Origin of the sequence: Nocardioides ginsengisoli, from assembly GCF_039537225.1 — a bacterium.
Classification (GTDB): Bacteria; Actinomycetota; Actinomycetes; order Propionibacteriales; family Nocardioidaceae; genus Nocardioides; species Nocardioides ginsengisoli.
This window is the reverse complement of the sequence record NZ_BAABAC010000005.1, coordinates 169,737-346,993: the sequence shown is the minus strand read 5'-3', so window position 1 is coordinate 346,993 and position 177,257 is coordinate 169,737. Positions and strand designations below refer to the sequence as shown.

Annotated in this window: 152 protein-coding genes, 1 tRNA gene and 4 pseudogenes (1 of these 157 only partly in view); 43 read left to right on the top strand and 114 right to left on the bottom strand. The window is 69.3% G+C overall.

Annotation, left to right across the window (positions count from 1 at the left end):
* Nucleotides 1–29 precede the first annotated feature (29 nt).
* Nucleotides 30–1,184: an acyl-CoA dehydrogenase family protein gene (locus AB4880_RS03285; protein WP_367917767.1), complete on the bottom strand. Its 1,155-nt coding sequence runs from the start codon at nt 1,182–1,184 to the stop codon at nt 30–32.
* A gap of 26 nt (nt 1,185–1,210) precedes the next feature.
* Nucleotides 1,211–2,788, bottom strand: coding sequence for an AMP-binding protein (locus AB4880_RS03280; RefSeq protein WP_367917766.1), 1,578 nt, complete (start codon nt 2,786–2,788; stop codon nt 1,211–1,213).
* A gap of 261 nt (nt 2,789–3,049) precedes the next feature.
* Here AB4880_RS03280 and AB4880_RS03275 point away from each other — a divergent pair, with 261 nt between their 5' ends.
* From AB4880_RS03275 to AB4880_RS03255, 5 genes are all read left to right on the top strand, one after another.
* Entirely contained in the window at nt 3,050–4,297 is a 1,248-nt protein-coding gene (locus AB4880_RS03275) for a cytochrome P450 (RefSeq protein WP_367917765.1), read from the top strand.
* Between the two features lie 29 nt (nt 4,298–4,326).
* Entirely contained in the window at nt 4,327–5,220 is an 894-nt protein-coding gene (locus AB4880_RS03270) for an NAD(P)-dependent oxidoreductase (RefSeq protein WP_367917764.1), read from the top strand.
* A 115-nt stretch (nt 5,221–5,335) separates the two neighbouring features.
* Nucleotides 5,336–6,235, top strand: a complete 900-nt coding sequence (locus AB4880_RS03265; protein WP_367917763.1) for a Rossmann-fold NAD(P)-binding domain-containing protein — start codon at nt 5,336–5,338, stop codon at nt 6,233–6,235.
* Nucleotides 6,232–6,636, top strand: coding sequence for a cupin domain-containing protein (locus AB4880_RS03260; RefSeq protein WP_367917762.1), 405 nt, complete (start codon nt 6,232–6,234; stop codon nt 6,634–6,636). Before AB4880_RS03265 ends, AB4880_RS03260 begins: the two co-directional genes overlap by 4 nt.
* Before the next feature lie 134 nt (nt 6,637–6,770).
* Entirely contained in the window at nt 6,771–7,880 is a 1,110-nt protein-coding gene (locus AB4880_RS03255) for an NDMA-dependent alcohol dehydrogenase (RefSeq protein WP_367917761.1), read from the top strand.
* Between the two features lie 344 nt (nt 7,881–8,224).
* On the opposite strand, the gene AB4880_RS03250 is transcribed toward AB4880_RS03255, so the two are convergent.
* Nucleotides 8,225–9,016 carry a LuxR C-terminal-related transcriptional regulator gene (locus tag AB4880_RS03250; RefSeq protein ID WP_367917760.1) on the bottom strand — a complete coding sequence of 264 codons (792 nt, stop codon included), beginning with the start codon at nt 9,014–9,016 and terminating at the stop codon, nt 8,225–8,227.
* 135 nt (nt 9,017–9,151) lie between these two features.
* Between AB4880_RS03250 and AB4880_RS03245 the strand changes: the two genes are divergently transcribed.
* Nucleotides 9,152–11,458: a LuxR C-terminal-related transcriptional regulator gene (locus AB4880_RS03245; RefSeq protein ID WP_367917759.1), complete on the top strand. Its 2,307-nt coding sequence runs from the start codon at nt 9,152–9,154 to the stop codon at nt 11,456–11,458.
* A gap of 86 nt (nt 11,459–11,544) precedes the next feature.
* Nucleotides 11,545–12,738 carry a saccharopine dehydrogenase family protein gene (locus tag AB4880_RS03240; RefSeq protein ID WP_367917758.1) on the top strand — a complete coding sequence of 398 codons (1,194 nt, stop codon included), beginning with the start codon at nt 11,545–11,547 and terminating at the stop codon, nt 12,736–12,738.
* A 69-nt stretch (nt 12,739–12,807) separates the two neighbouring features.
* Here the strand turns inward: AB4880_RS03240 and AB4880_RS03235 are convergent, their stop codons facing one another.
* A complete protein-coding gene (locus tag AB4880_RS03235) occupies nt 12,808–13,905 on the bottom strand; it encodes an acyl-CoA dehydrogenase family protein (RefSeq protein WP_367917757.1) in 1,098 nt (365 codons plus the stop codon).
* Complete coding sequence (locus AB4880_RS03230) at nt 13,902–15,086, bottom strand: acyl-CoA dehydrogenase family protein (protein ID WP_367917756.1); 1,185 nt, start codon at nt 15,084–15,086, stop codon at nt 13,902–13,904. The genes AB4880_RS03235 and AB4880_RS03230 overlap by 4 nt, the downstream gene beginning before the upstream one ends.
* Before the next feature lie 265 nt (nt 15,087–15,351).
* Between AB4880_RS03230 and AB4880_RS03225 the strand changes: the two genes are divergently transcribed.
* From AB4880_RS03225 to AB4880_RS03205, 5 genes are all read left to right on the top strand, one after another.
* Nucleotides 15,352–15,759, top strand: coding sequence for a RidA family protein (locus AB4880_RS03225; protein ID WP_367917755.1), 408 nt, complete (start codon nt 15,352–15,354; stop codon nt 15,757–15,759).
* A 177-nt stretch (nt 15,760–15,936) separates the two neighbouring features.
* Nucleotides 15,937–17,115: a saccharopine dehydrogenase family protein gene (locus tag AB4880_RS03220; protein WP_367917754.1), complete on the top strand. Its 1,179-nt coding sequence runs from the start codon at nt 15,937–15,939 to the stop codon at nt 17,113–17,115.
* Between the two features lie 7 nt (nt 17,116–17,122).
* Entirely contained in the window at nt 17,123–18,457 is a 1,335-nt protein-coding gene (locus AB4880_RS03215; RefSeq protein WP_367917753.1) for a flavin monoamine oxidase family protein, read from the top strand.
* Nucleotides 18,454–19,740 carry a flavin monoamine oxidase family protein gene (locus AB4880_RS03210; protein WP_367917752.1) on the top strand — a complete coding sequence of 429 codons (1,287 nt, stop codon included), beginning with the start codon at nt 18,454–18,456 and terminating at the stop codon, nt 19,738–19,740. Before AB4880_RS03215 ends, AB4880_RS03210 begins: the two co-directional genes overlap by 4 nt.
* Before the next feature lie 75 nt (nt 19,741–19,815).
* Nucleotides 19,816–22,107, top strand: coding sequence for an ATP-binding protein (locus AB4880_RS03205; RefSeq protein ID WP_367917751.1), 2,292 nt, complete (start codon nt 19,816–19,818; stop codon nt 22,105–22,107).
* A gap of 6 nt (nt 22,108–22,113) precedes the next feature.
* Here the strand turns inward: AB4880_RS03205 and AB4880_RS03200 are convergent, their stop codons facing one another.
* The 8 genes from AB4880_RS03200 to AB4880_RS03165 all read right to left on the bottom strand — a co-directional run bounded on the left by AB4880_RS03200 (nt 22,114) and on the right by AB4880_RS03165 (nt 30,098).
* Nucleotides 22,114–23,685 (bottom strand): AMP-binding protein, encoded by a 1,572-nt coding sequence (locus AB4880_RS03200; RefSeq protein ID WP_367917750.1) that lies wholly within the window; start codon nt 23,683–23,685, stop codon nt 22,114–22,116.
* Nucleotides 23,678–24,370: a response regulator transcription factor gene (locus AB4880_RS03195; RefSeq protein ID WP_367917749.1), complete on the bottom strand. Its 693-nt coding sequence runs from the start codon at nt 24,368–24,370 to the stop codon at nt 23,678–23,680. The genes AB4880_RS03200 and AB4880_RS03195 overlap by 8 nt, the downstream gene beginning before the upstream one ends.
* A 200-nt stretch (nt 24,371–24,570) precedes the next feature.
* Entirely contained in the window at nt 24,571–25,797 is a 1,227-nt protein-coding gene (locus AB4880_RS03190; protein ID WP_367917748.1) for an acyl-CoA dehydrogenase family protein, read from the bottom strand.
* The gene (locus AB4880_RS03185; RefSeq protein WP_367917747.1) at nt 25,797–26,819 is read right to left on the bottom strand and encodes a phosphotransferase family protein; all 1,023 of its coding nucleotides are present in this window, start codon (nt 26,817–26,819) and stop codon (nt 25,797–25,799) included. Before AB4880_RS03185 ends, AB4880_RS03190 begins: the two co-directional genes overlap by 1 nt.
* A complete protein-coding gene (locus AB4880_RS03180; protein WP_367917746.1) occupies nt 26,819–27,271 on the bottom strand; it encodes a MaoC family dehydratase in 453 nt (150 codons plus the stop codon). The genes AB4880_RS03185 and AB4880_RS03180 overlap by 1 nt, the downstream gene beginning before the upstream one ends.
* On the bottom strand, nt 27,268–28,038 hold the full coding sequence (locus tag AB4880_RS03175; RefSeq protein ID WP_367917745.1) for an SDR family oxidoreductase: 771 nt from the start codon (nt 28,036–28,038) through the stop codon (nt 27,268–27,270). The genes AB4880_RS03180 and AB4880_RS03175 overlap by 4 nt, the downstream gene beginning before the upstream one ends.
* 84 nt (nt 28,039–28,122) lie before the next feature.
* A complete protein-coding gene (locus AB4880_RS03170) occupies nt 28,123–28,881 on the bottom strand; it encodes an SDR family oxidoreductase (protein ID WP_367917744.1) in 759 nt (252 codons plus the stop codon).
* Nucleotides 28,878–30,098 carry an acetyl-CoA C-acetyltransferase gene (locus AB4880_RS03165; protein WP_367917743.1) on the bottom strand — a complete coding sequence of 407 codons (1,221 nt, stop codon included), beginning with the start codon at nt 30,096–30,098 and terminating at the stop codon, nt 28,878–28,880. Before AB4880_RS03165 ends, AB4880_RS03170 begins: the two co-directional genes overlap by 4 nt.
* 212 nt (nt 30,099–30,310) lie before the next feature.
* Between AB4880_RS03165 and AB4880_RS03160 the strand changes: the two genes are divergently transcribed.
* Both AB4880_RS03160 and AB4880_RS03155 read left to right on the top strand, forming a co-directional pair.
* The gene (locus AB4880_RS03160) at nt 30,311–31,669 is read left to right on the top strand and encodes a flavin monoamine oxidase family protein (protein ID WP_367917742.1); all 1,359 of its coding nucleotides are present in this window, start codon (nt 30,311–30,313) and stop codon (nt 31,667–31,669) included.
* Between the two features lie 122 nt (nt 31,670–31,791).
* Nucleotides 31,792–33,462, top strand: a complete 1,671-nt coding sequence (locus tag AB4880_RS03155; RefSeq protein ID WP_367917741.1) for an MFS transporter — start codon at nt 31,792–31,794, stop codon at nt 33,460–33,462.
* A 93-nt stretch (nt 33,463–33,555) separates the two neighbouring features.
* Here AB4880_RS03155 and AB4880_RS03150 read toward each other — a convergent pair whose 3' ends face one another.
* From AB4880_RS03150 to AB4880_RS03120, 7 genes are all read right to left on the bottom strand, one after another.
* The gene (locus tag AB4880_RS03150; protein WP_367917740.1) at nt 33,556–34,554 is read right to left on the bottom strand and encodes a hypothetical protein; all 999 of its coding nucleotides are present in this window, start codon (nt 34,552–34,554) and stop codon (nt 33,556–33,558) included.
* 85 nt (nt 34,555–34,639) lie between these two features.
* Nucleotides 34,640–35,629: a DMT family transporter gene (locus AB4880_RS03145; RefSeq protein ID WP_367917739.1), complete on the bottom strand. Its 990-nt coding sequence runs from the start codon at nt 35,627–35,629 to the stop codon at nt 34,640–34,642.
* A 580-nt stretch (nt 35,630–36,209) separates the two neighbouring features.
* Nucleotides 36,210–36,542: a hypothetical protein gene (locus AB4880_RS03140; RefSeq protein ID WP_367917738.1), complete on the bottom strand. Its 333-nt coding sequence runs from the start codon at nt 36,540–36,542 to the stop codon at nt 36,210–36,212.
* Complete coding sequence (locus AB4880_RS03135) at nt 36,535–37,011, bottom strand: DUF5994 family protein (protein ID WP_367917737.1); 477 nt, start codon at nt 37,009–37,011, stop codon at nt 36,535–36,537. The genes AB4880_RS03140 and AB4880_RS03135 overlap by 8 nt, the downstream gene beginning before the upstream one ends.
* Before the next feature lie 191 nt (nt 37,012–37,202).
* Complete coding sequence (locus AB4880_RS03130; protein WP_367917736.1) at nt 37,203–37,586, bottom strand: DUF5994 family protein; 384 nt, start codon at nt 37,584–37,586, stop codon at nt 37,203–37,205.
* A 142-nt stretch (nt 37,587–37,728) separates the two neighbouring features.
* Nucleotides 37,729–38,391 (bottom strand): response regulator, encoded by a 663-nt coding sequence (locus tag AB4880_RS03125; protein WP_367917735.1) that lies wholly within the window; start codon nt 38,389–38,391, stop codon nt 37,729–37,731.
* Nucleotides 38,392–39,338: 947 nt separating this feature from the next.
* Nucleotides 39,339–39,683, bottom strand: a complete 345-nt coding sequence (locus AB4880_RS03120) for an MmyB family transcriptional regulator (protein ID WP_367917734.1) — start codon at nt 39,681–39,683, stop codon at nt 39,339–39,341.
* Between the two features lie 9 nt (nt 39,684–39,692).
* On the opposite strand from AB4880_RS03120, the pseudogene AB4880_RS03115 reads away from it, so the two are divergent.
* A pseudogene (locus AB4880_RS03115) lies at nt 39,693–40,348 on the top strand (transposase); the annotation flags it as partial.
* A gap of 559 nt (nt 40,349–40,907) precedes the next feature.
* Here the strand turns inward: AB4880_RS03115 and AB4880_RS03110 are convergent.
* The 7 genes from AB4880_RS03110 to AB4880_RS03080 all read right to left on the bottom strand — a co-directional run bounded on the left by AB4880_RS03110 (nt 40,908) and on the right by AB4880_RS03080 (nt 47,529).
* A complete protein-coding gene (locus tag AB4880_RS03110; RefSeq protein WP_367917733.1) occupies nt 40,908–42,062 on the bottom strand; it encodes a thiolase C-terminal domain-containing protein in 1,155 nt (384 codons plus the stop codon).
* 120 nt (nt 42,063–42,182) lie between these two features.
* Entirely contained in the window at nt 42,183–42,863 is a 681-nt protein-coding gene (locus AB4880_RS03105; protein ID WP_367917732.1) for a TetR/AcrR family transcriptional regulator, read from the bottom strand.
* A 17-nt stretch (nt 42,864–42,880) separates the two neighbouring features.
* A complete protein-coding gene (locus AB4880_RS03100; protein ID WP_367917731.1) occupies nt 42,881–43,300 on the bottom strand; it encodes a Zn-ribbon domain-containing OB-fold protein in 420 nt (139 codons plus the stop codon).
* An 18-nt stretch (nt 43,301–43,318) separates the two neighbouring features.
* Nucleotides 43,319–44,146, bottom strand: a complete 828-nt coding sequence (locus tag AB4880_RS03095; RefSeq protein ID WP_367917730.1) for an enoyl-CoA hydratase/isomerase family protein — start codon at nt 44,144–44,146, stop codon at nt 43,319–43,321.
* On the bottom strand, nt 44,143–45,774 hold the full coding sequence (locus tag AB4880_RS03090) for an AMP-binding protein (protein ID WP_367917729.1): 1,632 nt from the start codon (nt 45,772–45,774) through the stop codon (nt 44,143–44,145). The genes AB4880_RS03095 and AB4880_RS03090 overlap by 4 nt, the downstream gene beginning before the upstream one ends.
* A gap of 2 nt (nt 45,775–45,776) precedes the next feature.
* Nucleotides 45,777–46,919 carry an acyl-CoA dehydrogenase family protein gene (locus AB4880_RS03085; protein WP_367917728.1) on the bottom strand — a complete coding sequence of 381 codons (1,143 nt, stop codon included), beginning with the start codon at nt 46,917–46,919 and terminating at the stop codon, nt 45,777–45,779.
* Nucleotides 46,920–47,034: 115 nt separating this feature from the next.
* A complete protein-coding gene (locus AB4880_RS03080) occupies nt 47,035–47,529 on the bottom strand; it encodes a PaaI family thioesterase (RefSeq protein WP_367917727.1) in 495 nt (164 codons plus the stop codon).
* Between the two features lie 117 nt (nt 47,530–47,646).
* Here AB4880_RS03080 and AB4880_RS03075 point away from each other — a divergent pair, with 117 nt between their 5' ends.
* Nucleotides 47,647–48,279, top strand: a complete 633-nt coding sequence (locus AB4880_RS03075; RefSeq protein ID WP_367917726.1) for a TetR/AcrR family transcriptional regulator — start codon at nt 47,647–47,649, stop codon at nt 48,277–48,279.
* A 94-nt stretch (nt 48,280–48,373) separates the two neighbouring features.
* Here AB4880_RS03075 and AB4880_RS03070 read toward each other — a convergent pair whose 3' ends face one another.
* The 25 genes from AB4880_RS03070 to AB4880_RS02950 all read right to left on the bottom strand — a co-directional run bounded on the left by AB4880_RS03070 (nt 48,374) and on the right by AB4880_RS02950 (nt 74,350).
* Entirely contained in the window at nt 48,374–48,835 is a 462-nt protein-coding gene (locus AB4880_RS03070; RefSeq protein WP_367917725.1) for a MaoC family dehydratase, read from the bottom strand.
* A complete protein-coding gene (locus AB4880_RS03065) occupies nt 48,832–50,028 on the bottom strand; it encodes an acetyl-CoA C-acyltransferase (RefSeq protein WP_367917724.1) in 1,197 nt (398 codons plus the stop codon). The genes AB4880_RS03070 and AB4880_RS03065 overlap by 4 nt, the downstream gene beginning before the upstream one ends.
* 46 nt (nt 50,029–50,074) lie before the next feature.
* Entirely contained in the window at nt 50,075–50,812 is a 738-nt protein-coding gene (fabG, locus tag AB4880_RS03060; protein ID WP_367917723.1) for a 3-oxoacyl-ACP reductase FabG, read from the bottom strand.
* Nucleotides 50,812–51,249: a Zn-ribbon domain-containing OB-fold protein gene (locus AB4880_RS03055; RefSeq protein WP_367917722.1), complete on the bottom strand. Its 438-nt coding sequence runs from the start codon at nt 51,247–51,249 to the stop codon at nt 50,812–50,814. The genes fabG and AB4880_RS03055 overlap by 1 nt, the downstream gene beginning before the upstream one ends.
* A gap of 8 nt (nt 51,250–51,257) precedes the next feature.
* Nucleotides 51,258–52,316 carry a thiolase family protein gene (locus AB4880_RS03050; protein WP_367917721.1) on the bottom strand — a complete coding sequence of 353 codons (1,059 nt, stop codon included), beginning with the start codon at nt 52,314–52,316 and terminating at the stop codon, nt 51,258–51,260.
* A 136-nt stretch (nt 52,317–52,452) separates the two neighbouring features.
* Entirely contained in the window at nt 52,453–53,961 is a 1,509-nt protein-coding gene (locus AB4880_RS03045; protein WP_367917720.1) for a class I adenylate-forming enzyme family protein, read from the bottom strand.
* Between the two features lie 88 nt (nt 53,962–54,049).
* On the bottom strand, nt 54,050–55,630 hold the full coding sequence (locus AB4880_RS03040; RefSeq protein ID WP_367917719.1) for an AMP-binding protein: 1,581 nt from the start codon (nt 55,628–55,630) through the stop codon (nt 54,050–54,052).
* Nucleotides 55,627–56,052 (bottom strand): Zn-ribbon domain-containing OB-fold protein, encoded by a 426-nt coding sequence (locus tag AB4880_RS03035; protein WP_367917718.1) that lies wholly within the window; start codon nt 56,050–56,052, stop codon nt 55,627–55,629. Before AB4880_RS03035 ends, AB4880_RS03040 begins: the two co-directional genes overlap by 4 nt.
* A 1-nt stretch (nt 56,053) precedes the next feature.
* On the bottom strand, nt 56,054–57,169 hold the full coding sequence (locus AB4880_RS03030) for a thiolase C-terminal domain-containing protein (protein WP_367917717.1): 1,116 nt from the start codon (nt 57,167–57,169) through the stop codon (nt 56,054–56,056).
* Between the two features lie 41 nt (nt 57,170–57,210).
* Nucleotides 57,211–57,987, bottom strand: a complete 777-nt coding sequence (locus AB4880_RS03025) for an SDR family oxidoreductase (protein WP_367917716.1) — start codon at nt 57,985–57,987, stop codon at nt 57,211–57,213.
* 57 nt (nt 57,988–58,044) lie between these two features.
* Complete coding sequence (locus tag AB4880_RS03020) at nt 58,045–58,812, bottom strand: SDR family NAD(P)-dependent oxidoreductase (RefSeq protein ID WP_367917715.1); 768 nt, start codon at nt 58,810–58,812, stop codon at nt 58,045–58,047.
* A 109-nt stretch (nt 58,813–58,921) separates the two neighbouring features.
* Nucleotides 58,922–60,067, bottom strand: coding sequence for an acyl-CoA dehydrogenase family protein (locus tag AB4880_RS03015; RefSeq protein WP_367917714.1), 1,146 nt, complete (start codon nt 60,065–60,067; stop codon nt 58,922–58,924).
* A 76-nt stretch (nt 60,068–60,143) separates the two neighbouring features.
* Entirely contained in the window at nt 60,144–60,977 is an 834-nt protein-coding gene (locus AB4880_RS03010) for an ABC transporter ATP-binding protein (protein WP_367917713.1), read from the bottom strand.
* 30 nt (nt 60,978–61,007) lie between these two features.
* Nucleotides 61,008–61,874 (bottom strand): branched-chain amino acid ABC transporter permease, encoded by an 867-nt coding sequence (locus AB4880_RS03005; RefSeq protein ID WP_367917712.1) that lies wholly within the window; start codon nt 61,872–61,874, stop codon nt 61,008–61,010.
* Nucleotides 61,875–61,910: 36 nt separating this feature from the next.
* A complete protein-coding gene (locus AB4880_RS03000) occupies nt 61,911–63,140 on the bottom strand; it encodes an ABC transporter substrate-binding protein (RefSeq protein WP_367917711.1) in 1,230 nt (409 codons plus the stop codon).
* A gap of 26 nt (nt 63,141–63,166) precedes the next feature.
* Nucleotides 63,167–65,050, bottom strand: a complete 1,884-nt coding sequence (locus AB4880_RS02995; protein ID WP_367917710.1) for an ABC transporter permease subunit — start codon at nt 65,048–65,050, stop codon at nt 63,167–63,169.
* A 595-nt stretch (nt 65,051–65,645) separates the two neighbouring features.
* Nucleotides 65,646–65,825 carry an SDR family oxidoreductase gene (locus tag AB4880_RS02990; protein ID WP_367917836.1) on the bottom strand — a complete coding sequence of 60 codons (180 nt, stop codon included), beginning with the start codon at nt 65,823–65,825 and terminating at the stop codon, nt 65,646–65,648.
* A gap of 341 nt (nt 65,826–66,166) precedes the next feature.
* Nucleotides 66,167–66,406: a helix-turn-helix transcriptional regulator gene (locus tag AB4880_RS02985; RefSeq protein ID WP_367917709.1), complete on the bottom strand. Its 240-nt coding sequence runs from the start codon at nt 66,404–66,406 to the stop codon at nt 66,167–66,169.
* 732 nt (nt 66,407–67,138) lie between these two features.
* The gene (locus tag AB4880_RS02980) at nt 67,139–68,005 is read right to left on the bottom strand and encodes a bifunctional methylenetetrahydrofolate dehydrogenase/methenyltetrahydrofolate cyclohydrolase (protein ID WP_367917708.1); all 867 of its coding nucleotides are present in this window, start codon (nt 68,003–68,005) and stop codon (nt 67,139–67,141) included.
* Nucleotides 68,002–68,847, bottom strand: a complete 846-nt coding sequence (gene purU, locus AB4880_RS02975) for a formyltetrahydrofolate deformylase (RefSeq protein WP_367917707.1) — start codon at nt 68,845–68,847, stop codon at nt 68,002–68,004. The genes AB4880_RS02980 and purU overlap by 4 nt, the downstream gene beginning before the upstream one ends.
* A gap of 11 nt (nt 68,848–68,858) precedes the next feature.
* Nucleotides 68,859–69,977 (bottom strand): aminomethyl transferase family protein, encoded by a 1,119-nt coding sequence (locus AB4880_RS02970; RefSeq protein ID WP_367917706.1) that lies wholly within the window; start codon nt 69,975–69,977, stop codon nt 68,859–68,861.
* Between the two features lie 23 nt (nt 69,978–70,000).
* Entirely contained in the window at nt 70,001–71,191 is a 1,191-nt protein-coding gene (locus tag AB4880_RS02965; protein WP_367917705.1) for a cytochrome P450, read from the bottom strand.
* A 9-nt stretch (nt 71,192–71,200) separates the two neighbouring features.
* Nucleotides 71,201–71,650 (bottom strand): flavodoxin domain-containing protein, encoded by a 450-nt coding sequence (locus AB4880_RS02960; protein ID WP_367917704.1) that lies wholly within the window; start codon nt 71,648–71,650, stop codon nt 71,201–71,203.
* Nucleotides 71,647–72,891, bottom strand: a complete 1,245-nt coding sequence (locus AB4880_RS02955) for an FAD-dependent oxidoreductase (protein WP_179725082.1) — start codon at nt 72,889–72,891, stop codon at nt 71,647–71,649. The genes AB4880_RS02960 and AB4880_RS02955 overlap by 4 nt, the downstream gene beginning before the upstream one ends.
* A gap of 1 nt (nt 72,892) precedes the next feature.
* A complete protein-coding gene (locus AB4880_RS02950) occupies nt 72,893–74,350 on the bottom strand; it encodes an APC family permease (RefSeq protein ID WP_367917703.1) in 1,458 nt (485 codons plus the stop codon).
* A 171-nt stretch (nt 74,351–74,521) separates the two neighbouring features.
* Here AB4880_RS02950 and AB4880_RS02945 point away from each other — a divergent pair, with 171 nt between their 5' ends.
* Nucleotides 74,522–75,133: a TetR/AcrR family transcriptional regulator gene (locus AB4880_RS02945; protein ID WP_367917702.1), complete on the top strand. Its 612-nt coding sequence runs from the start codon at nt 74,522–74,524 to the stop codon at nt 75,131–75,133.
* 365 nt (nt 75,134–75,498) lie between these two features.
* Here AB4880_RS02945 and AB4880_RS02940 read toward each other — a convergent pair whose 3' ends face one another.
* The 5 genes from AB4880_RS02940 to AB4880_RS02920 all read right to left on the bottom strand — a co-directional run bounded on the left by AB4880_RS02940 (nt 75,499) and on the right by AB4880_RS02920 (nt 82,330).
* Nucleotides 75,499–76,185 (bottom strand): AMP-binding protein, encoded by a 687-nt coding sequence (locus AB4880_RS02940; protein ID WP_367917701.1) that lies wholly within the window; start codon nt 76,183–76,185, stop codon nt 75,499–75,501.
* Between the two features lie 107 nt (nt 76,186–76,292).
* A complete protein-coding gene (locus AB4880_RS02935) occupies nt 76,293–77,405 on the bottom strand; it encodes an S-(hydroxymethyl)mycothiol dehydrogenase (protein WP_367917700.1) in 1,113 nt (370 codons plus the stop codon).
* 100 nt (nt 77,406–77,505) lie between these two features.
* Complete coding sequence (locus tag AB4880_RS02930; protein ID WP_367917699.1) at nt 77,506–78,963, bottom strand: benzaldehyde dehydrogenase; 1,458 nt, start codon at nt 78,961–78,963, stop codon at nt 77,506–77,508.
* 148 nt (nt 78,964–79,111) lie between these two features.
* A complete protein-coding gene (locus tag AB4880_RS02925; protein WP_367917698.1) occupies nt 79,112–80,470 on the bottom strand; it encodes an aminotransferase family protein in 1,359 nt (452 codons plus the stop codon).
* 237 nt (nt 80,471–80,707) lie between these two features.
* Nucleotides 80,708–82,330: an amidohydrolase gene (locus AB4880_RS02920; protein ID WP_367917697.1), complete on the bottom strand. Its 1,623-nt coding sequence runs from the start codon at nt 82,328–82,330 to the stop codon at nt 80,708–80,710.
* A 348-nt stretch (nt 82,331–82,678) separates the two neighbouring features.
* On the opposite strand from AB4880_RS02920, the gene AB4880_RS02915 reads away from it, so the two are divergent.
* The gene (locus AB4880_RS02915) at nt 82,679–83,626 is read left to right on the top strand and encodes a LysR family transcriptional regulator (protein ID WP_367917696.1); all 948 of its coding nucleotides are present in this window, start codon (nt 82,679–82,681) and stop codon (nt 83,624–83,626) included.
* A gap of 302 nt (nt 83,627–83,928) precedes the next feature.
* Here the strand turns inward: AB4880_RS02915 and pdxS are convergent.
* The 5 genes and pseudogenes from pdxS to AB4880_RS02890 form a co-directional block, all read right to left on the bottom strand.
* A pseudogene (gene pdxS / locus AB4880_RS02910) lies at nt 83,929–84,612 on the bottom strand (pyridoxal 5'-phosphate synthase lyase subunit PdxS); the annotation flags it as partial.
* A gap of 139 nt (nt 84,613–84,751) precedes the next feature.
* Complete coding sequence (locus AB4880_RS02905) at nt 84,752–85,930, bottom strand: cytochrome P450 (RefSeq protein ID WP_367917695.1); 1,179 nt, start codon at nt 85,928–85,930, stop codon at nt 84,752–84,754.
* 16 nt (nt 85,931–85,946) lie between these two features.
* The gene (locus AB4880_RS02900; protein WP_367917694.1) at nt 85,947–87,170 is read right to left on the bottom strand and encodes an NAD(P)/FAD-dependent oxidoreductase; all 1,224 of its coding nucleotides are present in this window, start codon (nt 87,168–87,170) and stop codon (nt 85,947–85,949) included.
* A gap of 11 nt (nt 87,171–87,181) precedes the next feature.
* Nucleotides 87,182–87,502, bottom strand: a complete 321-nt coding sequence (locus AB4880_RS02895; RefSeq protein ID WP_367917693.1) for a 2Fe-2S iron-sulfur cluster-binding protein — start codon at nt 87,500–87,502, stop codon at nt 87,182–87,184.
* 109 nt (nt 87,503–87,611) lie between these two features.
* The gene (locus tag AB4880_RS02890) at nt 87,612–89,096 is read right to left on the bottom strand and encodes an APC family permease (RefSeq protein ID WP_367917692.1); all 1,485 of its coding nucleotides are present in this window, start codon (nt 89,094–89,096) and stop codon (nt 87,612–87,614) included.
* A gap of 504 nt (nt 89,097–89,600) precedes the next feature.
* Between AB4880_RS02890 and AB4880_RS02885 the strand changes: the two genes are divergently transcribed.
* Nucleotides 89,601–91,052 (top strand): aspartate aminotransferase family protein, encoded by a 1,452-nt coding sequence (locus tag AB4880_RS02885; RefSeq protein WP_367917691.1) that lies wholly within the window; start codon nt 89,601–89,603, stop codon nt 91,050–91,052.
* Nucleotides 91,053–91,280: 228 nt separating this feature from the next.
* Here the strand turns inward: AB4880_RS02885 and AB4880_RS02880 are convergent, their stop codons facing one another.
* Nucleotides 91,281–91,538, bottom strand: coding sequence for a hypothetical protein (locus AB4880_RS02880; RefSeq protein WP_367917690.1), 258 nt, complete (start codon nt 91,536–91,538; stop codon nt 91,281–91,283).
* 224 nt (nt 91,539–91,762) lie between these two features.
* Here AB4880_RS02880 and AB4880_RS02875 point away from each other — a divergent pair, with 224 nt between their 5' ends.
* Nucleotides 91,763–93,130 carry an NAD-dependent succinate-semialdehyde dehydrogenase gene (locus tag AB4880_RS02875; protein ID WP_367917689.1) on the top strand — a complete coding sequence of 456 codons (1,368 nt, stop codon included), beginning with the start codon at nt 91,763–91,765 and terminating at the stop codon, nt 93,128–93,130.
* 538 nt (nt 93,131–93,668) lie between these two features.
* Entirely contained in the window at nt 93,669–94,037 is a 369-nt protein-coding gene (locus AB4880_RS02870) for a nuclear transport factor 2 family protein (protein WP_367917688.1), read from the top strand.
* A gap of 92 nt (nt 94,038–94,129) precedes the next feature.
* Here the strand turns inward: AB4880_RS02870 and AB4880_RS02865 are convergent.
* The 9 genes and pseudogenes from AB4880_RS02865 to AB4880_RS02825 form a co-directional block, all read right to left on the bottom strand.
* Nucleotides 94,130–95,127: pseudogene (locus AB4880_RS02865) on the bottom strand (NAD(P)/FAD-dependent oxidoreductase); the annotation flags it as partial.
* A gap of 148 nt (nt 95,128–95,275) precedes the next feature.
* Entirely contained in the window at nt 95,276–95,935 is a 660-nt protein-coding gene (locus tag AB4880_RS02860; protein ID WP_367917687.1) for a TetR/AcrR family transcriptional regulator, read from the bottom strand.
* Nucleotides 95,936–95,984: 49 nt separating this feature from the next.
* Complete coding sequence (locus AB4880_RS02855; protein ID WP_367917686.1) at nt 95,985–97,598, bottom strand: class I adenylate-forming enzyme family protein; 1,614 nt, start codon at nt 97,596–97,598, stop codon at nt 95,985–95,987.
* A 41-nt stretch (nt 97,599–97,639) separates the two neighbouring features.
* The gene (locus AB4880_RS02850) at nt 97,640–98,104 is read right to left on the bottom strand and encodes a hotdog family protein (protein ID WP_367917685.1); all 465 of its coding nucleotides are present in this window, start codon (nt 98,102–98,104) and stop codon (nt 97,640–97,642) included.
* Between the two features lie 125 nt (nt 98,105–98,229).
* On the bottom strand, nt 98,230–99,042 hold the full coding sequence (locus tag AB4880_RS02845; RefSeq protein WP_367917684.1) for an ABC transporter ATP-binding protein: 813 nt from the start codon (nt 99,040–99,042) through the stop codon (nt 98,230–98,232).
* Nucleotides 99,039–100,034, bottom strand: coding sequence for an ABC transporter ATP-binding protein (locus AB4880_RS02840; RefSeq protein ID WP_367917683.1), 996 nt, complete (start codon nt 100,032–100,034; stop codon nt 99,039–99,041). Before AB4880_RS02840 ends, AB4880_RS02845 begins: the two co-directional genes overlap by 4 nt.
* Nucleotides 100,031–100,879 carry an ABC transporter permease gene (locus tag AB4880_RS02835; protein WP_367917682.1) on the bottom strand — a complete coding sequence of 283 codons (849 nt, stop codon included), beginning with the start codon at nt 100,877–100,879 and terminating at the stop codon, nt 100,031–100,033. Before AB4880_RS02835 ends, AB4880_RS02840 begins: the two co-directional genes overlap by 4 nt.
* Nucleotides 100,879–101,868, bottom strand: coding sequence for an ABC transporter permease (locus AB4880_RS02830; protein WP_367917681.1), 990 nt, complete (start codon nt 101,866–101,868; stop codon nt 100,879–100,881). Before AB4880_RS02830 ends, AB4880_RS02835 begins: the two co-directional genes overlap by 1 nt.
* Before the next feature lie 25 nt (nt 101,869–101,893).
* Nucleotides 101,894–103,543 (bottom strand): ABC transporter substrate-binding protein, encoded by a 1,650-nt coding sequence (locus AB4880_RS02825; RefSeq protein WP_367917680.1) that lies wholly within the window; start codon nt 103,541–103,543, stop codon nt 101,894–101,896.
* Nucleotides 103,544–103,733: 190 nt separating this feature from the next.
* On the opposite strand from AB4880_RS02825, the gene AB4880_RS02820 reads away from it, so the two are divergent.
* Entirely contained in the window at nt 103,734–105,149 is a 1,416-nt protein-coding gene (locus AB4880_RS02820) for an amidase (protein WP_367917679.1), read from the top strand.
* 102 nt (nt 105,150–105,251) lie between these two features.
* Nucleotides 105,252–106,931 (top strand): amidohydrolase, encoded by a 1,680-nt coding sequence (locus AB4880_RS02815; RefSeq protein WP_367917678.1) that lies wholly within the window; start codon nt 105,252–105,254, stop codon nt 106,929–106,931.
* 144 nt (nt 106,932–107,075) lie between these two features.
* Here the strand turns inward: AB4880_RS02815 and AB4880_RS02810 are convergent, their stop codons facing one another.
* The 3 genes from AB4880_RS02810 to AB4880_RS02800 form a co-directional block, all read right to left on the bottom strand.
* Nucleotides 107,076–108,434, bottom strand: coding sequence for a flavin monoamine oxidase family protein (locus tag AB4880_RS02810; protein ID WP_367917677.1), 1,359 nt, complete (start codon nt 108,432–108,434; stop codon nt 107,076–107,078).
* A gap of 74 nt (nt 108,435–108,508) precedes the next feature.
* Complete coding sequence (locus AB4880_RS02805) at nt 108,509–108,715, bottom strand: hypothetical protein (RefSeq protein ID WP_367917676.1); 207 nt, start codon at nt 108,713–108,715, stop codon at nt 108,509–108,511.
* 183 nt (nt 108,716–108,898) lie between these two features.
* Complete coding sequence (locus AB4880_RS02800) at nt 108,899–109,654, bottom strand: CocE/NonD family hydrolase (RefSeq protein ID WP_367917675.1); 756 nt, start codon at nt 109,652–109,654, stop codon at nt 108,899–108,901.
* 237 nt (nt 109,655–109,891) lie between these two features.
* Between AB4880_RS02800 and AB4880_RS02795 the strand changes: the two genes are divergently transcribed.
* Nucleotides 109,892–110,476, top strand: a complete 585-nt coding sequence (locus AB4880_RS02795) for a TetR/AcrR family transcriptional regulator (protein WP_367917674.1) — start codon at nt 109,892–109,894, stop codon at nt 110,474–110,476.
* On the opposite strand, the gene AB4880_RS02790 is transcribed toward AB4880_RS02795, so the two are convergent.
* The 7 genes from AB4880_RS02790 to AB4880_RS02760 all read right to left on the bottom strand — a co-directional run bounded on the left by AB4880_RS02790 (nt 110,465) and on the right by AB4880_RS02760 (nt 118,967).
* Nucleotides 110,465–111,820 carry an NAD(P)/FAD-dependent oxidoreductase gene (locus AB4880_RS02790; protein WP_367917673.1) on the bottom strand — a complete coding sequence of 452 codons (1,356 nt, stop codon included), beginning with the start codon at nt 111,818–111,820 and terminating at the stop codon, nt 110,465–110,467. The genes AB4880_RS02795 and AB4880_RS02790 overlap by 12 nt on opposite strands.
* 125 nt (nt 111,821–111,945) lie before the next feature.
* Nucleotides 111,946–113,085, bottom strand: a complete 1,140-nt coding sequence (locus tag AB4880_RS02785) for a M24 family metallopeptidase (protein WP_367917672.1) — start codon at nt 113,083–113,085, stop codon at nt 111,946–111,948.
* Nucleotides 113,082–113,453, bottom strand: coding sequence for a cupin domain-containing protein (locus tag AB4880_RS02780; protein ID WP_367917671.1), 372 nt, complete (start codon nt 113,451–113,453; stop codon nt 113,082–113,084). Before AB4880_RS02780 ends, AB4880_RS02785 begins: the two co-directional genes overlap by 4 nt.
* A complete protein-coding gene (locus AB4880_RS02775) occupies nt 113,450–114,961 on the bottom strand; it encodes an ABC transporter substrate-binding protein (RefSeq protein WP_367917670.1) in 1,512 nt (503 codons plus the stop codon). The genes AB4880_RS02780 and AB4880_RS02775 overlap by 4 nt, the downstream gene beginning before the upstream one ends.
* 246 nt (nt 114,962–115,207) lie before the next feature.
* A complete protein-coding gene (locus AB4880_RS02770; RefSeq protein ID WP_367917669.1) occupies nt 115,208–116,998 on the bottom strand; it encodes an MOSC domain-containing protein in 1,791 nt (596 codons plus the stop codon).
* 760 nt (nt 116,999–117,758) lie between these two features.
* Nucleotides 117,759–118,730, bottom strand: a complete 972-nt coding sequence (locus AB4880_RS02765) for a tyrosine-type recombinase/integrase (protein WP_367917668.1) — start codon at nt 118,728–118,730, stop codon at nt 117,759–117,761.
* 6 nt (nt 118,731–118,736) lie between these two features.
* Nucleotides 118,737–118,967, bottom strand: a complete 231-nt coding sequence (locus AB4880_RS02760) for a helix-turn-helix domain-containing protein (RefSeq protein WP_367917667.1) — start codon at nt 118,965–118,967, stop codon at nt 118,737–118,739.
* Nucleotides 118,968–119,260: 293 nt separating this feature from the next.
* Between AB4880_RS02760 and AB4880_RS02755 the strand changes: the two genes are divergently transcribed.
* Complete coding sequence (locus AB4880_RS02755) at nt 119,261–120,469, top strand: IS481 family transposase (protein WP_367917666.1); 1,209 nt, start codon at nt 119,261–119,263, stop codon at nt 120,467–120,469.
* 36 nt (nt 120,470–120,505) lie between these two features.
* On the opposite strand, the gene AB4880_RS02750 is transcribed toward AB4880_RS02755, so the two are convergent.
* The 7 genes from AB4880_RS02750 to AB4880_RS02720 all read right to left on the bottom strand — a co-directional run bounded on the left by AB4880_RS02750 (nt 120,506) and on the right by AB4880_RS02720 (nt 126,714).
* Nucleotides 120,506–120,579: transfer RNA gene (locus AB4880_RS02750), tRNA-Met, on the bottom strand.
* A gap of 70 nt (nt 120,580–120,649) precedes the next feature.
* Entirely contained in the window at nt 120,650–121,273 is a 624-nt protein-coding gene (locus tag AB4880_RS02745; protein ID WP_367917665.1) for a trimeric intracellular cation channel family protein, read from the bottom strand.
* A gap of 12 nt (nt 121,274–121,285) precedes the next feature.
* On the bottom strand, nt 121,286–124,240 hold the full coding sequence (locus AB4880_RS02740) for a UPF0182 family membrane protein (protein ID WP_367917664.1): 2,955 nt from the start codon (nt 124,238–124,240) through the stop codon (nt 121,286–121,288).
* Nucleotides 124,240–124,794, bottom strand: a complete 555-nt coding sequence (locus AB4880_RS02735; RefSeq protein ID WP_367917663.1) for a PPA1309 family protein — start codon at nt 124,792–124,794, stop codon at nt 124,240–124,242. The genes AB4880_RS02740 and AB4880_RS02735 overlap by 1 nt, the downstream gene beginning before the upstream one ends.
* A 29-nt stretch (nt 124,795–124,823) precedes the next feature.
* Nucleotides 124,824–125,861: a YlbL family protein gene (locus AB4880_RS02730; protein WP_367917662.1), complete on the bottom strand. Its 1,038-nt coding sequence runs from the start codon at nt 125,859–125,861 to the stop codon at nt 124,824–124,826.
* 27 nt (nt 125,862–125,888) lie between these two features.
* Complete coding sequence (locus AB4880_RS02725; RefSeq protein WP_367917661.1) at nt 125,889–126,236, bottom strand: cbb3-type cytochrome oxidase assembly protein; 348 nt, start codon at nt 126,234–126,236, stop codon at nt 125,889–125,891.
* Between the two features lie 49 nt (nt 126,237–126,285).
* A complete protein-coding gene (locus AB4880_RS02720) occupies nt 126,286–126,714 on the bottom strand; it encodes a molybdenum cofactor biosynthesis protein MoaE (protein WP_367917660.1) in 429 nt (142 codons plus the stop codon).
* A 167-nt stretch (nt 126,715–126,881) separates the two neighbouring features.
* Here AB4880_RS02720 and AB4880_RS02715 point away from each other — a divergent pair, with 167 nt between their 5' ends.
* Both AB4880_RS02715 and AB4880_RS02710 read left to right on the top strand, forming a co-directional pair.
* The gene (locus tag AB4880_RS02715; protein ID WP_367917659.1) at nt 126,882–128,252 is read left to right on the top strand and encodes a zinc-dependent metalloprotease; all 1,371 of its coding nucleotides are present in this window, start codon (nt 126,882–126,884) and stop codon (nt 128,250–128,252) included.
* Nucleotides 128,249–128,797: an NUDIX hydrolase gene (locus AB4880_RS02710; RefSeq protein WP_367917658.1), complete on the top strand. Its 549-nt coding sequence runs from the start codon at nt 128,249–128,251 to the stop codon at nt 128,795–128,797. The genes AB4880_RS02715 and AB4880_RS02710 overlap by 4 nt, the downstream gene beginning before the upstream one ends.
* A gap of 69 nt (nt 128,798–128,866) precedes the next feature.
* On the opposite strand, the gene AB4880_RS02705 is transcribed toward AB4880_RS02710, so the two are convergent.
* Together AB4880_RS02705 and AB4880_RS02700 are read right to left on the bottom strand one after the other, a co-directional pair.
* Complete coding sequence (locus AB4880_RS02705; RefSeq protein WP_367917657.1) at nt 128,867–129,424, bottom strand: M48 metallopeptidase family protein; 558 nt, start codon at nt 129,422–129,424, stop codon at nt 128,867–128,869.
* 40 nt (nt 129,425–129,464) lie between these two features.
* Nucleotides 129,465–130,520 (bottom strand): PHP domain-containing protein, encoded by a 1,056-nt coding sequence (locus AB4880_RS02700; RefSeq protein WP_367917656.1) that lies wholly within the window; start codon nt 130,518–130,520, stop codon nt 129,465–129,467.
* 527 nt (nt 130,521–131,047) lie between these two features.
* On the opposite strand from AB4880_RS02700, the gene AB4880_RS02695 reads away from it, so the two are divergent.
* Entirely contained in the window at nt 131,048–131,206 is a 159-nt protein-coding gene (locus AB4880_RS02695) for a DUF5679 domain-containing protein (RefSeq protein WP_238408271.1), read from the top strand.
* A gap of 118 nt (nt 131,207–131,324) precedes the next feature.
* On the top strand, nt 131,325–132,197 hold the full coding sequence (locus AB4880_RS02690; RefSeq protein ID WP_367917655.1) for a hypothetical protein: 873 nt from the start codon (nt 131,325–131,327) through the stop codon (nt 132,195–132,197).
* A 15-nt stretch (nt 132,198–132,212) separates the two neighbouring features.
* Here the strand turns inward: AB4880_RS02690 and AB4880_RS02685 are convergent, their stop codons facing one another.
* From AB4880_RS02685 to AB4880_RS02660, 6 genes and pseudogenes are all read right to left on the bottom strand, one after another.
* A complete protein-coding gene (locus AB4880_RS02685) occupies nt 132,213–132,377 on the bottom strand; it encodes a hypothetical protein (protein ID WP_367917654.1) in 165 nt (54 codons plus the stop codon).
* Nucleotides 132,378–132,544: 167 nt separating this feature from the next.
* A pseudogene (locus AB4880_RS02680) lies at nt 132,545–132,724 on the bottom strand (putative WhiB-interacting protein); the annotation flags it as partial.
* A 51-nt stretch (nt 132,725–132,775) separates the two neighbouring features.
* Nucleotides 132,776–133,042, bottom strand: coding sequence for a WhiB family transcriptional regulator (locus AB4880_RS02675; RefSeq protein WP_367917652.1), 267 nt, complete (start codon nt 133,040–133,042; stop codon nt 132,776–132,778).
* 154 nt (nt 133,043–133,196) lie between these two features.
* The gene (locus AB4880_RS02670) at nt 133,197–133,484 is read right to left on the bottom strand and encodes a hypothetical protein (RefSeq protein ID WP_367917651.1); all 288 of its coding nucleotides are present in this window, start codon (nt 133,482–133,484) and stop codon (nt 133,197–133,199) included.
* Between the two features lie 124 nt (nt 133,485–133,608).
* Entirely contained in the window at nt 133,609–135,684 is a 2,076-nt protein-coding gene (locus tag AB4880_RS02665) for an ATP-dependent helicase (RefSeq protein WP_367917650.1), read from the bottom strand.
* Between the two features lie 95 nt (nt 135,685–135,779).
* Complete coding sequence (locus AB4880_RS02660; protein ID WP_367917649.1) at nt 135,780–137,102, bottom strand: TolB-like translocation protein; 1,323 nt, start codon at nt 137,100–137,102, stop codon at nt 135,780–135,782.
* Nucleotides 137,103–137,310: 208 nt separating this feature from the next.
* On the opposite strand from AB4880_RS02660, the gene AB4880_RS02655 reads away from it, so the two are divergent.
* The gene (locus AB4880_RS02655; protein WP_367917648.1) at nt 137,311–137,556 is read left to right on the top strand and encodes a mycoredoxin; all 246 of its coding nucleotides are present in this window, start codon (nt 137,311–137,313) and stop codon (nt 137,554–137,556) included.
* Nucleotides 137,557–137,588: 32 nt separating this feature from the next.
* On the opposite strand, the gene nudC is transcribed toward AB4880_RS02655, so the two are convergent.
* Nucleotides 137,589–138,500 (bottom strand): NAD(+) diphosphatase, encoded by a 912-nt coding sequence (nudC, locus tag AB4880_RS02650; RefSeq protein WP_367917647.1) that lies wholly within the window; start codon nt 138,498–138,500, stop codon nt 137,589–137,591.
* Nucleotides 138,501–138,529: 29 nt separating this feature from the next.
* Between nudC and AB4880_RS02645 the strand changes: the two genes are divergently transcribed.
* Nucleotides 138,530–139,033, top strand: coding sequence for an OsmC family protein (locus AB4880_RS02645; RefSeq protein ID WP_367917646.1), 504 nt, complete (start codon nt 138,530–138,532; stop codon nt 139,031–139,033).
* 31 nt (nt 139,034–139,064) lie between these two features.
* On the opposite strand, the gene AB4880_RS02640 is transcribed toward AB4880_RS02645, so the two are convergent.
* The 3 genes from AB4880_RS02640 to AB4880_RS02630 all read right to left on the bottom strand — a co-directional run bounded on the left by AB4880_RS02640 (nt 139,065) and on the right by AB4880_RS02630 (nt 146,067).
* Nucleotides 139,065–142,316, bottom strand: a complete 3,252-nt coding sequence (locus tag AB4880_RS02640) for an ATP-dependent DNA helicase (RefSeq protein WP_367917645.1) — start codon at nt 142,314–142,316, stop codon at nt 139,065–139,067.
* 14 nt (nt 142,317–142,330) lie between these two features.
* Entirely contained in the window at nt 142,331–145,585 is a 3,255-nt protein-coding gene (locus AB4880_RS02635) for an ATP-dependent helicase (protein WP_367917644.1), read from the bottom strand.
* Nucleotides 145,586–145,653: 68 nt separating this feature from the next.
* Entirely contained in the window at nt 145,654–146,067 is a 414-nt protein-coding gene (locus tag AB4880_RS02630; RefSeq protein ID WP_367917643.1) for a cupin domain-containing protein, read from the bottom strand.
* Nucleotides 146,068–146,534: 467 nt separating this feature from the next.
* Between AB4880_RS02630 and AB4880_RS02625 the strand changes: the two genes are divergently transcribed.
* Both AB4880_RS02625 and tpx read left to right on the top strand, forming a co-directional pair.
* Nucleotides 146,535–149,060 (top strand): SCO7613 C-terminal domain-containing membrane protein, encoded by a 2,526-nt coding sequence (locus AB4880_RS02625; protein ID WP_367917642.1) that lies wholly within the window; start codon nt 146,535–146,537, stop codon nt 149,058–149,060.
* Between the two features lie 34 nt (nt 149,061–149,094).
* Entirely contained in the window at nt 149,095–149,586 is a 492-nt protein-coding gene (gene tpx / locus AB4880_RS02620) for a thiol peroxidase (protein ID WP_367917641.1), read from the top strand.
* A 23-nt stretch (nt 149,587–149,609) separates the two neighbouring features.
* Here tpx and AB4880_RS02615 read toward each other — a convergent pair whose 3' ends face one another.
* Both AB4880_RS02615 and moeZ read right to left on the bottom strand, forming a co-directional pair.
* A complete protein-coding gene (locus AB4880_RS02615) occupies nt 149,610–149,912 on the bottom strand; it encodes an MGMT family protein (protein WP_367917640.1) in 303 nt (100 codons plus the stop codon).
* A gap of 172 nt (nt 149,913–150,084) precedes the next feature.
* Nucleotides 150,085–151,293 carry an adenylyltransferase/sulfurtransferase MoeZ gene (gene moeZ, locus AB4880_RS02610; protein WP_367917639.1) on the bottom strand — a complete coding sequence of 403 codons (1,209 nt, stop codon included), beginning with the start codon at nt 151,291–151,293 and terminating at the stop codon, nt 150,085–150,087.
* A gap of 194 nt (nt 151,294–151,487) precedes the next feature.
* Here moeZ and AB4880_RS02605 point away from each other — a divergent pair, with 194 nt between their 5' ends.
* The 4 genes from AB4880_RS02605 to AB4880_RS02590 all read left to right on the top strand — a co-directional run bounded on the left by AB4880_RS02605 (nt 151,488) and on the right by AB4880_RS02590 (nt 153,732).
* Nucleotides 151,488–152,147, top strand: a complete 660-nt coding sequence (locus AB4880_RS02605; RefSeq protein ID WP_367917638.1) for a TetR/AcrR family transcriptional regulator — start codon at nt 151,488–151,490, stop codon at nt 152,145–152,147.
* Between the two features lie 53 nt (nt 152,148–152,200).
* Nucleotides 152,201–152,431, top strand: a complete 231-nt coding sequence (locus tag AB4880_RS02600; RefSeq protein WP_367917637.1) for a DUF3107 domain-containing protein — start codon at nt 152,201–152,203, stop codon at nt 152,429–152,431.
* A 92-nt stretch (nt 152,432–152,523) separates the two neighbouring features.
* Complete coding sequence (locus AB4880_RS02595) at nt 152,524–153,333, top strand: PP2C family protein-serine/threonine phosphatase (RefSeq protein WP_367917636.1); 810 nt, start codon at nt 152,524–152,526, stop codon at nt 153,331–153,333.
* Nucleotides 153,334–153,360: 27 nt separating this feature from the next.
* Complete coding sequence (locus AB4880_RS02590; protein ID WP_367917635.1) at nt 153,361–153,732, top strand: hypothetical protein; 372 nt, start codon at nt 153,361–153,363, stop codon at nt 153,730–153,732.
* A 1-nt stretch (nt 153,733) separates the two neighbouring features.
* On the opposite strand, the gene ligD (AB4880_RS02585) is transcribed toward AB4880_RS02590, so the two are convergent.
* From ligD (AB4880_RS02585) to lhgO, 3 genes are read right to left on the bottom strand one after another with little or no spacing between them, the layout of a single operon-like run.
* Entirely contained in the window at nt 153,734–154,687 is a 954-nt protein-coding gene (gene ligD / locus AB4880_RS02585) for a non-homologous end-joining DNA ligase LigD (RefSeq protein ID WP_367917634.1), read from the bottom strand.
* Entirely contained in the window at nt 154,687–155,625 is a 939-nt protein-coding gene (gene ligD, locus AB4880_RS02580; protein ID WP_379228134.1) for a non-homologous end-joining DNA ligase, read from the bottom strand. The genes ligD (AB4880_RS02585) and ligD (AB4880_RS02580) overlap by 1 nt, the downstream gene beginning before the upstream one ends.
* Nucleotides 155,626–155,633: 8 nt before the next feature.
* Entirely contained in the window at nt 155,634–156,833 is a 1,200-nt protein-coding gene (lhgO, locus tag AB4880_RS02575) for an L-2-hydroxyglutarate oxidase (protein WP_379228136.1), read from the bottom strand.
* A gap of 65 nt (nt 156,834–156,898) precedes the next feature.
* Between lhgO and ku the strand changes: the two genes are divergently transcribed.
* Nucleotides 156,899–157,804, top strand: a complete 906-nt coding sequence (gene ku, locus AB4880_RS02570; protein WP_367917632.1) for a non-homologous end joining protein Ku — start codon at nt 156,899–156,901, stop codon at nt 157,802–157,804.
* 27 nt (nt 157,805–157,831) lie between these two features.
* Here ku and AB4880_RS02565 read toward each other — a convergent pair whose 3' ends face one another.
* Both AB4880_RS02565 and AB4880_RS02560 read right to left on the bottom strand, forming a co-directional pair.
* Complete coding sequence (locus AB4880_RS02565) at nt 157,832–159,658, bottom strand: FHA domain-containing protein (protein WP_367917631.1); 1,827 nt, start codon at nt 159,656–159,658, stop codon at nt 157,832–157,834.
* A gap of 5 nt (nt 159,659–159,663) precedes the next feature.
* Nucleotides 159,664–160,989 (bottom strand): protein kinase domain-containing protein, encoded by a 1,326-nt coding sequence (locus AB4880_RS02560; RefSeq protein WP_367917630.1) that lies wholly within the window; start codon nt 160,987–160,989, stop codon nt 159,664–159,666.
* Nucleotides 160,990–161,128: 139 nt separating this feature from the next.
* Between AB4880_RS02560 and AB4880_RS02555 the strand changes: the two genes are divergently transcribed.
* Together AB4880_RS02555 and AB4880_RS02550 are read left to right on the top strand one after the other, a co-directional pair.
* Nucleotides 161,129–161,830 carry a vWA domain-containing protein gene (locus tag AB4880_RS02555; RefSeq protein ID WP_367917629.1) on the top strand — a complete coding sequence of 234 codons (702 nt, stop codon included), beginning with the start codon at nt 161,129–161,131 and terminating at the stop codon, nt 161,828–161,830.
* On the top strand, nt 161,827–162,750 hold the full coding sequence (locus tag AB4880_RS02550; RefSeq protein ID WP_367917628.1) for a protein phosphatase 2C domain-containing protein: 924 nt from the start codon (nt 161,827–161,829) through the stop codon (nt 162,748–162,750). Before AB4880_RS02555 ends, AB4880_RS02550 begins: the two co-directional genes overlap by 4 nt.
* Here the strand turns inward: AB4880_RS02550 and AB4880_RS02545 are convergent, their stop codons facing one another.
* Both AB4880_RS02545 and AB4880_RS02540 read right to left on the bottom strand, forming a co-directional pair.
* Nucleotides 162,751–164,364 (bottom strand): hypothetical protein, encoded by a 1,614-nt coding sequence (locus tag AB4880_RS02545; RefSeq protein ID WP_367917627.1) that lies wholly within the window; start codon nt 164,362–164,364, stop codon nt 162,751–162,753. It lies immediately after the preceding gene.
* A 55-nt stretch (nt 164,365–164,419) separates the two neighbouring features.
* On the bottom strand, nt 164,420–165,232 hold the full coding sequence (locus AB4880_RS02540) for a protein kinase domain-containing protein (RefSeq protein ID WP_367917626.1): 813 nt from the start codon (nt 165,230–165,232) through the stop codon (nt 164,420–164,422).
* 186 nt (nt 165,233–165,418) lie between these two features.
* Here AB4880_RS02540 and AB4880_RS02535 point away from each other — a divergent pair, with 186 nt between their 5' ends.
* The 3 genes from AB4880_RS02535 to AB4880_RS02525 are packed head-to-tail and all read left to right on the top strand — an operon-like array spanning nt 165,419 to nt 168,726.
* Nucleotides 165,419–167,035: an FAD/NAD(P)-binding protein gene (locus AB4880_RS02535; protein ID WP_367917625.1), complete on the top strand. Its 1,617-nt coding sequence runs from the start codon at nt 165,419–165,421 to the stop codon at nt 167,033–167,035.
* A gap of 28 nt (nt 167,036–167,063) precedes the next feature.
* Entirely contained in the window at nt 167,064–167,489 is a 426-nt protein-coding gene (locus AB4880_RS02530; protein WP_367917624.1) for a hypothetical protein, read from the top strand.
* Between the two features lie 4 nt (nt 167,490–167,493).
* Entirely contained in the window at nt 167,494–168,726 is a 1,233-nt protein-coding gene (locus tag AB4880_RS02525) for an FHA domain-containing protein (RefSeq protein WP_367917623.1), read from the top strand.
* A gap of 774 nt (nt 168,727–169,500) precedes the next feature.
* Here AB4880_RS02525 and AB4880_RS02520 read toward each other — a convergent pair.
* The 4 genes in view from AB4880_RS02520 to AB4880_RS02505 are tightly spaced (at most 54 nt apart) and all read right to left on the bottom strand, a layout consistent with a single transcriptional unit that may run on beyond the window.
* Nucleotides 169,501–171,516 (bottom strand): cation:proton antiporter, encoded by a 2,016-nt coding sequence (locus tag AB4880_RS02520; RefSeq protein ID WP_367917622.1) that lies wholly within the window; start codon nt 171,514–171,516, stop codon nt 169,501–169,503.
* Nucleotides 171,517–171,570: 54 nt separating this feature from the next.
* Nucleotides 171,571–172,653, bottom strand: a complete 1,083-nt coding sequence (locus AB4880_RS02515; RefSeq protein WP_367917621.1) for an ABC transporter permease — start codon at nt 172,651–172,653, stop codon at nt 171,571–171,573.
* Nucleotides 172,650–173,549, bottom strand: a complete 900-nt coding sequence (locus AB4880_RS02510; RefSeq protein ID WP_367917620.1) for an ABC transporter ATP-binding protein — start codon at nt 173,547–173,549, stop codon at nt 172,650–172,652. The genes AB4880_RS02515 and AB4880_RS02510 overlap by 4 nt, the downstream gene beginning before the upstream one ends.
* Before the next feature lie 32 nt (nt 173,550–173,581).
* Nucleotides 173,582–177,257, bottom strand: the 3' portion of a protein-coding gene (locus tag AB4880_RS02505) for an NAD-glutamate dehydrogenase (protein WP_367917619.1). The gene runs 1,244 nt beyond the window's last position; only the last 3,676 of its 4,920 coding nucleotides appear in the window; its start codon lies beyond the right edge, outside the window; the stop codon is at nt 173,582–173,584.

Here is a 177,257-nt window from a genome sequence, read left to right as displayed (position 1 = left end):
CCCGGGGCCTCTTCTGGTGCGCGCCAGGCTCAGAGACCCATGTCCTTCGCGATGATCGTCTTCATGATCTCCGAGGTGCCGCCGTAGATGCGGTTGACCCGGTTGTCGGCGTAGAGCCGGGCGATCGGGTACTCGTTCATGAAGCCATAGCCCCCGTGCAACTGGAGGCAACGGTCGATGACCCGGTGCGCGACCTCGGTGCAGAAGAGCTTCGCCGACGCTGCCTCGGCGGGCGTCAGCTCGCCGGCGTCGAGCGCCTCGAGCGTCCGGTCCACGACGGCCTGCGCCGCATCGACCTCCGCCTTGCAGGCGGCCAGCTCGAACTTGGTGTTCTGGAAGGACGCGACGCTCTTGCCGAAGACCGTCCGTTCCTGGACGTACTGCTGGGCGAAGCGGACTGCCGCGGCGGCCTGGGCGTAGGCCCCGGCCGCGATGCCCCAGCGCTCGGAGGCCAGGTTCTTGCCGAGGTAGGAGAAGCCCTGGTTCTCCTCGCCGAGCAGGTCCTCCACGGGGACCTTCACGTCGACGAACGAGAGCTCGGCGGTGTCCTCGACCCGCAGGCCGAGCTTGTCGAGCTTGCGACCCACGGTGTAGCCGGGCAGCGAGGTGTCGACCGCGAACAGCGAGAGCCCGAACCGGCGATCGTCATCGCGCGCCGGGCTGGTGCGCGCGGCGACGATCACCCGGTCGGCAAGCACGCCCCCGGTGATGAAGGTCTTCGCCCCGTTGAGGACGTAGTGCGTGCCGTCCTCGGAGAGCTTGGCGGTGGTGCGGATGCCGGCCAGGTCCGACCCGGTGCCGGGCTCGGTCATCGCCAGTGCCCACATCTCCTCGCCCGTCGCGAACTTGGGCAGGAAGCGCTTGCGTTGCTCGTCGTCGGCCAGCATGAGGACGTAGGGCAGCGCCAGCAGCACGTGCACGTTGGTGCCGAGCGTGACGCCGGCGCGGGTGCTCTCCTCGTACTGGACGAGCAGGAACTTGTGGCTGTCGATGCCCGCCCCGCCGAACTCCTCGGGGATGGTGATGCCGAACAGCCCCAGCTCGCCCATCTTCGTGTAGAGCTCGCGTGGCACGATGCCGGCGGCGAACCACTCGTCGGTGTGGGGCACGACCTCGGCCTCGATGAACGAGCGGAGGGTCTGGCGGAAGGACTCGTGGTCCTCGTTGAACACAGTACGGCGCATGGCTGTCTTTCCTGGATGGGATGCGGTCAGGCCCGGACGCGACCGCGGTCGCCGGCCTCGGCGTCCCACGCCGCCGCCGACAGGCCGCGGGTGCGGACCAGGTCCTTGTTGACCCGCTCGGTCGGGGTCTTGGGCAGGGAGTCGACGACCTCGATATAGCGAGGAACCGCGAAGCGCGGCAGGTCGGCGGTCAAGAACCGATGAAGCTCCTGGGGGTCGATCGTGTGGCCCTCCTTGGGCACCACGAGCGCCGCGACGTCCTCCTCGCCCAGCGCGGACGGGACGCCGATCGCAGCGGCGGTCAGCACGTCGTCGTGGCGGCACATGGCCATCTCGACCTCCCAGGCGGAGACGTTCTCTCCCCGCCGGCGGATCGAGTCCTTGAGCCGACCGATGTAGTAGAGGAAGCCGTCCTCGTCCGCCTTCATCCGGTCACCGGTGTGGAACCAGAGGTTCCGCCAGGCGGCGATCGTCGCCTCCGGCTTGGCCCAGTAGCCCGCCATCATGATGTTCGGGACCTTGGGGCGGACCACGAGCTCGCCGACCTCGCCGACCGGCACGGGCCGATCGTCGGCGTCGACCAGGAGCGCCTCGATCTCGTCGACCGGCTTGCCGATCGACCCGACGCGGCGGTCGTCGAGGCTGTTCATCGTCATGCCCAGCGCCTCGGTCATGCCGTACATCTCCAGCAAGGTGACGCCGAAGCGCTCCTCGAAGGCCTCGTGGATCGCCGCCGGCGCTGCGCCACCGAGGCCGATCACCGCCGGGTTGTCGGCGTCGTCGGCCTTGGGCTCGGCGCCCCAGAGCAGCGACAGCATCGTGCCGAGGTAGGCGAAGTAGGTCGCGTCGGCGGCACGGACGTCGTCCCAGAAGCTGCTCACGCTGAACCTGCGGGCGAGTGCGACGCGGCCCCCGGCAATGAGGGCGGCGACCACGTACGACCGGGCGTCGGAGTGGAAGAGCGGCTCGGGTGTGTAGACGGTCTGACCGGGCTGCATGCCCATCGACCGCATGCCGATGGAGGCCCACGCGACGTGGTACCTCTGCGGCAGCAGCACGCCCTTGGAGGGCCCCGTGGTGCCGGAGGTGTAGATCATCGTGGCGATCTCGTCCTCACGCGGCAGCGGGACCTCCGCGTCCCTCCCGAGCGCCAGGACCTCGTCGTAGGTGTGGTGCGGGACGTCCTCGCCGCACGGAGCGACGTCCTCGTCGGGGTCCACCACGATGACGACCTGCGGCGGAGCCGGCATCACGGCGGCGACCTGCCGCAGATACTCCGGCTGACCGATGAGCACGCGCGGCGCGCAGTCGCTGACCAGGTACTGGAGGTGCGCGCCCTTGGCCTCGCTGTTGATCGGTACGTCGATGACACCGGCGGCGTTGACGCCGAGCCAGGTCGAAACGGCCTCGAACCGGTTGTCCATCACGATGACGGCGCGGTCGCCGCGCTCCAGCCCGAGAGCCGTCAGGCCCGCGGCGAACCCGCGGACGGCGTCATGGAGCTCCGAACGGGTGTAGTCGCGACCGTCGACCAACAGGACCGGCGCGTCGGGCGACTGGGCGGCCTGGTCCTGCAGCCGGGAGTAGACGGTCTCGTTACCCATGGATCTCAATCCTCACGTCAAGGATGCACATGGGCGCCATGCAAACGCACCCTGTGGGTCGGGGCGCGATCGCCGCCCGCGAAGCCACCCGGTTGGGGGACTCACGCGGACGAGAGCCGGACGGCCGCCTTAACACACGTTTAGCATCCGGCGCCAGCGAGGGGATCCCCCATCCGGGCGTCGCTGTTGTCCACGTCACGCGGCGGGCCCGGTCAGCGACCTACGTTCGCGGCGTCGCACGAGCCCTGACGTGGAGGAAACATGACTTCGATCAACGACGACGGCTTCACCATCGCCGACCCCGCGCTGTGGGTCGACGGCCCGCCGCACGCGACCTTCGAGGAGATGCGCGGCAAGTGCCCGGTGCACCGCTCCCCCGGCGTCCCCGGCGTCCCCGAGGCCCGGGGGTTCTGGTCGATCACCCGCGCGGAGGACATCGCGAAGGTCAGCCGCGACTGGAAGACCTTCAGCTCCCACCGCGACGGCGCGACCGACCTGACGTGGGACGGCATGCCCGAGGACCTCAAGGAGCAGTCCAAGCTGGACATGATCAACCTCGATCCGCCGCGGCACGACCGGCTCAAGCAGCTCTTCCTCGCGGGCTTCACCCAGGAGCGCATCGCCGCCGAGGAGCACGCGGTCCTCGAGGCGGTCACCAACGTCCTCGACCGGCTCGACGGCCAGGAGACGTGCGACCTCGTCAACGACATCTCCAAGCCGATCGTCGCGCGGGTGATCCACGGCTTCATGGGCATCCCCGAGGAGGACGACGCCCGTTGGATCCACAACATGAGCCGCTACATCGCCCTCGACGACCCGCACTACAACCCGGGTGGCCTCGAGGAGTGGATCAACGTGTTCATCCCCGACCTGATGGAGCAGTGCTTCGCCCTGCTCGAGGAGCGGAAGGCCGACCTCGGCGACGACCTGATCAGCATCCTGATCGAGGCCGAGGTCGAGGGCGACAAGCTCAGCGACGAGGAGATCATCGCGGGCATGCTGCTGCTCTTCGCAGCCGGCAACGACTCCACCATGGCGACCTTCACCAGCGCGATGATCGCGCTGATGCAGAACCCCGAGGAGCGCCGGAAGGTGCTCGACGACCTGTCGCTGGTGCCGAGCGCCGTCGAGGAGGCGCTGCGGATGTTCCCCGCGTTCACCCTGATGCGTCGTACGGCGACCAAGGACGTCGAGCTCAACGGAGCCGAGATCAAGGAGGGTGACTCGGTCGTCCTGTGGTACCCGTCCGCCAACCGCGACGAGTCCAAGTACGACGACCCGCACCGGTTCGACGTGACCCGCAACCCCGAGCACCAGGCCTTCGGCGCCGGCGGCCGCCACTTCTGCCTCGGCAACGCGCTGGCCCGCCTCGAGCTGCGGGTCATGCTCCAGGAGACGCTGTCGCGCTACCCGCAGATGGAGATCGCCGGCGACGCGCCGTTCGCCGAGTCCTACTTCGTCAACCAGCGCCTCACCCTGCCGGTCCGCCTCGGCCCCCGCGCGTCCTGACCCCCAACCACGGAACAGAAAGCGAACGCATGTCTGACACCACCGCAGGAACCAAGACGTACGACGTGGCCGTGCTCGGCTGTGGCCTGATGGGCGCCGCACTGGCCCGCAACTTCGCCGCGCAGGGCCTCAGGACGGCTGCCTGGAACCGGTCGCCGGACAAGGCCGAGGCGCTCGCGCCCGACGGCGTGACCCCGGTCCGCGACATCGCCGACGCCGTGCGCGACGCCAGGCTCGTGGTCGCCTGCACCTCGACGTACGGCACGACCAAGACCTCGCTCGAGGGCACCACCGACTGGGCGGGCACGACGCTGGTCAACATCGGCACGGGCACCCCCGGCGAGGCCGAGGACATGCAGGCCTGGGCGACCGCCCGCGGTGCGCGCTACCTCGACGGCGCGATCCTCTGCTACCCGCAGCAGGTGGGCACCGGGGAGGGCATGATCCTCTACTCCGGATCGCCGGAGGCCTGGGCCGAGCACGAGCAGGTCCTGATGACGCCGGGTCCCTACTCGGCGCTCGTCTCGGACAACGTCAAGGCGGCCAGCGTCCTGGACGCCGCGGTCGTCGGTGGCTTCTACTCGGCCGCGTTGAACGCGTACGTCGAGGCCGCGACCTACGCCTTCTCCCAGGGCATCGACCCGGAGACCCTCAACGCGATCAGCGAGATGACGTTCCAGGTCATCGCCGCGACCGGCAAGGAGTGCGTGGCCGCGATCGCGAGCGACCAGCACGAGACCGACACGGCCTATCTCGGCACCTACGCCGACGGGTGCCGCGCGACGCTCGGCGTCATGCAGGAGGCGGGCTTCAAGGCGCGCCTGCTGGAGGCGGCCGTGGCGAACCTGACCGAGGCGCAGGAGGCCGGGCTGGGCGGCCTGGGCTTCTCGGCGCTCACGAAGGTGACCCGCACGAGCGTCTGAGCGTCACGTCGAGGCTCCGAGAACACCGAGCCCCGGACCGCCGACCCACCCACCTGGGGGGTCTTGCGCTCGCGATCTCGCGGCGCACGGGCGGTCCGGGGCTCTACTCGACTCCATGGGAAAGACTCTGATCCTCGGCGCCACCGGAAACCTGGGCGGTCTCACTGCCGCCCACCTGCATCGGAGCGACCCGCAGTCGCTGCGGGTCGCGACCAGTCGAGAGGCCGGCCTGCGCCGCCTCGACCGCCGGTTCCCCGATGCCGAGGCCGTCGTGTGCGACTGGAACGTCGAGGCCAGCCTGGTCGAGGCGATGGACGGCGTCAGCAAGGTGCTGGTCGTGACCCCCGACATCGTCACCGACGAGTCCGTCGTCACCCCCAACGTCATCCGTGCCGCCCGGGAGGCGGGCACGGTCGAGCTGCTCGTGCGCCTGCTGGGGATGCCACCGGGCTTCACGCTCGAGCAGGCCGACCCGGCGTACGTCGCGGCGCGCTGCGGCGCCGGCCTGCACGTCGTCGCCAAGCCGCTCCTCGACGCCAGCGGCCTCCCTGTCTGCTACGTCAACGCCCCTGCGTGGATCATGTTCAACCTCCCGTCCTTCGTGGCGACGGACGTCAAGGCCAACCGCCGCATCGCGATGCCGGCGAGCACCGACTGCCCCCGCATGTGGGTGTCGGAGGGTGACATCGCCGAGATCCTGGCGAAGGTCCTGTCGGCGGACCCGGCCCAGCACGTCGGGCAGGAGTACGTGCTCACCTCGCCCGACCGGCATGACTACGCCGGTCTCGCGGAGGTGTTCACCGACGTCCTCGGCGAGACCGTCACCTACGTCGACGACGACCAGCCGCTGCGCGAGGCGATGGGGGCGTCCTTCGACCAGCTGATGACCTATCTCAGCCACGAGACCGGGTCGTACGCCGGAGTCCGGCATGTCGACACCATCACCCGGATGCTCGGCCGGCCGGCGGAGACGCTGGCCGACTACATCACCGCCCACAAGGAGTACTTCCAGTGACCACGATCCACCCCGTCCCCGCCCGGCGCGACCACATCGAGGGCAGGAACCTCCGGCCGATGCCGATGTGGCCGGCCGAGATGATGCCGCGTCCGATCGCGAGCAACCGCAACGCCGTCTGGTACGCCGGCGAGGACATCACGACCTGCGTCTACGAGTCCGACGACGGCTCGGTCGCCTTCACCGACCTGCCCTACGACGAGCACGTGCACATCCTCAGCGGCACCGCGATCCTGACCTCGACCGACGGGCGGGTCGACACCTACGGCCCCGGCGACTGGTTCCTGGCGCCCAAGGGCTGGTCCGGCACCTGGGAGATGACCGGCGGCTATCGCGAGCTCATCGTCTTCCACACCGCCTCACTCCTCGCCGCCGCCGAGACGTGGGGAATCGACGGCTGAGCCTGGGCCGAGCGTCCTCGCGAGCCCGAGTCCCCCAGCCGGGTGTGCGCCGTCGGGGAACCGGGTCACGGCGGGCGCACCGTCCTACTTTCGACGGGAGCCTCGCCCGAAGACCACTCAGACAAGGAACGCACATGAAGACGACTGCAGCCGTTTTGACCGAGGTCGGCAAGCCGTTCGAGATCGTCGAGCTGGAGCTCGACGGCCCGCAGGAGGGCGAGGTCCTCGTCCGCTATGTCGCGGCCGGCCTGTGCCACTCCGACCTGCACCTCATGAAGGGCGACTTCCCGTCCCGTCTCCCGATCGTCGGAGGCCACGAGGGAGCCGGCGTCGTCGAGGAGGTCGGCCCGGGCGTGACGAAGGTGAAGCCCGGCGACCACGTCCTGGTCAGCTTCATCCCCAGCTGCGGGGAGTGCCGCTGGTGCCGCACCGGTCACCAGAACCTCTGCGACCTGGGCGAGTTCCTGCTCGACGGCCAGCTGCCGGACGGCACCTTCCGGTTCCGCCTGGGCGACGAGGACGCCGGCGGCATGTGCTCCGTCGGGTCCTTCTCGCAGTACGGCACCCTCTCCCAGCACTCGGTGATCAAGGTCGACGAGTCGCACCCGCTGGAGAAGGCCGTGCTGGCCTCGTGCGGCGTCCCGACCGGCTGGGGCACCGCCGTGAACGCGGCTGGCGTCTCGGTCGGGGACACGGCCGTCATCTACGGCGCCGGGGGCGTCGGCATCAACGCCGTGCAGGGCGCGGCGGCGGCGGGGGCGAAGTACGTCGTCGTGGTCGACCCGGTCGAGTTCAAGCGCGACACGGCCCTGGCGCTGGGCGCGACCCACGCCTTCGCCGACGCGGACACCGCGTTCGAGGCGGTCTGGGAGATGACCCACGGCCAGGGCGCCGAGCGGGCGATGGTGATCACGGGCGACGTCAGCCCCGAGGTCGTCACGCAGGCGTTCAACGTCGTCGGCAAGGCCGGCACGATCGCCATCACGGCGATGGGCCCGTGGGACGACCTGAGCGTGCAGCTCCCGGCGGCTCAGCTCGCCATGTACCAGAAGACGGTCAAGGGCTGCATCTTCGGCCAGTTCAACCCGCAGTACGACGTGCCGAGGTTGCTCGGTCTCTATCAGAGCGGCCTCCTCAAGCTCGACGAGCTGGTGACCCAGGAGTACAAGCTGGAGGACGTCAACCAGGGCTACGAGGACCTCCTCGCCGGCAAGCTCATCCGGGGCGTCATCCGCTTCGACTGAGCCTCCACCAGACCCGGCGCGGTGCGGGCGTCCCGAGGCCCCGCACCGCGCCGTTCCCAGCTCTCAGGCCGATCGCTCGTCCACCGAACCGGCGCCCGGAGACGACGAAGGCCTCGCCCGATGCGGGCGAGGCCTCCGTGTGGTCGGAGAGGGTGGGCCGTCAGGAGGGCGACCGATCGTCGGCGTCGCACGCGCCTCGACGGTCCGCGACGGCGGTGCCGCCGCGCGGACGCGCAGCCCGAAGCGCCCGACTCAGGGCGAGGAGATCCTCGACGACGTCTGCGCCGAGCGCCTCCACCGGTTCCGGTCGTGCCTGCTGCCCCCGAGGGGAGCCGGTCGCCAGGTCAGCCATCCGAGCGCGACCTTCCGGGAGCGACGAGCAGGCCGAGCTCCTGGGCGCGACTCGCGGCCTGGGCACGGTTGCGCACGCCGAGCTTCCGGTAGACGGCGCTGGTGTGCTGCTTGACGGTGTGGCGGGAGAGATTCAGGGTGTCCGCGACCTCGGGGTTCGACATGCCCGACGCGACGTGCTGGAGGATGTCGAGCTCGCGCGGGGAGAGCTGGACGGGGGATGGCCCCGAGTCCTTCGGGAAGACTCGGCCGCCTTCGGCGACCCGCTGCAGCGCCATGGCGATCGCGGCGCGGGGCATCTGCTTGGACAGCGAGGCGACGGCACCGTGCACGAGGGCGAGAGCCGCGGACACGCGGCCTTCGCCGGACATGAGGACGACCCGGACGTGGGGCATGCGCTCCCTGAAGGCACGACAGAGGTCCAGCGCACTGCGCCCGCCGAGGGAGGTGCTGACGAGGACGAGCTGGGGGTGGTGGCGTTGGGCGACGTGCCACGCGGCTTCGGCGTTCGCGGCGACCAGACAGGACGCCACCCACGGCTCCTCGGTGAGGACGGCGCAGAGGCCGGCCTGGACGAGTTCGTGCTCGTCGACGATGAGGATGCGCTGCAGCTGGCAGCGGTCCTCCCTGACCGCCTTCAGCGACTCACGGGACTGCGCGACACGTCGGGGGTCAGCGATAGGGGAATGGTGCTCGGGTGCCAGCAAGGTCATGGCGCGGTCTCCTCGTGATCGCCCGCCGTTCAGGCGGAGTTCGCTCAGACAAGAGACTTCCGCGAGCGGCATCGGCGAGCACCCGGGGAACTACCCGTCCGCCTACGCGTACTACCCGTGCGGCACCCCCGTCCGGCCATTGCCCCTCGCCCCGCGCCGGCGGCGCTACGATCACGAGAGCACTCCACCGACGTACCTGAGGCCCCGATGACGACACGGTCCGCGACCCGGCCGACAGGCGTGCCGGCAGACCTCACCAGCTTCGTGGGGCGCCGGCAGGACATGTCCGCCGTGCGCCAGCTCTTCGCCGACGCCCGCCTCGTCACCCTCACGGGCATCGGCGGCGTCGGCAAGACCCGCCTGGCCTACCGCGTCTCCAACGAGATGCGGCGAGCCTTCGCCGACGGCGTGTGCGTGGTCGAGCTGGCCTCACTCGAGGACCCGGCGCTTCTCCCGTACACCGTTCTGGACGCCCTCGCCATCCGCGATCAGTCCGCCGGCTCCGCGACCGAGATCCTCGCCGACCGCCTCCAGGAGCAGCAGGTCCTCCTCGTCCTGGACAACTGCGAGCACCTGATCGAGGAGGTGGCGACGCTCGCCGACGCACTGCTGCGCGCCGCACCCGACGTCAAGATCCTGACCACCAGCCGCCAGGCCCTGCGCATCGCGGGCGAGCACGTCTACCCGGTGGCTCCCCTGCCGGTCCCCGACCCCGCTGCCCCGCTGACGCCGGGCACCGCGAGCCAGTACCCCGCGGTCACGCTGCTCGCCGAGCGGACCGCCGCGATCGTGCCCGGCTTCCGACTGACGCCGGACAACGAGGCCGCCATCGCCCGCCTGTGCCACCAGCTCGAGGGCATCCCGCTCGCCATCGAGCTGGCCTCGGTGCGGCTGCGCCTCCTCACCGTCGACGAGCTGGTCGACCGGCTCGGCGACCGCTTCGAGCTGCTTCGGGAGGGCGGACGCAACCTGCCCGCACGACACCAGACCCTCCAGGCGCTCATCGACTGGAGCTACGACCTGTGCACGCCTGCCGAGCAGAGACTCTGGGCCCGCTCCTCGGTCTTCGCCGGCGGCTTCAGTGCCCGCGCCCTGGCGAAGGTGTGTGCGGACGACCGTCTTCGGGAGACCGAGCTGCTGGACACCCTGTCCGGCCTCCTCGACAAGTCGATCTTCATCCGGGAGGAGCAGGCGGGGCAGGTCCGGTTCCGGATGCTCGAGACCCTGCGCTCCTACGGCCAGGTCCGCCTCGCCGAAGCGGGCGGGGACACCGACCTCTCCCAGCGACACTGCGACTGGTGCCTCGAGCTCGTCGAGCAGGCCGGCGAGGAATGGGTCGGGCCGAAGCAGGAGGAATGGACCGGCATCCTCCAGCTCGAGCACGCCAACCTGCGCCGGGCACTCGAGTACTGCTGCTCCGACCCGGGCCAGGCGCGAGCGGGCATGCGACTGGCCGGAGTTCCGTGGTTCTGGGGCGGGGTCGCCCACCTCACCGAAGGACGTCACTGGCTCGAGCGGCTCCTGAGCCTCGATCCCGAGCCGAGTCGCGAACGTGCCTGGGCCCTCGCCACCACCGCCTACATCGCCGCCTTCCAGGGCGACCAGGCCACCGTGGAGGCGATGGCCGAGGAAGCGCACCAGATCGGACTGCAGCTCGCCGACACGGCCACCCTGGCCTACTCGACGCATGTGCTCGGCATGCTGCACACGTTGAGCGACGACCCGGGGAGTGCCATTCCCTACTTCATCGAGGCACGGCAGGGCTATGCGCACAGCAGCGTCAGCCCCCAGTACGCCGACAGCCTCGGCATCGAGCTCGCGGGGGCGTACATCTTCACGGACCAGTTGGACGAGGCGAGCCAGGTCGTCGCCGAGCTGCTCGACCAGTGCGTTGCCAACGGCGACCGCTGGAACCACTCCTACGCGCTGTGGGGACGCGGGTTCATCCACCTGCTGCGCGATGAGCTCGACCTCGCCTCCGCAGATCTGGGCGAGGCGCTGCGCATCAAGCGCTCGCTGGGTGACACCTTCGGGATCGCCCTGGTCCTGGAGCTCCTCGCCTGGACGGCTGCGACCGCCGGGGACGCCCGGCGGGCCGCCGTCCTCTTCGGCGGCGTGGAGAGGTTCTGGAAGTCCTCGGGGGCGCACATGTTCGCCGCCCGGCGGCACAGCTATCAGGAGAGCATCCGGGACGCCTTGGGCGTCACGGCGTACGACGAGGCGATCACCCGCGGTCACGCCATGCCCCAGGAGGAGATCCTCGCGTTCGCCCTGGGCGAGAGCCCCAGCACCTCGGCAGGGACGGCCCCGAAGACGACGAGCACGCTCACGCCGCGCCAGCGCGAGGTCGCCGAGATGGTGGCGGCAGGGATGTCGAACAAGGAGATCGCGGCCCGGCTGGTGATCTCGCAGCGCACCGCCGAAGGCCACGTCGAGGGCATCCTGACCAAGCTCGGCTTCAAGACGCGCGCGCAGATCGCCAGCTGGATCGCCCAGCAGTCGCCGTCCGGCTGACTCGGCGCCACCGCGCGATCCCCCACCTGGGCGTAGCGCCACCGGCGCGGCCACCTCCGGCGCGCGGAACGTCTCACGATGCCCCCATGACGACGATGAGGAAGAACGAGCCCACGCGTGTTCTCGTGACCGGCGGAGCCGGTGAGATGGGCGCGTACGCGTGCCGCATCCTGGCCGGGGCCGAGGAGATCGCACAGGTAGTGGTCGCTGACCGCGACGGCGAGAAGGCCGGCAAGCTGGTCGCCGACATCGGTGCCAAGGCGACCGCGCTCCAGCTGGACATCTCCGACGCCGAGGCCTTGGCCTCGGCTCTGGCCGACGTCGACATCGTGCTCAACTGCGCCGGACCCTTCTACCGCTTCGGTCGTGAGGTGCTGAGCGCCGCGATCGCCGCCGGCACCGACTACCTCGACATCTGCGACGACTGGGAGCCGACGCTCGAGATGCTCGAGCTCGACGAGGCCGCCCGCGAGGCCGGTGTCACCGCCGTCATCGGCATGGGTGCGAGCCCGGGCACCAGCAACCTGCTGGCCGTGCTCGCGATGGACGAATGCGACACGGTCGAGAAGGTCTACACCTCGTGGCGTGCGTCCGCGGCCCACTTCCCGAAGGCCACCGAGGGCAAGGAGTTCGCCGACGCCACCGCCGCCATCGAGCACTGGGTGCACAACTGCACCGAGCCGATCAAGTTCTGGCGCGACGGCGGCCTGGTCGACGGCTACGGCCTCGAGGAGATGACCCTGACCTACCCCGGCGTCGGCACCGACCCGGTGTGGGTCTGCGGCCACCCGGAGCCGCTCACCCTCCCCCGGGTTCGCCCGGAGGTGCGGGAGTCGCTCAACGTGATGAGCGCCCGCCGCGGTCTCATGGAGGCGATCACCGCGATCGCCCTGCGCGTCCGTGCGGGCGAGCTCGACGTCCGCCAGGCCTCGGAGGCGCTGCTGCGCTCGGAGAACGTCGCGGGCCGGGGCGCGGGGCCGTCGCCCTCACTGCCGAGCAACATCTTCGCGATCGCGGAGGGCACCAAGGGCGGCAGACGGATCCGGGTCGGCGCCCAGGCCATCGTCCAGCCCGAGGGCAACATGGGCGAGATGACCGGCATCCCGCTGGCCGTCGCCGCGCTGATGTCCGCGCGTGGCCAGGTCGCCAAGCCGGGAGTCCACGGCCCGGAGGGCGCCATCGATCCGAAGCTCTTCTTCCAGGAGCTCGCCCAGTACGCCGAGGAGCCGCCCAGCGCCGACACCCCGGTCTACGAGGTCGTCTCCGAGCTCATCGACTGACCACAGAGCGCCGCGCACACGGCCCCACCATCCGAGCGGATGGTGGGGCCGTGCTGCTGCCGGGTGTCTTCAGGATGCGCCCTGGAGGCCGACGAGGCCGGCGAGCCGAGCGCGATGGGCGCCCGCCGTGCCGAGTGCGATCTGGTCCGCCTTCGCGCGCTTCAGGTAGAGGTGGGCCGGGTGCTCCCAGGTCATGCCGATACCCGCGTGCAGCTGGATCGCCTCCTCCGCCGCTGCCACGGCGAGGTCGCTGCAGAATGCCTGGGCGACGCTTGCGGCCACCACCCGGTCGCCGTCGCCCGCAGCCAGCGTCGCCGCGGCGTACCGTGCGGCGGCCGTCGCGGACTCGACGCCCGCAGCGAGGTCCGCGAGCCGATGCTTGATCGCCTGGAAGCCGCCGACGACCCGGCCGAACTGCCGGCGGACCTTGAGGTAGGCCACCGTGGTGTCAAGACACCACTGCGCGACACCGACCTGCTCCGATGCGAGGAGCGCCGCTCCGGCGTCGAGGGCGGCACGCGCCGCGCCCTCCGCGTCGGCCAGGACGAGGGTCCCTTCCGCCCCCTCCAGCCTGACATCGGCGACCTGCCGGGTCATGTCGAGGGACACGACGGGCGTGATCGTCGCGTCTGCTGCCGCCACGGCGTACGCCGCCACGCGGCCCGTCTCCCGGGTCAGGACGATCAGGACGTCGGCCTCGAGCGCGCCGGCGACACTCGGCACGGAGCCGGTCAGTCGGCCGTCCGCCAGTTCGACGGTGGTGAGCTCGGCATCGGGGGCCGTCGACAGCGGGACGACCACCGCCGCGGTGCGTTCGCCGCTCGCCAGCCCGGCCAGGAGATCGTCGGCGTCCGCGTGGACGAGGAGGGTGGTGGCGACGACCGCACTGGTCAGGAAGGGAACCGGCGCGGCCGTGCGCCCGAGCTCCTCGAGGACCACCGCGGCCTCGCGGGCCGAGGCTCCGGCGCCGCCGTGGTGCTCGGGCACGAGCAGTCCGGCCAGGCCGAGATCGACGCCCAGCGTCTTCCAGAGCCCGTCGACCGTCGAGCGGTCCCCGTCGTACAGGGCAGTCACGGCGCCCGGGTCGCACTGGTCCCGGAGCAGTCCGCGGACCGTCGAGCGAAGGTCGTCCTCGATCTCGGTCGAGAGCAGGTTGAGGTCGCTCACTTGGCGAGCTCCTTCCAGGGGATGTCCTTGTCGGCGCGGGGCTCGGGCGGCAGGCCGAGAACGCGCTCGGCGAGGATGTTGCGAAGGATCTCCGAGGTTCCGCCCTCGATGGAGTTGCCCTTCGCTCGCAGGTAGCGGAACCCCGCGTCGCGGCCGGTGAGATCGACCTTGTCGGGACGGACGAGGGTCCAGTCGGAGTAGCGCAAGCCCTCATGGCCGAGCAGCTCGAGCTCGAGACCGGAGAGCTGCTGAGCGATCCGGGCGAAGGAGAGCTTGAGCGCGGCCGCCTCGGCGCCCGGCTGTCCCTGCGCCAGCTTCTGGCCCGCGCGCACGCCGGTGACCCGAGCCACCTCGGCATCCACCCAGAGCCGCAGCAGCCGGTCGTGCAGGTCAGGAGTCCGCAGCTCCGGACGCTCGCGCCAGGTCCGGGCGACGGCCCCGATCATGCCGGCCTCGCGTTCGGCGGCCTTGCCCCCGATGGCGACGCGCTCGTTGTTGAGCGTGGCCGTCGCGACCGCCCAGCCCTGACCCACGGCACCGAGTCGCGCACTGTCGGCGATGCGCACATCGGTGAGGAAGACCTCGTTGAACTCGGCCTCGCCGGTGATCTGCCGCAGGGGCCGGACCTCGACGCCCGGATCGGCCATGTCGCAGAGGAAGTAGCTGAGTCCCGCATGCTTGGGGGCGTCGATGTCGGTCCGGGCCAGGAGGATGGCGAAGCGCGCGTTGTGGGCACTGGAGGTCCAGACCTTCTGGCCGTTGACCACCCACGCGTCGCCGTCACGCACGGCGCGCGTCGCGACGTTGGCGAGATCGGAGCCGGCGCCGGGCTCACTGAAGAGCTGGCACCAGATCTCCTCTCCTGTCCAGAGCGGGCGGAGGTACCGGCGCTTCTGCTCCTCGGTGCCGAAGGCGAGGATCGTCGGCGCGGCCATGCCCAGTCCGATCACGTTGACATTGCGCTTGTTGTCAGGCGCGCCGGCCTCGTCGAACACGCGGTCCACGTCGTGCTGCCAGGCACGGGGCAAGGCCAACCCGCCGTGTCCTTCGGGGAAGGAGACCCACGCCAGTCCGGCGTCGTAGCGGGCACGCAGGAACTCCTGCGGGTCGGAGGTCGCGGGGTCGCGCGCGGCGAGGAACTCCTCGACCCGTCGTCGCAGACCCTGCTGGTCGATTCTCATCGTGCGGTGCCTTCCGTGCACAGGGGCGAGGGCGTCGCGCAGCGGGAGGCGCGCGCACCAGGACTGAGCAGCTGCTCAGCGGTGAGCGTCGACCGGTCCCCCACCCCCGTCAAGGGATCGGCAGGCAGGATCACCCGGCTGGGCAGGGTCTCTCCGCCGGGAGATGTTCGGCGCCCGTGAGGCGACCGTCACCGTCATCCCCCAGGCGGGCCGTTGTGGTGACGCATCCGCGGCTCCGAATCGGCGAGCACCCGACGCTGGGCCCATGACGATTCAGAAGATGTGGCCGGACACCATGCCGCCGACCCACGGCTGGCCGCAGGTCACGGTGGCGACCGGCTCCAAGCTGGTCTTCACCTCGGGCCAGGTCGCTCAGGACACCGACGAGAAGATGGTCGCCGGCCCGGACGACTACGAGGGGCAGACCTACCAGTCGATGATCAACGGCTACGCGGGAATCGCCGCCGCGGGCGGCACGCCCCGTGACGTCGTCCGGCTGATGATCTACGTGGTCGACCCGACGCCGGAGAACCTCGAGCAGGCCTACGCCGGCTTCGGCCGTGCACTCGCCGACGTCGGCGCCAAGCCGTCCGGCATGACCCTCATCGGCGTCAGCGGCCTCTCCGACCCCACGCACAAGGTCGAGATCGACATGACGGCGGTCCTGGACTGACATCTCCTCCGCAGCCCTCTCGGACGCCCCGCTCCTCTCGGATCGGGGCGTCCGCGGCGTCCGGGAGCCGGACACGACCGACGGCTCTCCGCCCGCCCACGCGACGCGATCCCCCGACCGGGCTACGCGCACGCCCCGTCCACCGCCGGGCCGACTCCGCGACGCCACGATGTCGCCATGACGAACACTGAGCCCCACCAGGCCGCGACCCGGCGCATCCTCGTCACCGGTGGAGCCGGAGAGATGGCCGCGTACGCCTGCCGCGCCCTCGCCAAGGCCGACGAGGTCGAGCACCTCGTCGTGGCCGACCGCGACCTGGACCGGGCCGAGCGACTCGCTGCCGAGCTCGGGCCGAAGGCGGTGCCGATGGACCTGGACATCTCCGATGCCGAAGCGCTCAGCCAGGCCCTCGCCGACGTCGACATCGTCTTGAACTGCGCGGGTCCGTTCTACCGCTTCGGGCGCGAGGTGCTCAGCGCCGCCATCTCGACCCGGACCCACTACCTCGACATCTGCGACGACTGGGAGCCGACGCTCGAGATGCTCGAGCTCGATGACGCCGCCCGAGCGGCCGGGATCACCGCCGTCATCGGGATGGGAGCCAGCCCGGGGACGAGCAACCTCCTCGCCATGCTGGCCATGAACCAGTGCGACACGGTCGACCGTGTCGTCACCGGCTGGCGTGCCGGCGCCCTCCCCTACCCCGCCGAGGGCGAGGAGCCTCAGACCAATGCCGCGCTGGAGCACTGGGTGCACAACTGCACGGAGCCGATCAAGATCTGGCGCGGTGGTCAGCTCGTCGACGCCTTCGCGCTCGAGGAGATCACCGTCTCGTACCCGGGGGTCGGCGAGGGTCCCGTCTGGGTCTGCGGCCACCCCGAACCGTTGACGCTCCCGCGCGTGCGCCCCGAGGTGCAGGAGTCCCTCAACCTGATGGTCGCGCGCCGTGGCCTGATGGAGGGCATGCAGCGGGTAGCAGCCCGGGTGCGCACCGGCGAGCTCGACGTCACCGGTGCCTCGAAGCAGATCCTGCTCGAGCCCGGTACGGGCGGCTCCGAGGCGGGTCCCTCCCCGGTGCTTCCCAACCTGTTCGCGATCGCCGAGGGCGCCAGGGACGGCAAGGCGGTGAGAGTCGGCACCCAGCCGATCGTCCTGCCCAACGCCAACATGGGCGAGATGACCGGCTACCCGCTGGCCATCGCGACCCTCATGATGGTCCGCGGTCTCGTCGACGCGCCCGGCGTCCACGGCCCCGAGGGGGCTATCGACCCGGAGACCTACTTCCACGAGCTGTCGCTCCTCGTCGAGGACCGACCGTCCGGCCCCGTCTTCGAGCTGGTCACCGAAGAGCTCTGACCGACCCATGGACCGGAAGCATCGAGACCCCGAGACCGTCATCGTGGTCGGCGCCGGCCTGGCCGGGTTGACCGCCGCATGTGCACTGGCCGCGGCCGGCGCCGACGTCACGGTGCTCGAGGCCCGCGACCGGGTCGGAGGTCGTACCTTCAGCGTGCGCGACGGCTTCGCCGACGGTCAGCACGGCGAGCTGGGGGCCGAGCTGGTCACCGTCGACTACACCGCGCTCACCACCCTGTGCGCCGACGTGGGCGTCGCCCTGACCGAACCGGTCTGGATCGAGCGACCGGACACGCACGACGACGAGACTCCACTCGAGGGATACCTCGCCGAAGGGCGGATCGTCGTCGGCGGCGAGCTGCTCACCGACTCGCGCTTCGCCGCGGTCGACGACGAGGTCCGGGTCGCGCTTCGCGACACGCCGCCCGCGGCGCACGAGGTCATGGAGCAGTGGACCCGGCGAGCGGGCCTGTCCGCACTCGCCCGCGGCGCGATCGCGGGAATCGGCAGGATGCCCGTGCAATACGACCCGTTCCAGATCGACACGCACTACCTCACCACCGCGCACACGGGCGCGGTCCGGCGCATCGCGGGTGGGGCCCAGCGACTTGCCGAGGCACTGGCCCGTGGGCTCGACGTACGGTTGGAGTCGCCGGTCCACACGGTGCGGCAGGCCGGTGGAGGCGTTCTCGTCGGCCTCGAGGACGGCAGCCGGTTGCACGCGCGACAGGTGGTCGTGGCCGTCCCCGCGTTCGTGCTGCCGACGATCGGCTTCGACCCCCCGTTGCCGGCCACGCTGGTGGGCGCCCTGACCTCGCTGCAGCGGGCGTCGGGCGGAAAGGTCGTCGCACAGTACGCCGAGGGCGACCTCGTGCGAGCGGCGCTGAGCCAGCCCGTCTTCGCCGACGGCCCGGTCAACACTGCGTGGGTCAGCAACCACGACGTCACCGGCGGACCGGCCGTGGTGAGCGGGTTCGTCTGCGGCACGCAGCGGCACGTGATCGAGTCGGACGAGACGGCTTTCGCCGCCCTCGACGAGGTGGTCCGCCTGGCGGTCGGCCACGACGTCACCCGTCTGGCGGGACACCGCAAGAGCTGGACCGCGGATCCCTGGGCGCTCGGCATGGGAGTGACCGCCCACCAGTCGGCGCGGAGCAGTCTGGTCGCACAGTTCGCGACCCCGGAGCGGCGGGTGCACTTCGCGGGAGACCATACCGAGGTCGAGCTCGCCGGAACCATGGAGAGCGCCGTCCGCTCCGGCCTGCGGGCCGCCGACGAGGTCTGCCGCCTCCCTGGTCGCTTGTCCCTCGATGAGATCAACACGAAACTGGTGCGCGCATGAGCACGATTGTCGTCGGGGCCGGCCTGGCTGGACTCACGGCTGCCCGCAGGTTGCACGACGGGGGTGACGACGTCGTCGTACTCGAAGCACAGCCGCACGTGGGCGGCCGCACCCGGACGCTTCGTGAGCGCCTGCAGTATGGGCAGGTGGCGGACCTCGGCGCATCCTGGATCGACATCGGCCAGGACAAGCTGCTGGAGTACTGCGCGCAGTTCGGCATCGCCATCACGCCCCAGGTCGCCCTCTTCCCCACCGAGCCCGATGGCCGCCTGTGCGCGGCCTCGCCGCTGCGGGCGACCCTGATGGTGGGCGACCGGCGGCTGCCTGACGAGGAGCGCGACACCGTCGCAGACGAGGTGCGTGCGGCTCTGGCCACCGTCCCTCCGCTCCCCACGGAGCCGGTCCAGGCCTGGGCCTCCCGGGCGGGCCTCTCCCCCCTCGCCCACCGGGTCTTCTGCTCGCAGAGCGGCTACAACCCGGTGCACGAGCCCTCGCAGATCCCGATGTCCATGTTCGAGCCCCCGCACGTCGGTCGGGCCTGCTGGATGATGGCCGACGGCACCGACTCCCTGGCCCAGGCCATCGGGACCGGGCTGGACGTACGCCTGGAACAGCCGGTCCGGCTGGTCCGTCGCGGGCGCGGTGGTCTGGTCGTGGAGACCGACACCGACCGCTTCACCGCCCGCGACGTCGTCGTCGCCACGCCGGTGACCCCGACCCTGCGGATCGGGTTCGACCCGGTACTGCCGCCGTGGAAGATCGACGCCCTCCTGGCCACGCCCATGACTCAGGGGGGCAAGGTCATCGGCCAGTACGACCACGGAGCCGAGATCACCCGCGCGTTCGGACTGTCCGCGATGAGTGACGGCCCCATCTCCCTCGCCTGGACACGCCCGGTCGGTCCCGACGACAGTGTGGTGGTCCTCGGGCTGCTGGCCGACCGTGGCGACGGCGTCCTGCGTGACGAGGAGCGCTGCCTCGACGCGCTCGATCGGTTCGTCGCCGCGGCCACCGGTCTCCGGCCGGCCCGGCTTGCCGGTCTGGTCCAGGACTGGACCCAGGAGCAGTACGCCGGGGGCGTCGTCTCGGTGCTGCTCGGCGACTTTCCCCGACTACCCAGCCTGCTCGCCCAGAGCGTGGGACCGGTGCACTTCGCGGGCGAGCACACCGCCGAGATGTGGGCGACCGGCATGGATGGTGCCCTGCGCTCCGGCGAGCGCGCGGCCGACGACGTGCTGCGCCGCCGTCGGGTACGGAGCCGCGGACCGGCCCCCCGACCGTAGACTCGTAGGACAGCACTCGACGTCCCAGCACGAAGGAATCCCGTGGTCTCAGCACCGGCGAGATCGGCCCCCGCCGTGCCTGCCGACCTGACCAGCTTCGTCGGCCGCCGCCACGACCTCGTCGCGGTCCGGCAGCTCTTCGAGTCGGCGCGGCTGGTGACGCTCACGGGCATGGGCGGCGTGGGCAAGACCCGGCTGGCACTCCAGTCGGCCCTCGACATGCAGCGCGCCTTCCCCGATGGGACCTACGTCGTCGAGCTGGCATCACTCACCGACCCCGACCTGCTGGCGCAGACGGTTCGCGATGCGCTCAGAATCCGGGAGCAGCCCTCGAGTGGCCCGCTCGCCGCGCTGGAGGAGTTCGTCGGCGAACGCTCCATGTTGCTCGTCCTGGACAACTGCGAGCACCTTGTCGACGCGACCGCCGACCTCGCCGACCACCTGCTCCGGCGCGCACCGCAGCTGAAGGTGCTGGTCACGAGCCGGCAGGCCTTGCGGATCGTGGGCGAGCACCTCTACCCGGTCGCTCCCCTGCTGACGCCCGATCCGGACGACACCCTGGCGCTCGGAAGGGCCGAGAAGTACCCGGCCGTGGCCCTCTTCGCCGACCGTGCCGCGGCGGTCGTGCCCGGCTTCGCGATCACCGCCGAGAACGCGCGGGCCGTCATCCGGCTCTGCCACCGCCTGGAGGGGATCCCGCTCGCCATCGAGCTCGCCTGCGTGCGTCTGCGGGCCTTGACCGTCACCGAGCTCGCCGGTCGGGTCGACGACCGGTTCGAGATGCTCCGCGAAGGCAGCCGCAACCTGCCGGCGCGCCACCAGACGCTCCAATCCCTGATCGACTGGAGCTATGACCTCTGCACGCCGGTCGAGCAGCGGCTGTGGGCCAGATCGTCCATCTTCATCGGCGGCTTCGGTACCGATGCCCTCGAGGCCGTCTGTGTCGACGAGCGGATCGGGACGGAGGCCGTTCTCGACACTGTGGCACGGCTGGTCGACAAGTCAGTTCTGATCCGCGAGGAGCAGGCCGGCCACATCCGGTTCCGCATGCTCGAGACCCTCCGGGAGTACGGCCGCTCCCGGCTCGCCGACTCGCCGGACGCCGCCGCCATCCCGCGCCGGCACCGGGACTGGTGCGCCGGGCTCATCGCCACGGCGGAGCTCGAGTGGTCGGGCCCGCGTCAAGAGGAGTGGGCCCACCGGCTGCAGCGCGAGCACGCCAACATACGCCAGGCCCTCGAGTACTGCATGACGACGCCGGGCGAGGCCAGAGTCGGCCTCGTGATGGCCTCGGTGCCCTGGTTCTGGGGAGCCATGGACCACCTGACGGAGGCCCGCCTGTGGCTGGACCGCGGTCTGGCGCAGCACGACGACCGCTCGATCGAGAGCGCCTGGGCCTATGCGACGGCGGCCTATATCGCCGGCTTCCAGGGCGACGCCTCGATCATGTCGACGTACGCCGAGCTCGCCTACGAGATCGGCATCGAGGTCGATGACGTCCGGGTGCTCGGCTTCGCCAACCACGTCAGGGGCTTCGTGCGGAGCCTCGGCACCGAGGCGGACCTGCCCGGTGCGATCCCCTTGTTCGACGAGGCCCTCGCCCAGTACGCCGCGTGCGGCCTGCCGCAGCAATACGCCGAGAGCCTCAAGGTCGAGATGGGGGCGACCTTGATCATGCTCGGCGACCACGACCGAGCCACCGCCATCGCGAACGAGCTGCACGACCGCTGTTCGCGGGTCGGCGAGCGCTGGAACCTGTCCTACGCCTTGTGGCTCCGCGGCCTGCTCGCCCTCATCCACGACGACGACCCTGCGACGGCCGAGCGCGAGATGCTGGCCTCCCTGCGGATCAAGCGGGTCTTCAACGACACCCTGGGTCTCGGGCTGACCCTCGAGATCCTCGCATGGGTCGCCGCAGTCACGGGCGAGGCCGACCGCGCCGCGCGCCTGTTCGGAGCCACCGACCAGATCTGGCGCACCCTGGGCACGCGGCAGCTGCGCGGCTACCGCCGGCGCTACGAGGCGATGGTGCGCAAGCAGCTCGGCGACGCCCGCTTCGAGACAGCGTGCGCGCAGGGTCGCCCGCTCGACGTCGACGAGGTGTTCGCCCTCGCACTTCGCGATCCCATCGAGCACGACCTTCCCGAGCCGGTCGCCCGGACGGGTGGACTGACCACACGCGAGCTCCAGGTGGCGCGCCTCGTGGCCGACGGCATGTCGAACAAGGAGATCGCGGCCCGCCTGGTGATCTCCTTGCGCACCGCCGAGGGACACGTCGTGCGCATCCTCACCAAGCTGGGCTTCAAGTCCCGCTCGCAGATCGCTACCTGGGTCGCGGAGCAGACCACCCCGCGCGGACGCACCTGACCCGACTCAACGCCGGCCGAGCGCCTGGTTGCCGTCCCAGGCTGCAGCGGTGATCCCTCGCTCACGCACCTTGCCCTTCTCGATCCGCTCCGACGGCGTCTTCGGCAGGCTGTCGACCACCTCCACATAGCGAGGCACGGCGAACCGCGGCAGGTCGCGCGCCGCGAAGGCGACGAGCTCGGCCGGATCGATGTCCTGACCGTCCATCGCCACGACCAGGACGGCGACGTCCTCCTCGCCCACCTCGGAGGCGACACCGATCGCCGCCACCTCGCGGACGTGCGGATGCGCGCTCAGCGCCTGCTCGACCTCCCACGCGGAGATGTTCTCGCCCCGCCGTCGGATGGAGTCCTTCTTCCGCCCGATGTACTCGAGGCCGTCGGGGTGCTGGCGCATCAGGTCGCCGGTATGGAACCAGAGGTTGGCCCACGCCTCCACGGTGGCCTCGGGCTTCGCCCAGTAGCCCTGCATCATCGCGAAGGGCTCCCGCGGCCGGTAGACCAGCTCGCCGACCTGCCCCGGCGCCACCGGATCGTCACCGTCGCTGACGAGGCGCACCTCCACCTCGGGGATCGCGTGACCGACCCGTCCCGGCACCGTCTTGCCGGCGGGGGCCGAGGTCAGCAGCACGCACTCGGTCATCCCGTAGGCCTCGATCACGTCCACGCCGAAGCGCTTCTCGAAGTCGTGCAGGATCTCGCCCGGCGTCGACGAGCAGATCGCCAGCCGCGCCGGCAGGTCGGCGTCATCGGCTCGCGGCGGCTCCTTGAACAGCATCCAGACCATGGTGCCGATCGTGGAGAAGATCGTCGCCCGCTCCGCACGCACCTGGTCCCAGAACGCGGAGACGCTGAACCGCCGGCCGACCACGATGGTCCCGCCCGCCGACCAGGCGGTGGCCAGGAACGCACGCGCGTCGATGTGGAAGAGGGGCTGCACGCACAGCACCACGTCGTCGGCCCGGACCTCCATCAGCCGTGCCGCGTGGTCGCCCTTCGCCGGGTAGTAGCGCTGCGGGAGCATGACGCCCTTGGACGGACCGGTCGTGCCCGACGTGTACATGATCGTGGCGGTGTCGTCGGCCCGCGGCTCCGGCAGCTCCTCCGTGCCTCCGGCGCCGAGCGCGACCAGCTCGTCGAAGGTCAGCTGCTTCGCCCGCGCACCGAACGGCGCCGTTCTCGCACTGCCGATCAGCACGACGTACTCGGGATCGTCCGTGACCGCCTCGGCCAGCACCTGCAGATAGTCCTCGGTGCCGATCAGCACGCGGGGTGCGGCGTCCTGCACGAAGTAGGCCAGGAGGCGTCCGCGCGCCTCCGCGTTGAACGGGACGTCGATCGCGCGCGCCGCGTTGATGCCCAGCCACGTGAAGAGGGTCTCGGGACGGTTGTCGCACATGAGGCCGACCCGGTCGCCGGGGTCGACACCGAGCGCCCGGAGGCCGCGTGCGACAGCCTCGACCTCGTCCAGGGTCTGACGCCGCGAGTAGGAACGGCCACCGATCCGCAGGCACTCCCGGTCGGGATCCTGCCGGGCGGCGACGCGGAGCAGGGCGAGAACGCTGTCGTGGTCAGGCATGTGCCAGTCCCAGCTCGCGCGTCTGCCAGCCGATCAGGCCGAGCTCCTGCGCGCGGCTCGCCGCTTCCGCACGGTTCCGCACGCCGAGCTTGCGGTAGACCGCGCTGGTGTGCTGCTTGATCGTGTGCCGGGACAGCTTCAGACGCGCGGCGGTCTCGGGATTGCTCATCCCGGAGGAGAGGTGCACCAGCACCTCCATCTCGCGGCTCGACAGCTTCACGTGATGGGCTGCCTGCCCCTTGGGAAAGACCCGGCCACCTTCGGCGACGTGCTTGATCGCCATCACGATCGCTCCCGGCGCGAGCAGCTTGGAGAGCGCGGCAACAGTGCCCAAGGACGCGGCCAGCGCCGCCGGCACTCGTCCGTCCCCGAACATCAGCACCACCTTGATGTGCGGCACCTGCTCGCGCAGCGTGCGGCAGAGGTCCGGTCCGGCCCAGCCGCCCAAGGTGGTACTGACCAGCACGATCTGCGGGTGGTGCCGGCGGACGACCTGCATCGCGTCCTCGGCGGTGTCCGCCACCAGACACGACCCGACCCACGGCGCCTCCGCAAGGATGGCGCGCAGACCCGCCGCGACCAGCTTGTGCTCCTCGACCACGAGCACACGCTGCAGCGGGATCGAGTCCTCGTCCGGATCGGGCCTCCGCACGGCTCCGGTCTTCCTGAGTTCCATCACGGTCATCGCAGCACCTCTTCGATCATGTTCGCCGGGCGTCCGCCTTGCTCCTTCGACACTGCTGGGTGAACGCTCGGTCAGCACGCGTGGAACTACCTGTTTCCGCTACTCAGGACCGTGCGCGTCGCCTCGCGCACACGCACGAGGGCCGGGCCCCGGTCGTCGACCAGGGCCCGGCCCTCTGCTGTCCTGCCGCGGGAGGGAGGTCAGCCGCGGCGGGACGCCTGCCGCGCGATCTCGGCCTTGGCGAGGGCGTTCTTGTGCACCTCGTCGGGACCGTCGGCGAAGCGCAGGGTCCGGATGCCGGCGGACATGTTGGCCAGCGGGAAGTCCTGCGACAGACCACCCGCACCGTGCAGCTGGATCGCCTTGTCGAGGATCCACTGCACGGTCTCGGGCGTCGCGATCTTGATCGCCTGGATCTCGGTGTGCGCGCCCTTGTTGCCGACGGTGTCCATCAGCCACGCGGTCTTGAGCACCAGCAGCCGCAGCTGCTCGAGCTTGACCCGCGACTCCGCGATCCAGCCCCGGATCACACCCTGCTCGGCCAGCGGCCGGCCGAACGCGACCCGCTCCTCGGCCCGCGCGCACATCATCTCGATCGCGCGCTCGGCGATGCCGATCGACCGCATGCAGTGGTGGATCCGGCCCGGCCCGAGCCGCGCCTGGGCGATGCCGAAGCCGCCCCCCTCCTCGCCGATCAGGTTGCTGACCGGGATCCGGACGTCGGTGAACCGCAGCTCCGCGTGCCCGCCGTGCTCGTGGTCGTCGTAGCCGTAGACCTCCATGCCCCGCACCACCTCCAGGCCCGGGGTGTCGCGCGGCACCAGCACCATCGACTGCTGACGGTGCCGATCCGCGCTCGGGTCGGTCTTGCCCATCACGATGAAGATCGCACAGTTGGGGTTCATCGCACCGGTGATCCACCACTTGCGCCCGTTGAGCACGTACTCGTCGCCGTCACGCACGATCGACAGCTCGATGTTGGTCGCATCCGACGACGCGACATCGGGCTCGGTCATCGCGAACGCCGAGCGGATCTCACCCTCAAGCAGCGGCTCCAGCCACTGCTTCTTCTGCACCTCCGTGCCGAACAGGTGCAGCACCTCCATGTTGCCGGTGTCAGGAGCCGCGCAGTTCATCGCCGCGGGCGCGAGGTGGATCGAACGACCCGAGATCTCGGCCAGGACGGCGTACTGCAGGTTCGTCAGACCCGCGCCCTCCTCACCCGGTAGGAAGAGGTTCCACAGCCCGCGCCGCCGAGCTTCCGAGCGCAGGTCGTGCAACACCGGCGTCGCGTCCCAAGCCCAGCGGTTCGAGAGCGCGGCGAGCTGGTCGTGGAACACCGCCTCGGCCGGGTGGACCACCTCGTCCATGAACGCGAGCATCGTGGCCCGCAGCTCCTCGGTGCGCGCGTCGAATCCGAAGTCCATCAGTTCTCCTTCAATGCGGCGATGCCGGAGTCGAGAAGCGGGTGGATGACCTCGCCGATGCGGTCGAAGCCCTCGCCCACCGTCTGTCCCTCGAGGTGGCGGAAGTGGATGCCCTCCAGGATCGCCGCGAGCTTGTACGCCGCGAGGCCCAGGTACCAGCCGAAGCCGGACAGGTCGCGGTCGCTGCCCGCGGCGTACCGCGCGACGATCTCGTCCTCGCTCAGGAAGCCGGGTGCCGAGGCGCAGTCGACGATGGAATCGCCGCGGACCCGCTCTCCCAGACGGCCGTAGACGCACATCAGAGCCAGGTCGGTGAGCGGGTCGCCCAGGGTCGCCATCTCCCAGTCGATGACGGCCGCGGGACGGTCACGGTCGTCGGTCAGGACGTTGTCGAGCCGGAAGTCGCCGTGGACGATGCCGGTCGCGGACTCCTCGGGGACGGCCCCGGCGAGCAGCCGGTGGAGCTCGTCCGCTGCGGGCAGGTCGCGCGTGTACGACGCATCCATCTGCTTCTTCCACCGGCGCACCTGCCGTCCGAGGAAGCCGTCCGGGCGGCCGAAGTCGCCGAGCCCGATCGCCGCCGGGTCGACCGCGTGCAGGGCGACGAGCGTGTCGACGAGGCGCTCGGAGATGCGCCGCGTCCGTTCGTGACCGAGCGTCTCCAGCTCGCCCGCGTAGCGGTACGGCGTGCCCTCCACCCGCTCCATGACGTAGAACGGAGCGCCGAGCACGTCGACGTCGTCGCAGAAGGCGACGGTGGTCGGCACCGGAACGTCCGTGCCCTGGAGTGCGGTCATCACCCGGTACTCACGTGCCATGTCGTGGGCGGTGGCGAGGACGTGCCCCAACGGGGGCCGTCGCAGCACCCACGTGGCCACCCCGTCGGTCACCGCGTAGGTCAGGTTCGACTTGCCGCCCGCCAGCAGGGTGGCGGAGAGCGACGTCCCCGCGCCGGCTACCGCCTGCGGAAGCCAGGCGCCCAGCCGGTCGAGATCGAGGCCGGGCGTGCTGTCGGCGCTCATCACGGCACCAGGACGCTGACGGTGTCGACGACGCAGGCCGGCTTGTCGCCGTCCTCGCGTTCGACGGTCACCCGCGTGACCAGCTGGTAGCCCCCAGCGCCGGGCGCGACGGACAGCAGCTCGACACCGGCCCGCACCCTGGAGTCGACCGGGACGGGGGCCGGGAAGCGCAGCTTGTTGGCGCCGTAGTTCACGCCCATCCGGATGCCCTGGACGTCGTACACCTGCCAGCTCAGCATCGGGACGAGCGACAGGGTGAGGTACCCATGAGCGATCGTCGTCCCGAACGGCCCCTGAGCCGCTTCGACGGGATCGATGTGGATCCACTGGAAGTCACCCGTCGCCTTCGCGAAGGCGTCGATCTGCTCCTGGGTGATGGTGTGCCAGTCCGAGTAGCCGAGGTGCTCGCCGACCGCGGCCTCGAGCTCGGGGATGCCGTCGAAGGTCCTCATGCCTTCGGCCCACCAGCGACGTAGAGCACCTGGCCGGAGACGAAGCCGGCGCCCTCGGAGGCGAAGAACGACGCAGCATGGGCGATGTCGGCCGGCAGGCCGCCGCGCGCCACCGGGATGTCCTTGACGACGAACGCCTTGAACTCGTCGAAGGGGACACCCAGGCGGTCGGCCGTCGCCTTGGTCATCTCGGTCTCGATGAAGCCCGGGGCGATCGCGTTCGCCGTCACGCCGAACTTGCCGAGCTCGAACGCCAGCGTCTTGGTGAAGCCCTGGATGCCGGCCTTCGCGGCCGCGTAGTTGGCCTGGCCGCGGTTGCCGAGCGCCGAGGTGCTCGACAGGTTGATGATGCGACCGAACCCGGCCTTGGTCATGTAGCCCTGGACCGCCCGCGTGAGGAGGAAAGATCCGCGCAGGTGGACGGCCATCACCGCGTCCCAGTCGGACACGCTCATCTTGAACAGCAGGTTGTCGCGGAGGATGCCGGCGTTGTTGACCAGCACCGTCGGGTCACCGAGCTCCGCGGCGACGCGCTCGACCGCGGTCTGGACGCCCTCCTCGTCGGCGACGTCGACGCCGACGGCCAGTGCCCGCCCGCCGGCGGCGTCGATCTCGTCGACGACCGCCTTGCACGCGGCCTCGTCGAGGTCGAGCACGGCCACGGCGAGCCCGTCCTCGGCGAGCCGCTTGGCGACGCCGGCACCGATGCCCCGCGCCGCGCCGGTGACGATGGCGGTGCGCGTGGTGATCTCGGAAGAGGTGGTCATGGGTGAGCTCCTGTCGTGATGGGGTTGAGGTCCGAAGGCCGGGCGGCGGGCACCGCACCGGGCGAGGCGGCGGCAGGCATCGGGCTACTCGCCCGGTGCCGTGAGCGTGACTCCGCCGTCGATGACCAAGGTCTGGCCGGTCAGCCACCCGGCATCCTCGGAGAGAAGGAAGGCCACGACGCTGCCGATGTCCTCCGGGACACCGAGTCGCTTGAGGGGATAGGCCTTCGCGACGGCGTCCTCCCGGTCTTCGTACAGCTTGCTCGCGAACTTCGTCTTGACGACCGCCGGCGCGACGCCGTTCACCCGGATGTCCGGTCCGAGCTCGACGGCGAGCAGCTCGGTGATCGAGTTGAGCATGGCCTTCGTCGCTCCGTAGAAGCCGATACCCGGCGCAGTGCGGATGCTGGAGACGGAGGAGACGTTGACGATGGCGCCGCCGTGGTCCGCCAGCCAGGCACGGTATGCCTTCTGCACCCAGGAGAGCGCCGCGACGCAGTTGACCTCGACGGTCTTGCGCGCGGCGTCGAGGTCGAGCTCGACCATCGGCCCGTACGTCGGGTTGATACCGGTGTTGTTCACGAGGAAGTCCAGGCTGCCGAACGTCTCGACTGCCCGTCGCACCACGTCGTCCTGGTGCGCCGCATCGTCGGCGCGGCCCGCGATCCCCAGCGCGTGCTCGGGCCCGCCGAGGTGCGCGACGGCCTCGTCGAGGCCTTCCTGCTTCCGACCGGTGATCACGACGCGCGCGCCGCCGGCCACCAGGCGTTCGGCGACGGCCAGGCCGATGCCGCGGCTGGCGCCGGTGACGACCGCGGTCTTGCCGGCGAACCGGCCGCTCACGACAGACGCTCCAGAACCATGGCCATGCCCTGGCCGCCGCCGACACACATCGTCTCGACACCGAACTGCTTGTCGTGCCACTGCAGGGAGTTGATGAGGGTGCTGGTGATCCGGGCGCCGGTCATGCCGAACGGGTGTCCGACCGCGATGGCGCCGCCGTTGACGTTGAGCCTGTCCTCGTCGATGCCGAGCTCGCGGGCCGAGCCGAGGACCTGGGCGGCGAACGCCTCGTTGATCTCGAACAGGTCGATGTCCGACAGGGACAGGCCCGCGATGCGCAGGGCGTTCTTCGTCGCCTCGACCGGGCCGAGCCCCATGATCTCCGGCGAGAGGCCCGAGACGCCGGTGCTGACGACACGCGCCAGCGGGGTCAGGCCGAGGTCGCGCGCCTTGACGTCCGACATGATGACGAGGGCGGCGGCGCCGTCGTTGAGGGGACAGCAGTTGCCGGCCGTGACGGTGCCGTCGGGTCGGAAGACCGGCTGGAGGTTGGCGACCGCTTCGAGGGTGACGCCGGCGCGCGGGCCGTCGTCGGCGCTGACGACGGTGCCGTCAGGGAGCGTGACGGGCGTGATGTCGCGAGTCCAGAAGCCGTCGGCGATCGCCTTCTCGGTCAGGTTCTGGCTCCGGACACCGAAGGTGTCCTGGTCCTCACGGCTGATGCCCCTGGTCTGGGCGACGTTCTCGGCCGTCTGGCCCATCGCAATGTAGAGGTCCGGGAGCAGGCCCTGCTCGCGCGGATCGGACCAGACCCGGCCGCCGGCGGCGAACTCCGCGGTGCGCGCCTGCGGGCCCGCGGTGACCAGCGGGTTCCACGTCTGCGGCGTGTCGGCCCAGCCGCCGAGGTTCGACCGGCTGATCGCCTCGACGCCTGCGGAGATGAAGACGTCGCCCTCGCCCGCCTTGATCGCGTGGAGAGCCATCCGCGTCGTCTGCAGGCTGGAGGAGCAGTAGCGGTTGACCGTGACCCCGGGGACTCCGTCGAGCCCGGCGAGGACCGCGACGGCCCGGCCGAGGTTGTTGCCCGCCTCGCCCGCGGGCTGTCCGCAGCCGAGAATCAGGTCGTCGATGTCGTTCGGGTCCAGCTCCGGCACCTGGGCCAGAGCGGCATGAACCATCTGGACGGTCAGGTCGTCAGGACGGACGTCCTTGAGTGAGCCCTTGCCGGCCCGGCCGATCGGCGAGCGGGCGGCGGAGACGATGACTGCTTCGGGCATGGAGAACTCCTCACGGGAACTAAGCGCTCGCTTAGCCTGGATCGCCCATGATTCCCCCACGCCGAGCGGCCGTCATCCGCCGAATGGGCGTGACCGGCATCACGCCCGGGTCGGCCGTTCGTGCCCCCTCCCCCGGACGGGCGTGGAAGGCCCCTGCGGAGGCCGCACCGGATGCGACGGCGACGACGATCCGCGCCATGGGTGAACAAGCCGTGGACCGTGAAATCTCCTGTGACGTCGTCGTGATCGGGGCAGGGGCCGCCGGACTGGCCGCCGGATCAGCGCTCGCCGCGTCGTCCGACGTCCTCGTCCTGGAGGCCGCCGACCGGCCCGGTGGTCGCGTCGAGTCGGTGCGCCACGGCGCCTACTGGCTCAACATCGGCGCGCAGTTCACCGAGGGCACCGGGCCGCTCTTCGACGTGATGGACCGCTACCGGATCGAGCGCGGCTCGCTCGCGGGCAAGAAGGCGGCCCTCTTCCTCCAGGGCCGGATGGTGACCACCGACAACCCGGCACTGCTGATGCTCCGCTCACGCATGAGCCTGAAGACGAAGGTCGAGCTGGCGCGCACCGGCCTGCGCATCAAGCGCGCCTACGCCAGGCTCGTCGGCGCCGACGCCGAGGCTGCCCGGACCACGCGCACCCGCCTCGACGACGAGTCGGGCGCCGCCCTGATGAAGGGCGCGAGCACTCCGACGATGCGCGCCATCTTCGAGGCCTGGTCGGGCCAGTGGATCGGTTGCGACTCCGACGAGACCGCCGGCGCCCAGCTCGCGCTCTCGATCGGCACGGCGCTCGAGAAGGCCTCCAAGGTGCCGAACTTCGCACTCCCGGTGGGCGGCAACCAGACCTTCACCGACGCCCTCGCGGCCGATCTGGGCGACCGGCTCGAGCTCGGCGCCGAAGCGGAGTCGATCTCCTGGAAGGACGACACGGTGGTCGTCCGCTATCGCGACGCCCAGGGCCGGGTCGAGGTGACCGCGCGCCGGGCGGTCATGGCCGTTCCCGCCGACCGCGCCCTCGCGGTCCTCCAGGGGCCCCCGACCGCACACCACGACGCGCTCGGCGACATCGAGTACGGCCGCTACGTCCTCGCCGGCGTGTTCACCAAGGAGTCGGGGCCGCAGCGCTGGGACGACTACTACGCCGTGTCCACCCCCGACCTCTCCTTCCAGATCGCCTTCAACCACGCCGCCTCCCAGCGGCGCGGCAGCCCGCGCCTGCCGGGCGGCGCCCTGGTCCTCATGGCGGGCGGGTCCCGCGCCGACGAGCTGAACCGGCTCTCCGACGCACAGATCGAGGCGACGTTCCTGAAGGACCTCGTGACACTCTTCCCGGAGCTCGACGGCAATATCGACCGCGTCGTGGTCAAGCGACAGCCGCGCGTGGTGTCGTACTGGGCTCCGGGCAAGCGCGCGGCGTCCCAGCGGACGCTGCGCCGGCCGCTGGGCCCGATCTGGTTCGCCGGCGACTACCTGGGCGATCCCTCGCTCGCCGCCGCGACCGAGAGTGGGCAGCGCGCTGCCGAGAAGGTGTTGGCGAGCCTCGGGCGCGAGCCGCTGGTTCGCTGAGGCTCCCCGACGGTCGGGCCATCCCCCATCTGGCTGTGGCTGGCGGCACACCCGATCAGGGAGCAGGCTGGCCACCTAGCGTTCTCGTGACCTAGATCATGCTCACACAGAATGAGGCCTCCATGTCAGTCGCAGAATCTGTGGGGACCACCTCCCGCACCGAGGTGAACCGCGGTGCGCTCATCGGCATCGCCGTCGTCCTCGCGACGGTGACCAATGCCGTCGCCTTCATGCTTCCGCCCCTCCTGCCCATCATCACCACGAGCTATGCCGACAACTCCGTCAGCGCAGCCGTGTGGGTCTTCACCGCTCTCACCCTCGGCGGCGGCGCAGGGTTCGTCCTGATCCCGCGCCTGACCGACAACCTGAGCGACCGCTCCATGTCCCTTCTCTCCGGGGCCATCCTGACCGCAGGCGCACTCTGCGCCGCCGTCCTCGACAGCTACGCCGGCCTGGTGGTCGGCTGCGCGCTCATGGGCTTCGGCGGAGCGGCCCAGCTGGTGCCGCTGAGCTTCCTGCGGCGCTTCCTCCCCGGCAACGCCGTGTCGACGGCGGTGAGCGTGCTCATCATGGCGACGGGCACCGGCGTGGTGCTCGGCATGCTGGGCGGCGGCTACTCCGTGCGGCTGTGGCCGCTCGCCACCCACCTCAACACCGCCGACGCCAGCATCCCCCACCAGTCGCTCGCGCCGTTCTTCTACATCCTGGCCGGGCTCTTCGTGCTGACCACGGTCGGACTGCTGGCGATCGTGCCCAACTGCCCTCCGGAGAACCCAGGCCCCGTGGGCGCTCTGGGCACGCTCTGGCTGATCGGCTGGGTCACGCTCATCCTGCTCGCGCTGACCGCCCCGACCGACAGCACCCTCGGCAAGAACGCGACGCTGATCCTCCTCGCCGGCATCGCGGCCGGCGTCGGCTGGTGGTTCGCCGAGCGGCGCTCGAAGGCCCCGGTCTTCGACCTCACGGTGCTGAAGAAGCCCTTCGTGACAACGGCATGCGTGTCCGCGGGCCTCTTCGGCGCGGTCGACGCAGCATTCCTCGTCCTCTCGACCTACTACCTGCAGACGCCGAACTTCACCGGACTCCAGTCGCCTGCCGGCGACACGCTCGGGTGGCCCGCCGACGCGACGACGTACGGCCTCGGGCTGGACCCGTTCAAGACCGGCCTGGTCCTCCTGCCGTTCGCCCTGACGATGTTCATCAGCGGCAAGATCTCCGAGCGGATCATCGCCCGTGGCCGTCCGGGCATCGTGCTCGTCGTCGGTGCTGTCATCTGCATGGCCGGCCTGCTGTTCCTCGCCGTGGCGCACGACCAGACCTGGCACTATGTCGTCGGATCGGGCCTGGTCGGCCTCGGCAGCCGGGCCGGTTACAGCGGCGCGTTCGCCGTCCCCCAGTTCGTGCTCCCGGAGGAGCGGGCCGGCATGGCCGCCGGCATGCCGGGCACGCTGATGGCGATCGGGTTCGCCTTCGGCGCCGGCATCATCACGATGATGCAGATCGGCGCCGGGTTCGTGTACCGGTCCGTCGACGTCGCGGCCCTGACCACCCTCGGGGAGAAGGCGCAGACCGGTAGCAAGGCCGACCTCGGAGCATTCCAGGCTGCCGTGCAGGGGATCGACCTGCGGACGTCGGACTACCTGCTGGAAGGCACGCACTTCGCCTCGGCCGACGTCTACACGAGCGGCTACCTCGTGGCGATGCTCTTCCCGGCGTTGGTCATCGTGATGGCGGTGGTCTCCCGACTGCGCAATCCGAACGGCTTCCGGGCCGTACTCGAGGGCCAGGCCTGACGCCTCAGGCACCGCCCGCAGTCAGGACCAGGGGCCTCGGAGCTCGAGAGAGCTCCGGGGCCCCCGGCGTCTCAAGCGCGGGAGGCTGCCCACCTAGACGATCCGGAGCGCGGTCGTCGGGTGCAGACCGCCTCCGAGCGCCTGAAGACCGTCGACGGCGCTGACCATCCGGGCCGCCGTCCCGGGATAGGGATCGCGCGGGGTGCTCACCTGGACCAGGATCTGGGAGCCGTCGGCGCCGGTCAGCGTGACCTCCACCGCCTTCTTCTCCCCTGGAGCGGAGCCCGCGCCCGGCAGCCCTCGCCACGAGAGTCGGATGCGGTCGCTCTCCCCCTGCCGCAGCACGACGTGCTGGTCGAACCCCAGTACCTGGCCCCGGCGCACGGCGAGACTGCCGACGATCACGTCCTCGCCGGCAGCTACCAGGCCGCCCTGAGACTCCGGCTCGAGCTCGCCGAGGCCGAGGACGTCAGCGATCATCCGGGCAGACTCACGCAGCGCCCGGTCGGGTTCCACCGCCGTCCCCTCGCGGCGACTGCCCACGCCGAGCTCCTGGGCCAGCACGTCGGCTCCCCAGGCAGAGATGTCGGAGACACGGGACGCCTCCACCGACACCGGCGCTGGCAGACCGCTGCTCAGGAGACACGGGAGCACGTCCAGCCACAGACCCGGGATCATCCCGGTGCCGACGATGCGCGATCCAGTGGAACGGGCACCCGCGTCGAGCGCCTCGTAGACCGGCTCCGGCAGGCTGGATCGCGGATGCACGAAGCACGCGTGAACCATGTCGACGCCGTACTCCGCGCAGAGCGCCATCGCCTCGATGTGCCGGGGACCGCCCAGGCCGGCGTAGAGCAGCAACTCGATCTTCCCCGAACCCAGGACGGCTTCGAGATCAGACGTGGTGCCGACCCCGATGGGAGCGCCGATCGTCAGCTCTCCGAGGTCGCTGCCCGCCCGGCGGGGAGCATGGACGATGCCCTGCTCGATCGAGTGCGGTCCCGAGCGCAACGCCGTCACGAGCTCAGCGGCGGTACGCCCGCTGCCGTAGAGGCCGAGGCGCACCCCGGCCGGACTCAATGTGTTTCCCATCCGTCGATCCTCGCGGCGCCCCGGGGCAGCCCGCCGGCCGACGCGGCGAGCACCCGCCCGATCGGGCTACCGGGCGCCCGCGGGGTCAGCCCGGATCCGGTAGGAACGGCGCGCGATCGCCGTCCGCCTTGACGCCGCGACGAACCCGCCCGGAGCTGTCGGCCCGGATGAGGACCACGCCGAGCACGATCAACGCACAACCGAGCAGCTGCACGGGCCGCGGGGTCTCGCCGAGGAGAAGCCACGCGACGCCGAGGGCGGCCACCGGCTCGGCCAGGGCGACGAAGGAGGTCACCCGAGCGCCGAGGACGCTCACGGCAGTGAAGCCCGCGACGTACACGAAGGCCGTCGAGAGACAGGCGACGAGCAGCAACGGCACGATCGGCGGCACCGACCAGCCGCCGAGGTCGACCCGAGCCGAGCTCATGCGCATGGGCAGGACACCGGTCAGCCCGAGCAGCGCGATGCACGCGCCCGCGACGGTCAGGCCGGCGCAGGCGAGGACGGTCGGCGGCACAGCCGGCGAGACGCTGTCCGAGGAGAGGAAGTACGTCGCCACGCAGATCGCACCCCCGAGCGCCCACGCCAGGCCCCCCGGGCTCGGCCGATCGACTCCCATCGCGGTCACGACCAGCGCCAGACCGCCGAGCGCGGTCACCGCGCCGGCGACGGTGGCCGCGGCCGGGCGTTCGCGATGGCGAACGCAGATCCAGCCGAGGACGAGGACGGGTGAGATGTAGAGGACCATCATCGCAACGCCGATCGGCAGGGTCGTCGCAGCGTTGTAGTAGCACACGACCGTGCCTCCGATCCCGACCACGCCGAGCGCCACCACCCCCCGGATGTTGCCCCGCCAGGCCACTCCTCGGAGACGCGCGGCCCAGAGAGCCCACGGCAGCAGGACCAGCACAGCCAGCCCCGTCCGCGGAAGCAGCACCCCACCAGTCGACCAACCGGACAGCACCAGCGCCTTGCCGAAGGCGCCACTGGCGCTCGACGACGTAGCCGCGAAGACCGAGAGCGCGAGGGCTCCGCGCGGGCCGACCACGCTCGTGCGATGGGCGTCGTCAGTCATGCGCTTGCACTTCGCGAACTCCTTGGGGCTGAACGAACGGCGCCAACGGCGAAGCGCACGGCGGGGCGTCTCTCCGATGAATGGCACCGAGCGCGTCGAGGGTCAGTGCGCGTCGCGGAGTCAGTCAGGGTCGGTGTATGTCCCGGATCGACGACGGCATTGATACGCACAGCAGGCCCCGTAGTGGCGGAAATCAACTCCGCCATCCTCGAGCATTCACCATCGGGTAGGGAGCGGATCGCGATCAGGCCACGCCCAACTGGGGGACTCCCCCCTCGATTCCCGACCTAGGCCCGGAGGCTGCGCGTCGGTCCTCGAAGGGATCGTTCGAGATGTCGGGGCAGCTCGGGATCACGCGCCGCGAACTGACCACCTTGTCAGCCGGCTGCCGCCGCTCGGCGGGCCATGCTCCCGGAAGCCACGGCGCATTCGGGACACGACGGGATCCACGGTCCGCGGAGGGTTGTGTCCCGGGTCGGGGACCCGCAAGTGGCCCGCAGATCAAATTCCGCCCAAAAGGCTCTCCGACCCGGAGAGCGCCGACCGCGGGCTTCGCGAGCCGGGGTGTCAGGGCATGGCCTCACGGCCCGATCGCGGCTCCCGCCAGGTCGTCGACTCCGAGCGCACTGTGCCGCGCTTCCGCTTCCGAGCCGAACCAGCGCCCTGACACAGCGACTCGCTCGCCTGTCCCGTCCCATGCGGTCCAACGCCAGGTGTCGCCGCCGCCGGAGTGCATGCGGTACTCACGGCCGTCGGGCTCGACCCGGAAGCTGTGCGCCGCCTGATCGGCGATCGCGAGGCTGCCGAAGGTCGTACCGGACCATGCGATCACCCGCCCTCCGTCGTCGACGAGCCACCATGCGGGCAGCCCCGCCGACGCGAACTCAACCAAGAACCTCATCGACTCACCCACGCACCCGCGACCGGAACGAGGGCGCCTCCCGATCGCCCCACCACGATCCGCCGTCGTCCTCCCAGTGATCTGCGGGGTCCACGTCGGGATACTCGACCACCGCTGCAAGGAGCTCCCCGGCCGGGTGCCCATTGCCGCCCGTCGCCGCGGCGAGGAGCGCCTCCGCACCCTGGTCCTCGCTGAAACCGGGAGGCACGACCAGGACGTGGAGCACCGCTAGGTCCGATGTCTCCAGCACGATGACGTGCGCGTCATCGCCCGGGAGGGGATCGACCGTGACATGTCCACCGCCATTCACCGCAACCGCACCTGGGGCCGGGTCCCAATCGGGTGGCGAGAACCGCGCTCGTACGACACGGCCACACGAAGCAGGGAGGTGGTCGATGAGCTCGCCCAACTCCGCCGCGAGGTCGCGACTGCGCGGCCACCAGCCGCCGTCGAGCCGGTCGACCCCCATGGTCCGGCCCATCCGAAGACGGACCGGGGGACGCTCGGGTGCCTGAGCAGGAGTCCCGGAAGCGGGAAGGACGGGTGTGCCTGGCGTCGTCATGACGGCCACCTCTCGACCGGTCCGGGCATCCGGGTGGATGCCTCAGCACGACCGGTCACCTTCCACGCTACCCTGCCGGCCTGAGACCCCGGGCCTGGGCCGTCAGTCGACTATGCCGGAGCGAACATCTCGCCCGGAGAGTGGTCCGGCCAGACGATCCGGAGGGTCAGGACCTCCGAGGTGTGCAAGCGCAGAAGCACGATTCCCCGACCATGACCACCCGACAGGAATCCGACCTTGACCCGGCCGTGTCGGGTGAAGATCTCGCTCGCCACGACTTCCCAGTCCCCTGGCGCATAGGCCAGACGATCGACCCGCCCGCGGTCGGCCGGGAACTCATCGACCAGATGTGCACCCTCGCGGGTCAGGTCACGTCCGTAGGGCACCCAGAGACCGTCGGCGAGCGAGACCTGCCGTGCTTCGGTGAGTTGCAGCCGCAGCACCCCCAGGGCGTCTGGATATCTGTGCGGGTAGTGGAACTGGGGGGCACGCATGGCGCCACCTCTCGTCGCGCCCACCACTGCACCGAATGCACCGCAGGGGCGGTATCTCCCCCACTCTACGTCGCCACATCCGATCGACGGGCTGGGGAGCGTTCGTCGGACGTCCGCAGTCTGCACACCATCGCGCCTCCTGCTAGTCCTCAGGGCAACGCCACCCGACTCTGAAGGCAGCGCCGACCGCGGCGAGCTGGGAGGTCAGCTCGAGCTTGGCGAGGATCGCCTTCACCTGGGTGCGCACCGTGGCCTCGGAAACGACCGACGTGCGGGCGATCTCGCGGACCTGCGCACCCGCCATCAGCGCTCCGAGGACCTCCATCTCGCGGTGGGTGAGGCACTCGAGACGGTCACGGAGGTCATTGCTCTCCAACCGTTCGAGCTCAGCGGCCTCGATCAGCACCCCGCGTTCAGCAAGCGTCATCAGCGGCAGGCCTTCGCGGACTCGCCGGACGGTGGCGACGACCAGGTCCAACGACGACGACTTCACCAGCACTGCCTGGGCGCCACGTCGTAGACACTCGCCCCATTGCGCTCGGTCCGTGCTGCCGGTGAGGATGACGACGACCGCACCGGAAGCCACGATCGGCGCCACCAGACTCGTGCCGTCGCCGATCCGTCCCAATCTGAGGTCGAGGAGCACCAGCCGCGGCCCACTACGCAAGACGGCGGCGAGAACCGCGGCGAGCGAGCTGCCCGGCACCGCGAGGTCGATCCGCCTGACGGCGAATCCCTGGGACTCGAGGGTCAAACCAACCGCCTCTGCGAACAGGACGTGGTCGTCGACGATGGTGATCCGCATCGGTGGTCCCCCACCAGTGCGCCCAATGGGCAACGAACGGCCACCCGGAGACGGCCTCACGACACACCGGCGCGGCCACCGCAGGGGCTCTCACGCCGCCGAGGTCGCTCGGTAGAGCCCGCCGTCGACGATGTCGTCTCGAGTCCGCTGCGACGATGTCCCGGCGCTGCTCGAGGTCCCACCCGAATCACCCACTCACCACGCCGGCTCAGCCCCCATCGACGCGCGCTCTGCACGTTCCCGGCGCTTGTCCCGGTCTCGATGAGGAGATCCGATCCGCAGCGGCGCCTGTCCTCCTCGACACTCCTCCGGTTCCGAAGCCACGTCAACCTCCCCGGGTCGCGCCAGCCCGACACACGACGCAAGGTCTCGTGCGAGTTGAGTCTGGGGAGGACTGCGAAGAGCAGGTAGGGGTAGCGCGGAGATAGTCGACACAGAACCGGCAATGCTGGATCGCGCAGTCCTTGCGTCGGCAAGGCCCTGGTCGGTGGAGGTGGGCTCCAGATGACTCCGACTGGGGTCGCCCGTCCCGCTGAGGTGGGGCCTGCAAGGGCCCCTGGCCGGCGGTGGGCTCGAACCGGCCAGGGGCGGCCGATATGCACCTATCCCAAGTTCTCGGCTCCGCACTCCTTGCACCTCCACCAGGCCAGCTCCACGGCGCCGCCTGCCGCAATGGTCCTGTCGCCGACGTCCAGATGTTCGGTCGGCTCCTCGCAGACGTGGCAGAACGCCACGCGGACGTCCGAGTCCATGGCGACATGATCGCTCCGACGTGCCCTCCTGAAAAGACTCGTTTTGGGTCATTCGCTTCGTTATGCGGTCAGCGGGATCGGGTAGCGGTCGGAGCGAGTCGATACGGGGACGACCTCCTGGATCTCTCCCGTTTCTGCAAGGCCCCAGCCGGAGCTGGAACGCTTGACCGGCCCCGGTTGGGGCCGCAGACACGGCTACGGACGGCGTCCTTCATCATTCAACGGCGATGACGGCGACGGTCTCGACCAGTCGGTGGCCCAGCCGCCGAGGAACCGGAGCGCCGCGGCGGACGGCGTGTCGGGCTCGGCTGTGTATGCGATGAGCACCAGGCCGTCACCCGCCAGCGCGAGTGCCTCGCCGGTGACTTCGACGTCGCCGACAAGCGAGTTGTGCAGCCGATTGTCGCGCTGCGCTTCGGCGGCGATCGTCTCGAGTTCCGCGGAGAGTCTGGCGATGCTGCCGCAGGCCGCGTTCTCGGCGTCGATCGTCTGATGGGCCGAGAGATTCGCGCCGGCATGCTGCAGGACGCCGTGGAGCACGACCCGGGCACCGCCGATGGCGCCGAATGGATCGCGGACGTCGTGCGCAAGCGATGCCGAACGCGGTTCGATGTGCCGACCCGTTCCACGTCGTCGGCTGGGCCCCCGACGCCCTCGATGCCGTGCGCCGCGACGTCTGGAACGCCGCGCGTAGGTCAGGACACACCAGACCCCACGGCTGGGCCGAAGAACGGCGCGCATCACGGTTGCGACAGGCGCGCGCGAGCGATCAAGCACGCGCGGTTCGCGCTGTGGAAGAACCCTGAGAACCTCACCGACCGCCAACGGGTGAAGCTGGAATGGATCGCGAAGACCGCCCGGGGCTCTACCGGGCCTATCTCCTCAAAGAGGGTCTGCGGACCGTCTTCAAACTGCCCGCGGACCAGGCCCCGAAGCGCTCGACCGATGGATCGCCTGGGCACGCCGATTCCGCATCGAATCGTTTCGAATCGTTCGTCCGGCTCCAAAGGCGGATCGTGCACTACGGCGCCGAGATCCTCTCGTCCATCGAGCACGGTCTGTCCAACCGACTCGTCGAATCGGTCAACACCAAGATCCGCCTCATCGTCCGCATGGCATTCGGCTTCGCCGGCCCGACGCCCTCATCGCACTCGCGATGCTCAATCCTTGGCGGCCACCGCCCGACCCTGCCTGGCCGTCGATGACCCACGGATCAGTCAGGAGAGCCCTTTTCTTCGATGAGTGCTTGGCCGTACACGCCGAAGATCCCGCCGATGGCCCTCTACGTCCTCACGCCCCGCCGCCAGCCCTCAACCCCCACCCCTCCCCGGGACTCTCCGCGAAGGCACCTCCGATCGTTGCAAGCAGCACCGGTCGGCAACTCGAAGGCGGACCGCCGGTGCGACTCTCCACTACCGATGTTCCGGTGTCGAGCGCTACGCCGATGCCGGTCGATAAGATCCTCTGTCTGCGCCTGCGACACCGCGTCGGGCCCGACAAGATCGCGATCCACCTCGAGCGCTACCGCCAGGTCAAGATCAGCCCGTCCGGCTGGCAGATCCTGCACCGCGCCGGCGCGAATCCCGGCCGGCCTCGCGCCGTTACAAGTGACGCGGGACCCGATGGAAACGCGACGAGCTGCGCGACATCGACAGCACCCCCGAACACCGCCGCATAAGAGCCGGTCGCTGTTCGTCGCCGGATGCTCCCGCCACCCTGCCGAGCGGCCGGACCCCAGATGGCCCCATGGCCAGTGGCCGGCGCTCAGCGGTCCGCGGTGAGAACTAGGCCCGAGCCGTCGACCAGGGCGCCGGAGGTGACCACGCCGACTTCATGGCGCGCGGCTTGACGTTCACGTCCGCGCCCCTGGATCTGCAGGACTGCCTCGACGACGGTGTTCATCCCGTGGACGTAGCCCTCGGACAGCAGGCCGCCGTTGGTGTTGACCGGCAGGGATCCGCCGATGCCCGTTGCCCCCGAGGCGACGAATGCGCCGGACTCGCCGCGTTCGCACAGCCCTAGGCCCTCCAAGCCCATCAGCACGGTGCTGGTGAAGCAGTCGTAGATCTGAGCGAACTCGATGTCGGACGCGGAGATCCCGGCCTGTCGGTAGAGATCCTCACGGATCAAGGCGGTGAAGTTGTGGGTGTAGTCGTCGATCATGGTGTGGTTGCCGATGTCGAGACCGGGGCGGGCGCCGGCGCGGTACGAGTGCGCGGCGACGACCGCCGGCGGCTGCTGCAGGTCTCGGGCTCGGTCGAGCGTGGTGAGCAGCACAGCGCAAGCGCCGTCAACCTCGGTGGTGCAGTCGGCCACCCGGAAGGGGTCGACGACCTGGCGAGAGTTGTAGTAGTCATCGAGCGAGAGGGGCTTGCGCAAGATGGCACGCTCGTTGAGTTCGGCATAGGCGCGCTGGGCGATGGCGACTGCGGCGAGGTCGCCATCGTTCTGGCCTGTCTCGTGCAGGAACCGTCGCGCCCACATCGCGATGTACATCATGTAGGCGTTGTAACCGATGGGATAACGGTACGGCGCGGACTTTCCTGCGAACTTCGACGCGCCGACCCGGACGCCGGAGTAGCCGTTGAGGGCACGGAAGACCAGCACGTAGTCCGCGGCGCCGGTGGCGATCGCCATGGTGGCGTTTCCGACGAGGTGGCACGGCGACTGACCGGCGCCATTGCAGTCCATCACGTAGCGCAGACCGGGCAGCGCCAGCGCCGTAGCCAGCGCCTCGCAGTTCTCCGAGTCGTTACTGACCATGTAGCTGGCGATGCCGTCCACCGATTGCGGGGCCAGGCCCGCATCGGCGCAAGCGCCGAGCGCCGCCTCCGTGGCCAGCTCGAGGACCGAGCGCCCGGAAGCCCGGGAGAAGTCTGTGTAGCCGACACCAGCGATCGCAACCTGCCGCATCGTCATGCCTCCATCGTCGTGTTTTCGAAGTCGGTGTGGTGGACGAATCTTTTGACACATGAATCAAACTTCGACTCATGCGATGGTTTCCGAGGGACGGGAAAAGGCCGCCGGATCGGAGGCTGGTCAGGCCGGGACGACCCCGACCAGCATGAGCAGCGTGTCGATGAGCTCCTGGATCTGCTGCCGGGCCCGCGTCGGGTTGTCCCGCTCGATCCACAGCGGTGACATGTTGATCGAGGAGTACATGCACTCCAGAGACGCCGCCGTCGACGTCAGGTGGAACTCGCCACTTGCCAGGCCCTCGTCGACCAGGCCGCGAAAGAGTGCATCATGACCGGCGCGGACCGCCTTCACCTTGCCCTCGACGTCCGCGGGATCACGCAGGGTGAACAGCTCGATCGAGGCGGGGTAGTCCCACACGACGACGTCGAGCTGACGGGTCAGGAGCCGGCGAAGCCGCACAGTCGCGGATTCCTCACTGCCCTCGACCGCCGCATTGAGTTCGACCATGATCCGGCGAGCGAGCGTCTCGATGCCCGCCATGACGAGCTCTTCACGGGACGGGAAGTAGTGGTAAAGGGACCCCTTGGTCACGTCGAGACGTTCGGCGACGTCCTCGAGCGAGAAGCGCGAGAGGCCCTTGCTTCCGAGCTCGTCGGCGGTGGCGTCAAGGATGCGGGCGACCCGCTCCTCGCGCTTGCGCTCGACTCGCGAGACCGTCTTCGAACCGCGAGTGGTCGCGGCTGTACGACTCGCACGCATCAAAACACTCCACTCTTCAGGTCGGGCCCGGACCCGGCTCACGGGAGCCAAAGTCTAGGTCATCCCATGTTCTCGGCCGGTGCCGACACAGCGAAGCGGAACTCGGTCCACTCCGGGTGCTCGACGTACACGACATCGACGGACCGCCCGAAGTCGAGCGCGTCGATGTCGTCCATCCGCCCCACGACTCGCACACCCTCGGCGAGGTCGACGGTCACGAGGGCGTACGGGACCTCACCGGCGAACTGCGGCCAGAAGGCCTGCCGGACGACGATCCACGAGTAGACCGTGCCGCGGCCGCTGAGCTCGCGCCACTCGCTGCGCGGACCGGTGCAGTACGGGCAGCGCGACATCGCGGGGAACCGGAACCGGTCGCACGCGGAGCAGCACTGCAGCAGCAGCCGCTTCTCGTCCAGCGCCGCCCAGAAGGGCTCGCTGTCGACGTCACGCTCGGGCACGGGCAGGACGTCTGCGGCCACGGTGGCAACCTCCATCATTCACACTCCTCGGAACTCGGGTCGACGCTTGGCAGAGAAGGCCTCCAGGCCCTCGCGGGCGTCCTGGCTGTCCAGGCAGTAGTCGATCGTCACCTCGCGCTCGAAGGCGAGCGCGTCGTCAAGTCCCAGGCCGTGGAAGTCGATCTGGGCGAGCACGCGCTTGACGTTGGCGACCGCGAGCGGCGACTTCCGGGCGATGTCGTTGCCAAGGTCGACGGCCGCGGCGATCAGGTCGGCGTCGGGGACGACCCGGTTGACCAGGCCCCACGCGGCCGCCTCGTCCGCCGGCAGTATCCGCCCGGAGAAGATCAGCTCCCGGGCCCGGTGCGAGCCGACCCGACGGGGCAGTCGGCTCAGCACGCCGCCGCCGCCCATCTGCCCGAACGGCAGGTGGGCGTCACCGATGCGCGCACTCTGGGCGGCGAATGCCACGTCGCAGGCGAGCACGAGCTCCATCCCACCGGCGATCGCGATGCCGTTGACCAGCGCGATCGTGGGAACGCGGCAGGTGGCGAGGCTGTCGAAGACGCCGTGCAGATCCAGCAGGAACCGCGTGAAGGCGTGCCGGTCGCCCTGGAGCTGGAGGTACTTCTTCATGTCCCCGCCGGCGCTGAACGCGCGCCCCGCTCCGGTGAGGGCGATGGCACGCACGTCGTCACGAGCCAGGGCCGACTCGATCGCGTCGCGCAGCGCCAGCACGCTGGGGTGGTCGAGAGGGTTCATCTGCTCGGCGCGGTCCAGGGTGAGCAGCGCCAGCGTCGAACCGCCTTCGAGTGACAGGTAGGAGGACCGGACCAGCGATGGGTCCACGGCCACGTCGGCCGTCACGATGCCGTCACCTCGCTGACCATCCGGTCGCGCAGCACGAACTTCTGGATCTTTCCGCTCGGCGTGGTCGGGAAGCCTTCGAGGACCTTGAGATACTCCGGCCAGAACTGCTTGGTGAGCTGGTGGTCGCGCAGCCAGGCCTCCATGCCTGCGAAGTCGAACGATGCGCCCGGCTCGAGGCGCACGCAAGCGCACGCCTTCTCCCCGAGCCGCTCGTCGGGCACCGCGACCACGGCGACCATCGCGACAGAAGGGTGCGCCAGCAGGAGGTTCTCGACCTCGGCCACCGGGATGTTCTCGCCGCCGCGGACGATGATGTCCTTGGAGCGTGTGGTCATCACGAAGTCGCCCGCCTCGGTGAGGTAGCCGCGGTCACCGGTGACGTACCAGTCACCCTCGAGGAAGTTCGCCTGGCTCAGACCGGGCTGAAGGAACCCGAGGTGGCGCTGCGGGCCGCGGACCACCAGGTGGCCCTCCGAGCCGGCGGGCAGGTCCTCGACGAACATCTCGTCGAGGATCCGCAGCTCGGCACCGGGAACGGGGCGACCGTCGACGGTGCACACGGTCTCGAGCGTGTCGGTGAGGAGGTTCGTCACGGCCAGGCCCGTCTCGGTCATGCCCCAGCCACCGACCAGCTTGGTCGTGGGCAGGCGACGTCCGGCCTCCTCGGCCAGCGCCTGCGGCAGACCGGCGCCGATGCAGCTGAAGACGCGCAGGCTGCTCATGTCCTGACCGTCCAGGTTGTCGGCATGCAGGGTGTCGGTCAGAAACGGGATGGCGCCGTTGGTCAGGGAGATCCGGTGCTTCTCGACCAGCTCCACGAACTGGACCGGGTTCCAACTCTGCTGCAGCACGGCGGCCGAGCCGGCGACGATCGGGCAGGTGATCCCGAACAGGATTCCGGTCTGGTGCCCCACCGTCGACGCCATGTGGATGACGTCCTCCGGCCCGATCTCATAGCGCTCGTCGTACGAGGACGCGGAGGCGATGAGCGTGTTGTGGGTGTGCAGCACGCCCTTCGGCTCGCCGGTGGTGCCTGAGGTGAAGGCGAGCTGCGCGACGTCGTCGGGATGCGGCCGTGCGGGCAGGTCAACAGCCGGGCCGGCCAGGAGGTCGGTCCACCGCACGGTGCCCTCCGGTGCGGCACCGATGACAGCGACCGACGGGGTCCGGGCAAGGGCGGGGAGAACGCGCAGGACGGCGGCAGCGTGGTCGAAGCCGTTGAACGCGTCCGGAACGATCAGCACCGTCGGTTCGGCGAGTCGCAGCATCGTGGCGATGTCACGCTCACGGAAGATCGGCGAGATGGTGTTGAGAACGGCGCCCAGCTGGGAGCAGGCGACCGCCAGGACGACAGCCTCGTGCCAGTTCGGCAGCTGTGCCGACACCACGGCGCCGGGGGTCACGCCGAGACGGGTCAGCCCCGACGCGAGCGCTTCGGCCTGGTCGCCCAGCTCGCCGTAGGTGATCTCTCCTCGAGCATCGATGACCGCGGTCCGGTCGGCCGCCTCGGCCGCGACGTCTTCGACGTACTCGACCAGCAGTCGGTCGCGCCACCATCCGGCCTCCCGGTAACGGGCGGCGGCTTCGGGGTCGAACTGGGTCAGCAGCGCCTTCCAGTCGCGCACCGTCAGGCTCCCAACCGGCTCAGGATCTCGAGCTGCACCTCGTCGGTCCCACCGCCGATGCGCAGGATCCGCGCGTCACGGTAGTGGCGGGCAACACCCGTCCCCTCGACGAAGCCCATCCCGCCGAAGAGCTGGACGGCGCTGTCGGCGACCTCGTTGGCGACGTTGGCCGCGTGGTACTTCGCGACTGCGACCGAACGGTGCGCCTCCGGGTGCTGGCGGTCGATCCGGTCAGCGGCGCGGTAGACGGCGGCGCGGGCCGTCTCGAGCGCGATCTCCATCCTCGCCAGGGTGTGGCGCACGCTCTGCAGGTCGATCAGCTTCTGACCGAAGACCTCACGCTCGCGGGCGTAGGTGCGGGACAGGGCGAGGCACTCGACGGCATGGCCGACGGCCATGGCGGCCAGGATCGTCCGCTCTTCTTGGAAGGCGGCCATCGTCTGGTAGAAGCCGTGGTTGACCTCACCAAGGACGGCGTCGGCCGGGATCCGGACGTCGTCGAGATAGACCTCGCGGGTGTCGGAGGCGTGCCAGCCCATCTTCGGCAGCGGGTTACCCCACGAGATGCCGGGCGTCTTCGGGTCGACGAGGAAGGTCGTGATGCCGCGGTGACGGGCGTCCTGGTCTGTGCGGGCAGCGACGATCCAGATCGAGGAGAGGCTCGCGTTCGTGATGAACATCTTCGATCCGTTGAGGATCCAGCTGCCGTCGTGGTCCGGCACCGCGGTGCTGGTCAGCGCGGCAACGTCGGAGCCGGCCCCGGGCTCGCTCACGAGGATCGAGACGAGGCTCTCGCCCGAGCAGACCTCAGGGAGATAGCGCTTCTTCTGCTCCTCGGAGCCGTGCAGCACGATGTGAGGGGCAGCCATGTAGGAGCTGCCGAGAGCGGTGATCGCCAGGCCGCCCGACGCGCGTGCGAGCTCCTCAGCAAGGACGACGACGGCCTTCAGGTCGGCGTCGGCACCTCCGACGTCACTGGACACCGTCAGGCCCATCAGCCCGGCCTCACCGGCCGCGCGCCATGCCGGCAGCGACAGGCTCGGGTCAAGCTCGGCCGCGTCGACGATCGGCCGCAGATGCGCGTCGACGAATGCCCGGCACGACGCTCGGAAGTCGTCGTATCCGTCGGGAAGTTCCCACGTCACAACCTGCACCTCTTTCTCGGGGCGATCCGCGGCGGCTGCGGGAACAGCCTCGCCGATCAATGCTTGACGAATGTGACCATTGAAGCAATTTTTGACTCCTCTGTCAATCTTTTTTTCATAAGGATGTTTTTTGGGGCCGAGCCGTGGCACGCGCGTAGTGCGCATCGGCGTCGGCCAGCTCGATCCAGACGCCCTCGGCACTGGCCAACAGGCCACCGGTGTCCACGCACCGCATCTCTCCGCGCATCAGCCGGCGCCGTTCGCCGTCCATCCGCCCGGACGCGGTCAGCACCACGCGGGCACCGAGCGGGACCGGTCGGCGATACTTCACGGCGAGCTCCGCCGTCACCGAGAAGCCCCGCAGGGAGTTGGCGGTGTAGCCAAGCAGCTCATCGAAGACCCACGCCGTCCAACCGCCGTGCGCCACCGCGCGGCCCGCGACCGCGCTCGGCACGACGATCTCACCGCGCACGGTTCCGTCCGCCTGGCGGCGCAGGTCATCGATGCCTTGGCGACACGACCCGACGATCTCGCACGCCTCGCAGAGCTCGAACTCCCGGACCGCCACCGGATTCTCGTCCTGACGCCGATCGCCGCACCGCATGTCCATCCGTCACTCCTTTGTCCAGTGAATGTCTTGCGGCACGTTATGAGCGCTCAGTAACCTGAGTCAATGGCCGCTCACGGAGTACGCAGACCGCAGACCCGGGACGCTACGATCCCTTCCGTGCCCGCTGCGAACGCTCAAGAAGACGCCACCGCCGACGGCGGGCAGGACAGCCTCCCCGCCACCGCTCAGCGCCTGCTCACCGGGGCGATCGCCTGCTTCGCATCGAAGGGTTACCAGGCGAGCACGACGCGCGACATCTGCAACGAAGCCGACCTCAGCGCCGGCGCGCTCTACGTCTACTTCGAGAGCAAGGAGCACCTGCTCTTCGAGCTGGTCCAGCGTGCGCACCGCGACGTCCTGGTCGCGCTGGAAGCCCTGGCGCCGGCGGAGCCGGGTGCCGAGGCTGACCTGTTGGTCGCACAGATCCGCACCCTGACCCACTGGCACGTGGACAACCACCTGCGCGCCCGGGTCGCGCAGACCGAGCTCCCGAACCTGAGAGGGGACCACCTCGCCGCCGTGCGCAGGCAGCGCACCTCCATCGAGGCGTTGCTCCGCTCGACCGTGGTCGCCGGGTGCGAGTCGGGCGTCTTCCGGTGCGCGGACCCCCAGCTGTTCGTGCGCGCCACGCTGTCGCTGTGCATCGACGTGATCCGGTGGTACAACCCCGGCGGCCACTACGGCGCCGACGACCTCGCACGCAGCAACGTCGACATTCTCCACACCTACCTGCAACATGCAGGTCAGTAGGTATTCCACCGCGCCGCCCGGCCCCTGACGGCGACCACTGGCACGCTTGCAGCAGCCGCCCGCCCCGGGGCAGACGAGCGGGTCCTAGAACCGGTCAGACCGCGACGAGGTAGGTCACCATGTCGACGATGCACACCGGCTTGACGACGCCCTCGGCCTCGACCGTGCCGCGCACCGTGAGGCGGTGGCCGCCCGCGGCCGCCTCGAGCGAGAGCAGCTCGAAGCCGGCCCGCACCTTGGACCCGACCCGCACGGGCGCTGGGAACCGGAGCTTCTCCGCGCCGTAGTTGACCTGCATCGCGGTGCCCTCGATGTCGAACACCTCCCACTGCAGCATGGGCACCAACGACAGGGTGAGGAAGCCGTGGGCGATCGTGCCACCGAACGGGCCCTCCGCCGCCCGCCGCTCGTCGACATGGATCCACTGGCGGTCACCGGTCGCGGCGGCGAAGGCGTCGACCCGGGCCTGGTCGACCTCATGCCAGCTGGAGTGACCGACCTGCTCGCCGATGGCCTCGGCGAGGCTGGCGATGTCAGCGAATCGTCGGACGCTCACAGCTCGAACAGTCCCGCCGCGCCCATGCCGCCACCGACGCACATGGTGACCACCGCGTAGCGGGCGCCACGACGGCGGCCCTCGAGCAGAACGTGCCCGACCATGCGGGCCCCGGACATGCCGTAGGGGTGGCCGATCGAGATCGCGCCACCATTGACGTTGTAGCGCTCGGGGTCGATGCCCAAGGCGTCGCGGCAGTACAACGCCTGGGAGGCGAACGCCTCGTTGAGCTCCCACAGGTCGATGTCATCGACCCCGAGTCCGTGTTGCGCGAGAAGCTTCGGAATGGCGAAGACCGGGCCGATGCCCATCTCGTCCGGCTCGCAGCCTGCAACGGCCATGCCGCGATAGGTCCCGAGCGGCTCCAGGCCCCGGCGCGACGCCTCGGCCGCCTCCATCACGACGACGGCGGCGGCACCGTCGGACAGCTGCGAGGCGTTGCCGGCCGTGATCGTCGCGGTGTGGTCCGCGCGGTCGGGCAGGACGCCCCGCAGGCCGCTCAGGCTCTCGAGGGTGGTGCTGGGACGGTTTCCCTCGTCGAGGCGCTGAGTGAATTCGATCGGCGACTCGCCCTCCGGGTCGGCCTTGACGTCGATACGGCGCCCCGCGAAGGGCACGATCTCCTCGGCGAACAGGCCGCGCTCCTGGGCGAGCGCCGTACGCCGTTGCGATTCGAGAGCGTAGGCGTCCTGCTGCTCGCGGGTGACGCCGAAGCGCTGCGCGACGTTCTCCGCGGTCTCCAGCATGGAGACGTAGACGTCGTGGCCGTCCTCGAGGAGCCACTGGTCCTGGGCCCGGTGCGCGTTTCGGTAGCGGTCGTCCTGGACGAGCGAGATCGACTCGACGCCTCCCCCGACGGCGATGTTCATCCCGTCCACGACGACCTGCTTGGCGGCGGTCGCGATCGCCATCAGACCTGACGCGCACTGCCGGTCGATGGTCATGCCCGGGACGGCGACGTCCATGCCGGCGCGCAGCAGTGACTGGCGAGCGACGTTGTAGCCACTGGCGCCCTCCTGCATGGCGCAGCCCAAGACGACATCCTCGACCTCCACCGCCTCGACGCCGGCACGCTCGACGGCGGCTCTGATCGCGTGGGCGGCCAGCGCCTGGGGTTGGGTGTCGTTGAAGACGCCGCGATAGGCCCTCCCGATGGGAGTTCGGGCCGTCGAGACGATGACTGCTTCACGCATCTGCATTGCTCCGCTCAGTGATGCTGGACCTGGACTCGGTTCAGGGTCAGATGGAGATGCCGCCGTCGACCGGCAGCACGACGCCGGTGACATAGGCCGCCTCGTCGGAGGCGAGGAAAGCGACCGCGGCGGCCATCTCGGCCGGGTCGGCGAAGCGGCGGAGCGGGATCTGGTCGAGCAGCTGCTCACGTTTCGCCGGCGGGATGCTCGCGATCATCCGTGTCTCGGCGTTCGGCGAGATCGCGTTGACCGTCACCCCGAAGCCCGCGAGCTCCTTGGCCGTCGCCTTGGTGAAGCCGATGATCGCTGCCTTGGCGGCGCCGTAGTTGGACTGGCCGATGTTGCCGCGCAGTCCGCTGTAGGAGGTCACGTTGATGACCCGACCTCCACCCTGCGCGCGCATGTGAGGCACCGCGGCTCGGGTCAGCTTGAAGGTGCCGCCGGCGTGGACGGCCAGCACCTGGTCCCAGTCCTCGTCCGTCAGCTTCCAGACGACACCGTCGCGCAGGATGCCAGCGTTGCTGACGACCACGTCGATGCGCCCGGTCTTCTCGATCGCCGTCGCGACGATCGCGTCGATGCCCTCGGTGCTCGCGACGTCGGCGGCGACGCCCGTGACGCCGAGCCGGTCCGCGGCCTCCGCGACGGCCTCGGCATCGAGGTCGACGATGAACACGTCCGCACCGGCCGTGGCGAAGCGCTCTGCGATGGCGTGGCCGACACCACGAGCAGCCCCGGTGACGATGACCGTCCGACCGGCGAAGTTGAACTCGATGGTGCTCATCAGGACCGGTCCTCCTCGTCGGTGAGGCGGCACCAGATCATGCCGATGTCACCAGATGCTGGATCGTGCTCGACACGGACGGTGACGGCGTCACCGATCGCGGGCGCGGGGCCAATGGCACGACAGACCATCCGGATCTCGGGCGCCTCGTCAAAGGTCACCAGGGCCAGGCCGTACGGCGTCTGGCCGCGGGTCCGCTCAGTGAACGCGTGGCGGACCGTGGTGGCGGCGTACACCGTCGCCCGGCCGTCCAGCTGCCGCCACACGAGCCGCTCGGATTGACAGTGCGGGCAGCGCCCCATCGGGTACCAGTGGAAGCGTGCGCAGTCCTGGCACTGCGGCAAGGGCACGCTGTCGCCTCCGGCCAGGCGGAAGAACTCCTCGAGGTCGCCGACCGGGGCGTTGCCGTCGATGTGCAGGGTGTCGTCGAGTGTCATCACAGCTCCTAGTTGTTGCTCAACAGCAGCAGGGCGTAGTCGGGCACCGACAGGCCGGTGACCAGACCGACTCCCGCGTCGGCGACCTGGTTGGGGCCGGCGTCGCCGCGCAGCTGACGAACGGCCTCGATGACGTGCTCAGCGCCGAGCAGGTAGCTGTGGGCCAGCAGACCGCCGTGGGTGTTGACCGGCATCCGGCCGTCGATCCGGGTCTCGCCGGCAAGGGCGAACTTGCCCGCGGTCCCCCGCTCGCAGATGCCGAGATCCTCGAGCTGGAGCAGGCAGGAGATCGTGAAGCAGTCGTAGATCTCGGCGAAGTCCGCCTCGGCAAGGGACATCCCGGCGTCGCCTTCCACGGCCGCCCGGGCCGCCGCCGTCCCGGGGAAGCCGAGGTAGTCGGCGCGCTGGGTGAAGACGTCGTCGCCGGACGTCGCTTCAGACCCGAAGCCCACGCCTCGCACGTGGATCGGCTTGTGCGGAGCATCGACTGCCCGCTCTTCCAGCGTCAACACGTAGGCCACAGCGCCGTCACTGATCAGGCAGCAGTCCTCGAAGCGCAGCGGGTCGGAGATCATCGGGGTATCGAGGTACTCCTGCATCGACAGCGGCTTGGTCTTCTGACCGACGCCGGCCCGTACGGCGTACTCGCGCTGGTTGACCGCGAAGGCGCCGAGCTCCTCCTCGGCCAAGCCGTACTCGTGCGAGTAGCGCTCGGCGAGGAGGGCGAAGTACTCCGGCTGGGCATCGAAGCCGATCGGCTTCTCGTACACGCGCTTGGCGGGATACATGTCGTGGAAGCCGTAGGGGCCGCTGGGCCGGGTGCCCCAGTCGACGCCGAAGTAGACGAGCACGTTCGTGCACAGCCCCGCTTCGAGACCGGCCCGAGCCAGCTGCGGAGCACCGACTGAGCCCGCACCGCCGTAGGACAGCGAGGCATCGAAGGTTCGGGTGATCCCGAGCTGTGCCGAGAGCCAGTCGCGCGGGACCGAGCCGGACATGATGACCGAGTCGGACACGATGCCGTCGATGTCACCCGGTCGAAGGCCGGCGTCCGCGATCGCTGCCAAGGCAGCGTCGACGACCAGGCGTCGCACGCTCTTGTCGGACCGGCGCGCCGGCGGCGTCTCGCCGATGCCTGTGATGCATGTTCCCTGTCTCGAGCCCATCGAAGTTCTCCTCGTCGGTGTGGTGATGGAAGGCAGCTCAGACCTGCAGCTCGAGCCGCTCGCGAATGACCTTGCCGGTGACGTTGCGCGGGAAGTCGTCGATATCGATCTGGCGGAAGGCCCGCGGCACCTTGTAGCCGGCCAGGTCGCGGCGGCAGGCCGCCTCGAGCTCGGCGACGTCGAGCTCGACCTCGGCAGCTAGGAAGGCGACCGGCGTCTCGCCCCACTTCTCATCGAGCTTGCGGACGACGACGACCTCCTGCACCCCCGGAACAGTCATCAGCACCCGCTCGATCTCGGCGGGATACACGTTCTCCCCACCGGTCTTGATGAGGTACTTCGATCGGCCGACGAAGTGCACGAAGCCCTCCTCGTCGCGGCGCAGCAGGTCGCCGGAGCGGTACCAGCCGTCGACGAGGGCTTCGGCCGTGGCTGCCTCGTCATGCAGGTAGCAGGTGAACAGTGTCGGTCCGCAGACGTGCATCTCGCCGGGTTCGCCGACGGCAGCCTCAGCGCCGTCGGGCCCGGCGAGACGGTGGTTCGCCAGCGCCGTCATCCGCTTGCCCAGGTGCTCGGGCCAGGTACCGGGCGCGATGGTGCCGTAGGTAAGCGGTCCGGCCTCGGTCATGCCGTAGGAGTTGTAGTACGGCGCATCGAGCAGCTCGGTCAGCTCTCGCACCTGTGCCGGCGGGACGAGGTCGGCCATGGCGCCGACCAGTCGGATCGGCGCGACGGGGCGCGGGTCGCGGCGCAACCGCGCGACGAGGGCCTCGATAGCGCCGGGCATCATCACGAACCAGCCGAGCTGAACCTCGTGCAGGTAGTCGTTGATGACCTCGACATCGAAGCCGTCGACCACGATGTAACGGCTGCCGAGGGCCGCGCAGACGAACATGTAGTCGGCGGAGACGAGGTGGAACATCGGCGCCCAGGCAAGGTGTGCGTCGTCAGCGCTCAGCTTCATCTCCATCGCCCCGAAGGCGGCGCGGGCGAGCATGGCACGCTGGGAGATCGCGGCCGCCTTCGGACGGCCGGTGGTGCCGCTGGTGCAGATGATGGTGACCAGGTCTTCCGCGTCGATGTCCGCATCAGGGGCGGTAGCGGGGTACGGCTCGATGAAGTCGGCGTAGAAACGGCCGTCGTCAGGCGTGGTCAGCTCCTCGCAGCGGACGTCGGACGCAGTGATGAGGTGGCGGAACGCCGGCTGCACGAAGACCACACGGGGCCGGCACAGCGAGATCGCGTAGGCGACCTCGTCCTCGCTCTGGCGCCAGTTCAGCGTGGCAAGCGCGGCGCCCAGCTTGGCGACGGCGTGCTGCAGCAGGACGTGCTCGATTGAGTTGCTGCCGAGCACCGCGACGGTGTCGCCTCGGGTGACAGCCGCAGCGGCGAGGCCGTGGGCGAGCCGGTCGGTGACCCGGTCCAGCTCGGCATAGGTGAAGCTGCGGGTCGTGTCGCTGACGGCGACGCGGTGCGGGTTGGTGCGGGCCTGGTTGCGCACGACGTCGGCAACGGTCAGGGCGCGGCCCGTAGTGGTAGTCGCCATGGTTCACCTCGTTCATCATCTGGTTACTGAGCGCTCAGTAACCAGATTAGGGATGGATGCAGCACTCGTCAAGCACCACGTGGCATGCTCAGGAGTTCGCGCTGCGCTGCGCTGAGCGGCTGGTCGAGCCTGCGTCGTAGGTCGCCGGTGTGACACCCTCCGCCCGCAGGTCCGCCTTCTTGACCTTCGCCGTCGGCGTGCGCGGCAAGGCATCGAGGAACTGCAGGTAGCGAGGCACAGCGAAGTACGGCAGGCGCTCGCGCGCCCAGGCGAGGATCTCCTCGGGCGCGACGTCGAGGCGGTCCTCTCGACGGACGACCGACACCATCACCTCGTCCTCGGCGAGCTCGGACGCGACGCCATAGGCGGCGACGTCCTCGACCGCCGGATGGGAGAGCACGACCTGCTCGACCTCGTAGGACGAGATGTTCTCGCCGGAGCGACGCATCGCATCCTTGGCACGGTCCATGAAGTAGAACCAGCCGTCCCCGTCGCGGCGCATCACGTCGCCTGTGTGGAACCACAGGTTGCGCCATGCTTCGACGGTGGCCTCGGGATGGCCGTAGTAGCCGAGCTGGCTGGTGAACGGGACCAGGGGCCGCACGACCAGCTCGCCCGGCTGCCCGTCCGCGACCTCCATGTCGAGGTCGTCCACGATGCGGCACTCCCACCCCGGGAGCGCCTTGCCGCACGCCTCATGGTTGGCCTCACCGTCAGGAATCCCGAGCGGGACGCCGACGTCCGTCGAACCGTAGAGCTGTGTCGAGACGAGGCCGAAGCGCTCTTCGAACTCGCTGTGGTGACCCACCGGCGGAGGGATCACCAGCGCCTTGCGCAGGCAATGGTCACGATCCTGAGGGCCCGGCGGTCTCTTCCACAGCAATGCGCCGATGGAGCCGAGCATGTTCGTGACCGTCGCACCCGACTCCTTGATGGCCGGCCAGAAACCCGATGCGCTGAACCGCGGCGCCACGACCAACCGGGCTCGCACGAGCAGTGCAGGCAAGAACGACGTGCACAGCCCGTTGGCGTGGAAAAGCGGCAGGCAGGTGAACAGTATGTCGTCGCTGCGGTGGCCCATCACGGCCATCGCGCTCTCGGCCTTGCCCATCGCCATCCGGTGCGTCCACATGACGCCCTTCGACGGTCCGGTCGTGCCCGAGGTGAACATGATGCTGGAGAGGGATGACGCAAGCACGGAGCGCGGCGTCGGCGCACCGACACCGGCAAGGAAGCGGCCGGTCGCGTCCTCCCTGTCGGCCGGGCTGACCTCCAGCACGGCCGGGCCGTCGTCGATGCTCCTCGTCACCGCGCGCACATCGGCCAGGAACTCCGCCTCCGCGACGACGATCCGCGGGCCGGACAGCCGCAGCATGTGCTCGAGCACGCTGCCCCGCATGGCCGTGTTGAGCGGCACCGAGACCATGCCCGCAGCCGCGATCCCGAGCCACCAGGCAAGGATGTCGACCCGGTTGCCGATGACCAGGGCGACGCGGTCCCCCGGCTCCAGGCCGGCCCGCTGGAGCCCGGCGGCCACGTCCTGCGCACGCTCGTGGAGCTCTCGCGCGGTGTAGGCGCGGTCGTCGGTGAACTCGACCAGGACGTGGTCAGGCTGCTCGGCAACGAGCCGCTCGAGCACCAGGTGAGGGACGAAAGAGGGGGTGTTCATGCCTGCTCCTGCGGGTCAGCCGGCTCGAAGGCCAGTCGCGTGAACGCGGAGAGATCCTCGAAGACGGCCCTCACCCTCATGTCCGCCTGGACGTCCGCCGAGGCGACGCCGACGATGCGACCGTTGATCCGAGGGCCCTCGTCGAGCACGACGTCCGCGACGACGTACGGCAGGTCGGACTCGAACGCGGGATGGAACGCGTGCCGGGCGACGAACCACGAGTGGATCCGTCCCGCGCCGGCGACCTCCCGCCACTCGATCGCGTCCGCGTCGGCGCTGCAAGCGGGGCAACCCGGCATGGGAGGGAACTGGAAGCTCGCGCAGGAGCCGCACCAAGGAAGCCGCAGCACGTGGTCTCGAAGCGAGTCCCAGAACGGTCTACTGTCCTCACTCGGGTGGGGAACGGGAATCGACACGACCATCTCACCTGTCCTTGGTCAACACGATGGCTGATCCCGAGAGGTACGCGCCGGACGAGACGACGGCGACATCGTTCTTCGACACCTGCCGCTCTCCGGCCAACCCCTGCATCTGCCACACCGCCTCGGTGACGGTGTTCATGCCGTGCACGTAGCCCTCCGAGAGCAACCCACCGTGCGTGTTGGTCGGTAAGCGACCGCCCGGCGAGGTGTGTCCCTCACGAGCGAAGCGGCCGGCACCGCCGGGCTCGCACAGGCCGAGGCCCTCCATGTTGAGCGCCAGCGCGCCGGTGAAGCAGTCGTAGACCTCGGCGTAGTCGACGTCGTCAGGGCCGACCCCCGCGCGGCGCCACAGGGGGTCGGCAAGGTGGGCGGCGTAGTTGCGGAGGTAGTCGTCGTACCGGAGCGAGGAGCCCATGTCGAGGTCGAAGCCATGGGTCGCCCACGCGGCGCTCGCGATGACGGCCGGGGTGAGCCGCAGGTCGCGTGCCCGCTCCACCGAGGTCACGAGCACGGCAGCCGCACCGTCGACCTCGGTGGTGCAGTCGGGCAGCCGGAACGGCTCGGCCACCCAGCGGGAGGCCAGATAGCTCTCCTCGGTGAGCGGCTCGCGCAGGATCGCCCGCGGGTTCTGCTGGGCCCATCGGCGCTCGGCGATGGCGATCGCGGCGAAGTCGAGCTCGCTCGCGCCGGTCTCGATCATGTAGCGGCGGGCCCACAGGGCAGCAACCTGCGGGTAGGCCAGGAAACCGATCGGGTAGCGGAACTCTGTGCCGCCCCCGACCGCGGAGTGCTGCCCGATACGGACGCCGGAGCGCCCGTTCATCGCGCGGAAGACAACGATGCTCTCTGCGAACCCGCAGGCTACCGCCATCGCAGCATGGGCGACCATGTGCGCCGCGGACTGGCCACCCTGCGCGAAGTCCATGACGTAGGTCAGGTCACGCGCCCCGATTGCGGCGCCGAGCGCCTCGGCCGGCACCGAGTCGTCGTACATGCTGAATTGCACGACGCCGTCGACCTGGTCCGGCGAGAGGCCCGCGGCCGCGCAGGCCGTGAGCGCAGCCTCCCGGGCCAGCGAGAGCACGCTGCGACCGGAGCGCCGAGTGAGCTCAGTCATGCCTGCCCCCGCGATCGCGGCTCGGCCGCCGAAGACGTCCATCACACACCACCGGTCAGGGTCAGACCCCCGTCGACGGTGATCACCTCTCCGGTCAGCCAGGACGCGTCGGAGGACAGCAGGAATGCGACCGCCGCAGCGACGTCCTGCGGCTCACCCAGTCGCTTCATCGGGTAGCGCGCCGACACCTCGTCGTCCTTGTCCGCGAACAACGGTGCAGCGAACTTCGTCCGCACGACAGCGGGAGCGACGGCGTTGACCCGGACCTGCGGAGCGAGCTCGATCGCAAGCTGCTGGGTCAGGTGCATCAGCGCCGCCTTGCTGGCGCCGTACACCCCGATCCGGTCGGCGGGCTTGAGGCCTGCGACCGACGCGACGTTGACGATGGCGCCGTCGCGCTCGCCAAGGCCGGCCGCAACGGCCGTACGGGCCCAGCCGATCGGTGCGAGGACGTTGGTGTTGAGAATGCCCGCAGCGGTGTCGAGCGGGGTGTCCACGATGGTGCTGAACGCCGGGTTGACGCCGGTGTTGTTGACCATCAGGTCGAGCTTGCCGAAGGCAGACAGGATGGCGGCGACGGTCTCCTGTTGGTGTCCGGTGTCGTCCGCGGAGCCAGCGGACCAGATCGCTACGTCGGGGCCTCCCAGACGGGCCGCGGCCTCCCGGAGCGCGGCCTCCTTGCGCCCGGTGATGCAGACCCGACCGCCTTCGGCGACGATGCGCTGCGCCGTGGCGAAGCCGATGCCACGGCTGGCGCCGGTGACGACGGCCACTCGGTCGGTGAAGCGGTGGGCGGTGAAGGTGGTGGCAGCGGTCACGGGAGCTCCTTGGATGAGGGCGATGGAGGGACTGGGACGAGAGGTGCGAAGGCGCACTCAGGCGATCGAGATCGCCCCGTTGACACTGATGACCTGCCCGGTCGTGCGGCCGGAGCGGGCTTCACAGAGGAAGACCGCCGCCTCGGCGACGTCGCGCGCCGAGGCGACGCCGAGCGCGGCGGCCCGGGCGGCGCTGGCGAACAGCTTGGCGCTGAAGCCGTCTGCCAGGACCCGGTCGGTCGTCGGGGTGTCAGCGATGAGCGACGGCGTCACCGCGTTGACACGGACCCCGTTGCGCCGACCTTCGAGGGCCGCGACCCGGCTGAACATCACGATGCCGGCCATCGCGGCGCCGATGATGGATTCGCCGGGAGTCGGAACCTTTGCTGCGTCCGAGGCGACGTTGACGATGGCGCCGCCGCCGCGGGCACCCATGTGCTCGAGCGCCAGCCGCGTGACGTGCAACGGCGGCAGCGCGAAGCCGGTGATGGTGGCACCGATGGAGTGCACCGGCGTGCGATGGATCAGGTCCAGCTCGATCCTGCTGGGCACGGTGGAGGTGATCGCGAAGTCGATGCCACCGAGGACCTCGACGGCGTGGGCAAACATCACCGTTGCCCCGTCGGCGTCGCCGGCGTCGGCCTGCACGAAATGGACCTCGACCCGGTCGGCCAGCTGTTGCGCCGCAGTCGCACCACGCTCGGCGTCCCGGCCCGCGAGAACGATCGCGCGCAGTCCGCGGTCGGCAAGCAGATGGGCCGCGGCCAGCCCGACTCCCGAGGTGCCTCCGACGACCAGCGCCGTGCCGCCCTCGACCTCGGGCACATAGGGAGCCGTCACGCCGTCGCCACCCGACTCGTCGCCCCTACCGCAGCACGGCCGTGATGACGCTGGACGCCCGGGACGACGACGGCTCCGCGACGCGGTCTGCGGCTCACAGCCCCAGGTCCCGTCCGATGAGCTCCTTCATGATCTCGCTGGTACCGGCCCAGATTCGAGTCACCCGAGCATCGCGCCAGGCACGCGCGACGCGATACTCGTTCATGTAGCCGTAGCCGCCGAAGACCTGGACACAGTCGTCCAGGACATCGTTCTGGACCTCCGAGGTCCACAGCTTTGCTTTCGCGGCGTCGATCGGCGAGAGGTCGCCGCGGCCCAGCGCCGTCACGCACGTGTCGATATAGGCCTCGGTGACCTCGACGCGCGTCACCAAGTCGGCCAGCAGGAACTTGGTGTGCTGGAACGCTCCGATCGGCTGGCCGAAGGCAACACGCTCCTTGGCGTAGTCGATGGTCTCCAGCAGGATCTGCTTGGCGTGGGCGATGTTCGACACCGCGCTCTGCAGCCGCTCCTGCGGCAAGTTCTGCATCATGTGCACGAAGCCCTGATTGAGCTCGCCGATGACCTCGGCATCGGTGAGCCGGACGTTCTCGTAGAACAACTCGGCGGTGTCCGATTCGTCCTGGCCGACCTTGTCGAGCTTGCGGCCCCGGCTGAAGCCGGGCGTCGCAGCCTCCACCGCGAAGAGCGTGATCCCCTTCGATCCGCGCGACGGATCGGTCCGCACCGCCGTGAGCACCAGGTCGGCCGAGCTGCCATTGGTGATGAAGGTCTTGGAGCCGTTGATGACCCACTCGTCGCCGTCACGCACCGCCGTCGTCTTCAGCGCTGCGAGATCCGATCCACCCGACGGCTCGGTCATGGCAATGGCCGCCAGGATCTCCCCCGAAGCGATTCCCGGCAGCCAACGCTGCTTCTGCTCCTCGGTGCCCAGACGGGCGATGTAGGGAGGCACGATGTCGGCGTGAATGCCCCAGCAGGAGGGCAGTGCCGCGTTGACTTTCGCCAGCTCCTCAGAGATCACCGCGTTGAAGCGGTAGTCATCGGCGCCGGCGCCGCCGTACTCCTCGGGAACCTCGAACCCAAGCAGCCCCTGCTTGCCTGCCTCGAGCCAGAACGAACGCGGGATGGCGTGCTCGGCAGCCTGGTCCTCGAGAGTCGGGACGACGCTGCGCTCGATGAACTCGCGCACCGAGGACCGGAATGTCTCGTGATCCTTGTCGTAGACAGAGCGCCTCACCGCGCTACCACCTTTCTGGTTGTTGTTTTGTGCAGCTGCGGCGCCAGACCCGATGGGCTGTTCGCGCAGAGGATGTTCAGCGCTTGCCCGTGCCGAGGAAGGTCGCGATGACGTCCTCGTTCCCGAGAACCTCCGCGCTGCCTCCGGCGGCGGCCACGGATCCGCCCACGAGCGCGACCAGCGAATCGGCCAGCGACGTCACGAACTCGATGTCGTGGTCGACGACCACTGTCGAGCAGCCGGTCCGCGCGGCCCACGCACGGATCAGCTCGAGGATGCCCGCACGATCCTCCATCGAGACACCCGAGGTCGGCTCGTCGAGGAGCAGGAGCTTTGGCTTCGAGACCATCGAACGGAGCAGGTCGGCGACCTTGCGCACGCCGTAGGGGCAGGCGCTGAGCAGCTTGTGCTCGTAGCCGCCGAGGTCGAACTCGTCGATGATCGTCGAAGCCTGGAGGCGCGCGTCAGCCTCGGCGCGCCGCGACGACGGGAGGCCGAGCACTGCGGCGATGCTGCTGGACCTCCACACCGGTTCGAGGCCGAGCATCACGTTCTCCAGGACCGTGAGGTCGGACATCTTGCCGATGGACTGGAAGGATCGGCCGACGCGGTGCGCCGCGATCCGGGCAGGACCGCACGACGCGATGTCTCTGCCGCTGATGAAGACGGCTCCAGCGGTCGGCTTGTAGTAGCCGGACACCACGTTGAGCAGGCTGCTCTTTCCTGAGCCGTTGGCGCCGAGCAGACCAACCGTCTGTCCGGGCTCGACGGCCAGGCTCACGTCGTGCAGGATCTTGACCCCTGACAGCTCGAGGCTGACGCCATCGACCCGAAGCCGATCGGTGACGTCCTCCCGGTCCGGGTCACCGACGGCCGCCTTGGCGTGGTCATGGACGTTGTCACTGGACATGTTCGGGACCTTTCCTGTTCCGCGCAGGCCTCAGAGGCGCTGCGCCGAGGGCGAACCAAGCAGACCGAAGGGCCGCACCACCAACACCGCGAGTAGGACCACGTAGGCGATGACGTTGACCCACTCACCACCGAAGAAGTAGCCGCAGAACGTGAGCAGTGTCGCCAGGATCACCGAGCCGAGGATGGAGCCTGGAAGGCTGTGCAGGCCACCGAGCACGGCAGCAGGGAACGCAACGAGGAGAATGTCGGACAGCGCGAGCGACACGGTGGTCGTCTCGGCGTACATCACGCCCGCCAGCGCCGCCCCAGCGCCAGCGATCGCCCACGCCAGGCCGGCCAGGCGGTGGACTTTCGTGCCGCCGTACGCCGCCAGCTCCTCGTTGGCGGCCAAGGCTCGCATCCGCAGACCGGTGATCGTCCGAGCAAGGAACCAGGTGAGGCCCATCGCGACCGCTGTAGCAGTGACGGCGGAGACGATCACGCTCCAGCGCACCTGCGCGTCACCCAGAGCGAAGGTCGCATCCGTGGAGGTGGCGACCTGCCGACTGTCAGTGCCCCACACCAGCACGATGGCCTGGGTAAGGAGGACCGCCAGCATGAAGCTGAGCACGACCTTGCGGAACTCGTCCTCACCGCTGAGCCGCCGGATCAGCAGGTGGTAGGACACCCAGGACACCGCCGCGACCGCGACCGCGGCGACGGCGAGACGCAGCGAGTACGTGCCGAAGCTCAGTGTCGACATGACGTAGGCGCCGAGCATGACGAACTGGCCGTGGGCGAAGTTGAGCACACCCGTGGACCGGTAGAGGAGCACCAGCCCGGAATTGACCAAGCAGTAGATGGCGGAGAGCAGCACGCTGGCGCTCGCCAGATTGATGAAAGTGGTCATCGACATTGTTCAGACTCCAATCCCACGAGCGCCAGCGGCGGGTCAGGACGCCGGGCCAGCGAGCGGGATGCCGCTCTTGACGGGCTTGGCCGAGCTGGACGCGTCGTCCCAACCGAGGAACGCGACCGACGTCGGGCCGAAGTGCTGCTTGTCGTCGTACTTGACCGGCCCGAACGCGAGGCCACCGAGGTCCGAGTCGAAGTCACCGACGATGTCGAGGAACTTGTCCGACGAGCACGGGTAACCGCACTTCTCGAGGACGTCGACGATCATCTGGACCTGTGCGTAGCCTTCCGGAACCATGACCTGGTTGGGATTGCCACCGGCCTTGGCGATGGCATCCACGTAGGCCTTGGAACCGGCGTTGTCGCCACTGGAGTTGAACGGCGTCGAGGCGACGTAGTCGGTGAAGCCCAGCTTCGAGACCCCCTCGAGGGCGGTGGCGCCGCTGCCGAAGGAGTAGTTGACGATCGGGATCTTCGGGTCGAGACCGGCCGCCTGAGCGGACTTCATCATATTGATGAGGTCGGTCTCGGCGGCGGTCAGCAGCACGGCGTCCGGCTTCGCGGCCACGATCGCCTCGACGGCAGCGCTGTAGCTCGGCGCGCCGACGGCAGCCGTCTCGCTCGCGACCAGGTCGAAACCGACCTCCTTGAGGTACGGCTCGACCGCCGACTTCCAGCTCTCGCCCGCAGGGCTGGAGTAGTGGAACATCGCGACCTTCGGGTTGGCCGGTAGCTTGCCGTCATCGACGAGCGTCTTGAGGTAGTCGACCGCAGCGGTGCCCTGGGCATTGATGCTCGCGACCGTGGTGAACACCACCGGGTTGACCGGGTTGAGAAGGTCGCCTGGAACGCCCGCGGCAAGCATGGAGACCTTGGACTGCTCGGCGAAGTTGACCACGCCTGGGATCGTCGCGCTCGAGGTGAAGCCGGTGACGGTGGTGACGTGGTACTTGTCGACCAGCTCACGGAAGGCCGCGACGCCCTTGGCCGCGTCGGAACCGTCGTCGCGGATGACGAGTTCGATCTTGTGACCGTCGACCCCACCACCGTCGTTGACCGCCCGCACCGCGGCCTTCAGGCCGACGAGCTGCGGGGCCGAGACCGTCCGGACCGGGCCGGACTGGTCGACGATGACGCCGATCTTGAAGGCGCCGCTGCCACTGGCGCTGTCGGCGCCACCGCCACACGCAGCCAGGCTCGTGGCCATCGCGAGGCCGAGCGCCCCTGCTGCCACGAGGCGACGGCGACCTGCCGAGGTTGACTTCATTGCGTTCTCCTTGGTGTGCCGGAATTTCATGGGGTGATGCCGTGATCCCGAGTGGCAGCGGCAGGTTCGTGGTGCTCGTTCCCGACGAGCGCGGTGAGGCCAAGGAACCGCTCCTCGATGAACTCGAGGACATCGTCGTCTGGCGCGGCGACTCGGACGACCCGTCCGCCTTCGAGCAGGACCACGGTGTCCGCGAGCCGCATCGCGAGGGCCGGGTTCTGCTCGGCGAGGACGACGCCGCCGGGGACGGAGCGCCGGATCTCTTCGAGAATCGGCTCGAGGCCTTCGATCGCGACCGGGGACAGACCCAGAGTTGGCTCATCGACGAGCAGCAGGTAGGGCTGGCGGGCGAGCGCCGCGGCCAGGGCAACCTGCTGGCGCTCACCACCGCTCAGCAGGCCGGCCCTGCGGTCGAGCTTGCCGTGCAGGGCCGGGAACGTTGCGAGGATGCCCTCGAGCGTCGGCGGGTTGGAGCCGTTGCGCTTCGCGCGGACGGCTCCGGCCGCGATCGCGTCGCGCAGGTGCTCACGCACCGTGAGCTCGGCGAAGACCTTGTCCTCCGCAGGAATCAGGCCCACACCGCGGTCGCTGCGCTCGCTGATGCTGAGCGAGCGCAGGTCGGTGTCGCGATCCTCGGCGTGGATCCGCACATCGCCGGCCACGACTCGGCCGCCGGACCGCTCCGGGAAACCGGAGAGGGCATGCAGCAGGCTTGACTTGCCGGCACCGTTGCGCCCGACCACGGCGACCGTCTGGCCGGCGGGGACGTTGAGGTCGACCTTGTCGAGTGCCGTCTCGCCCGCGGCGTACGACGCTGAGACACCACGAAGCTCGGTGCGATCACCAGTATCGCCGACCGCGTCCGCAGACTCGGAGAGCATGTGCGCTCGGCGCCGCTTGAGCCGGCCGCGAACGTTGAGCAGAACCGCGATGCCGATCAGGGCGAAGACGACGGACTCGAGCGCGCCGAGGTTGCGCGTGAGCCAGGTGTCGCTGGTCGTCGCGTCGCCGAACGTCGAGTTCATCCAGCTCGGCACCAAGGTGACGATCCCGGCACCGATCATCGCGCCGACCGGGCGACCGAGCCCGCCGATCACGACCATGATGATGAAGTTGATGCTCATGTGGAGCGTGTACGAGGTGTAGGACACAGTGCTGAGGTGGTAGGCGAAGAGTGCGCCGGCCAGGAACTGGGCGGCCGTCGTCAGCGCGAAGGCCAAGGCCACCGACCCGCCGACCCGGACTCCGGTCACCGACGCAGCGGCCTCCTGGTCGCGGATCGCGATCCAGCCACGGCCGAGACGAGTACGTCGCAGGTAGGTGAAGTACTCCAGCACCGCGAAGGTGACCACCGCGACGAACACGAACCAGGTCGTCCCCTGGGTCAGGACCTTCTCGCCGATCGTCGGCGACTCGATGAAGTACCCGCCAAGCACCTGGTGCTTGCTCTGGACGATGTTGCCGATGTCGGAGATCAGGTAGAACAACGCCATCGTGCTGAGCAGCAAGTAGAGCCCCGAGAGGCGGCGAGCGGGTAGCGACGCGATCAGGCCGAAGAGCGCGCCGACCAGCGTGACGCCGACGAGCACCGCCGGAAACGGCAGGTCGAGGTTGTCGTCGAGATAGACCGTCGCATAGCCACCAGCAAGGAGCGAGGCCGCCGTCAGCAGCGACGGCCGACCGACCCAGCCCATCAGCACGCTCAGAGCGATCGCTGCGATCCCGTAGATCATCGTGGTGACGACCAACTGCTGTTGGTAGTCGTCGAGCATCGAGATGCCCAGGACCACCAAGACCACGAGAACCGCGACACGAAGGATCCACCGCGCGCCGACGGCGCGCTGCGTGGCGCCGGCGAACCCGAGGACCCGGCTGCCCGCGGCACCGATCCCACCTGTACCTGTGCCCATCTCCCCACCTCGTGACCTCGGAATAGAATTTTGTGTGCGCAGTCACATTATGAGCGCTCAGTAACCATGTCAAGTGACGCCAAAGAGAAATTTTGACTCGAAGGTCAAAACTTCGGGCGGCAGATGGTCGAGGCCTTCCCAGTGATCCCATCGATGCCCAGAACAGACCAAGCAGTCGTGCGGGAGCGCTCGTGTCCACGTCCTGGCGCGGCACCATGGTCACAGGGCGACCTCAGCGGTCACAACATCGCTGTTCGCGACCGACGCGACCACCCAGGCTTTGCCAGGACCCGACCTTGGCAACGTCAGCCGAACGAGGCCGACACCACGAGGGCAACGCCGCGTTCACCTTCGACAGATCCTTGGCGAGGGGCGCGTTGAAGCGATGGTCGTCCCCGCTCGCACCGCCGTACTCCTCGGGGACCTCGAACCCGAGCAGTCCCCTGAGCTACTGCCTCGAGTCAGAGTGATCGCGGGATCGCCCGCGCCCGACCTGGGGGCCTTCACATGGGGCAACACGGATCGTTGGACGAACGCTCGCACGGAGGCACGAAAGGTCTCATGATCGTCGAGATAGAGGTCGCGTCTCACGAGATCACCCGAATGTCCGACCGCCGTCGACGACGACGGTCTGGCCGCCGAGGTAGCCGGCTCCAGAAGACGCCAGGAACACGGCGACCGCGGCGAGCTCCCGCGGGTCGCCGGCGCGCCCCATCGGGATCCGACCCATCTGCTGATCGAGATAGCCCGGCGCGTAGTGGAGGAGTTCTCGAATGCCGGCAACACGATCTGGCGCACGTTGCGCTCGTAGGCGCTCGGGTGCTCGGAGCCAGAGCGGTCTCCAGATCGAGATCGTCGAGCCACAGGGTGACGAGCTCGTCGAAGGTGCTGTCGCCGTTCAAGGTGTGCCCGCGAGCGCCGTGCTGGAGGCGGACGGCGAGCTTCTGCTTCAGCCGCTGCTCCGCATCGGTGCGCGTGGCACCGCCGACCTGGACCTGACGGCGTTGACCGTCAGCGTCGCGGAATCGAGTTCGGGCCCGAACCTTGCCCGACGCCAGGGTCGTGAAGTGAATGTCGCCGAACGTGCCGATGGGCGTCCTGGGCCGGCTCATCAGCTCACTCCTCGTCGGACACGTGCCCCGGCGACGACTCGCGGCGACTGTCCAGCCAGTCGCGGACGTCGGCGACGGCGTACTTGAGATGCCGACCGACACGGATCGCACAGGGGCCTCGCCCGCTCTGGCGCCAGTCGTACACGGTCTTGACCGGCACGCCGAGGTACGAGGCGAGCTCCTCGACGCCGAGAAGCTGGTCGAGCCCGGCGGGGCCGCTGTGGTGCGTTGCATGGGTCGTCATGCATCACAGGTGCACCGCTCGAGCCGGAGAAGTGGGAACAATCCGGCACGAACCGGCAGTCGATCTCGCGAACGGTACGAGCGGAGCCGCGATCGCGGCCAAAGTGGTGAGTTTCTGCGGACCAGATCAAGTCGCAAATGCTTTCAGGCGTGGGATCCACTGGATCCCACGCCTGAACTTTGTAGCGGGGGCAGGATTTGAACCTGCGACCTCTGGACGAGATCGGGTCCCTGCGAGAGCTACGGAGTCGGCACGATTCCCATCAGGTTCCTCAGTTTCACGAGGAAAGCCTCGATGCTTCAGTTCTCAGGCTACACGTTTGCTACCGAGGCAAGCAGGGTCAATCTGGACACATTGTGGACAGGGGCTGAACTCGGCCAGAAACACGAATCGCAGGACGGCCCTTCGATCATTGCCGAGAAGCCTCGCTGCACCACCGACCTCGAACGCGCCACGGACGTCTCCGCCCGGTCACGCCACCAGGACAGATCGCAGGACTCCGAATCCGAACTCCATGCCCCCCCTGCACTCCAACGAATCAGACGACCTGGCACACCCAGGATATCGCTCCGACTCGGCTCTTCTGGCCGCGCTTCAGACGGCCTCCGGACCGATATCTGCGGGCTTCTTGCCGGGTCTTTCGGGCTCGAGCGGGACTCGCAATCGTCCTGGGCCGTGTCGAGCGCCCCCTGATCCGCCTCACTGCTGTTCACGAGCACCGCAGGGCCGTGGTCACCGTCGACCGGGCAAGGAGAGATTCTCCGCGGCCTCCACGACGTTGCTCAGGAGCATGGCCCGCGTCATCGGTCCGACTCCGCCCGGGTTCGGGGAGACCCAGCCGGCGACGTGGTGGACGTCGGGGGCGACGTCGCCCGCGATCTTGCCGTCGGCGGTGCGTGAGACACCGACGTCGAGGACGATGGCGCCGGCCTTGACCATGTCGGCGGTGATGATGCCGGCCACCCCCGCTGCCGCCACCAGGATGTCGGCGGCACCGGTGTGCGCGGCGAGGTCGCGGGTCCCGGTGTGGCACAGGGTCACCGTGGCGTTCTCCGTACGCCGCGTCAGGAGCAGCCCGAGCGGTCGTCCGACGGTCACGCCGCGACCCACGACCACCACCTCGGCGCCGTCGAGGTCCAGGCCGTGGCGGCGCAGGAGCTCGATGATCCCGTTCGGGGTGCACGGCAAGGGAGCTCGTCGACCGAGCACGAGCCAGCCGAGGTTCGTGGGGTGCAGGCCGTCGGCGTCCTTCTCGGGGTCGATGAGCCCGAGGACGGCGTTCTCGTCGATGTGCGCCGGAAGCGGCAGCTGCACGATGTAGCCGGTGCACGACGGATCGGCGTTGAGCCGCCGGACCGCCTCCTCGACCGTCGCTTGGGAGACGTCGGCGGGTAGGTCGATCCTGATCGAGTCGATGCCGACCTCGGCACAGTCGCGGTGCTTGCCGGCGACGTACCAGGTCGAGCCGGGGTCCTCGCCCACCAGGATGGTGCCGAGCCCGGGGACGACGCCGTGCTCGCGGAGCTTCTCCACGCGGGCGGCGAGCTCGGCCTTGATCGCGGCAGCAGTCGCGACCCCGTCGAGGATGCGCGCGCTCACGCGAAGACCACCGTGCGCGCGCCGACCAGCAGCACACGGTCCTCGGCGTGGCGCCGCACGGCCCGCGACAGCACGGTGCGCTCGACGTCACGCCCCAGTGCGACCAGCTGGTCGGCGGTGTAGGCATGGCTGACCCGGTGGACGTCCTGCTCGATGATGGGTCCCTCGTCGAGGTCGGCGGTGACGTAGTGGCCGGTCGCACCGATCAGCTTCACCCCGCGGGCGTGGGCCTGGTGGTAGGGCTTGGCTCCCTTGAAGCCCGGCAGGAACGAGTGGTGGATGTTGATGACGCGTCCGGACAGCCTGCCGCACAGGTCGTCGGAGAGCACCTGCATGTAGCGGGCCAGGACGACGAAGTCGATCCGGTGCCGCTCCACGAGAGCGAGGAGATCGGCCTCCGCCTGGGCCTTGGTCTCCTTCGTCACCGGCACGTGGACGAACTCGATGCCTGCCTGCTCCGCGATCGGCGCGAGGTCGGGGTGGTTGGAGACGATGACAGGGATGTCGACCTGCAGCTCTCCGGTCCGGTGGCGGTAGAGCAGGTCGACGAGGCAGTGGTCGAACTTGGAGACCATCACCAGCATGCGGCGGCGATGGTCCGCGTCACGCAGGCCGATGATCGGGTCGAAGCCCGCCAGCGCGTCGACGAGCGTGCGGCGTACGGCCTCGGCACTGCTCTCGGGCGAGTCGAACTCGGCGCGCAGGCAGAAGGTCCCGGTGTCGGGGTCGGTGTACTGCTGGCTGTCGACGATGTTGCCCTTGACCTCGACCACACCGTCCGCGAAGGCGCGGACGATGCCGGGTTGGTCGGGGCAGCGCAGGGTGAGCACGTAGCGGTTCATGGGGTCTCTTCTCAGCTCCGGACGCGGATGCGCTCGGGGTCGTGGACGGGTGTGCGGACGACGACGGCCTTGTCTGCGTCGCCCTCGAGCCGGAGCTCGGTGCCGATCTTCGCGGCATGGGCGGCGATGCGGGCCATCGCGAGCGTCGCTCCGCCGAGGGCCGGCGAGGGCACCGCCATCGTGACGAAGCCGACGTCCGAACCGTCGTGGAACAGTCGTGCTCCGTCGGCGGCATCGGGGTCGCAGTCGAGGGTCACCGAGACCACTCGGGTCCGGACGTCGTCCTTGTGGGCCAGCAGCGCAGCGCGTCCCTGGAAGTCGGCCTTCTCGAGGTCGACGGCCCAGCCCATCCGGCACTCGAACGGGGTGCTGGTCTCGTCGTACTCGAGCTCTCCCATGATCATCCCCGCCTCGACGCGGACCTGCATGAGCGCGGCGGCCGCGGCCGCCTGGACCCCGAGGTCCTGCCCGGCCTCGAGGACCGCGTCCCACAGCTCGAGGGCTCGCTCCACCGGGACCATCACCTCGTACCCGAGCTCGGCGGTGAAGCCCATGCGGTTGACGTGTGCGGGGATGCCGGCGATCTCCGTCGCCGGGTCGAAGGTGTAGTAGGGGAAGGCCTCGTTGGACATGTCACGGTCGGTCAGGCGCTGGAGGAGTGCCCGGCTGTTCGGCCCCTGGACGGACAGCACGGCCAGGGTGTCGCGGATCTCGGTGACGTGCATGTCGCGCCCGGCGCCGGCGGCTTCGAGCGCCTCGCCCGTGGCCGGGTTGCCGCCGATGATGCGAACGTGTCCGTCGCCGAGCACGGCCGCAGTGACGTCGTCGAGCATGTAGCCCTCCGGCGAGACCACGACGCCGTAGGCGATGCGTCGCGGGCCGAGGTCGCGCAGGTTGCGCGAGAACACCGCGTCGGCGACGGCGAGCGCGTCGGCTCCCGTGAGGTCCCACTTGTAGAGCATGGAGAACTCCAGCAGGGCGACGCGGTTGCGGATGGCGTCGTACTCCGTCTCCGGGTCGGTGTACCAGAGCGGTACGGCGAACCCGTACACGTCGATCGATTCGCCCGTGGTTGCGGGGAAGCGCGGCGAGAAGGGGGTCGAGCGCAGCGCGTCGGTCTGGATGGTCACGAGGCGTCTCCTCGGTCGGGCGGTCAGCGGACCGCGATGGGAAGTGCGGTGATCGAGCGGATGAAGTCGGAGTGGTCGTGGACCACGGGCCCTGCGAGCTCGAGAGTGGTGAACCGCTCGGCCAGTGCGGTGAAGACCACGTGGGCCTCGGCGCGGGCGAGCACCTGTCCGGCGCAGCCGTGGATGCCGCCGCCGAAGGCGAGGTGCTTGCTGAGGTCGACGTCGCGGTCGAGCCGGAAGGTGTCGGGCTCGTCGAAGACGAGCGGGTCGCGGTTCCCGGCGCCGATGAACAGGACCAGGATCTCGCCGGCGGGGATGTCGACTCCGCCGACGGTGATCGGTTGGGTGGTGGTGCGGACGACGAACTGCTCGGGGGTGTCGAGACGCAGGGTCTCGTTGACGATCACCTCGCGCTGGTCGGGCCGTTCACGGTAGGTGTCGAGGATCTCGGGATGCTCCGCCATCAGCTTGATGCCGTGCGCGATGAGGTAGGTGATGTCGAGGTGCCCCACCGCGAACAGCAGGGTCGTCGAGGCGATCACCTCGTCGTGCGACATCGTCCCCTCGTCCTCGAATCCGAGGAAGGCGTCCAGGAGCCCGTCACCGGGCCGGCGCCGCTTGTCGGCGATCAGGTCCTCGATGTGGCCGACGAACCAGTCGAACGCTGCAGCGGTGCCCGCCGCCTCCGCCTCGGTCGGGGCGAGGCCGAGGCTCTTGCCGATGTCGTAGGTCGCCTGCCGCACCTTGGTCCCGTCGGTGTCGGGAACTCCGAGCAGGTGGCTGATGGTGGCGAAGGTGACGGGGAAGGCCAGGTCGTGGACCGCGTCGAAGCTCGCCCGGTCCGCAACGATCCGGTCGAGCCGGGCGTCGACCTCGGTCCGGGTGATGTCGGTCCAGGTCCTCACCGCCTTGGGGGTGAACCATCGGCTGTGGGTACGGCGCACGCGGGTGTGCTTCGGGGCGTCGGCGCCCAGCATGCTGTCGTGCAGCGGACCGGCGGGACCGTAGTCGAGCTCGGCGACCCCCAGCGTCCGGTCGTAGAGCAGGTTGCGGAGCGCGTCGTAGGAGGTGATCGCCCAGAACCCGTCAGGATGGCGGTGGACCGGGTGCTGCGCGCGCAGGGCCGCGTAGAACGGATAGGGATCCCTCCGGTACTCCGCGCTCAGATAGGGCAGCGGATCGGTGGCGGACTGCAGTGTCGTCAGTGTCGTCATCGCTGCGCCTCAAGCCGCCGCGGTGGCGGCATCGGCGAGGACCGCTTCCGCCCACGCCACCGCCGAGGTGACCAGGTCGTCGCTGCTCGACGCGTCGTGGCGGCCGAAGTCACCGAAGCGCTCGGCGCCGAGGGCGTCGAGACACTCGGCCAGCTGGTTGCCACCGAGGCTGTAGGACTCTGCGTAGCTGCTGTCACCCAGTCCGAAGGCCGCGTAGCGCACGCCGGTCAGGTCGGGCTGCTGCGCGTGAAGGGCGTCCACGAACGGCTGGGCCGAAGCCGGCAGCTCGCCGTCGCCGTAGGTGGAGCAGAGCACCAGGTACACGGTGGTCGGGTCCAGGTCGTCGGGGCCGATGTCCTGGAGGTCGACGGCCCGCGCGTCGCCGAGTGCCGCGACGATCTCCTCGGCCGCCATCTCGGCGTTGCCTGACTCGGTCCCGTACAAGACGTCGATGGTCATGCTGGTTCTCCTTCGAGGTGGTTGAGGTGGGGGCGGGCCAGCTGGAGCAGCGCCCGACGGTCGGTGACCTTGTTGCGCGTGCGGCCGTGGCCGGCAGTGGACCGTTCGTGGTGGTCGATGGCGTGCCAGCCGGCCAGATCCGTGGCGGGCACGCCGGCGAAGCATCGCTGCGGATCGGATCGGACCGACGACGTGCGCCGTGCGTCCAGGTCGTCCAGGACGGCGGCTGCGACGAGGCGTGCGTCCGCGCGGGCGTCGGGAATGGTGCCGCGGGGCCCGCGGTGCGCCCATCCCACGCAGTAGAGGCCGGATCCGACCCGCCCCTCCTCGGCCCGCATGTCGTCCGGGACGAGTGCGGCCGGTCCGGTGAACCCGATGGCCGAGACGACCAGGTCGGTGACGACGGAGCGCTCGGTCCGGGTCGTGTCGGCGAAGACGACCTCCTCCACCCGGCCATTGCCTGCGATCCGCACCGGGGTCCAGCCGAACCTGAACCGGACCGTCACCCGGTCCCCGCGCCGCTGGCCGTCCCGGAGGTGGCGAAGGGCGTGCGCCTGCGGGCTCGCGTCACCGCTCGTGAGGCCCTCGACGTCGAACGTCGCGCCGCTGATGTGGGCCAGCTCCTTGACCATGGCCGGGTCGAACCTGGCGTCCGCCACCGCTCCTCGTCCGACGACGACGACCTCCTCCACCCGGGCGGCGGCCAGTGCCGACGCCACCTCGCCCGGGAGGTCGCTGCCCTCGAAGTCGCTCTGTTCCTTCGCGAGCAGGCGTACGACGTCGATCGCGACGTTGCCGTTGCCGATCACCACCACTCGCCGGCCGAGGCACGGCGGTGCGTGGGTCGCGTCGGGATGTCCGTTGGCCCACCGGGTCAGCCGGCCTGACGCGACCACACCGGGCAGGTCCTCCCCCGCGATGCCGAGTCGTCGGTCGCGGTCGAGGCCGGTGGCGATGACGACCGCGTCGAAGCTCGAGCGCAGGGCCTCGAGGCTGACGTCGGTGCCGACCTCCACGTTGCCGACGAAGCTCACGTCCGGGTGCGCGAGGACGCGGTCGAACTGCCGGGTGACGGCCTTGGTGCCCTGGTGGTCGGCCGCAACGCCGTACCGCACGAGCCCGAACGGGACGGGGAGTCGCTCCACGAGCGTGATCCCGACTCCGGGACGGGCCTTGAGGAGGGCCTGGGCGGTGTAGCAGCCGGCGGGGCCGCTCCCGACGACGGCGACCTGGACGCTCATCTCAGGCCGCCGTCTCGACCGCGACCTCGACGGCGCCGGACCGTGCCCGGCGCTTGAAGGCCGTCGAGACCAGCCAGCCGAGGAGCGTCACCGCCGGCACCGACCACAGCAGGACCTCGCACGTGGTCTGGCTGCCGCCGGTGAGGGTCTGGAAGTTCTTCACGATGATGAACAGCTCCCCGAGCATCAGCACCACGGAGACAGCCGGCGCCACCGTGGTGCTCCACGCGTTGGAGTGCACGCGGTGGGACCGGAAATACCGGATGATCGAGATGGAGACGAGCACGTACAGGACGACCAGCGCTGCGACGGCCTGGCCGCTGAGCCATCCGAACAGCGTCGCGACGGGGTTCTTGTCCCCGATCATGAACCACGCCATCACCAGGACGACGGTGATCGACTGGACAGCGGCCGCGACCGCGGGAGCCTGGTGCCGGTTGGTACGGCACAGGCGACGGGGCAGCTCGTCGTGCTCGGCCATGGCGTGCAGGTACCGGTTCACGATGTTGTGGAACGCCAGCAGGCCGGCGAGCAGCGAGGTGCACAGCAGCACGGACGTCAGGTCCGCCGCCCAGCCGCCGAGCACGCTGCTGACCGGACCGAGCACGAAGTTGCCCGGGTCGGTGGCGAGGGTGTCGAGCGCGGCCCCCTGCGCGGCGCCTGCGCCGTAGTAGGAGATGAGCACCCACATGATGAAGGCGAAGAAGACGGCGATGAGGCTCACCGAGAGGTAGGTCGCCCGCGGGACCGTGCGCTGGGGCTCCCGGGCCTCGCCGGCGTAGATCGCCGTGGACTCGAACCCGAACATCGACGCGATCGCGAACAGCACCGCGATTCCCGGCGCTCCCGCGGTGACGGCGTGCGGGCCGAAGCTGGCGGTGAGGTCGAAGCCGTGCGGAGCACTCCCCTGGGCGATGACGCCGATGGCGAATGCCAGGAGGATGGCGACCTCGGCGCTCACCAGCACGGCCATCACCCGTGCCCCGACCTCGATGTTGCGGCGGCCGAAGGCGTAGACCAGGGCCACGGTTGCCAGCACGACCACCCACCACGCCACGTCGACGTGCAGGTACCGGGCGATCAGGCCGCTGGCCGTCGCTCCGAACAGGCCGTACATCGCGGCCTGGATCGTGTTGTAGGTGATGAGCGCCAGCCACGACCCGACGCGGGCCACGCTCACGCCGAGGCCGGCGCGGATGAGTGCGTAGAAGCCGCCGACGCTGTCGACGTACCGAGTGATCGTGGTGAAGCCGACCGCGAAGAGGATGATGACGAGGCCCACGACGAGGTACGCACCGGGTGCGCCGGCGCCGTTGCCGAGGGCGACCGCCAGCGCGGCGGCCCCGACGATGCCGGTCAGGGGTGCTTGGGCCGAGAGGACGAAGAAGAGGATCCCGACCACGCCGACGGCGTCCTTGCGCAACGCAGTGGTGGGCCCGGTGGGTTCGGCGACAGACATGTGCACCCCGCAGAAGTTGGTTGCGTGACTTAAACTATCCAAGTGGAAAGTTCTTGGGACAAGTAACCCGGATCACATCAAACTTGTCAAGTGGCTAGTTCTGCGACGGCGCGCGGCGAACGTCTCTCCCCGCGCGGTTCGGTAGGTTGACGGTGATCAGCGAGGAGCAGCATGAGCAACGAGTCATCCCGGGCCGTGCAGTACGGCGGAGGTCGCGAGGCGCTCCTGGAGGCGACGATCCGGGTGGTCGCGCGAGCGGGACTGCGCAAGGTGACGAACCGGGCCGTGGCCGAGGAGGCGGGCGTCACGCACGGCTTGGTGAGCCACCACTTCGGGAACCGCGACAACCTCATCGCCGAGGCGTTGAAGTACGTCCTCGAGCGAAGCCTGGACCGATCGACGCTCGAGTCCGGCACCGGCTCGGTCGACGACTTCGCGCGGACCCTGGTCGAGATGGCGACCAGCGATGCAGACGGTCAGGCCTTCCAGTACGAGCTGATCCTGGAGAGCCGGCGGCGTCCTGAGCTGCGCCCGCTGGTGGCCAGCCTCTACGACACCTACCGAGACGCCACTCGGCGAGAGCTGGAACGCATCGGACTGGCCGACCTCCCCGGCCTGGACCACGCGGTGTTCGCCGCGCTCGACGGGCTGGTCTTCCAGGAGCTGGCCGACCCGGACCCTGCGCGCATGCAGTCGGCACTCGATGCCCTGCACGACCTCCTCCGCGCGGCGACGGCCTCGCGCGCGACGCGTGCCGACGGGGCGCGCGTCACCGCGATGTAAGCGAGACACCGACGGGAGCGAACGTACGCGAGCCCCGGAGAGGACACCTGTGCGTGGCTGGTGCTCATGCACCTCAGGTGCGCGGGACGACGGCCCAAACGCCTGTATCGGCCCCGGCGGCGTCCAGTACGGCGAGTGCTGGTCCCCATCTCCTGGTCCGCGCGTTCAACCGGCAGGGGGCGGTTGAACGTCACCAGCAACACCGGGCCCTCGACGCTCTTGCAGGACGAAGTCGTCTCCGCGCTCGGATCGCCCCCGCGGGCCGCGGTCGCTGTGGTCGTCACATCCCGTTCAGCGCCGGCGCCCCTCGGATGGAAGTGGAGCCACAACGTCGACCGTCGACTCGTTCAGTGGGTCCTCGGACTTCAGCGCCGCTTTGTGCACCTTCCCGTTCGCGGTGCAAGGCATCTCGTCCCTGAACTCGGAGTCTCGCCCGACCTCAGCACGATGATGGCCTTCACCTCTTCACCGCGGCTCCCGTCGGGCACCGGAATCACGCCGACGGCCTCGTTTTGGGGCATCTGCAGAAGCTGGTGCTCGATTTCCGCGGCTGCGATGTTCTCGCCGCTGCGACGGATCATGTCCTTGAGGCGGCCCCCGTAGTAGTGCGCTCCTTCCTCGTCCTTGCGTACAAGATCACCGGTGCGGAACCATCCTCCTGGCAGGAAGAGTTCGGCGTTGACGTCGTCGCGGTCGTGATAGGCCAGCATCATGCCTTCGCCGCGGATGCAGAGTTCACCCGCGACTCCCGCTGGCACCTCCTCGAGGTGCTCGTCCACGATCTTGGACTCCCTCGTGGGGAAGCAGAATCCCATCGATCCCTTCTCAGCCAGGTCGCGCCGGTCCCAAGGCACGAAGGTCCCGTTGCCCACCTCTGTGCTGGCGTAGAGGTCGCGCGCCACGATCCCGAACTTCTCCTCCAGCGCATCGATCCCCTCAGGGGGTACACCCGCCACAGGTGCGCGCCGAAGCATCAGTTGCCCGTCATTCTCGGCCGGCGGCAGGTCCACCATCTCGTCGTCGATCCAGGCCATGTCGATCTGGGGATCCACACCCCTTCTCCTCGCCTCGTCGAGATCAGCACCTCACGCCTCTCCCCTCGCTCCCCGTCCTGGTGGCTGACGGCGGTCAACACGCGCAGATAGGGCCGATCCAGCCGTCAGAAGACCACCACGGACCGAAGCACGTCCCCATCGTGCATCCGGACGAATGCGGATTCGACGTCGCCCAGTTCGATTTCCTCGGTGACGAAGGCGTCGAGGTCCAGGCGGCCTTGCTGGTAGAGGTCCACGAGCAACGGGAAATCACGAGACGGCAGGCAGTCTCCGTACCAGCTTGCCTTCAGCGCTCCTCCCCGCCCGAACACGTCGAGCAGGGGAAGGTCGGGGACCTTCATCTCAGGCGTCGGCACTCCGACAAGCACGGCGGTCCCAGCGAGGTCTCGGGAGTAGAATGCTTGCTTCCAGGTCTCCGGTCTGCCAACGGCGTCGATCACGATGTCGGCCCCTTCCGCGTCCTCGAAGGTCTCACCGCAGATCCGGCGGATCTCCAGCGTCGGATCCGCATGGGACGAGTTGACAACATGGGTTGCGCCAACCAGCCGAGCCTTCTCGAGCTTCCTGGCGTCTATGTCGACTGCGATGATGGGGCTCGCTCCGGCAAGGGCGGCTCCGGCGATGGCAGCTGCTCCGACGCCACCGCACCCGATGACAGCGACCGAACGACCGCGGGTAGCTCCGCCGGTGTTGATCGCAGCACCGATGCCGGCCATCACACCGCATCCGAGAAGTCCCACGGCAGCGGGTCGGGCGGTCGAGTCGACCCTTGTGCACTGGCCTGCTGCGACGAGGGTCTTCTCCGCGAAGGCGCCAATCCCGAGAGCGGGCGTGAGCTCCGTGCCGGCGTCGGGCCCCTCAGCGATGGTCATGCGCTGCTTGGCGTTGTGGGTCGCGAAGCAATACTGCGCCTCTCCGCGCCTGCATGCGCGACAGTATCCACAGACAGCGCGCCAGTTGAGCACGACGAAGTCACCGATGCGCACGTTCGTGACATCGTCACCAATCAGCTCGACAACGCCTGCAGCCTCGTGCCCGAGCAGGAATGGGAACTGGTCGTTGATCCCGCCCTCCCGGTAGTGGACGTCTGTATGACACACCCCGCAGGACAAGACCCTGACGACTACTTCACCGACACCGGGATCCGGAACATTGATGGTCACTATCTCGACCGGCGTCGCCTTCTCGCGAGCGATGACGGCCTTCACCTGCTGCATGACGTTCTCTCTCCATTGGGCATTTTGATCGACGGGTGGCGGCCGACGCTGCCCCGGGGATCCCCGGGGGATCCCCGGTCTCGGAGTCGCCCGCGACGGCCTAGAAGGGGTAGGGCGCGATCCCGTGACGGACGGTCAGCCACTGTGACTCGGTGAAGGCCTCGATGTTGGCTTCGGCTCCCCCGAAGCGAGAGCCGGTGCCGGACGATGCCACGCCGCCGAATGGCGCGTTCGCTTCGTCGCCAACCGTCTGCTCATTGATGTGGACGATTCCGCTTGGAACCGCATCGGCCACCTGCATCGCAGTACCCACGTCGCCAAGGATTCCGAGGGAGAGCCCGTACTCGGATGCCCCAGCCAGCTCGATCGCTTCTTCGATCGTGCGGAACGGAACCACTGGAGCGACTGGTCCGAAGATCTCCTCGGCGTAGGCGGGCATGCTCGTCGTCACGTCCGCGAGCACGGTGGGACGGTAGAAGAGGTCATCGTAGGTTCCGCCGGCTGCCAGCCGCGCGCCCGCATCTACGGTTCGCTGCACCAGGCCGTGGATTCGGTTGCGCTGACCTGAATCGATGATCGGCCCCAAGGCCACCGGCTCCAGCGCCGGGTTGCCGACCGGCAGATGCGAGGCCTTCTCGGCGAGAGCTTCGACATAGTCATCGTGGAGGGCCTCATGAACGAGGTGTCGACCGGTGGTCATGCAGATCTGCCCTTGATGCATGAACGAGCCGAATGCACCCGCGCTTGCCGCGAGGGCAAGGTCCGCTCCCGGCAACACGATCAGGGCGTTGTTCCCACCCAGTTCAAGGTGCGCGCGCTTGAGGTGTTGTGACGCGGTTGCTCCCACAATTCTGCCGGCGTTGGTCGAGCCGGTGAACGAGATGATCCGGACCTCGGGCGCCGTCACGACCGCTTCGCCCACGCCAGAACCGCCCGGGAGCAATGACAGTACGCCGGGAGGAAGTCCCGCCTCCTCGAAGACCCGCGCAAGGACGACGCCGCCGCTGACAGCTGTCCGCGGATCCGGCTTCAGCAGCACTGAGTTTCCGAGAGCCAATGCCGGCGCGACGCTACGGATCGACAGGATGAGGGGGAAGTTGAACGGGGCGATGACCGACACGACGCCAGCAGGACGTCGACGTGACATCGACCAGTGCGGTTGATCCGAAGGCAGCACCTGACCCATCGGATGGTTGGGGAGAGCGGCGGCCGCATAGCACTCTTCACTCGCGATATGGGTCTCCAGAGCGGCCTTCGGGGGGATGGACCCCGCCTCGCGAACGACCCAGCGCTGAATCTCCTCACCGTGTTCGGCAAAGAGGTCACCGGCCCGCCGCATGATGGCAGCGCGCTCACTCGGCGGCGTCGCGGCCCAGGCCTTCTGCGCGTCGGCAGCGCGAGCCGAGGCTCGAAGCACATCCTCGGGCAGGGCGAGACCGATCTTGCCGAGCACCTCACCCGTCGCGGGTTCGATGACGGCCTGCTCGCCTCCGGACCCTGGGGTCCAGGAGTCAAGGAAGATTCGACCTTCCCAGGTTTCGGACGTCAACAGGGACATTAACAATCTCCAGACATGTAGGGGTGGAACGAATGCGGTCAGGTGGCAGTGCCGCGGGAAGGTCCGTCGGCCGGCGTTGGTCGGATGTCCACAGGCGCCCTCGCCCGCCCGGGCCGACGCTCGAGCCACGACAGGCTCACCGCGGATTTCATGCGAGGCCGCCATCGGACCGTGCCCGACGCAGAACACTGGCGACCGCCGTCACGGCGGTCGCGGCCTGCTCTTGAGTCATCACAAGAGGCGGTGACAACACGAGGTTGGTGGGGCTGCTGACACGCACGATGACACCTGTCTCTTCTCGGATGACGTCCGCAATCGAGCCGTTTGGTTGGGGCAGTGCCTGACGCGTCAAGCTGTCCGTGACAAGCTCGAACGCGAGGCCCATCCCTGCGTGGCGGACCTCGCCGACGATGTCCAGCTCGCTCGCGAGCGGAGCAGCCAGTTGATACATGAAGTCGCCGGTGCGACGGGCTGCCGCGAGGAGGCCGTCGTGTTCGATGATCTCGAGGTTCTTCAGTGCGATCGCGCACGCTACGGGGTGGCCGGAGTACGTGTAGCCCACCGGATAGCCGTCACCGAATCCGCGCACGGCGTTCCCAATGCGATCGGACACCAGAACCGCGCCCAACGGGATGTAGCCGCTGGTGAGGCCCTTGGCGGTCACGATGATGTCAGGCTCCATGCCGACGTCAGGTGACGCGAACCAGGATCCCGTTCGACCGAACGCGGTCACGACCTCGTCCGCGATGAGCAGGATGCCGTGCCGTCGCAGGACTTGCTGGACTCGCGGCCAGTAGTCGGCCGGCGGGACGACCATGCCGCCGACGCCCATGATGGGTTCGCCGATCATCGCGGCAATGTTGTCCGGGCCGATCTCCCGTATCCGGTCCTCAAGCTCATTGACAAGAAAGTCCGTCGGGTCCTGTCCTACGAAGAGGGAGCTCCGGTACGGGTGCGGCGGCGTCAGGTGTGTGACGTGGGGAAGATGTGGTCCCTGCCCTTCGGCGAGATCGTCGTATCCCGTCGCCGTGCCCCCGCCGTACGCCAGGCCGTGGTAAGCCGTTCGCCGCGACAGGATCCATGTCCGCTTCGGCTCGCCCTTGACGTAGTGGAAGAAGCGCGCAGTCTTGATCGCGGCGTCGTTGCCTTCGGATCCGCCGGAGGTGAAGAAGACCTGCTCGATCTGCGGGGGAGCCAAAGCAGCCAGGCGCTCCGCAAGCTGAATGGCCTGGTCGTTGCTGAAGTCCCAGAAGCAGGTGAAATACTCCAGCTTGCGCATCTGGGCGGCGGCGACTTCTGCCATCTCTTCACGGCCGTGTCCGATCTGAGCAAGCCAGAGCCCGCCGGTCGCATCCAGGTAGGACCGGCCATTCGAGTCGACAAGACGGCAGCCCTTGCCCTCGACCATGATGACCCGGTCGGTGATCGACGCCGGCAGGTGTGGGTGAAGGAGCCGCCGAACATCCGAGTCGAACAAGTACTCGACAGGCGCCGTGCTTGTCTTCATCGGTCTACGCCTTCCGTTCTCCGACTTTCACCCCAAGCCTCAAGCAACCGGCAAACGCACACAACGAACAGTCACAGATCGGGTGTTCGCGGAACGCGATGAAACTGCGATTGGGTAAGGCAGCGGGCGCCTGAAGGATCTGCATCGATACACAATCGTCAGGTCACACCTGAGTCGCAGCCGGTTGCGCGTCGCCGGGAGCGCCGCATGGGAGGGCTGGCCCCGCGCTACGTCACGTCAAGCTGTGTGGAGGAGTACTCCGTCGACCCAGGTCTTCTCGACAACCATCCTGCCGACTTCCTGGCCAGATGAGGTCAACGGATCACGATCGACCATCACCAGGTTCGCACGTTTGCCGACCTCGATGCTGCCTTCTTCAGCGGCCCGTCCGGATGCATGCGCAGCGTTGATCGTGTACCCGCGCAAGGCCTCTGCGGCAGCGATCGCTTCTTCAGGCTGCACAAGGCTGCCGTCGTGGGCGAGCCGAGTGATGGCGATACCCATGATCTCGGCTGGCGAGTAGGTACCGCAGGGGTGGTCTGAAGCGAGGCTGACGCGAACTCCGGCGTCGATCATGCTGCGCGCCGGAAGAACCTTCAGGTGATGCTGATTCACCCCGCGCCAGATCGAGAAGTCGTCGCCGACGTGGTAGGCCAGACCGGGATTGATCACCAGATCGACACCGAGTGAGGCCATCCGCTCACCCTGTCGCGGCTCCGCGACGAAGGCGTGCTCCAGGCGGAGGACTGAGTCGCGGCGGCTTGCCCGACGGACGGTCTCGTAAGCGTCCAGCACCGAGTCCACGGCACAGTTGCCCATCGCGTGAATCGCGGTGCCGATGCCTAGCTCGCTGGCTCTCACCGCCAAGGCATTTACCTCCTCCTTGGTGTAGAAGGCCGAGCCGACATGTCGCGTGCAACCGTCATGGATCTGGTCGATCGCGGCCCCGTCGGGATAGGCGCGGTCGACGTAGATCTTCATGGTGCCGCCGCGGACACGGTCACTGCACGGTTCCTTGATGCGGTCGACGAGATCAGTACGCCTGAGGTCGTGCATGGCGAAGAAGTAGTCACCTGCGTGGAGCTGTTGGACTGTGAACGGCATCGCGTCGGCGGCATCGGCGCGGCGATAGAGCTCGGCTGTCTTGGCCGTCACCATGGCGTCGCCGACACCGGTGATCCCGACGGAAAGGTACTGGTTCATCTTCGCCTGCAGCAGGCCGATTGAACGGTCCCAATCTCGTTCGGCGTAGTCATTCCAGGATGCGGCCTGGACCAGGTTGAGTCCGGCCTCCAGCAGTGTTCCTGTCGGTTCGCCGCGTCCGTCCTTCTCAATGAGGCCGCCCCAGGGCTGGGGAGTGTGCGGCCCGATCCGTACCAGTTGAAGGGCCTTGCTGTTGGCATAGCCCGCATGGCAGCTGACGTCGATGAGGAAGAAGGGGTTGCGTGGCGCAACCTCGTCGAGCTCCCAACGGGTCGGGGCACGTTGCTCACGGACAGCTGGGCCATGGAATCCCATGCCGATCACCCACTGGCCCGCAGGGACCCGCTGGCAGTGTGCGTCGATCCGCGCCAGGACTTCGTCAAGAGTGGCCAGAGGCGGGGTCCAACAGTCCACCGCATCCGGCTCGAATGCGGCCACACTCAGGTGGTTGTGTGCGTCGATGAAGCCCGGCAACACGGTGCGTCCGCCGGCATCGATGAAGTCGGCGTCCGCGGTTGCGACGGATCGGATCTGGTCGTCGGTTCCGACGAGTGCGATCCGTCCCTGACGCATGAGCAGTGCGGTCGCGACCGTGTCCGTATGGTCGAAAGTTCGTACCGTTGCGTTGACGATTGCAACATCTCGGTGCTGTGCCACTGTGCAATCTCCTGGCCTCGTTCGAGGTAGTTCTTCGGCCGCTTGGCACGCGGTTGGCGTCGTCGTCCCGCGATGAGGCAGGCTGGGCGATCGACGGTGCGCGTGGCGTGCGTCTAGGTTCTGAAAGCGGTCCTCATCGGACAACAGCGGTTCCGAGATGGGTCGATCTCAGAACAAGATCCCGCTCTCCGGCGCCCCGAGAACCTGATGGCTTTCACCCACTCGCCAGGCAACCTCGTCGGTCATAAGTCCACAGCTGGGGGGGTTAGACTTCGGGTGAACGACGTCGCGACTCGGCCCGCCCCGCGAGGTCGAACGGGTCCGACTCAGAGCCGGAGGCGAGACGAGATGGACGTTCGTCAACTCGAGTACATGGTCACCTTGGCAGACACCCTCCACTTCGGGCGTGCCGCCGAGCGAATGCACATCGCGCAGTCCGCGTTCAGTACCCACATCGCCCGGTTGGAACGCCAGATCGGCGCAGTCCTGTTCGACAGGACTGCCAATCGCGTATCTCTCACCCCGGCGGGGGAGGCGTTCCTCCCCCGGGCTAAGGCCATCCTTGCGGACATCAGCGAGGCAAGTGCCGAAGCGAGAGTCCGGCACACAGCGAGTAACAATCACCTGACCATCGGTCTCTTCTGCGACTCCGCCGGCGAGCTGACCCCGCTCATGGTCGAGACTTTTCGACGGGCCATGCCAGATGTGCAGCTGTCCTTTGCCGAGTTGTCCATGGTCAACCAACTCGACGCCGTTGGTAGTGGGGATGTCGATGTCGCGTTCGTGCGGAGCCCGCTCGTTGACGTCCGCCTCGACTTTCACGGTCTGTTCGCTGAGCCCCGGTATGTCGGCATGGGCATTCACCACGAGCTGGCCGAGAGATCCGAACTTCGTGTCGTCGACCTCGCAGACCAGGCATTCGCGGTTGCGGCGCCAGAGGCGCCGGCTCAGTGGCGGGCATACTGGTCATGCGACGATCTACGCGGTGAGCCCGGCCGCGTCGCGGCATTCGTGACCAACGTGCCGGAGAGTCTCAACGCCATTGCCTATGCGGGCGCCATTGACACATTTCCCGGTTCGGCCACGCGCTTCCTTCAGTTTCCGGGAATCATCTACAGGCCGTTGGCTGACGGCACCTACTCCGGCGTGACACTCGCGACACGTGCAGCCGATCACCGACCGCAGGTGACCGCTTTCCGCTCAGTTGCGATGCACCTCGCCGAGACGTCACTGTCAGTGGTCCCCGATGCCGTCCCGTTTGATCACGATGCCCACATGGCAGCGACAGATGCCTGACGGCACCCGGAGGCGGCCTGTCCAGCGGTTCGCACTCGCGAGCCCTGCAGCCTCGCCGCGGGTGCGTGAGGCTCAGGCTAAGCCGACGTCGAGTCGATCGAGCGGACAACTCGAACTCAAAGGCTTCGGAACCCGTCCGCGAACCGCGACGGCCTGGGGCCGCTCTCGCCCTCAGCCGGGGCATCGTCATCGTCGCGTTTCCGACTCGTGCGGCAAACGGGCTCGCCACATCATGCAACGACCTGCCGCCCGCCGCGTCCAACGATCTTGACCGACGGCTTTCGTCAACGTCGGACGGAGTGCTACCAGCCGCGCTCAGCCAGGCGGTGGGGCTGGGGGATCTCCTCGACGTTGATGCCGACCATGGCCTCACCCAGACCACGCGAGACCTTCGCGACCACGTCGGGGTCGTCGTGGAAGGTGGTCGCCTTCACGATCGCCTCGGCCCGCTGGGCCGGGTTTCCCGACTTGAAGATGCCCGAGCCCACGAACACGCCCTCAGCACCGAGCTGCATCATCATCGCCGCGTCCGCCGGGATCGCGATGCCGCCCGCGGTGAACAGCACGACCGGCAGCTTGCCGGTGCGCGCGACCTCGACCACCAGGTCGTACGGCGCCTGCAGCTCCTTCGCCGCCACGTACAGCTCGTCGTCGGCCAGCGAGCCCAGCCGACGGATCTCGGCCCGGATGGTGCGCATGTGGGTGACCGCGTTGGACACGTCGCCGGTGCCGGCCTCACCCTTCGAGCGGATCATCGCCGCACCCTCGGTGATCCGGCGCAGCGCCTCACCCAGGTTCGTCGCACCACACACGAACGGAACCGTGAAGGCCCACTTGTCGATGTGGTTGGCGTAGTCGGCCGGGGTCAGCACCTCGGACTCGTCGATATAGTCGACACCCAGGGACTGCAGCACCTGCGCCTCGGCGAAGTGCCCGATCCGGGCCTTGGCCATCACCGGGATCGAGACCGCGGCGATGATGCCGTCGCAACACCGACCCGCATGGGACCCTTTTCGGGATCGAAACAAGCCGACCTGAGGTCGGCTGTGTGGTTGGCAGTTCGCGGCCAGGACCTATTCGGGTGCGGCAGCCAGGCCCTCTCACGGCAGTTGAGGGGGGGTGTGATCATGCGTCCCAGAGGACGGAGAGAGACTTCACTCCACGCATCAAGAAGCCGGATGTCTTGGCCTCGCGATCAGGGTTCAGACGCAGGTTCGGCAAGCGCCGCGGCAGCTCCTCCAGCAGGATGTGCTCCATCTGGCGACCGAGAGCGTTCCCGGCACACATGTGGACCCCGAATCCGAAGGAGCAGTGTGCTTGCATCGGGCGATGCAGATCGTACCTCGATGGGTTCTCCCAGCGAGATTCGTCGTAGTTGGCCGAGGCGATGAGCAGGCACAGTTCAGTGTTCTTGGGCAACACCACGCCGCCGATCTCGACTTCACGGAGAGTCACTCGTTCGGTTGACGAGAACGGCGGAAGCCAACGCAGGCCTTCGTGGACCGCAGCCTGCACCAACTTCCCGTCGCTCGCCACCAAGTCGGCGTACTGGTCGGGGTTGGAGAGCAGTCCATAGAGGATCGATGCCGCTGCGTGCCCTGGCTCCTGGAAGCCACCCGCGATGATGATGCGGATCGAGCCTGCGAGCTCCTCGTAGGTCTTCGGCGCCGCACCGTCTGGGACGGCGTGCACCATGGTCGACAGCAAGGTGCCATCCGGCTTCTTCGTGACCTCGGCGACGAGCTCCTCGAGTGCACTGTCGAGCTCATCCAGCGTGGCGGTCAGTTCGGACGAAACCTCGACGTTCCCGATGGATCCCTGGTTGAGCCAGTCGGCGATCGCGAGGAACCAACGCTGCCGAGTCTCATCATCGATCCCGTGGAGGCCGAGCACATCCCCGACGATTCGGGCGCTGATGAGCTCGAAGAACTCGCTGGTGAGCTCGGCTTCGCCACGCGGGGCCAGCTGATCGAGATAGCTGGCGACGAGAGGGCGAGCGTGCTGGTGCGCGTACTCATGGATGGGTCGTTGGCGTAGGAGGGGATCGATCCCCTTGCGAATCCACCGGTGCTGCTCTCCGGACGCACTGAGCACGGAAGGTCCAACGCCTGCGACGGTCCACTGGGACGGCCCGAAGTTCTCCGCATCGGTCCCCACGCGCATGTTGTCGTCCCAGCGGGCGATGAACCACTGATCGGTGCCCGGGTAGTAGGCGACTGGCGCCTCTTTGCGGAGCCGCTCAAAAATGGGGTAGGGATCTTCGTCCATGACGGACGCGGGGACGTCCTCAAGGAAGGTGGTCATGTCTGCTCCTCTGTGATCAGGCGACGAGCGCGCGCAGCTCAGGAACGGTTCCCGCTGCTTCTGGAGTGATGGAGGTGCCGCGGGCGAGGGCGATGCGGCACGCGGCGAAGTCAGCGGACGAGTTGACTGCATCGGCAGCGATCAGTTCCCGTTCACGGAAGTAGAGAACGGAGAACTTCTCCTCACGGAGACTTCCGCGCACGACCAGCTGATCCCAGCCTCTTGAGATTCCGACGGTCTGCAACTTCAGGTCGCCCTGGTTCGACCAGAACCGGGGCACCGAAGGGGGGCCTATGTCGGCCCCGAGAATGGTGGCCGCCGCGACCCGCGCCTGGTCGACCGCGTTCTGAACCGACTCGAGCCGGACAGGCGACTCGTCGGGACGTACAGGGTGAGGCTGGACCGTACAGTCGCCAGCGGCGAAGACTCCTTGGCAATCGGTGCGGGCAAGGCTGTCGACGACGATTCCATTCTGGCAATGCACGCCGGCGCGACTCGCGATCTCCGTTTGTGGCTCTGCCCCGATTCCGACCAGCACCAGGTCCGCGTCAAGCCGAGACTGATCTCCGAGCACCACTCCCGTGACCGCGCCTCGAAGTCCCTCAATCCTGGAGATCTCGGCGCCGAGGACGATGTTGATGCCCCGCCGGGCGTGTGCATCGCGGTAGAAGTCGGAGACGACGGGCGCGACCACACGCCCGAGAAGACGGTCGCCCGCTTCGACGACGTGCGTGCGCCTGCCGATTGCCGCAGCGACCGCTGCAGTCTCGAGGCCGATGAAGCCACCGCCGACGACAACGACGTTCCGCGCACGCTCGAGCGCCGTCCGCAGAGCCGTTGCGTCGGTCAAGTCACGCAGGTACAACACGCCGGCAAGATCCGATCCTGGAACGGTGAGGCGGCGTGGTTTTGCACCCGTTGCGAAGACCAGATCGGTGAAGTCGAGCTCATGACCTGAGGCGGTGGATGCTCTGCCGCCAGGCGAGATGCTGTCGAGTTCGACCGCGGTCACTTCGGTCCCTGTCAGGACGGCGATGTCGTTCTGCTCGTAGAAGGCAGGGGGGCGGAGCGCTAGGCCATCGGCATGCACCCCGCCGGTCAAGAACTGCTTCGACAGAGGAGGACGCTGGTAGGGCAGGTGTCCTTCGGCGCCGGCGACGGTGATCGGAAGAGTGGCGTCCCCCTTGCGTAGCATCGTCGCCACCTCGACTGCCGCCTGCCCCGCACCGACGATCAGCACGGACCTTTTGCTCACCACTGCTCCTCTGGGATCTCGACAACCAAGCCGTCGAGTTCCGCCGCCAGGACGACCTGGCACGCAAGCCGGCTCGTAGGACGCCTCTCGGCGATGACACCGTCCAAGACGTCGTCCTCGCGCTCATCCAGTTCCGGGAGGAGATTCGCGAATGTCGGATCGACCCAGACGTGGCAGGTCCCGCAGGTTGCAGTGCCACCACACTCCGCAACGATCTCCGAAATTCCGTTGGCAGTCGCAGCGGCCATCAAGGTCTGTCCGGGATCCACCTCGATGCTGTGAGCAATGCTGTCGCTGGTCTCGAGGGTGACCTTCATCTGATTCGTCCTCCTTGGATCTGTGCGCGCTGCGCCGTTTCGGGCAGGCCGTACGTAGTCATGCCGAGTGCACTCAGGCAGACACTCAGCAGAGGTGACGCTTTGCCACCTACTCGTTCACCTTCGGTGGGACCGCTCCGGAGATGACGGCCTGGCTCTCGTGCGCGACACCGGCAGGAAAGGAATTCGCGAAAGAGCGTGCACTTCCCCTGGTCAGGTACGCCCAGACAAGGCCGATCACTCCGGCGACAGCGATCGCCCACGGAAGGTGCTTGGGGAAGCCGGCAGTGGCCCCGGTGAGAATCGCCCAGTTGTCGATTGCGAGGTACGCCGCGGTGAAGAGGCCGACACCGCCGAGGGCGGGCGCGACACCTGTCGTCCAGATCCGGAACCGGTCGCGACGCTTCCGCAGGAAGAACACGACGACCGCGACGGCCGTGACGGCCTGGAGCAGCACTACGCCTAGGGTGCCGACGCCAACGAGCCACGAGTAGAGCTGGGCGAAGGGATCGGCGTTCGCGACCATGAAGCCCGCGAGCACCGCGATCGTGACAACGCTTCCGACGAGGCTGGAGCGATGCGGCGACTGGGATCGCGGATGGGTGTGGCTCAAGAACGTGGGCAGCACACCGGACCGCGCAAGGGCGAACATGTAGCGCGACAACGTGTTATGAAACGCAAGGACGACAGCGAAGGTGCTCGTCACGAGCAGAAGGTTCATCACGTCGGTCGAAAAGTGATTCACGAACCGGTCGTTGACCGCAAACACGAGGCCCGCCGGGTCGTTGATTGCCGCATTGCGAACCGAGTCGTCACCGTAGGCCAAGGCGATGGCCCACGTGGAGATCGTGTAGAAGACTGCGATGAGTACCACCGCAAGGTAGGTCGCCCGTGGAACGGTGCGCTCCGGGTCTCGCGCTTCCTCGCCGTAGATCGCGGTCGCCTCGAATCCGACGAACGATGCAGCCGCGAACAGGACCGCGATGCCGACCCCAGAGGCGAAGGCATTGTCAGGAGCGAACGACTGGAAACTCAGTCCCTGGGCCCCGCCCTGAACAAACACCGCCACATCGAAAACCAGAAGGATCAGCACTTCGAAGACCATGAGGACGCCGAGGACCTTGGCGCTGAGGTTGATCTCGAGATACCCCAGGATCGCGACGGCTGCCCACACGATCACGGTCCACCATGTCCAATGGAGGTTGATGCCGAAAAGGTCGTCCGCCACGCTGCTTGTAAGGAATCCGAAGAATCCGTAAAGGCCGATGAGCATGCAGTTGTAGGCCAGCAGCGCGACTCCTGCGCCGACGAATCCGGCTGTACGGCCGAATGCGGCTTCAAGGTACGCAGCGAAGCCCGCGGAGCTTGTGACGTGGCGGCTCATCGCGGCGTAACCCACTGCGAACAAGACCAGGACGAGCCCGATGAGGAGGTACGCACTAGGCGCGCCAACGCCTACCGAGGCGAATGCGACCGGAGACGCGCCCAAGGTGGCGGCCAGAGGCGCCGCCGCGGCTACAACAAAGAAGACGATGCCGGTAACACCGACGGCGTTCCGTCGAAGTCCAGTGGTGGCTGTCTGTGGATCAGTCATGGCAACTCCGGAGTGAGCAGAAGGGGACGTCGACACAAACGGTCGATGACGATTGCCCCCGATGGCGTTCGCATCAGCATGTGCAACCTCCCGTCCGCCAGCAACGCTGAGATCGCGATGATTCGATCTTGATCAGCGATGGTGGAGCGAACGGCCGCCGGACACAGCACCTACTGAGAACTGGCCGCTGACGACCAAGTCGCCCAGTCCTCGCCATACGGCTCGCGATCCGGAAGCCAGGTTGACAACAGGCGATCACGACCACGATCCCATCAGCTCCCGTGCGCCCGCCGTCGCAGTCGACCGAGATCCCGTGGCAACCGCTCCCCTGGCGAAGCAGAACCGCCGCACGGTCCCGGTCATGCTCGGCCTCGGACTCGTGTTGCTCGCAGTCCCGGTCAGGCTGATCTGGGGCCAGAGCCTGACCTGCACGCCGTCGCAATCGGGCCCTGCGATCAGGTGATCGCAGTTCGTGCGTTGCAGTCAGACGAAGACGGAACAAGCATGAGGAGACCGCCCTTTGGCGCGCTCGTCGAAGGTATGGCGAGTGCCGCGCCAGCACGCTTCGCCTATGGCGGCATCATCGACGAAACCTCTGGAAGGGGCCCCATGGCCAGTCTGACCCTGAGCGCTTGCCTGGATCGATTCACGTCCAAGTTCGCCACCTCGGCTGCGCTGACCGATGAAGGAAGGAAGCTCATCCCTGGGGGCTACAGCCGCAACTCCTTCAACTTCGGGCCGCATGCCGTATTCGTCGACACCGGCTCCGGAGCCCATATCGATACGATCGATGGCCACCGCCTCCTCGACCTGAACAACAACTTCACGGTCAACGTCCTGGGCCACCAACACCCGTCGGTCACGTCCGCCCTTCAGGCCGCGATTCCTCAGGGAATCTCCTTCGGGAACCCCAGCACCGCGGAAGCCGAGCTAGCCCGAATACTGGTCGACCGAATCCCATCGGTTGAGAGGGTCCAGTTCTCCTGCTCAGCGACCGAATCGTGCATGAGCGCCATCAGGGTTGCCCGCGCATATACAGGCAAGTCGAAGGTGGCGAAGTTCGAAGGCGGGTATCACGGCTTCAGCGATCCGCTCCACATCTCTGCACACGCTTCACTGACCCCCGAGTACGGCCCATCAGAAAGCCCGACTGCTGTCCCAGAGAGTGGGGGCATTCCCATTGAAGACATCGGGAACATCATCGTGCTCACCCAGAATGACTGGGCGGCCTGCGAACACATCCTGCGCACCCACGCTGACGACCTCGCATGTCTCATCATGGAGCTCCAAAGCGGTGCCGGCGGGCTGGTTGTCCTCGAGCAGGAGTTCGTCGAGAGACTTCGGGACCTGACTTCCGAACTCGGAATCGTCCTGATCTTCGATGAAACCATCAGCCTGCGGGCCGGCTACCACGGCCTCCAGGGGGTCTATGGCGTCACTCCGGATCTCACGGTCATGGGCAAGATCATCGGCGGCGGGCTCCCTCTCGGTGCTCTCGGCGGGTCGGCCGACGTGATGAGCGTCCTCGAGAACGGCAGCGTGACGATCTCGGGGACCCACCACGGCCACAAGCTCTCGCTGATTGCCGGCGCCGCTTGCATGAGCGCCCTCAATGAAGCGGCGTTCGGCAAGCTGAACGGCCAGGCCACGCGGATCATGAACGAACTCAACGAATGGAGCGCATCTCGCGGCAGCTCCTTCGTGGTCTATGGCAAGGGCTTCTCGCACATGGCCTACGGGTACATGAAGGCGCCAGGACTCAGCGTGCGCACACACCGCGACTACGCACGCAACCTCGACGCCGAGAGGACGCAGATCTGCTCGCTCGAACTCGCCAACCGCGGCTTCTTCCCAGTGCACCGTGGCGAGTTCTCGCTCTCATTGCCGATGACGGACGACGACATCTCCAACTACATCGCAACCTTGAAGGGGATCGCCGCCGACATCGACTTCTGACACATCACGCGGGTCAGAACCTTCGCCACGTCTCGGGGAGTGCCCGAGACGTGGCGACGCAGACGCGAGGACTCGCGATAGTCAGGCGAGGACCTTGATCCCCTTCCGGACGGGTGTCCCGTCACCATCGCTCAGTTCCATGCCACCGGCTCCACGCAGAGCTTCTGCTCAGGATGGGCATCTGGATTGGTCGTGAGCGGGTCGCGCGGCTGCTGCAGGTGACCGGGATCAGCCACCGACCGAAGCGTCGCCATTGAGTTGTCGGCCGGTCTTCTGGTCGACCAAGTCGAGCGGGCGTAGTACCGAGCGGGCCACGAAGCCGAAATCGGCCACGATCGGCGAGCCCGACGGTCTCGCGGTCGCGAACCAGCTCAACGCCGACATAGAGACCCATGCCGTGGACAGCGCCGACGATCGCATGCCGGTCAGCGAGCTGGGGATCGAGACCGCCTTCGACCTGACGTGTGCCTCGCCGGCCTTCGCCATGAGTCCACCGAATCTGCGGCGTTCCGAACTCGAGGCTCTGGAGGAATCCGTCGTGGCGCGCGCCCCCGATGGGGGCTTCCCTCACAGCAGAGTTTGTGTAAAGTTAGATATACAACAATACCTATACAACGTAGTCGGCATGAGTAGCAACGGACTTCCGAACTGGCCCATATGGCTCGCCCGGTGCATAACGCGAGGATTCCCGTCCACACAAGGAGCAGTGCATGACCACGACATCAGGACCCGCCTACCAGGTCGTCAACCCCGCGACGGGCGACGTCGTCGAGACCTTCGAGACCGCATCGGATGCCGACATCGAGTCGGCGGTGTCGGCGGCCACCCAGGCGTACGCGTCATGGAAGGACGTGCCGATCACCGAGCGTGGTGAGGTCGTCAAGAAGGTCGCCGCACTGTTCGCCAGGCGGGCCGACGAGCTCGCGGCGATCGCGAACGAGGAGATGGGCAAGCCGGTCGGCGAAGGGGTCGAGGAGGCCGAGTTCTGCCAGGCGATCTTCGACTACTTCGCGAACGAAGGCCCGACGCTCGCCGCCGACCAGCCGATCAAGACGTTCTCCGGCGGCAGGGCCGTGGTGCAGAAGCTGCCGATCGGCCCGCTGCTCGGCATCATGCCTTGGAACTTCCCCTTCTATCAGATCGCGCGGTTCGCAGCGCCCAACCTGATGCTCGGCAACACGATCATCCTCAAGCACGCCGAGTCGGTGCCGAGGTCCGCGCTGGCCGTCGAGCAGATCATGAAGGACGCCGGCGTACCCGAGGGTGCGTACGTCAACGTGTTCGCCTCGCACGAGCAGATCGAGACGCTCATCGCCGACCCTCGCGTCCAGGGCGTCTCGCTCACCGGGTCGGAACGCGCCGGCGCCGTCGTTGCTTCGCTGGCCGGCAAGAACCTCAAGAAGTGTGTCCTCGAGCTCGGCGGCTCCGACCCGTTCGTCGTACTCGACAGCGCCGACATCGCCGATGTGGCAGGGAAGGCTTGGGACTTCCGGATGTACAACGCCGGACAGGCCTGCAACTCCAACAAGCGGATGATCGTCATGGAGGACGTCTACGACGACTTCGTGTCCGAGCTGACGTCCAGGGCACTGTCGATCGAGCCGGGCTCCTTCGCTCCACTGTCATCCCGCGCCGCCGCCGAGAACCTCGCCGAGCAGGTGCGGGACGCCGTCAGCAAGGGCGCGACGCTTCACGCCGGCGGCGTCCTGAGTGACGGTCCCGATGCGCACTACTCGCCGGCCGTCCTGAGCGGCGTCACCAAGGAGATGCGGGCATACGCCGAGGAGCTGTTCGGTCCCGTCGCCGTGGTCTACAAGGTCGGCTCCGACGAGGAGGCGCTCGGATTGGCGAACGACACACAGTACGGGCTCGGCGGCGCGGTGTTCAGCTCTGACCCCGCTCGCGCCGAGAAGATCGCACAGCAGCTCGAGGTCGGCATGGCCAACGTCAACACCGCAGCAGGCGAAGGCGTCGAGATTCCCTTCGGCGGGGTCAAGCGTTCGGGCTTCGGCCGCGAGCTCGGTCCGCTGGGCATGGACGAGTTCGTCAACAAGCGGATGTTCTTCATCGCCGACTGACCGGCACCCGCGCCACGCGAGCAGTCCGGCGAGGTTGCACCTCGTGGCCGTGCGTTGGCGACCGGAGGATTCAGGACAAGTCGAAGCCCGGACCCACAAGCCGTGGGTCCGGGCTTTTCCATCCCGGAAGGAGCCCGCGAGGTGGGGAATCCTCAGGGCTTGTCGGTCGGGGCACCACAGATACCTTGTGGAGCGCCTCGTCGATCGTCCAGGTGCCGCGGTCGCCGGCGTACAACCGCATGACACGCACCTCGTTGGACTCGATGTCGGCGTGGATCTCAGATGAGATCTCCCAGATGCCGATGCCGATCTCGACATCGCCAGCCGAGACCGGCGCAGACAGGTTCGCCCGCGGACCCCCATCGACGACATCGGCAAGCTCGACGTGGTCCAGGTCAGTCAGCGTGCGTCCTCAGCCAGCAACCGCGACTGGGCCGCGCCGGGCCCGATGAATGTCATGAGAGCCGCTCCGGCGCCTGGTCCAACTCGCGCAGGAATGAGTTGATGACCCGTTTATGCCGCTCCGGCTCCTCGAGGTGTGGGTACTCCCCCGTCCGCCGCCATGGAACGGTTCGACATGAAGGTGATCTCGATCGATGTGACGGCCAGCATGATCGCTTGTGCCAAGGTCGTCGATCTGTACGGCGGCGTCTACTACACCGACTACCTCACCCTTGCGGTGCACGATGGCCGCTGGGTCATCGCGTGCAAGGATGTTCCACTACGCAAGCTGATTGCTCAGGAGTCGAAACCGAGCCCGAGACGCTCGAGCGTGCGGAGCATCAGGTTGCGCCGCCCTTCGCGGTGGTCGGCACGGTTGAGTGACCACTTCGTCGCCTCGATCCCGAGCTTCGCGAACGGTTCAGGTGGGAAGGGAAGAGGCTTCTTGCGCACCATCTCGAGCTGAGTGCGCGCTGTCGTCTGCCCGGCTAGGCGGTCGAGCATGACATCGGCGGCGAATCTCGTTGCGCCGACTCCGAGTCCCGTGAACCCGCTCGCGTATGCGACGCGACCCTGCCTGGCCAGGCCATGGAAGGCACAGAACTGGGTCGACGTGTCGATCGCTCCGGCCCAGTGGTGGCTGAACCGAATGCCCTCCAGCTGCGGGAAGGTGGTCAGGAAGTGTGACGCCAGCGTGCGAAATGACTCCGGACGGTTCTCGTACTCGGCTCGCACCTTACGGCCGGCGTGGTAGATCGCGTCGTACCCTCCGTAGAGAATCCGACCGTCCCGGGTGAGTCGGGAGTAGTGGAACTGATTGGCCAGGTCAGCCATACCTTGCCGGTTGCGCCACCCGATCGAGCTCAACTGATCGGCGGTCAGCGGCTCGGTCATCAGCACGTAGTCATAGACCGGCACCGTCATGAGCCGCAACCGGCGCAGTAGCGGGCGGAACACGTTGGTGCCGAGTGCCACCTGGTCCGAGACGACCGATCCCTGTGCAGTCCGGACCCGCACCGGGCCGCGGCGCGGCGACTCGATATCCGATACGGCAGAGTTCTCGTGTATCTCCACGCCCAGCTCGGCAGCCGCGCGCGCGAGGCCGCTGGCCAACTTGCCGGGATGGACCAGGGCGGTGTCGTCTTTCATCCAGCGGCCGGCCTTGAAGACCGGGCTGTTGATCTGTTGCCTGACCGCAGTCTCGTCGAGCCACTCACCGGAGTCGGACTCCTCGAGCCATCGCAGATGGTGGGGCTCGTATGCGACTTGAAGTACGCCGGTCCGCTCCAGCCCCGCGTCGATGCCGAGGTCCTGTACGTCGCGCTCGAGTGCCTCGAGGTTCTCCATCCCCAAGCGTTCGAGGGTCTCATATTCGTCGGGCCAGCGGCGCCGGCCGTTTCCTCGCCGTGAGTGAGGCTCGCCTCGACGAAACCGCCATTGCGACCCGACGCCGCCCACCCGATCGTCTGCGCTTCCACCAATACGACCCGAGCTCCCGGGTTCCTCCGCTTGGCCAGTACCGCGGTCCACAGTCCCGTGTAGCCGCCACCGACCAAAGTCAGGTCGGCATGGGTCTCACCCGTGAGCGCCGCGAAGGTGGGGGGCTGATGTCGTCGAGCCAGAACACCTTGTGCTCCGACCCGGCAAGGGCTTGCGTAACCGTCGCCTCGGCCGGACGGTTGCGCTCGAAGACAGTCGTGTGACTCATCGTGCTTTAGCGCTTCGTCGTGTGCCGTTCGGGGTTCGCCGCGTCGATGCCCGCTTGACAGCCTTCTGAGAGGTCGCGGCCAGCGGCAGAGCCATCGAGCTGACGAAGCGCTCCAGGGCGGCCGCCTGGCGTTCGGGAGTCCACATCTCCGGATGCTCGACCGCCGACAGGGCAATCCCACTTGTCCACGCCCGCAGCACGTCGACCATCTCGTCGAGGTCCTCAGCATCGACGAACTCCTCCAACCCCGCCCGCATCACCCCGCGCATCCCAGGTTCGAGCTTGTCGAAGAACTCACGCAGCGCCGGCTCTGCGTCCCTGTGCGCCACGAGCGCGACCCGGACTCGTTCGAGCGCCAGCGTCTCAGGATCATCGGGCAGGAAGTACTCGAGCACGGCGTGCAGGCGCTCGTGCGGGTCGCCGATCTTCAAGAGTTCTCCGCGCTTCACTTCGGCTTCGCTGAGAACCGACTCCAAAAGTGCGCCGATGAGCGCATCCCGGTTGGGGAAGTAGTGAGTGATCAGTGTGCTGGATCCACCCATCCGCTTCGCCAACGAGCGAAGCGTGAAGGTGGGGAATCCTCCCTCGGCAAGCGCCTCGATCATCGCCGAGATGATCGAGGCCTTCCTCTCCTCCGGATCCACGAAACGGGGCATGTCATTGACCTCTCGAGCTGTTCTACAACGCCTGCAACATCGTAGGCCTCTAGTGACCGCGAGCGCCGGCTTCTGCCCTCGTTTCCGACCGGGTGTCGAGACGAGTGACGTCAACCGTTGCTTCATTGAGTGGCTCCTCCGCCTTGAGGGCAGCCTTGTGGACCTTGCCACTCGCGGTGTACGGAAGGTCGGCGCGGAACTCGACGTATCGCGGGACCTTGAATGGCGCGAGACCCGTGCGCGCGTGTGCGACGACTTCCTCGGCCGAGACCTTGGCGCCATCCTTGAGTACGATGATCGCCTTTACCTCTTCGCCGCGCTCGCGATCTGGGACCGGGATGACCCCGACGGCATGCACCTCGGGCATCAGGAGGATCTGGAGCTCGACCTCAGCCGAGGCGATGTTCTCGCCACTGCGACTCACCATGTCCTTGAGTCGGCCTTCGTAGTAGTGCGCACCTTCGGCGTCCTTCCGGACGATGTCGCCTGTGCGGAACCATCCGCCTGGCAGGAACAGCTCTGCATTGACCTCGTCCCTGTTGTGATAGCCGAGCATCATCCCCTCCCCACGTAGACAGAGCTCACCGGAGACGCCGACTGGTACTTCCTGCAGATTGGAGTCGATGATCTTCGACTCCCGGGTCGGGAAGCAGAAGCCCATCGACCCCTTCATCGCGAGATCACGGCGGTCCCACGGCACGAACGTCCCGTTGCCCACCTCGGTGCTCGCATAGAAGTCGCGAGAGACGATGCCGAAGTGCTCCTCGAGAAGAGCGATGCCCTCCGGGGGCACGCCTGCGATCGGAGCCCGCTTCAGCAGCAGCGGTCCGTCATTGTCGCTCGGCGCCAGGTCGACCATCTCCTCGTCGATCCACGCCATGTCGATCTCGTGGTCAACCAGCCAGCCCATGAACTTGCGTCGGCTCATGCCCCTCGTTACACAGATGGCGCCGCCGCTAGCAAGAGCGGTCATCAGGTACGCCTGGTTCTGCATGTAATAGAAGGGGTGGTCGGCAAGGATGCGCCGCGGGTTGAACAGGCCCGCGTCCCAGACGCCCAGCTCTACCCAATAGCGATGCGTGAGCAGGCAACCCTTGGGCAGACCGGTCGTGCCGGAGGTGAACTGGATGTTCGCGACCTCGTCCTGGTCCGGGTATGCCGTGACAGGTGTGATGTCGCTCTGAACCAGGGCTTCGAACGCGAGGGTTCCGACCGGCTGCCCAGACACTGTGATCACCCGATCACGCAGCACGGGGCCGAACGAGTCGACCGAACCGTAGTTCTCGAGTAGGTCGTGTGCTGCGATCAGCCACGTCGCGCCAGCGTCTCCGAGCACGAACTCGCTCTCCCGCGCCGTGTACTTCGGATTCAGTGGCACGATCGCGGCACCCAGCTCGGCGACCGCGAACCAAGCGAGCGGGAACTCGACCTGGTTGCGCAGCTGCACGCCGACTCGATCCCCAGCCGTGACCCCGGCACGCTGGAGGCCCGACCGGAGCCGAGACACCCGTTCGCGGAACGCCGACCAGGTCAGCGTCGGTCCGCCACCCTCCACATGGATGATCGCGATCTCGTCACCGTGGGTCGTCGCGGCAAGATCGAGGGCGGCGGGCATCGAGAGTCCGCGGAGGGCATTCTGGTACTCCGTGAGCTCGATGTGCATTGACATCATCAGATTCTCGTCCGTTCTCGTGGTCGTCATGTTCAAGCCGAGGTGGTCCAAAGGACGCGCAGAGTGGCCACGAAGCCGGGCCTTTCCCTGCCCTTGACCTCGCCGACGAGATCCATGACGATCAGGTGCCCCTGCTCGCCGCGGTCGATGACATCCCTGACCGTTCCTCGAAGCCTGAACTGATCAGCGAAACGGATGACCGTCACGAAGCGGGCATGATCGAGGCCGTAGTTCCAGGCAATCCACGGGCCGTCGGAGTAGATGCCGTGATTGCACAGGTAGTCAAGCATCCCGAGGAGGTGGAAGCCCTCGACAAGGTCGTCGCCGTACCCGCTCTCGCCGCCGTAGCGGTGCGGATAGCCGTCCAGGTACGTCCCTCGGTGGAAGTCAGCCGACCGGTCCTCGTCCATCTGGAACCACGGCGTCACGAACTCCTTGCCGACCAGTGTCGGCGCCTGGTTCGGATGGGAAACCCTGAGCGTGACGACCTCGGACACGTCGGTACTGTTGATGGCCATGTGTTGTGTCGGTCCCTTCATGTGCCCTCTCGAGCACCCTTGGTTTTTACAACAACTGTTGTAGTTAAAGAGCAGGTCTCCGCCCAGATCGGAACGGCGTGCCGCTAGGTTCTCCTCCGCGGCTTCCAGCCGGGCTTGGGAACGGCATCGATAAGCGCCTGCGTGTACGGGTGCTCGGGCGAGTCGAGGACCTGCGCGGTCGAGCCGGACTCGATGATCTTGCCTTGGTTGAGGACGATGCAGGTCTCGGTGATCTGGCGAACGACACCGAGGTCGTGCGACACGAAGAGGTAGGAGACCCCCGTGGCCTCGCGAATGTCCGCCAGCAGATTCAGCACCTGAGCCTGGACGCTGACGTCCAGCGCGGAGACCGCTTCGTCGAGGATCAGGATCTTCGGCTCGAGTGCCAGCGCGCGTGCGATAGCTACCCGTTGACGCTGGCCGCCGGACAGGTTTCGAGGGAGCTTGTTCGCGTGTCGCTCGTCCAGTCCGACCTGCTGCAGGAGAGCGGTGACGCGCTCAGTCAGCTGCGCCGTTCCCCAGCCGAAATGCACCGCGAGCAGCTCTTTTATGCCGGCGCCGACGCTTTGCCGCGGGTCCAGCGAACCGAAGGGGTCCTGGAAGACCATCTGCACGAGACGCGCATTCGCCAGCCGCGTACGCCTGCGCGATCTGCCGGCGAGAACGCGACCATCGACGTCGACCGTTCCGGACGTGGCCGTCTCAAGCCCCGCGACGATGCGCGCGGTGGTCGTCTTGCCTGATCCGGACTCGCCCACGATCGCGAGCGACCCGCCAGACTCGAGGGTGAAGCTGACCTGGTTGACCGCAGGATGTTCGTGCCCGGCAGGACCCGGGAACACTTTCACGAGCTTGTCGACGGTCAGGACCGGCTGCTGTGCGTGATCGATCGTCATGCCGAGGCCGCCGTCTTCAGTTCGTGGGTGAGCTCTTCTGCACGGTGACAAGCGACGACGCGGCCGTCCAGCTCTCGAGCGACCGGCCGATCGCTGCGGCAGAGCTCGGTGGCGAAGGGGCAACGAGCAGCGAAGACACAGCCCGTCGGGACTTCGTATGCGGACGCAGGGCGCCCGGGGATCGACACCAGCCGTTTGACGTGCGTCGTGCTCGGGCGTGAGGCGAGAAGCGCCGCCGTGTACGGGTGTCGCGGGCCGGCGTAGATGTCGTGCGCCTTGCCCTTCTCGACGACAGTCCCGGCGTACATGACCACCAGCGAGTCGGTCACCGCCGCCGCGAGGTCGAGATCGTGCGTGATGAACAGCATGCCGAGGCCGCGCTCCTGGATCTGCTCGACCATGATCGCGATGACCTCAGACTGGACCGTGACGTCGAGGGCCGTCGTCGGTTCGTCCGCGAACACCAGCTTGGGTTCACTCATCAGGGCCGAGGCGATCATCACCCGTTGGAGCAGGCCGCCAGAGAGCTGGTGCGGATACTGCGCCATCCGGCGCGGAGCATCCTTGATCCCCATCTCATCCAGCAGCCCGATGGCTCGATCGATTGCGGCCGCTTTGGACTGAAGTCCGGCGGACACGACCCCTTCGATCAGAAAGTCGCCGATAGTCTGCATGGGATTGGTGTGCGCCCGGGGATCCTGGTGGATCATCGCGACATCGCTGCTGCGGTAGCGAGCGAGCTCGCGTCGACCCATGTCGAGGACCGACACGCCTTCGAACTCGATGGAACCGGTCGCATCCGCGGCGCGGGGAAGCAAGCGCATGGCAGCCTTGACCGTCATCGACTTGCCGGATCCGGACTCGCCGACCAGCCCCACGGACTCGCCCTGCCGCACCGTGAATGACACGTCCCGGACCAGGGTGCGGCGCGGCACGGAGTCAGTGAGCTCGATCGACAGATCGACGACGTTGAGGAGGGCTTCTTGGCTCATCGATCTGCTCCATAGCGTGCTCCGAGGCGGTCACCGAAGATGTTGAAGGCGACGACTGTGATGACGATGCAAGCCCCGGCGACCAGGCTCTGCTGCATGTCGCCGTTGAGCAGCTCGGACCGGCCATCGGCGACCATCACTCCCCATTCGGCCGTCGGCGTCTGAACACCGAGGCCAAGGAAGGAGACGGCCGCGAAGTCGGCCAGGGCGAGGCCGAAGGCGATCGTGCCTTGCGCGAGGACGATGGGCACGACGTTGCGGAGAATATGACGGCTGCAGATCCGCCATGACGACAGGCCGGCCAGACGGAGTCCTTCAACGTACGGCATGTTGCGCTCGCGCACCGCTGCGGAGCGCACGACCCGGGCGTAGTACGGGATGTAGATGACCGTCAGCGCTATGACTGGTGCCCAGAACCCGGCGCCGAACACGGCAGATGCAAGGACAGCGACCAGGATCCCGGGCACTGCGAACACAACGTTCAGCAGTCGATTCAAGGTCTGGTCAACCCACCCCCCCGTCCACGCAGCGAAGATCGCCAGAGTCGTCCCGCAGACCGCGCTGGCCAGGACGATGAGTCCCGGTCCGGCGAAACTGATCCGCGCACCGGCAAGGGCACGGGACAAGATGTCGCGGCCCAGACTGTCGGTGCCGAGCAAATGATCAGGGCTGGGCCCGACGCCGGAGGCGAGCACGTCGGTCTGGTCTGGCGGATAGGGGGCGAACAGGAATCCGAACAGGGCCACGAAGACGAGCAGTCCGCAGAGCGAACCGGCGATGATGAGCAGCTTGTCCTTGGGCCGACGAGTCTCGGTGGCGGCAGGATCGTGCGTCAATGACGTCATCAACGGGGCGTCCTCTCACGTGGGTCGAGCAGCACCTGTGCGACGTCGATGATCGTGGTCACCACGACGAACACGATGACGATGACGAGACTGATGGCAAGCACGACTGAGTAGTCCTTGCTCGAGGTGCTCTTGACCAGCAGGGACCCGATGCCGTCGATGGCAAACGCCTGCTCGACGACCACGGCCCCGCTGACCAGGCCGGCAACGGCCAGACCGGAAGCAGTCATCACGGGGAGTGCCGCGTTGCGCAGGATGTGCTTCCGAATAATCTGCCGTGCCGGAATGCCTCGACCTCGACTGGTCATCACGTGCTCCTTCTCGGCCTCTTCTCGCACGGCCGCTGCGGTGATCTGCGTGATGTAGGCGCCGAATCCGACAGACAACGCGATCGCCGGCAGGACCAGGTGCCGGATCCGGTCTGTTAGGCCCTCACCGGCCCCGAACGTCGGGAACCATCCGAGCTTGACGGCGAACACACTGATCAGAGCACTCGCTGCCACGAAGGTGGGGATCGAGATGCCGAGCCCGGCAAGCCCCGTGATCGTGGGTCGCCAGCCCGGCCTGATTCCAGCCAGCGAGCCGAGAAGGATGCCGACCGTGACCATCAGGACCGCAGCAGAGCCGACCAGGAGGAAGGTCGTCTCCAGGCGTGGTCCGATGAGACTCGTGACGTCCTCTCGAAACGTGAGGGACACCCCGAGGTCGCCGTGCAGAGCCGAGGTGAGCCAGTGCCAGTAGCGCTCGAGCAGGGGGTCGTCGAGCCCCAGCTCCGCGCGCTTCGCCGCCCGGGCCTCGTCTGTTGCCTTGGCGCCAAGGATCTGTGCCACGGGATCGCCAGGCGCGAAGCTCAGTGCCGTGAAGATGACGAATGATGCTGCGAGGATCGTGCCGGCGGCCCCGAGCGCCGCCGACACGATCTGCCCACCAGCGCCCGAGCGTCCGCGAGCGGGTGGACGTGTTGCGACCTCTTCGGTCAGGTCGGGCATGGCAGTCATGAAGTGAACCCCGCTCCTAGTTCGCCGAACCGATGTAGGTCATCGATGCGAGCGACCAGTACGCGAACGACGTGACCGCGCCGGTCAGGCGGTTGTTGAGGAATGTCGTCGTGTTGGTCGAAACCACCGGAATGGCGCTGGCGTCCTGCTCGATGATGACCTGCGCCTCAACAACCATCTTGGCTCGCTCCTTCGCGTCGAAGGACTGGCGCGCGTCGGTGAGCAGCTTGGTGACCGCGGGGTTGTCGAACTCCGTGTAGTTGTACGGCTGACCTGGTAGGTAGGTGAAGCCCATCGGCTCGAGCGGGTCGGCCGTCGCGTTGAAGTTCGACTGGAGCATCATGTCGATCCCCTTGCGCTTCGTGGCGTCATATCCGGCCTCGGTGAAGACCAGGGGCTGCAGTGACCGGATCTCGACGGTCAGGCCGACGGACTTGGCCTGCTGCTGGACGAGCTGAGCCACCCTGGAGATCGTCTCATCTCCGGCCTGGACGGCCATGACGATCGGGGTTCCGTCGTAGTCCGAGGCTTCAACGAGCTTCTTCGCGGCTTCGAGGTCGTACTTGCGAGCAGCGGCGATCTCGTCGTAGCCGGCCTGGTAGATGTCGGTCTCTGCCTTCGGCCACGTCGCCGGCGTCACCGCCGTGAAGTTGGCGGTCGCAGCTCCGTGATAGACGACCTTCGCAATCGCATCACGATCCAGCGCATGCTGGAATGCCTGACGGACCTGGGGGTCCGCCGTGACCCCATCAGGGGTCGTGATGTTGATGTTGACACCTTGCGTGGACGGGCCGAAGACCAGTCGACCCGCGGAGGACTTCTTGAGGACGGGGATGGCCGAAGCCGGCACCTCGTACGAGCCGTCGATCTCGCCGGAGTCGAGCGCCTGGGCGAGCGCCGTCGCGTCGCCGATGAATGAGAACTTCACCGTCTTGGCCAGCGGTCTGACGTCCTTGTTCCAGTAGTCGTCGTTGCGGGTCATCGTCAGGCTGTTGCCCGGCGACCACTTCCCGAGCTTGTAGGGTCCGCTGCACATCACCCCGCCGGCGGCGGTGCCGAACTTGTCGCCCTGCTTCTCGGTGTACGCCTTCTGGATGATGCCGATGTTCTGCATCTCGTTGGCGAAGAGCTCGTCAGGCGTCGCGAAGTTGACGGTGACCTCGTCGACTCCCGTGACGTCGACGGACTTGACGTTGATCATGATGAAGCTCAACACGTATTTCGGATCGCGCACCCGGTTGAGCGTGTAGGCGACGTCCTCAGCCGTGACAGGGCTGCCGTCCCAGAACTTCGCGTCCTTGTTGATCGTGTAGACGATCTGGGTCGGGGACTTGACCTCGAACGTGGCGAGATTCGGCTTCAACGTGAAGTCAGGGTTCGCCGTGATCAGCGAGTCGCACAGATTGCGCACCACGGTGCCGGACGGGTAGTAGACGGTGTTCGCCGGGTCGAGCGTCTCGGGCTCACCCGGCAGATTCCATTTGAGGACGTCAACCTCACCCTTGGCAGCCGGCAGCTTGCTGACCAGGTCGCCGGCGTTGACCTGATCATGGTCTCCCCCGCCGCCTCCGCCGGAACAGCCAGCAAGAACTACGGCTGACGCAATGAACATCGCTGCGAATCCAGCCGTCCGCGGGCGTCCCGCTCGCATGAAGATCGACGTCATGACACTCCTCTGACTTCGGTTCGGATGTGACCGAGACCACGTATTGCAGGGAATGTACAACATCTGCTTCACAAAGATCAAGCGTCTCGGCGACCTTGCGCCGACCACTTGACAGACCGCCGCTCCATTGGCTCATGATTGTGAATCATTTGTTGCACAACCTGTGCAATTCCGAACAGGGAGCCCCAACGTGTCCAACGAACTCATCTGGAAGAGCGCCCACGAGCTCGCCGACCTCTATCGCAGCCGTGCCGTCTCTCCCGTCGAGGTTGTCGAAGCAGTGCTGGAGCGTCAGGCGGCTGTGAACCCGAAGATCAACGCGTTCGTCACGGTGACCGCTGACCAGGCTCGCGAGCAAGCGAGGCAGGCGGAGCGTCGACTGCTAAGCGAGCCGGAGCTGCCCCGTCTGTTCGGGATTCCCATCACCGTCAAGGACCTGACCGAGACCGCAGGCGTACGCACGACATTCGGGTCGGTCGGATACAAGGACCACGTACCGACTGATGATGGGATCGCCTGGTCACGACTCAAAGCCGCTGGCACGATCCTCATCGGCAAGACCACCACTCCGGAGTTCGGTCTTCTCGGGGTCACCGAGAGCAGGCTGACCGGCACCACCGGCACGCCGTGGGACCCCTCTCGGGCTGCGGGCGGCTCGAGCGGTGGCGCTGCGGCGGCAACGGGTGCCGGTATCGGCCCCCTCGCCTGGGGCTCAGACGGCGGCGGGTCGATTCGCGTTCCTTCGTCCCTGTGCGGGACCGTCGGCATCAAGCCGACATCAGGGCGGATCCCGCACAACCACAACGTCGAGACCGACGCGACCGAGGGCCCCATCGCACGGCATGTCGTCGACGCCGCGATGATGCTTGACGTCACGGTGGGACCAGATCCGCGAGACCGCATCGCACTCCCCGACACCGGCGACCGCTACGTCGAGGCGGCCCTGGCGGACGGCGACCTCAGTGGTCTCCGCATTGCGGCAAGCCACAACCCCGGCGGCATGCCGATCGATCCCGAGACGCGCAGGGTCTTCAACGGCGCGCTGGACGACCTTCGAAGTGCCGGCGCGACTGTCGATGAGGTCGAGATCCCTCTGCCTGACGCTTATGAGTACTTCATCCAGTACTGGGGCCCGGAGTACATCGCGATCGCCGACGACATGCACGCCAACGGCCTCGACGTCTGGCCACTCATCGATCACATGGCCGAGAAGGCACGGCTGCTGACACCTCTACAGGTCAGTCAGGCGATGCGCGAGGTCAAGACAAGCATCTACGAGGCCTACGCCGGGATCTTCGGGCAGTTCGATCTCATCGTCACCCCGACGACGCCCATCCCGGCATTCCCCCATGCGGGTGACAAGGGCGGCCTCGACGAGATCGATGGCCAGCCGGTCAAGTACGCCGCCGCTGCGCTACACAGCCTCACCGAGTCGCCCAGTCACGCCGGCCTACCGGCCCTGACCGTGCCCTGCGGGTTCACCAACCTGGGTCTGCCCGTCGGCTTGCAGTTCATCGGGCCGCTCTACGCCGACGTAGCGGTGATCTCGGCCGCTGCGCGATATGAGCGCGCGACGACGTGGCATCAGCAGCACCCGTCACTGTGACAGCTTGGTCAGCTCGCAGGACACACGACGTGATTGTCACTTCGCGAGTCGGGCTTGCCGCTCTTAGCAGATTTCGGATCAACCAGGCAGTCGGGAGATGCGATGGACATCGTTCTGAAAAACGCCACGGTCTGTACATCGGATGACCAGCAGCCGTCGGCTGACACGGTCGCAGTTCGAGACGGGCGCTTCGTATTTGTCGGTCAGGAAGCCGACTGGAGCGGCGGCAATTCATTCACCGTTCACGACTTGGGAGGCAGGCTGGTTCTGCCGGGCCTCGTCGACTCCCACACTCACCCCTCCCTCGTCGCCGCAAGCCAATGGCACGTGCGGCTCCCGTGGACCGACGATGTGGATGAACTTCTCGAGTTCATCCGGGACTACGGTGAGGCCCACCCTCCGGAGGAGATGCCGTTCCTCTACTTCGAGTACTACCCCAGCTCACTCTTCGGCGAAGGGCATCCAACGAAGGAGCTGCTCGACGGCGCGATATCCGACCGACCTGTTCTCTGCCAGGACTTCAGCGAGCACTCCCATTGGGTGAACTCCAAGATGCTCGAGCTGATGGGGATCTCTGCAGCGACTCCCGACCCCGTCCCCGGACTGGAAATGTTTGAGCGCGACGAGCTCGGTGAGCCCATCGGGCATCTTCGCGAGAACGTCCACCTCCACTTCATCGAGAGGATGTACGCCGAGTTGGGGTGGTGGCCGCCGACGGCTCTGACCCCCGATTCCATGAGGCCGTTCTTCCGGTTCATGAGCGAACATGGCGTGACCGCGCTCTTCGATGCGCTTGTCGACGATGAGGACGCCCTCCGCTCGGTTGCAGAGCTCGATGCCACTGGCGAGCTGAATCTCTACTACGAAGGTGCGCCGCGGTTTCGCACGCTTGACGACCTGCCGGAGTCCATCGCGACCGTACGTCGGTATCAGGCGACCTACGGGAGCGATCGCATCCGGATTCGGACCTTGAAGCTCTTCCTCGACGGGACGAACGAGAGCGGGAACAGTGCACTTCTTGAGCCGCACAGCAGCGACCGCTGTGGAGACAACCGCGGCGAAACTCAGATGGATGTCGACGAACTGACCGAGTGCCTCGTGCAGTGCAATCGGTCAGACGTGGACATGCACATCCACATGGTCGGTGACCGGGCCTTTCGCATCGCCTGCGACGCGGTTCAAGCCGCTCGTGCAAGGGCCGCAGAGGCCGCCGAGGACTGGCGGACCCAGGTCACCTTCGCCCACTGCGAGTTGGTCGATCCAGCCGACATGAGCCGCCCAGCGGACCTGGGCATCATCGTGAACTGGACGGCACACTGGTCTGGGGGATATTTCGGCGAAGAAGCCAAGAAGTACCTCGGCAACGAGCGGTGGAACCGCATGTACGCTTTCAACGACATCGCAGCGAGCGGAGCCACGTTGACATTCTCCAGCGATGTGGTCACCCACTACGAGCTGAACAGGGCCAATCCATTCTTCGGCATGCAGGTGGCGCGCGAACGGGTCGATCCTCAATACCCCCTCGACTCGTCACGACACCCCCGCAGCGTCCGGCCGAGCGATGCCTCGAAGTTGTCCTTGGAACGCTTGGTGAAGGGCTACACGATCGACGGTGCCCGGCAGCTCAGGATCGATGACCTGGCAGGTTCGATCGAGGTGGGCAAGGTCGCGAACTTGATCGTCCTCAATGAGAATCCCTTCTCCATCGACCCGGACAGGATTCGAGAGATCAGGCCGGCGGCTGTCGTCTTCGAAGGAAGAGTTGTGTTTGGATCACTCTGACGAGCGACCCTCACGATCACGATTGGTTGCGGGACCACACGGCTCGAGGCCATCTGGCACGGCAAGCTGCGCGGTGATGACTGGCGACCAGCGTCCGCGGCTTCCACGAGTCCACTGTGGTCGGCGGCGCCGCCGTGGCATCGATCATCGATCCGTCGCCAGGATCTGGCTCACTTCCGTCGCGGCGAGCCCAGCTGAGTGGAGTGCACCCTCGACGCCGAGTCGTCGGTCGTAGTCCGACCCCGCGAAGGCGAGCCGTCCCCGCGGTTCGCGGACCAGGTCGAGATCGGCCGACTGACCGGGTCGAAGGTAGCTCCAGGTCCCGCGCGAAAACTCGTCGGCGGCCCAGTCATGAAAGGCCACGTCCGTCACCCGACAGTCGGGCAGGTAGACTCGGACGGCTGCTTCAACACTCGCGATGTCGGTGAGATCGAGCGCGCCAGGCGACGTGGTGAACCCGATCGCCACCGCGGTGTCGCCGCCGTGGACCGTCGACGAGATCGTCGCGAACCCTCCTTCGGCCGGCGAGCCGTGGGCGTAGAACGGCCTCGGACAGTTCTCGATCAGGACCGTGACCTTCTCCGCCTGGGCCGACACGCCCTCAGCCGCCATTGACTGGAGCCGTTTTGGCAGGGCCGGCTCGAACTCGACATCGTTCAGCACGCCGAGCGGTACGGCGACAACGACCGCTCGGGCGAAGACGGACATCTCGTCAGTCACAACCTCCACCCGGTCGGACTCCTCGATGATGCGCCGGACCCGATGCCCGAGCAGGAGGTCACCCTTCGCCTCCTCCGAGACGGCCTCGTACAGTGAAGCGGTGCCCCCAGCAAGCTGGGGCCCAAGAGTCCGGGCCATAGGCGTATCAATGGGGGCGTCGAAGAAGGTGGCGCCGAGCACAGAGCCCGCCTCCGCAATGCTTCGCAGGAACGGCAACGCTGAGGGGACGGTCCAGTCGTCCCCGGCCAGCGTGATGATGTGCGCCTTCCACAGGTCGATCGTGTGCGGCCCCAGCCCACTGCCCTCCAGCAGCTGGGGCCAGGGCACGTCAAGACTGGAAAGATCCTGCTCGTGCATCGGCGCGTCGAGGTCGATCGTGCCGGCCAGCTCCTGCACACGGACGACGAGACGCTCAAGTGAGGCCAACTCGTCGAAGGGCACCGGCAGCGGACCCACACGTCGCTCACCGCCAGTGAACCAGATCAGGTCGGTGTCTGCCGGCGAGCCCCAGGCGAGGTCGAGTCCGGCCCTGTCGATGACCTGCCACGTCAACGGATACGTCGGCCGGTCCACCATGAACGCCCCACCCCACTCGACCGGGTATCGGCCGCCGAGACGATCGAGCTCGCTCCACATCCGGCCACCCAGCCGGTCACGGCCTTCGATGACCAGCACGTCGTGTCCGGCACTGCTGAGCTCCGCGGCCGACCTCGCCCCAGCGAAACCGCCGCCCACGACCACAACGTCATACTCGCGCGTGACGGCGGAGATCTCTTGCAACATGTCTATTCCTCCGAACGTAGGTACTCATGGGTTCAGCCACAATGACTCTTGGGGCCAGGACCGGGCGGCACCGGCTATGAGACATCGATCGTCAGATCGCTGGTCGCAACCGCCTCGCGACGCAGCACCCAGCCGGCGGGCACATCGTCGGCAAACGGTTCGACCGGGACTGAAGCGATCAACTCGCCCGCGCGACTGATCTCGAGCGTGCCAGATCCGTCGGCTGCCAACAGCGGCCCGCCGCCGATCGACGACGGCTCGACCTCCTCGTTGCCTCGCACACCACCCCGCGAGTCGGCGACCAATCGGGCCCGGATCATCCCGAGTGCCGAGCTCTTGGGTCAACGCGAAGAAGGCGTCATACGTCTCTTACATCGCGCGCGGAGGACTTCTTCTCCGAGCCCCCTTGACCGGGCACCGACAGATGCGAGCGCCCCGAGGCATCGCTAACGCGATCCGCACCCCTACTTCGCCGAGCCGATGTAGGTCATCGATGCGAGCGACCAGTACGCGAACGACGTGACCGCGCCGGTCAGGCGGTTGTTGAGGAAGGTCGCAGTGTTGGTAGAGACCACCGGAATCACGGCAGAATCCTGCTCGAAGATGACCTGCGCCTCAACGACCTTCTTGGCTCGCTCCTTCGCGTCGAAGGACTGGCGCGCCTCGGTGAGCAGGTTGGTCACCTTCGGGTTGTCGAACTCCGTGTAGTTGTACGGCTGACCTGGTAGGTAGGTGAAGCCCATCGGCTCGAGCGGGTCGGCCGTCGCGTTGAAGTTCGTCGAGAGCATCATGTCGATCCCCTTGCGCTTCGTGGCGTCATATCCGGCCTGTTCGAAGACCAAGGGCTGCAGCGACCGGATCTCGACGGTCAGGCCGACGGACTTGGCCTGCTGCTGAACGAGCTGAGCCACCCTGGAGATCGTCTCGTCGCCGGCCTGAACCATGATGACGGTCGAGTTGAACTTTCCCCGAACGTCCTGAACGACCATCACGAACCCACGGGCGTTGTAGTACTCCGCCTCGAACTTGAGGGCGGTATATCGACTCGTCTTGTCGTAACACGTGCGAACCAGCACTGCGGAATAGGTCCGGCCGTCGCGGCCCTCCGGAAGGTACACGTCCGTGGCGAGGTGGACACCGTCCCGAGTGGGGACCATGTGCTCCGTAGCTGTCTCCGGAACGCCTTCAGTGGTCATCGTCTCAACGAGAGCGAACGTCACAGCTCACGCCTTCCGGGTAGTCCTACGGTCTTTATATGACACTTGTTATTCTTTAGGCAACCACGTGTTCCATGTGTCGATCACGATGCTCTCCGCGGCGACCCCGCAACCGGCGGCGAGCCGCCGACGGGGGATTTGAGACGTCCGCGTCCGAAGAGCATGCGAGTCAACTTCCGCCACTCCGGCAATAGATAGTATAAAGCTCATACATCATCAGAACGTGTCGAAAGGTCACCCGTGTCTCGTCCCCTCGACCCCGTTCAACGGCGGCTCGACATCGCTCACATCGCCATCAAGATCTTGGCCGACCGGGGCCCTGGCGCGCTCACGATCAAGGCAATAGCCGACGAGCTTGGCGGTTCGATCACGCTGGTGACCCACATCTACCCGACGCGCAAGCACCTCCTGGCCGGTCTCGCGGAAAGCTTCTTCGAGCAGTACGACGCTGAGCTGCCAGAGCTGGAGGCAGACGCGGTGCCCATCGAGCGGCTTCGCATCCTGCTCGAGTGGATGCTTCCCCTGAGCGAGAACGGGTGGGTCCAAGAGCGAGCACGCGTCGTCCTCATCTCGGACGCCGAAAGCGCCGCCGAACTCGCGTCACAGATGGACCAGAAGATGAGAGGCCTCATCGAGAATCACGTCTCGCCGCTCGTCCCGTCGAGCCAGGTCCAACCGCTGGTCGATCTGCTTCGGATCGTCATCAACGGCATCGTGTTGTCATGTGTCGAGCATCGGGCCGACTGGCCTCCAGAGCGCCAGGTCAGCGTGCTGCACGACGCGCTGGAAAGGATCGGACTCCTGCAGATGGCCTCAGCGACCTGAGATCGCGTCAGCAAACCGCGCCAGGCGGCTTGGAGCGTTCAGGCCTGCGGCCTCGCGGCGGTCAGCCTCCCGGTAGAGTCCATACATCCCTCTGACCCCGAGCCAGCGCAGGGGCTCGGGCTCCCACCGTTTGACCTTTCGATTGGTCCACGGCAACGAAGTCAGGTCCGTGTCGTGACCGATTACCAGGTCCCGGAGGGTGCGGCCGGCCAGGTTGGTCGCGGTCAGACCGCTCCCGACATATCCACCTGCCCAGCCGAGGCCCGTGGCCCGGTCCAGGGAAACGCTCGCGCACCAGTCACGCGGCACGGCGAGCACGCCACACCACGCGTGCTCGATCTCAGCGCTACTCACCGCGGGGAAGGTTCGGTGCAGGACAGCACGAAGTGATTGGATCGTCCACTCCTGCGTCTGTCCGTCGACATCGGTACGTGAGCCGAACCGATAGGGAATACCGCGGCCACCGATGGCTATCCGATCATCGGCGGTTCGCTGGGCGTAGAAGTAGGCGTTGGAGAAGTCTCCCAGCAGCTCGCGACCCTGCCAGCCGATCTCCTCCCAGACACTGGCACCGAGCGGTTGTGTCGCGATCATCGCAGAGTTCATCGGGAGCCACGTACGTCGCTCACCCGGAATCGACGACGTGTAGCCCTCAAGACACCGAAGGACGATCGGAGCCCGTACCGATCCCTCGCCGGTCGATGCGCTTCCGGCCCTCAGGCTCACGACTCGGCTCTGCTCGTAGATGGACACCCCGAGGTTGCGCACGACGGACGCGAGGCCCTGCACCAGCTTGGCCGGCTGCACCCGCGCGCATTGCGGATCGAAGGTACCGCCACGTGCGCCCACGACCTGGACCCGCGCCTGCACCTCGGCCGCGTCCAAGCGTCGCACTGAGGAGTCGGGGTTCTGCGCATGGGCTGCGAGCTCGTCCTCCATGCGAGCGAGCTGCGCAGCAGACGTTGCCGCAAACACCACGCCGCCCTTGACGATGTCGGCGTCGATGCCCTCTTCGCCGCACATCGCGATCACTTCGTCAACCGAGGCAGACAGCTCTCTCGCCAACCGATTGGCGCCCTCGACCCCACCATGACCTGCTGCGTAGTTCGATCGGCTTCCGGCGAGCTCCGCCGAGAGCCAGCCGCCATTGCGCCCCGACGCTCCGAACCCGACGAACTCGGCCTCGAGGACGACGATCCTCAAGGACGGATCGGCCCTGGCGAGGTAGTAGGCGGTCCACAGACCTGTGAGACCTCCTCCGACGATGCAGACGTCGGCGTCGATGTCCTCCTGCAACGAACCCGACGGCGTCGGCAGTCCGATCTGGTGGTACCAGTGAGACACGGCTCCATTTGTCAGACCCATTCCCACCGATGACGCGTACGTCCTCACGGACCCTCCCTTCGTGTTCAGTTTGAGCTGTCGACTGATCGCCGGACAGATCAGTGCGCGGTCAAAACGCGCCCGAGCTACCGCGTGGGCGCCGACTCGCCGAGCCGAACGATCTCCGACCAGTCGAACTGGTTGGACAGCAGGCGGGGTCCCGCCTCCTCGATGACCACATTGTCCTCGATGGCAAGCAGTGCCGGAGTCGTGACAACTGGCTCGACCGCAAAGACCATGCCTGGCCTGAAGACGGTCTCCGAACCGTCGCGCAGCCAGATCGTGCCGCCCTCGTGGACGTCCAGACCCATAGTGTGGCCCAGCCACCAGTCCCACATGGTGAGGCCGCGGTTCGCCATGTCAGCCTCGAACTTGGCATGCATCTCGCCCACGGACACTCCTGGTTGCATGGCCGCGATGGTGCGGTCCTGGACCTGCATGAGATCGCGGTAGACGGATGCGACCTCGTCGGCGACGTCGCCGGCGGCCACTGTGCGTTGAAGGTCCGAGTAGTAGCCGTCCACCGACAGCCCGAACTCGATCGAGAACACTTGCCCCGGCTCGATGGGCCGATCGGTGGGATCGGTTCGCTGGTCGAGGGTCGCCCAGTTGAGGGCAAGCCAAGCCACCTCGTCCACACCCTCCCTGATCGATGCAACGCGGAGTTCCATCTGGAACTCCCGGTCGGTCATGCCCACCCAGCCACGGCCAATGGCCTCCACCATGGCCCGCTCGCCGGCCTTTGCCACCTCGTCCATGAGCCGGATCTCATCGGGTGTCTTGATCTGACGATTCAGCATGAGCTCGTCATCGATTCCGTGCCACGTCACGCCGGGGAGCAGTTCTCCGTACCGTTGCGCGTCGGCCACGGTGACGTGCTTCGTCTCGATGCCGATGGCGCCGGACGCCACCCCGAGCCGGGTCAGCTCGGATGCCAATCTGGCGATTGGGTCGGCGCCGAAGTCCCATGCGACACAGGGGAGCTGCGACTTCTCGGCAGCGTAGGGCTCCATCCACTCCGTCGCGATGACGAGGTGGTCACCACGGCGCGTGCAGATGAAGAACATCTGCTCTTCCCGCGAAAGGACGGACAGGTGCGGGAGGTAGAGGTTGGCCAGGTGACGCATCGCCTGTCTTGACGACACGACGATGGCATCGAGGTCGCTACGCTCCAGCAGCTCGGCCGTGCGGCCGAGCTGCACGGCCGTCGGGACAGTTATGGTCATGAGTTACTCCTCGGCTGGACATGCTCATCGGAGAGCAGCACGTAGGTCTTGCGGATCTTTTCAGTCACGACCCAGGTCCCCCGCCAGCCTCGTGGCAGCACCAACAGCGATCCCGGACCGACCTCGTGATGATCCGAGGAGCCCTCGGTGACGATGATGGCCCGCCCCGACACGATCGTGCACACCTCGGCCATCTCCGCCCGATCCGCGGTGAACGTTCCCGCTTCGCACTCCCAGACGCCGGCGTGCGCAGTGTTGAGACCGGCCACTGGCATGGTGGCTTCGCGTTGGCTTGTGGTGCTGGTCGGCTTGAGCTCGAAAGGCGGCATCTGAACCTCGCTAGCCGAGAGCACTTCGAGATCGATCACTTGGAAGGCCCGATCTCCGCCAACGACGGCCCGCTGAGGTAAGCGAACGAGGTCGTCATGCCACCGAGGCCCTCGCGTAGGAAGCTGATCTCCGACAGCTGCACCAACGCCTGGAAGCCGTAGTTCTTCTCGTACTCGGCCTGAGCGGCGATGAGGCTCTTGGCAACAGTCACTCGGTCCGTGGCTGAGCGTGAATCCTTCACCAATCGGGTCACGTCTTCGTTGTCGTAACCAATGAAGTTGAAGTAGGTGCCCGGCATGAACGTCTCCACCGCTTCCGCAGGGTCGGGCGCCACGTTGAAGCTGAGGTTGAGATACATGTCAATGTCCTTGCGTGCCGCCGGGTCGGTCGTCGCGGCGGAATAGCTGGCAGGATCGAGTGATCGAATCTTCACGATGAATCCAGCCTTCTTGGCGCTCTCCTGGATGAGCAGAGCGGTCTGGCCGAGGGCGGTGTCACCCGCAGGCACGGCGAGCGTGATGGGCGCGCCGTCGTACCCAGCACTCCTCGCGAGCTTGCCCGCCTCGGCGATTGCCGCCTTGCCGCCCCAGTCCTTGCGCTCTTGAGCGAAGGGCTTGTATGCGGCGCTCCAGAGGTCCCGCCCGGCACTGCCCGTCGACGGGTTGTCCCACGCATCGGTGTTGATCGCGGTGTAGTTGGGCTCCGCCGCGTTGTGGAACGGGACGCGCGCGATGTCGGCACGGTTGATAGTCATGTAGAACGCCTTGCGAAGCTCCGCCGTCGCGAGCGGGCCGTCGGTCCTCATCGGCGAAAGACCGACGTACTGCTGGCTGGGCGACCCGAGCGTCAGCCTGCCCACCGACGTCGACCGGAGCGCGGGCACGGCGCTGGCGGGAACCTCGTACGCACCGTCGATCTCGCCTGTTGTGAGAGCTTGAGCAAGCGCGGTGGAGTCGGTCAGGAAACTCAGGGTGACGGACTTCGCCCTGGCGCGATGCGCGTCGTCCCAGTAGTCCGGGTTCGCGGTGAGGGTGATCCCCGCGCCCGGCTTCCATGATTCGAGCTCGAACGCGCCCGTGCACATGACACCCGTTGATGGCGAGCCAAGCTTCTGCCCTGCCTTCTCGGAGAAGGCCTTCTGTTGAATACCGGCACCGAACGACGCGAGCTCCTTGGGGAGGAGCGCATCAGGCTGGGTCAGGTTGATGTCAACCGTGGCGACGTCAACGGCCACGATCGATTTCACGTTGCGGTAAAGGAATCCCACGATGCTGGCCTGGGCGTGCTCAAGGCTCCAGACCACATCCGCGCTCGTCAGCGGCTTGCCGTCCCAGAACTTCACCCCTTCGCGGAGAGTGAGCCTCAGCGTCGTCGGATTGGGCGTCTCGAGAGACGCCAGCCCATCGGAGATGCTGTAGTCAGGATTCAGCCGAAGCAACGGATCGCACAGGTTCATGGCAACGAGCGCGCTGCTGTAGTAGGCAGTGTTCGGTGGGTCGATGGTGTTCGGCTCACCGTAGGGGAGACCCCACTTCAGCTTGGGCATCGAGCCGGTAGCTTCCCCGACGACGCTGGGGCGCACGGACGGCAAGGGCGCGTCGCCCGACGTGGAGCCAGAGCAGGCAGTCAACGACACCCCGGCAACAAGGACGCCGACAGTCAAACAGGACTTCGCAGCATTGCCTCTGGATCGTGCGGTCATATCGTTCCTTCGCTCGCCGACTGTGCACCAGGTGTTATATATGTCGCATATATTACGCCGCCGGTCCACGCTTGTCGAGAGCTTCGCGCGTTAAGACTGAGATTCCTTGTGCGGGTCCTCGATCGTGAGATCGCTGGTCGGAACTGCCACGCAGAGCAGCACGCAGCCGGCGGGCACCTCGGCGAACGGTTCGACCAGGTAGGCCGTGTCTCCTTGCACCGGGGTGGCACACGTTCCGCAGATTCCGGACCGACACGTGGACGGCACGCGTCGACCGGAACGCTCGGCGAGCTGGAGGAGATCGCCGCTCGCCGGGGTCCACCGACTCTTGTCGTCACCGCCCCACCGCACGGTGAACGGCCCTGGGTCAGTGACAGGCCGGCGTTGCAGCATTGGGTCGGGCGGAGAGTAGAACGGGTCGCGGTGGATGCGGCTCTCGTCAAGGCCAGCATCTCGAGCCACGTCGACGACGTCTGCGACGAATGTCTGGGGACCACAGACAAAGATGTCCGGGTCGCGCCTGGCGTCCCCGCTGAGTTGTGCCTTGAAGTCCTCTCGACCAGGCCGGCCCATGCGGACCGAGCTCCCCATAGGAACTACATCCTCGCTGGTCAGGAACAGGGTCACCGTGCAGTCGCTCAGCGCTGCTGCGGCCGACTCGAGCTCCCCCCAATGCGGGACCGCATCCCGCGAGCGAGCCACGTGCATGACCGAGACTGTCCGGCTTGAACCCGTGGAAGCCAGATGCTGCATGATCCGAAGCGCCGGTGTGATGCCGATACCAGCGGTGGCGATCGCGATCGGCGTGGTCCCTTCGCTGAGGACAGCGTCGCCGTAAGGGCCGGAGACCAGGACCTGGTCGTCGGCTCCCAGACCACACACCCATGGCGAGAACCGTCCGTCCGCCTCACGCCGAATCGTGATCCGCACCGAGGACGGGGATGTCGCGGAGATCGTGTAGTTGCGCCACCCTCTGACGGCATCGCCTCCGTGGATACGGAGATACTGGCCCGGCCTGGCGTGCTCAAGCAACCCGTACGGGTCGACGAGTTCGATGGACACGGTCTCCTCGGTCGACGGGAGCGCCTTGAGAACGGTCGCTGCGCGTGGCGTACCTGAAGAGATGAGGTCGGAATCGGGGCCCTCGAGATGCCGATGCTCGCCGCACACCTCGCGGATGGTGTCACCAGGCCGGACATCTCCAGGGATGCAGACTCGCGCATAGACACCGCAAGACCCGTGACCAACGTGCGCACCGAGCAACGCCGGAACGTTGATATCCCATTCCGAGCCACCTGGTCGGGCGCTCGTGGCGCGGCACCTCTCGATAGGAGCGAAGATCTCCAGTTCGGCATCGCCGATACGTATCCTCTTGCCGACAACGCTGAGCTCGGCCCAAGGCTCCCATCCTTCGACGTACACGTTCGCGCGAAATCGATCCGGGTCCAGGTCGACGCCAGCTGCGGCGCTGAGAGCACGGACAGTGGCGAGGTTGACGATCGACACTTGAGCAGTCTCGACATCCCACAGGCTCACGCCGGCCTCCTCGAGGGTCAAGGGGTGCACCTCGTCGAGCTCGCCAACCCATTCGCGTGGCGTTCCCGCCAACTGCACCAAGCCGTCCACCACCGGGGCCGAAGCGATCAGTTCGCCCGCGCGACTGATCTCGAGCGTGCCAGATCCGTCGGCCGCCAACAGCGGCCCGCCGCCCATCGACGACGGCTCGGCCTGCCCGTTCCCTCGCACACCACCCCGCGCGTCGGCGACCAATCGGGCCCGAATCATCCCGAGTGCCGGGCTCTTGGTCAACGCGAAGAAGGCGTCATACGTGGTCCAGATCCCTCGCGGCTGCATAGGAATCTGGCCAGTGGCAATCCCCACCGCCCGGTCGAACGGAACACCGCCTGCGGCGAGGACTACACCTGGGAGGTCTTCTCCTCCAAGTCCCTTGACGGGGTACCGACAGATGCGAGCAACCCGAGGTGTCGCTGGCTGAGAAGAGAGGTCTGGATGAGTGCGCATGTCTAGCGGTCCAAACTCCGTACTCCCGGGCCGACCAACCGAGAGTGCGGCACCACGACGCGCACCGCCCGCTGCCTGCTCCGGTGAGTACGCGACGCGATAGGTGGCAGGTGTGCGTGCCAGGGAAGCGACCAATTGCCACAGAGCGGCCATCGCATCTCTCCGGGCTGAGCAACCGCCAGTACCCCATCGATCCGCGGACCATCCTCAATGCCGAGTGGACCTTCCATGCACTTCCTCCTGGCCAGTCACGATGCGGCAACACGGATTGCACCCCCGCAGTGAGTGCCGTAGGTCGGGAGCGGGGTCACATCCGAATTATGTACGTTGTTGAATGTACAACACTTGCTTTACAATAGACAGAGTCTCCGCGCCTCGATCAAGGCCGCCAAGAACCTGTTGGACAACGACGCCGACCGGCTCGCACGAACGGCCGGCGTTTCACCCGCGCCAGTGAGGTATCAACTCAAGTCGAAGGGGAGCTCATCGTCCGCGTCGTCCGGCAGTGCCCAGACGCGCGCGGCGGCATCGTCGACAGCTTGTAGGTAACCATCGATGGCCCGCTCCGATGAGTGCGTGGAACCTCGTCGATGCTGTCCTGGATCCGCGGGTAGAGCTCTTAGTCCACCGAGCCACGTCGCGGCCCCAACAAGCTGAAGGTCTTGGCCGCGACCACCACCACCGCGACAGAGAGCTCCGGATCCTCGGCCGCGATCTTGACCAGCCGTGCGCGCAGGACCTCGGCGGTGAAGGACGGAACCGAGACCGTCCTGGTCGACTTCATCGTCTTGGGATGAGCTTGTCGATGGGTCGGCTTTCCCGAGGGCGACACGATCGTTCCGCAGAGCCGGACCGTGGCCGGAGAACTGGTGACGTCGACATCACACCTGCGGATCGCAAGCACCTCGCCGATCCGGGCAGACGTGCCGAGCATGACCTCGATGATCTGCTCGAGCTGTCCATCAGGCGGCGGTCCCGTGAAGCCCGGGCCGCGGCGCCAGCTCCGCGCAGCTGCACGGATCTTCTCGACTTGTGTCGCCGTGAGGGCCATCGCCTGCGTCGGCGGCTTGTGCAACCTCGTGGTGTCACGCACCGGGTTCTTGACGATGGCGTCGTACCGCACGGCCAATCCCAGCGCGAGACTCAGCACTGTGCGTGCCTGCTTGGCCATGCTGTAGCTGCGTGTGGTCGCCAGCGTCTTGATGAACTGGTCGACCTTGCGCACGGTGATCTCGCGCAACAGGTAGTGCTCGAAAGCCGGCATCACGAGTTGACGCATGTTGCGCTCGTACAACGCGCGTGTGCTGGGAGCGAGCTTGTTCGTCAGGTCGAGGTCCTCAAGCCAGACCTCCACGAGTTTGGCGAAAGAGGTGTCGCCAGTGATCTCGCCGGTGGCGACGTGGCTGGCTCGCTGCGCAAGCGACGCCTTCAGCGCGCGAAGGGCGTCCTTGTTCGACGAACCGGTCGCAGACACGCGGCGAACCTGGCCGTCATCGTCGCGGTAGCGCGTGCGGGCACGAACCCGGCCACCGGGCATCTTGACGTAGGTGACATCACCGAATGTTCCGATCGGAGTGCGCGGCCTTCCCATGTCAGATCACCGCCCCTCGGGAGCACGACCCGTGACATCCTCGCGCTGCTGCTGGAGCCACTCGTTGACGTCGGTCACGAAGTAGCGCAGTTGCCGACCGACATGAACCGCACGCGGGCCTCGACCGGCCAACCGCCAGTCGTGCAACGTTCGCGTGGGCACATTGAGGTACTCGGAGAGTTCCTCGATCGAGATCAGCGGCTCGAGGCCGCTCAAGGTGGGTGCCGTGCTGTCCATGCCGGGTAGGTGTGCCGGCCGGACCGTCCGAGTCCGCGCCAACCAGCGCGACTCCGTACTCACGTCGGAGGTGAGTCCGTTCAGGGGCTTCCGGACAGGGTTTGTGGACACTAAATGGACATGTGATCAAGTCCCAAAAACCTTTCAGGCGCGGAAACCCGTAGGTTCCGCGCCTGAACTTTGTAGCGGGGGCAGTGTGCTGGCTCAGGACATCGGCGACGGATGTCTCAAGACATCGGCGACACCATGTCTCAAGACATCGAGGACAAGGGCCGGCTGGCTGATGCTCGGCCATGTCGAAAGCCCGGCTGGTCATCACCGCTCTGCTCACCGAGAACCTGTCCCCGAGCGAGGTCGCTGCCCGGTACGGCGTGCACCGGTCCTGGGTCTACCGGCTCAAGGCCCGCTATGACGAGGTCGGCGAAGCCGCGTTCGAGCCTCGCTCCCGCCGACCGCACAACGTCCCGAACGCGACCCCCGACGACACCGTCCAGCTCGTCTTGGCCCTGCGCAAAGAGCTCTCCGAGCAGGGACTCGATGCCGGCGCCGACACCATCGGCTGGCACTTGGAACACCACCACGCCACGGCCCTGTCCCGGGCCACCATCAACCGGATCCTGATCCGCCACGGCACCGTCACCCCGGCCCCCTCGAAGCGTCCCCGGTCGTCCTACATCCGCTTCGAGGCTGAGCAGCCGAACGAGACCTGGCAGTCCGACTTCACCCACTACAAGCTCAGGAACGGTCAAGACGTCGAGGTCCTGACCTGGCTCGACGACCACTCCCGCTACGCACTCCACATCAGCGCCCACCCCCGCGTCACGGCCACGATCGTGCACACCACCTTCGTCGAAACCGCAGGTCAGCACGGGTTCCCCGCATCCACGCTGACCGACAACGGGATGGTCTTCACCGTCCGCTTCGCCGGCGGGCGAGGCGGGCGGACAAAACTCGAAACCGAGCTAAGGGCTCGCGGGATCGTGCAGAAGAACTCCCGCCCCAACCACCCCACCACCTGCGGCAAGGTCGAGCGGTTCCAGCAGACCATGAAGAAGTGGCTGCGCGCCCAGCCCATCCAGCCGACCACCCTCACCGAGCTGCAGACCCTGCTGGACAGCTTCCGCGAGGAGTACAACCAGCGGCGTCCGCACCGCTCCCTGGAACACCGCTCGACCCCCGCCGCCGCCTACACCGCCCGTCCCAAGGCGACCCCCAGCAAGGACCGCAGCCGCGAGACCCACGACCGCGTCCGCACCGACAAGATCGACCACGTCGGAACCGTGACGCTGCGCCACAACGGCCGGCTGCACCACATCGGCGTCGGGCGAACCTACGCAGGAACCCACGTCCGGATGCTCGTCCAGGACCTCGACATCACCATCATCGACGCCGCCACCGGCGAGATCCTCCGCGAACTCGTCCTCGACCCGGCCAAGAACTACCAGGGCACCGGCCGACCACCCGGCCCCACCAAAAACAACAACGGACCTACGTTTCCGTAGGTCCGTTGTCGCCGATGTCCTGAGACATCACATTTGTAGCGGGGGCAGGATTTGAACCTGCGACCTCTGGGTTATGAGCCCAGCGAGCTACCGAGCTGCTCCACCCCGCGTCGGTGAACAGAACATTACGCCACCGCCCCAAGGCCGCCAAATCGGGGCCGCCTTCGCGCCCACGAGCCCCTAGGACGGCGGCGACGGAGGGGTCAGGCGCGGCACCGGCGCCCGCCACCCCCGCCGTACGGCGAGCAGTCGCCAGCTGATCGTGACCAGCGCCGCGGGGACCGTGATCACGCCGTGCGCGACGCCGAGCTCGGCGCCGGTGGCGGCGATGGCGGCGCCGGCGAGGGCGGGGATGGCGTAGAGCTCGCCGTACCGGAAGATCACCGGGACGCGGCCCACGAGGAGGTCGCGGATGATGCCGCCGCCGACGCCGGTCGCCATGCCGAGCGCGGCCGCGGGGACGGGACCGAGGCCGTACTCCTGGGCCTTGAGCGCGCCCGCGACGCAGAACAGGCCGAGGCCGAAGGCGTCGAAGACGTTGATGACGCGCTCCAGCCGGCCGACGGCCGGATGGAGCGTGAAGGTCACCAGCCCGGCCACGACCGGCACCAGCAGGTAGCGCCAGTTCGCGACGGCGGGCGGCGGCACCGCGCCGATCACCAGGTCACGGATCACACCGCCGCCCAGGCCGGTCGCCATCGCGAGCACGATGACGCCGACGATGTCGAGCTGGTTCCGTACGGCGACCAGCCCGCCCGAGATCCCGAAGACGAAGATCCCCACCAGGTCCAGGGTCAGCAGCATGGGGCTGCTCCCCTACTGCGCGGGACGCGTGTCGGCGAGTCGCACCGCCTCCTGGACCGCGGCCTGGGCGATGCCAAGCTGGCGCGCCCACTCCTGCGTGTCATTGATCTTCTGCGCAGCTGCTGCAGCCTTGAACGCGTCGTCGGCTTCACGCAGCTTCGCGGCGATCTGCTGGTCGAGCGAACCGGACGGCTGTCCCGGCTTCTCCGGCTTGCCGGGCTTGCCCGGCGAGCCGGGGGTCCCGGTGCCCGGGGTGCCGGGCGGCTCTCCCGTGCCCAGGTCGACGCCGAGCGCATCGCCCAGCGCGAGCGGGAGCGTCGCGCCGATGCCGACGTTCTCGCCGTACTTGACGATGACGTACTGCAGGATCGGGAAGCTCCCCGCTCCCTGCGACCGGACGACATAGATCGGCTCGACGTAGATCAGCCCGCCATCGACCGGCAGGGACAGCAGATTGCCGTAGCGGATCTGCGCCTCGCGCTGCACGTTGAGGTTCTGCAGCGCCGAGGTGACCTTGCCGTCCTGCTTCATCAGGTTCACGACTTGACCCGGCCCCGGGGAGTTCTGGTCGGTCATCTCCAGCAGCCGCAGCTTGCCGAAGCTGTCCGATGTCGCATCCGAGTTCACCTGAAGGTAAGACGCCAGCGTGCCCTTGCGGTACGGCACGAACACCGACGTCAGCGACCAGTCACTGTCGGTGCTCGTGGCCGCCCCCGTCGCGAACAGTCGGTACGGCGGCTGGAAGACCGCGCGCGCGGCGTTCGGGTCCTCGGGGACGTCCCAGCGGTTGTTGCCCTGGTAGAAGTCGCCCGGGTCGGTCACGTGGTAGCGCGCGAGCTGGTAGCGCTGCACCTTGAACAGGTCCTCGGGGTAGCGCAGGTGCGAGCGCAGTTCCGCGTCGATGGCGCTCTTGGGCTTCACGACGCCGGGGAAGACCTTCATCCACGTCTTGAGGATCGGGTCGCTCTCGTCCCACTGGTAGAGCGTGACCGTGCCGTCGTAGGCATCGACGGTGGCCTTGACCGCCGAGCGCATGTAGTTGATCTCGTCGGTCGGGATCGTCTGCAGGCCGGTCTGCTGCTGCAACGAGTCGTCGGTCATCGCGGCGAACGACTCGCGTTCGGAGTTCGGGTAGCGGTCGGTCGTCGTATAGCCGTCGAGGATCCACGTGATCCGGCCGTCGACGACCGCCGGGTAGGGGTCGCTGTCGACGGTCAGCCACGGCGCGACCTTCTCGACGCGCTCGGTGGGCGTGCGGTTGTAGAGCACCTTCGAGTTGCCGTTGACGCGCCCCGACAGCAGGAAGTTCGGCTCGCCGAACTTGATCGCGTACATCAGCTGGTTGAACGTGCCGCCGATCTTGACGCCGCCCTTGCCGTCGTACGTCGTGCGGGTGTCGTTGGGGTCCTGGCTGTTGGTGTCGGCCAGCCCCAGCTCGACGTTGTTGGCCTTGCTGTTGGCCTTGCCGACGATCGAGTACGTCGGGCTCTGCTCGCCGTAGTAGACGCGGGTCTCGAACTTGCCGGCGGCGGTGAGGTCCTTGCGACCGCTGGCGCCGCTCCCGATGCCCTCCGCCCACACGATGCGCCCGTTGGCGTCGTCGGCGGTGTCGATCTCGTTGGCGTACGCCGCGATCAGGCCCTCACCGTGCGTGTAGACGGTGTGCAGGTTCGACCAGTTCTGGTCCGAGGACGGGATGCCGGCCTGGTCGAGCTCACGCACGCCCAGCACCAGCGGCACCTTCTTGCCGTTCAGGGTGTAGCGGTCGACGTCGAGAACGGTCGGCACCGAGTAGTAGGACCGGATCTGCTGGCGCTGCTGGAAGGTGTCGCGGACCTGCTGCGGGTCGACCACCGGCGCTTTGATGAGCTGGTCATTGACCGTCTTGGCGTCGTCTTTCGTCGCCTGCGCCGTCGGCGTCCCCTGGAACTCCTCGGTCTCGACGCCGCTGAGCCCGTAGGCCTCCCGGGTGGCCTCGATATTGGCCTGGATGTAGCTGCTCTCCTTGTCGGCCTCGGACGGCTTGACCTGGAAGTTCTGCACGATGGCGGGCCAGATCATGCCGAGCAGGACGGCGGAGAGCGCGAGCAGGGCGAGCCCGACCGAGGGCAGCTGCCAGGTCTTGCGCCAGATGTTGAGGAAGAAGAGCACCGCGCAGATGAGCGCGACGCCGACCAGGATGTTGCGGGCCGGGAGCAGCGCGTTCTGGCCGGCGTAGTTCATGCCGGTGAAGATCCGGTGGGTGTCGCCGACCAGGTCGTAGCGGTCGAGGTAGTAGTCGACCGACTTGGCAAGCACGAAGACGCCGAGCAGCACCGAGAGCTGCACCTGCGCGGCCGGGGTGAGCCGGTCGTGCTGGACCTGGAGCCGGATGCCGCCGTACAGGTAGTGGACGACGGCGGTCGCGATCAGCGCGACGACCGCGACGGCCATCGCGAAGTCGACGACGAAGTGCCACCACGGCAGGTCGAAGACGAAGAAGCTGATGTCCTTGTGGAAGTAGGCGTCCTTCTTGCCCCACGACTCGGCGTTGCGCCACTGCAGGAAGGTGCGCCACTGCCCGAGCGCCGAGGTGCCGGCGAAGATGCCGACGACGAGCGCGACGCCGCCGAGCAGCCAGCTGCGGATCGGGGTGACCGCGTCGCGGTAGCGGTCGACGCCGTCGGTGCCGGGCATCCGGAAGATCGGCCGGCTGCGGAAGGCGAGGAACATGTTGAGCGCGACGACCCCGCCCATGATCGCGCCGAACGCGAGGAAGAGGCCGATCTTGGTCCACAGCAGCTTGTTGAAGACCTGCGTGTAGCCGACCTCGCCGTACCAGAGCCGGTCGGTGTAGATGCCGGCGAAGGCGCTGAGCAGGAAGAAGCCGACCACCAGCACGATGCCGGTGATGACGAGCGCGCGGGTACGGCGTCCCGGCCGCTCGGGTGCGGGACGCTCGGGCTCCTCGTCGAACAGTTCACTCATCAGGCGTCGTCCTCCGCGTCGTCCAGCAGTGTGTTGCGCAACAGCTCGACCAGCCCCGGCACCAGGTCGGGGCCTCCCATGACTGCGCTGTCGTGGTCCTCGCTGCGCATCCGCAGCGCGCAGTACGCCGCGCCGTGGCGGGTCACGCCCACGACGATGCGCACGTCCTCGGCATCCGGGTGCTCGCGCGCGAACTCACGCGCCGCCTCCGGGTCGTCGGGCACCTGGCTGTCGGCGGCCGGAGGCAGCACCAGCCGCTCCACCACGGCCGCGCAGCCGGACACCACGTCGGGCCAGGCGATGCCCGGCAGCACCGCCTCGAGCTCCTGCCCCGGCGGCAGCTCGTCCTGCTCGACCGGCGTCAGCGAGCCCTGCTCGGCGGGCGCGTCGAGACCGAGTTGGGCGGCCAGCGCCGGCTCGCGCGCGACCAGGCGCGCGGTGTCGACGAGGGCGTACAGGCGCGCAGGCTGGTCCCAGCCGACGCTCGCCTGGTGCTTCTCGATCTCGAGAACGGCAGCCGCGAGGGCCGGGTCGACATCCAGTTCGTAGTCCATGGGCCGTGGCTCCTCGTTCTCGACGGTACTCAGCAGGTCGGGAGCTTGGCGTTGTGGTCGCCGGCCCACTTCTCGAGCGCGACGCGCGCCTCGTGCATGCTCGTCGCCTTGACCAGGCGCAGGTCGGGGTCGAGCCCCTTCACGTCCGGGCAGTTGTCCTTGGGGACGAAGAACAGCTCGGCGCCCGCGTCCTCGGCGCCCGCGATCTTCTGCTGGATGCCGCCGATCGGGCCGACCGTGCCGTCCGGCTCGAGCTCGCCGGTGCCGGCGACGGTCGCGCCGCCCGTCAGCGAGCCCGGGGTGAGCGTGTCGTAGATGGCCAGCGAGAACATCAGGCCCGCGCTCGGCCCCCCGACGGTCGGGTCGACGCGCAGCTGGATGGTGAACGGGAACTGGTAGCCCTGCCCCAGCGAGATGCCGACGCGCGGCTTGCCGTCGATCTCCTTCGGCTTGATCCGGACCGTCAGCTCGCGCTTGTCGCGCAGGATCCGGAACTCCACCAGCGAGCCGTCGGCGTGCTTGCCGACGGCCTTGACGATCTGGTCGGCGGTGGTGACCGGCTGGCCGTCGACCTCCGTGAAGATGTCGCGGACGAGCAGCTTGCCCTGCGCCGGGCCGTTCTCGTCTACCAGCGCCACCTGGATCGCGGTGGGGATCTTGTAGCCCAGCTCCTCCAGGGCGATCGCCTTGGCGACGTCCTGCGAGGTCGTCATCTGGACGGCGCCCTCGGCCTTCTCGTCGGCCGCGGACTGGTTCTTCGGGTGGACCACGTCGTAGGGCACGACCGCCTTGTGGGGGTCGAACCAGCGGCTCAGCGCGGCGCCGAGCGAGAGTTTCTGGTCGTACGCCGACGCGATCACCGTGGTGAACCGCAGCTGGCCCTTGTCGTAGTAGGCCGGGTGCCCGTCGACTTGGACGACCTCGGCGTTGTCGGAGTCCTTGCCGAGGATGTTGAACGTCGGCCCGGGGCTGTAGGACGCGAAGGGCAGCGGAACGACGGCCGCGATGCCGCCGAGGATCAGCACCAGGGGTGCCGCGAGGCACACGGCGATCAGGCGCTGGTTCATGGCGCCTACCCTCTCAGATGTCACCAATCAGGACGCGCGGCGGTCGTGATCGGCCGCGTCGGATGCCTTCTCGGTGGTCCCGGCGGGGGTCTCGGCGGGCGTCTCGGTGGTGGAGTCGGCGGGCGCCGCGCCCTGGATCACGACGGGTCGCATCCGCGAGGCGCGCAGCGCGACACCGGTCGCGCGCTCCTGCTCGCGCGGCGGTACGGCGTAGCCCGGGCGGTGCCGCTGCTCACGGGACAGGGCCTCCCCCATCCGCCGCGCGGCCGTCTCGCGATCGACCTCGCCCCGCCCGGCACGACCCCACCACGCGACCCACACCATCGAGGCGACGGTGAGGACGGCGGCCGGCAGCAGCCACAACAGGATCTCCACTCCACGAGGGTAGGTGGGTGCTCCATGCGCGGGCGTCAGGACACGCTGACTACGGCGAGCCGACCCATTCGTCCGAGCCGTCGACGAACCGCTGGTGCTTCCAGATCGGGACCTCGGCCTTGAGCGTGTCGATGAGCGCCCGGCTGGCCTCGAACGAGGACCCGCGATGGCCGGCGATGGTCGCGACGACGACGGCGAGGTCGCCGATCTCGAGGTCGCCGACCCGGTGGACGGCGGCGACCCCGGCGACGTCGTACTCGTCGGCGATGCGTTCGCAGACGTCCTGCAGCCGCTCGAGCGCGGACGGGTGCGCGGAGTACGACAGCCCGGTCACGCCCTGCTCGTGGTCGTGGTCGCGGACCCGGCCCACGAAGAGCACCAGGCCGCCGGAGCCCGGGTCGTCGAGGCTGTCGAGGACCTGCGTCACGGAGAGCGGCTGGTCCGAGATCGCGACGAGGCGGACGGCGGGGTTGCTCATGGGGGCACTCTAGGAGACTGCTGAGCAAGGTCGCCGTCGCGAGCGCTGCGCGCAGCAGGCGAGATTGCTCAGCAGCCTCCCAGGGCGGCTCGCCCGCGGCCCGGGCCAGGGTCCGACCAGGGGTCTCCCCTATCGGACCGGTTGGCGATCCGGCGTAGATTCGGACCATGACCGACAACCCGGGCGACGACCAGCCGAACCCGTTCAAGGGCACGCCGTTCGAGCAGATCTTCGGCGCGCTCGGCGGCGCCTTCCCCGGCGGCGCCTTCCCCGGCGGTGCCTTCCCGGGCGGCGCCGGCGGCGGCATGGCGTTCTTCCAGCAGCTCCAGTCCCTGATGCAGCCCCACGACGGCCCGCTCAACTGGAACGCGGCCAACGACATCGCGCGGCAGGCCGCCGCGCAGGAGCCCGACCCCACGCCGAGCCAGCGCGACCACGACCGGGTGGCCGACGCCGTCCGGCTCGCCGACCACTGGCTCGACGAGGCCACCGGCTTCCCCTCCGGCGTGAGCACGACCGCCGCGTGGAGCCGTGCCGAGTGGCTGGTCGAGACCCAGCCGGTGTGGAAGGTGCTCGTCGAGCCCGTGGCCGCGCGCTCGGTGACCGGCCTGTCCGCCGGCCTGCCCGAGGAGATGAAGGCCGCGGCCGGCCCGCTCGTCGGGATCATCGGCCAGGCCGTGGGCGGGATGATGGCGATGCAGATCGGCCAGGGCCTCGGCGCCCTCGCCGGCGAGGTGCTCACCGCCTCCGACATCGGCCTGCCGCTCGGCGCGCCCGGCGAGGCGGCGCTGGTGATGAGCAACGTCCGCGCCTTCGCCGACGGCCTCGACGTCACCGAGGACGACGTCATCCTCTATCTCGCGCTGCGCGAGGCCGCCCACCAGCGGCTGTTCGCCCACGTCCCGTGGCTGCGCGAGCACCTGATCGGCGCGGTCACCGACTACGCACGCGGGCTGGAGATCAACGCCCAGCAGATCCAGGACCGGGTCCAGGAGCAGCTGCGCGGCATCGACCCGACCAACCCCGAGGCCATCCAGGGCCTGCTCGAGGGCGGCATGTTCGAGCCGCCCGAGACCGAGGCCCAGACCGCCGCGCTCTCCCGGCTCGAGATCGCGCTGGCGCTGGTCGAGGGCTGGGTCGACGAGGTCGTCGGCCAGGCCACCGCCGAGCGGATGCCCGCGGCGACCAAGCTGCGTGAGGCCGTACGCCGCCGCCGCGCGGCCGGCGGTCCCGCCGAGCAGACCTTCGCGGCCCTCGTCGGCCTCGAGCTGCGCCCGCGCCGGCTGCGCGACGCGTCCACCCTGTGGGGCGGCCTGCGCACCCGCAGCGGCCAGGAGGCCCGCGACGGCGTCTGGATGCACCCCGACCTGCTCCCCACCGCCGCCGACCTCGACGACCCACTGTCGTTCCGGGCCGACGCGACCGCGCCGGAGGAGCTGTCCGCCGACGAGTTCGAGGCCGAGCTGCGCAAGCTGCTCGACGGTCCCGGCGACGCCGGCGCCGACGACGCCGGCACCGACACCCCGCCCGCCGAGTGACGCTGCACGCCGACGCGCTGCGCGTCCTCAGCGGCTGGAGCGCGCCCGACGAGGCCGAGGAGAGCCTGCGGCAGCGCTATGTCGCCCACCTGGAGGCGACGCCCGACGGCATGTGGCGCTCGTCGTACCCCGACCACATCACGGCCGGGACGCTCGTCATCGACGCCACCGGCGAGCAGGTGCTGCTCAACCTGCACCGCAAGGCAGGGCGCTGGTTCCACTTCGGCGGGCACTGTGAGGACAGCGACGCCACCCTCGCCGCGGTCGCGCTGCGCGAGGCGCACGAGGAGAGCGGCCTGACCGAGCTCGCCTTCCACCCCGAGCCGGTCCAGCTCGACCTGCACACGGTGCCCTTCTGCGGCGACCGGGGCGAGGTGCACCACCTCGACGTCCGCTACGTCGCCGCCGCGCCCGCCGACGCCACCGCCGTGGTCAGTGACGAGTCGCTCGCGGTGCGCTGGTGGCCGGTCGACGCGCTGCCCGAGCTCGAGCCGGCCATGCACGCGCTCATCGCGCGGGCCCGCGAGGTCTTCGTCCGCACCTGACGTCATTCGTTGCGTGGGTGAGAGCCCACCGAACGAATGACGCTACGTCGACACGTTCTCGCCGGGGACCTAGTCGACGTCCTCGCCCGGCAGCACGTGCTCCGACGGCGGCCGGTCGATCCGGGCGGCGTCCGACCAGCCGGCGAGGTAGCCCTTCGCCTTCTCCGCGGCCGGGTAGTGGGCGACCCACCCCCAGAACCGCTCGTCGTGGTGCGGCTCGATCAGGTGCGCGAGCTCGTGCACGATCACGTAGTCGATCACCCACTCCGGCATCCGCTGCAGCCGCTCGGAGAGCCGGATCGAGCGGTCCTTGGGGGTGCACGACCCCCAGCGCGCGCGCTGGTTGCCGACCCACCGGACCGACTCGGGCACGGCAAGCCCGCCGAGGAAGTCGTCGCTCAGCTCCTGGGCGCGCCGCATCAGGTCGTCGTCGTCCCAGCGGCGGGGCGTGGCGGACCGCCGCTCCTTGCGCTCGACCCGGGCGACCATCTTCGACACCCAGGCGCGCTCCTCGGTCACCGTGAAGCTGTCGGGGAGCAGGACGACGATCTTCTCCCCCTCGCGGTAGGCCGTGACGGTACGCCGGCGGCGCTCGGACCGTCGTACCTCCACGCGAGGAGTGGGCATGTCTCGACCCTACGGCGCGACCGGCGGTCTTGGTGGGACCTCAGGGGCGGGCCCAGTCGAGCAGCCGCTCGACCGGCCAGGTGTTGACGATCCGATCGGCCTCGATCCCGGCCGCCTCGGCCCGCTCGCAGCCGAGCAGCGGGTAGTCGAGCTGCCCGGGCGCGTGGGCGTCGCTGTCGATGGAGAACAGGCAGCCGATGTCGCGCGCCAGCTCGAGCAGCCGGGTCGGCGGGTCGCGGCGCTCGGGCCGGGAGTTGATCTCGACCGCGACCCCCTCCTCCGCGCACGCCTCGAACACCGCGCGCGCGTCGAACCGGGACTCCTGCCGGGTCCCCCGGTTGCCCGTCACCAGCCGCCCGGTGCAGTGCCCCAGGACGTTGGTATAGGGGTTGCGGATCGCGGCGATCATCCGCTTGGTCAGCGGCTCGGGGTCCATGGCGAGCTTGGAGTGCACGCTCGCCACCCGGACGTCGAGCCGCGCCAGCATCGCGTCGGTCTGGTCGAGGCCGCCGTCGTCGAGGATGTCGACCTCGATGCCGCGCAGCAGCCGGAAGCCGCCGGCGCCGGCACCACCCAGGTGATCGTTGACGGCGGCGACCACGTCGAGCTGGCGGGCCAGCCGCTCGGCGGACAGCCCGCGGGCGACCTTGAGCCGGGGCGAGTGGTCGGTGAGGACGAGGTAGTCGTGACCGAGCTCGATGGCGGTCATCGCCATCTCCTCGATGGGCGAGCCGCCGTCGGACCAGTCCGAGTGGGAGTGCAGGTCGCCGCGCAGCGCGGCGCGCAGGGTGGTGCCGGCGCCGTCGGCGGTGAGCGGCGCGCCGTACTGCTCCTCGGCCTCGGCCAGCTTGTCCGGCAGCTGCCCGGCCGCGGCCTGCGCGATCACCCGCGCGGTGCTCGCCCCGACGCCGCTCAGCTCGGTGAGCGTCCCCGCCTCGGCCCGGGCGGCGACCTCGTCGGCCGGGAGCGGCAGGATCGCGGACGCGGCGCCGCGGTAGGCCTTCACCTTGTAGCTGTCGGCCCGTCCGCGCTCGAGCAGGAAGGCGATCCGGCGCAGCGCCGCGACCGGCGTGCCGTCGTACTGCTCCGCACTCACGCTGACCCCTTACTGGAAATTGTTCTCCACAGGCGGTGGAGGAACCTGTGAGGACCATCCTCGCTGGTCACCCGAGGGTACGGCGCGCCGCCTCCCCCGTCCGTCCCGCAGTCCTCCACAGCCGACAGGCGGTTCTCCCCCGCTCATCCACGGCCCACCCCCACTCATCCACAGCCTTCTCCACAACCTTGTCCACAAGCCCGCGAACTGCCGGATTGACCGCTCCCGCCGTGATCCCTAGCGTCGTCCCCAGACGAGGCCCCCGGGCCGCAGCTCCTCGCTCGCAAGGGGAAGGCAAGCGAGGCGCAGCGCGGCTCCGGGGGCCTCCTCTCCCTCTCCCGCGTCCACCCGCGCTGGTGGTCGATCTCACGGCGGATTCAGACATGCGGGACACGCTCCGACGACTCCGTTGCGGCGTGTCGTAGGGTCAGGGAGGTTCGGAGCCAAGTCTCTGGACCCCGGCGGGCTTCCCCACTGTCCCCCGTCGCGACGACCGAACGAACAAGATGAGCAACAAGGAGGCCGTCATGGCGGAGACCTGGAGCGGTGAGTTCTACTGCGTGAAGTGCAAGGAGAAGCGCGAGGCCGAGGGCGAGGTCAAGGTGAACGAGAAGGGCACCCGGATGGCCAAGGCCGTCTGCCCCGTCTGCGGCACCAACCTCAACCGCATCCTCGGCAAGGCCTGATCCCAGGCACTCAGCCGATGCACGGGCGGCTCCACTGCGGTGGAGCCGCCCGTGGCGCGTTCTAGGCGCCTGTGGATGACGCCGACGCGGTGACGCCGGTTCGTGCGACGCTGCCGGCATGTCCGCGCTCGGGGCCCGCCACCTGATCCTGCGCCCCGGCACGCCTGTGATGGCGCGCTCCCCCGGCGTCGTCCAGATCGGCCTGGCAGGGCCGAGCGCGTGCCTGCCCGACGATCCCGCCGTACGCCGCCTCGTCGACGCCCTGCGCCGCCCCACCGGCCTCGATCCCGCCGAGGCCCTGCCCGACGCAGCCGCCGACGCGCTCCGCCGCCTGCAGGACGCCGATCTCGTCGTCGCAGCGTTCCTGGGCGAGGAGCCCCGGCCGCGGGCGCTGACCACGCTGCTGGCCCAGTTCGGCCCCGACGCCGTACGACGCCACGAAGCCCGCGTCGCCACCCGCGTGGTGGTCCACGCCGCCCTCGCCCTCGAGCCGGCCGTCGACGCCCTCCTGGCCGAGGCCGGGCTGCCCACGACCTCCGACGGCGACGACCCGGACGCCGTCCACCTCGTCGTCAGCGCCGGCGAGGTCCACCGCGACGCCCTCGACCCGCTGATCCGCGCCTCGCGAGCGCACCTGCTGGTCGGCGGCGACGCCGCCGGCGTCCGCATCGGCCCCTTCGTCGAGCCCGGCCGCACCGCCTGCCAGCGCTGCGTCGACGCCCACGAGTCGATGCACGACCCGCGCCGCCCGCTGCTCCTCGCCCAGGCCGCCGGCCAGGCGGCCGCCTTCCCGGCGCCGCGCGACCCGCTCCTCGACCGGCTGGCGCTGGCCTGGGCGGTGCGCGACCTGCAGCGCTATGCCGAGGGCGACGAGCCCAGCACCTGGTCGGCCACCGTCGACCTCGGCCCCGCCACCGCGCCCACGATCACCCCGTGGGGCCGCCATCCCTACTGCGGCTGCTCCTGGGACGGCTTTCTCGACCTGCCGTGAGTCGGGCCGGCCGACCTACCACCAGTCGCTGTCGAGCTTGGCCTCCATCGAGCGCAGGTGCGTGCGCGAGCACTCGTCGCAGAAGCGACGGACCCGGCCGCGCTCGAGCGACGTCGTCCAGGTCAGCGGCACCACGTCGCCGTCGGCCTGGCGGCCGCAGAAGTCACAGGTCACTGCCACCTGACCAGGCTAGTTCGGCCCGGGCCCCACGGGTGTCGGCCGGGCCGGAAAAAGATGGAAGGACCGGTTCGACGATCGGTCGAACCGGTCCTTCCTACTCACCCGCGATCAGGTGCCCTCCGAGGAGGACTCGAAGAATTCCGGTCTCGCTGGTCCGCGGAGCGGACTCAGAGTGCGCGAGCGAGGGCGAGACGAGCCTGCTGCGCAGCACGCTCGGCCTTGCGGCTCAAGCGGCGAGCGCGGGCCATCCTGCTGGCCACACGCAGCTGCTGCGCCTCTCCCAGGCGCTCGGCCATCTGCGCGCGGGCGAGCTCTTCGTTCAAGAAGCTGTTCATGATGGTGGATCCGTTCTGGTGATGGTGAAGATCTGATGGATGGTGAGGAGGGGTGGAGTGGGCCTACGCCGCGGCGTCCTTCCGCGGCCGACCCCGGGGCCGCTTACGCGGGATCACCGCGCCGGCCAGGAACAGCTGGCCGCCCCAGACACCCCAGGGCTCGCGCCGCTCCAGCGCACCGGCGAGGCACATCGCCTGGACCGGGCAGTCCGAGCACAGCGCCTTGGCGGCCTCGACGTCCGACGGGGACTCCGCGAACCACAGCTCCGCATCGTTCAGCCGGCACGGCAGCAGCTCGTCCAGGGTCGGCTCGAGAACACTGGTCGTCATTGTCGCTTTTCACCTCCTCTACTTCTGACCTGATCGCGTTGGTCGATTCCTTGGAGGGGATCTGCGCCTTCGCGTTCTCGGTCGGAGAAGTACGAAGGCCGCGGATCCCGGTCTTTCGGGTTCCGCGGCCTGGAGGGTGCCGAGCTGATTCAGATCAGATCGGTGGACTCCAGGCGTGGAGACCCGGGACGTCGGCGGACGTCGTGCCGCGGTGTCCCATGCCGGCGAAGGCGCGCTCGCGCTTGGCCTCATCGAGGGCCACCAGCGCGGTGCCGAAGGCAGCGAACGGCCCGTAGGCGGCGTTCGGCGCGATCGCACGCGCGGCAATGCCCTGGGCCGGGTTGGCCGTGAGGGCAGAGGTGGCGCAGTCGAAGGACGCGACAGCGGACAGCTGAAGCTGCCAGTCAGACGTCATCACCGGGTTCATCACGATGCTCTCCATGGGTGCCACCTCCTTCGGTGCCGTGCGGGCGCCAGCCGTGCCAGGGCTGTGATGCGCAGTGGTTGTTGTCAGACGACCGTAATGGGGGGCCGTCGGGCCGTGCAAATCATTTATCGAGGTTTTTTCAAGGTTTTTCTGAGACCAGTGCCAGAACGGCTTCGCCGTAGCGCTCGATCTTGCTCGGACCGACCCCGTTGACCTTCGCCAGCGCCTTCATCGAGGTCGGCCGGTGCTCGGCGATCAGCTCGAGCGTGGCGTCGGTGAACACGACATAGGCCGGCAGCGGCTTGCCGTCCTCGCCCGCCTCGCGCGCGGTCTCCAGGCGCCAGGCCTTGAGCCGCTCGAACAGCCCCTCGTCGTAGCGGACCGGGTGGTGGGCGCAGCGACCGCGCTTCTTCTCGGCGGCGCTGGTCAGCGGCTGGAGGCACTCGCGACAGCGGGCCACCTTGGTGCGGGTGCGCGGCGCCTGCGGCTGCTGGCCGGCCGGCAGCATCGGCACGATGAAGCGCGACGGCTGGCGCCGCGGGGCCTGCCCCGGGTTGCGGGCCGCCGACCACGAGACCATCAGCTCCCGGCGGGCGCGGGTCAGGCCGACGTAGAGCAGGCGGCGCTCCTCCTCGACCGCGTCGGGGCGCGCGCCGCCCTGCTCGGCGTAGACGATGGGGACGGTGCCGTCCTGGACGCCGCAGCAGAAGACGGCGTCCCACTCCAGGCCCTTGGCCGCGTGGAAGGTCGCCAGCGTGACGCCGTCGGCGGTCGGGGCGTGCTGCTCGGTGGCGCGGCGGTCGAGCTCGTCGACGAAGCCGGCCACGGACGCCTCGATGCCGTGCTCGTTGCCGAACTCCTCGGCCTGGTCGGCCAGCGCCTGGAAGGACTCCCACCGGTCGCGGACCTGCCCGCGGCTGGTCGGCGGCTCGGCCGTCCAGCCCATGCCGCCGAGGACGCCACGGACCACCTCGAGCCACGGGACGCCGTCGCCCTCGCCCGAGCGCGCCGCCCCGCGCAGCCGGGTGACCGCCTCGAGCACCTCGCGGCGCTCGAAGAAGCGAGCCGCGCCGCGGATGATGTAGGGGATGCCGCGGTCGGTGAGCGCGTCCTCGAAGGTCTCGGACTGGGCGTTGATGCGGAAGAGCACCGCCATCTCGCCGTACGGCGTGCCGGCGCGCTGCAGCCGCGCGATCCGGTCGGCGACGCTGCGCGCCTCGGCGACCTCGTCGGGCTCGCCGACGAAGCGCACCGACGAGCCCGGCTTCTGCTGCGAGCGCAACTCGACGCCGGCGCTCGGCGTGCCGGACAGCAGCGTGTTGGCCGCCTCGACCACCTGCGGGGTGGAGCGGTAGTTGCGGACCAGCTCGATGGAGGTGGTGCCGGGATAGCGCTGGGGGAAGTCCTTGAGGTAGGTCGCGTCGGCGCCGGCGAAGGAGTAGATGGTCTGGGCCGGGTCGCCGACCACGCACAGCTCGTCGCGCCCGCCGAGCCAGAGGTCGAGCAGCGCCGACTGCAGCGGCGAGACGTCCTGGAACTCGTCGACGACGAACCACTTGTACTGCCGGCGCACCTGCGCCGCGACCCGCTCGTCGGAGGCGAGCACGCCGGCGGTGAGGAGCAGGACGTCCTCCATGTCCATGCGGCCCTGGTCGCGCTTGACCTGCTCGTAGGCGGCGATCACCCGGCCCACCTCGTCGGGCGACTGGTCGCCGACCGAGCGGCCCTTGACCGGCGCGATGCGCGGGTAGTCGTCGGCCCCGACATTGCTGACCTTGGCCCACTCGACCTCGGAGGCGAGGTCGCGCAGCAGCGCCTGCTCGGCGCGGATGCCGAGCGTGCGGCAGGCCGCCGCGAGCATCGGGATCTTGGACTCGGTGAGGACCGGCAGCTCGGTGCCGTGGACGTGGGGCCAGAAGTAGCGCAGCTGGCGCAGCGCCGCACTGTGGAAGGTGCGCGCCTGGACGCCGGGCGCGCCGAGCGCCCGCAGCCGCTGCCGGAGCTCGCCGGCCGCGCGGGTCGTGAAGGTCACCGCCAGCACCTCGGTCGGCGCGTAGACGCCCGCCTGGACGCCGTGGGCGATGCGGTGGGTGATCGCCCGTGTCTTGCCCGTGCCCGCGCCGGCCAGGACCCGCACCGGGCCCCGCAGCGTCTCGGCGACCTGCCGCTGCTCGGGATCGAGCGCGGAGAGCAGCCGTTCGATGGACTCGGACATGGAGAAAACCCTAGACGGCGGGTCCGACACAACCGGACCCGCCGTCGCGAGTTGTCAGCGCCGTCAGCGCTCAGCCGATCGGGGTCAGCGCCGGGTCAGCGCCGGACGGTCACCGTCGACGAGACGGCCGAGCGGGTCGTGTAGCCGTTGCGGCGCACGGTCACCCGGACCTGGATCCGCTTGCCGCGGTCGGCGCGCCCCACGACGTACGTCGACGCGGTGCGGCCGCGGACCACCTTTCCGTTGCGCAGCCAGGTGTAGCTGACACCCGACGGCGCCGGCGACCAGGTGCCGGTGCTCGCGCGCAGCCGCTTGCCGACCTTCGCCTTGCCGCTCACGACCGGCGCCTTGGCCAGCGCGAACGCCTGCGGACCGGGGGCCGGCGCGGCCGACAGCGGGGCGGGCGACCAGGACGGCTCGGTGCCGCCCGTCGCGATCTTGGTCACCGTGGTGGTCGGGCCGCACGCGGCCAGGCCGGTGATCACCCACAGGTCGCCGCCCTCGCTGTAGGCGGCCGAGTCGCTGTCGGGGCCGAAGCTCGGGTCCTTGGCGACCGGCTGACCGGCGTCGGGCGTGAGGTAGCACTCCGGGTTGGCGGTGGGCTTGCCCGGCGTACCGGTGCGCGGGTCCCCGACCGTCGTCTTCATCCCGATGCCGCCGGCGCTGCCGAAGATCACGCGGTTGCCGTCGGGCGACACCTCCGTCTCCTGCAGCTCGATGAACTGGCCGAAGATGTCGTTGGAGTAGAACCACGGCGTCGACGGGTGGCCCAGGTCGGCCAGGTGGACGTCGCCGGAGCGGTTCAGCGTCACCCGGCTGTTGGTGACCCAGGAGGGCTGGTAGCCGAGCTGGATCCCGTACTTGTCGGGGCCGGCCCACTGCGCCGCGTCGGTGAAGCCGGTCTCGGCCTCCGTCTCGAGGTAGCCGCCCGGGCCGTTGTACCGCTCGAGGCGCAGCTGGCTGTAGGCGATCTTGCTGCCGTCGGGCGAGATCTCGGGGTCGAGGATCGGGCTGATCGTGACCGTGCCGTAGTCGGGGACGAAGAGGTCCTCGGGCGTGATCCGGTTGAGGACGACGCCGTCTTGACGCATCCGGACGATCGTCTCGCCCTTCATCACCGCGATGATGCCGGCGTCCGACATGGTCGGGTGCTCGTACGGCGTCGTCGCCGTACCGTCCTTGGTCACCGCGCGCTGGCCGCTGCCGTCGGGACGGCTCAGCCAGACGTTGTCGGCGTGGATGTAGACGATCGAGCCGCCGACGGCCGACGCCGCCGCCACGGACGAGCGGGCCCGGACGGGGCTGCCGTCGCCGCCGGTGATCGACGCGGCGTCCGCCGGGCTCACCGCGGTGAGCAACGATGCTGCGGCCAGGGCGGTGGTCGCGGAGAGCAGCGTGACCTTGCGAGTGCGGGACATCGGGAGACTCCTCTGGGGGCGATGACTTCGTTGCACCGACCTTCGCGGGCCGGGAGTCCCGGCAGCCAGGGCGCGTGTCCCGTATCGAGTCCCGACCTGCACCCGACCGGTCCGGGCGCCCCTGGTCGGGGGAACAAGGTCACCGGCGCCGTGGTTGGGTGAGGGCAGCACACCTCCCGAAATGCCCTGACTGAGAAGGCGATCCGCGATGACGTTCACGATGTACACGACTCCCTGGTGCGGCTACTGCCACCGGCTCAAGAGCCAGCTCGACCGGGAGGGCATCGCCTACGAGATCGTCGACATCGAGCAGCAGCCCGAAGCCGCGGCCATCGTCGAGGCCGCCAACAACGGCAACCAGACCGTGCCGACGCTGGTCTACGCCGACGGCACCGCGCAGACCAACCCGAGCGTCATCCAGGTCAAGGAGAAGCTCGCCGCGCTCAGCGCCTGAGCGCGCTCAGCGCTGCCAGCGGCTGCCCGCCGCTACCAGCTGCCGGGCAGTGCGCCGCCGTACCAGTGCTCGACGAGCGAGCGGCTGATCGAGACGCCGCCCGGCAGCACCAGCGAGCCGTCCGCCGTACGACGGCGCATGTCCTCGCGCGTGAACCACTGGGCGTCCTCGACGTCGTCGTCCTCGAGCCGGATGTCCTCCGACGTCGCCCGGCCGTGGAACCCCAGCATCAGGCTGGACGGCAGCGGCCACGGCTGGTTGCCGAAGTAGGTCACCTCGCCGACCACCACACCGGTCTCCTCGAGGACCTCACGCCGGACGGCGTCCTCGAGGCTCTCCCCCGGCTCGCAGAAGCCGGCCAGCGTCGAGTAGCGGCCCTCGGGCCAGGACTTGTTGCGCCCGAGCAGGCAGCGCTCCTCCGGGCTGCCCGGCTCGCCGGCCGCGATCACCATGATCACCGCCGGGTCGGACCGCGGGAACTGCGGCTTGCCGCAGCTCTCGCACACCAGCTCGTGGCCCGCCGCGCGGGGCGCCAGGCGGCCACCGCAGCGCGGGCAGAAGGTGTGCGCCCAGTGCCACTCGGCCAGGCCGAGCGCGTGGAACACCAGCGGCGCCTGGCGGACCGCGTCGCCGCCGAGGTACGGCAGCAGGCCGCGTAGCGGGAGCCACTGCTCCGGCTCGGCCTTGGCCAGCTCCGCCGAGGCGATGACCGCCCACCAGGTGACGCCGTCGCGCTCGCCCAGCAGCACCCGGACGCCGTCGGGCGCCAGGGCCGTCGGGACCCACTCGATGCCGCCGGCCCCGGGCTTGACCCGCGTCCCGGAGATCACGAGCACCCGCGCGTCGGCGTCGTCCCACCGCGCGGCGAGCCACGCCTCGTCGGTGCGCAGCAGCCCGAGCCGGTCGTGCGGATCCTGGGTGAGGGTGAGGTGCGGGAACGTCACGCCCCCGAGCGTAGGCGCTACGGTGAGCCATGGATGCGAGCACCCTCCGGGCCCGGCAGGCGCCGCTCAAGGAGCGCTACCGCGCCGACCCCGCGACGGCACGCACCGCGACCGCCGCGACCGGCGACTACGGCACCCCGGACGTCACCGCCACCATCGACGGCTTCACCGGACCGATCCGCGCCGGACTCCACCCCGCCACCGGCGGCGACGGCTCCGACGCCTGCTCCGCCGACCTGCTGCTCCAGGCCGTGCTCGCCTGCGCCGGCGTGACCCTGCGCGCGGTCGCCACCGCGATGGGCGTCGAGATCCGCTCGGCCCGGCTGCGCGCCGACGCCTGGTGGGACGCCCGCGGCACGCTCGGCATCGACCGGGAGGCGCCGGTCGGCGTCCAGGACATCGTGCTCACCCTCGCCCTCGACACCGACGCGGACGACGCCACGCTGGCCCGGCTGGGGACGGCGACCGAGCGGTACTGCGTCGTGGGGCGCACGCTCGCCCAGCCACCGCGGATCGAGGTCGTGCGGGCCTGAGCCCGGCGCACCGCGCCGCCCGCGGACGCCGTCAGCCGAGGAGGGCTGCCACCTCCTCCCTGCCGGGGAGCTCGTCGTGCACCACGAGCTCGCCGCTGCGGACGTAGTAGAAGCCGGCGCGGACCCGGTCGACGGGGAGGCCGTGCAGGTCGGCCCAGGCCAGCCGGTAGAGCGCGAGCTGCAGCGGGTCGGCGTCGTGGCGACGGCTGGTCTTCCAGTCGACGACCAGGAAGGTGCCGTCAGGCTCGGCGTAGACGGCGTCGATCCGGCCGCGGATCACCTGGCGGCGTCCCTCGCCGGCGTCGAGCACCAGCGCGAAGGGCGCCTCGACCGCGTGCGGGACCCGGCTGCCGAAGACGCCGTCCTCGAACCGGGCGACCAGGTCCTTGAGGTCGGCCTCGTCGTCGATGCCGGCATCGGCGCGCCCGGACAGGTCGTCGGGGTCGAACAGGCCCTGCTGCCCGAAGCGGGCCTCGACCCACGCGTGGAAGCGAGTGCCGAACTGGGCGGACGGCGCGGGCGGTCGGGGCATCGGTCGGGCCAGGTCGCGCGCGAACGCCTCGGGATCGTCGCGCAGGCGGCCGAGGGCGGTGGCCGACAGCGACGAGGGCATCGGCACCTCGATCGCCGCGCCCGCGCCGGAGGCCAGGCGGGCCTCCTTGAGGAGCTGCTCGATCTCGGCGTCCCACTCGGCCACCCGTGCCGCGGTGACGATGTCGAGATCGGGGTCGGGCTCGTCGGGGTCGGCCTCGGCGACCAGCGCCGCCGCGGCGAGGCGCAGTCGCGCCTCCTCGCCCATGCCGTCGACCGGCCAGGGGGGGGACGGATCCTCGGCGTCGTAGGGGTTGGCCGCGCCCTTGGGCGGCCGGGTCAACCACGGCTCGGGGGCCAGTCCCCAGCGGGTGAGCATCTCGCGCACCGACTCCTGGTAGGACGACGGCCCGTAGGGCGTCTTGCGCGGCCCCCACTGGAAGGACGTCACTGCCAGCCGGTGCGCCGCGCGGGTGTAGGCGACATAGCCGAGGCGCAGCTCCTCGTCGGCCTCGTGGGCCTTGGACCGCGCGCGGTAGTCGTCGAGAGCCGCCTTGTCGAAGCCCTCGAGCTGCGGCAGGTCGGCGGCGTCGCCACGCAGCGCCGCGGGCAGCACCGCCGGGGACGACACCCAGAGCGTGCGCCCCTGGGCCGACGGGAACCGCGACTCGCAGACACCGACGCAGAACACGGTGGACCACTCGAGGCCCTTGGAGCGGTGGACCGTGAGCAGCTTGACCGAGTCGGCCTCGGTGGGCGTGGCGATGTCGAGGCCGTTGCCCTGGTCGTCCTCGGCGGTGAGGTAGGCCAGCAGCGCCGGCAGCGTCACGTCGCCGTCGACGGCCTGGAAGTCGGCGACCGCCTTGACGAAGAGGTCGAGGTTGTCGCGCCGCGCGGACGCCGCCGGGCTGACCGCCGAGGCGAGCTCGACGTCGACGCCGGTGACGTCGATGATCCGCCGGACCAGGTCGAGCAGGGGCTCCCCCACCGCCGCGCGCAGCACCCGGAGCTCGTCGCGCAGCAGCCCGAAGCGCTCGCGCGCCTCGGCGGAGAAGTCACCCTCGCCCGGGTCGGCGAGCGCGTCGTCGAGACACGGGACCTCGGCCGGGTCGATGCCGTCGGCGATCGCCACCAGCTGCTCGGTCACCGAGACCGTCTCGCCCGAGCGGCCACGCCGGCCGGCGAGCTCGCTCGCGCGCTGGCCGAGCAGGCGCAGGTCGCGCGGCCCGATCGCCCAGCGCGGCCCGGCGAGCAGGGTCAGCAGCGCGGCGTTGTCGGTGACGTCGTGCAGCAGCCGCAGGACCGCCACGATCTCGGCGATCTCGGGCAGCCGCAGCAGGCCCGAGAGACCGACGATCTCGACCGGGATGCCCGCGGTGGACAGGGCGTCGAAGACCAGCTCGGCGTGAGCGTTGTCGCGGGTCAGGACGCCGATGTGGGCCCAGTCGCCCGGGTCGCCGCCGTGGGCGGCCCGGACCGTCGCGGCCAGCCACGCCAGCTCGTCGCGCTGGGTCTCGAAGGTGTGTGCCTCGACCACGCCGTCGATGGCGCCGTCGGGTGCCCGCAGTCGCGCCACACCGGCCCCGCGGGCCTCGAGCGCGCTGTAGAGCGGCTCGGCGAGATGGCTCGCCACGTCGAGGATGCGTCGGTCGGAGCGCCGGTTGACCGTCAGGGCGTACGTCGTGGGCGTGCCGTCGGCCGCCGGGAAGGTCTCGGCGAAGTTGAGGATGTTGGCCACCGACGCGCCGCGCCAACCGTAGATCGCCTGGTTGGGGTCGCCGACCGCCGTGACCGCGTGCCCGAGCCCGGTCTCGGCGTCGGGACCGGAGAACAGCCGCGACAGCATGATCGCCTGCGCGACCGAGGTGTCCTGGTATTCGTCGAGCAGCACCACCTTGAACCGCCCGCGCTCGATCGCTCCCACCTCGGGCCGCTCGGCGGCGAGCCGCGCGCCGAGCTCGATCTGGTCGGAGAAGTCCATCAGGCCGAGGTCGCGCTTGAGCCGTCGGTAGGACGCCACGAGCTGCAGCAGCTCGGCCCGCCGGTCGATGGCGCTGATGGCCTTGTCGACCGCGTCGACGTAGGTCTTGCGCGCCTTGCCGGCGAGCTCCTCGTTGCGCGCCCGCTCGAAGCCGCGCCGCGCGTCGGCGTCGTGGGCGAGGACCCGGTCGGGCGTGACCAGGTGCTCGCTCATCGCCGAGTCGAGGGCGAGCAGGTTCTGGATCGCGGTCTCGGGGTGGTCGGTGAGCAGGTCGATCCGGCCGGTGAACCGGTCGACCGCCCGCGCGCCCAGCTGGTAGCGCGCGGCGTCGGTGATCACCCGGGTGTCGGGCTCGTGGCCGATCCGCAGGCCGTGGTCGGTCAGCAGGCCGGACGCGTAGGCGTTGTAGGTGGCCACCGTCGGCTCGAGGACCTCGTCGACCTCGTCGTCGGGCCCGAGGCCGCCGCGGCCGGCGGCGGTCGGGGTGAGGTCGAGCGCGCCGGCGTCACGCAGCGCGGTGCGGATGCGCTGGCGCAGCTCGGCGGCCGCCTTGGTGGTGAAGGTCAGGCCGAGCACCTCCTCGGGCCGCACCTGCCCGGTGAGCACCAGGTAGACGACCCGCGCGGCCATCAGCGTGGTCTTGCCGGACCCGGCGCCGGCGATCACCACGGCGGGGCGCAGCGGGGCACTGATCGCGGCCCACTGCTCGTCGCTGGGCGGGAACGTCGCCTTCATCGCCCGCTGCAGCGCCTCGGGCGAGTCGATCGTCATCGGGATCACCGCGTTCACTGGGACACCACCGCTCCCGCGCTCTTGGCCGGACACAGGGACAGGAAGGTGCACGTGCGGCACTGCTGGCCGGCGACGGCCGGGAAGTGCTCCTCGCGGATCAGGCTCGCCGCGTGGGCCAGCCGGGCCCGCAGGTCGTCGCGCTCGGGCCCGTCGTCGGCGTGGACCGGCTGCTGCTGGACGGTGGCGTCGGGGCCGCCGTCGATCAGGCCGAGCTGCACCAGCTCGGCGCCACCGGCCTCGTAGGGGGGCGCGCCGGGGTCGGTGTCGAGGGCGCCGTGGTCGACGGCGTACTGGTAGAGCGCGAGCTGCACGTGGGTCTTGACCGAGGTGTCGCTCGGCTTGGCGCGGCCGGTCTTGAGGTCGACCACGACGACCCGGCCCTCGGCGTCGAGCTCGACCCGGTCGGCATAGCCGGTCACCTGGACCTGCTCGCCGTCGACCTCGACCACCGTCGAGAACCGCTCCTCGCGCCCGATCAGCCGGCGCTGGTTGGCCTCGTGCCAGTCGACGAAGCGCTCGAGCGCGGCTCGGACCCGGTCGTGCTCGCGCTGCTTGGACCAGGGCGTGCGGAAGTCGAGACGGTCCCAGACCTCGTCGACATAGGCCATCAGCGCGCCGGGGTCGGGCGGCGCGTCGCCGGACGCGACCCGCTCGGCCAGGGCGTGGACCAGCTCGCCGAGGTTGGCGGACTGGTGCGCGCGCCCGACGCCCCCCGCCTCACGGGTGAGGAACCACTGGGTCGGGCAGACCGCGAGCGCATCGAGCATGCTCGCCGAGACCGGGACGGGACGATCGGTGTCGCGGATCGGCGCCGACGAGCGGCTGGCGGCGCGGGTGCCCCACCAGTTGGCCGGATCGGCGGCCGGTATGGCGGCCCGCCGCCCCACCCGCTCACCCGCGAGGCGGGCCAGCCGCCGCGCCGCGGCCGCCCGCAGCGCCGGGTCGGACTCGGGATCGGCGACCGTGCGCCGCAGCTCGGCGACCAGACCGTCGAGCGACAGCGGGCGCGGCGGGCGACCGACGACGTGCTCGACGTGGGAGCCGAGCTCGTCGAGGAAGCGGGAGGGCTGCTCGCCCTCGTCGTCACTCGAGCGGACCGCGGTGACGACCAGCCGCTGGCGGGCGCGGGTGCAGGCGACGTAGAAGAGCCGGCGCTCCTCCATCAGCAGCTCGCGCGCGGTCAGCGGCGGGATCACCGAGCCGACCAGGCCGCCCGCGGTCGACGGGCCGATCCGGTCGGCCTGCAGCAGCGTGGACCGGCGGCGCAGGTCGGGCCAGCCCTCGGCCTGCACGTGCGCGACGACGACCAGCCGCCACTCCAGCCCCTTGCTGCGGTGGGCGGTCAGCAGCCGGACGGCGGCGCCGCGCGCCCCCTGGTCGGCCAGCGTGTCGGCGGGGATCTCCTGCTGGACCAGGCCCTCGAGGAAGGGCGCGACGCCGAGGTGCTCGCGCCGCTCGCCGGCGCGGACCGCGACGTCGAAGAGCGCGCAGATCGAGTCGAGGTCGCGGTGCGCCCGGCGGGCGGCGCCGCCGCCGATCTCGACCGCGCGCCGCAGCCGCTGCGGCCAGGAGGTGCCGGACCACAGCGTCCAGAGCAGCTCGTCGGCACTGGCGCCCTCGTCGAGCTCGGCGCGGGCCCGGCCGAGCAGCGCCGCCAGCGACCGGGCGCGCTCGATCTCGGGGGCGTCGATCTCGGCCAGGTGGGACGGGTCGACGACGGCCAGGCGCACCAGCTCGCGCGAGCTGCGCGGCGTGCCGCCGGTCTCCTGGCAGCGGTCCTTCTCGCGGTTGCGCAGCAGGCGGGCCAACCGGCGTACGTCGCCCGCGTCGAGCCCGCCGAGCGGACCGGTGAGCAGCGCCTCGGCGCGGGCGGCGTCGACGTGGTCGACGTGCTCGGGGTCGTCGTTGTCGAGGTTGACCACGGCCCGCAGCGCGTCGAGCAGCGGCATCACCGCGGGGTCGCGCACCAGCGGGACCTCGTCGCGCGCGACCTCGACCGGCACCCCGGCCGCGCCGAGCGCCCGGCGCAGCGGCGCGATGCTGGCCCGGCCGGAGCGCACCAGCACCGCCATCTCGTCCCAGGGGACGCCGTCTTCGAGGTGCGCGCGGCGGAGCAGGTCGGCGAGGTGCTCGGCCTCGGCCCGCTCGGTGTCGAAGGTGCGGACCTGCACCTGGCCCCGCCCGTGGGAGGTCGCCTCGGACTGCGGCGCCAGGAAGCGCTCGCGCGCCTCGGCGGGGATGGTGCCGCGCAGGCCGATGCGGCCGGCGACCCGCTGCGCCGGCGCGAGGATGCCGGGGCCGAACCGCCGGACCGTGCGCAGCGCGACGACGTCGGCCGGCGCGCCGTCGGCGCGCGGGAACTCGGTCGGGAACTCGAGGATGCCGCGCACCTCGGCGCCGCGGAAGCCGTAGATCGACTGGTGCGGGTCGCCGACCGCGACCAGGTCGAGACCGTCGCCGGCGATCGCCTTCAGCAGCGCGACCTGGCCGGGGTCGGTGTCCTGGTATTCGTCGACGAAGACGTGACGGAACTCCTCGCGCAGCTCGTCGCGGTGGTATTCGGCCTCGATGCACGCACGGCGGATCAGGTCGGCGTAGTCGGTGGCGCCGACGGAGTCGAGGGAGTCGAGGTATTGCTCGAGGAAGAGCCCGGCGGCGACGTACTCGTCGATGCCCTCGGCCTCGCCCAGCCGGCGCAGCGCCTCGCCGTCGAGACCCTTCTCGCGCGCCCGCCCGAGCACCGCGTGCACCTCACGGGCGAACCCGCGGGTGGCCATCGCCTGCTTGAACCGGTCGGGCCACTGCACCGACTCGGGGTGGTCGGCGAGCAGCTCGCGGAGGATGACGTCCTGCTCGGGCGCGGAGAGCAGCCGCAGCGGCGCCTCGTAGAGCCCGGCCGGCGCATAGCGACGGACCAGCGCGTAGGCGAAGGAGTGGAAGGTCGAGCTGAGCTGGGTGCCGGTCGTGCGGCCCAGCCGCGCGGTGACCCGGTCGCGCAGCTGGTCGGCCGCCTTGCGGGAGAAGGTCAGCGCGAGCACCTGGTCGGGGCGCGCGCCGCGGCGCTCGATGCGGTCGACGATCGCCTCGACGAGCGTCGTGGTCTTGCCCGTGCCCGGGCCCGCGAGCACGAGCAGCGGACCGCCGGCATGGTCGACGACCTGCTGCTGGTGCTCATCGAGCGCCGGCACCGCGGCGGCAGGCGGCGCCGGCGCGAAGCGGTAGCTGAGCTGAGCGGTCGAGGTGTCCACGAGCGCCACTCAACCATCAGGGCCCGACAGAACTCCGCGCGGCCGGTCCCGCCGGCGGTGGGTCGGGGTCAGGCGAGCTCGAAGTCGGCGAAGTCGAAGCCGGGCGAGACCAGGCAGCTGACCAGGGCGTCGGCGTCGCTGACCAGCGTCCGCTGCCAGACACCGGCCGGCACCCGCCCCTGCGGCTCGTCGGCCCGGATCCTGAGCCGGATCGCGGCCGTCTCGTCCGGCGCCGGGCCGGAGCCGCCGAGCTCGACCGTCACCGTGCCGTCGTGGCCCAGCCAGATCTCGTCGGAGCGCACCCGGTGCCACGCCGACGACTCGCCGGCGGGCAGCAGGAAGTAGATGAGCGTCGCCGTCGACCGGATCCGGCCGTCGGGCAGGGTCACCATCACGGGCGAGGACCAGGTCTGGCGGTACCAGCCGCCCTCGGGGTGCGGCTCCAGGCCCAGCTGTACGGCGCGCGCGGGTCGGTCGTCCATGACGCCAGTATGGGCGGAGAATGGACGAAGGGCCCTCGCGAGTATGAGTCGCAAGGGCCCTTCTGGTGACCGGTACTGGTGACGCTCCCGGTCGACCACCGGCCTGCTCGGATCCCGCGAGCCACGTCACCCGGCTCGCGCGGCCGGCGCCCCGCGAGGGGTGCCTCGGCCCCGACCCGGAGGTCGTGGCCTGGCCGTGCGGATCGTCGCCTTCCAGCGGATCCCGCACCCCCGGAGGAGTGCGTGGGAGAAGTTCTACGCCCGCCTCCGAGGCGTGGCAAGGGGTTCCTCCGAGGTTTTTCCAAGGGTTGTCCGTACTCCACCGAAAGCCGCTCGTCGTCCACAGAAGGCACCGCCTTCCTCCACAGGAGAGCGGGCGGTCATCCCCAGGCTGAGTACCCGTACTCAGCACCACCTGAGTGCCCGCACGATCCCGGCCGAGTACGCGTACGTGAACGAATGGGGACATGCGCTACGCCGACCCGAAGCTCTGCCCGGACTGCCGCTCCGCGTTGCCCGCCGGCATCTCCGTCTGCCCGACCTGTGACCTGCTCGTGCGCCACCCGATCGCGATCGACCTGTTCGGGACGCTGCAGCAGGCCGACACGCTGCTCGCCGACCTGCGCGTCGCGACCACCGCCTTCCACGCCCGCCCGACCGCCGTCTCCGCCGTGGCCGCGCCGACCGGCATCCCCGGCCTCGGCGGCCCGATGGTCCCGCCCAGCGCCCCCGTCGAGCCGAAGCGGGCCAGCTCGGTGCCGGCGCCGCCGCCCCTGCCTGCGGCGCCGACCGTGCCACCGGCGCGCGGCGGCGTCGCCTTCGCGTCGGTGCCGAAGATCCTGCTCGGACTCGGCGCCTTCTGCCTGCTCGTCGCGGCGATCATCTTCCTCGCGGTGTCGTGGTCCTCCCTCGGCGTCGGCGGCCGTACGGCGGTCCTCGCGGGCGTCACCCTCGCCGCCGGCGCGGCGGCCCTGCTCCTGCACCGGATCGGACTCCGCGTCGCAGGCGAGTCTCTCGTCGTCGTCGCGCTCGGCATGCTCGCGCTCGACGTCGTCGGGGCCGGGTCGGCCGGCTGGTTCGGGGACGCGTCGGACGGCACGATCATCGGCGCCGCCGGGATCGTCACCGCGGTGGCCGGAGTACTGCTCGGCCTGGTCCGCATCTCCGACCGGCCCCGCCTGGTCGCGCCGCAGATCATCGCCGGCATCGCCCTTCTCGTCGCGGATGCCGCTTTGGCCGGGGTCACCGGCCACCCCCTGATCGTCGGCCACGTCATCACCGCACTCGGCATCGGCCTCGTCGTCCTCGGCAGCGCGCAGCGCCAGCCGGCTCTGCTGTGGAGCGCCGGCAGCGCGGCCGCGCTGATCTGGTTCGCAACGGCCTTCGGCGGCCTGCTCGAGGCGCTCGACGACCCGTCCCTGCACGAGCTGTGGGTCGAGGGCGCCGGCTGGTCGCTCCTGCTCACCGCCGCGGCGCTCGTCGTCCCCGGGCTGGTCGCCCGTCACCACCAGGTGCTCCTCGCCGGCGCCAGCTGCACGGCGATGATCGTCACGGCCGTCGTCACCCTGCCGAGCATCGACGCCGGCGCCGCGACCGTGGGCCTCGTCGCGCTCGCGACGACGGCGCTCTGGGTGCTGGCCCTCGGGCTGCTCCCCCGCTCCTTCCGCACGATCGCGATCGCACCGGCGGGCGTCGGCAGCCTGATCCTCACCGGGTTCGCCTTCACCACGGTCGCCATCGCCGTGGCCCGCTGGCAGCACGTCGCGGGCGGCTACAGCCGTCCGTTCGACGTCCGCCTGCTCCGCCCGGCGCCGCTCACCGAGCCGCTGCTGCTCGTGCCCTCGCTGCTGGTCGTCGTCGCCTTCGTCGCGCTGCTGATCCCGGCCCGCGGCCGTCAGGTCCTCGGCGTCTGGCTCCGGATCGCGGGCCTGCTGGCCGGCGTCGGCGTCGCCGCCACCCTCGCGTCGTACGACGTCGCGCTGGCGCTCCCCGTCGCCGTTCTCGCCCTCGTGGCGCTCGCCGCCGTCGCCCTGACGCTGACCTCGACCGGCCTGCTCGGCAACGGCCTGGCCGTCGCGGCCGCCGTGATCGCCGGTGCCGCGGCCCTCGTCGCCACGCCGAACGAGACCCTGGCCCTCGCGGTCACCGCTCCCCTGGCCGCTGCACTGCTGGCGATCGCGGTCCTGGGCCAGCACCCGCGACGCAAGGAGATCGGCGGACTGGCCACGCCCCCGCTGCTCGCGCTCGCGGTCGCGGCCGGCGTCCACGTGGCGGGCGGCGGCTCGCCCTGGGTGTCCGTGCCGATCCTGCTCGCGGTCGGCCTGCTCGCCCTCGCGCTGCCCCGACTCGACGTCGAGCTCTCCGCGATCGTCGTGTCGATCCTCACCCTTCCGGTCTCCCTGACCACGGCCGCCGACCCGGGCGCGCTCGCGTCGGTGTGGCTGACCGTCGCGGGCTTCCTCGCCTGCGCGACCGCGCTCCTGCACGAGTCGCGCCGGATGGTCGCCTTCGCGGGCAGCGCGCTGCTGCTGCTGGCGACGTGGGTCCGGCTCGACGACCTCGGCGTCCGGGAGCCCGAGCCGTACACGCTGCCGCTCGCGATCGGCCTGCTCGCCTTCGGCCTCTGGCGGATGCAGCACTCGAGCGAGGTCGGCACGGCGCAGGCGCTGCTGCCGGGGCTGCTGCTCGGCACCACGCCGTCCCTGCTCTGGGTGCTGGGCGACCCGGTCTCCCTGCGCGCGCTCGTGCTCGGCGCGGCCTGCCTGGCGCTGACGATCGCCGGCGCGGCGCTGCGCTGGAGCGCCCCGCTCGTGGTGGGTGCGACGGTCGGCGCGGCCATCGTCCTGCGCGAGATCGGGCCGTACGCCGGCGACTTCCCGAAGTGGGTCTGGATCGGTCTGGCGGGCGCCCTGCTGACCGTCGTCGGCATCACCTGGGAGCGCCAGCTGCTCGAGGTGCGCAAGGCGGTCGGTTTCATCGGGCGGCTGCGGTGACCGAAGCCCTCGGCCGACCTGCTAGACAGTGACCATGGCTACCACTGCACTCGGGGGCAACCCCGTCACCACCGTCGGCGAGCTCCCCCAGGTCGGCGCGGCCGCTCCGACCTTCGAGCTGGTCAGCTCCGACTTCAGCGCCGTCACCCTTCCCGAGGGTCAGCGCGCGGTCCTGAACATCTTCCCGAGCATCGACACCGGCGTCTGCGCCGCGAGCGTGCGGAAGTTCAACGAGCTCGCCGCCGGCCTCGACAACACCACCGTCATCAACGTCTCCCAGGACCTGCCGCCGGCGCTCAACCGCTTCTGCGGCGCCGAGGGCATCGAGAACGTCCAGGTCGGCTCGGGCTTCCGCTCGACCTTCGGCGACGACTACGGCGTGAAGATGTCCGACGGCAAGCTCGCCGGCCTCTTCGCCCGCTCGGTCGTCGTGGTCGACGCCGACGGCACCGTGCTGCACGCGCAGCTGGTCCCCGAGATCGCCACCGAGCCGGACTACGACGCCGCCATCGCGGCGCTCTCCTGAGCCGATCGATCTGGCTTAGCTAGCTAGCTCCGAGTCGCCGGGTCCCAGTAGGCCCGGCGCAGGTCGAGGGAGCCGTTGCCGTTGCGCAGCGGCGTCCCCTCGGCCAGGTACTCCGCGCGGGCCCGGTCGTCGTGGCTCGGTGGGAGCGTGCCGTCGGCACGCACGACCCGCCACCACGGCACCGGGCCGCCGTATCTCGCCATCACCGAGCCCACCTGACGAGGGCCGCCGCCGGCGACCTCCGCGATCGCGCCGTAGGTCGTGACGCGCCCCGGCGGGATCTGCTCGACCAGCTCGAGCACCCGCTCGACGTACCCCTCGTCCACGGGGCCGATTGTGCCTGCCCGCGCCGACAGACGCCGAGAGCCCCATCCGTGAGGACAGGGCTCTCAGGTGCTCCCTCGGTGCGGTGAACGCATTCTTCCGATCGGTGCGGAGCGGCTCTCGCCGCGACGTCAGGATCAACGACGACGCGGCGTCGCGGTTACGCGGGGTGCCTCAGTAGCTCGGCTGGCTCGGGTCGATCTGGTTGACCCACGCCACCACGCCGCCGCCCACGTGGACGGCGTCGTCGTAGCCGGCGCCCTTGACGATCGCGAGGCACTCGGCCGAGCGGACGCCGGACTTGCAGTGCAGGACGACCTGCGTGCCGGAGTCGACCGGCGGCAGCTGGCCCAGGGCGGTGCCGTTGAGGAAGTCGCCCTTGGGGATCAAGATCGCGCCGGGGATGTGGTTGATCTCGGCCTCGGCGGGCTCGCGGACGTCGACGAGGACGAAGTCGCGGCTGCCCTCCTCGCGCTCCTTGATCATGGTGGCGAGCGTGCTGACGTTGATCGTCGCGTCGACGGCGGCGTCGGCGGCCTCCTCGGAGATCGCACCGCAGAAGGCGTCGTAGTCGATCAGGCCGGTGACGGTGGGGTGGTCACCGCACAGCGCGCAGTTGGGGTCCTTGCGGACCTTCAGCTTGCGCCACTCGAGCTCGAGTGCGTCGTAGATGACGAGCTTGCCGATGGCCGGGTCGCCGGCGCCGATCAGCAGCTTGATCGCCTCGTTGACCTGGATCGAGCCGATGCTCGCGCAGAGCACGCCCAGCACGCCGCCCTCGGCGCAGGAGGGGACCATGCCCGGCGGCGGCGGCTCGGGGTAGAGGCAGCGGTAGCAGGGGGCGTCGTCGGCCATGGTCGGGGCGAACACCGAGGCCTGGCCGTCGAAGCGGTAGATCGAGCCCCAGACGTAGGGGATCCCGAGGAAGAACGCCGCGTCGTTGACCATGTAGCGCGTGGCGAAGTTGTCGGTGCCGTCGACGATGAGGTCGTAGCCCCGGAAGACGTCCATGACGTTGTCGTTGTCGAGCCGCTCCTCGTGGAGGACCACGTTGACGAGCGGGTTGATCTCGAGGATCGACTCCTTGGCCGAGAGGCCCTTGGACTTGCCGAGGTCGGACATGCCGTGGATGACCTGGCGCTGGAGGTTGGACTCGTCGACCTCGTCGAACTCCGCGATGCCGAGCGTGCCGACGCCCGCGGCGGCCAGGTAGAGCAGGGCGGGGCTGCCCAGACCACCGGCGCCGATCACGAGGACCTTCGCGTTCTTCAGGCGCTTCTGACCGTCCATCGCGACGTCGGGGATGATCAGGTGGCGGCTGTAGCGGCGGACCTCGTCGATGGTCAGCTCGGTCGCCGGCTCGACGAGCGCGGGAAAGCTCACGGATACTCCTCGTACTGCGGATTCGGATAGGGGCAGTCCTGGCGCAACGCTCGGGAGGCGCCGGGATGTTCCCGGGTTCCTCCATCGTCCCTGCCGCTTCCCAGGGCTGGGCACCGCGTCCCGCCTTGTGGACGTCGTCCCGCGCGGGTGGCCGGTGGGTAGGCGATCCGCTACCAGCGAGTAGGCTCAGGGGCGTGGTGACCGAGCAGTTCGACATCGACGAGGCGCGACCGCGCGGCGTACGACTCCCCCGACGCGAGCGACGCGCGCAGCTGCTGGCTGCCGCCCTGGAGGTCTTCGTCGCGCACGGCTACCACGCCGCCGCGATGGACGACATCGCCGAGCGCGCGGGCGTGTCCAAGCCGGTGCTCTACCAGCACTTCCCCGGCAAGCTCGAGCTCTACCTGGCGATCCTCGACGCGGCCTGCGACTCGATCATCGCCAACTGCCGCAAGGCGCTGGAGTCGACCCAGGACAACAAGCAGCGCGTGGCGGCGGCGATCGACGCCTTCTACGCCTACGTCGGCCACGACACCGGCGCCTTCCGCCTGGTCTTCGAGTCCGACCTGACCAACGAGCCCGCCGTCCGCGGGCACGTCGACCGGGTGACCACCGAGTGCGCGGCGATGATCGCCTCGGTCATCGAGGACGACACCGCCCTGCCGGCGGCGGCGTCCCAGCTGCTCGCGGTGTCGCTGGTGGGAATGGCGCAGGTGAGCGCCCGGTTCTGGCTCACCGAGGCCGAGAACGGTCTCGCCGACCTCACCCGCGACCAGGCCACCGCGCTCGTCGCCGGGCTGGCCTGGCGGGGCATCCGCGGCTACCCGCTCACCGACGAGCACCCCGAGGCCTGACCACACCACGCTGGCTAGGCTGGGGTCCGTCCCCACGAACGAGGAGTGTGACCATGACCGTCGAGGTCAAGATCGGTGTCCAGAACACCGCCCGCGAGCTGCACATCGAGACCGACGAGACCAGCGAGTCCGTCGCCAAGCTCGTCGCCGACGCCATCGCGGCCACCGACGGGGTGCTCACCCTGACCGACACCAAGGGCAAGGTCACCGTGGTGCCCTCCGCCAAGCTGGCCTACGTCGAGATCGGCCGCAGCACCTCGGGCCAGGTCGGCTTCCGCTCCTGAGCACCTGAGCACCTGAGCACGTCGTAGCGACGGCGCGGAACTTCGGCGCCCCTCCCCCGCGTTGAACAGACACGACCAGGGAGGTGAGCGCCGTGCTCCAGTTCCGTTTCGCCGCGCGCAGCGAGACCGGTCCGGTGCGCGAGAGCAATGAGGACGCCGGCTTCGCCGGTCCCTACCTGCTCTGCGTCGCCGACGGGGTCGGCGGCGCCGCGGCCGGCGAGGTGGCCTCGGCCACGACGTCGTACGTCGTGAGCGCGCGGGCGCTCGCGCACCCCGGTCACGAGCCCGGCCGGCTCCTCGTCGCGGCCGCCCGCGAGGCGCACGCGCAGCTCGCGCTCGGCGTCGCGGCCGATCCGCGGCGCGTCGGCATGGCGACGACGCTGACCGCGGTCCTGACCGACGGCGTCCACACCGCGCTCGCGCAGGTCGGCGACTCGCGGGCCTACCTGCTGCGCGACGGCGAGCTGAGCCAGCTGACCCACGACCAGACGCTGGTCCAGACCATGGTCGACGCGGGGCGCATCACCGCGGAGGAGGCGGCCGCCTCGCCCTACCGCAATGTGGTGCTGCAGGCCGTCGACGGCGACCACGTCCCCGATCCCGACGTCCTCATGCTCGCACTCCAGCCCGGCGACCGGCTGCTGCTGTGCAGCGACGGGATCAGCGACGTGCTGACGCTGCCGATGCTGGCGCAGCTGATGGGCGTCGGCGCGCGCAGCCGGGCGGTCGACCGGACGATCGAGGCGGCGCTCGACGCGGGCACCCGCGACAACCTCACCGCGATCGTGGCCGACGTGGTCGAGGCGCCGGGCATCGCGGCCAACGGGATGGTGCTCGGAGCGGCGTTCGACCTCCACAATGTGGTGGATCCGACGGCCGTCCGTCCGTTGCGCTCGGCCTGAGGGCCCGCCGAGTCCTACACTGGTGTGGTGAGTGCCAAGCGGTACGAGTACGCGCGCCTGTGGGTGCCGCTGTACGACGCGGCTGCCCTCGCGGTCACCCGGCCGGTCTACCTGGTCGAGGCGGGCGACGGCTTCGAGGGCTTCGCGGCCGAGAAGAACACCACGCTCGTCGGCCTCTTCAACGACCTGGGCCGCGTCGGCTGGCGCATCGACCTGACCGCCCAGCGGGTCAGTCACCCGGCGCCGGAGTTCCAGCTGCTCATCGACGCGACCCTCGACGAGGCCGACCACGCGGTCTCCCCCGACGAGCTCGCGCACGCGGTCGGCACGGGCGGCGACCCGGCCGGCGCGGTCACCGACTTCGACGTCTACGGGATGCGGCGGCGGGTCAGGGACTGACCTACAGCGCGAAGAGGTCTCCGTAGTCGTCGACGCGCTCCATCACCTGGGAGGGCGTGAGCTGCTCGAGACCGAGCGGGTCCTCGGCGCCCGCGGCGACCTCGTCCCAGTCGATCGGGGCGGCGACCTGGGGGCGCGGCGTCCCCCGCAGCGAGTACGGCGCGACGGTGGTCTTGGAGCCGGCGTTCTGCGACCAGTCGAGGAAGACCTTCCCGCGCCGGCGCGACTTGGTCATCGTCGCGGTGACCTGCTGGGGGTAGGCGGCCTGCAGCTCCTCGGCGATCGCCTTGGCCAGATCGCTCGTCTCGGACGACGGCAGCGGCTCGGGCAGCGGGGCGTAGAGGTGGAGGCCCTTGCTGCCGCTGGTGACCGGGAGGGCGTCGTAGCCGCGCTCGGCGAGGGCCTCGCGGGCGAGCAGCGCGACCTGGCAGCACTCGTGCAGGCCGGCGGGCTCGCCGGGGTCGAGGTCGATGACGAGGCGGTCGGCGCCGACCGGCTCGTCGTCCTCGTCGACGGTCCACTGGTGGACGTGCAGCTCGAGGGCGGCGAGGTTGACCATCCAGACCAGGGTCGGCAGGTCGTCGACGATCGGGAAGACGAGGGTGTCGCCATCCGCACGGGGGGCTCCGTCCCCCGTGGACCCCCCGGAACGCCGACGTCGGCTGCCGGTGGTCGGGACCTCGGCGGTGCGGACCCAGCTCGGTGTACCGCCCGGGGTGTTCTTCTCGAAGAAGCTCATGCTGCCGACGCCGTGCGGCCAGCGGATCCGGGTGACCGGGCGGCCGGCGAGGTGCGGCAGCAGCACCGGCGCGACGCGGACGTAGTAGTCGAGCACCTCGCCCTTGGTGGTGCCGGTGCTCGGGTAGAGGACCTTCTCGAGGTTGGTCAGCCGCAGCGTGCGGCCCTCGACGTCGACGTGGACCTCGGTCTGCGGGTGCTCGTAGCGCTTGGGCATCAGGCGTCCTCCGGGGCCAGGTCGTCGGGCGTGAGGTCGCTCCGCACCCCCTGGTACGACGGCTGCCGCAGCCGCTCGTAGCCGAGCCCGTGGGTGTCGATGTCGACGACGAGCACCGGCTCCACCCACCGGGTGCCGTCGGCGTCGACCCGCGGCACCTCGTCGGCGAACGGGCTGGCCGCACGGGTCAGGGGCGCCAGCAGCTCGGCCAGCGACCGGGACTGCTTGGGGCCGATGCCGCTGCCGACCCGGCCGCGGTAGGCCAGGCCGTCGGCGGTCGGCTCGCCCACGAGCAGCGCGGCAAGCCGGTCGCTGGTGCCGACCTGGGGGCGCCAGCCGCCGATGACGAAGGAGCCGCGGTGGCGGTGGGGGAACTTGAGCCACTGGTGGCTGCGCTCCCCCGGCCGGTACGTCGAGTCGCGGCGCTTGCTGACGATGCCCTCGAGCCCCTGGGCGCGGGTCGCCTCGTAGAGCATGGCGCCGTCGTCGTACTCCTGCGGGACCTGCCAGCCGGCGCCGCCGAGCTCGAGGTCGACCAGCAGCGCGCGCCGCTCGGTCAGCGGCAGGCCGATCAGGTCGCGGCCGTCGAGGCGGAGCAGGTCGAAGACCATGAACGTCGCGGGCGTGCGCTTGGCCAGGCGCGCGACCGTGGTGGACTTGCGGACGTGGAGCCGCTCGGCGAGGACCCGGAAGTCGGGCAGGCCGCGCTCGTTGAGGCCGATGATCTCGCCGTCGACGACGACGTCGCGCGCGGGCGGTGTGGCCAGCTCGGGCCAGGCGGGCGAGATGTCGTTGCCGTTGCGGCTGATCACCCGCACCCCGGTGCGGCCCGCGAAGGCGAGCGCGCGGACGCCGTCCCACTTGACCTCGTGGCACCACTCGTCGCCGGTCGGGACGTGGATGCCCGCGGTCGCGAGCATCGGCAGCAGGTCGGGCACGGTATCCATCATGCCGGGATGCGGTCGACCACGTAGGCGGCGATGGCGAGGCTCGACGTGGCGGCGGGCGACGGGGCGTTGCGGACGCTGGTGACGCCGTCGGAGTGGTCGATCCGGAAGTCGTCGACGAGCGTCCCGTCGCGCTCGACCGCCTGGGCGCGGATCCCGAAGCCGCGGCGGGTGACGTCGGCGATGCCGATCGCGGGGACGTAGCGCTGGGCGTCGCGCAGGTAGGCGCGGACCGACAGCGAGCCGCGGACCTCACGGACGCCGGTGCGCCAGTGCCGGGCGGCCAAGTGCCAGAAGCCCGGCCAGGCGGCGGTGCTGACGAGGTCGGCGAGGCTGACCGAGCCGCGACGGTAGGCGTCGCGGTGCGGGGCGAGGACGGCGTTCGGCCCGACCTCGAGGGAGCCGTCGACGCGGCGGGTGAAGTGGACGCCGAGGAAGGGGTAGCGCGGGTCGGGCACCGGATAGACCATGCCGCAGACCAGGTCCTGCTTGGCGGGCGTGACGGCGAGGTACTCCCCGCGGAACGGGAGGATCCGGGGCGAGGCGTCGTCGCCGACGAGGGCGCCGAGCCGGTCGGACTGGAGTCCGCCGCACAGCACCACCCGCCGGACGTCGTACGGCGCGGGGCCGGCCTGCAGCCGGACTCCTCCGGCGACGCGGGTGATCGCGGTGACCGGCGTCGACAGCAGCACCCGGCCGCCGGCGGCGGTGATCTCGCGGGCGAGCTGCTCGGCGACGGCGACGTAGTCGGTGATCGCGGTGCGTGGCGAGTGGAGCGCGGCGAGGCCGGCGGCGTGGGGCTCGACGTCGCGGAGGCCCGCCGGGTCGAGCCGGGTCAGGCCGGGGACGCCGTTGTCGCGGGCGGTCCGCTCGAGCGCGTCGAATCGACCCATCTCGCCGGGGTCGACGGCGACGACGACCTTGCCGCACTCGTCGTACGGGAGGGTGTGCTCGGCGCAGTAGTCGCGCAGCAGCGCCCGCCCGCGCGTGCACAGCTCGGCCTTGAGGCTGCCGGGGCGGTAGTAGATGCCGGCGTGGACGACGCCGGAGTTGTGGCCGGTCTGGTGGGCGCCGACCCGGTCCTCCTTCTCGAAGACCGTGACGTCGACGCCGGGACGACGGCGGAGCAGCTCGCGCGCGACCGCGAGGCCCACGATGCCGCCGCCGACGATGCCGATCCGGTCGCTCACGGGGCCCATCGTGTCAGGCGGCTCGGGTCCCCGGTTCGGGGCGGGCTGTCGGCGTCGCAGCGTAGGCTGAAGTCATGCGTGCGATCTGGAAGGGTGCCGTCTCGTTCGGCCTCGTCAGCGTCCCGGTCAAGCTCTACAGCGCGACCGAGAGCCACGACGTCTCGTTCCGGCAGGTCCACGCCAAGGACGGCGGCCGGATCCGCTACCAGCGGGTGTGCGCGATCGACGGCGAGGAGGTGCCCTACTCCGACATCGCCAAGGGCTACGAGACCGAGGACGGCGAGATGGTCATCCTCACCGACGACGACATGGCCAACCTGCCGACGACGTCCTCGCGCGAGATCGCCGTCGAGAAGTTCGTGCCGAGCGACCAGATCGACCCGCTGCTGTTCGAGAAGTCCTACTACCTGGAGCCGGAGAAGACCGGCGCCAAGCCCTACGCGCTGCTGCGCCAGGCCCTGCTCGACGCCGACCGGATGGCCGTCGTCACCGTCGCCCTGCGGCAGCGGGTGACCACCGCGGTGCTGCGCGTGCGCGACGACGTGATCGTGCTGCAGACGATGATGTGGCCCGACGAGATCCGCAAGCCCGACTTCTCCATCGAGACCGGCGAGGTCAAGGACGCCGAGGTCAAGATGGCCCAGATGCTCATCGAGACGCTGGCCGGCGACTTCGACCCCTCGGAGTTCGAGGACGACTACGCCGACGCGGTGCAGGCCGTGGTGAAGGCCAAGATCGAGGGCGGTGAGGTGCAGCGCACCGAGACCTCGGCCAAGACCGGCGGCGAGGTCGTCGACCTGCTGGCCGCGCTCCAGCGCTCGGTCGAGGCGGCGAAGTCGTCGCGCGGCGAGGGCGAGGCGCCCGCCGCGAAGAAGACGGCCGCCAAGAAGGCCGCTCCCGCGAAGAAGGCGGCCGCCAAGAAGGCTCCGGCGAAGAAGACGGCCGCCAAGAAGACCGCCGCGAAGAAGAAGGCCAGCTGACCCGCTGCCGACCCGCCCGACGCGAGGTCAGCGGGCCTCGGCCTCGGCCTTCGCGATCAGGCTCTTCACCACGTCGATCGACCGGATCCGACCGCTGGTGACCGTCGTCCCCTGGTCGGCGAAGAGCGAGGTCGGAATGCCGATCAGGTCGCCCTTGCTGTTGATCGCCATGCCGCCGGAGTTGCCGGGGGCGATGCGGGCGTCGGTGTCGAGCTCGGAGCGCGGACCCAGGTCGGGGTCGTTGAGGACGGTCGACACGACGCCGGTGGTGACGGTGATCGACTCCCCCGAGCCGGCCACGGCCGGGAAGCCGAGGACGGTGACGCTGTCGCCGGCGCGCAGGTCGTCGGAGCTGCCGATCGGGACGGTGGGCAGCTTCAGCTTGCCGTCGAGCGGGCTGCCGTCGGCCTTCGCGTAGATCTGGACGACGGCCGCGTCGAGCTTGCCGTCGGCCTCGACCACGCGGGCACGGTAGGCCGCCGGGGCGTTGGTGTCGGTCATCCCGTCGGTGAGCGAGATGAGCAGGTAGGGCGGGTTGGCGATCCGCTCGGACGAGCCGTACTTGTCGGCCAAGCCCGGAGCCTCGGGCTCGGCGACGTGGGCGTTGGTGAGGATCAGCCCGTCGGAGCGGATGATCGAGCCGGACCCGTGGTAGGTGCCGACCTGGCCGGGGTTGTCGAGCAGGTGGGTCTCGGCGGTGATCTTGACCGTGGCGGCCTTCGCGGCGTCGAGGGCGGCGACGCTGGTGCCGCCGCCGTTGGCGCTGCCCCCGCCATGGTCGTCGCGGCCGAGCAGCCACGCGACCCCGACGATGCCGGCGACGAGGAGCAGCGCCGCGGCCACCGCGCCGCCGATGATCAGCCGCTTGCCGAGACGGCGGCGGGCGATCCGGCGCTCCTCCTCAGCCGCGGACAGGATCGGGACGAGCGTCAGCTCGGGACCGGCGACCGGGTGGCCCAGGCGCAGGCTGAGCCGCTCGTCGAACTGCCGGGTGGGCATCCGGCGGCCGTCGAGGAAGGTGCCCTCGTTGGAGAGGTTGGTGTAGGTCCAGCCGCCGGGGTGGGCGTCGATCCGGCCGTGGACCCGCGAGCAGGCCGGGTCGCCGATGACGACCGTGCAGTCGCTGCGGCGGCCGACCGTGATCTGCATCGGGTGGCGGAACCGGTGCTCGCGGCCCTCGGCCACGATCAGCAGGTCGGGACCGGTGCGCGGCGCCGGGCCGGCCTGGCCCGGCATCCCGTGCGGCTGTACGGCGAGCACCTGGGTCGCGTCATTGCCCTCGATCGGCAGCGGCAGGCCCGGGGCGGCCGCGGGGCGGTCGGCGGGGACGGCGGCGGGGAAGGCGGGCGTGCCCATCGGCGGAGTGGCCGGCGGGGTGGCCGGCGGCGCGTTCGGCGGCGGGGGCGGCATCGCGGACGGCATCGCGGACGGCATCGCGGACGGCGTCGCGGACGGCATCGCCGAGGGCGGCCGGACGACGGTCGGCGGCCGGGTGGGCTCGTCGACGAGCATCGGCGGGGCGGCGGGGGCGCGCGGCGTGGCGGCCACGACGTCGTACTCCTCGGCGGGGACGATCGTCAGCCCGGCGCCGGCGGCGGGCGGGCCGCAGCGGACCGCGATCCGGCGCTCGATGGGGTACTCGGTGATCCGCTCGTCGTCGACGTAGGTGCCGAACTGGCTGCCGGAGTCGACGAGCACCCAGCCGAAGTCGGTGGCCTGCAGCTCGGCGTGCTGGCGCGACACCGATCCGGCGGTCAGCACCACGTCGGCCTCGATGGCGCGACCGATCCGGTAGACCGGCTTGCCCTCGAGGCGCAGGACCCGGCCCTCGACCTCGACCACCAGTGCAGACATGCGGTTCACCCTAGGCCGGGCGCGGGCGGCGCCGGACGGCGCACCTGCACGATGGCGTTGCGGATCTGGATGCGCGCGCCGTCGACCAGCTCGATCGTGCGGTCGGGCTCGAGCAGGAAGCTCTGCCCGCCCGGGTAGGCGACCGGCCACGAGAAGTCGGAGGCGTTGTGGAGGCCCCAGCGGTCGGGCGCCTCGGGGTGGCGGCGCACCTGCCCGAGGGCGGTCGGGTGGTCGGTGCCGGAGGTCAGGTGGTCGGAGCGGATCGTGGTCTGCGGGCCGACGGCGATGGTGCGCCGCCCGACCTGCAGCAGGTACGGCGGACGCACGTGCGTGCTGTCCTGCCAGCAGACCACGTGGTCGTCGCCGGGGCTCCAGAAGTTCGTCGTCCCGCAGGTCGGGCAGGCCAGCATGCCGTCGCGGAGCCGGTCCATCGCCTTGATCCACTGGCCCTCGGTGACCCGGGCGCCGGGGTTGTCGAGGCCGTCGACGAACGCCTGGACGAAGAGGTCGCGCAGGAACTGGGGGTAGATGCTCCAGTACTGCTGGACGATCTGCGCCGGCCGGTTGTCGGTGCGCGTCGGGTGCATGCAGAACACGGGGTCGGTGCCGAAGTGGCTCATCAGCCAGTGGGCGTCGCGCATGCCGGCGTCGGTGCGGGCGCCCTCGAGCGGGTGGCCGAGGAAGAGCGCGTAGAAGAGCAGGATCGCCAGCGAGTGGCGGTCGGTGTCGGTGTTGGGCAGGGTGCGGTAGGTGGTGTCGCGGACCACCTCGGGCGCCATGAAGTACGGCGTCCCGAGCACCCGCCCGGTGCCGTTGTCGATGCCCACGTTGTCGTTGTCGCAGATCAGCACGTCGCCGTTGGCCGGGTCGAAGAAGACGTTGCCGAAGGAGATGTCGCGGTAGCACAGGCCGCGGGCGTGGAGCCGCAGGAAGCTGTAGCTCAGCTGGCGGCACAGCTCGATGATGGAGGAGAAGGAGACGTCGAGCGGGCGGCCGTCGCGGTCGGCGTTGAGCAGCAGGTAGCTGAGCTCGAGGAAGCGCTGGCTGCGCAGGTGCATGACGTAGCCGAAGCTGGGCTCGGTGCCGACGCGGGCCATGCTCAGCGGCCACAGGAAGCGCTGGTGGGGCGAGCCGATCTCGACCAGCTGCTGCATCTCGTCGTACTGCTGGGCGGTGGCGCTCTCGGGCTTGTACCACTTCAGGGCCAGCGGCTCGCCGGAGTCGCGGCGCACCTCGAACACGTAGCCCTGCCCGCCCTGACCCAGCAAGGACGTCACGCGGGCGCGCCCCAGCGGCCCGAGGTCGACCTCGACGCCCTCTGCCAGCACCATGGGTGTGCCCGACCTCCGTTATCCCGACTTCAATCCGCTGATCAGGCTATAACCTCGTCAGAACGGGGATGGTTGAAACCTGACCACTCGTGATGACGTCACATTCCGGCGTCGCCGACCAACGGATAGGGAGGGCCCGATGAGCGACCGGCTGGGCGGCGCGCTGGCGCGCAAGCCGCTGCACTTCATCTTCGTGCTCGACGTCTCGGGCTCCATGATGCGCGGCGGTCGCATCCAGGCCCTGAACAACGCGATCACCGAGGTGCTCCCCCACCTGCGGGACGAGGCGCGCGCCAACCCCCATGCCGAGCTGCTGGTCCGGGTCCTGGCCTTCGCCAACGAGCCGCAGTGGGTCATCGAGCAGCCGACGCCCGTCGACCAGATCCACTGGTCGCGGCTCGAGGCGGTGCCGCGCGGGTTCACCGAGCTCGGCAGCGCGCTGCAGACGCTGGCCGCCGCGCTCGACCACCTCGACGAGAGCAAGAGCGCCTTCCCGCCCGCGATCATCCTGGTCTCCGACGGCCGGCCCACGCAGAGCAGCGGCGTCACCTTCGCCGAGGGCCTCCAGGCGCTGCTCAACAACCGCTGGGGCGCGACCGCCGTACGGCTGGCGCTGGGGGTGGGCCGCGACGCCGACATGCACTCGCTGCGCCGCTTCATCGGCGACGAGGACGTCCCGCTGCTGCGCGCCGACAACCCCGAGCAGCTCGTCGAGTACATCGTCTGGGCGTCCAAGGCCGCCAGCAAGGTCGCCTCGCGACCGGTCGTCGGCCCGACCAACGGCGTCACTGCCGCGCCCCCGAGCCCGATCGGTGACCCGATCTGGAGCACCCTCGGATGACCCAGCCCCCGGCCGGCGACCGCCGGCCCGAGGTCGCGGCGCCCGACGTCGGTCCGACCTGGACCACCCTGGCCGACACCACGATCGGCTCGGTCCACGTCCGCGACCAGCTGCCGCTGCAGGACGCCGTGCTCACCTGGTCCGACCACGCCCAGGGGCAGGCGATCGTCGCCGTCGCCGACGGGCACGGGCACAAGCTGCACTTCCGCAGCGACACCGGCGCCGCGCTCGCCGTCGTCAGCGCGGTCGAGGAGCTGCGCCGGGCGCTGCCCGAGCTGGCCGGGCTGTCGAACGGGGAGGACCGCGACGACGTCGTACGACGGACGGGGGCGGCGCTCGTCGCCACCTGGACCGCGAAGGTCGAGCACCACCTCGCGGCCCACCCCTACTCCCCCGCCGAGGACGAGCTCGGGGCGTCCGCCGACCCGCTGCGGGCCTACGGGACGACGATCCTGGTCGCGGCCGCCGCGGGTGACGTGATGGCGTTCCTGCAGATCGGCGACGGCGACTCGGTCCTGGTGACCGCCGACGGCGTGGCCTCGCGGCCGCTGCCCGAGGACCCCGACCAGGACGGGCTGCACACCAGCTCGCTGTGCCAGCCGCGCCCGCTCGAGGCGCTGCGCGTGGCGGTCGTCGACGCCGGCCCCGAGCAGGTGGCGCTCGCATTCCTGTGCACCGACGGCTTCGGTCGCTCGCGCGTCGACGCCGACGGCTGGTGGCGCCAGACCGGCGAGCAGCTGGTGGAGTTCACCCGCGACCGCGGCCTGGCCTGGGTCCGCGGGCAGCTGCCGGTGTGGCTCGAGGAGCCGGCCCGGATCGGCGGCGACGACACCACGATGGCGCTGCTCGTCCGCTCGGACGTCGCCGGCATCGACCGGCCCGACCTGGCCGACACGGTGCCGGTGCCCGACGTCGACTGATCAGTCGGAGGGCCACCAGCTCTCGAGCTGCTTCAGATTGCCGTCGAACTGCCAGGCGACGCCGTAGCAGTTGCAGTCGCCCTTGTTCCAGTCCCAGTAGAGGGTGGCGGTGCCGTCCTCGACGTAGGCGTAGTAGCCACCCTCGGCCGCGCCCTCGCCGAAGCGCCAGGTGCCGCCGCTGCCCTGCTGGCTCGACTGGTTGTACTTGTCGCGGTAGTACTTCCGGTCGGAGCGCAGGTTCTTGCGGGTGGCGTAGCGGCCGACGGTGACGACGATGCCGCTCTCACCGGACTCGCACTTGCTCTCCTCGGTCTCGCCGTCGAAGAAGGTGCGCTGGCGGGTGCAGCTGGACGCCTTCATGTTGATGTTGACGAACTCGCGCAGCGTCGGGTTCGCGATGGCGACCGGCTCGTTGACCCGCGGCGAGGTGGCGGCATAGGCGGTGACCAGACTGTCGATGCTCGCGGTGTCGGAGCCGGTCAGCGTGGCGGACTGCAGGCTGGCCTGGGTGTCCCAGTAGACGACCGCGGCGTCGCCCTCGCTGTTGCCCTGCTTGGGGTCGAACTCGTAGAGGGCGGTGCTGCCGCTGTTGGCGGTCAGCGTGCCGGCGCGGTAGTCGAGTCGGCTGGAGCGGGCGGCATCGAGGCCGGACTGGTCCTGGTAGGTGACCAGGCGCAGGTTGCCCGCGCCGATGGTGCACTGGACGACCTCCTTCTCGCCCGTGCCCGGGTCCTGCGCCTGACAGTTGCTGGCACCGGAGGTGATCGTCGCGGCGAGCGCGGTGTAGCGCTTGTCGAGCGCGGCCGGCGTCACGTCGACCTTCGGCTTCTCGGGCTTGTTCTTCTTGTGCGTGGCGCTCGGCTTGGGCTCGTCCTTGCCGTTGAACAGGACGACGGCCGTGACGCCGCCGGCGATGACGACCACCGCGGCGATCGCGGCGGCGATCCAGACCGCGCCGGACTTCTTCTTCTTGGGCGGGACATAGCCACCGGGGCCACCGGGGCCACCGAGACCACCGGGGCCACCGGGGCCACCGGGGCCACCGAGACCACCGAGGCCGCCGGGGCCCGGGTAGGGCGTCGGCTGCGGGTAGGGCGTCGGCTGGGGCTGCGGCTGCTGCGGGCTGGGCGCCGGCGGCCAGGAGCCCGGCGTGGGCGGCGGGGGCGGCAGCTGGGTCGGCGCCTGGGGCGGCGACGTCGGGCTCTGCGTCGGGCCGGGCTGGCGCGGCGTGGTCGTCGGCGGGGGCAGCGGCGCGGAGCCGTGCCGGCTGGAGCGGTAGCGCAGGACGACGGCCTCGGGGACCTTGCCCACGGCGTAGCCCAGCACCGCCGAGGCCCAGCTCGAGGCGGCCTGGTCGTCGCCGCCGCGGTTGCGGGCCAGCCGGAGGCCGGCCTCCTCGACCGCGCGGTGGGGGTCGGCGCCGCCGTCGATCATCGCGACGAGCGGGTTGAGCGCGTCGAAGCGGACGGCGTCGACGAGCAGGTTGATGTCACCGGTGCTGGCCTGGTCCTCGGGCAGCACGTCGTCGAGCATGCCCCGGAAGCCGGTGGCGTCGTCGAGGATCGAGCGGCCGTGGGTCTGGACCAGCTCGCGAAGTGCGGTGTGAAGCTCCATGGACTACCTCAGGCAGATCGGGCGGGACAGGGGGAAGCAGGCGGATCAGAGGGGATCAGACGGCGGAACCGAGCTCGGCGACGAGACCCGACGCCCGGTCGGCGACCTCGGCCGCCGTCCGCGGGCGGGCCGCGACGTCGGCGTCGAGACAGGCCGCGATCAGCGCGCGGGCGCTCGGCGAGAGCGCGTCGGACAGGGTGGGCTGGGAGGCGAGGATCGAGCGGACGAGCAGCAGTGGCTCGGTGTCGCGCAGGTCGCCGTAGACGCCCTTGCCGGTGATGGCGTAGTGCAGCGAGGCGCCGAGCGACCACACGTCGCTGGCCCGCGAGGCCTGCGCGCCCAGCATGATCGCCGGGTCGGTGAACTCGAGGCCGATCTGCCCGAGGCCGGTGGTGACCATGCCCGGGGAGAGCAGCTGCGAGAGGCCGAGGTCGGACAGCCGGCCGCCGTCGTCGGCGAGCAGGATGTTGGCCGGCTTGATGTCGCGGTGGGCGATGCCGCGCTCGTGCAGGGCATGCGCCGCCAGCGCCGCGTCGCGGACGGCGGCGACCCGCTGCCCGACGCCGATCTCGACGGCGGGCTTCTCCAGCGACCCGAGGGGGAGGTACTCCATCGCGTAGTAGAACGCGCCGCCGTGCCGGCCGGCGTCGTAGACCGCGACCAGCCGGTCGGAGTCGGCGACGCTGAAGTGCTTGAGCTCGCGGGTGGCGCGACGGAAGGCGTCGTCGGACGTCGGGCCGGCGATCACCTTGACGACGACCTCGGCAGCCGCGATGCCGAGGCGGGCGGGCGCCTGGGCCAGGTAGTTGGTGCCGTAGTTCGACTCCCCCAGCGCGCGGACGAACTGGTAGTCAGCGATTCCCTGCACGCGATCCTCCGTGAATCCCGGTCGTGCCGTGTCCCGCCGGCGGGCGGCTCCCCAGCATGTCACGGTCTCACCCCCCTCACATCCCGAAACCCGGCGATTGCCCGTGGCCGATCCCCATGATTCGGGCCGCACGCGAGCGGGTAGCGGTGTAGCGTTCCGGACGCACTCAGCGACCTAGGAGGCGCCTTGATCGACCCCTCTGCCGCATCCGTCGTGCCGACCACGGACCCATCGACGTACCTGCCTGCGCAGCCGATCACCGGCGACCTGACCGATCAGCTGCTGCAGACGGACTTCTGGACCGACGACATGGTCGCCGGCGCCGGCATCCCCATCGTCGACGTGCCCTTCGTGACCGTCGGCGGCGGCATCGGCTCCTTCGTGACCGTCGACTACCTGCGCATCGCGGGCGTGCCGACCTCCCAGATGCGGGTGCTCAGCACGCTCGACTTCCCGTGGCAGACCTACGAGTACCTCACCCGCGTCTCGCAGGTGCCGCGTCCCGAGCGGATCCGCTCCGACTCGGCCTCGCGCCCCGACAACATCTGGGGCTTCCCGTCGTACGCGGTGAGCGAGGCGATCCACAAGAAGTCGCTCAAGCCGTTGTGGAACGTCTTCGCCGAGCCGATCTTCACCGACTACTACACCCCGCGCGCCGGGCATGTCTTCGAGAACCTGGAGCGCGAGTCCAAGCGCATCGGCTACGACGAGATGCTGGTCAAGGGCCTGGTGCGCATCGTCCGGCGCCGCTACGGCGGTGGCTACTTCACCATCCTGACCCCGCCCGAGGGCGCGTCGGCCACCAAGCGGGTGGCGTTCCGGTCGCAGTACGTGCACATCGCGGTCGGCTACCCGGGCCTGAAGTTCCTGCCCGAGCTGCAGCGCTACCGCACCGAGAACAACGACTACCGGCACATCGTCAACGCCTACGAGGCGCACGAGCACGTCTACGAGCGGCTGGTGCAGACGCCGTCGACGGTGCTGGTGCGCGGCGGCGGCATCGTCGCCTCGCGCATCCTGCAGCGGCTGATGGACGACCGCGAGAAGCACGGCGCGCAGACCCGGATCGTCCACCTGTTCCGCACCTACATCAACGGCACCAACGACGGCTACGGCAACGAGAGCGACCCGCGCCCCGGCGGCGGGAAGACCAAGCTCACGATGCGCCGCCGTGGCGGCGACGGCTGGGCCTACCAGGGCTTCAACTACCCGAAGTCGGTGTGGGGCGGGCAGCTCAAGGCGCAGGTCCGCAAGCTCGAGGGCGAGGAGCGAGCCCAGCTGTACAAGCGGATGGGCGGCACCAACACGCCCTGGCGCAAGAGCTGGCAGCGGCAGATGAACCAGGGCCGGCGCGAGGGCTGGTACTCCTGCGTGGTCGGCACGGTCGACGAGATGAAGCCCAGCGGCGAGCGGATCCTCAACCAGGTCCGCACCGCGCAGGGCGTCGTCCCGCTCGAGGTCGACTTCGTCATCGACTGCACCGGCCTCGAGGCCGACATCGCCGAGCACCGGCTGCTCAAGGACCTGCTCGAGCACGGTGGCGCGAGCCGCAACCCGGTCGGCCGGCTCAACGTCGACCGCAACTTCGAGCTGATCGGCGCCCAGTCGGGCGGCGGCACGGTCTACGCGTCCGGCGCGACCACGCTGGGTGGCTACTTCCCGGGCGTCGACACCTTCCTCGGCCTGCAGGTCGCGGCCCAGGAGATCTACGGCGACCTGGCCAAGCGCGGCTTCTGCAAGCGGATCGGGCCGGTGCGCTCGACCGCACAGTGGTGGAAGTGGCTCGCCGGGAGCAGGCCGTGATGACTCGACGGACAGGAGCGCGCTCGTAATGCTGCCCACCTTGAACGGCCGGCTGCAGACCCGGATCTTCATGCTCGTCGTCGTCGGCGGGCTGATCACGCTCGTGCTGACGCCGATCCTGCCCGGCGACCCGGACTACCGGACGACGTACCTGATCCTGGCGACGGTGCTGGTCCTCGGCGTCGTCTGGGAGCTGATCTACCACGTCATCCAGCAGTTCCGGTGGGAGAAGGACTGGCCCACCATGTTCGGGCTGATCACCGCGCTCAACGAGGGCGCGCTGGTGTGGCTGCTGCTCGATCTCGAACTGGTGCCCGGGATCGACGGCGTGCCCGACTTCTGGGCGTTCTTCATCGACTTCTCCGTGATCTGGATGTTCATCTGGGTCTGGACCAACGGCCCGATGCGGGTGCCCTTCATCCGCTGGCGCTTCTTCGGCGGAAGGATCGTGTGACCCCATGACCCAGACCTCTGCAGACGACTGGGCGCGCGCCCGCGTCGTGCCCGGCCCCGGCGGCGGCACGCTCGCCCGGATCGGCCCGGTCGTCCTCCTCGTCGGGTCCGACGACCCCGAGGTCGTCCGGCCCTACCTCGAGCACGCCGAGATGGTCGCCGCCAACGGCGGCCAGGGACGCCAGCTGGTGCGCGGCTACGCGCTCATGCTGTCGACCGCGACCGACCAGTCCCCCGGCTTCGCCGCGCTCGCGCCGCACACCACCGGCCTCGCCGTGTTCGTCGACGGCGACGTCACGGTCACCGTCGACGGGCAGTCGATCACGGGCGCCGAGTCGCTGGCCTGGGTCGAGCGGCTCATCCCGTGGCCGGTCGAGTCGGTCGCGGTGACGCTGCCGGGCGCGAGCGCGCCGGACGAGGCGTCGTCGTACCGGCTGGACGGCGGGGTGGTGCCCGCGGGCTCGCTGAGGGTCGGGGCCGGGACGTCCGCCGCCGAGCCGGTGATGGAGCCGGTGGTCGAGGCCGCTCCCCCGCCGCCGCCCACGCCGGAGCCAGTGCCGGTGCCGGTGCCGACGCCCGAGGCGGTGCCGGTGCCCGAGCCGGTGGTCCCGGTGGCCGGCCGCCCGCTGCCGCCGCCGCAGGTCGACGAGCACGTGAACTTCCAGTCGGTCCTGCTCAGCGACGTCGAGGACGACCTCGACGACTTCGAGCCGCTGCCGATCGTCGAGAGCGCCGCGCAGGTCATGGAGGAGCACGCCCACGAGCAGGTGCGCGGTGTCTACTGCAAGAACCGCCACTTCAACGACCCGCGGGTGCTCTTCTGCGGGATCTGCGGCATCAACATGGTCCAGCAGACGCCGGTCCTGGTGAACGGCCCGCGCCCGCCGCTGGGCGTGATCGTGCTCGACGACGGGTCGGTGTTCCAGCTCGACACGCCGTACCTGCTCGGGCGCGACCCGGCCGGTGACGAGCGCGTCGCGGCCGGCGACTTCCGACCGCTGCCGATCATCGACCAGTCCCACGAGGTCTCCCGGGTGCACGCCCGGCTCGAGATGCGCGGCTGGGACGTCGTCCTGGTCGACAACAACTCGACCAACGGCACCTTCGTGCACCTGCCGAAGACGCCGGACTGGGTCCGGATGCCCCCGGGCGCCGAGCAGGTGCTCGTCCAGGGCACCCGGGTGCGGATCGGGCACCGGACGCTGGCGTTCAACACGCACGCGGGCAGCTCGAGCTGAGGTGAAGCGCGGGCCGGATCAGGCGTTCCGAGGGAGGGTTCGCGCTCATGGAGCTCGTTGCCGTCCAAGACCGCTCCCCCGACGGGCGGCCGCGTCTACGTCGGCAAGGTGCGCGCCGTCGTCGAGCTCCGCGACCACAGGTGCCGCTTCCCCCGCTGCGGCAGGGCAGCCCGCCGCGGGTCAGCTCGGTCGCGATGCAGTGAGCAGCGCGACGCACTCGACCGCGCATGTAACTCGGTGTCCATGCATCCACCAGGGGGTCATGACCGGTAACGACACCGTCGTGGATGCCCGAACACTGCGGTAGATGCCGAACCGGGTGGTAGATGCCCGAAGGCCGTGGTAGATACACGAACACCGAGTTACAAGCGCGGCCACGTAGCTGTCCGCGAAGGCGAAGCCGGCCTGCCCGGGGCTGACCACCACCACCGCGGCGGTGCCGCAAGGCCCGGTCCTGCGACCTTGATCGGGCGCGACCACACGGCCGAGGCGGGCCGACGTGCCCCTGCAATCTCTTCCCGCTCTACGGGCGCCGGCGCCACCACCGCGCGAAGACGCACTCGACGTGGCGCTACGACGTCATCAGTCCGGGCACCTACGAATGGCGAAGCCCGAACGGTTTCGGATTCCGCGTCGAGCACCGCGGCACGCATCCCCTGAGAACAGGAGCCGCTGAGAAGCGCATCAACGAGATCGCCTCTGGAAAGGGGTGTACCGGCAACCACCGGAAACCCACAGCGGACCGCAACCCACCGCACACGCGCCGAAGGCGCGTCACGCAGACGCCGGCACCGCGGCGAGCGCAATGGCCGAGAAGTCGACCGGCGCCGCGTCGACCTCGGCGCGCACGCGCATGCCCGCTCCCCCGTGCGTCCCGTACGGCGACAGCTCGATCGCCGCGGCCGCCAGCGGCCCGTCCGGGGCGGGCGCGAGACGGACACCGCGCGCCTCGAGGGCGGCGCGGGCGGCGGTGACCCGGCGGCCGTCGCCGCGCAGGTCGAGCGTGGTGTCGCGGACCAGGGCGAGCCGGGCGCCGAGGAGGGTGGCCGCGTCGCCGTCGCTGTCGCCGGAGGCGTGGACGACGACGGGCGCGTCGGCCTCGGGGCCGGGGGTGCCGGCGGCGGCGACGATGACGGGCGACTCGTTGGCGGCCATGACGGCGGCGAGCGACGGGTCGTCGGACCAGGCGAGCAGGCCCTGCGGGCGGAGCGCGCCGATCAGCTCGACGAGGTCCTGCTCGACGTCGGCGCTCGGGTGGGCGATGACGCGGACCGGGACGCCGAGCTCCTCGCCGCGGTGCACGAGGACCTGCTGGCGCTCCATCGCCGCAGCCATCTCGGCCAGGTCCAGGGAGAGTCCGCTGCCGACCTCGAGCGGGCGGCCCTGCGGGGTGAGGTCGGCGATCACGATCTCGGCGGGCCGGGCGCCGGCGAGCGCGCCGACGGCGAGCTCGACGAGCAGCCGGTCGTCCTGTCCGTCGCGGCCCAGGACGAGCATCCGGTCGACGGCCTCCACGCCGAGGGCGGCGCGCTCGGCCTCGGCGATGTCGCGCGCGACCCGGCGCTGCGGGTAGACGTAGCCGAGCAGTGGCCCGGTCATCACCGTGGTGACCAGCGCCATGATGACCATCATGGTGAACAGCTGCTGGCTGAGCAGCCCCTTCTCCAGGCCGACGTTGAGGATGATCAGCTCGGTGAGGCCGCGGGTGTTCATCAGCAGCCCGAGCGCGCTGGCCTGCCAGTGCGGGACCTTCAGGAGGCGGGCGCCGACGTACGCGCCGACGTACTTGCCGACGATGGCGACGGCCAGGATCGCCAGCAGCGGCACGATGTGCTCGGTGCCGAGGCCGCGGATGTCGACCTTGAGGCCGGACAGCAGGAAGAACACCGGCAGCAGCAGGAGCACCGAGATCTGCTCCAGCCGGACCAGGATCTCGTGGCGCATCGCGGCGGCGTGCTCGTGCGGGATGATCGCGCCGAAGAGGAAGGCGCCGAAGATGTAGTGGATGCCGAGTAGGTCGGTGGTCGCCGCGAAGAGCAGCAGCCCGACCAGGACGACGGACATGATCGCCGGCGTCAGCTCGCCGGCCCGCTGGTAGCTGCGGGTGAGCCAGGTCAGTGCCGGGCGCACCACGAAGATCGCGACCAGCACGAACGGGATCGCCAGGTAGATCGCCCACCCGGGCAGGTGACCGTGCTCCCCCTCGACGCCGGCGACCGCCAGTACGACGGCGAGCAGGGTCCAGGCGATGATGTCGTCGGTCGCAGCGCAGGCGAGCGCGAGGCCGCCGGTCTCGGTGCGGTGCATCCGGCGGTCGGTGAGGATCCGCGCCAGCACCGGGAACGCGGTGATCGACATGGCCGCGCCCATGAACAGCGCGAACGGCCAGAACTCCGCGTTCTCGGGCTTGAGCGCCTTGGTCGCGGCGCTGGTCACGAACAGGTGCGCCAGCCCGACGCCGAGCGAGAACGGCAGCAGGATCGAGCAGATCGACACCGCGCCCGCGACCCGCTCACGGCCCTTGATCAGCTTGATGTCGAGCTCGAGACCGACCACGAACATGAACAGCACCAGGCCGACCCGGGCCAGGATGTCGAGGAAGCCACGCTGGTCGACGGGAAACAGCTGACCACTGAGGTGGGCGCCGAGCAGGCTCGGGCCGAGCAGCACGCCGGCGCCGATCTCGCCCACGACCGGCGGGACGCCGACCTTGGCGACCAGCATGCCGGCCACTCGGGCGACGATGATGATGAGCGCCAGCTGACCGAGGATGACCGGGAAGTCGACCATGGCACAGACCCTAGGGTGTCGGAGGCCTCCCCGTCCCGGGTCCGGGGACAAGGATCAGGTGGTCTCCCAGCGGAACAGCCTGGCCGCGAGTGCGGTCACCACGACCGCGAAGCCGGCCAGGATCGCCAGTGGCACCAACGCCGACGACGGCCCCTGCCCGCGGACCATCACGTCGAGCATCCCGGTGTTGAGGTGCTTGAGCGGCAACAGGTCGGACACCCGTTGGATCCACGTGGGCGCGGCGTCGAGCGGGAAGAACGAGCCGCTGAGGAAGGCCATCGGCAGCACCAGGAAGTTGGCCAGGTTGACCGCTCCCTCGGTGGTCTTGGCCAGCGCGCCGGCGAGCAGCCCGATCGCCATGAAGCAGAGCGTTCCGACCACGATGAGCGGGATCGACATCCACCAGGCCCCGGTCAGGGTCAGCCCGAAGGCGGCCGCGCCCAGGCCGAGGAAGATCGCCAGCTGGGTGAGGGCGATCGTGAGCGTCACCGCGACGCGCGCGCCGACGATCGTGCCGGGACCGACCGGCGCGAGCTGGAGCCGGCGCAGGAGCTTGGACTGCCGCCAGCCCTGCAGCGTGGCCGCGGCGCCGAAGGCGGCGCTCATCGCCACCGCCCAGCCGAGCAGGCCCGGCGTCACGAACTGGATCGTCGTCAGTGAGTCGTCCTCGACCCGCTCGGTGACCAGCCGGAAGGCGGGAGGCCTGCCGGAGGCGGCGACGTTGACGCCGTCGACGAAGGCCCGCAGCGTGCCCTGCGTGACGGCGGCCCGCACCTGGTCGGTCTGCGTGTAGTGGGCGATGACCTGGTCGTCGCGCTGCTCGACCGCCACGTCGGCGTCGCCCTTGCGCACCTTGGCCAGCGCCGCGGCGAGATCGCTCTTCCGGGTCACCTGGAAGGTCTGGTCGAACGCGGTCGCGGCGTCCTTCGGCAGGTCGTCGATGAAGGGCACCGCGCCGACCTGGATCAGGTCGACCTTCGACTGACCCTGGTTGGCGAGCAGTCCGCCGAAGAGCACGAGGAACATCAGCGGGAAGATGATCGCGAAGAAGACCGACGCGCGGTCGCGCAGGAAGCCGCGCAGGATCGCGATCGACAGCGCCCAGAACGGCGAGCGCACCCGGGTCGTGGCGCTCATGCGCGGTACTCCCGTCCGGTCAGGGCGAGGAAGACGTCCTCCAGGGTGCCGGTCTGCACGGTGACGCCGTCGAGATGCTGCCCCGCGGCGAGCGCGCCGAGGACGGCGGCCGGCTCGCGGGTCACCAGGACGACGCCGTCGGGGCCTTCGCCGACCTCGCCGACGCCCGCGATGGCACCGGCCTGGGCGGCGGTCAGCGCACCGGGAGCGACGGTGATCCGGGTCGGCGCGTCGAGCCCGCGGACCAGCGCGGCCGGGGTGTCGAACTGCAGGATCCGGCCGTGGTCCATGACCGCGACCCGGTCGCAGAGGATCTCGGCCTCGTCCATGTAGTGCGTGGTGAGGACGACGGTGCGGCCGCTGTCATTGATCGAGGACAGCAGGTCCCAGAGGTTGCGGCGGGCCTGCGGGTCGAGCGCCGCTGTCGGCTCGTCGAGGAACACCAGCTCGGGGTCGTGCACCAGCGCGCAGGCGATCGACAGCCGCTGCGCCTGACCCCCGGACAGCGCCTCGACGCGGGTGTCGGCCTTGTCGCCGAGCCCCACGCGCTCGAGCCACCCGTCGGCGGTGGCCGCGCCCACGCCGTACAGGCTGGCGAAGGTGCGGATCTGCTCGCGGGCGGTCAGCCGCTCGAAGAAGGATGACGCCTGCAGCTGCACGCCGATCCGCGGCTGCAGCCGCGGGTTGCGCGGCCACACGGCCTCGCCGAGCACCTCGACGGTGCCCGCGTCGGGTCGGCGCAGGCCCTCGATCATCTCCAGCAGCGTGGTCTTGCCGGCGCCGTTGGGTCCGAGGACACCGACGAACTCACCGACGCCGACGTCGAGGGTCACGTCGTCGACGGCGGTGAGCTCGTCGTACCGCTTGGTCAGCCCGAGTACATGAATGGCGGTCATCGGGACCGAGCCTAGAGCCCGGTCCCGACAGCTCAGGCCAGCAGCCCGCGCACGACCCGCAGCGCCACGGAGACCTTGGCCAAGTCGCTCGGCTCGTCGGCGCAGACCGCGGTCAGCGCCTTGATCGCCTTGTCGACCACCACACCGGCCTCGGCCTCCCAGGCGGTGACCCGGGCCGCGGCGGCCGCGATCGGGTCGTCGTCCTGGACGGCGGTCGTCGCCGCCAGCACCTCGCCGGTCAGCTGCGCGTGGACGGCGCCGAGGTCGTCGCGCAGCGCCGCCCGGGCCATCGTCTGCCACTGGTCGGCCCGCGGGAGGTCGACGATCCGGCGCTGCAGCACGGACAGGCCGAGCCGCTCGCCCAGCGCGAAGTGGACGCGCGCCACCTCGGCCGGCGGGAGCTCCGCGCGGTGGGCGATCTCGACGACATTGAGCAGCGTGTAGGCCACCTCGTACGACGCGACCCGCGCCGCCAGGTCGGCCGGCACGTCCTGCGCCTCGAGCGCGTGCCGCCGCGCCTCGTAGGCCGCCAGCTCGGCGCCGGTGAGAAGCTGGGGCAGCTCGAGCATCGTCTCCTGGACGTCGGTCGCGAAGAACTCGACATTGCCCTGGCTGTCGAGCGGAGGCCGCCGGTTGGTGACCAGCCAGCGCGACGCACGCTCGACGAGGGTCCGCATCTCGACCCGCATCCGGGTCTGGACGGCGGCGTCGAGGACGTTGTCGTACTGCTCCAGCTCACGCCGCAGCTCGAGCGAGCCGAAGATCTCGCGCGCCACGAAGTTGGCCCGGGTGAGCTCGGCGGCGCTCGCACCGGTCTCGCCGGCCAGACGCGGCCAGTAGGTCATGCCGGCGCCGTTGACCAGGTCGTTGACCACCTGGGTCACGATGATCTCGCGACGCAGCGGGTGCTGGGCGATCTGGTCGAGGAAGCCGGCCTGGATCGGCGCCGGGAAGTACGACTGCAGGTCGAGGTTGAGGTAGGGGTCCTCCGGCAGGTCGGACGCGAGCAGCTCCTCGGCCAGCACGATCTTCGTGTAGGCCATCAGCACCGCCAGCTCGGGCTGGCTGAGGACGTCGCCGTTCTCGATCCGGCGCTGCACCTCGCGCTTCGACGGCAGGGCCTCGAGCTCGCGGTCGAGCAGCCCCTGCGACTCCAGGTCGCGCATCCACTGCTCGTGGACGTGCAGCAGCGAGACCGCGTTCTTGGCCGCGTTGGCGAGCGCCAGGTTCTGCTCGTAGTTGTCGCGCAGCACCAGCTCGGCGACCTCGTCGGTCATCGACGCCAGCAGCTCGTTGCGCTGCTTGCCGGTGAGGTCGCCGTCGGCCATCACCCGGTCGAGCAGGATCTTGAGGTTGACCTCGTGGTCGGAGGTGTCGACGCCGGCGGAGTTGTCGATGAAGTCGGTGTTGATCCGGCCGCCGTCGCGGGCGTACTCGATGCGCCCGAGCTGGGTGAAGCCGAGGTTGCCGCCCTCGCCGACGCACCGCACGCGCAGCTCGCCGCCGTTGACGCGGATCGCGTCATTGGACTTGTCGCCCGCGTCGGCGTTGGTCTCGGTCTCGCCCTTGACGTAGGTGCCGATGCCGCCGTTCCAGAGCAGGTCGACCGGGGCGAGCAGGATCGCCCGCATCAGCTCGGCGGGCGTCAGGTGGCTGACATTGGTGCCGAGGCCGAGCGCGCCGCGGATCTCGGCGCTGATCGGGATCGACTTCGCGCTGCGCGGGAAGATGCCTCCGCCCTGCGAGATGAGCGAGCGGTCGTAGTCCTGCCAGCTCGAGCGCGGCAGCTCGAAGAGCCGCTTGCGCTCGGCGTACGACGCCGCGGCGTCGGGCGACGGGTCGAGGAAGATGTCGCGGTGGTCGAAGGCCGCCACCAGCTGGATGTGCTCGGAGCACAGCATGCCGTTGCCGAACACGTCGCCGGACATGTCGCCGATGCCGACGACGGTGATGTCCTCGTTCTGGCAGTCGACGCCCATCTCGCGGAAGTGGCGTCGTACGGACACCCAGGCGCCCTTGGCGGTGATGCCCATCGCCTTGTGGTCGTAGCCGACCGAGCCGCCGCTGGCGAAGGCGTCGCCCAGCCAGAAGCCGTAGTCGGCCGCGACGCCGTTGGCGATGTCGGAGAAGGTCGCGGTGCCCTTGTCGGCGGCGACGACGAGGTAGGAGTCGTCGCCGTCGTGGCGGACGACGTCGGCCGGCGGCACGGTCGCGCCCGCGACCAGGTTGTCGGTCACGTCGAGCAGGCCGCGGATGAACGTCTTGTAGCAGGCGACGCCCTCGGCCAGCCACGCCTCGCGGTCGGAGGAGTCGGGCAGCTGCTTGGCGTAGAAGCCGCCCTTCGCGCCGACCGGCACGATCACGGTGTTCTTGACCATCTGCGCCTTGACCAGACCGAGGATCTCGGTGCGGAAGTCGTCGCGCCGGTCGGACCAGCGCAGGCCGCCGCGGGCGACCGCGCCGAAGCGCAGGTGCACGCCCTCGACGCGGGGGCTGTAGACGAAGATCTCGAACTTCGGCCGCGGCTCCGGCAGGTCCGGGATCGCCGACGGCTCCAGCTTGAGCGAGAGGTACTGCTTCGGCGCGCCGTTCTCCTGCTGGAAGTAGTTGGTGCGCAGCGTGCTGCGGATGTGGGTGAGGTAGGACCGCATGATCCGGTCGTGGTCGAGGCTGACCACGTCGTCGAGCGCGGCGCCGATCTTCGCGACCAGCGCCTCCTCGCGGTCGGCACGGCCCGACACGGCGGCCGGGTCGAAGCGGGTCTCGAAGAGCTCGACGAGCAGCCGGGCCAGGTCGACGTTGTCGACCAGCGCCTGCTCGATGGAGTCGACGGCGAACGGGCTGTTGCCCTGCTTCATGTACTTCGCGTAGGCGCGCAGCAGCATGGTCTGGCGCCAGGTCAGCCGGGCCGAGAGCACCAGCCGGTTGAAGCCGTCGGTCTCGACGTAGCCGTCCCACATCGCGCGCATCGAGTCGGCGAAGAGCTCGCGCGCGTGGTCGGGCAGCGGCGCGCCGTAGCGCAGGCCGAAGTCGTAGATGTGGGTGAGCCGGTCGAGCCCGGACAGGGCGTACGGCCGCTCGTCGACAACCTCGACGCCCATCGACGCGAGCATCGGCAGCACCGCGCTGAGCGAGAGCGGGTCGCCGATCCGGAACATCTTCAGCCGGGCCTCGCCGTCGGGGGCGTCGACGTCGGCGTAGAGCGACTGGTCGCGGCCCTCGCTGCCCTGGATGCCCTCGATCCGGCCGAGGTCGACGGCCGCGGTGCGCGGGCCGAAGTCCTCCTTGTAGGCCTCGGGGAAGGCATCGAGATAGCGCCGGCCGAGCAGGGCGCCGTGCTCCTCGCCGTACTCGGCGATGACGGCCTGGAGGAAGTCCTCCTGCCACGAGCGCGAGGCCTCGACGAGGCGGCGCTCGAGGTCGGCGGTGTCGATGTCGTCGGGGATCAGCTCGCCCTTGGGCAGGTGGACGACGAAGTGCACGCGCGCCGTCGTCGACTCGTTGATGCTGACGTTGAACTCGACCGACTCGGGCCCGATCCGGCCCTTGCCGATCTGCTCGGTGAGGATCTCGACGAAGCGGTGCCGGACGTTGGTGTTGTAGCGGTCGCGCGGCAGGTAGACGAGCACCGACAGATAACGGGCGTAGGTGTCGCGGCGGATGAACAGCCGCACCGCACGGCGCTCGCGGGCCTGCATCGCGGCCTCG

Bases quoted from the DNA above. Each gene is read 5' to 3' on its own strand.
- AB4880_RS03285 (WP_367917767.1), bottom strand. From the start codon at position 1,184: ATGCGCCGTACTGTGTTCAACGAGGACCACGAGTCCTTCCGCCAGACC.
- AB4880_RS03280 (WP_367917766.1), bottom strand. From the start codon at position 2,788: ATGGGTAACGAGACCGTCTACTCCCGGCTGCAGGACCAGGCCGCCCAG.
- AB4880_RS03275 (WP_367917765.1), top strand. From the start codon at position 3,050: ATGACTTCGATCAACGACGACGGCTTCACCATCGCCGACCCCGCGCTG.
- AB4880_RS03270 (WP_367917764.1), top strand. From the start codon at position 4,327: ATGTCTGACACCACCGCAGGAACCAAGACGTACGACGTGGCCGTGCTC.
- AB4880_RS03265 (WP_367917763.1), top strand. From the start codon at position 5,336: ATGGGAAAGACTCTGATCCTCGGCGCCACCGGAAACCTGGGCGGTCTC.
- AB4880_RS03255 (WP_367917761.1), top strand. From the start codon at position 6,771: ATGAAGACGACTGCAGCCGTTTTGACCGAGGTCGGCAAGCCGTTCGAG.
- AB4880_RS03250 (WP_367917760.1), bottom strand. From the start codon at position 9,016: ATGCCGCTCGCGGAAGTCTCTTGTCTGAGCGAACTCCGCCTGAACGGC.
- AB4880_RS03245 (WP_367917759.1), top strand. From the start codon at position 9,152: ATGACGACACGGTCCGCGACCCGGCCGACAGGCGTGCCGGCAGACCTC.
- AB4880_RS03240 (WP_367917758.1), top strand. From the start codon at position 11,545: ATGACGACGATGAGGAAGAACGAGCCCACGCGTGTTCTCGTGACCGGC.
- AB4880_RS03230 (WP_367917756.1), bottom strand. From the start codon at position 15,086: ATGAGAATCGACCAGCAGGGTCTGCGACGACGGGTCGAGGAGTTCCTC.
- AB4880_RS03225 (WP_367917755.1), top strand. From the start codon at position 15,352: ATGACGATTCAGAAGATGTGGCCGGACACCATGCCGCCGACCCACGGC.
- AB4880_RS03220 (WP_367917754.1), top strand. From the start codon at position 15,937: ATGACGAACACTGAGCCCCACCAGGCCGCGACCCGGCGCATCCTCGTC.
- AB4880_RS03215 (WP_367917753.1), top strand. From the start codon at position 17,123: ATGGACCGGAAGCATCGAGACCCCGAGACCGTCATCGTGGTCGGCGCC.
- AB4880_RS03210 (WP_367917752.1), top strand. From the start codon at position 18,454: ATGAGCACGATTGTCGTCGGGGCCGGCCTGGCTGGACTCACGGCTGCC.
- AB4880_RS03200 (WP_367917750.1), bottom strand. From the start codon at position 23,685: ATGCCTGACCACGACAGCGTTCTCGCCCTGCTCCGCGTCGCCGCCCGG.
- AB4880_RS03195 (WP_367917749.1), bottom strand. From the start codon at position 24,370: ATGACCGTGATGGAACTCAGGAAGACCGGAGCCGTGCGGAGGCCCGAT.
- AB4880_RS03190 (WP_367917748.1), bottom strand. From the start codon at position 25,797: ATGGACTTCGGATTCGACGCGCGCACCGAGGAGCTGCGGGCCACGATG.
- AB4880_RS03185 (WP_367917747.1), bottom strand. From the start codon at position 26,819: ATGAGCGCCGACAGCACGCCCGGCCTCGATCTCGACCGGCTGGGCGCC.
- AB4880_RS03180 (WP_367917746.1), bottom strand. From the start codon at position 27,271: ATGAGGACCTTCGACGGCATCCCCGAGCTCGAGGCCGCGGTCGGCGAG.
- AB4880_RS03175 (WP_367917745.1), bottom strand. From the start codon at position 28,038: ATGACCACCTCTTCCGAGATCACCACGCGCACCGCCATCGTCACCGGC.
- AB4880_RS03165 (WP_367917743.1), bottom strand. From the start codon at position 30,098: ATGCCCGAAGCAGTCATCGTCTCCGCCGCCCGCTCGCCGATCGGCCGG.
- AB4880_RS03155 (WP_367917741.1), top strand. From the start codon at position 31,792: ATGTCAGTCGCAGAATCTGTGGGGACCACCTCCCGCACCGAGGTGAAC.
- AB4880_RS03150 (WP_367917740.1), bottom strand. From the start codon at position 34,554: ATGGGAAACACATTGAGTCCGGCCGGGGTGCGCCTCGGCCTCTACGGC.
- AB4880_RS03145 (WP_367917739.1), bottom strand. From the start codon at position 35,629: ATGACTGACGACGCCCATCGCACGAGCGTGGTCGGCCCGCGCGGAGCC.
- AB4880_RS03135 (WP_367917737.1), bottom strand. From the start codon at position 37,011: ATGGGCCGGACCATGGGGGTCGACCGGCTCGACGGCGGCTGGTGGCCG.
- AB4880_RS03130 (WP_367917736.1), bottom strand. From the start codon at position 37,586: ATGCGTGCCCCCCAGTTCCACTACCCGCACAGATATCCAGACGCCCTG.
- AB4880_RS03125 (WP_367917735.1), bottom strand. From the start codon at position 38,391: ATGCGGATCACCATCGTCGACGACCACGTCCTGTTCGCAGAGGCGGTT.
- AB4880_RS03110 (WP_367917733.1), bottom strand. From the start codon at position 42,062: ATGACGATGCGGCAGGTTGCGATCGCTGGTGTCGGCTACACAGACTTC.
- AB4880_RS03080 (WP_367917727.1), bottom strand. From the start codon at position 47,529: ATGGACATGCGGTGCGGCGATCGGCGTCAGGACGAGAATCCGGTGGCG.
- AB4880_RS03065 (WP_367917724.1), bottom strand. From the start codon at position 50,028: ATGCGTGAAGCAGTCATCGTCTCGACGGCCCGAACTCCCATCGGGAGG.
- fabG (WP_367917723.1), bottom strand. From the start codon at position 50,812: ATGAGCACCATCGAGTTCAACTTCGCCGGTCGGACGGTCATCGTCACC.
- AB4880_RS03055 (WP_367917722.1), bottom strand. From the start codon at position 51,249: ATGACACTCGACGACACCCTGCACATCGACGGCAACGCCCCGGTCGGC.
- AB4880_RS03045 (WP_367917720.1), bottom strand. From the start codon at position 53,961: ATGGCGACTACCACTACGGGCCGCGCCCTGACCGTTGCCGACGTCGTG.
- AB4880_RS03040 (WP_367917719.1), bottom strand. From the start codon at position 55,630: ATGAACACCCCCTCTTTCGTCCCTCACCTGGTGCTCGAGCGGCTCGTT.
- AB4880_RS03035 (WP_367917718.1), bottom strand. From the start codon at position 56,052: ATGGTCGTGTCGATTCCCGTTCCCCACCCGAGTGAGGACAGTAGACCG.
- AB4880_RS03030 (WP_367917717.1), bottom strand. From the start codon at position 57,169: ATGACTGAGCTCACTCGGCGCTCCGGTCGCAGCGTGCTCTCGCTGGCC.
- AB4880_RS03010 (WP_367917713.1), bottom strand. From the start codon at position 60,977: ATGTCCAGTGACAACGTCCATGACCACGCCAAGGCGGCCGTCGGTGAC.
- AB4880_RS03005 (WP_367917712.1), bottom strand. From the start codon at position 61,874: ATGTCGATGACCACTTTCATCAATCTGGCGAGCGCCAGCGTGCTGCTC.
- AB4880_RS03000 (WP_367917711.1), bottom strand. From the start codon at position 63,140: ATGAAGTCAACCTCGGCAGGTCGCCGTCGCCTCGTGGCAGCAGGGGCG.
- AB4880_RS02995 (WP_367917710.1), bottom strand. From the start codon at position 65,050: ATGGGCACAGGTACAGGTGGGATCGGTGCCGCGGGCAGCCGGGTCCTC.
- AB4880_RS02985 (WP_367917709.1), bottom strand. From the start codon at position 66,406: ATGACGACCCATGCAACGCACCACAGCGGCCCCGCCGGGCTCGACCAG.
- purU (WP_367917707.1), bottom strand. From the start codon at position 68,847: ATGAACCGCTACGTGCTCACCCTGCGCTGCCCCGACCAACCCGGCATC.
- AB4880_RS02965 (WP_367917705.1), bottom strand. From the start codon at position 71,191: ATGACGACACTGACGACACTGCAGTCCGCCACCGATCCGCTGCCCTAT.
- AB4880_RS02960 (WP_367917704.1), bottom strand. From the start codon at position 71,650: ATGACCATCGACGTCTTGTACGGGACCGAGTCAGGCAACGCCGAGATG.
- AB4880_RS02955 (WP_179725082.1), bottom strand. From the start codon at position 72,891: ATGAGCGTCCAGGTCGCCGTCGTCGGGAGCGGCCCCGCCGGCTGCTAC.
- AB4880_RS02950 (WP_367917703.1), bottom strand. From the start codon at position 74,350: ATGTCTGTCGCCGAACCCACCGGGCCCACCACTGCGTTGCGCAAGGAC.
- AB4880_RS02945 (WP_367917702.1), top strand. From the start codon at position 74,522: ATGAGCAACGAGTCATCCCGGGCCGTGCAGTACGGCGGAGGTCGCGAG.
- AB4880_RS02935 (WP_367917700.1), bottom strand. From the start codon at position 77,405: ATGCAGCAGGTGAAGGCCGTCATCGCTCGCGAGAAGGCGACGCCGGTC.
- AB4880_RS02930 (WP_367917699.1), bottom strand. From the start codon at position 78,963: ATGTCCCTGTTGACGTCCGAAACCTGGGAAGGTCGAATCTTCCTTGAC.
- AB4880_RS02925 (WP_367917698.1), bottom strand. From the start codon at position 80,470: ATGAAGACAAGCACGGCGCCTGTCGAGTACTTGTTCGACTCGGATGTT.
- AB4880_RS02915 (WP_367917696.1), top strand. From the start codon at position 82,679: ATGGACGTTCGTCAACTCGAGTACATGGTCACCTTGGCAGACACCCTC.
- AB4880_RS02905 (WP_367917695.1), bottom strand. From the start codon at position 85,930: ATGACCACCTTCCTTGAGGACGTCCCCGCGTCCGTCATGGACGAAGAT.
- AB4880_RS02895 (WP_367917693.1), bottom strand. From the start codon at position 87,502: ATGAAGGTCACCCTCGAGACCAGCGACAGCATTGCTCACAGCATCGAG.
- AB4880_RS02890 (WP_367917692.1), bottom strand. From the start codon at position 89,096: ATGACTGATCCACAGACAGCCACCACTGGACTTCGACGGAACGCCGTC.
- AB4880_RS02885 (WP_367917691.1), top strand. From the start codon at position 89,601: ATGAGGAGACCGCCCTTTGGCGCGCTCGTCGAAGGTATGGCGAGTGCC.
- AB4880_RS02880 (WP_367917690.1), bottom strand. From the start codon at position 91,538: ATGGCGAAGGCCGGCGAGGCACACGTCAGGTCGAAGGCGGTCTCGATC.
- AB4880_RS02875 (WP_367917689.1), top strand. From the start codon at position 91,763: ATGACCACGACATCAGGACCCGCCTACCAGGTCGTCAACCCCGCGACG.
- AB4880_RS02860 (WP_367917687.1), bottom strand. From the start codon at position 95,935: ATGCCCCGTTTCGTGGATCCGGAGGAGAGGAAGGCCTCGATCATCTCG.
- AB4880_RS02855 (WP_367917686.1), bottom strand. From the start codon at position 97,598: ATGCACATCGAGCTCACGGAGTACCAGAATGCCCTCCGCGGACTCTCG.
- AB4880_RS02845 (WP_367917684.1), bottom strand. From the start codon at position 99,042: ATGACGATCGATCACGCACAGCAGCCGGTCCTGACCGTCGACAAGCTC.
- AB4880_RS02840 (WP_367917683.1), bottom strand. From the start codon at position 100,034: ATGAGCCAAGAAGCCCTCCTCAACGTCGTCGATCTGTCGATCGAGCTC.
- AB4880_RS02835 (WP_367917682.1), bottom strand. From the start codon at position 100,879: ATGACGTCATTGACGCACGATCCTGCCGCCACCGAGACTCGTCGGCCC.
- AB4880_RS02830 (WP_367917681.1), bottom strand. From the start codon at position 101,868: ATGCCCGACCTGACCGAAGAGGTCGCAACACGTCCACCCGCTCGCGGA.
- AB4880_RS02825 (WP_367917680.1), bottom strand. From the start codon at position 103,543: ATGACGTCGATCTTCATGCGAGCGGGACGCCCGCGGACGGCTGGATTC.
- AB4880_RS02815 (WP_367917678.1), top strand. From the start codon at position 105,252: ATGGACATCGTTCTGAAAAACGCCACGGTCTGTACATCGGATGACCAG.
- AB4880_RS02810 (WP_367917677.1), bottom strand. From the start codon at position 108,434: ATGTTGCAAGAGATCTCCGCCGTCACGCGCGAGTATGACGTTGTGGTC.
- AB4880_RS02785 (WP_367917672.1), bottom strand. From the start codon at position 113,085: ATGACCATAACTGTCCCGACGGCCGTGCAGCTCGGCCGCACGGCCGAG.
- AB4880_RS02775 (WP_367917670.1), bottom strand. From the start codon at position 114,961: ATGCCCAAGCTGAAGTGGGGTCTCCCCTACGGTGAGCCGAACACCATC.
- AB4880_RS02765 (WP_367917668.1), bottom strand. From the start codon at position 118,730: ATGGGAAGGCCGCGCACTCCGATCGGAACATTCGGTGATGTCACCTAC.
- AB4880_RS02760 (WP_367917667.1), bottom strand. From the start codon at position 118,967: ATGGACAGCACGGCACCCACCTTGAGCGGCCTCGAGCCGCTGATCTCG.
- AB4880_RS02755 (WP_367917666.1), top strand. From the start codon at position 119,261: ATGTCGAAAGCCCGGCTGGTCATCACCGCTCTGCTCACCGAGAACCTG.
- AB4880_RS02745 (WP_367917665.1), bottom strand. From the start codon at position 121,273: ATGCTGCTGACCCTGGACCTGGTGGGGATCTTCGTCTTCGGGATCTCG.
- AB4880_RS02740 (WP_367917664.1), bottom strand. From the start codon at position 124,240: ATGAGTGAACTGTTCGACGAGGAGCCCGAGCGTCCCGCACCCGAGCGG.
- AB4880_RS02735 (WP_367917663.1), bottom strand. From the start codon at position 124,794: ATGGACTACGAACTGGATGTCGACCCGGCCCTCGCGGCTGCCGTTCTC.
- AB4880_RS02730 (WP_367917662.1), bottom strand. From the start codon at position 125,861: ATGAACCAGCGCCTGATCGCCGTGTGCCTCGCGGCACCCCTGGTGCTG.
- AB4880_RS02720 (WP_367917660.1), bottom strand. From the start codon at position 126,714: ATGAGCAACCCCGCCGTCCGCCTCGTCGCGATCTCGGACCAGCCGCTC.
- AB4880_RS02715 (WP_367917659.1), top strand. From the start codon at position 126,882: ATGACCGACAACCCGGGCGACGACCAGCCGAACCCGTTCAAGGGCACG.
- AB4880_RS02705 (WP_367917657.1), bottom strand. From the start codon at position 129,424: ATGCCCACTCCTCGCGTGGAGGTACGACGGTCCGAGCGCCGCCGGCGT.
- AB4880_RS02695 (WP_238408271.1), top strand. From the start codon at position 131,048: ATGGCGGAGACCTGGAGCGGTGAGTTCTACTGCGTGAAGTGCAAGGAG.
- AB4880_RS02690 (WP_367917655.1), top strand. From the start codon at position 131,325: ATGTCCGCGCTCGGGGCCCGCCACCTGATCCTGCGCCCCGGCACGCCT.
- AB4880_RS02675 (WP_367917652.1), bottom strand. From the start codon at position 133,042: ATGACGACCAGTGTTCTCGAGCCGACCCTGGACGAGCTGCTGCCGTGC.
- AB4880_RS02670 (WP_367917651.1), bottom strand. From the start codon at position 133,484: ATGGAGAGCATCGTGATGAACCCGGTGATGACGTCTGACTGGCAGCTT.
- AB4880_RS02665 (WP_367917650.1), bottom strand. From the start codon at position 135,684: ATGTCCGAGTCCATCGAACGGCTGCTCTCCGCGCTCGATCCCGAGCAG.
- AB4880_RS02660 (WP_367917649.1), bottom strand. From the start codon at position 137,102: ATGTCCCGCACTCGCAAGGTCACGCTGCTCTCCGCGACCACCGCCCTG.
- AB4880_RS02655 (WP_367917648.1), top strand. From the start codon at position 137,311: ATGACGTTCACGATGTACACGACTCCCTGGTGCGGCTACTGCCACCGG.
- AB4880_RS02645 (WP_367917646.1), top strand. From the start codon at position 138,530: ATGGATGCGAGCACCCTCCGGGCCCGGCAGGCGCCGCTCAAGGAGCGC.
- AB4880_RS02640 (WP_367917645.1), bottom strand. From the start codon at position 142,316: ATGACGATCGACTCGCCCGAGGCGCTGCAGCGGGCGATGAAGGCGACG.
- AB4880_RS02630 (WP_367917643.1), bottom strand. From the start codon at position 146,067: ATGGACGACCGACCCGCGCGCGCCGTACAGCTGGGCCTGGAGCCGCAC.
- AB4880_RS02625 (WP_367917642.1), top strand. From the start codon at position 146,535: ATGCGCTACGCCGACCCGAAGCTCTGCCCGGACTGCCGCTCCGCGTTG.
- tpx (WP_367917641.1), top strand. From the start codon at position 149,095: ATGGCTACCACTGCACTCGGGGGCAACCCCGTCACCACCGTCGGCGAG.
- AB4880_RS02600 (WP_367917637.1), top strand. From the start codon at position 152,201: ATGACCGTCGAGGTCAAGATCGGTGTCCAGAACACCGCCCGCGAGCTG.
- ligD (WP_367917634.1), bottom strand. From the start codon at position 154,687: ATGCCCAAGCGCTACGAGCACCCGCAGACCGAGGTCCACGTCGACGTC.
- lhgO (WP_379228136.1), bottom strand. From the start codon at position 156,833: ATGGGCCCCGTGAGCGACCGGATCGGCATCGTCGGCGGCGGCATCGTG.
- ku (WP_367917632.1), top strand. From the start codon at position 156,899: ATGCGTGCGATCTGGAAGGGTGCCGTCTCGTTCGGCCTCGTCAGCGTC.
- AB4880_RS02565 (WP_367917631.1), bottom strand. From the start codon at position 159,658: ATGTCTGCACTGGTGGTCGAGGTCGAGGGCCGGGTCCTGCGCCTCGAG.
- AB4880_RS02560 (WP_367917630.1), bottom strand. From the start codon at position 160,989: ATGGTGCTGGCAGAGGGCGTCGAGGTCGACCTCGGGCCGCTGGGGCGC.
- AB4880_RS02555 (WP_367917629.1), top strand. From the start codon at position 161,129: ATGAGCGACCGGCTGGGCGGCGCGCTGGCGCGCAAGCCGCTGCACTTC.
- AB4880_RS02550 (WP_367917628.1), top strand. From the start codon at position 161,827: ATGACCCAGCCCCCGGCCGGCGACCGCCGGCCCGAGGTCGCGGCGCCC.
- AB4880_RS02545 (WP_367917627.1), bottom strand. From the start codon at position 164,364: ATGGAGCTTCACACCGCACTTCGCGAGCTGGTCCAGACCCACGGCCGC.
- AB4880_RS02530 (WP_367917624.1), top strand. From the start codon at position 167,064: ATGCTGCCCACCTTGAACGGCCGGCTGCAGACCCGGATCTTCATGCTC.
- AB4880_RS02525 (WP_367917623.1), top strand. From the start codon at position 167,494: ATGACCCAGACCTCTGCAGACGACTGGGCGCGCGCCCGCGTCGTGCCC.
- AB4880_RS02520 (WP_367917622.1), bottom strand. From the start codon at position 171,516: ATGGTCGACTTCCCGGTCATCCTCGGTCAGCTGGCGCTCATCATCATC.
- AB4880_RS02515 (WP_367917621.1), bottom strand. From the start codon at position 172,653: ATGAGCGCCACGACCCGGGTGCGCTCGCCGTTCTGGGCGCTGTCGATC.
- AB4880_RS02510 (WP_367917620.1), bottom strand. From the start codon at position 173,549: ATGACCGCCATTCATGTACTCGGGCTGACCAAGCGGTACGACGAGCTC.